This window comes from Mangrovimonas sp. DI 80, from assembly GCF_001975575.1.
GTDB lineage: Bacteria > Bacteroidota > Bacteroidia > Flavobacteriales > Flavobacteriaceae > Mangrovimonas_A > Mangrovimonas_A xylaniphaga.
Genome location: NZ_MSDT01000002.1, coordinates 1 through 230,686, shown reverse-complemented (window position 1 = coordinate 230,686; position 230,686 = coordinate 1). Strand labels below are relative to the sequence as shown.

The following is a 230,686-nucleotide window of genomic DNA, read 5'->3' as shown; positions in this document are numbered from 1 at the left end:
CTTCTGTATTGGCAGGGGTTGATGGGAAAACCAGTAGTAGACAGCTCGTTGAGCATAATTTAGGAGGCACTATTAACCTTTTGGAATATTGTAAGCAACATAAGGCTGGCTTTGTATTATTATCCACAAGTAGAGTATATTCTATTCCAGATTTGGCAAGCTTGCAAATGTCTGAACAAAATAAAGCCTTCACACCAAATAGGGACCAAGTATTCCCTGCTGGTATTACCGAGAAAGGGGTGAATGAAACTTATAGTACCTTACCTCCTGTTTCATTGTACGGTAGTACCAAAGTAACCTCAGAACATTTAGCGTTGGAATATGGCGAAACCTTTGGGTTTCCAGTATGGGTGAACCGTTGTGGGGTGCTTGCGGGTGCGGGGCAGTTTGGACACCCTGCTCAAGGTATTTTTGCCTTCTGGATTCACAGTTTCCAAGAGAATCGACCATTAAAATATATCGGTTTTGGTGGGTCAGGCTATCAAGTTAGGGATTGTTTACATCCCAATGATTTGGCAGAACTTATTTTGAAGCAGATGAAGGAGCCTAAAAATTCAAGGAAACCAAAAATTGTTAATGTAAGTGGAGGCCTAGAGAATTCTATGTCCTTAGCACAATTAACAGCTTGGTGTGAAACAAATATTGGTCCAAATACTGTAGAAAGTACTAATACAGAACGGCCATTTGATATTCCTTGGATGGTATTGGATTCAGAAAAGGTTAATGAAGTTTGGGGCTGGGCTCCTAAAATAAATATAGAAAATATTTTACTGGAAATAGCTGCTTTTGCCAAAAAACAAGAGGGCTGGTGTGAGTTAAGTGCACGATAAGAAATTTGATATAATGAAGGAAAATTCAAAGCAAGATTGGGATATTGTAATCGAGCCACAATCTAGTTTATTTGCTGTTGACTTTAAAAGTATTTGGCGTTATCGGGATCTTTTAAAGATGTTTGTAAAGCGTGATGTGATAACCATTTATAAGCAAACTGTACTGGGACCTATTTGGTATGTGGTACAACCTTTACTAACTACTTTAATGTTTTTGGTGATTTTTAATCGTATTGCCCGCATTTCTACGGATGGGATACCTCCTGTTTTATTTTATTTGAGTGGTGTAACCATATGGAATTATTTTTCGGAAACCTTTAAAAGTACCTCGGAAACCTTTAAAACTAACCAAGATATCTTTGGGAAAGTGTTTTTCCCAAGGTTAATTGTGCCTTTATCAAAAGTAATTGGTGGACTGATAAAGTTTGTTATTCAATTTGGGCTTTTTATAGTTGTATATCTCTATTATTGGTTAACAGGGCAATTGACGGTACAATTAAATTCTACACTTTTTCTCTTTCCTTTATTACTGCTTTTAATGGCCGGTTTTGGTATGGGGGCAGGTATTTTATTTACTTCGCTTACCGCCAAGTATCGCGATCTTACCTTTTTATTAATCTTTGCAGTGCAATTAATGATGTATGTGTCATCGGTAATAGCGCCTTTTTCAAGCGTGCCTGAGGCTATGCAAACGTATTTATTTTGGAATCCATTTATCCATATTATAGAAGCCTTTCGTTATATGTTTTTGGGTAGTGGTTTGTTTTCTTGGTTTGGCTTGGCATATACTACCGTTTTGATGCTAGTTGTATTAGCGGTAGGAGTTCTGGTCTTTAATAAGACAGAGAAGACCTTTATGGACACGGTTTAAAAAAATCATACTATAATTATCACTATAAGGGAGTGGCATGTATTTTGAAAATGACTATCCGTATCAATGCTATGTGATACTGTAATAAAGTTTATTAACGCATAAATGAAACAGGAAAAAACTAAACTAGATTGTACAATTATATCTGTAAATGAGGAAGAGGTGGTGTTAAGGGTAGAGCATCTCTCCAAAATCTACAGGTTAGGAGAAGTTGGTACCGGTACTATCAGTCACGATTTAAATCGTTGGTGGGCTAGGGTTCGCGGTAAAGAAGACCCCTTTTCAAAAGTGGGTGCTACTAACGATCGTACCCAGAAGGCAGAGAAAGGGGAGTATGTCAAGGTTTTAGATAATATCAACTTTGAGGTTAAAAAAGGAGAAGTATTGGGTATTATTGGTAAAAACGGTGCCGGAAAGAGTACCTTGCTTAAAGTCATCTCTCAAATTACAGCCCCTACTTTTGGGGCCATAAAGGCAAAAGGCCGTATAGCCTCTTTATTGGAGGTGGGAACAGGGATGAATCCTGAAATGACAGGGAAGGAAAATGTGTATTTGAACGGTACTATATTAGGAATGACCAAAAAGGAGATCGATGCCAAATATGACGAGATTATGGAGTTTGCAGGCTGTGCCAAGTATTCGGATACACCAGTAAAGCGTTATAGTTCTGGGATGAAAGTGCGTTTAGGTTTTGCCGTAGCGGCCTTTTTAGAACCAGAAATTTTAATTGTGGATGAGGTCTTGGCCGTTGGTGATGCTGAGTTTCAAAAGAAGGCCATTGGAAAGATGAAAGAAATCAGTAGTGGTGGTGGTCGCACGGTTTTGTTTGTAAGCCATAATATGGCTAGTATTCAGAATTTGTGTGATAGAGGGCTATTGTTAAAAAATGGACAGGTAGAATTTATAGGTGATATAGAAGATACTATAACACAATATTTAACAATGGATGCTGTTTTAAAAGTTAACACTAATAATTTAGATACCTCTCAACGTAAAGGAAATGGCCTTGTTCAACTTTTAACTATATCAACTGCAAGAAATTTAAATGACTTGAATAACATAATAGAGGATGCTGTTACAGGAAAGCCTTTTTTTATAAAATTAAATTATAATTCTAAGGTTGACATTGGAAATGTTATTTTTTCTATAGGCTTTTTTACGGATGTTAGTAAAACTTTCGTGACCGCTCTCCGTTCTGATTGTATAACAAAAGTATTTGATCTAAAAAAAGGAGAAGGGCAACTTATTTTTAAAATTGATAAATTTCCTTTTATGGAAGGGAGATATAGTTTAAACTTTTTAATTAAGGATAATATTGAACAGTACGACTGGTTAAGAAATGCTTGCACTATAAATGTAATTAATGGCGATTTTTATGGAACAGGGATTTTACCTAATTCAGGTAAAGAAGGAGTATGTTTGAATTTTGAAATTTTGTAATTATGGCTATCTATACAAATATTTTTAGATCCTTTTTATTTAAGTCTAGGTTTGTACTTCGAGAAGTATTGGACTACCATAATAATGAAATAGAAGATAATAAAAAAACAATTATGATGAATCGTATAAGAGAAAAAGGTTCGTCAATATTTCTTAATGGAAAAGTTAAGATTACACATCCTGAGATGGTGTCTCTTGGAGATAATATTCATATAGGTGATAACGCATATATTCATTCAGATGGAGGGTTAATTATAGGGGATAATACTCATATTAGTAGAAATTTAGTGATCTATACTAGTAGTCATGAATATAATGGGGATGCTATACCTTATAATAATGAACGAATATACAAATCTGTATGTATTGAGCGTAATGTTTGGATTGGGATGAATGTTTGTATTTGTCCTGGGGTAACTATAGGAGAGGGAGCTATTATAGGATTAGGTTGTGTTGTTTCTAAGGATGTGCCTCCTTATTCAATAGTGGGTAATGCGCCACAAAGAATTTTAAAGGATAGAGATATCGATTCTTATAATAAAAATAAAGAGAGGCAGCGGTTTGGGGGTGTTAACGGTAAACCTGTTTCTTTAGAATCTTCTTACGATGTGATGCATTTGGAGCATCAACCTTTTTTTATTGTCGGGACTGGACGATCAGGAAGTGAAACCATATCTAAAATATTGTCACAGCATCCAAACGTGACATGCCGTCATGAACCTAAAGGGAGGTTAATTAAGTTATCTACGGAATATGCACAGGGAAGTATTTCTAAAGAAAGAGTTAAACAAGAGTTGGTTAATTTATATTCCCAAGTTTCTGTTGTTACCACAGACTTTTATGGCGAATCGGACCAAAAATATTCAAACCTCATTAGTATTTTGTTTGAGATATTTCCCAAGTCTAAATTTATTTGGTTGATAAGGGAAGCAAAGCCTACTATTACTTCTATGTATAGTAGGGGGTGGTTTTGTGATAGGGAGTACGGTTATCGTATAAGAAAAGATAAATGTATTCCGGCTTTAAACACTGGAAGAAATTACACTATAGGACGTTTGGATGGTTCCAAAATAGAAGGTGTTAATTTAACAGAAAATGAGTGGAAAGAAATGACTCCTTTTGAAAGAAATTGTTGGTATTGGTCTTATTGGAATTCTGTAATAGAAACTCAATTTCAAAGCTTGCCAAATGAAAGCAAGTTATTTATACGACTTGAAGATATCAATGATAAGATTAATGTTATTTTGGAATTTTTAAGTCTTCCCAATTTCGAGTTTCAAGTGTTGAGATCAAACCAAGCTCAATATCAATTATTAGGAAATTGGACTATAGAAGATGAGGAGGCATATAAAAAGTGGTGTCAAGAAAAAATGACCATTTGGTACGATAATAATTTTACAATTTACAATTGTGAGTTACAGTAGTTATTCCTTTATTTAACAGGGAAAGTGTCAAATTATAAACTTTATCTGATTTTGGATGTATAGTTGTAGATGATGGTTCAACTGATAATACAATTGCAAAGCAGTATATCTCCCAAGATAGTCAATTTAGACTAATTCATAGGAGTCGACTTCCCAAAGGAGCAAATACCTGTAGGAATATAGGTTTAAAAGAAGCTGAGGCTGATTATGTCGTTTTTTTAGACTTAGATGGTATACTTAGCGATAATTTTTTGGAGTCTCAATTAAATGCTTTGAATAGTTCTTAAGCAGATGAAATGATTTCCCAAATCATAGAATTTAAACATGACATATCTTTAGGTAGGGAAAGGTATCATGATTTTGAAATAAATTTATCAGGCTATCTTGAGAGAAAATGTTTATGGTTGACTTCTGTTGTTTTTTGGAAGAAAGAGGCCATTGTTGGCGTTGGTGGTTTTGATGAAGGCATCATGAAATGGCAGGATTGGCTAAAGGAATTATTTTTTTGCAAAACAATGGGGGTATTATGTATTATCGTTCTTCTTTGGATGAACATCAAATATCCAATTCACTGAATAGGGATGAATTTAACTTTGATAAATATTACCATACTAGAATTTTAGCACTTCGGTATTTGTCTAGTTTAGAAGAAAAGAAATATTTGCTGAATCATTTAATGTCAGTTTGATAAAAAATGTTAGCTCCAGTAGGTTTAGGGCAAATATTTTGGTGATTTTATGTCTTCACTCACATTCAATAAAACCATTATTTGAATATTTCAGGTAGCAAGGCTAAGATTTTTTGTAGCTTATTATTGTGCTTTTACTAAAATAATTATCTTAGTGTTAGGTGATTGAGTATTTTTTTGGTAAAATTGATTAATTGGAATTAGAAAAAAGCCTTGTCTCAGAAAACTTATTCGATTAAATAAAAAGGACTTCACCTATAGGACCGATAAATTTAGTAAGCTTTGCATTTCCAAAAGGATAGGTTAAGTTGTTGATTTTCGTTTGTTTTAATATTGTTTTTTGCAACATAATATTGTTTTAAAATAATGGGGAGTAATTAAGCTGTGAAGGAATAATTATTGGGCTCCTCGGGAGTGCTTTTTCCAAAATTTATACAAAGAGGTTATATACAGAAAGAAAAAGTTATATTGTTAAATAGGCTAAAAAGTAATCTCCTTTGGGTGAAATTGAATAATTGAGTTAATTAAAGGTTTACGTTTAGTCTTTTTCTTTTCTAGTAAGTTAAGACCTAACAAGGGTTAAGCATTGGAATAACCGTGTTGTTAAGAAATCAGAGAATAGCCTTATTTTGAAAGACAAAAAATTAGTTAAGAACTTGTTGCTCTATGAAATCACAAATAAAAGAATTACTGAAACATAATTTTTCGAGTCTAGCTTTTTATTACAGATTTCTTGGGTTTTCAATTATTTGGATGCTGTCTATGAGCCTGCTTGTTGGGTTATTGGATGGTCTAGGTCTTGCCATGTTTGTGCCTTTATTACAGCTTGTTTCTGGGGATAATCGGAAGATTAATCCTGAGATGATTGGTAATTTACGATTCTTAATTGATGGGCTAAATTCTTTTGGACTAGAATTGAATTTAATAGTTGTTTTATCTGTTATAGCTTTCTTTTTTACGTTAAAAGGGATTGCTAAATGGCTCGAACAATTTTTAAGAGTAGTGTACAATCAAAAACTAATAAGGAACGCGAGATTGCAATTATTAAGAAATCTTACCAATTTAAATTACAGTTTTTTTATAAATCACAGTTCTGGGCGATTGCAAAATGCTATGACGGGAGAAGTATGGCGTTTGGCCCAAGGTTTCTATAGCTATAGTGCTATGTTCCAGAATTTAATATTGTTGATTACTTACTTGGCTTTGGCTTTTTTTGCCAACCCCACCTTCGCCATTATGGTAATGCTTGGAGGAGGCTTGACTAATTTCTTGTTTAGAATGTTTTATAAAAAGACCAAACAACTGTCTTTATGTCTCGTTTCAGAGCAAAATAGTTTACAAAGTTTGGTGATTCAATTTGTGGCCAATTTTAAATATCTTAAAGCGACCAATAGAACTAAAAATTATTCAAAACATCTAAGAGATAAAATTATAGAAGTAGAATTAACTAATCGTAAAATTGGAGAGATTGATAGTTTGTCTGCGGGATTCCGAGAACCATTATTGATTTATATTCTTATAGTGGTTATTTGTATTCAAGCATATTTTCTTAAAGGTAATATAGGGTCAGTGATTGTAAGCCTTTTGTTTCTTTATCGAGGTTTGTCATCTGTAGTGCTTCTACAAAGTTCTTATAATAGATTTCTAAGTTTTCATGGCTCTATAGAAAATTACGATAAGTTAAATAATGAATTAAAAAAAGGTGTACAGCAGTTTTCAGATAATGAGATTCAAGACATTCGTAATTCCGTAGTCTTTGAAAATGTTTCTTTCGCATATAATGATAAGGTTATATTAAGCAATGTTAATTTTCGAGTAAATAAAGGTGAGTTGATAGGTGTTATAGGAGAAAGCGGCTCTGGTAAAACTACTTTGATTAATTTAATTGCGGGTTTAATAAGACCAGGAGGAGGGGATATTAAAATTGACGGAGCAAGTCTTGTTGATATTAATGTACCTTCTTACCAAAATAGAATAGGATATATCACTCAAGAACCTATAATTTTTGAGGATTCAATTTTTAATAATGTTACTTTTTGGGATACACCTTCAAAAGCAAATCTTGATCGATTTTGTAATGCCGTTAGGAAGGCGCATATTTTTGATTTTATTGATAGTTTGCCTTTAAAGGAACATGAGGTTATAGGATTGAATGGTGCTAATCTAAGTGGTGGTCAAAAGCAGAGATTATCTATAGCAAGAGAGTTGTATAAAAACATCGATTTTTTGCTATTGGATGAGGCTACTTCCGCATTAGATCAAGAAACCCAGAAACAGATTACGAAAACAATTATGGAGTTGAAAAAGGACTTGGCAATTGTTTACATTACTCACAATCTTGATCATTTGAAAGGTTTTTCCAAGGTCTTTGAAGTGGCAAATGGCAATTTAATAGAGAAATCAAATACGAATAGCTCTAGTCATTCATATTTTTAAATACATAGAGTAAGCTTTTACTAAAAAAGGTAAGGATCGGTTTGACTTTTAGGGAGGCAGTAATATTGTGATTTTAAATATTTATTGATGCTTTTTTGCAACTGATAATTTTTGTTCGATATGAGCTTAAAAAAATAATATTCGTTGTTTGTTAAATTAACTTTACTATCCGATGAAACCTCCAATTTTTATTACAGGAATGCCTAGATCTGGTACAACATGGTTGGGGAAAATTTTTCTTTCCTCTGGGGAGTTTAATGAAAAATCTGAACCATTTAATCCTGTTGTTAAAAACTGGCATTATAAGGTGACGGGGTGGTATGATTATATTGAAAATAGGAGTGCCTCATTGGAAAGAGCTTTAGGTCTTAGAACAGATTTAAAATGGTTTTGGACTGAGATAAATTACAATAGTGCAAATGGTCTTAGATATGCTCTAGGAAATGTGAAGCTTATGTTGTTTTCAAAACGGATTTTACTCAAAGATCCCATAGGTTTTTTTAATGCTGATTTTTTCTATCGAAATTATGAGATGCTGCCTGTCATTATAATAAAACATCCTGCTTCCATAGTTTGTAGCGCTCAACGAGTTGGATGGAAGTTTAGAATGTCACATTTGGTTGAAAACAAAAAATTGATGCAAGGTTTGGAAAGTTTGGGGCTTGATTTAGATCGTTGGAAAACTAATTATCAAAAGTATGATTCAGATGTTGAAGAGATATGTGAAATATGGAATTTTTTTATTCATATAATTGAAATGTGGGCGGAAGTATATAAAAATTGGGGTTTTATCAAACTTGAAGATTTAATAATGGATCCAATTAATATGACAGAAAATTTATTTTTGAAAACTGGCCTTGAATTTACAGATCGAACATTGGCTTATCTTAATGAAACTATGAATAATAATGTTGTTATTTCAGAAAATGATCGTCGTGCACATATTCGTAATCGCAATTCAAAATTTGATATTAATTCATGGAAAAATAGGTTAAGTTCTTCAGAAATTGATGCCATAAGGAAAACTACTTTTGATTTTGGAAAGAATCTGTATCCGGAATTTTATCAAGTTTAAATTGTTTAGTTCAAATTCGTTTCGAAAATGATTTTTTAAATGGTGAGTTATTTACGAAATGTTTATATTTAAGGAAACAACAATATAATATGGACAAACCAAAAATACTTTACATTTCATCTGTATTGCCGGATACGAGTTGTGGTGCCAGAATAGCCATTTATAGGCATTTTGTGTTGAGGGATGATTTCCATATAGCTATTGCTTCTTATGATCTAAAAAATGAACATATCAAAGACCAATTTTCAATAAAACGTCGAAAATTAGGTGAAATTTTGTATAAAACAAGATTTGCACGATACTACTATAATTTTATTTTCATTTCTAATTGGTATTTGATGCCAAAAGGGTTAGTGAATTATGTGAAAGCTTTCGATCCGGATGTCATAATGACAGTTCCTGATAATCTGCATTCGGGTTTTGCGCTTCAATTGGCTGAGCTACTTAATAAACCATTGGTGGCAGATTACCAGGATCTTTTTCCTTTGTCTTTATTCTTTCCTCAATATTGTAAGCCTTACAATTGGGTTAGGAAGTTTTTAATGAAGAAATACCATAAATTAAATGCTTCTGCAGATAAGGTGCTTTATACAAGTGAGGGGATGTTTGATTTTTTTGGGCGTTCTAGAAATGGGAAAGTGTTGTATCCGATTGGTCACGCCATACCTAAAATTGAATCAGCTTTAGAGACTAATGATAATGGGAAATTTACGATTCTTTACGCAGGAAATTGCTATGGTTCTTACGGCGAGATGTTGCTAAGATTAGCTAAGGAAATTATGCAATCTGAAAATTTACACCTAAAAATTTTTCCGGCCGGAAATGATTGGAGTAAAGATGATATTTCCCTTATGGCAAATGCAGGGATTTACCAGTCTTTTTTGCCATTTGAGGAGCTTAAGAAGGAACTTCAAAAAGCGGATGCCTTTTTAACGGTAATGAGTTTTAAAGAGGTAGAAAAGCCTTTTGTTCAAACAAGTTTTACAACTAAATGGCTTGATTATGCGCCATATGGAAAACCAATTTTTGTTTGGGCTCCCAAATATTCAAGTGCTTCAATTTTTGCTGAAAAGCATAGGTGTGGATTTGTTTGTGATATAAATGATGCCAAACTAGTCATGGGAAGTTTTCAAAAGGCGCTAAAGGACAGGAGCTTGGCGCGTTTGTTTGGTGAAAATGCTCAAAAAGTTTCTGACACTATTCTTAATGCAGAAAATATTCATAGTATATTAAAGGATACCATCAAGGAATTAACTGCCTAATTATATTTTATTACTATGTATGGTTAGCTTTTTTGTCTTCTTCTTCTTCTTCTTCTTCTTCTTCTTCTTCTTCTTCTTCACTCATGTACGATATGTCCAAATCATGTCAGTAGCGGTAAATTTTGTGAATTGTTTCCGGTAAGTTATTTGCGGATTGACGATTGTGAAAAGTATTCACATTAGCTATTAATTGATGTATAGAAAGGAGTTTGCTATTCAATTAATTGAGTGCAAAGAATAAGATTGATGCCTAAAATATTCTTCTAATATAAGACCTAACTTCAAGGGATATAATTATTAGAAATGTCTTATCAATTAAGATTGTAGATACATTTCAGATATGTGTTGTAGTTTATAATTAAGTTCAATTTTGGATTAATTGACTTGTGACTTTTTAGGTTTATCTAATCAACTGATTTTTAGTATTTTGTGGCGTAAATATGATTGAAGGTTGACTTTTTTTTGTATTTTAGTGTTATGTAACTTATTAATTACCAGTGTGTTAATTTATATTGTAGGGGGTAGGTTTGTTTGCGAAATCAAAGATAATACACAGGCGATAAGAATAATTGTCTTTCCTAAATGTAATAGCCGTATTACAATGTTTTATGTTGGTGTAGATGAAGAATCCTAGCAATTGGGACTTCTCATCTCTTTAATTCAGAACTGTATAATCCATTTAAAATATTGGGCATGGGGTAATTCTAAGGTGTCAATTTAATAACAAAACTGCAAGATTTATGAAGGCAACTTTTTCTATTTTGGTTACTGTTTATAACAAAGAAAACTATGTTTGGAAAACAATTGATTCAGTTTTTAAGCAATCTTATAAAGATTGGGAATTAATTATAATAGATAATAATTCATCAGATTCTAGTTTCAAAGTGTTAGAAGATGTTTTGAGAAGCTTTAAGGGCAGTAATAATATAATACTTAAAAAATTCATAAATAGGCAAGGACCGGGTGCGAGTAGAAACTATGCTTTAAATTATGCTACAGGAGATTGGGTTTTATTTCTTGATGGCGATGACCTTTTGAAACAAAACTACCTTTTGAAACTTGCTGAAATTGTTAAAGAGAATAAAGAGAGTGAAGTGATTGTTGGCCGTTGGTGTAAACTACAGAATGGAAAAATAGGAAAGCCTATTTCTTCAGGGATTTTGGAAAGAACTAACTGTATAGAGGACACGGCAGTGGCTTATGCTCCATGGATTTTACATGCAGCTATAATCAAACGCAGTATTTTGAATTTACAAAACCTTTGGGATGAAACATTGGATAAATATGTTTCAGAGGATACCGCATTTTGGTTTAAGCTTACATATCAAAGGGAAGTCGTTTTTACTGATTATTGTGGGGCAGTGTATCGTATCCTTGATAATTCAAGGGACCATACCAATTCGGATAAGTATGTTAAAGGGGTGCTTGAAGTTGTGAAATCAAATGTTCGATGGATAAGTTCAGTGGGAAAAATGTCGAAAAGACAACATGAATCAGTATTTAGGCTTCTTGAGTCGCTAAACGATAGATTTCATATTTCTAAATCTAATAGGGAATATTGGGATCTTCTTAATTTACATCTACATAATTCTCCCAACTCATTGTCTATGAGTCTACGAAGAATATTGGGTTTTCCTGTTTTTAATGTAATAAAAACGTTATTCCTCTAGATGAAAAACTTTTATGCTTTTGCTCACATTCCAAAAACAGCAGGCACTTCATTTTATCAAATATTAGAACGCAATTTTGGACGTAGTTTTGTTCATGTTTCTTCGCTAGGTATAGCTGAAAGTCCCTTAGGGTCTGAAGCTATTAAAAGATTTGTTTTGGACAATGAATATGTTAAGGCGTTAGGAGGGCATAGAGTAAGATTTAACTTGCCTTGGCATAAAGTAGACGAATTAAATTTGTGTGCTATTTCTTATGTTAGAAATCCAATTGATCGATTGCGTTCAGAATATCATTATTTAAAAACACTCAGATTAAAGGTTAAGGGATTTTATGCGGCTTCAACTTATGAAGAGTTTATTTATAAGATTATTAGGGATGAAGATGAGCTAGTGAAATTTGCATCATACCAATTTCGATATCTAGTTACTGGAACCAATATATCGAGTGTAGATGAATTGATGGAAAACGACAATATATTAATCTTTCCCACGGAGTATTTTCTCTCTTCTTGTGCCATGCTGGAGTTTCGCTTTCCAAATGAATTTAAGGATTGTAGTTATGTAGTAAGAAATGCTGGGCCAAAAGTGGAGAAGGAAAAATACTTGAAGTTGGAGAGTCAATTAGAAATAGCTTTTAAGCACATAAAAAATAATGATTTTGTGCTTTGGAGGGCAGTTTTAGCTAAATCAGAAGGATTTAAAAATGAACATTGGCATGAGCTTAATAAAATTGAGAGTATGCTTAATAAAAAGAATAGATTAAGAAAATACATAATTGCACCCTTGCAATATTATTTGGATAGAGTAAATACGTATGCAAAGCTAATCTAATTTGAAAAGATACTTTTTTGATAAAATACAAAGGATGAATTCCTCTAAATAGAGTGGGCGTAATTTGTTTTTTAATCTGTGTTTTGATGCCTTGTCGAGAAGGAAAATATGAGCCATTTTTCGTAAAAGTGTTTAATTTTATGTTACTGTGATTTATCGACTATATGTATGAGTGCTTTGCTAACAGGAAGTTGAAACGGTTATTCAAACTTCGAATAGGGGCTAAGGGCCTTGTTTAAAATAATGATTTGATCTATTATGTAGAAGTTATATGAATAGGTTATAAAAAACTATAAGGGATTAATACAGGTAGCTTCTCGTGAAATATTGAGAGTTGCTTAGTTGATTTTAAGGGAAATTTCACTTTTTAATATGTAAACTTTTTGGTGAAAACGAATAAAACAAATTACTTTTGGGGGAAATAGATGTTTTTTGAATGATAAATGTTTATTGAGTGAAGTTTATTTAGGGGAGCTAGGGGCATGTATTTTTTCTTTTAGATAAATAGTGTTCCAAAGGGTTAAATTTCAAAATTTCTATTGATTAAATATATCGATTTTTTATTTGTTTATTTTTACTTTATACTTTTATCTTTAGATGATTTAAACACTTTTTTTATGTTGATAGAATATGGAAAGGGCATATATCAATACTCTAAATAATGGGCTTTTGTATTAATAGTTTTAAAATTTATATTTGAAAGTAACAGTAGTTATTCCTGTATTCAATAGGGTAGAAGTTATATTACCGACATTAGAATCCGTTGCAAGACAAACATTATTTGATTTTGAATGTTTGATTATTGATGATGGTTCTACAGATCACTCAGTTTCTGTTGTGGATCAATATATCTCAAGCGATAGTCGATTTAGGTTGATTCAAAGGAATCGATTACCCAAAGGAGCAAATACGTGTAGAAATATAGGTTTAAAACAAGCAAGGGCAGAATATATACTATTTTTAGATTCCGATGATATTATAGCGGATAATTTTTTGGAATCACAAGTAGAATATATAATGAATAAATCTTGTGACGCTGTTATTTCGAGAATTTTTGAATTTGATAATGACATCAAAGATAATTTAATAGAGCGAGAAATAGGCGCTAATTTAAATTTAAACTCCTATATTAAAAATCAATGTTCTTGGATAACTTCAGCCGTTCTATGGAATAAAAAATCTATAGAGAAAATAAATGGCTTTGATGAAGGTATCATGAAATGGCAAGATTGGCTGCTAAACATTAAAGCGTTGTCTAAGGATTATTGTTTTTGCCAAAATTTTGAGACTAATGTGTTTTATTGTATCGCAAAGAATATTAAGAGGACATCTAACTCTGGACATCATGCTGATGAATTCTTTAAAACACGATTAAAAGCACTAAATTATTTGTCTAACAAAAAAGAAAGAAAATTATTGCTTTATCATTTTAATGTTAACAATCTAAAAAAAGTAAGATCTAATTATTTAACACTTAAAGTTTTGTTTCAAGTTACTTTTAATAGTAAATCATTTGCTTTTCTAAAGGGTTATTTAAGTAAAGACGTTTAGTGTATTTAAATAAAAATTAATTTTATGCTAAAGAGTGAAAATATTATTATAATTGCTTCTCAACCCAGAAGTGGATCAACGTTGCTGCAAGCACTTCTTTCAAATAATGGTAAAGTAGGGACGGTTAGTGAGCCATGGTTATTGCTGCCATTTTTAGGTTATCAATCGGAAGGGGTTCAAAATTCTGTTTATAATAGTAAATTGGCTTTGATTGGAATAAATGATTTTAAATCTAAAATAGGTGAGAAGGAGTTTGAAATAGATTTGTCTAATTTTTTATTAAGTCAATATCAAAAAATATTGAAGGGTGACGAAATGTATGTTCTTGATAAAACTCCAAGGTACTATGAGATATTAGATGAAATTGTAAGGTATTTTCCTGAAGCTAAAATTGTTATATTGAAAAGAAATCCATTGGCAGTATTAAGCTCCATTATAAAAACATGGAATTCCAAGAGTTTAAATTCATTACTACAATATAAAAGGGATCTTTTGAATGCTCCCTATATGCTCCATGAATTTTCAGAGAAACAAAAGAATAATCCAAATGTTTTTACTATAAAATATGAAGATATAGTTGTAAATCCTGAAATTAACTTATCCAAATTGTATTTGTGGTTAGGATTAGAATATCATTCTAATGTTCTAAATTTTAGTGAAAATTATAAATTTCAGGGTAAAATGGGGGATACAACAGGGGTTAAATTAAGTAGTACACCTAATATCGAAAGTTTAGATAAATGGAGAACGATATATGATAATAATAGGTTTGGATCTTTTGCTAGAGGATACGCTGATTTTTTAGGAGAAAATTTTCTTAAAGAATATGGTGAATACCATCAAGAACCTAAATATGGTAACACCAAATTGTTTAATAGGTATTATGAAATGTCCGATTGGGAATTTAACGAACAGCACATTCCAAAACTAAAATTGATTAAAAATGCATTTTTAAGAAAAATTGGTTGCATTGAAGACTAGTGATAAAAAAATATGAACTATCCAAAAATATCCATAATCACTCCTTCCTATAATCAAGGGGAGTTTCTTGAGGAGACCATATTGTCTGTGTTAAGCCAGAATTATCCCAATTTAGAGTACATTGTAATTGATGGAGGAAGTTCGGATCAATCGGTTGACATCATAAAAAAATATGAGGCTCAATTAGCCTATTGGGTAAGTGAACCTGATAAAGGTACTTGGGAGGCTAATAACAAAGGTTTAGAGAAGGTAACCGGAGACTATTGGTGCGTGGTGAATTCTGATGATCTTTTGTGTAAAGGTGCTTTAAATAAAATAGCCAATTATATTGAAGAACATGGCGCATTCGATTGGTTAGCTGGAGGTGTGGAGTATATTGATGAGAAGAGTCAATTAATGGGGACACATGTTCCTAAAAAGCCATTGAGATTAGATGAACAGTCTTTTCTTAACGGCTGTTGGATTTCTCATCCGGCCGTATTTTTAAGTTCTAAATTAATTGTTGATAAAGGGATGTTTAAGCGCTATCATTTGTTAGATTTAAATTATTGGTTGCGTCTTGAACATGCTGGATATCGTCCTATAGTATATCCCGATGCTTTGTCTGCATTACGTATGCATTCGGATTGTAAAAGTGCCGATCGATTTAAATTGCACGAGGAGTATTTACGGGTTATAGAAGATTTTATTCGTGATCATGATGTTAGTATAACCCCAGAAATACAAGAATTACTATACCAAAAACAGCTTTATAAACAACGGTTGTTGCTACAGGAACTTTTGGTAAGTAAAGATACTACAGCAGCTTTAGCGGGGTTATTTAGGTTGTTTAAGGATGGGGTGAATGAACGTTGGTATTGGGGGCTATGGAAACGTATGTTATTTGGGATGTCAGAAAATGATCCCTTACTCAATGATTTTGATCGTAATGAAAGCAAGGCTAATTGGAATTAAAACAATACGCCTCATTAAAAGACTAATTATAGCACAGTTTTACTGCGAACACAGTTCAAAAATTTATGTTAAAACCTCATTTCTAAAACTAGATTCAACTTCAATCATACATTAATTACTACTTTTAACACTGACAATAAACGATATATATACTAGTGCTCTATTTCAATTCTAAATCACCTTTGTTACATCCAATTACCGTACTGGGATCTGAAAATCGGGAGGTTACTAATTTAAAGGTTAGGGACATAACCGGTGAGCGATTAGCTTTTATTAAGGGCAGTATGCCGCTCACTCCACATTATTATTCGATACTTACTAACAGTATTTTATATACCCTTGATGGATTTGTACAAAATAGTGATGGCACATTTTTACGTGATACCTATTGGACGGATATCATGTTGTTGGAGCATGGGCTGCTTAAGCATCGTCGTTCCTTATTTTATAAAAAATTAAAAGGGAATTATTTCTCTTTATTACTTTTCTATTCCTGGGGCTATTACCATTGGTTTTGCGATGTGCTTCCACGGTATGTCATGTTTATGGAAACTTATGGGCATGCTATCAGAAGTCTAAATATTTTGATACAAAAGAATCCCCCTTCCTGGATGAAGAACAGTTTAGAGTTGCTAAATTATAATGTACATTATGTAGAATTTGATGGGGTTTATCCCGTTAAAATTGAAATATTACATTTCATTCCGCCTTTAAGCATGACAGGGGATCATGACCCCAAGTGGCTTAACAAAGTTCGGCAAGGACTTTTAAAAAATATATCAGTACAACACGATAAACAGAGCTTAAAACGCTTATATATTTCTAGATCTAAAGCACCATCACGAAAATTAAAAAATGAAGCGGCGCTTTGTGAACTGTTAAAAAAGTTTGGTTTTGAGATGATTCATGCAGAGGACATCTCCTATTTGGAACAAATAAAACTATTTAGTAATGCGGAATGGCTAGTGGCTCCACATGGAGCTGGACTCACTAATATGTTATATATGCCCAAGGGAGCACAGGTACTGGAGCTTTTTTCAAAAAACACACTCCGACGCTGTTATTTTACTATGGCACAAACCCTGGGCATTCAGTATCATTCGTTGTTTTTGATGCCTTCGGATGAACTAAAAACAGGAACAGATCTTATCGTTGAAGACATTCAACTTAAAGCTTTATTTGAATTCTTAAAGCATAAAATAAAAACAAGTATTTAATTTTTGAAACACATATGTCTAAAATTATACCTAAACCTAATTTTTTAATAGTAGGCTCGGCTAAATGTGGTACAACCACTTTAGCTTCTATTTTAGATTTACATCCAGATTGTTGTATGAGTAGTCCTAAAGAAGTCAGTTTTTTTCAGGATACTATAAATCATAAAAAAAACGATAATTATAATTTAGGATGGTCTTGGTATCAAAAAGCTTTTACTCATTATAATGATGAAAAGGTAATTGGAGAGGCAACACCTTCGTATTCAGATCGACGGTATAGCCCAAACACTGCAAAGCGTATTTTTGAGTTTAATGGGGCTATTAAAATTATTTATATGGTTAGGAATCCTTTAGAAAGGCAAATGTCAAGTTGGAAGATGTTGTATACATGGGGGATTAAGAATATTTATCCTGGATTTAAACCTGCTGCATGGGCGTTAAAAGGTTTTGAATTTTGGTTGGAAAATCAGAGAGACGCGGGGCAGTGGGATATATGTAATTATGAATATCAAATAGGCGCTTACCGAGAGTTTTTTTCAGAAGAACAAATACATGTTACTTTTTTGGAGGATTGGAAACAGTCGCAGAAAGACGAAGTGAATAAGGTATTGGATTTTTTAGGTTTAGAGAAAAACTTAACTGAGCAAGCTATTTTTAAGAAAGAAAATACTGGAGACAGAACCCATGATATTTTAGGGAATGTAAAAAAACTTATTTATAAAACAGGAGTGCATAAAGTAATCCCTAATCCGATAAAATCCTATTTAGGGGCCAAAACCATAAAAGAAATTACTTATCCTGAAATTGATTTTTCTTCAGATATCGTACGGGAATTTCAGAATTATATTAAAACAGATTCCGAGGCTTTTTTAAAAACATATAATAAACCTATAGATTTTTGGAAATTATAAACTTTTAGCAGATTGAAAGTCATATAAAGTTTGTTTGCTCAGCATAATTAAGGGAATGATTTAGAAATGAAAGATTCCGAATCAAGTTCGGTATGACAGAATCAAAATTAAAAACTGTATTTTGAAGCATAAAAGCAGTTTTATGAAGACTTAATCAAAACGTTTAGATAGTTGTTTGTAATTAGGATAATTTATAACAGATTTAAAACACAATAGTTAAAATATACACTACATGAAAATTGCATATATCGGCGGATCCTGGAGTTCTAATATAGGAAATGCATTTTACAATTTGGGTACGGGAGCTTTATTTAAACAAATAGCAGGTATTGAAGCTTATTTTGTTCCAGACCCACCACAATGGAAAGCGGACACTAAAAATGATTTTGATTTCATAGCGCATTTAGATGTAGATTTAGTCCTTTTAACAGGCCCTTGTTTAAACTTACGCTTAGACAAAATTTTTGGAGCTACTTTTAAAGCGCTAAAAGCACGTAGGGTTAAAATTGGATTTTTAAGTGCAGGAATGAGTTTGTATGATGAAGGCGAGGCCAAGCATGTAGCAGCTTTTTTAAATGAGATACAACCTAGTTTTATTTTTACAAGAGATACTCAGGTGATTAATTTTTTAAAGCCTAAAATGAAGGATGCCATTTTTTACGATGGTTTATGTGCAAGCATGTTTCTAAATGATGCAGTTACTCTTCCTAGTTTAATTAACAAGGCGCATTACTATGTATATAATTTTGATAAGTCGAACGAGCCACAGTTATACTATAACAACGGTGATATTACGATTACAACCCCTAAAAAATCAATTTTTAAATCGAGTACACCTTTAGATGAGACCTTTAATGGGCTACCTATTATAAGAACGAATAATAATGAAATTGATTTGGGGTATGAAGAGCTCTATAAAAGAAAAGATACCTATCATTCCGATTTACCTTATGGATATTTAAGTTTATTAAAAGATGCTAAAACTGTATTTTCAGAACGTGTTCATACTTGTGCGGCAACTTTAATTTTGGGTGGGACAGCACAGTATATTCCTAAATCAACAAGGTCTTTCGAAAAGCGATCTAATATTTTTGAACGCATTGGTTTGTCTGATATTTTTAATAAACCTGTTTCTTTGGATTTTAATTATTTAAATAAAGAAAAAGAGAACATGGTTAAAGCTTTAAAAGAGGTGTTAGCTGAATTATGAAGGTATTAATGATTACCAATACGCCACCAATTCCGTCTTGGGGAGGTGCGATGACGTTTTATAGGCATTTTTGTGAGCAAAGTGATTTTGAAATTCAGGTGATTACCGATAATCGGGATATTTTAAATTATGAGTTGCCTTATGCTTATCATTTGGTTAATCATGGCAGGCTCTTTCAACGTGTTAGTAGAACCCGTTTTGCTAAAGTGGCACATAGTTACAGTAATTACAAAGGATCGAGAGGCGTACCTGCGGTTATAAGAGATACTGTAGAGGTGTTTCAACCCGATGCTATTTTTACGGTGGCAGGGAGTTGGTCCTGGATGGCTATTTTGGCACAAAAAACAGCTGAAACCTATAAATTACCATTGGTGGGCAGTTTTAACGATTGGTGGAATTACAATAGCATTTACTATTTGGGCTTTGCTAAGCAGATAGAGCAGCAATTTCGAAACTTTTACCAAGCCTGCGATTTGGTGCTTTGTACCTCGGAAGGGATGTATGAAGAACTAGGTCCGCACAATAATTGTTTGGTGTCCTATCCCACAGGGACTTATATGCCTGAAGAAGCCCAAGGGATACCAGAAAACCCTAAAAAAGTATTGGCCTTTGGAGGCAATTTAGGGGATTGGTATGGCACCATGATAGAAGCGATTATCAGTAACACTAATTTAGACCATTATGATTTTAAAATCTTTGGATCGAATGCCAGTTGGTCGCCAGAATTTGACACTTTTATAAAGTCTAAAGGATTTTTTAAAGGACAGGTACCTTTTGAGGTCTTGCGGCAGGAAATGACTCAAGTAGATGGGCTATTATTATTGATGGGCTTTGGAGAGGATATAGCCCAAGTAGAACGTACTAGTTTTAAAACCAAGTTCTTGGACTATTTAACCTTTAGAAAACCTATATTTTTATGGGGGCCTGAGTATTGTTCAGCCTATAAAACCTCTGAAGAGTTTGATGCCACGGCTAAAACTGCTTCTAAGGATGTTAAGGATTTTATAACTCTTTTTGATGATGTGTTTCGAAGTCCCGTACGACAACAAGAGTTGTTGAATAATAGTTTGCAAATGTACCAAAATCGTTTCCATCCGGATTTGATTCATGGAAAATTAGTCACCAAAATGAAAGCTTTGATAAATGCAGTTGATTATTAAAATCCTTTATTATGTCGTTTCAAAAATAGCATATTGGCATGTGGTGCTACCCCATTGGTTTTGGGTACGGCATTATAAAGGCCGACTGTCCCTTAACAAGTATAAAATCTCTGATTTGCCATTAACGTTTAAACTGGATTTAAAAAGTCACATACAGGTTGATGAAAATGTCAACTTTGCTGGAACATCTAAATTGTTGGCGCAAGACGGTGGGGTCTTGAAAATAGGACGGGGAACTTTTGTAAATGCCAATTGTTCTTTCAATTCATTGAAGGAAATTAGTATTGGGGACCATTGTTTGTTTGGGGAATCGGTTAAGATTTATGATCATAACCACCGTTTTAATGCTAAAGATTTATTAGTCGAACACCAAGGGTATTCATTGGGCAAAGTAAGCATTGGGAATCATTGTTGGATTGGCAGTAATGTGGTCATTTTAAAGGGCGTTAGCATAGGGGATCATGTGGTTATTGGGGCCGGTTGTGTAGTGAATATGGACATTCCCAATAATACTTTAGTGACGCTTCATGAAGCACAGATGAAACTATCAGAAATTAAATTTAAGTGAGAATAGCCATATTATCAACTATTGAAAACTCTATTTGGGCTGGGACCGAGGAAGTCTGGTATCAATTTGTGAAATACGTCTTGGAACATAAGCATGAGGTTTTGGTTTTGATGCATAAAAATGTTGCAGAATCGGAGCAAGTGCAGGCATTAAAAGGAGAGGGTGTTAAAGTTTCCATCAGACATCCTTTTAAACCAACACGTTTGTATCTAGCCAAGGAAGGTTATCTTCCTGAACATTTAAAAGATTTAAAGCATTTTCAACCTGATGTATTGTTGATTAATTCAGGTAGTTTGTTGGATGTTAATAATTTGCCTTATTTAAGAAATTTTGTAACTTCAGCTAGCTGTAAAAAAATATTTTTCTGTCATTTTGTAGCCGATTTGTTAATGCCTCATGACAGGACAGGGATCAATCAATTATTAAATCAATGTGAAGCTGTTATTTTTGTGTCCAACCACAATAAAAATCTAGCTCAGCGCCAATTGGCAAATAGGTTACCACATAGTTATGTTATTCCCAATGCCTCTAAATTTCAGTTGGATGTTCCATTGCCATTCCAAACTGGAGATACTGTTTGTTTTGCATCGGTGGCTAGGTTTGAAACCTTGTGGAAAGGACAAGATATGTTGTTAGAATTGTTGAGTTCTGATAAATGGCAGGCTAGGGATTGGCGATTGAATTTATATGGAAGTGGTCATGATGAAGCTTATATAAGAGGTCTTATTAAAATGTACGGTTTGGAAGCCAAAGTGACTATAATGGGTTACGAAAAGGATGTAAAACAGCTATGGCAAACGAATGATGTATTGCTGTTGCCAAGTCGTGGGGAAGGAATGCCTTTAGCAGTTATAGAAGCCATGATGTGCGGTAAACTAGTGGTTTGTACGGATGTTGGGGGAAATAAAGAGATTTTAGAGGATGGTGTATCCGGGTTTATTGCTGAAAATTATACCGTAAATGCTTTCAATATAGCATTGGAAAATGCATGGGTTAAAAGAGAATCATGGCAAAATATCGGTTTAGAGGCATTTAAAGCGGCAAATGAATTAAACATAAATAATCCTTCTAAGAGATTGCTAGTACTAATTAATGATTTTGTATCGGTTTAGAAATGGAGCCAAAAGTATCAGTTATCATACCTAATTATAATCGTGCCAATGTCATTGGAGAGACAATAGATGCATTGTTAAAACAGACGTTGAAACCTTTTGAAATAATTGTTGTTGATGATGGATCTACAGATAATTCTCTACAAGTTTTAAAGGATTATGGAGACCGTATCAAAATTCTTCAACAAGAAAATAAGGGGCCTGGTGCTGCTCGTAATAAGGGTGTATTAGCGTCTTCGGGAGAGTTTATTCAATTTATGGATAGTGATGATGTTCCATCTTTAAATAAATTAGAAGTTCAAGTGTCAGCTTTACAAAGAGAAAATGCAGATCTTGTACTGGGGCCTTGGATTAAAGGTTGGTTTGATGATGCCGTTTTTGAGCCAGAAAATATGGTGCTCCAAAATAAAGAATTGCCCGCTCATAAATCTGTTTTAGAATGGTTTTTAACTGAATGGTCTATGGTTTTTCAGCAAGCCTTAGTGCGCAGGGACCAACTTTTTAAGGTAGGCCTTTATGATGAGGAAATGAAGATTATGGAAGATGCGGATCTATTTGTTAAACTATTATTGGAGGATTCAAAAATCATTTTTGAGCAAGAATCATTGACTTTATATAGGTTGGGAAGTGATGATAAGCTAACAAATAATGGCGCTTCAAATGAACGGAAACTTAAGGATAACCTTTCTTTTTATGAGAAACTATTTGGTTATTCTAATTCAATGGATGTTTATGGAGATAAAAAGTTTCAATTAAAATTATTTCATTTAATAAAAGAATTAGAGAATTATGGCGTGAGTATTGAGGAAAGTGAGGTGTATATAAATAAGGCGCATTGGTCTTTACGTTTTTTTGCCATTAGAAAACGAATTAAGCAAGGTTTGCAGCAAAGAATAAAAGGTCATCGTTGGTCAGCACCATATCAGGCCTCAAAACTAGGGATTGAACATAAAAAACTAATCAGTCAATTAGGTTACAAATTAAAAGAATGACCAAGAGATTATTAATTGTAGAAGAATCGTTAAGAGATCGTAATGCCCATTGGTTTGAATATATCAAACATATTTCAGGAGCCACCACCAAATTTGGGTGGACTACCCAAGTGGCTTGTCATAAAGCCGTAGAAGATGTTATCAAACAAGATTTAGATTGTTTGCCTCTTTTTGAGTATGCGAAATATTTAGATTCGAGCAAGAAAAAGTTACCAGGCGAGCACTACTATGGTTTTATTTTGCATAGTTTTCGTGTGTTTCAGTCCACTAAAAAAGTACTAAGGAAGCATCGGTTTGATTATGTGTTTTGCCCAACGGTAACTGTACATCATCTATTGGCCTGGTATGTTTTGTTAAAGCTTTATCCAAAAAGTATTAAAACCTTATGTCTTTTTTTTGTGACCAACCCTGGAGTTTGGAATTCTGAGACGCAAAAGGTTATGTATCCTAGATCCAGTAAGATATTAGGAGGGATATTGGCAAAGTTTAAGCCATATGTAGAAACTGGAAAAGTAGTGTTAGGTGTAGAAACTAAAGGAGCAAAGACTGAGTTTGAACATATTTCCGGAGTAAATTTTAAATTGTTTCCACATCCTGTACCTTTTTCTTTGGATATTGAAGATAGAGTGAATAAACCACTTCATTTGGCATGCTATGGTTTTGCTCGTTATGAGAAGGGATCCGATTTGCTTCAGGATGCTATTTTGGAAATTGTGAAAGATTCCAATTATGGGCATGTTCACTTTTCGATCCAGTGGACAAGTCCTTTTGACTTACCTAATGGGGAAAACTGTGAGATAAAATCAGAATTGAAAGCTTCCAATCAAGTGACAGTTATTGATAAGGCTTTAGATACCTCTGAATATATTAATTTGTTGAAAGATACAGATGCTATGTTGTTGCCTTACCGAAATTCGTCGTATTATGCCAGGGTCTCTCGAGTAGCTATTGAAGCTACCAATATGGGGATTCCATGTGTGTACACTAAAGGCGGCTGGTTGGAAGATACGATTTCTGAATACGGATCGGGTGTTGGTATAGATGATGAATCTGTTGAAGCCTTGGTACAGGGGATTAAGGAGCTCATTGGTAATTTTAAGGACTATAAAACGACTAGTTCGCAAAATAAGACACGTTCTATTGCATACTTTCAGCCCTCTAATTTTTGTAATCAATTGCTAGCAAATGGGTAAAACATTAAATTTTCTAACAGGATTACCTCGGTCAGGTACTACTTGGCTTGCCGATATTATTGGAGAGCATAAATCCATTAATTTTTTGTCAGGAGAAGTGTTTAATTCAGGTACTTCACCAGTGACTTTTGGATTAGACAAGTTTCCTTGGTTTGTCAATGAAACTAGCATTCCCAAGCAATTGGAAAATAATATTTCCAAAGCTTTGTTGCTTGAAAAAGATTATCTTTTTTTTCTTAAACGTTACGGAATTCTATTAAAATATGGGATTGTTAATCCTAAGAATTACCTCCGGTTGTTGAAACATTTGATGTTTTTGGTAAATAAGAAACCTGTTTTCACTAAAGATCCTATTGGACTTTTTATGGTGGATTATTTGTACAATAAATATAATGCAAAGATTGTGGTGATGAAAAGGGACCCTTATAGATTTGCGGCTTCTATGAAACGTGTGAATTGGTATTTGAATTTTGATAATTTACCTTTTCATTACAAAAACAAATATGAAAGTGAGATAGATAAATATACAAAGCCAGAGTTTTCAAATGATGTTTCTAATAACATAATTTGGTGGTTAATTTTCAATGAGTATATACAGGATTTAAAAAAGCGAGCTATTCCCTTTTTGCTTGTTGAACACGAACAAATTCTTGAAAATCCAAAGGAGGAGATTTCTAAAGTTTTATCCTATTATGGAGTCAAATTAGACACCAAGACAAAGCGAAAAATAGTACATTATATCAAGCAGAAGGAAAGAAAGAATTTTGACGAAAGTGAAATTCACCAAATGAATCGCTCATGGAATCAGATTCTTGATTCATGGAAGAACTACTTGAGCAAAGAGGAAATTACTTTTATTTATGAAAAAACAGGGATAATACCTCCATATTAATTTTGAGAATAATTATATATAATCCCAATTCCTTTGGAGGAAATTATGAATATGCTCATGAGCTAGCTTATGAGTTTAGTAAACGGGAGAACGTGGATTGCAAGTTGGTACTTCCAAAGAATTCAAAAGCAGAATTTTTTGGGACATTACGACTGTTATTGCCGGATAAAATTAATATAGGTATTCCTTTCTTTAGAAAAGTGTATTTTATTTTTAGAAGTTTTTTGAATCCTATAATATTTTGGATTTACCTCCTATGTCATCCAAAAAGCAAGATTATTTTCAACGATTTTGATCAAACAACTTCTATTTTTTGGTCTCCTTTTTATCAATTATTAAGACGTAAACATACTTTTTCCGTGATATTACATGATCCAGATAGGGACGCTTATTTTCCGAAAGTCAAATGGTCTGTCATTTCTATGGAGAGAGTGATGGATGTGATGCATCTTGCTTTTTATCATGAAATGTTGCCCGACAAGGTATATTATCAGGATGAGAATTTGGATTTTATTTCAATACCTCACGGGATTTATGAAAAGGATTATGAAATAGTCAAGCATTTGCAAACTCAATTACAGGAGTTAAAAAAAGAAAACAAACTTGTTGGGATATTGGGGAATATTAGGAAGGAAAAAAACTATGAAGATGCTATCTATGCACTAGCAAAGTGCGATCATGTTCAATTGGTAATTGCAGGTAAAGAATCTAGTTCAGAGGTAGATCTAAATATTTTCAAGAGGCTGGCATCATCTTTAGGTGTGGAAGATAGAATTTTATGGATAAAAAAATACCTAACAAATGATGAACTCAATACCGTTATCGCCGAGCTGGATGTTATTTTACTTAATTATGCCTCGTCCTTTACATCGCAAAGTGGTATTTTAAATCTTATTGCGCCGTATAGTCCAAATATCATTGTGTCCCAAACCTCTAGTGCTTTGTCCGAATTATGTGAAAGATTTAAGATAGGACATATAATTGAAGCAGATAGTAAAGAAGCACTTATTCATGCATTTAATAAAGTAGATCAAATTTGTGGCAAGAATAGTGAAGAAAATTGGAAAAGTTATGGGGAATATGCATCTTGGGAAAATAATGTCAGTATAATTTTATCTAAATTTGGTGAATCATGAAGAGAGTTTTTGGAGCTATTCTTAACTATACTTATAATGAAGTAGTGTCTCATGTACCCTGTCATGCAATACGTAAACTTTTTTTACGGGCGTTCAATAAAAAAATTCATAAAACATCTGTTATTTTGATGCATACTAAAATCCCTAATTTTTGGAATTTGGAAATAGGAAGAAATTCTATTATCAATCAGTATTGCCTCATTGATTGTCGCCAATATAAGGTTGTTATAAAAGACAATGTAGATATAGGGCCCTTTTCACGAATTTGGACTTTGGGTCATAATCCTCACGCAGAGAATCATGACTTGTATGGAGGGGATGTAAACATTGAGAATCATGTTTGGATAGCTTCAGGGGTGACAGTTCTGCCCAGGGTTAGATTGTTGAGAGGTGCCGTTGTTGGAGCTTCTTCAGTAGTTCATAAAAATGTAGGAGAAAAGGAAATTGTGGCAGGGAATCCTGCGCAGCTTATTAAAATGCGTGAAAATAGTTTAAGTTATTCCATTAATTATAAACCGTTACTTGATTAAAAATGGAGGGAAAAATACTTTTATCCCATTCAGGGAAACAGCATAGTTATCAAGTTGCGAGGGCTATGGAGAATTTGGGAGTTTTGGATACTTTTTATACAAGTTCTTACGTAAAACAATCTTGGTTGCAAGCTTACTTTTTAAGGAGTGGAAATGATTATTTTACCCGTAGGTTTATATCTGGAGTTGTAGGTCCAAAAGTAAATGCTAATTGGCGCTTTGAGGTAAAGGAAATTGTATTACGAAAATTATTTGGAAAAATTAAAAAAACTCAGGATGCAGTGTATGCTAGAGATGTGCAATTTGATAAATATGTGGCTAAACAAATCAAGAAGCGATATGAAAATGGTACTATTTCTGAAGGAAGCATTTTTTGGGGGTTTCAAGGCTCTTGTTATTTTTCATTAATTGCAGCAAGAGAAGCAGGAATGATTACGGTAATTGAGTTGGCTACGGCTCATGTTATAGCTGCTCGTAGAATTTTGGGAGAGGAGAAAGAATTACATTCTGAATGGGCTGATAGCATAGATAATTTATATTTTCCGGCAGATTACGAGGAAAGGCTTGTTCGGGAGCCGCATTTAGCGGATTATGTTGTTGCGGCTTCTGAATTTACAAAATCTACTTTGGAGGAGGTAGGGATTCTACCAGATAAGGTAATATATCTTCCTTTAGGCGTGGATACTGATAGTGTTGAGGGGAAGAGTGAATCGGTTTTGTCAAAACCTATTAAATTGCTATATGCAGGAACTGTTACGCAACGTAAAGGAATTAAATATTTATTGAACGCTCTCCAAGATTTTGACGAAAAAGATATTGAACTGCATATTTATGGGCATGTCCAAGGTAGTGGAGAAGCATTCAAAACTTATAGTAATAAGGTTAAGTATCATGGAGCAGTGAGTCAGAAGGAATTGTTTAAACTATATAAGAATTTTGATTTTTTGGTGTTACCATCGGTATTTGAGGGGTTTGGATTGGTAATAGTAGAGGCTATGGCCGCAGGAGTTCCTGTAATTACAACAAAGCATACTTTTGGAGCAGAACTGATTGAGAATAAAAGGAATGGTTTTTTGGTAGAGATTCGTTCTGTAGAGGATTTAAAAGAGATATTTGATTATATTTTGAAATTAAATGACGATAAATATGAGCTATTATCTAAGGAGGCTAAGAAGGCTTTAAGTCAAGTGACATGGAAAAATTATGAAGGGTGTTTGAAAGATAAATTGTTGATTATTAATGAAGGGAGTGCAGTAGTCCCTGTTGGAAATCGGAAATCGACCTGATGCTTAGTTACGAATCTTTAAATATATTGAGTATTCTTCTTTTGATTTACGGAGGATGGTATTATTTGAAAAATAATGATGAAATCCCTGTTATTTTAGCGCTTTTTAATTATTCTATTTCAATAAGTAGATTCGATTTAATACAGTCGGGTGTTATAGAATATGTACGAGTTAATTATGCCTATAATATATTTAACCTTAACGATGCTAAGGCAATTGAAGCAATGAATTATATTTTATTGGGAACCTTTACCTTGATGTTGTGTTATAAGGTATTTGCTTCGAAATATAAAAGTAAGTTTCAGTTACCAAAGGACAATGACGCATTTTTGGAACTATTTTTGGTTAATAATCAGAAATTGATTATTGTTGGTTTTTTTGTGTTTTTAATTATTAATGCGGCTCTAATGGGAACTGCTTCAGGTCCTATTGCATTAGGTAGGGGGTATTTTAATTTATTTAAATTTGGTTTAGGAGGATTTAATTTGTTGTTGGCGTTATTACTTTTTTCTGGGAGTATAGAAGGTCAAAAAAAGATAATTTATATGGGATGCCTAGCCTTGGGGATTATATCATCTTATAGTCCTCACGCTCGATTTGTGTTTTTATCATGGGCAATTGGTATTTCTTTTCTGGTTTTTAAGGATATGAGGCCAATAAAAAAAATGAGATATGCTATCCCCTTTGGGATTGCGGTTATTTTGTTTTTTTCATTGCAGGGAGCTGCTCGCGAATCGAATATTAAGGCTTTAAGTTGGGGTGAAAATTTGGACCTAGCTATTGATAGGACTTTGAGTAATGAAGATCAAAATATGTTGGATGGATTTATGATGGTATTAGACGTATATCCCAATTATTTGGATTTTCAATTTGGCATGGAGCATGTAGAGATTCTTTTGCGTCCAATACCTAGGTCATTGTGGCCGGGTAAGCCATTAGGAGGATATGCGAATAAACTTGGTTTGAATGATCTTGAAAGTGGAACAATTGGAATTTCACAAACATTGTATGGTTCTTTTTATGGTGAGGGAGGTTTGTTGGGAATTGTAATATTTGGTCTAATTTATGCTAAATTATTAGCTTGGCTGTTGTTTTTAGGAGATGGATATGGTTCTAAACTTCGTTTTTTGATTAAGGGGGTTATTATTGCTTCTTTAATACCTTTATTAAGAGGGGGGGATTTACCTGGGATTTATGCATTTATTGGAATGTCTTTCTGGCCTGTGTTTATTTTTTTATACAGATATAATAAATTTTTAAAGAGATCGTATGTCAACACCATTATTTCCTAAGGATAGACAACCTATCGTCGTAACGAGTCACCCAAGATCTGGGACACACTTGTGTATTGATTTTTTGCGGAGGCATTACAAGGAATGTACTATTCCTAATACTTTTGATCGAGGTTTAGATGATTTGTATTTTTCTATTGAGGGATTGCTTGATACGAAAACTGATATTCAAAAAGTCGAGAAAAAAGGGGTTAGAGTATTAAATTCCTGTTCTTCGCCCTTAGTAAAGTATCATGGGTATTCGGAAAGAGTTCTTAGAGAAAAATATCCTTTTTGGATGGATTATTTATCCAAGGGAAAGATGATATATATTTATAGGAATATATATGAGGTACTATGCTCAAAATATATTTATATGCAAACATTTGAAAATGATGGTAAAGGTGTAGGGTTGAGTACCTTTATTAGGCAGCCTTTTGCAGGGGCGACAACTAGAGTGGATTTTTGGGTTAGAGAAGTAAATAGGTTTTTGTTAGATAGAAATGTTCTAACCTTATCGTATGAGTCGATTATTTCTAAACCAGCCGAGGTTCTGAATCTTTTAGATGAATTTCTTGAAATGGAATCTTCCAGAAATGAACCTTTACTTCCACCTAAGACTAACCATAGATTGAAATTACATTGGCAACGTTTTTTTTATAGATATCCGGATAATACTGCAATATTGGCATCTCATAAAGGTGTTCATAAACTGAACCCTAATTCAGCCTTTTCAAAAGAAGATCTCATTTTTATAAATGGAATAGCATCTGAAACCTTAAAATTATTGAATTATCCCATAATCGAGCCATAAAATCTTCTTGTGTTTAATGATGGGTAATAAATGTACTGAACATAGTTTTAATTTGATTGTTTCATTGGGGGTATGCAAAAAGATAAGTTGAAATTTTTAGATACTTTTAGGGGGATAGCGGCGTTTTATGTGGTAGTTGGTCATGCGCGTTGGTTACTATGGGAAGGCTATAGTAGCGGCTATGTGCACCATACACAAGACTATACTTTTTTTCAAAAGGGTCTGGTTTATTTTATGGGAGTCTTTAAATATGGCCATGAAGCTGTATTGTTCTTTTTTGTTTTATCTGGATTCGTAATACATCTAAATTATCAAAATAAATTTGGGACCATTCAAGATACTAAATCTAATATATTAAAGTTTTATTTTAAAAGGTTCAAGAGGATATACCCTGTTTTAATTTTTGCTCTTATTTTAACCTTTATTAGTGATTATCTTGTCTTATATATAAATCCTAATTTTGTTAGTGGACATACAAATTATAAAACAATAAACGAATTTATTACTTTCAATCATGGCTTCGCTGCAGTATTTGGAGGTCTGTTTAATATGGGAAGACTTGGATTTCCTGTTTTTGGATCAAATGGGCCATTGTGGTCTTTGGCGTATGAATGGTGGTTTTATATGTTTTATCCTGTGTTGTATATCAAGAGAAATGATAAAACTTATTTGTTTTATACCTTAATATTCTTAGCTGCATTGTTTAGTGCTTTTTTGTCTTTTAGATCAGTTTTTTTTGATAAAATTTTTATAGGCATGGCATCATGGGCAATAGGTTGTTTGCTTGCTGAAATTTATTTGAAGCGAACAAAATTAAATTTGGAAGGATTTGTATTTGTTTGCTTGTCTCTATCCATTTTATATTACATTTATCCTTTTATGGGGAAGGATTTTTTTATGGCATTGGTTTTTGGTGCTTTACTAAGTTTATGCCTGAAATTTAGTTCGTTTATAAACAGATATGCAAAATTCAAAAAGTTGGGTGATATGTCGTATACTCTGTATATTGTCCATTTTCCTTTATTAGTTGTTGGAAGTTCTGTTTTAATGAATAATAACCACGGGAATTTACCTATTCATTTTGGATATACTTTGTTAGGGGTTTTGGGTAGTTTGCTATTTGCATACCTATTCTTTCCAATTTTTGAAATTAGAATACCTGAGTTATTAGAAAATATGTTCAGAAATGGATTAGGTAAGGAAAGATTCAAACAAAAAATATTTAGAATTAAAAGACCTTAATGGCAGATAATAAAGTTGAAAACAAAATTTTAATTGTTTGGGACCGTATGGGAGATTATCATCGTGTCCGCACGGAGACCTATTCTAGATTATTTAAAGAAGATAGTCTATATACTGCAGATTTAGGGGCGTCGGATAGTCTTTATGGATGGAATGCTACTGAAAATGAAACCCATTATTGCCTTTCAGAGCAACCTGCGGATGTGAAAGATTTGACTAATCGGTTTAAAAATTTTAAAAATATTGTAGAGAAGTACGGTATTAACAAAGTGGTCTTGGCAGGATATGGTAAACCAGAATATCTTTTGTTCACTTTGTGGCTGAAATTGAAAAAAATTGATTGCTATTATTTTGCTGAATCTTGGTATGCGGGAAATAAATACGTAGACTATGTTAAAGGCCTTTTTTTAAGAAAATTTGTGAAACGTATTTTTGTTTCAGGTAAACGAGCAGAGATTCATTTTTCCAATAGGCTCAAGTTTCCTGTCAGTAAGATTAAAAATGGATATAGTATTGTTGATAACAAACATTTTGAATATCAACGATCAAGAGAAGACGTTATAAGAAATCACAAAGAAGGGCCTATTTTATTATGCGTGGCACGTCATGCTCCAGAGAAAAATTTGGAGGTACTTATTAAGGGGTTTCAAGCATCAAATTTATATGCGGATTGGAAATTGCAAATTGTTGGAGGAGGGCCAATCACTGCTCAATTAGAGAGTTTGGTGAAAGACATAAAAAAAGTAGAACTAAGTTCTTGGCTATCATATGATGAATTGCCAAGCCTGTACAAAAATGCGAGTGCTTTTATCTTGCCGAGTAAATTTGAGCCTTGGGGCTTAGTAGTGAACGAGGCCATGTCTGCTTCCCTACCAATTATACTATCAAACGAATGTGGGTGTATGCCCGATTTATTAGATGGAAATGGTTATGTGTTTGATGCGGAAAATCTAAACAATTTGGTAGAAGTATTAAATAATCTCGAAAAAATGTCTACCGATGATTTATTTAAAAATGGAGAACGGTCTTTCAATATTATAAAACAATTTACACCTGAGACTTGGGGGCAAACCTTACATACATTATTAAATGGCATTTAATATTCTTCACCTTATAGATTCAGTAGACCAGGTTAATTTTGGAATTTGGAATGCAGCTCTAACAAATTCAGGATTTCTGGGGGAATTAGGGATTGTTAGTTATGCGGCTATTCCAAAGAATGATTCCTTTAATTATCCAGCTGTTAATAAACTTGAGGCCACAGAATTTAAATCATTAAGAATGTTAATGGGGCAAAAGGGATTAATTCCTGAGAATACAATTGTGGTTTCTCATGGATGTTGGAGATGGCCCACTCGTTTAGGGGGGAAGTTAAAGTCTGAAGGTTATAAATGGATTGCTGTACCGCATGGCATGTTAGAACCATGGTCAATGCAACAAAAGGCTATAAAGAAGAAAATATATTGGAACCTAATAGAAAAGCAACGTTTGTTGCAAGCAGATGTCATAAGAGCCGTAGGGACTCCAGAAGCTTTAAATTTAAAATCTATTTTTGATAATAAAGTTTGTCTTATACCTAATGGGGTACCAAATTCCAATAGGAATGAAGAAAAAGGAAATGATAAAATAAGATTTTTATTCATGGCAAGGTTGCATCATAAAAAGGGAATTGTCCCCTTGGTTAAAGGATGGATGAAAAGTTCACTTGCCAATTCTCAAAATCATGAACTACTCATAGCAGGTCCTGATGATGGAGAGTTAAATGTTTTGAATGATTGGATTTCTAAGAGTAAGAATATTCATTATTTGGGAGGTGTGTATGGTGAAGAGAAAGAAGGGCTTTTGAAAAAAAGCCATGTGTATGTTTTACCGTCATATAGTGAAGGATTTCCGACGAGTGTACTTGAGGCTATGATGTATGGTTTAATGCCATTAATATCTGAAGGCTGTAACTTCCCTGAGGTTTTCGATAAAGATTTGGCAATGAGTTTGGAACCGGAAGAAATTATGGTAAAAATGGTTCTAGATGAGGTTGAACAGTTATCTTTAGAGGAAATTAAATCTCAAGGGAGGAAATGTAGAGAATTTGTGATTGAGAATTATACAAACGAGAAAATAGGTAACCAATTGGAAAAATTATATAGATCCCTGTTAGATGGGAATGAACAACTAAAAAATAAATGATGAAAAGAATTCTTATTACTGGGGGGGCTGGTTTTGTGGGGTCTCATCTATGTGAACGTTTACTTAATGAAGGTAACGAAGTGGTCTGTTTGGATAATTACTTTACGGGGAGTAAAAAAAATATTGAACATTTAATGGATCATCATTACTTCGAATTGGTGCGTCATGATGTAACCCAGCCTTACATGATTGAGGTTGATGAAATTTACAATTTGGCTTGTCCCGCCTCACCAGTGCATTATCAGTATAATCCAATTAAGACTATTAAAACTTCTGTTATGGGAGCCATAAATATGTTGGGTTTGGCAAAACGTGTTAAGGCAAAGATTTTGCAGGCATCAACTAGTGAGGTTTATGGAGACCCATCGGTACATCCACAGCCGGAATCTTATTGGGGTAATGTAAATCCTATTGGGTTGCGTTCCTGCTATGATGAAGGAAAGCGTTGTGCGGAAACATTGTTCATGGACTATAATATCCAAAACAATGTAGATGTTAAAATCATTCGTATTTTTAATACTTACGGACCTAACATGAATCCAAATGATGGAAGAGTGGTGTCGAATTTTATTGTTCAGGCATTAAAAGGTGAGGATATTACAATTTTTGGAGATGGAACCCAAACACGTTCCTTTCAATATGTGAATGATTTGGTAGAAGGAACCATCAGAATGATGAACAGTAGAGATGGATTTATGGGGCCTGTTAATATTGGAAACCCGGGAGAGTTCACGATGATTGAATTGGCAGAAAAAGTTCTAAAATTAACTAATTCCAAATCAAAGTTAATTCATTTGCCATTGCCTAAAGATGATCCTATGCAACGTAAACCCGACATCACTTTAGCTCAGAAGGAGTTGAATGGATGGGAACCAAAAATACATTTGGAAGAGGGACTTGTGAAGACCATCGCATATTTCGATAAACTTTTAAAAGAGGCTTAATTTTTGAAAACTGACTTGTCAACATACAATAACGATTGGTATCGACCAGGAGGTTCTTTGAAACGGCTGAGTTGGTATTTTATTAATGTATTGTTTTTTGAGAATCCTTTAAATCCGTCTTCGGGTTTAAAGGTGTTCTTTTTAAAGTGCTTTGGAGCACAAGTAGGCAAAGGGGTTGTGATTAAACCAGGTGTTAATATTAAATATCCATGGAAGTTGTCAATTGGTGATTTTTCTTGGATAGGAGAGAAGGTGTGGATTGATAATTTAGCCGATGTGAATATTGGAAGTCACGTATGTATTTCTCAGGGAGCTATGTTGTTATGTGGAAACCACAATTATAAAAAATCTACTTTTGATTTGATCATTGGAGGTATCACTGTTAAAAATGGCGCTTGGATAGGGGCTAAATCAGTTGTGTGTCCAGGGGTTGTATTGAAAAACCATTCTGTCCTTTCTGTAAATTCTGTAGCGACAAAAGATTTGGAGGCTTTTAGGATTTATCAGGGCAACCCTGCTGTATTAGTCAGAAACAGAATAACAGAGTAAATGAAAGTATCCATTATTACAGCTACCTATAATAGTGAAGCAACTATTGAGGGGTGTATAAAATCAGTATTGTCTCAAGATTATCCCAATATTGAGTATATTATTATTGATGGTAATTCTTCAGATTATACCTTGTCTGTTGTTAATGCTTATAAACAACGATATAGTGACATTATTGTGATTTCAGAACCTGATAACGGGATTTATGATGCCTTGAATAAAGGAATTAAAGTAGCAACGGGAGATATCGTTGGTTTTCTACATTCAGATGATTTCTTTAATTCAGAAAACACAATCAAGAATATTGTTAAAGAATTTAGTAAAGGCAAGGTTGAGGGAGTTTATGGTAATTTGGATTATGTAAATTCAAAGGATTCCAACAAAATTGTAAGGCATTGGAAAAGCTTGCCATTTACTAAAAAACTTTTGAACCGTGGATGGATGCCCGCGCATCCAACAGTATTTTTAAAAAAGGAAGTTTACGACAAACTAGGTTTATTTAATACCAAGTTCAAAATCGCAGCAGATTACGATATGATGCTTCGTGTTTTTAGTGATGAGTCGCTACGATTTAAATTTTTGCCTGAAGTGATAACAAAAATGAGGGTTGGAGGCGCAAGCAATAGAAGTTTAAAGAACATTATCACTAAGTCTAACGAGGATTATATTGCTTTGAAAAGAAATCATTTAGATTATCCGCTATGGTCTTTAGTGCTTAAGAATTTTTCGAAAATCCCTCAGTTTTTTAGGAAGTCTTAAAAAGCTGTTTCCAAAAAGTTTTTATTAAAAATGGATTTATTAACAGTTTGATAATTAAGTTTTTTAACAATTTTGATATCGGATTTTAAAAAAGAGTGAGAATGAGTTTTTTGCTTTTTTTTATGGTTAAAATTGATATAATTATTCAATATGTGGCTGAATATTAAATAATTATAAAAAAACAGTTATTCTAGATGAAATGTAAAGGTTAATAATTTGAAAGTTGTATTTTTGTTATCCTGATTACAGCTATTAACAATTATCTTAACAACCATGAATCCGATTATTTACAATTTTTTTAGGGGCGATTATGTGTACTTATGGTTGCTGGTGCCTAGTTTTTTGGCATTTGTTATTTCATTTTCTGCATTACCAGTAGTGATTCACGTGGCTAAGACGAAACACTTAGTTGACGAACCTGGGGTTAGAAGTGTACACAATAAAGGCATCCCAACACTTGGAGGTGTAGGAATATTTTTGGGGATTTCTGTTGTGCTTTCCTTATTGGGTAGTATGTTGTATGACAATAAGATTTTGACGCTTCTAGCAGGGTTGATAGTCTTATTCTTTTTGGGAATTAAGGACGATTTATTGGTGCTGTCTCCACGAAAAAAGTTTGTTGGACAAATATTTAGTTCTTTAGTCGTGATATTGATTACGGATATAAGAATCATGAACTTTTCTGGGATTATTGATATAGGAGAGTTGCCTTATGTAGTGTCTGTTTTGTTTACACTATTTGTCTATGTGTTGATAATCAATGCATATAATCTAATCGATGGCATTGATGGATTGGCGGGGTGTATTGGATTGCTGGCCAGTACATGTTTTGGGATATTTTTCTGTATTACTGAGCAGTTTGTTTTGGCAGCTATTGCCTTCATCACTGTTGGAGCTTTGGTGCCTTTCTTGAGACATAATTTTTCTAGCCGACAAAAGATATTTATGGGAGATACTGGATCCATGATTATTGGTTTTTTATTAGCTTTTCAGGCAGTAAACTTTATTTGGTATAGTCAAATACAGGAAACCAACTCTTTCAGTAGTTCTGCTCCAGTAATAGCTTTAGCGATATTGTTTTTTCCATTGTTTGATACCTTTAGAGTATTCTGCATACGAATGTTTATTTTAAAGACAAGTCCTTTTCAACCAGATAATAACCATATTCATCATCGCATCATAAACAATGGATTTAAGCATTGGCAAACTACTTTTATTATATCTTTTACATCATTAATGATAGTTATTATTGCGGTAAATGTTATGTTCTTGCCTATTGGTTGGCAGTTGGTTTTGTTGGTGAGTTTGGGTACACTTGCTTTTATGAGTATTATGCGATTACGACTGATAAAGATTAAGGGGCAAATCAAGTTGAAATTCAAATTATCTTAGCGTATAATATCGATATTTTCTATCTAGCTTATCGTTTGGTACGTATTGAAATTGTAGGTATATTTGTTTGTGAAAATAATTATCCGATTAACTCAAAAGGTTTGTCATTTCCTAATAATTCTAAACAGTACTAGATGAAACTACTTCTCAAAGGGATTATCCTTTGTTTGCTTATGTCTTCCTGTGCAACCAAAAAACAGGTGTTATACTTTCAAGATGTGGATGAGGTTGCTAAATCTCTAGAATATCCAACCAGTACTATTCAAGTAAATGATTTGTTGAAAATAAACGTTAGTGCTTTAGATCCTGTCGCGGCAGAGCCATATAATAAAAGAGCGAATTCAGGTACGCAATCTGGAGGAGGAAACTCAAATCAAGCCAATTTGGATGCTTATTTAGTGTCTAGCGATTATGCAATTTTGTTTCCCATATTGGGATACATTGATGTTCGTGATAAAACGACTACTGAATTGGAGAAACACATTACTAATTTGCTAGTTGAAGGAGGGCATTTAAAAATGCCAACAGTTAGCGTAAGAATTATTAATGGTAAATTCACAGTGTTGGGGGAAGTAAAGTCTCCTGGGATGTACAGTTTTATTGAACAAAGTATTACCCTAACACAAGCTCTAGGAATGGCAGGTGATTTAACAATCAAAGGGGTACGAGAGGATATCGTGGTAATACGGGAAATTTCTGGTGTACGAGAAGTGGCTCATATAGACATGACCTCTACAGATTGGTTCAATAGTCCTTATTATTATATCAAACAAAATGATGTTATTGTGGTGGACCAAAATTATTCCGCAGTAAAAAAAGCTGGGATTATTGGGGATCTTGGGGCCTTATTGGGCATCATTTCTTTTTCCATTAGCCTTGCATTGTTACTCTCTAGATAAGCATTACATGACAAATACAACTTCACAAATACCTAATAACGATTTTAAGTTTGATATCAAAGAAGAATTGGGTAAATACCTTAGCCATTGGCCTTGGTTTTTACTTTCAATTGCTGTGGGCGTTTTGGCCGCTTATTTTTATTCTAGATATACGCCAGATACTTTTAGGACAACCGCCAAGATTCGCGTTTTGGATGAAGGTAAAGGCTTGGAATTGCCGTCGTCTTCATTTGTGTTTAATCGCTCTTCGATCAATCTTGACAACGATATGGAGCTCATTAAATCTAAGCGCTTATTGACTAAAGTGGTGGAAGATTTGAATTTAACCACGACTTATACTCAAATAGGAAAATTTCGGGATACTGAATTATGGCCCGCTCCTTTTAAAGTTGTGGAAAAACCGGATTTCTCTTTGGTGGGACTGTCATTTATCATTGAGGTATTAAAAGAAGGCTACTTGATTACCAATGAACAGGAAAAGTATTCGGATTTTAACTTAGAAGGTTATGTTGTTAATGCTGGAAACAAGGGGCTTCCTTTCTCAATTATTCCGACATCAGAGTTTGAAATGGGAAAAAAGGTTGGGGATATCTATAGAATTTGGTTTGGATCGGTTAATGGCGTTGCGAGAGGCTTAGCTGGGCAGTTACAAATAGCCAAGCATAATACCAGTGGCGATATCTTAACGATTAGTTTGAATGGCACTAATAGGAAAAAATCAGAAGATATTATTAACAAAGTAGTTGAGCAATTTAATTTAGATGGGATTCAGGATCGCCAATTGGTACATAAACGCACCATGGATTTCGTAGATGATCGTTTTGTGTTTTTGGCTACAGAATTGGATTCCATTGAAAAGGTAAAAGAGGATTTTAAGGTGAATCATGATTTGATTTCTATTGAAGCGGATGCAGGGTATAGTATGGGGAGGATGATGACCTCTGATCAGCTAGTATTTGATTTGGAAACTCAAAAAGCGTTGGCGCAATTTTTAAAGGAGTCTTTAATGTCGGATCCAGAGTTTAACTTATTGCCGGAAAGTATTGGTCTTGAGAATTCTAGTGCCAATAGTTTGATTGCTCAATACAATATCTTGGTTCAGGAGCGGGATAATTTGATACAAAGTGCTGGAGATGAAAATCCTGTAGTTGTAGGTCTCGAGGAAAATTTGTTAAAAATACGGGACAACTTGAATGCGTCCATCGATAATTATTTAGATCAGCTAAAAGTAACAGAAGCTCAATTTAAGCAAAGAGAGCTTATGGCAAAAGGGATGGTAGCTAGTGTGCCAGGTAAGGAAACGCTATTAAGAGCCATTGAGCGTCAGCAAACGATTAAAGAGACTTTGTATTTGTTTTTGCTTCAAAAGCGTGAGGAAGCGGCTATTAATTTTGCCATTACCGCAGATTCCATTAAGGTTTTGGATAATGCGACTACTTCGGGCCCCATTTCTCCTGATAGAAACAAAATATACATCATGGCCATTTTGGCAGGCTTGTTGGTCCCCTTTGGAATTATTTATGGCTTAAATTATTTTGATACCAAAATACATGGAAAGTCACAGTTGGAACACGAGGTGCCAGAAATTTCGGTTATTGGTGAAATTCCATTGGTGGAAGATCAAAAATTGTTTTTAAATGCTCATGATAAGAGTGTTTTGGCTGAATCTTTTAGGATTTTGACTACAAATGTAAATTATGTTCTTGGGGATAAAGAAAAATCTGGTAAAGTTGTATATGTTACTTCCACAATTAAAGGGGAAGGGAAGACCTTTGTAGCTACTAATTTAGCGCTTGCTTTTGCAAGTGTTAATTACCGAGTATTGTTAATAGGCGCTGATTTAAGAAACCCACAATTGCACAATAATTTAAGGTTAAGAAAAACTGATAAAGGTTTATCCGATTACTTGTTTGATTTAGAATTAAACTATAAAGATCTTATTGTTCATCCTCCATTAGTCAATAATGTAAATTTCAGTGTACTGTTAGCCGGTACCATTCCTCCAAATCCTTCAGAATTATTTGTCAATGGTCGTTTTGAAAGTCTGCTGGCAGATTTGAAATCGGATTATGATTATATAGTAATAGATACAGCTCCTACCTTATTGGTAACAGATACTTTGTTAATTTCTCAATTTTCTGATGCTACTTTATATGTTGCTAGGTCCAATTATACTGATAAGAATATTTTGCAGTTTTCCAAAGAATTGAATAGAGATAGAAAGCTTAAAAATGTTAATTATGTTCTCAATGGTGTTGGGAGCTTAAAGTCAAAAGGGTATGGTTATAATTATGGCTACGGGTATGGTTATGAAGCCTATAATGAAAAGTTGTCTTGGTATAAGCGCATTTTTTCGCGAATTTGAAAAGTGTGGTATACAAGTTTTGTTGCTAAATTCGCTAAATTGGAATTTTTGCAAACATCTTATTGATAAAGATATAATGATTATAAGATGAGACTATGAAAGTTGTAAAGCACATTGCTATTGAGTTTGATTTGTATGGATTATCGCATATTTAGTGAAGGTTAAGTAAATGAGTTTTGTTCAATTAAAATATATGTATTCCATAAAAAAGCCTTCTATTATTTTATAGAAGGCTTTTTTATGGAATACTCTCTTTTTCTTTCTAATGCCAAAGGTATAAAAACGTTAAAGAATGTTGTATATGATTACTATTAATAGGTTGTGTGTCGGCAGCAAACTTTCCAACTGTTTGTATGCGAATTCCAAACTGCTTGTCAAACCAAAAGTTAAATCCCAAACCTGTATTTAAAGTGACGTTACTGTCATTTTCAAAAAATGGAGCGCCTACCCCTAAAATAGCATAGGATTCAAACCAATCGTTAAATGGAGATTGATAAATTAAATGGTCAAAGAAAAACTTACCGTTGATGTCCAGTGCAAAATAAACGTAGTTTTTGTCTATTTTAAGATAATCTTGTTGATTGCTTGCACTAATCTTGTTTAAGGAAACAGCTAATTCAGTACCAAATAATTCACTCCATTTACGTTCAACTCCAAACATAATAGGTAAATCGGTGTTCCAGTCTTTGGTTTTGAATGGGCTTTTAAAGCGTTCTCCATCATTATCAACGAAGTTGATTCCCACACTTACTGCCCAATGGTCATAGGCTGTGCCTCGCATTATTTGAGATTTTGCAGTAAAAATTCCAATAAATAGAAATAAAATAGTGGTAAATTTTTTCATTATGCTTTAGTTTGCTAGTGTATTAAAAATCTGTAAAAAGCAGGAATAAAGGTAACTATTTATTTTTAAAAATGGTAAAAATTGTAATCTCTTTGGTAAATTACATAAATCTTCCTAAAACTTTGGCTAGAATGAAGTTATTTAAAAAATAGAAGCTTTGGATTGTAACGTTAATAATATTAATTTGATTTTAACCGTTTGCTATTTTTTTTAAGTTTTCAATTGTAAATAAAGGATCATCGCTTTTAAAAACAAAACTACCAGCCACCAGGACATCTGCTCCAGCATCAATTAGTGCTTTTGCATTTTTACTGGTAACACCTCCGTCAATTTCAATTTTTGTATTCGCTCCTTTACTCAGAATCAAGTCTTTTAATTGCTTAACTTTTGAGTAGGTGTTTTCAATGAAACTCTGACCTCCAAAACCAGGGTTCACACTCATGATGCATACCAAATCGATATCATTAATAGTGTCTTCTAAAACATTGATATTTGTATGGGGGTTTAAAGCTACTCCCGCTTTCATCCCTTCTGCTTTAATAGCTTGAAGTGTTCTGTGTAAATGTGTACAAGCTTCATAATGAACGGTAAGGTTATTAGCACCCAATTTGGCGAAAGTTTTAATGTATCTATCTGGATCGACAATCATTAAATGAACATCGATTGTTTTGTTTGCGTGTTTTGCAATGGCCTCCAAAACTGGCATTCCAAAGGAAATATTTGGGACAAAGACACCATCCATAATATCAATATGAAACCAATCGGCATCACTGCTATTCACCATTTCAATATCTCTCTGCAAATTGGCGAAATCGGCTGCCAAAACAGACGGCGCTATTAATTTAGAACTCATGATTTTAACGTGTATAAAAGTTTTTGCAAAAGTAGTCAAAAAAATAAACCCCCGGTAATCAGCCGGGGGTTCTTTCATCAATCAAAAAACGAACAGTTATGTGTAACTGTTAGTTACCGTAATTTAGTCGTAATTATAACTAATTACTAACCTAAATATGTTTTCAATATTTTGCTTCGTGAGGTATGTTTCAACCTACGAATTGCTTTTTCTTTAATTTGACGGACTCTCTCTCTCGTTAAATCAAAAGTTTCACCGATTTCTTCCAAAGTCATTGGGTGCTGATCTCCCAATCCAAAGTATAAACGAATTACATCTGCTTCACGTGGCGTAAGGGTTTCCAAAGCGCGCTCAATTTCTGTGCGTAAAGATTCGTGCAACAAATCTTTATCTGGGTTTGGGGATTCTCCACTTCGCAATACGTCATAAAGGTTAGAATCTTCACCTTCAACCAACGGTGCATCCATACTTACGTGACGACCAGAGTTCTTCATAGATTCCTTAACGTCATTGATGGTCATGTCCAATTCTTTGGCAATTTCCTCTGCACTTGGTGGACGTTCGTGACTTTGCTCCAAAAATGCAAATGTCTTGTTGATTTTATTGATGGAACCAATTTTGTTCAAAGGCAAACGAACAATTCTTGATTGCTCGGCCAAAGCCTGAAGGATTGATTGACGAATCCACCATACAGCATAAGAAATAAATTTGAAACCTCTGGTTTCATCAAATCTTTGAGCTGCTTTTATTAATCCTAAATTACCTTCGTTGATCAAATCGGGCAAGGTTAACCCTTGGTTTTGATATTGCTTGGCTACGGAAACCACAAAACGCAAATTGGCTTTTGTTAATTTTTCCAAAGCTACTTGGTCGCCTGCTTTGATGCGCTGAGCCAATTCTACTTCTTCATCGGCAGTAATCAAATCTACCTTTCCTATCTCCTGCAAATACTTGTCTAATGAAGCAGTTTCTCTATTGGTAACCTGCTTGGTAATTTTAAGTTGTCTCATTTAAGATCCTCTAATTAAAGCGTGAATTTAAAGTTGCTAAGTGGTTATACGTAAGTTCCCGATAAAATGTTACAAGGATTTAAATTTTTATCAACTTTTTATCGTTAAGGTTGATGGCGTCCAGCATTTCGTTGGTAAATTTATAGTGTCCTCTTGTGGTGATTAATCTGAATCTGTGTGATTTAAGGTTGCTGAGTGTGTTCAAGAATAACCATTTGGACTTTAACAAATTGGGTTTGGAAGATTTTAGCCCAATATCAAAGATATGTTTTCGGCCTTCTTTTTCTGCAACGATGTCTGGAGTTATCACGATGTCACTTCCTACTTTGGCGTAGGACTTTGGGGATTCATATCCCGCTAGGTCGGCTTTAATGTTGACGAAACCATGTTGCTTTAGGTAATCAACCGAATCATTTAAAAATTCTGAATATTTGTCTTTGTCTGTATAAATCATAACTATTAATGTAATAAAAAAAACTAGAAATGCAAATTTTAAAGAGGGTTTAACATTAGTAATTATTTGATTTATAAATAAATGAAATTAAAAGCCCCAATATTACATTGGGGCTAAGCATGAGAAATGATAAGATTGTATTCTATTCTCTTATATGCCCATCTCCAAAGACATAGTATTTGTTTGTAACCAATTGTTTGAGTCCTAATGGCCCTCTGTGATGTAGCTTATCTGTACTAATAGCCAATTCGGCACCAACCCCCATTTGTCCTCCATCGGTAAATCTGGTAGAGGCATTATGGTATACCGCAGCGCTGTCAACTTGTTCCATGAATTTAGCTGCATTTTCATTGCTTTCAGTTAAAATTGCTGCTGAATGTCCACCGGAATATTTGTTGATCATTTCAATGGCTTCTTCTTCATTATCAACTTCAGCCAAAAGAATCTTAAGGGCTAAAAATTCTTCATACCAAGTTTCTTCACTTGGTACAATGGATGAACTGTCAATTACTTTTGCGATGTTTTCGTCAGCAACGATATCTACATTTAAGCTTGAAAGGACTTTTTGGAGTTCTGACAATTTATTTTCGTAGTCAGGAATGTGTTTGTCGATAAGCACTTTATCCAAGGCATTACATCCCGAAATTTTATTAGTCTTGGCATTAACTATCACCTTAATTGTTTTGTTCCAGTCGGCATCTTTTGCGACATACAAAAAGTTGTTTCCTCTACCGCTTACCAGAACTGCACAGGTAGCGTGATCTTTCACAAACTTAATGAGGCGTTCACCTCCTCTGGGAACAATCAAGTCTAATTTTTCTGTTGGATTTTTCAGAAATTCTCTTGTTTCCTCTCGTTGTAAATGCAGTAACTTGATCCAGTCTTTGCTCAGACCATTTTCCTCCAAGGCTTCATGCCAACATTGCTCCAATACCATATTACTATGAAGGGCTTCTTTTCCTCCTTTAAGTAGGATCTTGTTATTGGCTTTAAATGCCAAAACAGCGGCCTCAATGGTAACATCTGGTCTGGATTCATAAATGATTAAAATGGTTCCAAAGGGAGCCGTTTTATTGGTTATTTTTAAGCCACTTTCCAAAGTGAGGTCAGATATGGTTTTGCCAACCGGATCTTCTTGGTTTCTTACCTCCTGTATGGCTTTTATCATGCCATTTATTTTGTGGTTGTCTACTACCAAACGATCATAAAGGGCTTGGTCATCTTTGTTGAAAGCATCAAGGTCTTTCTTGTTGGCTTCCAAAATTTGTTCACGTTTCCTGTCAATAATTGTAATCATTGAATCGAGAACTTTGTTTTTTATATCAGAACTTAAAAGTTTCATGTGTTTTGTTTTTAATGAATGAATTTTGTTCCCACTTCTTTGTCGTCTATAATATCGACTATCACATTTTCACGTTTACCATTGGCAATGTATGTGGGAATGTCTTTCTTGGCAGTGCCCTTGGCAATTCGCAATTTTGAAGCCATGCCTCCTCGGCCTTCACCTTCTTTTTTATTGGAGGCCTTGACGTATTTTTCTACGTCTTGGTCTACAGTAACCTCATTTAATTTTTTAGAGTTTTCATCATCAGGATGCCCTGTATACAATCCATCGGTGTCCGAAAGAATAATCAGTCTATCAGCATCCAAAAGTTCGGCCACCAAGCTTGCCAATTCATCATTGTCTGTAAACATGGACATGGTCAAGGATACAGCATCATCTTCATTGGCGATAGGAATCACACCTTCGGAGAGCAACCCTTCATAGCAGTTGATCATATTCTCTCTGTGTTTTCCTGGATCAAAATCCCGTTTGGTTGCCAAAACTTGGGCACAACGCATTCCGTAATCATTAAATAAATTATAGTAATGACGCATCATTCGTGGTTGCCCAACGGAGGAATATACTTGGCGCCTGATAGAGGGTTCTGAGATTTTGGTATCTCCTAAAACCTCTTTTCCTGCAATGGCAGATCCTGATGATACCAAGATAACCATGATGTCACGTTCATATAATACCGAAATTTGGCGAACCAATTCTCTTAAAATTGGGCCTAAAATTCTATTGTCTTTGTTGGTGAGAACATTGGTTCCTACTTTTACAACGACTCTTTTTATATCTTCCATCTTAATGCTCCTTTCCTAATTCAATTGCACGATTAAATGCTGCATAGGCGGCATCTTGTATCAATTGTTTTACATTATTGTCTTCCATAGAATCAATAGCTGCTTGGGTAGTGCCTCCTTGGGAAGCTACCCGGTCAATCCATCCTTCAGGGGACAAATTAGACTGATTGAAAAGTTCGATTGCACCCTCAAATGTGTTGCTCACCAAAACTTTGGAATCGTAATCTGAAAAGCCCATTTTTTGAGCAGCCTCCAGCATGGACTGCATAAAATAAAATACATAGGCTGGTCCACTTCCTGAAATACCAGTAGAGGCATCTATATATTTTTCAGAATCTACGTGAACGGATGTTCCCGTGGTGTCCAAAAGGTTTCTTACAAGTATCAATTCTACTTTCGAAACTGCTTCAGATTCGGTGTAGGAGGTAACGCCTTTCCCTACTTTGGCAGGAAGGTTTGGCATGGTTCTCACCACTTTTGAGATCCCTAGATGTTCTTTGATAAAATCAATGGTAACACCAGCCATTAGGGATACAAATATTTGGCTGTCATTGATCATTGGTTTCATTTGCTCAAAAAGCGCTTCACTGTGATATGGCTTTACGGCTATAAAAACCAGGTCTGCATTGGGTAGGCAATCTTCCAGATTGTCATACACCTTGAATTTTGGGTCTTTCTGTAATGTTGTAATTTTTTTGGGGTCAGTGTCATAGATGTTAAGCTTGTATTTTCCCAATAAAGGCGAGGTCGCCATTCCTTCGGAATAAGTTAAACCCATGTTTCCTGCTCCAATTACTAATACTTTCATTTGTTTTGTTATTGATTATCAATATTATTTGGCTAAATAGCCACAAGGACCATGCGGAAGTGCCAAAAAAAATAATGGATTTAAAAAATCACGAATATGATAATGATGGCGTGTATGTTTGAAGTATTGTGAAGGTTTGAAGGAAATCGTTGGGAAATTTCCAATTTGGCCAAGGTGAAATTATTTCAGTTTTATGACATACTGTCTGAATTTGGCAGTTTGGCGGATCTATTTAAAAGGAAAAGCCCCGCATTATTTTGCAGGGCTTTTCAGTATATGGCATTTTTCTTTTTCATTTTTTTGAAAGTTGCCCAATACTAATATTTGCTATCGTTTCTCGGCCAATCCTCTAGTCAGCCAGCCTCTTCTACTTGCTGTTGCCAGTGCGTAAGGCGTAATCCAGAATAATCCAAAGGTGTAAAAGATACTATAGGTATAGGCCCAAATGGCTTCTTTTGTTTCGTATTTGGATGAATAGAACAGGACTGAAAAAGTGGAGGTGATTAAAATACTTAACAGTGTTGATCCTAAAAATAGTAGGGGATGGGTCAAAACGAATAATAGCATGAACAGTACAAAAGGAAAGCTCATCAAGATTCTAGTGGATTGACTTAGGAATAACAAACGGCTTCCAAATTTGTTGCCTTCTCTAAAGTTGGTGAATACATATTTCGCCATTGCAATGTTTTCCCTAACGTTGCTACGTCCCCATCTAATAAACATTTTGTAAAGACCTTTATATTGTTCTGGTACGTTGGTGTAAGCCACAGCATTTCTTTGGAACAATACGTGTTTTCCTTGTTTTAAGATCATATTGGTCATGGCGCGGTCTTCACCAATATCTGAAGGTTGTCCCATAAAGGTTTGGTTGATCCATTCTGGTAGACATTCGTGAACGGCCGTTTTTCTATAGGCGGCCAAAGCTCCAGGAGTACACAGTACGGAGTTTAAAGCACTTTCCGCAGATCTTACAAATTCAAAACTCATTACGAAACTTACGTCCAACATTTTGGGAAGCATTTCCTTTTCGTTGTTCAATACCCGTATGTTTCCTGCAACCGCCCCACAATCTTCATTGTTAACGAAAGGACTCACTAAGTTTCTAAGGGTATCTGGTTCTACTACAGAATCACTGTCTACCGTTACAAAAATGTCACCAGTTCCTATATTAAACCCACGGTACAACGCATGACGTTTTCCTTGGTTTTTAGGTTGCTTGTAAATGTCCAAACGATCTCCTAATCTCTTTTTAGCATCGACCATCCAGTCCCAAGTGTCATCCAAACTTCCATCATCTACGGCCAAAATCTGTAATTTGTCTTCAGGATAATCACTTTCAGCCAAACTTATTAGGGTATCCCAAACATGTTTACTTTCATTATAGGCAGGTACAATTACGGTACAAGTAGGTAACTCTTCATCACTCACAGAAGCAACGGGTTTGTACTTGAAATACTTGTAGGCAATAAAAAGGAAATAGAAAATTTTAAAGAAGAACAATACAGTGGCAATCGTAAGGAAGGTTGCGCCTACAATGCTCTGTCTGCCCATTTCATTAAATTGTTCAAAATCGTTGTGGAATACTGAAAAGAAATACAATCCTATTAGGATGAGTATAAAGGTGCTTATTAAGGCTAGCTTATTATTGGGGTTTTCGCTGTTGGTCTTTAATTTGTTAAGAGTAAGTTTAATTGTCTCCATCTGTCATTCTATCATTTAATTAATACATAGGTTTTTAGATGCTATATGTACGGAGATGGATGTGGTTTAGATGTTTTTTGGGTTTATTTTAAGATAAAAGTTTTAAAACCGTAGGAAAGCAAATGTTAATAAAGAAAAAACCTCAAGTAAATAATTTTACTTGAGGTTTTATATGTACTAAGAAAGGGGGTTGTTACTCTTTCTTGTCTTCTCTAGGTCTTCTGTCGTCACTACGGTTGTCACGATTACGGTTATCGCGTCCGCGGTTGTCACGAGATCCTTTGTTGTCTCTGTTATTGTCTCTTGGAGGTCTTTCTTTGAAACCTTCTGGTTTTGGTAAGATTGCTTTGCGAGATACTTTTTCCTTTTTGGTTCTAGGATCGATTCCGAAGTATTTTACATCAAAAACATCTCCCATTTTCACAACGTCACTAACATTTTCAGTGCGTTCCCAAGCCAATTCGCTTACGTGTAACAAAACTTCGTTTCCTGGAGCTTCCATATATTCTACCACGGCACCAAAATCCAACATCTTGATTACTTTAACTTCGTAAACACTTCCTACTTGAGGTTTGAACAATAAGGAATCAATTTTAGCCAATACTTTGTCTATACCTTCTTGATCTGTACCAAGGATTTCCACAATACCTTCTTCGGTAACTGGATCTTCATTGATAACAATCGTTGTTTTGGTTTCTTTTTGAAGTTCTTGGATTACTTTTCCTCCAGGTCCAATCAAGGCTCCAATAAATTCGTTTGGAATCACTCTTGTCACCATTTTTGGAGCATGAGGTTTCACATCTGCATTTGGAGTTTCTATAGTATCTGTAAGTTTTCCAAGGATATGTAAACGTCCATCACGAGCTTGTTTTAAGGCTTTCACCAAAATCTCATAAGACAATCCTTTTACTTTAATGTCCATTTGGCAAGCAGTAATACCGTCGGCAGTACCGGTTACCTTAAAGTCCATATCTCCTAAGTGATCTTCGTCACCTAAAATATCTGATAATACAGCATAGTTTCCAGTTTCAGCATCAGAAATCAATCCCATGGCTATACCTGAAACAGGTTTGATTAATTGCACACCAGCATCCATTAATGCCATAGTTCCGGCACATACGGTTGCCATAGAAGACGATCCGTTACTTTCCAATACTTCAGAAACAACACGAACTGTATAAGGACAGTCTGCTGGTACCATACGCTTAAGTGCACGTTGAGCCAAGTTTCCGTGTCCTACCTCACGACGAGACGTTCCTCTAATTGGACGAGCCTCACCAGTTGAGAAAGGTGGGAAGTTATAGTGTAAATAGAAACGCTCTTCACCTTCAAAAGACGGCATGTCAATCATGTTTGCTTCTCTTGAAGTTCCTAAAGTAACAGTTGCTAAGGCTTGAGTTTCCCCACGAGTAAAGATTGAGGATCCGTGTGTAGATGGTAAATAATCTACTTCACACCAAATAGGACGGATGTCTGTAGTTTTACGTCCATCCAAACGCAATCCTTCGTTTAAGGTCAAGTCTCTTACAGCTGCTTTTTCAGCTTTGCTGTAATATTTGGAAACTAATCCACCTATATCTTCTAATTCTTCTTCTGTAAATGTTGCTAAAATTTCTTCTTTGATTTCGGCAAATGCAGCGCCTCTTTCGTGTTTTGAAGAACCTGCTTTGGCCACGGCATATACTTTGTCGTAAGCCATGTCGTGAATTTTCTTAGCTAACTCTTCATCTTCTCTTTCAGGATCATATTCACGAGTTTCTTTTTTACCGAAAGCTTCAGCTAATTTTACTTGCGCTTCACACTGAACTTTGATAGCAGCGTGTGCAAACTCGATTGCTTCAACCATTTCTTCTTCAGAAATCTCACTCATTTCACCCTCAACCATCATTACGGAATCAGCAGAAGCACCAATCACCATATCGATATCTGAAGCTTCCAATTGCGCTAAGCTAGGGTTGATAATCAATTGTCCGTCAACACGTCCTACACGTACTTCAGAAATAGGTGTTTCAAAAGGAATGTCAGACAATTGAATTGCAGCAGAAGCGGCCAAACCAGCCATAGCATCTGGCATTACCTCTTCGTCATGAGACATTAACTGAATCATTACTTGGGTTTCGGCATGGTAATCTTTTGGGAAAAGTGGTCGCAATACACGGTCTACCAAACGCATAGTCAATACTTCTCCGTCACTAGGTCTTGCTTCTCTTTTGAAGAAACCTCCTGGGTAACGTCCTGCGGCTGCGAATTTTTCGCGGTAATCTACTGTTAATGGTAAAAAGTCGACATCACTTTGTTGATAATTGGAAACAACAGTACATAAAAGCATGCATTTTCCCGATTGAACAACGACCGAACCATGGGCTTGTTTTGCCAATTTTCCGGTTTCGATAGAGATTTCTCTGCCATCTCCAAGGTCGATGACCTCTCTAAAAACTTGTGGAATCATAAATATTTTATTCTAATTAAACAATGGTCGTTGTGTTGTTGTAGTTGTTGTGATGACCAATGAAAAACTATTATGAGCTTCTTATACGAATTTTAAACTCTTTCGCTTGAGCTAATATATAAATAAAAAAAAGAGGCATAAAGCCTCTTTTCACAATTATTTTCTTAATCCTAATTCTTTAACGATAGCACGGTATCTTAAGATATCTTTCTTAGTCAAATAATCTAGCAAAGCACGACGCTTTCCTACCAATTTTACCAAAGAACGCTCAGTGTTAAAATCTTTACGATTCTTTTTTAAGTGTTCTGTTAAGTGGTTAATTCTGTAAGTGAACAATGCAATTTGCCCTTCAGCACTTCCTGTGTCATTTTTTCCAGCTCCGTGCTTTTCGAAGATTTCTTCTTTCTTTTCTTTAGTTAAATACATTCCAATATTGTTTTAATGATTTTTATGTACTATGAAAGGGTTTCTTTCAAGCGGCAAATATAGTAATTTTAAATCATTTATAAGATAATGATCCAAAAAATGATTTTTTAATAAAATTTACAAAGCTTCAAAAGACCCAATCATGAATTTATTCTACAATCAATCGTTTTGTCGCCACTACATCGCTGCCATTTTTTAGACTTACCAGATAAATTCCCGCTTTCCCATCTAGGTCAATTTGTTTTATGGTGGTGCCGTTGGTAACAGGAGTTAGCAAAATTGATCTTCCTGTCACATCAAAAATCTCAATATTGTCAACTTGAGTATCGTTGTTGAATTCAACGAAGAATGTTCCTGCGGAAGGGTTTGGGTACAACTGCATGTTATGAGCAATTGAAAGGTCATTTACACTTAGTGAATTGTTCATAGGAGTATTTCCAAATGAAATCAAAAACGAATTCACTTTTAAGTGAGGGTTGAAACCATCGTTACAATTGGAGCAGGTTTCACCAGTTATACAGTTTGGGTTGTTAGGGTGGCAATAGTCAGTGTAACTTTCATCAAAAACATAGTCAAGGTCTACAGAGCTATTATTGATATACGGTGTCATATCATAATCAAAAAATTGGGCAATGCTTCCAGGGCACCATCCAGCTCTATTATATTGCCAAGTTCCCGCCTGCGGACTGCAATTGTCTGGGTTAGGGTTACATTGTACCCAGTTTAATTGTGTAAAGGTTTGCTCTTCATCTACCCAAATATGATGGGTGTTTTGTTTGAATTCTGCAGCATTTCCTGTGTTGGTACTTCCCCAACCATGACCAGTAGATACCAACTTGATTTTCGCAGATTGTGTGTTTTCAGGGAACGATTTTGTGAAATCTTCTGTAGGTTGTAAGTTGGCCATGTCTCCAAATTGGTAAGTGCCGTTCCATAATTTTTGAATCTGGCTATAAGGGTTTTCTGGAGTTCCTGGCGTATAACTCAATTGTAGTGTGTAAAGAAAACCATTTCCAGTGGTTCCTAGATTCACTCTGAATTTTGTTTTTCCACTAAGTAGAGACATGAAATCCGTAAGGTCTATTTCGTGTTGGCAGCTTACGCCATAAGGCGTTAAATAACGAATAATTTCATACCATTGACCATCTTTACCCAATGCTTCAACAGAAGAAATTCTATCCCAAGGGTCGCAACCTCCGTCTGGACAGTCTATAAAAAGGGTTCCGGTAATTTCATTATAGGCACCAATATAACTAGGTAAGTCTGTTTCTACAGTTACAGAGGGGACGTCACCATATACCCAAACATCCTCGGTAGCATTAATTGTTTGGGCAGGGGTTGTTGAGGTCAAGTTGAAAATACTTGTATGGCTCCCTTCGGCTCCAAAATTGTTGGTAGAGGTAACTTCTAGATTATGGTTTCCAAAAGAGCTAGGTGTCCACCATCCTGTATAATAACCGTTTCCGTAACTTGTAAGTACAACCTCTTCGCCATCAACGGTTGCGGTAATTGATGCAATTGAAAATAGTTCAGTATATGGTATGTTTGCTCTAAAGGCAATTTGAATGGGCATTAAGCTTGAAGTGTATGCGGTTCCTTCCAAAGGATGTAATATCTCTGCTTCACCTAAAATAGTTTCGGGATCCAATACGGGAAACGAAACCAAAATGTCTTCTGCAGGTTCATAAATATCATTCCCTGCTTGACTTGCTTTAACAGTAACCTCTCCGGCAACACCGTCTAGAGTAAGGATATCGCCATTAACTGTGGCTGGACCTGAAATGATTTCATAAGTAATAGGAAGATTGGAATTCACCGTTGCTTGAAGTTGAAAAGGAGCGTCTGTGATTAACTTTGAAGGAATCTGGGGGAAATTTATGGCTTGAAAAGTCGATTCCAATTCACCATTAAAATTGGAGGTTTCTCCATCGAGGGCAAAATTGTTTAAAGTAGCATTTTTATTTTCCTCTCCGCTAATGTCCATCAATTGTGTGATGCTAGTGTTGTTTCCCCCTGGAGTTCCTTGGTTGAATTTGTAATAAACTTGAAGATTGGCTTCATCTCCAGTTAATTCATTGGCCATCATGTCTTGAATTTCTGCTTGTGTCAAGGCTTTGTTCCAAAGGGATACTTCATCGGCTCTTCCCGGAAATACAAAGTTGTAGCTTGCAAGAATAGATTTCCCTATTGTAAAAGGTCTGTCTGTAGATGAAAAGATACCGGATGCAGGTGTGGTTGCTATAGAAACCCCATCAATAAATAGTTCAAGGGAGGTTTGGTTATATACCCAGGTAACATGTTGCCATTGCCCTGCTACGATAGTGCCGTCAGGAAGCGTAATATTATGAAACCCTGCTGTTGTCACCAATCGGCATTCAAGACCTCCATTAGGTTTTTGGTTGACATACATTTCGCCATCACCGGTTCCGCCACCTCTAATGCCCATCATACCTTGAGCATATCCTAGTTCATCTGTATAGAACCAGCCTGCCATGGTAATAGTGTTGCTGCCATTGATAAACTGTGCGCCGTTGGGTAAAGAAGCATAATCATCAACACCGTCAAAGTGCAGGTATTGATTGGATTGGGACATTACCATAAAGAATGTCATAAAAAGTAAGCTAAAAAGTAGTTGGCTTTTTAGGGAATAAAAGTAATTCATGTTAAAGATTAGGTTAATTGTACGGCAAGTTACCAATTAGGATATTTTTTACAAGAAATTTTGGTAAGCTGTTCAGTTAAATCTTTTTAACATTAGATGAATTAGGAAAAGCGATTGGAAGTGAATGGGAATAAAAAAAGCGACCTAATTAGGTCGCTTTTTTTATTATGCCCTTAAGGGCTGATTTGTGATTAAGTCAATGTATTGGTTGACCTTGTTTTTTAGATTTTTTCTATGCGAAATAAAATCCAAGAAACCGTGTTCCAACAAGAACTCTGAAGTTTGGAATCCTTCAGGTAATTCCTGTCCTGTGGTGTCTCTTACAATTCTAGGACCAGCAAAACCAATCAAGGCTCCCGGCTCCGCAATGTTGATGTCTCCCAACATGGCGAATGATGCCGTGGTACCACCTGTAGTAGGATCGGTACAAAGAGAAATGTAAGGGATTTTAGCTTCGGCCAATTGTGCCAACTTCACAGAGGTTTTAGCCAATTGCATTAAAGACAACGCCGCTTCCATCATACGGGCACCTCCAGATTTGGAAATGATCATTAATGGGACATTATTTTTAAGGGAATAATCTGCAGCGCGGGCAATTTTTTCACCAACAACGCTTCCCATGGAACCTCCAATAAACGCAAAATCCATACAGGCAACCACCAAGTCTTTCCCTTTCGATTTACCAACAGCTGTTCTTACAGCATCTTTTAATTTGGTCTTCTCTTGGGCAGACTTTAAACGGTCTGGGTATTTTTTGGTATCTTCAAATTTTAAAGGATCTTTAGAAGTTAGGTTTGCATCCAGTTCTTCAAACTTATTGTCATCGAATAAAATTTCGAAATATTCCTTGCTGCCAATTCTTACGTGATAATCGTCTTCTGGACTCACATAAAAATTCTTTTCCAACTCTTCTGTGTCTACAATTTTACCCGTAGGGGATTTGTACCAAAGACCTTTAGGAGTGTCCTTTTTTTCTTCGGTAGTGGTAGTAATCCCTTTTGTTTTTCTTTTAAACCAAGACATTAAAACTAATTTTAGTTAATTATTTCGGGTGCAAATTTATAAAGTATTTACATTATTAAGGTCTTCAAATGCCTTTTTTAATCTTTCAACAAACGTATTTTCTCCTGCACGCAACCAAACTCTAGGGTCGTAGAACTTTTTATTTGGCACATCATCACCTTCTGGGTTACCAATTTGAGCTTGTAAATAGTCTTTGTTATCGGCCATGTAATCACGGATTCCGCTCATAAATGCATATTGCATATCGGTATCGATGTTCATTTTGATCACACCATATCCAATGGCTTCTCTAATTTCTTCAACTGTTGAACCAGAACCACCGTGGAATACAAAATCGATATGGTTGTGAGGTACATTGTATTTTTCAGAAATGTACTCTTGAGAGTTTTTAAGGATTTTTGGAGTCAATTTTACGTTACCAGGCTTGTAAACACCGTGTACGTTTCCAAAGGCAGCTGCAATGGTAAATTGATCGCTTACTTTGCTCAATTCTTCATAAGCGTAAGCAACTTCTTCTGGTTGGGTGTAAAGTTTAGAATCATCAACATCAGAATTGTCAACACCGTCTTCTTCACCACCTGTAATTCCTAACTCAATTTCTAAGGTCATTCCCATCTTGCTCATACGCTCAAGGTAGGTTTTGCAAATTTCAATGTTTTCTTCAAGAGGCTCTTCACTTAAATCGATCATGTGAGAACTATAAAGAGGCTTTCCTGTTTCGGCAAAATGCTTTTCACTGGCATCCAATAAGCCATCAATCCAAGGCAATAGTTTTTTTGCACAGTGGTCTGTATGAAGAATTACTGGAACTCCATAGGCTACGGCCATTTCGTGAACGTGCTTGGCACCTGCAATAGATCCTGCAATCGCTGCTTTTTGACCTTCATTGCTTAATCCTTTTCCGGCGTTAAATTGCGCACCTCCGTTTGAGAATTGAATAATTACAGGGGCATTAAGTGCTGCCGCTGTTTCCAAAACACCATTGATAGTGTTGGAACCAATTACGTTTACTGCCGGAAGGGCAAACCCTTTTTCTTTTGCAAGTTTGAAAATTTCCTGAACTTCTTTTCCTGTAGCAACTCCTGCTTTGATATTGTGACTCATTTTTAGTGTATTTTATATTGAAATAATAAGTTCAAAAATAATCAATTTTTTGCACATCTTAGACTGAAATTGAGCATTGTTGCATCAAAATTGCACTATAACGTTATCGAAATGAAAGTGAAAAAAGGAATTAGAAAGGGTAGTTGATACCGATGTTGTAAACGGCATTTCCAAAATTGTAGTCCTTGAACCAGCGCTCACCCAAATCGTATGAAGGATCATAGGTTTTAAACCCGATATCTCCCCTTAGAACAAAAAATGTAAAGTCGTAGCGCAAACCAAAACCAGAACCTACGGCAATGTCTTTTAAAGAGTCAACTCCACTAAATGTAGCTCTATCGTCATTTACGTTATCGGCAATGTTCCAGATGTTTCCTGCGTCCACAAATAGGGCTCCGTTAAGGTTACCCAGAACATTGAAACGTTCCTCAAGACTCAAGGTGATTTTCATGTTGGCTTCATTGAACTCATTAATGGATTGCGAGCTTCCGGGGCCCAAGTTGTAGGCAGTCCAAGCCCTGATGTCGTTAGGTCCTCCCGAAAAGAAACTCTTGGAGAAAGGAATACTGTTGGAGTTGCCATATGGAATGGCCATTCCCAAATAACTACGCACGGCCACGATATTCTTTCTGCCCAAATCCCAGTATTTCACATAGTCCAGTTCTCCTTTCATATATTGGGAAAAAGCCACGCCAAGTATTTCGTATTGATCATTGGCATTTTTTTTAGAACCCGTCCATCTTGAAAAGGTGTTAAGTAGTGGGCCCGCAACCTCAAACTTAAATCGGAAGATAGAAAAATCATTATCCAAAAGGTTTTCACGTTTGTTCAATACATAATTGAAACTGGAGGCCAAAATCAAGTTGTTTTCTGTTAACCTGTTTTGACGCTCACTAATGGCCGAAACGGTTTCAAAGTCATCGTCGCTTGGAGTTATAGAGGTGTTGCCGGTTAAAACATCGTTTATAAATTGGTCTGTTTGTCCTGGATAGGTCAAATCTTCTCCGTTGTTGTAATCGATGCTATTGGAAATATCATTAAGCGTATTGTACGAGTTTTGGTAAACTCCAAAATAGTTGTCGGGATTCAGGTTTTTTACAAATTGCAGATTGAAGAAATCCAAACTATTTGTGGTTCTTTTGGATGGGTTCCAATTATAGTTTAAAGTACCGTTTAAGGTTTGTTTGTCCAATCCAATATTTCTTTGCGTGGTGGCTCCTACTGAAATACGGGTGCTTGGAGACATGTATTTTGGTATGATTTTATTGGTCCGTATTGGGAAAAATATGCGGGGAATGGTAAGTTTAATATTTCCTCCCGCTTCATTGATGTCAAAAAATTGGTCTTGGGAAATAGAAGCGTCTTTGGAGGACCCAATAGAACCTAAAGCGGACATTTCCAATGTTTCAGCACCCCTAAATACGTTACGAATTATCAATCCGCCACTTAATGAAAAACCAATGGTTTGGATGTTACTTTGCGTGACATTTATTTCATATCCAAGATCGTACTTTTTCTTTGGTGAAAGGTAAATGTTGGCTGTAAGTGTCGTGTCCTGAGCGTTTTCTATATATTCAATGTTAGGGTATCTAAATACTTTGAGATCGGTTAAGTAACGGTAAGTCCTACTTCTGTCAAGGTCCCTGAAAAGTTCACCTTTAGAGATAAAAACAGCATCGGTAAGCGCTTTTGGGCGATACCTTAATTTGCCATAACTGTAAAGTTTGTAGCCCTTATATTCTATAGAATCCAATGTTTCCGTTTCCTTATTAGTATAAGTGTGGTCTGTATAGATATTGACTTGTTTTATTTTGTAGATTTTGAAAGGAACCCTTGCAATGGAATCCTCATAACGAATACTTCTGTTTTTAATAATAAGGTCCGTAAATACCTTTTTTGAAGATCCAATGGTATCAATATCAAAAGTGATATAATCCTGACCGAAATGGAAAAGACCAGAATTTCTCAAGGCCGATGTAAGGCGTTCCCTTTCGTTGGTGAAATTGGTTTCTTTGTATTGCTCTCCTGATTTTATAAGTGATTCCTTTTTAAAATTCTGATAGAGCGAATCCACAACTGGTGAGGCAATTTTCTCCGAAATGGAATCCAAAATATAGGGTTTTCCTGTTTCAACAAAATAAGTGACGCTAGCCCGTCTGTTATCCGTTTTAGAAATACTGTATGAAGTTTGCACATCAAACCATCCGTTGCTAATAAAATATCGGCTGAGGTTGGTTGTGGTTTTTTCTGTTTTTGGCAAATCTACAATTACGGGAGCTTCACCAGTTTTTTTCAGCCAAGCATTAAAATCTAAACGAGATTGGACATCTTTATCCAATTGCTTTCTGGAAAGCAATCTCGTTTTCCAAGCCAACTTTTTTGGATCGTTGTAAATTTTGTCTTTAAGAATGGAGTCCAAGTTTGGCCTTGCCAAATTGTAAATGTGCAAGCGCAAAGGGTAGCCTAAAAGTTTTCCGTTAGGTTTTTGGTAATAGGAATTATTGATGGCCTCTGTGTTTACCTTTTTCCCGTTCACCATAGTGGTGTTACCTGAAAGAAGAAATTGATCTTCACCAACACGCTTCATCACATTACAGGATGCTAGTAGGTAAGCGAAGGAAAGGAAAACCAATATATATTTAAAAGTTTGCTTCAAACAGAAATCGTTATAAGGTCAAATTTATGGCATTGTTGCTGTAGCATATCAAAAATTACTCCAAAAAAGCATTACTTTGTACGGTAGTTACAACGATAACAAAAGTAAAGACATTTTGATGTTAACAAAGAGCCAAATAAAATTAATTACAAGTTTAGCACAAAAAAAGAACCGCACTAAGGAAGGTTTGTTTGTGGTAGAGGGAATCAAAGGGATTGAGGAGTTTTTAAATTCCTCTTTCGAACTCTTTAAGTTGTATACTACTGGAGCAGATTTTGGAGTTGCTTCGGAACAGGTTGTTTCTATAACTGAGCAAGAGTTGAAAAAAATCAGTGCGCTAAAAACTCCCAATACGGCTTTAGCTTTATTTAAAATTCCCGAATCAAAATCCATTAAAGAAGATGGCTTGATTGTGGCCCTTGATGATTTGAGAGATCCAGGGAATCTTGGCACGATCATTCGTTTGTGTGATTGGTTTGGTATTAGTGATTTGGTGTGCAGTTCGGCTACGGTGGATTGTTATAATTCCAAAGTGGTGCAGGCTACTATGGGCTCTTTGACCAGGGTGAATATTACGTATTTGGATTTGACTTCATTTTTGAAAAGTACGCAATCAGAAGTTTTTGGAACCTTTATGGATGGCGACAATGTTTATAACCAAAACTTACCAGATAAAGGCATCTTGGTAATGGGAAATGAGGCTAACGGCATTTCTTCTGAAATTGAAGAAATCGTTCAAACTAAACTTAGTATCCCGCGTTACGGTAATTTGCAGGCTACCGAAAGCTTAAATGTGGCAACGGCAACGGCTATCTTCTTAAGCGAGTTTAGAAGAGGAAAGCAGTAAAGAATTTACGTTTCTATTGAAAGGTGAAATTAACAAATACCCCTCTAGTTTTCATGGTGTGAACATTACCTGTCCAAGGGCTATTTGGATCTCTATCCTGAATAATTTCATTGTTTAGGGCAAACACCCCTCTAATAGAAGGTGTGAACTTGAACCAGTACAAATAAAAGTCAACACCAAATCCCAATTCGTAGAACATCATATTTCTTTCCGATCTAAATTCCCCAACAGAATTATCGTCTGGGTTTTCTTGATTACTGGAAAGGTTAATGGCTGTAGAAACCCCTCCAACAATAAACGGTTTAAAGTTGTTGATACGTTTGGTTGAAAATTTCAAAAGCAGAGGGAAATGTACATAGGTAGATTTTACTTCGCGAAGCAAATCCGAAGCATTGTAATCCATTCCTGAGAAATAGCTCGGGTCATATTGCAGGTTACGTTGCGTAATGTACAATCCTGGTTCAAAACGCAGGTTTAGGTATTCGGTAAGGCGTAAATCGGAAATCAAGCCTACGTTAAATCCTACGGTGTTGTCTACTAAAATGTCCTTTAAATCTTCTTCATAGTTAAATTGATAATCATAGCTGTTGAATCCTAAAAAGAACCCCCAACTTAGGCGCTGCTTGTCAAAATTTTCATTGTTCTTGATTTTTTCCTTCGTGAACAATTGGGCAGACGCTGCTTGGCTTAATAGGAACAAAGAGAGAATAAAAACTACTTTTTTCATTGAAAATTTAATTTACAATCAAAGGGTTCAAAAGGTGTCACATTATTTTTTGGAAGCGGAATAAATGGTAGCCGCTCCAAATGTTTGGGGTTTGTTACTGACATCTATAAACCCAATTTTACGCAAAATATTGTTTAGAGCTTCTCCATAAGGAAAAACCGAGGCAGATTCACTTAAATAAGCATACGCCGATTGGTCTTTTGAGAAGACCCTTCCAATGGTTGGTAAGATATATTTGGTATAAAATTTATAGCCTTGTTTAAAAGGTGTTTGGGTAGGAACCGAAGTCTCTAAAATCACAAAAACACCATTAGGTTTTAGGACTCTTAAAATTTCAGAAAGGCCTTGTTCCAGATTTTCAAAATTGCGGACTCCAAAAGCTACGGTTATGGCATCAAAAGTATTGTCTGGGAAAGGAAGACTTTCAGAATCTCCCAAAACCATAGAAATAGTATCCTCAAGATTTTTTGCGGCAACTTTTTTGCGGCCTACTTCAAGCATACCATCACTAATGTCCAATCCAATAATTTCCTTTGCCCCAGTTTTGGTTAGGGTAATGGCCAAATCTCCAGTACCTGTGGCGATATCCAAAATTTTGTTGGGCTGCTTTTGAGCAACAATATCCACAACTTTATTGCGCCATTTAATGTCAATTCCAAAGGAAATCACTCGGTTAAGTCCGTCGTATTCTTTAGAAATGGTATCAAACATTTGGGTAACCTGTTGCTTTTTGTTCAGGTCACTGTCTTTATATGGCTTCACTTTTGTGGACATTCTATCTTTTTTTGGCAAAACTACATAAATTTTCATGGCTAATAGGCTTCAGGCAAACTAAAAATAAATGACTACAGAAGTTTTAAATATGTTGGTGTGAATAAGTTATTGCTTCAGTAACATATGCTTAACTTCACGTATAATCTAGAAAAAGCTTTCGAAATAAAATTATACTATATTTGTTTAGCTATTTTTGAATGCTTTTGTTCCTTGAAGGGAACAATTTTACAACCAATCGAACATTTTATTAATGGGCGTTCTTTTTACAGATCCCAGCTATTTTGAACAACTAAACGTTAACAAATGAAAATAATTATTGCAGGAGCAGGTGAAGTTGGGTTTCATTTGGCAAAATTATTATCCTACGAATCTCAAGAAATCACGCTTTTAGATACAGACAAAGAAAGTCTGGCCTATGCCAACAATCACTTGGATATTAAAGTGATTAGGGGTGATGCCACTTCCATTGCTATTTTAAAGGAAGCGAGGATTGACACTTCGGAATTGTTCATAGCAGTAACGTCTTCTGAAACCACCAATATCACCGCATGTGTTTTAGCCAAGCAATTGGGAGCCCAACGTACCATAGCTAGAATTGCTAATTCTGAATTTTTGGAGCAGAAAGATGAGGTAGGATTTACCAAGTTTGGGATTGACGAGTTGATTTCTCCGGAAGATTTGGCAGCCTCAGAAATTCAGTTGCTATTGAATCAATACGCCTTTAACGATAGTTACGAATTTGAGGATGGCGCCTTGACGATGTTGAGTTTACGATTGTCTAGAAATGCAGCTTTTGTAGATAAAACAGTAAAAGAAGCGGCAGAAGTGTTGACCGAAATACATTTTGTGCCTATAGCCATTCAACGTTATGGAACCCAATATACCATCATTCCTCGTGGCGATACGCTTTTTAAAGAAGGTGATAAAGTAGTGTTTATTACTTCTAAAGGTGGAGATGATGAATTGTTCGAACTTTCAGGGAAGGTGAAAATAGATGTTCGGGATGTGATGATTCTGGGAGGAAGTAAAATTGGTTATAAAACCGCCAAAGATTTGTGCGCAAACAAGTTTAAGGTGAAGCTTATTGAAAAGGATAAGAATATTGCTTTTGAGTTGGCCGATGAATTGCCAAAGGCGCTTGTGATCAACGGAGATGGACGTAATGTGGAACTTTTGGAAGAAGAGAATATTGATGCTCAAGATGCCTTTATTTCTGTAACGGGGAATTCCGAAACCAACATCATGTCTTGTTTGGTGGCGAAATCAAAAGGAGTTAAGAAAACCATCGCATTGGTTGAGAATATGGACTATTTCCAATTGTCGCAATCCATTGGAATTGATACGTTGATCAATAAAAAGTTATTGGCGGCCAACAGTATTTTTAGATACATTAGAAAAGGAGAGATTGTGGCCATGACCAAGCTTAATAATATGAATGCCGAATTGGTGGAGTTTGTGGTAAATGAAAGTTCCAAAATCTGTAACAAGATGATTAAGGATCTTGACTTTCCGCGTTCTGCCATTATTGGTGGGGTAATTAGAGATGGTGAAGGAATGATTCCATTGGGAAGTTTCAAAATTTCTGATGGAGATCGTGTAGTGGTATGTTGTCTTCCTAGATCGATTGCCGAGGTTGAGAAATTTTTCTTTTAAAGAAGCTTGTAAAAATGAAGAAACTCAACTATAAAATTATTTTTCACTTCTTTGGGCTGTTGCTGTTGTTTAATGGTGGGTTTATGCTCATTTCTGCACTTGTAAGTGCTTTGTATCACGAGTCCGAAGCTTTGCGGATATTCATGTCTGGAATCCTTGTATTGCTGATAGGGACATTCTTGATGGTAAGTACCAGGAAGTATAACAAGGAAATGAATAAACGGGAAGGTTACATTATAGTGACTTTTGGGTGGATTGTGATGGCAGCTTCAGGAGCTTTACCTTATTTGCTTACCGAAACCATTCCCACTTTTACGAGTGCTTTTTTTGAAACTATGTCAGGGTATACTACCACTGGAGCTACCATATTGAATGATATTGAAGTGGTTTCCAAAGGTGTATTGTTCTGGAGAAGTACCACGCATTGGATTGGCGGTATGGGGATTATTGTACTTGCCATAGCCATTTTGCCGCTCTTGGGAATAGGAGGGATGCAGCTATTTGCTGCCGAAGCCCCTGGGCCAAGTGCCGATAAATTGCATCCACGTATTACCGATACAGCCAAACGTTTATGGTTGATTTATTTTGGATATACTGCAGCAGAAACTATTTTGCTTAAGGTAGCAGGTATGTCTTTTTTTGATGCCATTAACCATTCCATGAGTACACTTTCTACAGGAGGATTTTCAACAAAAAATGCAAGTGTAGCCTATTGGAATGGTCAACCTTTGATACAGTACATTATCATTCTTTTCATGTTTTTGGCAGGAACCAACTTCGTGTTGAGTTATTTTGTGTTCAAAGGTACCGTGCAAAAAGCAATTAGAGATGAGGAGTTTCGACTGTATTTTAAGTTCGTAACGGCTTTTACGATTATTGCTGCTGTAATCATATACTTTAGGGCAGATTTGGGAATTTCGTCTATAGAGCACCCAATGGTATGGGGGCGCGCCGAAAGTTCTTTTAGGCATGCTCTATTTCAGGTATTGACCGTAATTACCACAACAGGATTCATCACGGCCGACTATACGCTTTGGACGCCATTTTTGGTGGTGTTTTTCTTTGGATTGATGTTTTTGGGTGGTTCTGCAGGAAGTACTTCAGGGGGCGTGAAAGTAGTAAGGCATCTTATCTTGATCAAAAATGGTTTTTTGGAATTTAGAAGAGCTTTGCATCCCAATGCGGTATTACCCGTGAGATATAATACCAAATCTATTCAAGGGGATATTGTGTTTAATATTTTAGGATTCTTTATCCTGTATATGTTGGCATTTATTGTTGGAGGTTTAGGTTTTTCGATGTTTAAACTTGATTTCGAATCCTCTATTGGTTTGGCGGCTTCTAGTTTGGGGAATATCGGGCCTGCACTGGGGAAGTTTGGCCCGGTAAATAATTATGCGGCATTACCTATGTTAGGGCAATGGTGGGCTTCCTTTTTAATGCTTTTAGGGAGATTAGAGCTCTTTACGGTCCTTATCCTTTTAACTCCTTTCTTTTGGAGGAATAGATAGATAATTAAGTGGTCTAAGATTTTTATAAGTGCTTGTTTTTTCTGTTAGACAATTGTGAATTAATGGTCTATGTAACAAAACATGTTTTTTAGCGTCATATGATATGTAACCAATTAATCAATTATCATGAAAATGTTAAAAGCTACACAAGATTTGGAACCTTTCCCCTTTTGGGTAAAGGAAAACAATTTAGGTTTATTGAATTCTGAGTACAAACAAAGTGCCAGAACCAATTTTAGTCAATATTCTTATAATAAGCTATTCAGTTGTAGAAGTCGTATAGAGAAACGATTGTTTTTCAGGACTTCGGATACTGCAACGATACTAAGAGTGATTCTCTTCTTTCTCGTATTTATTTTACTTTTTAAATAGACTTGGTTTTCATCCAAGTTTTCTAATTGTTTTGTGATCATCACGGTTCGTGGATTGATGTAGGGGAGTTTTTGTTCACATTTAAGTTTCACCTTTTAAAATCTTCATCATGAGTTTTGGATCAATGCAAGGAGCTATCACTTCTATCAACAATAATAGAAAACTGTTGTCAAAACGCGATAAACTTAAAAATAGGTTGGGTGGAGGCAATAAATCCAAAAAGGTTTATGAATTTCCAGAGGCTTCACCTGAGATGTTAAATGGTATTAAAGAAAAGATTTTGTTGGAAAGGAAGCAGCGTGATTTGAAAATCAAAATTGTTTTTACCGTAGGATTTGTCATCCTGTGTGCTCTGTTTGTCTACGTTATGTTCTAAAACAAAAGCATCCGTAACTTTAAAAGTACGGATGCTCTATATATGATAAGGAATAATTCTGTTTCTAGCTTAAAGCGGCTTTTATACGCTTAAGGGCTTCAACAATTTGTTCTTGAGAGGCTGCATAAGAAATTCTAATGCAATCTGCATTTCCAAAAGCTTCTCCTGTTACCGTTGCTACGTGTGCTTCTTCAAGCAAGTACAATGAAAAATCTGTAGCATTGTTGATGGTTTTTCCTCTTAAGGTTTTTCCAAAGTAGTAAGACACGTTAGGGAATACATAAAAAGCACCTTCAGGAACATTGGTTTTGAAACCTTCAATTTCGTTAAGAAGATCCAAGATCAAGTCTCTTCTTACTTTGAACTCATCAACCATATATTGAATACGCTCTGGAGATTCGTTTAAAGCTGTAATAGTGGCTCTTTGTGCAATACAATTGGTTCCAGAAGTAATCTGTCCCTGCATTTTAGTACACGCTTTGGCAATCCATTCTGGAGCACCAATATATCCAATTCTCCATCCAGTCATAGCAAATGCCTTAGCAACACCGTTAACAGTAATAGTACGGTCGTACATGCTTGGTATGGCTGCGAAACTGAAGTTTTTGGCTCCGTAGTTAATGTGCTCGTAAATCTCATCCGAAAGGATGAAAATATCTGGATATTTCTCTAAAACTTCTGCTAAAGCGCGGTATTCACTTTCGCTATAAATAGTACCACTTGGGTTGTTTGGAGAGTTGAAAAATACCATTTTGGTCTTAGGAGTAATGGCTTCTTCCAATTGTTGAGGTGTGATTTTAAAATCGTTCTCAATGGCAGAAGGAATTTCCTTGAAAGTAGCTTCGCATAAGGTTGCAATAGCAGAATAACTTACCCAATAAGGAGCAGGTAAAAGCACTTCGTCCCCTGGGTTAAGCAATACTTGCGCTACATTGGCAATAGACTGTTTGGCTCCGGTAGAAACAACAATTTGGCTAGGGTTGTAATCTAGATTGTTGTCTCTTTTAAACTTTAGGATAATGGCGTCTTTTAATTCGGCATAACCGTCTACCGGTGAATACGAATTATAATTGTCATTAATGGCTTGGATAGCGGCCTCCTTAATAAAGTCTGGAGTGTTAAAATCTGGTTCTCCCAAGCTCAATCCAATAATGTCGATTCCTTGGGTTTTTAATTCTCTAGCCTTGGCTGCCATGGCCAAGGTGGCGGATGTAGGCAGACTGTTGATTCTGTCTGAAAGATGGTTTTTCATGTAAAAATCTGATTATGCTTGTAGTGCAGGCTTCATTCCCATTTCCTTTAAAAACCTGAAGTGGGCGATTATTGCTTTTCGTGTAGATTTATATTCGTTATAAGGTAAATTGAATTCTTTTGCGGTTTCCTTCACAATTTTTGAAATATTAAAATAGTGCACGTGACTAATGTGAGGGAAAATGTGGTGCTCAACCTGATGGTTAAGTCCTCCGGTGAACCAGTTAACCAATTTGTTGGTTCTACCGAAGTTAACGGTAGTTTTCAACTGGTGGATAGCCCAGGTGTTTTTCATGGTGCCTCCTTCTTCAGGAAGTGGCATTTCGGCTTCGTCCATAACGTGTGCCAATTGGAATACAACACTAAGAATAAGTCCCGCTACATAGTGCATTACAAAAAATCCTAAAAGGATCTTCCACCAAGCGATATCTAGAATCAGCATTGGAATAACAATCCAGATACACATATAAATGATTTTTGAAATTACCAATTTACTCCAGTTCCAAACAGGGTTTGGGAATTTTCCATAGGACAGTTTACGTTTCATGTAACGTTTCATTTGCATCCAATCTGTAGTGATTGCCCAGTTAAGGGTAAGCAAACCATAGAGAAAAATAGAATAATAATGTTGAAACTTATGGTAACGTTTCCACTTGGTGTGTTTTGAAAAGCGTAAAATACGTCCGGCGTCCAAATCTTCATCGTGACCATGGATATTCGTATAAGTATGGTGCAATACATTGTGTTGTACTTGCCAATTGTATACGTTTCCTGCCAAGATATAAATACTGCTTCCCATTAAGCGGTTGATCCATTCTTTATTTGAAAAGGCACCGTGGTTGCCATCGTGCATTACATTCATACCAACACCGGCCATTCCAATTCCCATGATAACTGTGAACAACAATTGCAGCCAACCTGGGATATCTAAAGTCAACAGTAAAAAGTAAGGGGTTAAAAAGATGGCAAACATCACTATGGTTTTAACCCAAATTTTCCAGTTACCGGTGCGCTTAATGTTATTTTCTTTAAAATAATCGTTGACGCGTTTGTTTAAGGTTCTAAAAAACTTGGCCGAATCTGTTCTTGAAAATGATAATGTTTGCTTCGTCATAAGGCATTAATTCAATAATACACCGATAAAATTTAGTGTAATGTTTGAAAATGCAAATATAATTAATAAACGGCTGTAAAGGGTTATGAAAAACCTAAAAATTATCCACACAAAAATGTCTACTTTTGTAGAAAATTTAGATAGATGGAGCTTATTAAGTATTATTTTCCAGACTTGACAGAGCAGCAGATAGCACAGTTTGAAAAGTTGGAAACCCTGTACCAGGATTGGAACCTAAAAATTAATGTGGTTTCCCGAAAGGATATAGATGAATTGTATTTGCGACATGTGTTGCACTCACTGGGGATTGCCAAGGTGATGCAGTTTAAGCCAGGTGCAAATGTTTTGGATGTAGGAACTGGCGGGGGATTTCCTGGAATTCCATTGGCTATCATGTTTCCGGAGACCAATTTTCATTTAGTAGATAGTATTGCCAAAAAGTTGAAGGTGGTAAATGAAGTCGTAGAAGGTTTAGGAATAACCAATGTAAGAACGACGCATAGCAGGGTGGAAGAGATTGATGAGCAATTTGATTTTATTGTCAGCCGTGCCGTGGCAATTATGCCAACCTTCGTACATTGGGTAAAAGGAAAGATTGCTAAACCTCAAAATCATGAACTTAAAAATGGTATTTTGTATTTAAAGGGAGGGGATTTAAGTGAAGAATTGGAAAGCTATAAAACGGCTACCATCTATAATTTAAGTGATTACTTCAAGGAAGATTTCTTTGATACCAAAAAGGTGGTTCATCTTCCATTGAAATATAAAGGTTGATTGTTTAAGATTTAAAGCAAAAAAAACCAGAGCACTGCTCTGGTTTTTTTTATGTCTATATGTGACTATAAATTAGTCTTCAATAACGATTTTTTCTCCAATTTGAGAACCAACAACATTTAATGCTTTTCCACTGATATCAGTTACAAAAACAACTAAATGGATTTTTGATGTATCTGCAATACTAGAATCTAGCTGGAAACTATAGTTTTTAACATAAAGATTAGTGTTTCCATCTAAGTCAGATTCAGTAATGTTCTCTCCAAATAAACCTGTAGGAACTTGTCTAAGAACGTTGTCATGAACAAAATCTGATAAGTAGTCAGCCCCACCGTAGTAATCCGTATAGTTAGTTTGTTCTGCCACTAATCCATCTTCCAAAACATAAATAACAAGTTTAGCTCCTAATGTCTCATCTAATATGTCCATTGAAACATTTACATCTAATGTAGTTCCGTTAAGTGCAGACGATAATGCTATTGCGGTAGGAGAAACTGATTGTGTTAGACCTACTACTTGGTTCACGTAACTAGGCTCAGGAGTGTTCCATTCTGTGGTGCGATTAAGCATTGCAGCAGGATATGATTTTATACCTAGTTTGCTTTCTAAGTCTCCCGCAGGATAATTAAATGGGTCGTATCCATTAGGTCCTCTGTGGATAGCAGCTATTACTGCATTGTCTGTAGCATCTTCCACAAGTTCGATGCCGTAAGCAACTCTTGGACACCATCCACACCATGTTCCAGTATAATCCTCAACAAGAACCTTTTGGGAATATCCTTTTAAAATTGATTTTACGTTACTCTCAAGTGTTCCATGTGTTGCTGTAACTTGGTCTATTCCGCGAAATTCAGACGTAGTATAAGAATTTCCAGAAATTTCTACGCCATTAACAAAAAATGTAGCTTCAGAAGTTAAATCGTTTCCTAGATTTCCTGTAGCAGTTAAAGTAATTGTTTCTCCAGGGAAAACACTAGTCTTACTAGCGCTAATTACAAGAGAGGATACAGTTACAGAAATATTGTTACTGGTTACACCTCCAAGTTTAGCATTAACAACAAAGCTTCCTGCTTGGGTAGGAGTATAGGTTGATTCGGAGATTGCTGTCCCGGAAAAGTAAATCGTGGCTTCTGATGTAACGTTGGCATTTTGGTCATCTGTTACTGTAAAAGTTACGCTTTGCCCAAGGTTGATAGCATTATTGTCCACTGAAATTGTAATTGCGGATGCTTGACCTTGCCCTTCGCCTCCATCATCTGAAGAGCTACATGAAAAGAAAGCAGAAGATACAACAAGTAAAAATAATTGTAATAGACGTGTTGTTTTCATAAAGTTATATTAGGGTTAAATTTTTAAGTGCCGAATATAAAGATTTTAAACAGATAATTTATGGTATCTGTTAAATTTTATAAAAAAAACATCCGCGCGGGGATGTTCTTTAAAAAAAACTAACTTTGCGCGTAAATTTTCAAAACCCCTATAAAAATGAAAACCCTAACCACATTATTATTTACGCTAATTTTTAGTGTTTTTGCCAATGCTCAAGATGTACTGCCTAATTTGCAATTAGAAAACCTAGAAGGAAAAACTATTGCCTTACAAGATATATCCAAGGATGGACAACTTATTGTAGTTTCGCTTTGGGCAACTTGGTGTGTACCATGTAAAAATGAATTGGATGCCATTGGTGAGGTTTATGCAGATTGGATGGACGAAACTAATGTAAAGCTATATGCCATTTCGGTTGATGACTCGCGGACTGTTAAGCGTGTTAAGCCTTTAGTTAGTGGTAAAGGTTGGGAATTTGAAGTATTGTTAGACACTAATGGTGATTTAAAGAGGTTGTTGAATGCTCCAACCGTTCCAGTAACATTAATAGTGAAAGACAATAAAATTCTTTTTAGGCACTCTGGCTATGCTCCTGGTAGTGAAGAGGAGCTTTATGAAAAAATCAAAGAATTTTCCAAGTAATATTTAAATTCCAATAACTAAAATGAAGTACATGCGTTTTGCAGCAGTTGCGCTGCTTTGGAGTGCTTTTGCCCAAGCTCAAGATTATGGGCAATTGAGTGGAGGATTAGAGTCTAATTCACAATATTATGTTGATGATAAAAAAACGGGTGATTTTACAGAAGATGATCGTTTTCGATCTAATAATTACTTGCGTTTAGATTACACTATCAAAAATTGGTTTGCTAATGTTCAATTGGAATCGTTTGAACCTAGGGCTCTTCTCAATTATTATCCAAAATATGAGGGGACTGATTTTGGGACGTTTTCAGTTGGATATAAGTCTCAAAAACTTGAAGTTACCGTAGGGAATTTTTACGAACAATTTGGAAGTGGGTTGGTTCTTAGAACTTGGGAAGACCGTCAATTAGGCATCAATAATTCACTAAGGGGAGGTCATGTCACTTATCGTCCTTTTGATGCGGTTGAAGTTACTGCCCTGTATGGTAGGCAACGTGACGGCTTTGAAGTTTCAAGAGGAGATATTTATGGATTTAACACAGAATTGGGACTTGGGAATTTTCTTGGTTTCGAAACTACTGGATTAGATTTAGGATTTAGTTATGTTGGTAGGTACGAAGATTTGGAAGTAGATAACACAGAGTTTAATCCTATGACCAATGCTTTTTCAACAAGATTAGATTTTTCAGAGGGTAGTTTTTATGCTTCAGGAGAATATGTCTTAAAAGGGAAAGATATGTACCAAGAATTGGGTGATCTTTATGAAGATACTTATTTTGATGGTAACGCTCTTTTATTAAATCTAGGGTATGCTAAATCTGGTTTAGGTATTGATGCAACATTTAGAAGGATGGAAAATATGGCTTTTTATTCTCAGCGAGATCAAGGGCAATATGGGGATAATCCATATAATCAAGATGTGGTTAACTATTTACCTGCATTAACAAAGCAACATGATTATAGTTTAGCGAATATATATGTTTACCAATCTCAACCTAAATTGGTTTTTAATCCACTTGCTAAAGCTGGTGAAATTGGGGGGCAAATAGACGTGTACAAAAAGTTTAATCGTGGTACTATTTTAGGAGGGAAGTATGGTACTAAAATAGCATTAAACTATGCTACTTGGTATGGTTTAGATAGTAAATTTAATGCCGTTGAGAGGAATTATGACTCAGGAGATTTTCTCGCTTTTGGACAGAAGTATTTTAGGGAAACTAGTATGGAGGTTAGAAAGAAAATATCTTCTAAATGGTCTACAATTGTGACGCTTGTTGATACTTATTATAATACTAAATATGTTGAGGATCGCGCAGGGGAGGTTAATGCTTTTATTACAATTGCAGAGGCAACTTATAAATTCGGTTCGAGTAAATCTGTTAGGATAGAAGGACAGCATATGTGGTCAGATGATAAAGATCATGACAGGGCAAAAAACTGGGCAGGAGGAACTTTGGAATATAATTTTAATTCGAAATTTGCTCTGTTTGCAACGGATATTTGGAATTACGGGAATCCGGATGAAGATAGGCAAATTCACTACTATAATTTCGGAGGTAGTTTTACAAAGGGCTCCACCAGAATTGGGGCTAGTTATGGAAGACAGCGTGGAGGATTGGTCTGTGTAGGAGGTATCTGTAGATATGTGCCGCAAAATACTGGTTTTACTTTAAATATTGCTACAGCATTTTAGGCGTAAGATTAATTACAAAACAAAAAGGAGTGCAATTTGCGCTCCTTTTTTGTTTTTCAAGGATCTTTAATTTTAGTTCACAACCAGCTTTGTATTTAATAAAATTTTAGAGTCGTTGCGAACCTGTAATAGGTACAATCCGGAATCCAATTTTAAATTGAAGGAGGTGTAGCCGGTTAGTGAGGTACTGGCTTGGTAAACTTGCTTTCCTGTAAGATCAAAAATGGCTATGTCAGTGTTGTCAAAGTTTGAGGAACTTAAAATGGTCATTTGGTTTTTTATAGGATTTTGCGTGAGTTTCACAATGTCCATTTCGTAGGATGGAAGGCTTAAAGCGTCTTCTAGAATTTCTGATATGGCAAATGCAACATTACCAGCGGTTAAAGTAACGTGGGGTTCATTGCTGTCTGGAATGTAGGTGTTGTCAAAAGGGGAGTCCCTTGCCACAGGAGTTGTATACCAATTACTGTTAGTTATGGAAAGGGAGCTTAAGGTTGGTATAAAACAGAAATACTTCGAATTCAAGTTGTCCACAAATTCTGAAATCAAATTGATAGATTCATCTCCAAAAGAAGACATGTCGAATTGCCCTCCGGGAGCACTGTCCAATCCGTCTGAAGTTACAGGGGAAGCTGCGGTGGCGTCAAAACTATAAACCGTACTCCAGTTGTTAAAAATATTGACTTGCCCTATTAGGTCCGTAACTGTTGTTGTTTGTGATGCCAAAGGGGCAAAGCTTATGGCTACTATTGCTTGGGTTGAGAATCCGCTAACCAAACCTGTATCAAACGTGTGATTAATCAATTCCATTCCAGGGGTGCCTGTCATTTCTCCGGTGCCGCTACCATTAACGATAGCAACATTGCGGGAAACTTGAGGCATGCCCATGGTGTTTAATTCGGCTTGGAAGGCATCTCTGAAATTTGGCGCACCTACGGGTAATGTTATGGTCGGATCTTGATCTACATCAGAGCCTGATTGAAGATGTCCCAAATAATGGTCAATCAACATTTGTTTTGCTGCAGCACTGTTCAGAAATCCGTTTACTAAGTTTTCGGCTTCTACAATTTCAGGGTCTCCATTATACATATAATTGAACATGTATTGCACGCCTATTGGGACATTGGCTCCTAAATGAGGGGTGTCGAACGAAATGAACAAACGAGTGTCGTGGTCCATGCTGTTTTGCTCCATATAGCGAAGTGCGTATTGTGATACCAATCCTCCCATACTTGGTCCAATGACGACATTTTCCTCGTCACCTTCTTTTAACTCGTTAACTGTTTCTATGAGTTCTGTTAGGATAAAGGCGTTTCTTTGGATAAAGTCTGCACCTCCATTTATTTCAGTAGTGTTGTCTGAACTGCTGATGTAGGTTGGGAAGTTCAGCACTACAATATCAAAGCCTTCATCTCGTAAAGCGTCGGCGAGGTTTTGTACAGGTTCTCCGTAGTCCAATAAGTCGTACATTAGGTCTATAGTTCTTGAATCGTTGGGGTCAAACCCGTCTGCTACAATAATTGGTTTATCAAATACACCATCTATGTTATCGTAGTATATTTTATATTCTCCAGTTCCGGCATGTGCCATAGTTTCTCCAAAACCTTGGTAGGTTATAGAGGAATTAATGGACGTAATGTCGCTTTCACCCCCAGGAGTTTGTCCGTAAAATAGCAGGGGAATGGTTAGGAAAGAAAAAAGCGAAAAGTAATTTAATTTCATATAAGGTCGATTTAAGATTAATGGAAACTTAAAGATACGAATTATTTCAGTGTGTGATAATACTGTTTAGAGGAGAAATTAAAATGCATAAAAAAACCTCAAAAGTTAATTTTTGAGGTTTTTAATATATTTCAAAATGAAATTTCTTAGCCTAAGAACGGGTAACGGTAATCTGTAGGTGTTACAAAGGTTTCTTTAATTAATCTAGGTGAAACCCAACGCAACAAGTTCTGTGCACTACCCGCTTTATCATTGGTTCCTGATGCCCTTGCGCCTCCAAACGGCTGTTGTCCTACAACTGCTCCTGTTGGCTTGTCATTGATATAGAAGTTTCCGGCACTATTTTGTAATGCTTTTGTAGCTTCTTCAATAGCATATCGGTCAGTTGAGAGGATAGCGCCTGTAAGAGCGTATTCGCTTGTTTCGTCCACCAATTTCAAAGTTTCAGAATAAGCCTCTGCATCGTATACGTAAATAGTGATTACTGGACCAAACAATTCTGTACACATAGTAGTGTACTTAGGATTGGTAGAAACGATTACAGTTGGCTCAATAAAGTAACCTTTCGATTTATCGTAGTTTCCTCCGGCAATAATTTCTGCATCGCTATCGGCTTTCGCTCCATCGATATATTTGGCAAGTTTATCAAAGGATCCTTCGTGGATTACTGCGGTGATAAAATTACTCATGTCCTCAGGGGATCCCATTTTAAAGGATTTAAGATCTTCCAAAACGTAGTTTTTAACCTCTTCCCATAAATTGGTTGGGATATAAGCTCTAGAAGCGGCACTACATTTCTGTCCTTGAAATTCAAATGCACCTCTTACAATGGCAGTGGCTACTTGTTTTGGGTTAGCTGTTTTGTGTGCTACGATAAAGTCTTTTCCTCCTGTTTCCCCTACGATTCTTGGGTAGGTTTTATAGTTGTGGATGTTTTCTCCTATTTTCTTCCAAAGTTCCTTGAATACAAACGTGGATCCTGTAAAATGCAATCCAGAGAAATCTGGGCTAGCCATTACCGTATTGGTAATCATGTCAGGGTCTCCAAATACAACATTGATGACACCTGCAGGAACTCCAGCTTCTCTAAAGACGTCCATAATTACTTTTGCAGAATATACTTGACTGTCGCTAGGTTTCCAAACTACCACATTCCCCATCAAAGCCATACATGCAGGTAAGTTTCCTGCAATTGCTGTAAAGTTGAAAGGTGTAACCGCATAAGTGAATCCTTCCAATGGGCGGTATTCAACTCTGTTCCAGGCATCGCTGGTACTTTCTGGTTGCTCATGGTAGATGTCTGCCATAAACTGTACGTTGAAACGTAAAAAGTCAATCAATTCACAAGCTGAATCAATTTCTGCTTGGTGAATGGTTTTGGACTGAGCAATCATAGTAGCAGCATTTATTTTAGCTCTATAAGGGCCTGCAATCAATTCGGCGGCTTTCAAGAAGATGCCTGCGCGCTGTTCCCATGGAAGTTGTGACCATGTTTTTCTGGCTTCCAGAGCTGTAGCAATAGCTTCTTCTATGTGAGATTGTTCAGCTACATGATAGGTTCCAACAACATGTTGGTGCTCGTGTGGAGGGGACATAGTGCGGGTGTTGCCTGTTTCTACATCTTGTCCGTTGATATATAGGGGCACGTCCACTTTGCTATTGAACATTTCTTTGTAAGCTTTTAAAACAGCTTCGCGTTCCGGAGATCCGGGAGCGTAAGATTTTACCGGTTCATTAATAGCAACGGGTACGTTAAAAAATCCTTTTCCCATGGGTATTTTATTTATAGGGTTATTCAAAATTTTCAGAGCCAAAGGTACGATTTTTTAGATATTTATGAGAGCGATAACTTCTTAAAACCGTATTAAAATTCGCAAGGATTTTGTGAGGTGTCTAGTGGCAATAATTGAGAATGAGATAGAAAGAAATAGGATTTTTTTCAATATCTAAACTGCTTGTGTTTTCAAGAAGAAGAGGGAATAAATCTTAAAAGTGATTTGAACTCTTATTTTAGTTAAGTGCAAACGGTGCACTTAATTTAAAGGCGGGAATGTAGACCTTAAAATTATTGGTGGAGGTAAAGTTTACCATGTTGTAGTAACCCTTCATAGCGCCAAATGGCGATGTTAATAAACATCCTGAATTGTAAGTATGGGATTCTCCAGGTTGAAGAACAGGCTTTTTGCCAATGACACCTTCGCCTTCAACAATTTCAACATTATTAAGAGCATCAAAAATTTTCCAATGTCTTGAATTAAGTTGAACGGCATCTTTGCCTTGGTTTTCAATAGTTACTTTGTAGCCAAAGGCAAAGTGCACTTTATAATTTTTATAAAATGTTCCTTCGAATGTTGTCTCTACGGAAATTTTGATTCCGCTTGTAACTTGTTGTACCATGAAGTTGACCTTAAAAATGCTAATTTAACGTATTTTTCTTTTGCTTGTAGGTTTTTAGCTTTTACTGGGGTGATTTTTAACACCTTTAAAGGTTTAAAGACTTATTTTGGATTGAAATTGTTGTTTTGCACAAATGTTTCCAGTTCTGCGAAGAAATTCATAATGTCTTTTTCCTCCAAAATGGAATTAATGGTAACCAATCTAACAAATTCCTGCCCTTTAAACGTGCCGTAGCTTACCATAAGTTTGGCGTTTTCATAGAGTGCTGTGCAGAGTTGTTTTGCTGGAGTTTTCTTGTAATTAAAGCAAACGGATATGGAATTGTCAAAACTATACAAAGTGTAGTCTGGGTGGCTGCTAACATAATTTCTGGCAACATCGGCCAATTGGAATTGTTTGTCAACAATCGTTTCCAATCCTTGCGTGCCGATGCTTTTCCAAAGCGTCCAAAATTTTAGGGCGTCATTGCGTCTTCCACATTGCAACGAGGTTTTTCCCAGGTTGTAATCGTCTCCATCCGTTTGGTATAAATATTCAGCTTCACTGGAAAATGAAATATGAAGGTCTTCAGCGTTTTGGGTAACTATGATGGAGCAGCTCAAAGGTGTTCCCAACATTTTGTGGGCGTTGACGCTGAAGGAGTCTGTTAGTTCAATGCCTTTTACTAAATGAGCATATTTCTTACTGAAAATCACCGATCCACAATAAGCGCCATCCAAATGCAGCCAAAGGTTGTATTTGCTGCTTACTTTGTGAATTTCTGTAACATCATCAAAAGCTCCCATGACGGTGGTGCCAGCAGTGCAGTTCACAAAAAAGGGATGGTGCCCTTCGGCAAGGTCTTGTTTGATTTTCATTTCAAGGTCTTCAGGAAGCATTTCTCCATGATCATTGGTTTTAACCTCACGAACCTGATTTCTTCCAATCCCCATTAGTGCTGCATTTTTGTTGATGGAGTAATGGGAAACTTCGGAGGTGTAAACAATCATTTTGGAAGTAACTCCTTTGTTGGGTGCCGTTTTACTGTGTTTGTCGCGTGCCATGACCATGGCCATAAAGTTGCTCATAGATCCTCCAGGGGCGAAGGTACCATCGCTGCTGGGGCCATAACCAATCATTTCGCAGATTTTCTTAAGGATGATTTTCTCAATTCCTATTTGTGGGCCTCCTATTTTATAAGTATACATGCTGGTGTTTAGCATGACGGCCAATAGGTCTCCCAAGGTGGCCTTTTCCACACGTCCGCCATACAATTGATTGAAAAAGGAAGAGGAGGCGGTTTTGGGCGTATATTTTATGATTTCTAGTAAGGAAGCTTTAAAGTCTTCTTCGGAAGTTGGTTCGTCGGGCAGTTCAAGGTCTAGGCTGTCATATAGTTGTTCTGTGTCAATTGGCTTGGCAACAGGCTGGCTTTGTTCTTCTTCTAAAAGTATTTGGGCCAGTTCATTAAACAGCTTTAAATCTTTCTCCATGAATTCCGTGTTGAAAGCCTGAAATTACAAGCAAGTCTAAAATTATTAAAAATTACTATCAAAACCATTGAAAACTAGTAAGATTTGAATGAATTGATAATGACTTTGTCTCATTCTGTAATCTAACATTACGGACTTCATTGTCAAAACTTTTTAATTTGTAATATTTACAGAAGTACCTTCGCCTAGGCCGATCAACCTGTCATAGCGAGCTCCTAGGTCGCGGTAATACACCAAAACTTTATAATTGTTCTCGGTTTGGTAATAATTACCGCAAATAGCACCTTCGTCCAATTGCCCATTTTCATCACGAACTACGTATTTGTAGTTGTAAAATCCTTGTTTCAGTTTTATCTCAGCTTCATAGATTCCTTTGCTAGGGTTGTAAGCCATTTTGTTGCTTTCGTCTGTAATGTAATTATTGTAGTTGCCGTAAACATAGATGGATTGTCCTATTGGAAGTTCAGGCAGTAACAATGAAAAATGAATACTGGTGTAATCTGCTTCTATCGATGGATTATCGGTGTCTAAAGCTGTGATAACAAAATTTCCGTTGATATCGGGGTTGTAGGTGTATGGCTGTCCTGCTCTAGCTGTATTAGTGAACAAGAATCCGTGGTAAATATCCCTTAAGTCAATAAACTGTACACCAACATTCGCTGCGCGAACATCTTTGTTCTCAAAAAACAAATATTCGTTGCCTCCCCAAAAACTCGATTCGGTAGTGTATTTGTAAATGAGTTCTTTACCCATGGTATATTGAGGTTTCAGGGAGGATATAGCTGTGTTAAGGTTATTGTTCTGGATTACCAAGGTTTTAACTGTTTCGCTTGGATTGTTCAGGTTCAATCCTCTAGAATTAATGATAAAGTCAACCGACTGTTTTTCATTAATGACACTCACGTCTCTAGAGCGTTTTAATGTTACGCCAACACTCACGAAATCTTCATAGACCATAAATTTTCTTGAGAACATCAATTCTTCGTATTGATCATAAATTGAAATGAGGTAATTGCCACTTTTTAAAATGTTGCCCGTTTGGTTGTTTGGGATTTGGAGGGTGTAGTGGGAATAAATTTGATAAGTGTTGAATGAGTTTTCGTAGTCACGGATTCGTTGGTTGTCGAAACCTTTTAGATATTCGGATTTAACCAGTTGTGAAGGTGTCCAATCAAAATTGAAATGTTCAATGACATAATAGAAATCTTCCTCATTTCCCGTTAGGGCATCAAACTCCAATACCAAAGGTTGTCCTAAGGCCAAGATTGGGAGTTGACTCTCCTGAGTATCACCCTTAAATGTGATAGTTTTAATGAAATCTGGAGGGGCGACTTCGGAAACTTGTGAGAAAATAAGGAGAGGTGATAAGAAAATTAAGGCGATGAGGTTGAATTTAGATGTCATTAAAGTCTTATTTTGATGTAAATATAGTTAATTTTATAGGACGTAAATTTTGTTTATTTAGAATTGGTATAAATAAATAACTAGCTATTATTTCAAATATAATTTAGCTATTAATTCGTAAATTTGCGTCGATTTTTAGACAATTAATTTCAATATCAAACATATGTCAAACGACATTAAGATTAAAAAAGGTCTGAATATAAACCTAAAAGGTGAAGCTGATAGGTCCACAGAGAACGCGATCATCAGTAATTTCTGCACCATCAGGCCCGAAGACTTTCACGGCGTTACCCCAAAATTAGTAGCAAAAGAAGGCGCAAAAGTAAAAGCAGGTGAAACTGTTTTTTATGACAAAGCGAATGAACTTGTGAAATTTGTGTCTCCAGTTTCTGGAGAGGTAGTAGAGGTACAACGTGGTGCAAAACGAAGAATTTTAGCAATCAAGATCCAAGCGGATAAAGAGCAATCTTACCTAGAAAGCGGCAAATTGGATGTGGTTTCTGCAAAAGCAGAGGCTATCAAATCTCATTTGTTGGCTGCGGGTTGTTGGCCTTTTATCAAGCAACGTCCTTACGATGTTATTGCCAATCCAAACAAAAGCCCTAAGGCTATTTTTGTATCGGGATATGCATCGGCGCCATTGGCAGCAGATTACGATTATGCGCTGCAAGGTAAAGAGGCGGAGCTTCAGGCTGCCATTACGGCTCTTGGAAAACTTACAGAAGGTGCCGTGCACGTGTCTGTAGGTGCTGGTTCCAATTCACCATTGGCGGGTCTTTCAGGTGTTACCTTGCACAAGGTATCTGGACCACACCCGGTTGGGAATGTAGGAACACAGATCAATAAAATTGATCCAATCAATAAGGGAGAAGTGGTTTGGACCGTAGCTCCTCAGGATTTGGTGATTATTGGTGAATTGTTGCTAACTGGTAAATTCAACGCAGAACGTATTGTTGCCTTGGTAGGATCTTCAGTGAAGAAACCTAGATATTTCAGAACCAAAATAGGTAGTGAAGTCGCTACTATGGTTTATGACAATGGCATTGATAAAGATAGCAACTGCAGAATTATCTCTGGAAATGTACTTACAGGAAAACAAGTGAAGCCAGATGGTTGTTTGGATTACTACAGCAACACCATTACGGTAATTCCTGAGGGAGATGATTACGAATTCTTTGGCTGGAACAAACCTGTTTTTAATAAAATATCGACGTCTAGAGCATTGACTTTTTCATGGTTGAACCCTAAGAAGAAGTTTGATTTAGATACCAATACCAACGGAGAGCATAGAGCATTTGTGGTAACTGGAAACTACGAGGAAGTATTCCCTCTGGATATGTATCCAATGCAACTTTTAAAGGCTTGTATGTACAAGGACCTTGACGAAATGGAAGCTTTGGGTATGTATGAAGTTGCTCCAGAAGATTTTGCTTTGACCGAATTTGTTTGTGTGTCTAAACAACCTCACCAAAAAATTATTAGAGAAGGTTTGGACTTAATGATTAAAGAAATAGGATAGCCATGAGTTTGAAAAGTACATTACATAACTTAAAAGAAAAGTATAAAGGCACCAAAATGGCGCCTGCGTTTAACGCACTGCATACCTTTTTATACTTGCCTAACGATACCACTCATGGTGGAACTCATATTAAGGCTGCCGACGACTTGAAGCGTACCATGAATACGGTAATCATGGCATTGATTCCGTGTTTGATCTTTGGTATGTTCAATGCCGGATACCAACATTATCATGCGTTGGGAACTCCTGTAGATTTCTTGTCTTGGGATTCCTTTTCTATTGGATTGATAAAAGTGTTGCCTTTAATTATTGTGTCTTATGGTGTTGGACTTGGAATCGAGTTCTTGTTCGCTATTATTAAAGGACATGAAGTTGAAGAAGGTTACTTGGTAACTGGAATGTTGGTGCCGCTTATTGTACCAATCGATTTACCATTATGGATGTTGGCAGTTGCCGTAGCATTTGGGGTAGTTATTGGTAAAGAAGTGTTTGGTGGTACAGGGATGAACATCCTTAACCCTGCATTAACGATTCGTGCGTTTTTGTTCTTCGCATATCCAACTTGGATGTCTGGAGATAAAGTATGGGTACACGGTGCTGTAGAGCGTGCTAATGAAATTGCCAGTGGAGCAAATGTCGACGTGATTTCAGGTGAAACCATTTTAGGAAGTTTAGCACAAGGAAATGGAGCAGGATATTCTGTTGCCGATATGTTCTACGGATTTATTCCTGGTTCTGTTGGAGAGACTTCTACCTTCTTGATTCTTTTGGGAGGATTGTTCTTGATCTTCACTAAAATTGGAAGCTGGAGAATTATGTTGTCTTCTGTATTGGGAGCTTTGGTAATGGGATTGATTTTTAACAGTGTTGTTGATGCTGGTTGGGTAACTGAAAGCAGTAAATTCTACGGATTGATGAGCACTGAATTCTGGCACCATTTATTAATTGGAGGTTTTGCCTTTGGTACTGTGTTTATGGCTACAGATCCTGTAACGGCATCTCAAACCAACAAAGGAAAATGGATTTATGGATTCTTAGTAGGATTCATTTCAATCTTAATCCGTGTATTCAACCCGGCTTACCCAGAAGGTGTGATGTTGGCCATTTTATTGATGAACGTATTTGCACCGACCATTGACCACTACGTGGTACAAGGAAATGTTAAGAAAAGAATGAAACGTTTAAAAGCAAAAACAGCTTAAGATGAGTAATAAAACAGATAGTAACGTATATACCGTATTGTTTGCCATTGGTATGGTAGTGGTAGTAGGAGCTTTGTTGGCCTTTACTGCGGCGTCACTTAAGGATACAATTGGAAAAAATGTGGAGTTGGAAAAGAAACAAAACATTTTGTATGCTATGGGTGTAAATGAAAATGATGAGAGTAGCGCTGTTTTTGTAGATAAATCTCAAGCTCCAGAATTGTTTTCAAAGTACATCACTAAGCAATTGGTAATGCAAGGTGGCGAAGTATCAGAAGATGCTAACGCTTATTTAATCGATATCAAAAAAGCTAAAGAAGCTGCTGCTGGAGATGCTTCCAAAAGACAATTGCCAATATTTGTAGGAGAGAAGGATGGAAAAACTTTCTATATCGCTCCAGTTTATGGTAAAGGACTTTGGGATGCTATTTGGGGCTATGTTTCTATGGACGAAAACATGGTAGTTCAAGGGGCTTATTTTGATCACAAAGGAGAAACTCCAGGTCTTGGGGCCAACATTAAGGAGCGTTTCTTTATGGATGACTTTATTGGAGAGCATTTATTGGATAGCAACGGAAATTTCAAAGGAGTTGATGTAGCTAAAGGAAATGCAGACCCTAAGAACGAAAACAAAACCGATAACGAGGTAGACGCAATTGCTGGTGCCACTATTACTGGTAATGGTGTTGCTGCAATGTTGAAAAGCGACTTACAATTGTACAAGCCTTTTTTCGATAACTTAAAAAACAATTAATAAGATATGGGACTTTTATCAAAAAAAGACGCCAAGTTAATTACAGACCCATTAGCGGATAATAACCCTATTACTATTCAGGTATTGGGTATATGTTCTGCCTTGGCTATTACCGCTCAATTGAAAGCGTCTATTGTAATGGCTATTTCGGTAATGTTTGTATTGGGAATGGGGAACGTAGTTATTTCATTGATCAGAAACATCATTCCTTCTAAAATTAGAATTATCGTTCAGTTAACAGTAGTTGCTGCCTTAGTGATTATTGTAGACCAAGTACTAAAGGCGTTTGCATACGAATTAAGTAAAACGCTTTCTGTTTTCGTTGGTTTGATTATCACGAACTGTATCATCATGGGACGTTTTGAGGCTTTTGCTCTTGGTAATGGACCTTGGAGATCTTTCTTGGATGGTATTGGTAACGCCTTAGGATACGGGATCATTCTTGTAATCGTTGGATTCTTCAGAGAACTTTTAGGTTCTGGTACTTTATTAGGGTTTAAAGTATTGGGAGACCCAATTGAAAAAACGGGATTGTATGCTTTAGGATATGAAAACAACGGATTTATGTTGTTATCTCCAATGGCATTGATCGTGGTTGGTATCATTATTTGGGTACAACGTAGCAGAAACAAAGATTTAATTGAAGATTAATCCTTAGCGGGTTACTTAAAAAGATAGATTATGTTAGAGCACATAGAATTATTTTTCAAATCGATATTTATAGACAACATGGTATTTGCCACTTTCTTAGGAATGTGTTCTTACCTTGCAGTGTCTAAAAAAGTGTCTACAGCTGTAGGTCTAGGAGCTGCCGTTATATTTGTATTGGCGGTTACTGTACCAGTAAACTGGTTGTTGGACCAATACATTTTACAACCTGGAGCTTTAAAATGGTTAGGGGCAGAGTATGCCGATTATGACTTGAGCTTCCTTTCTTTTATCATGTTTATTGCTACTATTGCAACCATGGTACAATTGGTAGAGATTGTTGTAGAGAAGTTCTCTCCAGCATTGTATAACTCTCTTGGTATTTTCTTACCGCTTATTGCTGTAAACTGTGCTATTTTGGGAGGATCTTTATTTATGCAATCTCGTGAGATTCCTTCTATCGGATTGGCATTCAACTATGGATTGTCTTCTGGTATTGGTTGGTTCTTGGCTATTTTAGCAATTGCTGCTATCCGTGAGAAAATTAGATATTCCAATGTTCCTGCGCCTTTGAGAGGTTTAGGTATCACGTTTATCATTACAGGTCTTATGGCTATTGGTTTCATGAGCTTTGGTGGTATGTTGACTGGAGGTGATGAAGGGGCTAAAGAAGAGGCTGAAACTGCACAGGTAGAAACTGTAAAGAAAGACACAGAGAATAAGTTAGCTAACAATACAAAAGTAAACGAGTAACATGATATTAGCAGCAGGTACAGTAGGAACCATAGTAGCAACGGTAGCTGCCTTTTTGGTAGTAACACTTTTATTGGTGGCCTTGTTATTATTCGTAAAACAAAAATTATCTCCTTCAGGGCCGGTTAAGATTAAAATTAACGGGGAAAAGGAAATTGAAGTAGCCTCTGGAGGGAGTTTATTGTCTACTTTAGGAAATTCAAAAATCTTCTTGCCTTCCGCTTGTGGTGGAGGTGGAACTTGTATCCAATGTGAGTGTCATGTATTAGCTGGTGGAGGTGAAGCGCTTCCAACCGAGACACCTCACTTTACTCGTAAGGAGTTGCAACATGGTGCGCGTTTGGCATGTCAGGTTAAGGTAAAACAAGACATGGAAATCACCATTCCGGAAGAAGTATTTGGTATTAAAAAATGGGAAGCTGAAGTTGTACGTAACTACAACGTGGCATCCTTCATCAAGGAATTCGTGGTACGTATCCCAGAGGATATGAACTATAAAGCTGGTGGATATATTCAAATTGAAATCCCTCAGTGTGAAATTAAATATTCTGATATCGACATTACTGCCCACCCAGAAGAGCACGAAACTCCAGATAAGTTTCAAGCAGAATGGGACAAATTTGGTCTTTGGCCATTGGTAATGAAGAATGATGAAACTGTTGAGAGAGCTTACTCCATGGCCTCTTACCCAGCAGAGGGACGGGACATTATGCTTAACGTGCGTATTGCTACGCCACCATGGGATAGAGCTAAAAATGGTTGGATGGATGTAAACCCAGGGGTAGCATCATCTTACATTTTCTCGAGAAAACCGGGAGACAAAGTGATCATTTCGGGACCTTATGGTGAATTCTTCATCAATGAGTCAGACGCTGAAATGTTATATGTAGGTGGTGGAGCTGGTATGGCGCCAATGCGTTCGCACTTGTATCACTTATTCAAAACCCTTAAAACGGGTAGAAAAGTGACTTATTGGTACGGAGGACGTTCTAAGCGTGAGTTATTCTACATTGAGCACTTTAGAGCTTTAGAAAGAGATTTCCCTAACTTTAAGTTCTTCTTGGCATTGTCTGAGCCACTTCCAGAGGATAACTGGAAAGTGAAGAAAGATATTCATGATGAGGCTGGAGATGGTTTCGTAGGATTCATTCACAACTGTGTAATCGAAAACTACTTGGATCATCACGATGCTCCTGAAGATATCGAATTATATTTCTGTGGACCGCCGTTAATGAACAAGGCCGTAGAAAAAATGGGACAAGATTTTGGTCTTCCAGATGAAAACATCCGTTTTGATGACTTTGGTGGATAATCCAAATGATAAATACAGAAAGCCGATTCAATTGAATCGGCTTTTTTTTATTGATGATTTTTGAAATTACGTTAGAACAGGGGTTTTAGATTTTTCAAAGTTAAACAAGGCTGAACAGTCCATCACATTATCAATGCCATCCATTTCACACAATAATTCCACAACAGCACTTAGGCCTTGAAATAGCACGTTTTTTTCATTAGGGTGTTTTGGCTTTTTGTGTTTATGATGTAGTGGTAAAATAAAACCGCAGGCCTTTAAAAAAGTGGCCTCAATTTGTAATAATTCCATTGGCGTATATCCATTAAATTTCCTGCCTAGATTTTGGTGTACAATGCCCAGATAATTCAATTCTAAAGAACCATGGTCATCTGATAAATGTTTCCATGAATCTCTATTGTCCAAAATGTTTCCAACAGCACATTGCTTACAACATTCAGGATGTAAGGTATCGTTATGAAAGGCCTTATACAGCTTTTTAATGGCTTGATCGAATCTATAAGTAGTAGTCATGACATTCATATTTGCTTTAAGTTACTAAAAATTTGTTCGTAGAAGGTGTTAATTGTCTTATTGTTAAGTTTTTATTTTGTTCTTCGCCGGATTTTCCTTCGTTTTTATTTCTTAAATTAGAACAACCTATTCCATTCCATGAAGAACTATTTAAGAGTTTCCGGTTTACTTATATTTCTTCTAGCTCCATTTTTTGGAGTAAGGGCAATCGGTCAATCTTTCCAAGACACTTTAAAAGTGGGAGTTTATGAATCTGCGCCATTTGTTATTTTTACGGAGGACCAAAGCATGCAAGGTGTTAGTGTGTGGTTATGGGAGCAAATAAAGAAAGACCTGAGCCTTCCATACAAGTTGGTATCTTATTCCTCAGAGCAGCCCTTAAAGGCGCTTTTAAATGATCTAGAAACGGGCAAGATTGATTTAGCCATCAATCCTATAACAATTACAAGCGAGAGGAACCATCAAATTAATTTTACCTATCCTTTCTACGTAGGGAATCTTACCATTGCAGAGAAGAAAGGTTCTAAAATAGGCTCCATAGTTACCGTGTTAAAGGCTATTTTTAGTATTCGTCTATTGTATCTTGTTTTGATGTTGTTTGCCTTAGTACTCATTTTTGGCTTTTTGATTTGGCTCGTGGAAAAACAGAACAACCATTTTGAAAGGGGAAAAAAGGGGCTGGTAAGTAGTTTTTGGTGGTCTGCTGTTACCATGACGACAGTGGGGTATGGTGATAAAGTCCCGGTTTCCAATTTGGGTCGGTTTATAGCTTTGGTTTGGATGCTGTGCTCATTGATTATAATTTCTATTTTCACTGCCAGTATCACTTCCAGTCTTACGGTTCATGAGCTCACACAAGGCAAACATACTTTGGAGAGCTACAGGAGCGCCAAGGTAGGTACTGTAGCATCATCGGCTACAGAGGGGTTTCTTCAAAGGAATTTTTTCCGTGATATTCATGCTTATCCAGAATTCATTTCAGGCTTAAAGGAGCTTGAAAACAATCATCTTGATTATTTTGTTTATGATGAACCTTGGCTGGACTATCAGTTAAACAACAATGCGGAATTTGCCTCACTGCGATTGCTTCCTATGCGGTTTAACGTTCAATTGTACGCCATGCCTATGGCAAAAACACTTTCCAAGGATATACGTGATCAAATTTCAACGGCATTATTGGAGTTAACCGAAAGTCACGATTGGGAATTACTTTTGGATGAATACCAACTCAAGGAATATTAGTTTGGTTTAAAATAGATAGTGGCTCATTTATATAAATTCCCATTTTGTGATACCTTTGCAACATGAGTAAACCATTGTCCACACAGGAACTTCACAACCTTGCCATGAACCATGTAGGAAGGGATTTGGAACAACGAGGATTTGAATTTGTTGCCGTTAATAGCCAACTCAAACGCCATCCGCAATTTGTGTGCATCGATAAAAACAGCCAATATTATTTTGTAATTGTAAGGGCCGTTTTGTTACCAGATAACCCAAACAATTATGATGTGGTTTGGATGGAAACCTTCAAAAAACACGCGCGCGAAAAAGATGCCAAGGTATTATATGCGGGCGTAGGCCTTGGAAATCCTAATGGTGAAGATCTTCCTTTATATTTGAATGAAGAATATTTGATTGAATATAACGGTATTCAAGTAATCGATACGCATTTAAACTAAACACCCTAACCCAAAATAGCAACCATATTTATTTGGCCTTATTATGATGAAAAAAACTTTGGTACTGGCATTGGTAATGTCTCTTTGTTTTTCTTGCAGTAAAGAAATAAAAAACACAAAACTAACAGGATCCGTTTTCGGAACAACCTATTCGGTAATCTATGATTCAGACGAGAATTACCAACCTCAGTTTGATAGTTTGTTTGCGGTGATTAACAAATCTATGTCTACCTATATGTCAGATTCTGATATTTCTAAAATCAACAGAAATGAAGACGTACAGGTGGATGAGCATTTTATAAAAGTGTTCAATTCGGCGAAAGCCATTTATAGATATACCGAAGGTGCTTTTGATCCTACTATTGGAGCTATGGTTAACGCTTGGGATTTTGGGCCGCAAGGAAGAATAAACCATGTAGACAGTCTGCAAATTGATAGCTTGATGCGTGATGTTGGTTTCAACAAACTCGGACTTAGGGAAAGTAAAATCCAAAAGCGACCTAATGCCTTTTTAGATTTTAATGCCATTGCCAAAGGTTACGGGGTAGATGTTATTGGTGAATATTTGGAAAGTCAACACGTGGCCAATTATTTGGTTGAAATTGGAGGCGAAGTAAGAGGAAGAGGGATGAATATTGAAAAGGAGCAACCCTGGAAAGTGGGAGTAGAGATGCCGCATTTTGATGGCACCCAATCCATTTTGCAAGCTATAGATTTGGTTGATGAAGCTATGGCGACCTCTGGAACTTATAGAAAGTTCAAAATTGATGACAACGGGAATCGCTACTCACATATCATTGATACCAAAACGGGCTACCCTAGTAAAACCAACCTGTTAAGTATTTCTGTAATAGCGGAGGATTGTATGACGGCAGATGCCTACGCTACAGCCTTCAAAGCGATGGGGATTGAAAAAGTGGAAGCGTTTTTGGGAAAACACCCAGAATTAAAAGTATTCTTGATTTTTGAAAACGACAAAGGTGAGTTTGAAACCAAGGCTCTAAACGGTTTTCCGGCAGAATAAATTTTAGTGCATCTATTTTCTTACCACAGGAATAATTTCTCCCTTGGCCAGGCAATAGGTCTCAATGTCATTTTCTGAAAGGCTTGCTGTATAGTCAACTTCTTCTACGCTAAATCCAATACTTCGGAGTTTGTCAAAATAATCCCTGCCGTATACCCTTACGTGGTCATACTGCCCAAAGATTTTGGCGCGTTCCTTCTTGTCCGTTATGGAGTCGTCTTCAAACGTAACTTCTCGATTAAGGTCTTGCGGGATTTGAAACACTCCAAAACCGCCTGGTTTTAAAATGCGATAAAGCTCCTGCATGGCTTTGGTATCGTCCGGAATGTGTTCCAAAACATGGTTGCATAGAATGATATCAAAGGAATCATTTTCAAAAGGAAGATTGCAAATATCTGCCTTTACATCGGCCAAAGGCGAATTGAGGTCTGTGGTGGTATAGTCCAAGTTGTCCATGGCTCTAAAACGTTTGTAAAAGGCCTGCTCTGGAGCAAAATGAAGTACTTTATGCTGTCCCGTAAAAAAGTCGGTTTCATTTTTTAAATACAGCCATAACAGTCTATGACGTTCTAAAGACAAAGTGGAAGGCGATAATACATTGCTTCTTTGGTTGCCATAACCGTAAGGTAGGAACGTTTTAAAGCTTTTCCCGTCAATAGGGTCTGTAAATTGATCACCTTTGAGGTAAGCAGCTAAAATTGGTCTAACCGCATAACTTAAACGAATAAGTAGTGGTCTGGGAACGGTATTTAAAACTATTTTGAAAAGCTTCTTCAAGGGCAAATTACATTTCAATTGGTTGGGACAATGTAATCAATTCCGAAACGCTGTCCCAAAGTTGTATACGGTGTTGGAGGGCCAATTTGGCTACTTCCAAAGTCTCTTCCCATTTTTGCGAATTGTCGCCACAAAGTTCGGCAATCATCTTTAAGGATAAAGGTCCATGTTCGTCACCATCCAATTCAATATGACGGTTCAAATAGTAAGTCAATTTACTACAATCGGTTTTGTCTGCCTCTGATTGATTGATGATTTGGAAGAACATATCAGGAATCACATCTTCACGACCAAACGTAAAGGCCGATGCAATTTTGTGAGCTTCATTGCTAGCAATAACCTCAAAGGTGAAATTGATAAACTTTAAGGTTGCTTCTTGTAGAGACGTTTTTGTTGCAGCATCGTTAATAGAAGCTCCTTCACATATATCGTTAACAAAAGCTTCTATTGGCCTTGTATTGGCACCAATTTGTGACATGGCATCCAAGTACATTTCGTAATGGCTTTTAGGTTCGCCAAGTTCGTTGACATCACTTTCCTCACCCAATACAATTTCATTAATGAATCTTGCAGTAGCTGGATTTTTGGCAGGTACCCAAGGTAATGTTACCGTGGTTAACTGGTTTTGCAATGCCTTTAATAGCGACATAAAGTCCCAGACAGCAAAAACATGCTGCTCCATAAAGATTTTGATGTCTTCGATAGAGGAAAGGTTGCTGTATAAATGGTGGTTATTGAGTGCGTCTCGAAGCGGGGTGAGTTCCTGCTCGATTAAATCAATTCTATTCATAAATTTGATTAAAGGACCAATGCTTTTTGTCTGAATTCGTTTTCTTCATCGCTTTCGATGCCCAATGCTTCGTAGATATAGGCAAACGTAGAAAGGATTTCAGGTTTTCCGTCAATAATGGCCACGTCATGTTCAAAATGCGCAGATGGTTTATTGTCTAAAGTGGTGATGGTCCAACCATCTCTATGTTGCTTGATACGGTGGGTTCCCATATTGATCATAGGCTCGATAGCCACTACTTGACCTTCGATGAATTTTTTCCCACGGCCGCGTTTTCCATAATTTGGCATTTCTGGATCCTCGTGCATTTTGCGTCCAATACCGTGGCCAACAAGCTCACGAACCACACCGTAACCATGAGATTCACAAAACTGCTGAATGGCAAATCCAACATCTCCTACGCGGTTACCAACCTTAAACTCTCTAATTCCTATGTAAAGAGATTCCTTGGTAACGTCCAATAGCTTTTGGGTTTCAGGATCAATTTCACCTACAGGAAACGTGTAGGCATGGTCTCCGTAAAAATCATTCTTGATAGCACCGCAGTCAATGGAAATAATGTCTCCTTCCTTTAAAGGCTCATCCGTTGGAAATCCATGAACAACTTGAGAGTTAGGACTCATACAAAGCGTATTTGGAAAGTCGTATAATCCCAAAAATCCAGGGATGGCACCTTGTTCCCTAATATATTCCTCCGCCATTTTATCCAATTGCAAAGTGGTTACGCCAGGCTTTACTTCCTTGGCCAACATTCCTAAAGTTTTGGATACAATCAAGGCGCTTTCGCGCATCAGTTCTATTTCCTCTCTTGTTTTTGCTATAATCATGATTCAAAAAAATATGTGCAAAGATACTTAAAATAAACTAGCTATCTTACATTGGTTTTTGCACTGACTTTGGTCAGTGTGGGTTACAGTTTTATTTAATTACTTTGCAAAGAGAATTAATGAGAAGCGTTATGTATAAGTCAGTTACAGCAGAAGAAGCGGTTAAAATAGTAAAGTCCAACGATAAAGTATATTTACAGGCAGCAGCAGCAGCACCTCAAGTGTTGATTAAGGCTTTGACGGAAAGACATGAGGAACTTAGAAATGTTGAGATTTGCCAATTGCATACAGAAGGTGAGGCTCCTTATGCCAATCCTGAGTTGAGAGACAGTTTTCATGTGAATTCCTTTTTCCTAGGGAAAAACGTGCGCCACACCCTGCAGGCAGGAAATGGATCTTACACACCTGTATTTTTAAGCGAATTGCCTTTGTTGTTCAAACGAAATATCGTGGACCTGCAAGTAGCGCTTATTCATGTGTCGGTTCCAGATAGACATGGTTATTGTTCTTTGGGTGTTTCTGTGGAGGCTACTTTGGCGGCCATTGACAATGCCGATTATGTGATTGCTCAAGTGAACAAACAAATGCCAAGAACTTTTGGGGATGGTATTATTCACGTATCCGAAATTGATGCTTTTGTGGATTGCAATGAACCTTTGCCAATTCATCATGTTGCCAAACCTTCCGATTTGGAAAACACCATCGGTGATTATGTGGCTAGTTTAATTGAAGACCGTAGTACTTTACAAATGGGGATAGGTAATATTCCAAATGCGGTATTGACACGTTTAACGTCTCATAAAGATTTGGGATTGCACACCGAAATGTTCTCAGATGGGGTTATCGATTTAATTTTAAGTAATGTCATCACCGGAAATTATAAAGGCATCGATCCAGGAAGAGCCTTGGCCACCTTTTTAATGGGCTCACAACGTTTGTATGATTACGTGCATGACAACCCTTATGTGGAATTGCGTTCTTCAGATTATGTAAACGACGTTTCGGTGATTAAGCAAAACCCAAGAATGGTGGCTATCAATTCTGCTATTGAAGTGGATTTAACAGGACAGGTTTGTGCAGATTCCTTCGGAACAAAAATGTATTCCGGGGTAGGAGGACAAATGGATTTTATACGAGGGGCTTCCTTAAGCGAAGGAGGGAAAGCTATCATTGCTTTGCCTTCAGTTACCAAAAGCGGCATCAGTAGAATTGTACCAACATTAAGACCTGGAGCGGGGGTAGTAACAACACGATCCCATATCCATTACGTGGTAACAGAATATGGGATCGCGAATTTATATGGTAAAACTATTGCCGAAAGGGTGAAAGCTCTAGTTAATATTGCGCATCCAGACCATAGAGAGTCTATAGATAGACAATATTTTGAACTTTCAAGAGGCTGTTAGCGTCTTAAGAAAGAAAAAATACCCTTTTTTTGCTTTTCTTTTAACTGTTGGGGCATTTCGTTGGTGATAAGCTGATAGACTTCTCCCCATCCTAAAACACCACCTATATTGCGGTCGTCAATAAAGATGTCCGCATAAATTTTTCGGCTCTTGGTGTAATCAAATTGTTCTTCGGGAAAACTTTTGTTTACGGCATAGAAATGAATGCCGTTTTCTTCACAAAATTCTACAGCTTCTTCCAGCCTCACGCCACTACGGTAGGTCCATAGGATTAAGCGGTGGCCATCGTTTTGGAGGCGCTTAAGGGTTTCAAAAGCGAAAATCCGAGGTTTCCCAATTTTAGGGTAGGCGTCCTCAACGATGGTACCGTCAAAATCAACTGCAATAATTAGCTTTTCCTGAAAATTCATCCGTCAATATTTAGGTCGCTAAAATATACAAAATATATTTCATCAGCCTTATTCAACAAGAGAATGGCGCGTCATAGCTTCAGGTTGTGGCACTCCCATCAGTTTCAAAATGGTAGGTGCAATATCTCCTAAAATACCATCGGTAATTTTAGTTTTATCCTTGTCGATTAAAATAATCGGCACTGGGTTTGTGGTATGCGAGGTGTTTGGAGAACCATCTGGATTGATCATGGTTTCACAGTTTCCGTGATCGGCAATTAAAATGGTGGTGTAGTCATTTTCCAAAGCCGCTTCAACTACTTGTTTTACGCATTTGTCCACAGCTTCACAAGCCTTAATGGCTGCTTCCATCACTCCTGTGTGTCCAACCATATCCCCATTGGCAAAGTTAAGACAAACAAAATCTGCTGATTTTTGTTGCAATTCAGGAACCAAAGCATCCGTAAGTTCGTAGGCGCTCATTTCTGGCTGAAGGTCGTAAGTGGCCACTTTTGGTGAATTTTTAAGAATTCTCTTTTCGCCTTCAAACGGTGTTTCTCTTCCTCCAGAAAAGAAAAAGGTTACGTGAGGATACTTTTCGGTTTCAGCAATTCTGATTTGAGTTTTGTGATGTTTTTCCAAAACTTCACCCAAAGTTTCACTTAAATTATCCTTGTCAAAAACTACATGGATTCCTTCAAAAGAATCATCATAGTTGGTCATCGTTACATAGTGTAACTTCATCAGTTTGTGCATATTTTGTTCGTGGAAGTCGGTTTGAGTCAAAGCTTCGGTAAGCTGTCTTCCGCGGTCTGTTCTAAAATTGAAAAAGATGATGACATCCCCGTCTTGGATTTTAGCTATAGGCTCTCCAGCCTCGTCAACAGCAATGATCGGTTTGATAAACTCATCGGTTATGTCATTTTCGTAACTATGATCAATAGATTTCAAGATATTTTTGGAGTGTTCTCCTGTACCGTGTACCAAAGCGTCATAGGCCAATTTTACACGTTCCCAACGCTTGTCTCTGTCCATGGCATAGTAACGCCCTGTAACGGTGGCAAGTTTGGTGTTGGTGTTTTCAATATGCTCTTCCAGCTCAGTAACAAATCCAAAACCGGATTTAGGGTCTACGTCCCTACCATCGGTAAAGGCATGTACATATGAATGTTTAACGCCATAATCGTTGGCTGCATCTACAAGCCCCAATAAATGATTGATGTGGGAGTGTACGCCACCGTCGCTCAACAATCCAAGGAAATGGATTGGCTTGTTGTTGGTTTTTGCATATTCAAAAGCTTCTACAAGCGCAGGTTCGTTGCGAAGGGTTTTGTTTTGGATGGCTAGGTTGATCTTTACCAAATCTTGGTATACAATTCTTCCTGCACCTAAATTCATGTGTCCAACTTCGCTGTTTCCCATTTGGCCTTCAGGAAGTCCAACATGGAGGCCATCGGTCCTCAAACTTGCATTGGAGTAGGTGTTGTAAAGTGAATCTATAAAAGGTGTGTTTGCGTTGTCTATGGCTGAAACTTTAGGGTCTGGAGATTTGCCCCAACCATCAAGAATCATAAGGATTACTTTTTTGTTCATGGTGCTTTTTATTTTATTCTCAAAGATAATTCTTTCTATTAGGACGTCGAAATTTCAAGAGCAGAAATTCCCGTAAAACTGAGGGTTATCATATGGTGAAGCGCAAGTGGGAAAATTAATATAACCTTAACAAATTTGTGTTTAAATAGTTAAAAATGTGTTATATATGATTTTTTTGTGTAACAAATCGAAAATTTATGCGTCTCTTTACTGTAATCAAAAAACAATCATTAATCAAATCATTAAAATCTTTCATCATGAAAAAATCGGTAATTATTATTGCAGCTGCAATGGGATTTATGGTAAGTACCACCTATGCTACAACTTCATTCAAAACAATTGATAATTTTAGAACTGTAAAAGTTAACACTTCTGTAAATCCTTTTTGTGTGGCAATCGCCAAAGGGGATATCCAAACAGTTCAAAAACTTATTGAGTTGGGAGCAGATGTTAACGAGAGATCCAACGGAATGACTCCATTGATGTATGCGGCAAAGTACAACAGAGTGGCCATTATTAAACTTTTGGTGGCTAACGGAGCAGATATTAACAAAAAAAGTGAGGACGGTTTAACAGCGGCACATTATGCAGAGCGTTCCAACGCTCAAGATGCCCTTTCCGTTATTAGCGATTTGGATAAAGCATAAAAAGAACACTAGTAGGTGCTATTCAGCATTTATTATTAGTTAGTTGGTTAGTTAGTTTAGTTAGAGAAAAAAACTCCCTATATGGGAGTTTTTTTGTACTTGTCAATGGCTGCTTTTATCTTTTCAATCCGATTGTCAGGATCTGGGTGGGTACTTTGATATTCGGGAACTCGGTTTGGTCCTGCGGCGGCTTTTAAGATTTCCATAACCCCAATCATTTCCTCGGGTTCGTAGCCTGCATCAATCATTAACATGATACCAAGATCGTCGGCTTCCAATTCATCGCCTCTACTATTGGTGAGTAATTTTTGCTGGCCAATACCTCCAATCAATTGGCCCATATCGGCACCAACGGAAGCTCCTGTGGTAACGGTTTTCCAAAATTCGGTTTCGGCAATACGTTCGGCAGAATGCCTACCCAAAACGTGGCCAATCTCATGACCCAAGACGCCTGCCAGTTGGGCTTCATTTTCAAGCTGTGAAAATAGGGCATAGGTAATGAAGACTTGTCCTCCAGGAAGAGCAAAGGCATTGACAGTGTTAGAGTCTCCCAAAAGGTGAAAATGGTAATCATATGGGGTTTGACTTGCAATACTGCTTTGCACCAATTTATTGCCCACTTGCGTTACAAAAGCTTGGTATTGGTTGTTGGGATGCAATCCACCGAATTGCTGTTCCATTTCTGGGGCGCTTTGCAGTCCAATGGCAATTTCCTGATCGGCAGTCATGTTTATGACTTGGTCCTTTCCTGTATAAGGATTGGTTTCCATACTGCTACAACGCTTGATAAATGCAAAAGCAACAATACAGAGTCCTAGCAAGAGTCTGATTTTAAATCTATTAGTTCTCATGGTGACATAGTTGTGAAAACTAAAATTACGAAATTTTTAGCGTAATAATTCAGGATTGATATCTAAAAGATGCTCTCTTTTATAGGTTGATAGAAGCTCAGCAGTGAGGAAGTCATTTCCAGCTAAATGTTCATTTTTTAGAATTTCGAATAAGTCCAAATTTTTGTAGGATTCCAAGTACTGTTTGGAAAGCGGTTTATAACTATAATGCCAAGGTTCATATTTGAACCCTTTTCGTGATGGATTGTTGGTGTATACCAAGAAAAATCCAAAACGATTGGCATTGGCATCCATCCATTGTTTAAGTTTATGGAAAGCACCTTGACCTTCAAAGTGTTCTTCTAATAAAACATCTCCTTTAGGCTGTACGGCATTGGCGTCAATGATATCAAGGTCGGTTCCCCAATGGTGTCTGGATGTACCGGGAATGGTTGAATAGTCTGTAATGGCATTGATGGCCTTGGTTTCGGGCATGCCTTGAGAGGTAAACAAATTGTATTTTCGGTTCCAAATACGTTTTTGATGTTCAAAATCGCGATAACTAGATACTACTTTAATATTGATGCCTTCCTTTAAAGCTTCAGCTTTCATTTCTAAAAAAGCTTCGTGCGCTTCCAAAAGTAATTTGTAACCATTTCCGAAAAGGGCAGGAGCACCTTTGCCAATCAATAATTCACAAGAAATGGGATTGGAAGCCAATAAGTTGTTGGGGAAGGCAGAAAACGCCAGTCCCAATAAGGATACAGATTTTATGAAATGTCGTCTTTTCAAAGCAATTTATACATGGTGAAATGTAAGCCTATTTTAGGAATATCAAAAGGTTCACCAATGATTTCAAAGCCATTTTTCTTATAAAAAGGAACAGCTATTTCTCTAGCATTGCACCAAACTGCATCGGCTTTTAAGTTTGTAAGTATGGTTTCACCACGTTTTATTAAAGCTGTACCTAAGTTGAGACCTTGTAAATGTTCAAGCACCGCCATGCCTCTGAGTTGGTATTGTGAAGGATTAGGTAAAAGAAGCGTACTATTTTTAAGATAGGTGACCACTCCAGATAGTTCATTTTTGTAAAAAAGCCCTAGATGGAAGGTGGAATCTAGGTCGTCATTATCAAAAATACAGTCTTCAATAGGGCGCCCAGGCCTTAAAACTGGGTGCCGAACAACGTGTGTTTCCTCTGGAGAGATAAATTTTATAAAAAAATCTTCTTTTGAAGTTTGAGTCAAAATATTTGAAAAATAATGGGTTAGATAAAACTGAAAACAAACTTAAATAAAAAGTTGAATAAAAATGGATTTTTCTCTTTTGTACATTGAATAGTTTGTATATATTTGCGCCAGAATTGCGGGAGTAGCTCAGTTGGTAGAGCGTCAGCCTTCCAAGCTGAATGTCGCCGGTTCGAACCCGGTCTCCCGCTCAAGAAGCTTCACTGAAAGGTGAGGCTTTTTTATTAAATAGTAGTTAGGGTAAAAACGGAGCCAGTTTCTTTTTAGAAATTGTCTCCGTTTTTTATTTGATGATTATTTCAAATTGGATAAATCTGCTCCTGTAGGGACTTCATAAGGAACCTTGTCCTGTTCAAAAATCCTGGCATCCAAACTACCTTTTAAAGTAATAGTACTTCCGGATACGTGCAACCAGCTACCTTCTCTAAGTCCTACTACGGGTTGAGGGTTAAATTTGTGGAATTCTTGAATTCTGGTCTCTCTGGTTTCTCCCATATGGGTACTGCTTGGATCTGGATCCAAATAATGCGGGTTTAAATTGAAAGGAACAAAACCGAAAGTTTTAAAACTTGGCGGATATACTATAGGCATATCGTTGGTGGTGTTCATAGTCAGCCCACAAATATTACTTCCGGCACTGGTACCTAGATAAGGCGTTCCGTTTGAAACCGCTTCCTTGATGACTTCAATAAGTCCATGTTTATAGAGTTGGCTCACCAATACAAAGGTGTTGCCCCCTCCCACAAAAATGGCTTTAGCCTGCTTTACGGCTTCGGTAGGAGAGTCAAATTCGTGGATGCCTTTGACGGTTTTGTTTATTTTGGCAAAAGGTTCGCTTACTTTAGCGGTATATTCCTCGTGTGAAATCCCCCCTGGTCTGGCATAAGGGATAAACAAAATTTCATCAGTGGCCTTAAAAAAGGTACTCAATTCTTCCAAAAGATATTCCAAAGAACCACTACCATGTAGAGTAGAGGTGCTGGCGATAATTATAGTTTTCATCATTCATTAATTTGTCGTAAATTTAAGTAAACATCCCCTTTAACAAAAGTTTATATAACCATTGAAGTTTATTTAAGACAAGATGTCGTTACTTTATTACATTAAACCAAATTTTATGACTAAAGCTCTTTTGCTCATCAGTTTTTTGTTGCTAAGTGTTCAAGGACAGTCGCAACAGCTTAATAGAATCATGGTAAATGGTAGAATAGTGGTGGATAGTGATGATATTGAAGGCGTGACCGTTTTTAATAGGAATTCCAGTAAAGGGACTATTACCAATGAAAAAGGAGAGTTTTCCATAAAAGTTGCAGTTAACGATGTCTTGGAGTTCCATGCCTTGCAGTTTCAGGAATTTGAGGTCGTTATAGACCAGGAGATTATCATCTCTAAACAGCTTACGGTGTTTTTGGTGGAGAAAGTGAACAAATTAGATGAGGTGGTGGTGTTGCCATATGATCTTTCTGGGAATTTGATGATAGATGTGGAAAGTATCAAAATCTATAATGCCGATTTAAAGGGGCTTGATTTGGGATTGGGAAATATGGAAGAATTTGAGTTTCCAGATGATGCCCGATCCAGAACTGAAAATTTCACTATGCACTCTCAAGGACAAACCATGAAAAATGGCTTGAATATTAAGAACATTGTAAGTCTACTTTTGGTGCCTTTATTTGAATCGCCAACTAATAAAAGTGCAGACAAAGTTGATACGGTAGATATTCCTATGAGCAGTTTTAAAAGTCAATACAGCGAAGAGTTTCTAGAGCAAAACTTCGGGATTCCTAAAGATCAAGTAGATGATTTTATCATTTATGTAGAAGATAGTGGCTTGGATTATAGCTTGCTGGACGAAGGCAAAGAATTGCAATTCCTTGAATATATCAATGACAAAAGCAAACTTTTTTTAAGCACGCAGAGTGGCAGAAATTAAGAAGCTTTTTTTTCTGTGCTACTTTGCTGGTATAGGAACGCTCTGTGCTCAGCAAAAGGTTTTGGAAGGCCTTGTTTCCGCAAGTGGCGATGTAGAGGGTATTCACGTTATCAATAAAACAGGAAGTAAATTTACTAAAACAGATGAAAACGGGAGTTTTGAAATTCCGGCAAATCTTCAAGATACGTTGCAAATCACAGGAATAAAGTATAAAACGAAAGAGCTAATCATAACTGCTGAGATTTTCAATTCAAAAACAGTAAAAGTGACTCTGGAGGATCAAATCAATGAATTGGATGAGGTGATTGTCGGCAAGGTTTTAACGGGCAATTTATTGCTGGATGTACAGAATTCTGAAGCCAAACGTGATATCAATTTTTACGATGTGGGCATCCCAGGTTATACCGGAAGGCGTAAAACCCAAAGTGAACGGAGGCTTTATGAAGCAACCACAGGAGGCGGGATTGTGCCCCTCAACCCAATCATGAATTGGATTTCTGGTCGTACCAAACGGCTTAAGCATTTAGTTAAGTTGGAACGTCAGGATCAATATATGAATCAAACCATGTCTGAGTTTTCGGAAATGCTCATGGAAATTGAGGAGTTGGAGGAATCCCGGAAAATGGAGTTTTTCTATTTTGCTTCGGAAGATGAGCGTTTCATGGAACTCTATAAATTGAATAACGATATGTTGATGTTTGAATATCTCAATGAAAAATTGAAAGTCTTCAGAAATCGTCTTAACGAGAATAAGAATTGACCGTTAAATATTTTTGAAACACTGAGCATCTAAATAAACTACTTAGTATATTTGCATCGTGATACTATCAAGAACATTTTTATTTATAGGCACTACCGAAGTCATGTTCATACTATTTATAGTAGTCATGGTGTTTGGTGCCGATAAAATTCCTGAAATAGCGAGAGGGTTGGGGAAAGGTATGCGCATGCTTCGCGATGCCTCTACCGATATCAAATCGGAAATTACCAAAAGCGCCGAAAAAAATGGCATTGATACCAGTATTACCAAAGATGTCCAAGATGAACTTACCAAAGTTAAGGACGATTTAGAACAATTCACTGGGTCTGTAAGACGTAAAATGTAAAGTTTTATAGCTGTCAACTAGTTTTCTTTTCTAAAACTTAATACCCAAATTCATTTTAAGACTATTTTTGTCAAACGTATTGTAGTGATAGACATTACCTAGTAACTCATTGAATCGGTAACTGTAGATCAGGTTTAGATATAGATTGTCATTTGGCATATACTCAAAACCGGCAGAAGCATTGATGCCGAAACTTCTGTTGCCTGTCCCCAACGCGTCATAGATGTCCAGTTTGGTGCCAATCAAAAAACTGAAAGTATTAGAAAGGGGAATACGTTTGAGAGCACTAAATTCTGTAAGGGTGGTTTCTGCAGAATATGAAACCTCAATTCTGTGATATATGCCAATACTATCAAGGAGCATCCCTGTTCTAGCCAAGCCTAAACTGGGGTCTTGTTGTGAGCCAAAAGGCAAATTTTGTCCTGCACAAAGACTTGTCTTAAAAAGGAATACCGCAATGAAATGGTAGCGAAACCTGTATAACATTTGGACGTGAAAAAGGTTATACATTAAAGATAGAAAAAAAGAGGTTACTTTTTAAGCAAAATCAACAAGCAGATTAATTGCTTGTTCCTATAGCTTTCGGCTTATGGTTAGGCCATCTCTAATAGGCAGCAATACGGTTTCTATACGTTTGTCTTCTTTCAGTAGTTTATTGTATTCCAAAAGAGCCAAGGTTGAAAGATCATCCTCTTTTACCTGTTGGATCACTTTACCGCTCCAAAGTACATTATCGGACAATAAAATGCCGCCTTTGTTGAGTCGCTCCACAATTAAATGGAAGTAGTTGACATAGTTGGGCTTGTCCGCATCAATAAACACCAAATCATAAGTGAGGTCCAGTTCCGGGATAATTTCCGTGGCATCTCCTAAATGTTGGTGGATTTGAGCGCCATAAGGAGACATGTCAAAATATTTGCGTTGAAAATCCACCAATTCTTCATTGATGTCAATCGTGTGTAAAACCCCATGTTCCTGAAGCCCTTCTGCTAAACACAAGGCAGAATAGCCTGTATAAGTACCGATTTCCAAAATGCTCTTGGGATTGACAATTTTTGAAATCATACTCAATAAGCGGCCTTGGTAATGCCCACTCAACATTCTTGGCTGCAAAATCTTTTGAAAGGTTTCCCTTGTCAGTTGCTGCAGCAATTCTGGTTCGTCCTCCGTATGGGCAACGACATAGTCGTCTAAGGCTTCAGGTATAAAATGCATTAGGATAAAATCTTGTTGATTAAAGCTTGCTTTTTGGATTCGTCATCACCAAACAACCATTGCAGGACGTTGTCTTCCCACATGGCGTCTTTTTCCTGTTCGTTGATAATCTTTCTTTCTATGGCCAAATCCAAGATTTTTCCTGGATAGGAAGATTGTGTAGCGCTTTCCATTTCTCCCAATGGGTAAGGATCGTCCAAGCCCATTAACACTTGTTTGGAAGTCTGGTTTTTGATCAAGAGTTCCAAAGAACCTGTGTCATGAACCAAAGTATCAAAGAAAATATTTTTATGACCAACCGCTTTTCTTGGGTGTACTTTGCCTTCAAACAAATCGTGTCTACCATCAAACCCTTGGATGCGTCTTCCTAGGTTGATTTGTGCCAATTGTCCACCGTGCGCAAAACAAACCCGCATGTTCGGATACTTTTCATAATACCCATTTAAGGTCAAGAAATGGTAGGCATCTGCACATTGGGCCAGCATCCAAATTAAGTGGAATCGCCAAGAGGTGTTTTGTAGTTTGATGAATTTTTCCCCATCATAAGGATGGATTTCCACCGCCAAATTGTACTTATTGGCCAGCTCAAATATCGGCTCGTTTTCTTCATCAAAAATACAACGCCATGTGCCTATGGTGTCCATATAGTGTGTTGGCAAACACAATAGGTTCATGCCCAATTCCTCAACACAACGCTCAATTTCCCAACAAGCACCTCTCACAAATCCAGGGTGTACTACAAACCCACAGGTAAATTTACTTGGGTTTTCCGCTTGGATTCTTCCATTGAAATCATTCTGGAATCTTAGGGCCTGCTTCATTTCTTCCAAGCGCAAACCATTACCGTACAGTTGCGATAAATTTAGGACTACGGCATGATCGATATTAAAACGATCCATCCATTCCAATTTCTCCTTCAAAAAGAAACTAGAGTCCGTAACCGGACGACTCCAATCTTTCTGAAGCATATATTTTCGGTCCTTATCTACCCAAAAAATACCTTTGTCCTTCATGAACTGAGGGATTTCTTCTGGATAGGGAAGTAAATGGGAATGGCCGTTAATGCGAAGTTTGCGTTTTTCCATGGGTGGGTGATGAGCTAGTGTTTTGGTTTGGGGTTATTCTTCGGTTGTTACAGGTGTCGGTGGTTGCATAACGTGCCCGCAATTGTTGCAAGTGCGCTTGTCCAAATCGCCATAATATTTATCAAAAATTACAGGCATATCGGTTTCAATGTTATCCAACGGAAACTCTTCGCGATACAGTTGCTCGTTGCAATTTTCGCAATACCATTCCAAGGCATCATTCACACCTTCGGCTCTTGGGTATTCAATCACCAAACCAACCGTATTGGCCTTGCGTTGCGGCGAATGTGGCACGCCCGGAGGCAACAAATAAATATCTCCTTCCTTGATTTCAATATCTTCTGGTTGGCCATCGTTCATGATGCGCAATATCATATCGCCTTCCAATTGGTAGAAAAACTCAGGTGTTTCGTTATAGTGATAATCTTTTCTACTGTTGGGACCCCCAACAACCATAACTATATAGTCACCGTTAGGCCATACACATTTGTTACCAACTGGCGGTTTTAATAAATGACGGTTTTCGTCAATCCACTTTTTAAAATTTAATGGGCTTACCAATTTACTCATTACAATATATTTTGGGCGTGCCCCTTACGGGTCGGGTTTTTCGCGCTACACGGTAGCTTGCTTCAACCCCTCACGCGGGTTTCTATAAAATTACAAACTTTTTGTGCGTCCACCATCAACCGGAAGGTTAATTCCGTTGATATAGCTGGCGCATTCGCTGGCCAAAAACGTTACGGCATAAGCCAACTCTTCTGGCTGTGCAAAACGTTTTGCAGGAACGGCTTGTTTCATGGCATCGGCAGCGGCTTCTTCACTGGTACCGGTTTTAGCCGATTTGTTTTTGATGATTTCTGTCAAACGCTCAGTTCCCGTAGCTCCTGGCAAAACGTTATTTACCGTAATACCAAATTGTCCCAATTCATTGGCCAAAGTTTTACTCCAGTTGGCAACAGCTCCGCGAATGGTATTGCTCACACCAAGTCCGTCCAAAGGTTGTTTTACCGAGGTAGAAATTACATTGATGATACGTCCATAACCTTCGGCTTTCATAAACGGAACCACCGCTTGTGCCAAGACGTGATTACATTTTAAATGATTGGTAAAGGCGCTCTCAAATTCTTCCAATTTGGCAGCGAAAACAGGGCCTCCAGCTGGACCACCTGTATTGTTTACCAAAATATGAAACCCGTGATGTGCTGAAATAAAATCAGTCACCTTTTGTTGCAGTGCTTCCGGATTGGAAAAATCGGCAACGATATAAGAGTGGTTTTCGCTGTTTGGTAATTCGGCAAGTACCGCTTTTAATTTATCTTCATTTCTGGCTACCAAAGTAACTTTGGCGCCTTCCTTTGCTAATTCAATGGCAGTGGCTTTTCCAATACCTGCAGTACTTCCGCAAACCAAAGCGTATTTATTGTTTAAGTTTAAATTCATGTCTAAATATTTACATTTCATTAATCATGGGTCAGTATATTACTTTATTCCCATTTATAAAAGTTTCCACACATTTAATGTCATCTAAATTTTCAGTCGCTACCGAAAATGGATCCTTGTCAAGTATGATAAAATCGGCATATTTTCCTGTTTCCAAGGAACCTAATTTATCCTCCATCTCAATTTGCCAAGCCGCATTAATTGTTAAGGTTTTTATGGCGTCCATCAAAGAGATGCGTTCTTTTTCGTTAATAATGTTTCCAGATGTTGTTTTGCGTTCCACAGCTGTTTGAATAAGCCTGAACGGTTTACTTTCGAACATAGGCTGATCGGCATGAATGCTGCTCACGATGTCATGATTCAAAACCGATTTTAAAGGAAGCATGGCATGGCTGCGATCTTCTCCCAAGATGTCTTTGCTTAAAGCGTCTCCATAATAATACAAATGGTTGATATGAAAACTAGGAGAGAGGTTTAAGGTTTTTAATTGGGGTAGGTCATTTTTGGAAAGTAACAAACAATGCTCCAAACGGTGTCTCGAATTGCTGAAATCCAAAGTGCCGTTCAAGGAACGGAACGCCTCAATAATACCCGAATTGGCAGCATCTCCCTGTGCATGAAATGCCATCTGCCAATCTTTGTTATGATACGTTGTAATGAAGCGTATTAAACTGTCCTTGGGGGTCAAAGCCTTACCTCTCGAATTTTTTGAGATGTGTAATTTGTTTTGGGTTAAATCAGAATTCAAATATGGTTCATTCATAAACATGGAACCTGTGTAAGGCGAACCGTCGTACCAATGTTTTATGCCAATAATATTGTAAAAATCGTTGCCCAGTTTTTTCTCGGGAAGCAAATGGGCCATGTCATGACGGATGTACAAAAAATGTCGTGGCGTTGGTTCTCTTTTGGGAAGAAATCCTAGTTTTTCAAGGAAACTACCCAGGAGTTTTGGTTTTTTGTCTGATAAATGTTCAAAGAGCAGTAAAGGCTTTTTATCATTGATGGTGATACCGGTAGATACAATGGTTGTATTGCCATTTTGGGAATAGGCTCTCATTACTTTTTGTGCTGCTCGGCTCAGCATTGTGGAGGTCAGCACGTCTTCCTTTAACTTCTCTATAAAAGGCTTAAAAGCTTCTTGCTCTACAATGGCTCCTGTTAAATTTCCTTTAGCATTATGTTCGTAATAACTGTGTGACGATGGATTAGGAGTTTTTGAAGTAATGCCCACCATTTCAAAAGCTTTGGAATTGGCCCAGTAATTATGCAAACTTTGACTAAAAATAACCACAGGGTTATGCGGTGAAATTTGGTCCAAGTATTGAATTGTAGGTGTCTGTAAATCTTCTGTCATCACGGGGTCCAAACCTTTGCACACAATCCATTCGCCATTTGGAGTTTGTTTTGCAATGTCTTCAAAGGAGTTCCAAATAGCCTTGTTGTTAGGATGTGTAAAACCAGATAGGTCATGCATTTCCGAAAGGAACATGCTTAAGGCAAAATGAGTATGGACATCAATAAAGCCAGGAAGTGCCGTTGCACCTTGTAAATCTCTTTTCAGAACATTTTCGAGGTCTTTCTCAGGGAAATTTTTTAGGTCACCGATGTGTTTAATGATGCCATTTTCCACCAACATGGCATTGGCTTTTGGCTGGGCATCATTAATGGTTATAAAGTTCCCGTTGAAATAAAGGGTGGGAGCCGTTTTTTGAAAATCCAATTTTAGATAATACAGGCCAAGAGTAACCAATAGGATGGTAGCTAAGACTGCAAATTTCAGTTTCCTTTTCATGGTAAATTAAAAACGAACCCCAGGTATTGGATTAGTAGGAAATACATACATTCTTAGCTTCGGTAAAGAAACGCAAAGCTTCAAAACCACCTTCTCTACCAACTCCAGAAGCTTTTACACCACCAAAAGGCGTGCGCAAATCTCTCATCAGCCACGTGTTCACCCAAACAATTCCAGCCTGAAGTTGTTGACTCATTCGCATGGTACGTTTTAAATCGTTGGTCCATAGGGTAGAGGATAAGCCGTAGGTGACTTTATTGGCCATCTGTAGTACTTCATCTTCCGTGTCAAAAGGCATGATGGTCACTACTGGGCCAAAAATTTCTTCTTGGTTTACACGACATTCGTCAGTAGGGACCTCTATAACCGTCGGCTCCAAATAATAACCATTTTCAAAACTTTCAACAATTACACGATTACCTCCACAAAGAATCGTGCCTCCTTCTTCTTTGGCAATGTCAATATAGCCCATAACTTTCTCCATATGCGGCTTGGATACCAAAGCCCCAATATTGGTTGATGCTTCAGATGGATGGCCAATTTTAAGGGCCTTTACTTTCGTAACAAAATCGGTTTTGAACTTTTCGTAAATAGGACGTTCCACAAAAACTCGGCTACCGCATAAACAGATTTGTCCTTGGTTGGCAAATGAAGATCGAACCGTTGTTTTTAGCATATCTTCATAATCGCAATCCGCAAAAATGATGTTTGGATTTTTGCCACCTAATTCCAATGACAATTTTTTAAACATTGGCGCCGCAACCTTGGCGATATGTGCTCCAGTAGCGGTGCCTCCAGTAAAGGAAATGGCTTTGATATCTGGATGCTCTATAATGGCTTGTCCAGTTGAGGTTCCCAATCCGTGGACAATATTCAAAACACCTTTTGGTAAGCCTGCTTGGTTACAAATAGCTCCCAAAAGGTAAGCCGTCATAGGCGTGATCTCACTGGGTTTGGCAACTACGCAGTTACCTGCAGCAATGGCAGGGGCGATTTTCCATGTGAATAAATATAATGGCAGATTCCAAGGAGAAATACAGCCTACCACGCCAATAGGTTGGCGCAGTGTATAGTTCACAGCTTGTTGGCCTACGCTTTCGTGACTTTCGCTAGCGAATTGCGTAATGGCATTTCCGAAGAAACGGAAATTGCTGGCCGCTCTTGGGATGTCAATGGATCTGGCCAGGCTTAGAGGTTTTCCATTGTCGATACTTTCAGCCTTGGCAAGGTCCTCCAAATTGGCTTCTATCAGTTCTGAAATTTTTAGGAGAATTCTGCTGCGTTCTTCCAAAGTGGTTTGCGACCAAGTAGGGAAAGCCGATTTGGCTGCGATGTACGCGTTTTCTACATCTTCTTTGGAAGAGTTCGGAATTTGGCCATAGACTTCACCATTGGCTGGGCAGTAATTGTCTAACCAACTTTCCGAGGAAGGTGAGAGGAATTCACCGTTGATATAATTTTGAATATTCATTTCATTAACAGATAGAAGAACCATGCGGAAAGGTTCTAAATGATTCTTGGTTGTATACCTTTATTCTGAGGCCTTTTTATAAGCCGTTACTTTTATTTCAATTAACAAATCCGGATGTGGCAATTGGTGCACGGCCACAGTGGTTCTTGTAGGGCCAGTGCCCTTGTCGAAAAACTCGCCATAGGCTTTGTTGTAGCCTGCAAAGTCATTCATGTTTACCAAAAACGTAGTAACGTCTACAACATCTTTTAAACTGGCACCAACGGTTTGTAAGGTCTTGTCGATATTCTTTAAAACCTCTTGGGTTTGTACTTCAATATTGAAAATTTTGGTGTTCATTTCATCTACCAATTCTACACCAGCAATGGAGTTGTCTGGTCTTCTGGAACTGGTTCCGGAAACAAAAATAAAATCGCCAACTACCTTTACGTGTGGGTAGGCGCCTCTAGGGGTCACTTTCTTTTCTTCGCTCATGCTTATTGTTTCATTCCCGCTATTCTGTCATCTTCCAAAATGTTCTCGGTAGCGGTTTTTATGTTTTCTAAAGTATCTTTAAGTTCTGCTTCGGTCATGTCTTCAACATTGGAAATAATGCCATCGGCCAACATGTTTAAGATGGCCTTGTCTTGGGCTCTTCCACGTAACATGGCTTCTTGATAGCCAAGTTCTTCATTGAAGGTTACTAAGGAATATTTAGAGGAATATTCAGTTGGGAAGGTTTTTTCAAGAGCCATTTCCAATTGGCGTTTTTCCCTGAAATTGGCTTTGTTCACGTGGCCTTTCATTTCAAAGAAATTGTCGATGGCCAAATCGGCTATGGCATCGGTATCCTTTTTTCTATTGGCTTCGTAGAGTTTAAAGATGGTTTCCCAATCGGTGTGGCCTTCTTCCAAAACCTTATCCAATTCGGTGACATCTTCAAAAGAAGCATTCATGCCCTGTCCATAAAACGGTACAATGGCGTGTGCGGCATCTCCCATCAATAGAGTATTGCCCTTATAGTGCCAAGGCGAACATTTTACGGTTCCAAGTGGTGCTGTTGGGTTTTCAAAAAACTCTTCGGCTAGATTTGGCATCAATTCCAAAGCATCCTTAAAGTAAGTAGAGAAGAACTCTTCAACACGCTCTTTAGTGGTTAAATTATTGAAATTGTATTCGCCTTCATCAAAACTTAAAAACAGGGTTACCGTAAAACTGCCGTCTAAATTTGGAAGGGCGATGAGCATAAAGGCATCGCGCCCCCAAATATGGAGGGCGTTTTTGTAGGTTCTAAAACCACCGTCTTCGGTTGGAGGAATACTTAATTCCTTGTAGCCATGTGTTAGATAATTCTGTGAAAAGCTAAATAGGAACTTTTTGCCCAAATAATAGCTTTTTCTCATAGCGGAACCGGCACCATCCGTAGCGAAGATGACATCGGCATTTGCTTCAAATTCGGTATTGGTATCGTAGTCTTTAAAAAGTGCAGTGGTATTTTCAAAGTCAACCGACTTGCATTTTTTATTGAAATGAATGGTGACGTTTTCATGCTTTTCGGCTTCGTCCAATAACAGCGCATTGAGGCCTCCTCTTGATATGGAATTGATATACTCATGTCTTCCACTATAGGGAGAAAAAGACGTGTTGCCTTCCAAGTCGTGGAGCATTCTTCCGTTCATAGGAATACACAATGGCTCAATTTGGTCTTGAATGCCTACCATGTTCATGGCCTTGATACCACGGTCTGAAAAGGCTAGGTTAATGGAGCGGCCAGCACTAATATCTACTTTTCGCAAATCTGGGCGCATTTCATAAACGGTTACCTTATAACCTCTTTGTCCAAGACGAAGGGCCAAAAGACTTCCGCAAAGTCCAGCGCCAATAATCAATATATTTTGTTGTGTGTTATTCATTTTTAGTTGTCAAACGTCAGACGGTGTGTTTAATTTAAAATAGCTTTTAACTTGTCTACCATGTGGTACACATCTTGAAAAGAATTGTAAAGCGGCACGGGAGCGCAACGAATCACGTCGGGCTCTCTCCAGTCACTAATCACACCAGCTTCGGTTAATTTTTTATGTAGATTTTTATCGGCATTTTTTACTTGAATAGACAATTGGCAGCCACGCTCGTCTGGATTTTCGGGAGTGATGATTCTAATAGTGTCCTCGCCAAGTTCTTTCAACAAAAATTCAAAATAGCCAGTTAGTTCTTTCGATTTTTTAGTGAGTTTTTCGATGCCTACTTCTCCAAAGATATCCAAGGAAGCTTTGATAGCCGCCAAGGAAAGAATAGGAGGGTTTGACAATTGCCAACCTTCTGCTCCCGGTAAGACGTCAAACTCATGACGCATGTTAAAACGGGTCTGTTTATTATGACTCCACCAGCCCGTAAAACGGTTGAGGGTTTTGTCATGGGCATGGCGTTCGTGCACAAATGCGCCTGCCAAACTTCCTGGTCCTGAGTTAAGGTACTTATAGGTACACCAAACGGCAAAATCGGCTCCCGAATCGTGAAGGTTGAGTTGCACATTTCCGGCTCCATGGGCACAGTCGAAACCAACCATACAACCATGTTGATGCCCCATTTGCGTGATACGTTTTAAATCGAAATATTGTCCTGTATAGTAATTGACGCCTCCAATCATGATCAGGGCAATCTCATCGCCATGGGCGTTTAAAATAGACTGTAAATCTTCATAACGAAGGAGCTCTTCTCCTTCCCGTGGAGTCCATAAAATCAATCCTTCCTTATCGTCATAACCATGGTGGCGCAATTGCGACTCTACAGCATACTTGTCACTAGGAAACGCATCAGATTCGATGACAATTTTATAACGTTTTGCAGTAGGTTTGTAAAAGGACACCATCATGAAATGTAAGTTGGCAGTAAGGGTGTTCATGGTCACCACCTCGATAGGTTTGGCGCCAACAACTTTAGCCATGTTTTCCGTTAGGAATTCATGGTAGGGCATCCATGGGTTTTTGGCATCGGTATGGCCTTCAACACCTAGATTGGCCCAATCTTCCAATTCTTGATCTATGTAAGATTTGGTGGTTTTGGGTTGTAGCCCTAGTGAATTTCCGCAAAGGTAAATTAGCTCGTTTCCTTGTGAATCTTTTGGGATGTGAAACTTGGTTCTGTATTGTGCGAGGTCGTCATTTTGGTCTAGTTCTTTGGCAAAATTCAAACCTGATTTATATGTAGACAATTGTAATTTTTTTTGGGTTGTTCACAAAAATAGGAATTATAAATCTAGGAATGAAGTGTAAATTGGGAGAGATTTCAACAGGGAATTTGTATCTTTAGTAAAAACCGCGGCCATGGATGTTACAAAAGAATATAGCAATAGAGAAGTCACCATTGTTTGGGAACCTAGAAAATGCATTCATTCGGGAATTTGTGTCAAAGGCTTGCCTGATGTTTTCCAACCTCAGGATAAACCATGGATTAAGATTCAAGCTGCGAGTACATCGGCCTTGGTTAACCAAGTAAAACAATGCCCTTCTGGCGCATTGAGTTTTTATATGAACGGTGCAAAACAAGATAATACTAAAGCGATGGAAACTAAAGTGGAGATTATGGAAAATGGACCGTTATTGGTACACGGTACCTTAAATGTGAACCATACGGATGGCCGGACTGAGACCAAAGATAAAACGACTGCTTTTTGCCGTTGTGGCGGTTCTGCTAACAAACCCTATTGTGACGGCACCCACAGGAAGATTGATTTTGAGGGATAGTTCTTAAAGAAATATTTAAAGAAAAAGCGCTTCGACCATTGGTAGAAGCGCTTTCAATATATATAGACGCAAACTGCGGGATATTTATAATATATACGGGTGAAGCTTTGTCTTTGGATGGTGTTAACGTCAATTATCTGAAAAAGAAGCTGTTCGATTTTAATTCATGTAGTTGTATTCTTCTTAAAATCAGTAAATTAAAGTTAATTTTAGTCGTCCAACGTTTTTATTTTGTCAACGTATTTTTTAAAATTAGTTTAGATGTACATGAAAGTCGAATTGAAATTAATTCGCAATTCTCTCCAAGATTAAATTTATTAATAGCAAACAGGCACCAACATCTTCCGTGATTGTGTAGAATTTTTGCTATCAATTAAACACTATTTAGAGGTATTTATGTTATAGGCAAAGCTCCCAATGGCTGTTGACTTATATTTTCTTGTGTTTGGTTTTAGAACCTCTTGATCTATCAAGGATTTACCTAAGCATTATTTAATAACCAATTTAATTCTAAGACCAATGAAAATACAAATTACCAACGGAAGTACTACTTCCGACCAATCCGCTACTGGCATTTTTGTTGAGCTCCACCATCTACAAATTTTGAGCAGTCTATCGTTTAAGACGATTATGTTGTTATTCTTTTTGATGGTTTCTTCCATTACAATTGCTCAGGATATTGTTTTTCCTCCAGCAGATATTTCTTGTACCTCCAAGGATTTGGAATTGGTAGGGGCTGCTTTACCCCCACCAGATGAGGACCCCTGTAACTGTAGTGGAACAAGGTTATTGGAGTTGTCTATTTACAATAAAACAGGGTCGACTAGGACCTCATTTGCGTTTTGGGGATATTTGCATAGATATGATTCAGATGGAGTCGAAATAGGAGAGCCGGAGCCTATTTTCGCGTGTGTGGGACCTGTTCCGCCAAATTCAACAACAACTCTAGTGTCTTCAACGGAAATTGAAGTGACTTGTGATACCTCTTTAGAAATTACTGATTTGTACTTGGCTTGGACTTCGGCTAGTCCCAACGCTACCTGTGAATCTTTAGCCAATGATCCAGGAGGAATTAATCCTAAATGTGGAACCTTAGATGCAATAAAGGTGGAAACAGGTGTAAATGGGATTTTAAGTGTTGTAGACGCAGATTGTACAACAGGAGGTTCTATTCAGGTGTCTCCTTTTGGTGGGATTCCACCATATTCCGTACAATTGAATGGAGGTACAGGTGTTCAGTTGCAAGTAGGAGGATCGACGACCTATTCTGCATTGGCAGCAAGTACTTATACCGTTTTAATTACGGATTCTAGAGGGTGCACCAATACTTTTATGAGGACTATTAACCCAGTAATTCCACCAGTGGCAGAGGCAGGTTCTCCTTTCAAAATTACCTGTGTTCAAAACGTAAGTGGTGGTACGATAGGGGAAAGTGGAGAAACAGGATATACTTATTCTTGGCAATCATCACCAGAGGACTTGATTTTTGATTCGACAATTGCAAATCCAGTAGTTGTCCCTTTGGTGACAACTACTTATACTGTAACAAAAACAAATACGTCTAATGGCTGCACAGATACAGATACGGTGATTATAACAGTGGATAATGCTGTTGTAACAGCCAATGCGGGAGCAGATTTCACTAAAACCTGTGTCTCTAATCCGGATGGAGCTCAAATAGGGGAAGATACAACTACGGGATTTTCTTATTCCTGGTCTCCTGCAACAGGTTTAAGTGTCGCTAATATTAGTAATCCAACTGCTAATCCAACGACAACTACGACCTATACTGTTACAAAAACCAATACTGCAACTGGCTGTTTTGATACAGATACCGTGGAGGTTACTGTAAATAACGCTGATGTTGTAGCTGAAGCGGGGAATTCTTTTACCAAGACTTGTACTTCCAATGATAATGGGGCACAAATAGGTGAGGCTGGTGAAGCAGGGTTTACATATTCTTGGTTACCTATAACGGGCTTAAGCGCTTCTGACATAAGTAATCCAACAGCTAATCCAACAAGTACAACTATTTACACGGTGACCAAAACCAATTCCACAACAGGTTGTTTTGATACGGATACTGTGACCGTAACTGTGGATAATGCCATTGTTACGGCCAATGCGGGAAGTGATTTTACCATTACTTGTGAAGACAATGTAGGAGGTTCAGGAATAGGAGAGGCATCAGTTACAGGGTTTACCTATTCTTGGTCGCCTACTACAGGATTAAGTGCTTCTAATATTAGTAATCCAACAGCCAACCCAACAAGTACAACAACTTATACGGTGACTAAAACAAATGATGCTACGGGGTGTTTAGATACAGACACTGTAGAGGTAACAGTGAATAATGCTACAGTCACAGCTGAAGCGGGAAATTCATTTATCAAGACCTGTATCTCCAATGCTAGTGGAGCTGTAATAGGAGAGGCTAGTGAAACAGGATTTACCTATTCTTGGTCTCCCGCAACAGGGTTAAGTGCTTCTAACATAGGTAATCCAACGGCTAATCCAATAAGTACAACTATTTATACGGTGACCAAAACCAATTCCACAACAGGTTGTTTTGATAGGGATACTGTGACCGTAACAGTAGATACGGATACTCCTTCTGCACCAACAATTTGTGTGGTTGAACCTTCTTTGTGTGGTCCTGATGCGGGAAGTATTTCTTTTTTAAGTCCGCTAGTAGGAGATTATGAATATAGTATTGATGGGGGAGCCAATTACCAGGATAGTCCAGATTTTATTGATTTGGAGGCAGGGTCTGTTTCTGGGATTTTAGTGAGGGACAAATCATCAGGATGTGTGTCTTCAAGTGTGTCGTGTAGTGATTCTGATTGTCCGAGTGCTGAAGCAAGAATGGCAAGCACTACTGTTCCTGAGGACACTTCCATAAAGCAACTTCCTTCCAAAACAATTATTAAAGCATATCCAAATCCTTTTAACGATCAAGTGAACTTTAAGGTAGTGGCTTCCGAAGATTCTAAGGGAAGTTTGGAATTGATGAACCTATTGGGGCAACGTGTTAAAATGGTTTTTGAAGGAGACTTGAAGCAAGGTGAAAACTCATATAATGTCAATTTACCGGCCTTGCAAAACAATACGCTCATTTATGTGCTAACGGTGAATGGAGAGCGTGTTACTGGTAAATTAGTTCAATCCAGGCGATAATTGTTTAATAGTATACTGTTGTTGCAGCTTAAAGCCCACTATAAAAGTGGGCTTTTTTTATGTATGAGTTTGATGTTTATTCATCATCATTTTTGATGAGCATAGGGCAGCTACGCTTGAAATTTTCCAAACGGCGTTGGGAGATATTTTTGATGTAAGGGTGATTCGGATTGCGTTTTTCAAAATCTTGATGATAGGCTTCGGCTTCCCAAAATTTTTGGAATGGCATGATTTCAGCAGCGATTTCAGTGTTTAGCTTTTTAGCCCAAGCAGCTTTTTTTTCAATGGCTATTTGTTTCTGTTCTTCATTTTGGTAAAAAATAATGGAGCGGTATTGGCTGCCTTTGTCAGGACCTTGTCCGTTAAATTGAGTGGGATCTTGCGAGTTAAAGTAGACATCCACCAAGGTGGCAAAATCCACCACTTTAGGATCGTAAATGACTTCAATGGCTTCCGCATGTCCTGTGCGTCCTGTGTTGCTGTCTTCATACGTAGGATTTTCTGAATGGCCTCCGGAGTACCCAGAAATGGCTTCTTCTACACCTTTAACACTTTCGTAAATGGCTTCGGCACACCAAAAGCATCCGCTGGCAAAATAGGCGCGGGCCAAACCGTTTTCCATTGGGACTTCAACAGGTTCTACATTCATTAAGGCTTGTTGTTTCGGGTTTACCTGCGCATGGTTGTTACAACTAAAAAACAAGAGGGCAATGATAAAGGTGCTGATAGGTTTCATAGCGTTTTTCTTTTAATAGTCGTGCGATTTTGGAAAACCTTATTGAAAACTATAAGAAAGTGGTCACAAAAAAAATCCCTAACCGATAGGCTAGGGATTTTTATATGAAGTTTTATGATGGTCTAAAGTTTAGAGAATAATTTTTCCATTTTCTCTCTTTGTTCATCGGCTAACTGTGCATCTACCAAAATACGTCCACTGTGCTCGTCTGTAATTACTTTTTTACGAGAAGCAATTTCAACCTGTATTTGCGGTGGAATTGTAAAGAAAGAACCTCCTGAAGCTCCTCTTTCAATTGGCACAACGGCCAATCCGTTCTTTACATTGCTACGGATTCTTTGGTAAGCTTTTACCAATCTAGAGTCAATCTGCTCTTGGTATTCTTCAGATTTTTGAAGCAAAGCCTGTTCTTCTTTTTCAGTTTCGGCTAAAATAGCGTCCAACTCACTGCGCTTGTGCTTAAGGTGAGTTTGACGGTCTTTAAGACGATCTTTGGTTTCAGCAATGATTTCTTTTTTCTGCTCAATTTGCGCCTTGAACTCCTTAATGTGCTTTTCGGCCAATTGAATTTCCAATTCCTGAAACTCTATTTCTTTAGTTAGTGAGTTATATTCTCTGTTATTTCTAACATTTTTTTGTTGCTCACTGTATTTTTTAATCAAAGCTTTGGCTTCTTCAATTAAATTTTTCTTCCCTTTGATTTCCTCATCAATCATTTCAAGATTTGAACCTAATTTTTCAAGTCTTGTATTTAATCCTTCTACTTCATCTTCAAGGTCTCTTACCTCTAAAGGAAGCTCGCCTCTTAAGTTTCTGATTTCGTCTACTCTGGAATCGATTAATTGTAAATCGTATAACGCTCTTAATCGTTCTTCAACAGAAGCTTCAGCTTTTTTTGCCATAATTATAAATACTTTACTGGATTGGTATTTGTCATCGATAAAACGACTGCAAAATTAGTAATTTTTTTTGATAGATAGTCCGCTAAAAATGTTTTTGTGTGTTGTTCGCTCTCGTAATGACCTATATCTGCTAAAATAATTTGGTTTTCGGCCGAAAAGAAGTCATGATATTTTAAGTCTGAAGTAATTAGAATGTCAGCTTTGGCTGCTTTTGCGGCACCAATGGCGAAGCTTCCGGAGCCTCCCAAAACCGCCACTTTTTGGATGGTTTTTTGAGTGAGTTCGGTATGCCTAATTACCGATACGTTCATTTTTTCCTTTACGTAATTTAAGAAGTGAACAGGTTCCATGGCTTCTTCCAATTCCCCAATCATACCAATGCCTATCGTTTGGTTGACGTTGTCCAAAGTTTGTACTTCATAAGCTACTTCTTCATAGGGATGGGTAGAAAAAAGAGCCTTTAGAATATTGGATTCATGATGTTTTTGAAAGGTGACAGAAACTTGGGTTTCAGGTTCATAATGCAATACTTCCTTTTCTCCTTTTGTCGGGTTGGAGGAGGCATTTCCCCTAAAGGTGCCGGTTCCTTCCGTATTAAAACTACAATGATCGTAATTACCTATGCTACCAGCTCCAGCTGCAAATAAAGCCTCCCTTAACTGAACAGCGGATTCTGTAGGGACATAAGTGGTCAGTTTCTTTATGGTGCTTCTTTGCGGGATTAATATTTCTTTGGATTGTAATTCTAATTGGTTGCAGATAATATCGTTTACGCCTTGTAAGGCATTGTCCAAAGCTGTATGAATGGCATAAATGGCAATGTTATGTTGAATGGCTTTAATCACCACTCGTTCTACATAGCTGTTACCGTTTAATTTTTTTAAGCCTTTAAAAATGATGGGGTGGAAGCTCACAATAAGATTGCAGTTGTGTTCAATGGCTTCGTCTACAACGGCTTCCAAGGTGTCTAAAGTTACCAAAATACCTTTTAGGGGAGTGTTTTTGTCTCCAACCAAAAGGCCTACATTGTCAAAATCTTCTGCATAGGCCGTTGGGGCCAAATCTTCCAAATGCGCAATGGCATCTTTTATAAGCATAAAAGTATTGTTTGTTTCAAAGATAAAAATAAAGTGATACCCTCAACAGTTTTCTGAAGGTTAGAAATTGGAAAGAAGCATGATTTAAATATTGACTATATTGCCAAACCAATTCAATGCTGTTTTAAATAGTCATTTATGCACTTACTTCGGAAGCTTTTATTGCCTTTTGTTCCTGTTTATTATGTGGTCACTTGGTTGCGAAACAAATTATATGATGTTGGTGTTTTTAATTCAACGGAATATAATTTCCCTGTAATCGCAGTTGGTAATTTGAGTGTGGGGGGAACAGGAAAAACCCCAATGATTGAATATTTGGTGAGGTTGTTAGGGGAAGATCGATCTTTGGCAACTTTGAGTAGGGGGTATAAAAGGCAAACCAAAGGGTTTCTTTTGGCCAATGACGAAACGGAAGTGGAAGATATCGGTGATGAACCTTTCCAGTTTCATTCTAAGTTTGAAGATCTTTTGGTGTGTGTCGATGAGGATAGACGACATGGTATTGCTGAATTACTCAAATTGAAAAGTGCTCCTGAAATTATCTTATTGGACGATGCTTTTCAGCACCGAAAAGTTAAGGCGGGATTTTATGTGTTGTTGACTTCGTATTCCAAGTTATATGCCAACGATATATTATTGCCAACAGGCGATTTAAGAGAGCCTAGATCTGGTGCCAAACGGGCCGATGTGATTGTAGTAACCAAATGCCCAAACAATTTGGATGAAGTTGAAAAAACAGAAATTATCAAGCAATTGAATCCAAAGGAAGACCAGGAGGTGTTTTTTAGTTCCATTGATTATTCGAGTGTACTTAAAGGTCAAAAAGGAGAAATGTCTCTTGATTTGTTAAAAGGTAAACCGTTTAGCTTGGTGACAGGTATAGCCAATCCAAAGCCTTTATTGGAGTATTTGGATTCCTTTCAATTAGGGTTCAAACACTTAAACTTTAAGGATCACCACGATTTTTCAGAAAGTGAGATTGATATGTTGAAAAACGAAGAGCTGATCATTACTACGGAAAAGGATTATATGCGCCTATCTCCACATTTCAAAAATCAAGATAACCTGTTCTATTTGCCCATAGAAGTACAGTTGGATAAACCGGAATTGTTCAATTCAAAAGTGAACACCTTCGTTACCCAATTTTAAAATTAAATGGTAGAAGCCTGATTCTGGTTGCTTAAAGCGTTGAATAGCTTCTTCTCAAAATCTTCCTGTTTAAACGGTTTTGAGATAATATCGTTGAAGCCAGCTTCATCAAACTCATGCATTTTGTCTTCCAAGGTTACCGCAGTAAGGGCAAATATGGTAAGCTCTTTGTCGAAAGTTCTAATGATTTTGGTAGCTTCCAATCCGCTAATTCCAGGCATGTGTATATCCATTAAAACAACACTGTAATTCACTTCTTTTACTCTCTCAACGGCATCTTCACCATTGTCCACGACATCGCACTGAAGGTTCATTTTGTTCAAAATCTTCTTCGTGATCATTTGGTTAATTTTGTTGTCCTCGACAACCAAAATTTTAACATTGCTTAAATCCAATTGATTGATGTTATTTGAATAGTTTGGTTTCGCGATGGTCTCAAGCTTTTCAGCATAAGCCATTGGCACTTCAAAAATGAAGGTAGATCCTTTTCCGAGCTCACTTTTAAGGTAGATTTTTCCTTTCAGGATTTCTATAAGCCCTTTCACAATGGAAAGTCCAAGCCCAGTTCCTCCGTACTTACGGTTTATTTGAATGGAACCTTGAGAGAAACTTTCAAACATATGCTCCTGCTTTTCTTTGGTTATTCCTATACCATTATCTTCCACTTCAAACCTTACCCCGTAAACACCATCTTTTTCATTCATTTTGGTAACACGTACCCAAATATCTCCATCCTTGGTAAACTTAATGGCATTGCCAATTAGGTTGATCAAGATTTGGGAAATCTTAAGTTGGTCGGCTTCAAAGGTGCGAGGAAGGTCTTTGTCGTACTCAAAATGCATGATAATGTTATTGTCCATGGCAGAATTGTTGAGCGCGGAAATTACATTGCCTACTTTCTTCTTTAAATCAAAAATTTCAGGGTCCAAGTCTACCTTGTTGGCTTCAATTTTATTGATCTGTAGAATGTCATTGATGAAGGTTAAAAGATAGTCTCCAGAAAATTTCAATGATTTTAAGTGAGGTATCTGTTCTGGTTTTGGCTGTTCTTCCAAAAGCATATTGGTCAATCCGGTGACGGCATACAAAGGTGTTCTAAGCTCATGCGTTACCGTGGAAAGGAAATTGGCTTTTGTTTTGGACGCCAACTCAGCCTTCTCTTTGGCCAATACCAACTCGTCATTTTTCTTATGAAGCATGTTGTTGGTCTTAAGCCTAATATTGTTGTTTTTGTAGAGTGAAAGTGTTAGCAACGAAAGAATGGTAATAAGGGCAATACTCAAAATAGTGGTGATTTTGGTAAGGTTGCTATCGGCATTCTTTTGCTTCATTTCTGCCTTTAACTGTTGGTTTTCGGCATCTTTATATTCACTGATAAATTGTGTGCGTTTTTCCGGGCTCAAGTTCTCACGTTTGATATCCAATATAGAATCCGATAACTTGATGTGCTTGAGCAAAAATTCGTTGGCAAGCTTGTAGTTTTGTTCAGATTGGTAAATATCGCTCAGCGTAAGGTAACTTTCGTTGAGGCTTTCGATGAGCTTGTTCTGTTGGGCAATTTTTAATCCGTCGTTGGTAACAGAAAGGGCCAAATCACTATTGCCTAGTTGTTGCAGAACTTTTCCATTATTGATTAAGGCACTACTTAAAATATTGTTTTGATTGTATTTTTTAGCAAGTACAATAGCCTTTTCCAATTGGGCCTTGGCCTGTTTGTAGTCTTCCATTTGAATGTAAACCTTGGCTTCATTAAGGCATACTTCTGGGATGTATTCCTCTAGGTCTTCCTCTTCAAATTTGGTTTTGGCAGAATTAAAGTAGTCTAAAGCCGTTTGGTAATCCTTGGAGCTGTAGTAAATAACTCCCCAAACATTATAGGTTATTGCCAAATTGGCGTAATCCTCAATCTCCCTTTGAATCTCTGCAGCTTTATTAAGGGAAACTATTGCTTCTTTGGACTCTTCAATGGTGTATTGCAGTTTGGCAATCTTGGTATAGATAATTCCTTGACTTTGTTTGTTGCCAATAGTTTTGGCTATATCTAAAGCATTTGTAAGATTTTCCTTTGCCTCGTAATAGTCGCCACGGCTACTGTTTAAGGAAGCATACGTGATGTGATTTTCAATGCGCATTTGCAATAAATCACGATCATCAGCGTTGTTTTGCGCTCCTAGCTGAAGCCAACAACTGAAGCCTAAAATAAGGATGAAGTACTTAATTTGGGACATATTTAGACCGCTTTTATTGTAACAAATATAAATATTTATTCGATAAAAGTCATGATTTGTCCGATAAATTGCAAATTAAATCTAAAATTCTTGAAGAATATCCAGTTTCATTGTCGTACCACCCTACAATTTTAACCATATTTCCTATCACGGAAGTCATCTGTGAGTCGAAGATGCAACTGTGGGTATTTCCTACAATATCTATGGATACGATGGGGTCCTCGGTGTATTCCAAAATGCCTTTCAGCTTAGTTTCTGAAGCTTTTTTAAAGGCCTGATTTATATCTTCTATAGATACCGTGTTTTCCACGTTAAAAGTGATATCCGTTAAGGAACCGTTGGCTACGGGCACTCTTATTCCGCAGCCCCCAATAACATTGGAAAGGTCGGGGAATATTTTGGTCAAAGCCTTGGCGGCACCAGTAGTTGTAGGAACAATAGATTGCCCTGCGGCACGTGCTCTTCGTAAGTCCCTATGAGGTTGATCGTGAAGACTTTGGTCTGTTGTATAAGAGTGAACCGTGGTGATATAAGCCTGCTTGACGCCACAGAGTTCCTTAACAACAGCAAGCATTGGCGCTGCATTGTTGGTGGTACATGAGGCGTTGGAAATTATTTTTTCCGTACCATCCAATAAATGGTCGTTGACCCCCATGACAATAGTTTTGATACTATCATCTAAAGGAGGTACCGATAAAATCACACGATTAGCACCATTTTTTATATGCCATTCTAAATCTTCTGTAGTCTTGAATTTTCCGCTAGCTTCGATGGTGAAATCAACATAATAAGGGCGCCAATCAATATCTTTAGGATGCTTATGATTTAGCAGAGGAATCTTTTGATTGTCTACAATAATATGATGGTCATCCCAAAATACTTCGTTTGGCAAAACACCATGAATACTATCGTATTTGAGCAAATGACTTAAGGTATGCGCATCTGCTAGATCATTTATGGCAACTACACTAAGGTTGGGATGGTTTTGTATGAGTCTAAATACGCGTCGGCCAATTCGGCCAAACCCATTTATGGCAACCCTAATCATGACTAGTGGATGTGTTTTTGCGCGTGGTAGGAAGATCTTACCAAGGCGCTACTTTCAACATGTCTAAAGCCTAATTCCAAACCAATGGTTTCATATTCTTTAAACTGTTCTGGAGTGATAAAACTTTGAACAGGTAGATGTTTTTTACTTGGTTGTAAATACTGGCCAATGGTTACAACATCCACGTCATTTGCTTTTAGGTCGTGTAGAGTTTCGATAACTTCCTCCCTGGTTTCTCCAAGACCTAACATTATTCCAGATTTAGTACGGCGTTGTCCCTGAGCTTTTAAATATTTCAAAACACCCAAGCTACGGTCGTATTTTGCTTGGATACGTACTTCTCTGGTCAATCGTCTTACGGTTTCAATATTGTGCGATACAACTTCTGGAGCAACTTCTATAATGCGGTCAATGTGTTGTTCGATGCCTTGAAAGTCTGGAATCAAGGTTTCCAAGGTAGTTTCTGGGTTCATACGGCGAACAGCTTTTACAGTTTCGGCCCACATGATACTTCCCATATCCTTGATATCGTCACGATCTACACTGGTTAATACAGCGTGTTTGATGTTCATTAACTTGATGGAACGTGCCACTTTTTCTGGTTCGTCCCAATCCAAAGTTTCTGGACGACCTGTTTTTACTCCGCAAAATCCACAGGAACGGGTACAGATATTTCCTAAAATCATGAAGGTTGCAGTACCTTCTCCCCAACATTCACCCATATTAGGACAGCTTCCCGAAGTACAAATGGTGTTCAACTTGTATTTGTCCACCAAGCCTCTAAGTTCCGTATACTTTTTACCGGTAGGTAATTTAACTCGTAACCATTTTGGTTTTGGCTGTCTTTCTGTTACCGTGTTTGAAGCAGTTTCTGTGTTCATGTAATCTGTAATTTGCAACCGCAAAGATACAAAGTATAATTGTAATACCTTGCTATATCGTACTAAGATACCAAGCGCTAAAACCTATAAGAAAAACTATTCCTAAGAGACTCCAAATATGCATTGCCATTGAAGGACGCCATTCTGTTGGCGTATGTTGGCTACAGATAAGCACATAATTGGCGATAGCGAAAAAGGGCGCCGTTAAAAACGAAAGAATCGTAGCAATTTGGATGAGAAGTCCCATTTCCGAAGCTAGGAAAAAGAAAATCAAGATGGTTCCTAAAAGCAGAATGGACATCCATGCAAGATATCCTTTAAACTGTTTTTTAGGAAACAGTAATTGCAGACTGTGGGCCATGGATCGAGGAGAGGCATCCATAGTGGTGAGGGTAGTGCTAAACATGGTGGTGAAAGCGGCAATACCAATGATGGGGTAGGTCCATGCTCCCATGTGTTTGGAATACATAGAGATTAATTGGTTTGAAAATTCACTCGCTTTAGCACTGAATGCCACACTGCTTTGGTGCATGACCAAAGCTCCCAATGTTAAAAATCCTAATCCAATGATGATTGTTCCTATAAATCCAATATTGAAATCGAACAAGGAGGATTTTACTGTTAATTCTTGAACTTCTTTCTTTTTTTCAATGGTCCATAAGGAATGCCAGATAGAAATATCCAAAGGGGCGGGCATCCATCCCATAAAAGCAATTAAAAAGGCTATTTGCAAATGGTCTTTTGGAAGTATCTGTAAAAACGAAATAGACGTTGGTTGCTCTTTAAAAGCCAAAACTACAGCTATAAGTGTGCTGATGGTAAGGGTAACAACAATTCCTTTCATGATTTTATCTAGAAATCGGTATTTTCCTTTTAATAGTATCAAGACACATATAAAGAGAATAATTACTGTCCAAATTTCTAAAGAAATGCTATTTCCAAACAGGTTGTGGGCCAATCCAGCGGTAACTATTGTAACGGCTGTTTGAATGGTGAACATCGAAGCCAATGTTACTATAGTATATGTGAAAAGAACACCTTTGCCTAATTTTTTGTAACCTTCTAAAAGGCTTTCTCCCGTAGCCATGGCATAACGTGGGCCAAATTGAAAAAAGGGGTATTTAAACAAATTTACCAAAAGTAAAGCCCATACAAGTCCAAAGCCATAATCGGCGCCAGCTCTAGTGGATTGTACCAAATGTGATACGCCAATTGCTGCGCCGGCAAAGAGTAATCCAGGACCTAGCTTTTTAAAATCAAAGGACATTATTTTTTGGTGATAATTTCTGCCAATAGTTTTTTTGCCCTAAGGAGTTTCACCTTTACATTGTTGATGGGCTCTTGAAGTTGTTCCGAAATTTCCTTGTAACTCAGCTCCTGAAAATATCTTAGGTTGATAATTTCTTGATAATGGGGCTGCAACTTTTTGATGTCTCTTAAAAGTTTGGCCAGATTCTGTTCTGTGATGAGTTTGTCTTCTGGTGAAGGAGATTCGTCTATAATATTATAAAACTCGTTGTCATCTTCTCGATTTGTGGTACTCGTAATTGAGGATTTTCGTTTGCGCAACAAATCAATATGGATGTTCTTTGAAATGGTAATCAACCATGTTTTAAAGACATAGCTCTCATCATAGGTGGCTATTTTGTCAAAGGCCTTTGAAAATGTTTGGATGCTTATATCTTCTGCATCATTTTCATTTTCGGTGCGTTTCAATTGAAAGCCGTATACGTCGTTCCAAAAAGTGTCCAACAAAAAATTGAATGCCATTTGGTCATTTTGTTTGGCTTTTGCAATGGCTTCTTTTACTTCCAATGATGAGGTTTTGCAATTAGATTTTTTATAAATATAAAGAATTGTACCACAATTAAAAATAGTTCCAAGAAGGGAAGTAATACTAAAAGGTCTTTTTCATTTAGCTTTTTAGCAGACAATCCTAATATGGTATAAGCCATTAAAAATCGGAATCCAACCAGTCCGGCCACAATCATCCATTGATATTGGATAGATAGCAATAAGATGGCCAATGCCCAAAAAAGAACTTGGGAAATATAGAACATTCCCAATGCTATTTTGTGTTTGGTTTTATACCGTTGAGCTGTGCTTACATGGCGCCGCTTTTGCAAGATCCAACTGCTAAATGTGGTTTTGGGTTTTGAAAGTGTAAAGCTCTCGGGGCTTACGCACACAGCCGTATTTTTGGATGTGGCAATTTCATTTACAAACAAATCGTCGTCACCAGAGTTCAGGTCTATATGGCTCATAAAACCTCTGGCTTCATAAAACGTATCGCTTTTATAGGCTAAGTTGCGCCCAACTGCCATATATGGAATCCCTATTTGTGCATAGGAAAGGTATTGGGTAGCCGTTAGTAGGGTTTCATACCGTATAAGTTTGTTTAGGATCGAGCCTTTAATTTTTTGGTAAGCACCATAACCAATGACAATACACTTGGTGTCGGAAAAATGGCTGCACATTTCAGAAATCCATTGGTTGGATACAGGTTTACAGTCGGCATCTGTAAATAGGAGGTGTTTGTTCTTGGCGGCCTTGATTCCTAATGTAAGGGCATATTTTTTGTTGCCCCAAAAGGCCTCAACATTTTTAACGTCTACAATTTTAATGAAATCATAAGAGGATTTAAATTCTTCCATGACCTCCAAAGTGTCGTCGCTAGAGCTGTCATTGGTAAGGACTATTTCAAAATTTGGATAATCCTGTTCAAGAATAGATGGAAGAAATTCACGAAGGTTCTCGGCCTCGTTTTTGGCACAAATAATAACCGATACCGGAAAATTTTTGGGTACCGTTTTGAGGGCTTTAGAAAAAGCAAACTTTTGAAAAATCCCTAAATAATAAAACGCTTGAACAATGATAACTACAATAAAACTGTAGAACAGAACATCAAATATCAGCATTAAGGATTAGGAGTGTTGAGGTTCGTTGCAGTTATCAAATTGGTCTGGAGTCTTTCCACAAAAACCACAAGCTTCCCCACTTTTATTTAGCATTGGATTTTGACTTGCGCAAGTTCCGGCAAATTTACCATCCTTTTTAGCCCATATTTTAATGGCGATTCCAGCAATTCCCAATCCTAAAAGGATAAGTGTGATAAGTAACAATTTCATGCGTAAAAGGTTTCTGCAAAGGTAAAGCTTTTGATGTAAAATGACTAATTCTATAAGCAGATGTTAACAAGTGTTGACAGTTTGTTGTAGGATTTTGAGTTTGTGAATTACAGGGAAAGAAAAATAATGTTAAATTTAAAACGCTAACTGTTAATGTTATAACTTATGAAAAAAATATTTGCTGAGTTTTTTGGAACCTTTTGGTTGGTTTTTGGAGGTTGCGGCAGTGCTATTTTTGCTGCAGCGTTTCCTGAACTGGGTATTGGCTTTGCTGGGGTGGCCCTTGCTTTTGGACTAACGGTACTTACCATGGCTTTTGCCGTTGGGCACATTTCAGGTGGACATTTTAATCCAGCAGTAACTTTTGGGTTATGGGCAGCAGGAAAATTTCCAGCTCAAGATTTGGTAGGGTACATAGCGGCCCAAATTATTGGAGGTATTGCCGGGGCTGGCGTGTTGTACCTAATTGTTTCTGGTCAACCTAATTTTACTGATGTGGGCGGTTTTGCAGCCAATGGCTACGGAGAGTTGTCCCCCGGAGGTTATTCTATGTTATCTGGATTGGTGGCCGAGTTTACACTTACTTTATTTTTCCTGTTGATAATTTTGGGAAGTACCAATGAGCGAGCTCCAAAGGGTTTTGCGCCTATAGCTATTGGTTTGGCATTAACCTTAATTCATTTAATCAGTATACCAATTACAAACACTTCTGTTAACCCTGCAAGATCTACAAGTCAGGCGTTGTTTGCTACAGGGCCTTATATTTCGCAACTATGGTTGTTTTGGGTAGCGCCTATTTTAGGAGCGATTGTGGCTGGGTTAATTCATAAAACCTTGTTCGATAAACCTGAGATGGAATAAAAAAGAAAACCTCGGAATTTCCGAGGTTTTCTTTTTTCAAATGTGCTTATTTCTAATTGTTTTTTAAGGAGATTTCTGCAACTTCATTTTCGGCTGAAGCAGCATTGTTTTGTCCTTCTTTAGGTTCTATGGTAATGCTAAGCCCTAAAGCATCTTCCATATAGGGAATAGGTTTTAGCTTGCGGTCTGAAGCATCCAAAATTCCTAGGTTGACCATTTTACCTTGTAATTCTGCCCAAATTTGATAGGTTTGGTCTTCAGGTAACTGAGGTAAGGATACCACATCTATCATCGAAGTTTTGTCTACCGCATTGATGTAGGCTACGGTTTTAAGGTCCTTAGCTCTGTCGTTGCCTCGCAATACATACTTTTCGGTTTCTGGATTGTTCAGTTTCATGAACTGTCTCATGAGATTGTCCAGTTTTTCGTTGTTGTTTTCAATGTCGTTTCTCAAATCAAAAAGCTCATCAACAACCACTTGGTTTTCCTGTTGTAAAAGGATGTTCTGTTGGTACAGCAAAAAGGCAGCACTGGCAAAAATGAAGGCAACAATACTGGCCGCGATACTATAGCGATACCAAGTTTTTTTGCGCTTTACACGAGTTTGCGTTAAGCTGATAACAGGTGTTTCCTTTTTGGTTTTCTCTTTTTCGATGGCTTTGTGAATGGAATCCAAAATGAACTGGGGAGCTTCTACCGCATTGGATTTGGCAAGGATTTCTAAATTGTCCTGCAATCTAATGTACTCATCATGGGCTTCTGGGTATTTGGAAATAAAATGTTCTACTTCTAAAATCTCCGAAGCATCTGCTGTCCCTAGGATATACTTGTCCAATAGGTCAGACTTCAAGAAAGATTGTAATGTTGTTTCCATTGCTTTTGCGTTAATGAACATAAAGTTTTTTCAATTCTCTAAGTCCAATTTTTAATCTAGACTTTATGGTACCTAACGGAATGTCCAGTTCTTCACTGGCTTCCTGCTGCGTCATGCCTTCAAAAAATAAGGCTTTCAGTACTATTTGGTACTTCTCGTCCAATCTGCCAACGTGCTCTTTCAAATCAAGGACATCTTGGTTTAAACTTGCTGTTGGTAGTATATATACGTTGGATTGATCGATTTGGACTTCCTTTTCAAATCGATTATTGAAACTTCTTAATTTGTCAATGGCTGTGTTTCTGGCAATTCGGTATAACCAGGTGAACAATTTCGCCTTTTTGGGGTCGTACGATTTGGCATTTCTCCAGACCTTTACAAAGGTTTCCTGCAAGGCATCCTGGGCTAGTTCCTCATCGTTGGTAACCTTCAATATGACACCATAAAGACTATCGCTATAATATTTATAGAGTAAATTAATGGCGGTTTTGTCTTCTTTTTCTAAAAGTTCGACAATTTTCTGCTCAATAGATGTGCTCAAAAGGTTTGTGTATTAAGGTTTTAAGAGTACTTCGATTACATCTAAAAGTCTTCTTTAAAACGTATATAAATAAAGGTAGTAAAAATAGCAAAATATTACTATTACAAACATTGCTGAAAAACCTTTTAAAAAGATACTATAGTTAAAATGTTTTCTTTCCTAAACAGATAAAGGTTAATAGCGCAATTACATTTACTATAGAAGGGAAGCCCCGAGTAAACGGGGCTTCTTTTATATAATGTTGACTTCCATTTCAATAGAAATTCCAAAAAGACGTTTGATGGTGTCTTGTATCAGCTTTGCAAGCTCAAAGATATCTTCCCCTTTAGCGCCTCCATAATTTACCAAAACCAAGGCTTGTTGTTTATGAACTCCATAAGTTCCGAAGGTTTTACCTTTGAAGCCTGCAGTTTCAATGAGCCATCCAGCAGGGACTTTTACCTCTTCTTCCGAAACGACATAGCTTGGAATATTTGGAAAGTTCTCCTTTAATTGATCAAACTGTTGTTTTGAAATCACTGGATTTTTGAAGAAACTGCCACTATTGCCAATTTCTTTTGGGTTGGGAAGTTTACTTTCCCTTATGGCAATTACGGCATTGGAAATGTCATTAATACTTGGAGTTGTAATATTGTCGTGCTCCAATTGTCCTTTAATGGCACCATATTCAGTATGAAGAACGTGGTTGTGTTTCGTCAATTTTAAGGTGACGTTACAAATGATGTATTTGCCTTTAGCTGCTTGCTTGAAGATAGACTCACGATACCCAAACTGACATTCTTCCTTGGAAAAGGAGACAAGTTCTTGCGTCTTGATATCGATTGCTTCGCATCTTTCAAACACGTCTTTCAATTCTACTCCATAAGCACCTATGTTTTGAATAGGTGCAGTTCCTATATTCCCTGGAATCAGGGACAGGTTTTCGACGCCTCCAAAATCATGTTCCAAACACCATAATACAAACTCATGCCAATTTTCACCTGCTTGGGCCTTTACCAAAACATGGTTGTCCTGTTCTTCTACAACCTCTATGCCCTTAAGATTGACATGAATTACCAAAGCCTCTACATCTTTTGTTAGTAACATATTGCTACCACCTCCCAAAATAAAAATAGGGGAGTTTTGCTTGTCTGCCAAAGCACTTTTGAGCGCTTCCAAGGAAGAAACAGACACAAACTGTTTGGCGGACACATCAATACCGAAAGTATTGTAGGGCTTTAGAGATATATGTTGTTGTACAAGCATTTAGCTATTGTAAACTTTTAGGGCTTCTTTCAATATGTTTACCGCCTTGATAAGGCTACTTTCATTTAATACGTAGGCAATGCGTATTTGGTTAAGACCAACACCTGGGGTAGAATAGAACCCTGCGGCAGGGGCTACCATTACGGTTTCGCCATCAACATCAAATTTCTCCAAAAGCCATTGTGCAAAATCATCGGCGTTTTCCACAGGCAGTTCTGCTATACAGTAGAACGCTCCCTTAGGTTTGGCTACTTTTACGCCTTCAATTTTTTCCAATTCGGAAATCAAGGTGTTACGTCTGTGTACGTATTCTTCATTAACATCGTCAAAATAGCTCTGTGGAGTATTTAATGCTGCTTCACTGGCAATTTGAGCCAAAGTTGGCGGACTCAAACGTGCTTGGGCAAACTTTAAAGCCGTTTGAATAAAGGTTTTGTTTCTTGAAACCAGATACCCAATTCTAGCACCACACATGCTGTAACGCTTAGAAACCGAATCAATCATAATGGCGTGGTCCTTTATGCTATCTTCTTGCATGATAGAATAAAAGCTGTTTCCGTCATAGACAAACTCACGGTAAACTTCATCAGCAATTAAGAATAGGTCATGCTTGATTACTATTTGCGCTAGTTTTTGGATTTCCTCTTTTGAATATAAATATCCCGTTGGGTTTCCTGGGTTACAAATTAAAATAGCCTTTGTTTTTGGAGTGATCAATTTTTCAAACTCCTCAATAGCTGGTAATGCGAAATTGTCTTCTATTTTAGAAATAACAGGTACTACCTTAATATCCGAAGCTTTTGAAAAACCATTGTAATTGGCATAAAATGGTTCAGGGATAATGATTTCATCGTCTGGATCCATAATACTTCCAAAGGCAAACATTAGCGCTTCACTACCTCCAGTAGTTACAATGATATCCTCATGGTTTACGTGAATATCATTTTTCTCATAATAGGCAGCAATTTTTTTGCGGTACCCTTCTGAACCTTCAGAACGGGTGTAGGCCAAAATATCCAAGGAATGCACCTTTACGGCGTCCAAAGCAACTTCTGGAGTCTTGATATCTGGCTGGCCAATGTTTAAGTGGTATACAGTTTTTCCGTCTTTATAGGCTTGTTCTGCGTAAGGAACAAGTTTACGTATCGGAGATGCAGGCATGTCAAGCCCTTTTTTCGAAATAGATGGCATTTTATTCTTGATTTTAAAACGCAAAGGTCTGAAAATTATCTTAAAGTTTTTTTAAAAACAAACCCTAAAAAATGATAATATCTCAAAAGGTTGTAACTTGTATATAGTCAATTAGTTAATATGCGAATACAATGGGTTTTTATATGGTGTTTTTTAGCGCTGAGTATTAACCTACATGCTCAGGGTAATTTCAACATGCCTTCTCAGGATAATAGCAAGGTCAAATTCCAACTAATTAACAACTTAATTATAATTCCTGTGGAGGTTAATGGGGTAGAATTATCCTTTTTATTGGACTCTGGCGTGAGCAAGCCCATTCTCTTCAATATTTTTAATCTTACCGATTCTTTGCACATCTATAATGGGGAACGGATTTACCTCAGAGGTCTTGGTGGTGATGGAGAAATTGAGGCCTTAAAGTCTAGCCATAATAAGTTTAAAATTGGAGATGCGGTTAATGTTGATCAAGATGTGTATGTGGTCTTCGATAATTCCATCAATTTCACCCCTAGGTTGGGAGTGAGTGTTCATGGTATCATTGGGTATGATGTATTTAAGGATTTTATTGTAGAAATTAACTATGGCGCTAAATATTTAAAATTGCACAAGACAGAAACCTATTCCTATAAAAAATGTAATAATTGTGAAACGTTGGATTTGATTTTGTATAAAAACAAACCCTATGTAGATGCTTTGGTGTGTATTGATTCTGCTGAAATTCCTGTAAAATTACTGGTCGATACAGGCAGTAGTGATGCCCTTTGGCTTTTTGAAGATACCACTCAGCAACTGTTGCCCTCAAGTGATAATTTCTTTGAAGATTTTTTAGGAAAGGGACTTAGTGGCAACATTCATGGTAAGCGCTCTAAAGTAAAAAGTTTCTCGTTGAGTGGTTTTGATTTGAAAAGGGTAAATGTGGCATTTCCAGATTCTGTTGCCATTACGGAAGCCCGAAACTTTACAGAGCGAAACGGCAGTATTTCTGGGGAATTGCTAAAGCGCTTTAACATTGTTTTGGATTACCACAATTTTAAAATGACCATTAAGAAAAACGGAAATTTTAAAAAGCCCTTCCATTACAATAAGAGTGGGATTGTACTGGAACAAAATGGGGTGCGAATCGTGAAGGAAGAGGAATCCTTATTTAATTATGCAAAAGAAGGGGATGATAAGAATGCCAGCAATAGAATCATGTTGAATACCATTTACAAATTTGCCTTGAAACCAGCGTATACTATTGTGGAGCTGAGGGAGGATTCACCAGCTTATAAAGCAGGACTATTGGTAGGGGATGTTATTTTGTCTATCAATAACAAAGGAACTCATACTATGACATTGCAGGAATTGACCCAGAGGTTTTGTGACGACGATGAAACCAATATCAAACTGGTGGTAGATCGAGCTGGCAACTCGATGGTGTTTAAATTTAGGTTGGAAAGCCTATTAAACTAAAAAACTCCCTGAAGAGGGAGTTTTTTAGTTTGTGTAAGTAGCGATTCTTATTGTTCCATCACGCTTTTGTCCTTTTTCTCAAGAACACTGTTTTTGCTAGAGTCTACCACCAAACCTTTAATTTTTAAGGCTACTGTTGGGGTATCCGCATTAGAAGTTACGGTAATGGTTTTTCTAATTGGGTTCACTCTATTAGTGTCGTATTTTACAGAGATTTCACCTGTTTCACCCGGCATGATAGGTCCGTCTGGTTTTTTAGGAACAGTACAACCACAAGTAGACTTTACATTAGAAATGATCAAAGGCGCATTTCCTGTATTTGTAAATTCAAATACGCGAACGCCGTCCGAACCTTTTTCAATAGTTCCGTAGTCTATAGTTGTGCTCTTAAATTCAATCTTAGCTACTTTTTCTTGTGCCATGGCACCAAGGCTTACAAGGCCTACAAATAAAATCAGTACTAAATTTTTCATCACTTAAAATTTAAATTGATAGTCAAAACTACTCACTTTTTACCATTCAGCAAAATTAATTAGACGTATTACCGTATTCTTAACGCTCAGAAAGCTTAAAACAAGGGGATTATTTCTCCTAATAATTTCACGAAAAAAGAAATATAAGTACTTTTGTCAGTTCATATACAAAAACAGTACCAAAGGCCCTGTTTTAGTAGGGAGTTCAGCAATGAAATCCCTGTAATGTTAGCCTTTGGAAGTTAAAAACTACAAAACAAGATAATTAGGATATGGCAATTCCAACACAATATGTAGCCACAGAGGTAGAGCAAAAGTGGTACGATTACTGGATGAAACACAACTATTTTCATTCAGAGCCAGATGAAAGAGAACCTTACACCATTGTAATTCCTCCACCAAACGTAACTGGGGTTTTGCACATGGGGCACATGTTAAACAATACCATTCAAGATGTATTGATTCGTCGTGCACGTTTACAAGGAAAAAATGCGTGTTGGGTGCCGGGTACCGACCATGCGTCTATTGCTACCGAAGCTAAAGTTGTGGCGAAATTAAAAGATCAGGGTATTGATAAAAACGATTTGTCTCGTGAGGAGTTTTTAAAGCATGCCTGGGATTGGACTCATGAATACGGTGGTGTGATCCTTGAGCAACTTAAAAAATTAGGGTGTTCTTGCGATTGGGACAGAACCAAGTTTACGATGGATGACGACATGTCTGAAGCGGTAATAAAGGTGTTTGTTGATTTGTACAACAAAGGCATGATTTACCGTGGTTACCGCATGGTAAACTGGGATCCGGAAGCAAAAACAACCTTGTCTGACGAAGAAGTAATCTACGAAGAAAAGCAAGGGAATCTTTATTATTTAAATTATAAAATTGAAGGTAGCGATGATACTTTAACCATTGCAACCACGCGTCCTGAAACTATTTTTGGAGATACCGCCATTTGTATCAATCCTACCGATGAGCGTTTTACATACTTAAAGGGTAAAAAAGCCATTGTACCAATTTGTGGTCGTGTTATCCCGATTATTGAAGATGACTATGTAGATGTGGAATTTGGTACCGGATGTTTAAAAGTGACGCCGGCACACGATGAAAACGATAAGGTTTTAGGCGATAAGCACAATCTTGAAGTGGTTGATATCTTCAATGAAGACGCTACTTTAAACAGTTACGGATTGCATTACGAAGGACAAGATCGTTTTGTAGTACGTAAAGCAATTACTAAAGAATTGGAAGAAATCGGGGCTTTGGTAAAAACTGAAGTTCACATTAATAAAGTAGGAACCTCAGAGCGCACTAAAGCGGTTATCGAGCCGCGTTTAAGTGACCAGTGGTTCTTAAAAATGGAAGAATTGGTAAAACCTGCTATTGAAGCGGTTTTAGGTGAAGATTCAGAGATTCAGTTATTCCCTAAGAAATTCGAGAATACCTATCGCCATTGGATGGAAAACATCCGCGATTGGAATATTTCACGTCAGTTATTATGGGGGCAACAAATTCCTGCGTATTACTATGGTGATGGAAAAGAAGATTTTGTGGTTGCTGAAACTATGGAAGACGCTTTAAAATTAGCTGTTGAAAAAACAGGAAACGCTGATTTAAAAGCTGAAGATTTACGTCAGGAAACCGATGCTTTGGATACTTGGTTCTCATCTTGGTTATGGCCAATGAGTGTGTTCGATGGTATTCGTAACCCTGAAAATGACGATATAAAATATTATTACCCAACAAACGATTTAGTAACTGGTCCGGATATTTTATTCTTTTGGGTAGCGAGAATGATTATTGCCGGCTACGAATATAAAGGTGAACGACCATTCAACAACGTGTACTTAACCGGACTTGTTCGCGATAAGCAACGCCGTAAAATGAGTAAGTCTTTAGGGAACTCCCCAGATGCTTTAAAATTGATTGAAGAATACAGCGCAGATGGTGTTCGCGTAGGATTATTGTTAAGTAGTGCTGCAGGTAACGATTTATTATTCGACGAAGCGCTATGTCAGCAAGGAAAAGGTTTCGGAAACAAAATCTGGAATGCTTACCGATTAATTGATGGTTGGGAAATCGATGAAACTATTCCACAGCCTGAATCAAGTAAAATTGCATTAGACTGGTACGCTTCTAAATTCCAAAAAGCTTTAACTGAAATCGAAGATCACTTTAGTAAATACCGTTTAAGCGATGCGTTAATGGCGATTTATAAATTGATAATGGACGATTTCTCAGGATGGTTATTGGAAATCGTGAAGCCTGCGTATCAAAAACCGGTAGATGCTGCAACTTATAAATCATTAATCGCTGCATTTGAAGATAACTTAAAAATTCTTCATCCATTTATGCCGTTCTTAACAGAAGATATCTGGCATTATATTGCAGAACGCACTCCGGAAGAAGCTTTAATTGTAGCAAAATGGCCAGAAGCCAAGGCAGTAAACGAAACCTTGATTGCTGAGTTCGATTTTGCCTCAGAAGTAGTTTCAGGAATCAGAAATATCAGAAAAGAAAAGAACATAGCCTTTAAAGATGCCATTGGATTTTCTGTAATTAATAACGGAAACACGAGCACAACCTTCGATTCTATTATTCAAAAGTTAGGAAATCTTGAAACGATTGAATATGTAACTGAAGCTGTAGACGGCGCTTTAACTTTCCGTGTAAAATCCAATGAATACTTTGTGCCTATGGCGGGAAGTATTGATGTAGAAGCTGAAATTAAAAAGTTAACCGAAGAGTTAAATTATACAGAAGGTTTCTTAAAATCGGTTCAGAAAAAGCTGTCTAACGAGCGTTTTGTAAATGGTGCACCAGAACAGGTGATTGCGAACGAACGTAAAAAAGAAGCCGACGCTTTAGCTAAAATAGAAACTATTAAATCAAGTTTGGCGAGCTTGCAATAAAAGGAAAGCAGATTTCTTTATAATTTATAGAGAGTTAAAACCTGTCCAATACCATTGGGCAGGTTTTTTTATGTGCTTATCTCAAGGGGGATAAAAAAATGTTCGTGAATAAATTAAATTCTGTAACTTTAAGTGTTAATATTCAGTTGTTTAACTTTTAAAATAAAAGCGTTTATGGACACAGTATTACGATTTGGAATGATGAAAAATATATGGTTTTTAAGTATGTTGCTTTTATCCGTTCCCGTATTTGCTCAAGAAACAGAAGAGACCATTGAGGCTGAGGTGGAAATGGAGTTTGAAGAAGAAGAGGTTTTTCACCGAAACAAATTGGCATTTTATGCCGGGTATTCCTGGATTCCAGAAGGGAGAGACATTGATACAGGAGAAAAGGAGGTAATCATTGCGCCAACCTTTGGGTTCTCCTATGAATATTGGCTGACCGAACGTTGGGCAATCGGTACCTATAACGATGTGGAGATTGTGAATTTACATGTTGAAAATAGCAAAGGCGACTTCCTTGAGCGTGAAAATGCTACCGTATTGTCTGTGGCCGGTACTTGGGAAGCCTTACCAAGGTGGACCGTATCCTTGGGAGGTGGTATTGAAACCGATGCCCACGAAACCTTATGGATTGTCCGTTTGGGATCGGAGTTTATTCTTTTGGAAAAGAATAATTGGGAACTTTCCGTAGGGTTCAATTACATTTATAAAGACGTGTACGATATTTTTGGTCTTGGGTTTGTATATGGGTTGAAATTCTAGAAGCCGAGTTTTTAACCTTTTTAAAAAGAAACTTCCCATTGTACTCTAAAGCGCCATTTTCTATCAACTTGTCGGTCAAATTGCTCATAGTCAAAATGACTGACCTCAGCTGTCAATTTGTTTTTATGGCCTCTAAAAAACCAATTTAGAGCACAAGAAAGTTCGTCCTGATGGTCTTGGTCCAAATACGAATCGGGGATATAGGACGAATAACGTGCAGCAATTTCCAGAGGTTTAGGCCACCACGGAATATCTCCCTGTGGATAGTAGCCAGCCTGCAAATAATACCCTTTTAGGAGCCTGTCGGGGACATCGTTGTGCATGTCGATAATTTTCTTGTGGTGCCATTCACTTTGCCAGGTAATCCCCTTATAAACAAAAGCGGTTTCCAAATTGTACTGCTCAACTCGATATTGTCCATTTTCGGCATCTTCAAAACCTAATAATTCCCCTCCTCCGGAAGATGAAAATCGGGTGTAGGGACTTCTATTGGTGACCCCTGCAATGGCAATGATGGCTGCTGGTTTCCCGTGATGGTCCATATCGCTGCTTTCAAAGCCCATGTCCTCCCCAAGTGGATTCCATTGCAGTCTTCCAAAGTACATAAAATGAGCATCGTCATTGGTGTTGTGTCCTCTTCCTGTACCTGTTAGTACTGCTGCCCAATAGCTGAAATCCAAAAGTGATTTTCCATCCAAGCGTCCATACAATTCAACACCTTGCTGACGATCTACCGTAAAGGGCCGGTTAATGATGGAGCGATCTACCAATTGCTGTTCCCCACTACTAATACGCCGTTCTCTAGAATACTCCAGTTTCCATTGGCCAAATTTCAAACTGAGCCATTTCCACTTTTCAACCATCACCCTAAAGTCTAAAAGGTTGGAGTTTACTAAATCATATTCCCAATAATACTTTAACCAAGTTCTATAGGCATTACCGCCTACTTTTAGACGGGCACGATTAACTTTAAAAAGATGAGTACCTTCTTGGTCATAGTCATCAAACGTGATGGGGTCTTGGTCGTCTGGAGTGGCGAAGCGAAATTGGAGCCTGCTTTGTATTTGTAATTTATAAAGGTTGTCGGTAGATTTCAATTCAAATCCTTTGCTGCTATAGCCAATGTTCCATTTAGGGAGGGAATCTTCAGCTTTTTCTTCTTGGGCAAGGACATTGGTAGGGTTAAAGAGAAAGAATAGAATTATGAAGAAGTGGGTAAAACCATATTGTTCTCCCCGTTGGCTTAATTTTATGATTAGGTTCCTCCTCATTGTTCTCATAACTTTCATTTTTCAAATACGCATTTGGTGACTTGCTAAAACGCGAAATTGACCGTGAAGGTTGGTCCGTTATATCCCCATTTAAAGTACCCGTCCAAATGTTTTCTCGTGGTTTCTACTTTGATGTCCAAACTTGTAAACCCAGCTTTTAAGCTCAAGCCCTTGTATAGTTGATAGGCCAATGTTGCATTCGAACTAAAAATGCGTCCCTTGATATTGTCAATGGTCAACCCTAAATAATTGATGTTGGTGTAAAGTGAGAAGCGTTTGGAAAGAAGTACGTCAAACCAAATCCCAATGTCGGGCACGGGCGCTATAAAATCAAAACTGTCATTGAGTTCAGCTTCCACATTTCCAGAATTGGCTCTAATGCCCACATCGGTAAACAAGACATGGGCACCAATCAAGGCGCCAATCTCATATTTGGGTTTTGCAAAGATGGTATAACTGTAATACAGTCTATAAATATTCATGTTGAAAAAGGCTTCCAAATTGGCATCCACAGGATATACATTGTCACCAAATTCAATTTCTTCGTCTAGTGTATAGGTCGATTTTCGGTTTAAATAGAAGAAATCCAAAGCTAATCTAGAACGTCTGGAAATACGCCATTCGGCATTGGCATAGAAGGAAAAGGTAGTTTTATCAAAACCTAGGTCGTCTTCCAAATTAATGGTGGTTCCAAAGTCATCAAAATCGGTGCTACCCACTCTAACTTCGGTATCGTTCAAAGGAAAAAATAAGCCAGCAGAAATTTTAAAACGTTTCAATCTCCAATCGGGATATTTTACGACATTGTCGTTGTATATACTTTGGCTTGTAGAATCAATCGTACTATCCAAGCCCATTAAATCAGGTTCTTCTTGGGCATGTAAAGACCCAAACACAAAGAAAATGATAATGCATGTAAGGATCTGTTTCATTGTAGTAAATTGTTTATTTAGGGAATAATAAAATGACGTTAGCCCGAAACCCAAATTCTGGATTCAAAGGGTTATTGCCATAATAAACTTTCGGGCCGCCTCCCAATTGTACTGTCTGTTTGGATATTTGTACCACTTTAGCATAATACAAACCTATAAACCCTCCAAAAATGTCATTGCGCCAACTTTGGGTGTTTTCAGAAGCAATGGTATAAGACGCTCCGTTGGGTGTGGCATAGGTGCAAAAGGGTTGAAAAAAAGTGGCACTGATGTCATCTCCCTTGCCTGCATAGGACCACATATGGTTTACTAATCCTCCATAAGTATATTGGCCACTTAATTTTAAGAAAACCGCATTTGGTCCTATCGCCCAAGTATTGGCCCCCAATTCATTTTCGGAAGCCGTATTTAATAGAAATACAGGGCCAACTCCCCAAACTATGCCACTAGGGGTAGGGTCTTTGGGTGAAAAGAAGAAACTTTGTACAATGTCTCCTAGGCCATTGGCGCAGTCGCCGTCATACAGCACATCTTTTTGGGTGATAAACGGCACAATGGTTCTACTGATGAGGTTCCATTTGCTATTGAAACTAAACGGTAGTACGGGTTGCACGTTTAAATTGTATCGAAACCCATCGTTAGGACCAACATTGAAGTCGAAATTATTTTGAAAGGGCACACTGATAAGGTTGGCTACCGGATTGGCCAATTGTTTGGCCAAATCTTCTGCAGAAGGACCACCTGTGGAGGCGGGAGCTTCGGCTTCTTGGGCGTTGACACTTATTGACAATAACAATAATAAAAGATATCCTATTCTATAAAACTGCTTCATAGGGGTTAGAGTTTTTAAGGCATTTAAGGCAACCTCCTTTGTTGTTTGGAGATTGCCTTGATGCCTTTGTTTAAGTATTGTTTTATAACAAAGAACTAATCTCGTCCTTTTTTAACAACATTATCCATTACAGAGGACATGTCAAAACTTTTACCGCCTTGAACAGGAGGATAGTCCATCAAGGTTTTGATATGAGCGTTCATCTGCTCTCCCATTGGGGCCATCAACCAGGAAACCTTTTGCATCAGGTGTCCATAGGCATCTTCGGTATCATAGCTTTCAAAAGGATCCATCCTTAAATTAAATATCAAAGGTGCGGTTCTTGCTTCAGCCGTACCATAATAAGTTTCTTTGTAAATAAAGTGGAATTTCCAAGGGCCCATCCTCACGGCATTCAAATTGCTTTCATAGTAATAGTAGAACATGTCCCGCGCCGATTTTTCACTTTGTCCTTTCCAATAAGGAAGGTTGTTGACACCATCGATGTATTGTTTTTTCTCTTTCATTAAGCGCTCTGCGGCATTTGGTACTCCGGCAGCTGCAGCCAAAGAGGTAAACATGTCCATATGGGCTTGGATACCATTCAAAACCTGACCAGGTTTTAGTACTCCGGGCCACATAACCATACTAGGAACTCTCACACCTCCTTCGGTGGTTCCCATTTTTTCGCCTCGGAACGGGGTGGTACCTCCATGAGGCCATGAATTGTGCTCCGGACCGTTATCGCTGGAATACCAAATAATGGTGTTTTGATCCATGCCATTAGCTTTTAAGAAGTCTAAAACCAAGCCTATATCATGGTCGTGTTGTAACATCCCACTACCATATAAATCAGCCTCAGACGTGTATTTCTCAGCAGCATAGCGCCATTCATCGTTTAGGCGAGTGTAAAGGTGCATTCTAGAGGTGTTGAGCCATACAAAAAACGGTTTGCCATCGGCTTTGGCACGTTTCATAAAATCTTCAGCCTTAGGAATCACTTCCCCAGCATCAAAATTCTTCATGCGCTCTTGGGTTAATGGTCCTGTATCTGTAATACGTTGTTTGCCAACTTTACCAAAACGAGGATCATCGGTATTGTCCATTTTATCTGTTGCCCAAGAATGGATTACCCCACGGGTTCCAAATTTCTTTTCATAATCTTCCAAATTGCCTGAATAGGCTTCTGCGAAGTTTTGGTAATCGCGCTGTTCAGACTCTTCTTGAGTATTCAAGTGGTACAGATTGCCATAAAATTCATCAAAGCCATGGGCTGTTGGCAAGTGTTCGTTACGGTCGCCCAAGTGGTTTTTACCAAAGTGCCCAGTAGCGTAACCTTCAGCTTTCAACACTTCTGCCAAACATGGAGAGGCAGCTTGTAGGCCCAATGCATCACCAGGTTGTCCAACGGTAGTCATCCCACTGCGAATAGGGTATTGTCCGGTGATAAAGGACGCTCTACCGGCCGTACAGCTAGGCTGTGCATAATGGTCCGTAAACTTAATCCCTTCATTTCCAATTTTGTCAATGTTGGGCGTTGTATAGCCCATTGTGCCCATACCATAGGCACTTACGTTTTGCCAACCTACATCATCTCCCCATATTACTAAAATATTAGGTTTTGTTTGGCTCCATCCCAATAGCGGCAGTAAGAGCAGTATTGGGAGAATGGTCTTCTTGCGAAAAAAATTGCTCATAATTTCTGGTTTATATATTACTAATTGATTTAATAGCCATTTTTGATTGATGATGTTTTATTATTGATATCTTGGATAAATCACTTTCCAATCCTTTTTCATGTCTACAACTGTCCAGCCGTGTTTAGCCGCTTCATCCAGTCCTTTGTCTAACCCTCCAATATGCGACCCTCTGTCATAGGCCCATTCGCGGTCGGCATCGGTATGGTGTACATAAAGCATAAAACTGTTCAGTTTGTTGGAGGCTGTCCATTGTAGCATTTGCAAATCCCCGTCGGAATTCCCCGCAGCAAACACTGGTTTTTTTCCTATGATTTTCTGGATGTTTAGCGGTTTTCCTTCTTTGTCGTCTATAAAGTCCAACTCCGGAAGGTGTTTAATTACTGGATTGCCATTGTTATAATCCCATTCTGTTTTTGCACGTGTACCTAGAATTTGTTCTTCTGGAATTCCGTATACTTTTGGGAGAAAGGCTCTCATAAAGTCCACACCACCTCCAGAAACGATATAGGTTTTAAATTGGTTGGCTCTTAAATAGTGTAACAATTCAAGCATGGGCTGAAACACCATATCGGTGTAGGGCACATTTTTGGTAGGGTGTTTGGCCGTACTGGCCCATGATTTTACAATGGCATCAAACTCATCGATAGTCATACCGGAATGGGTGGTCGCGACTATTTGCAAAAGACCCTTCATGCCACTTTCTTTTAAGGCTTCCATATCATTTTCCAAAACGGCCTTGTAAGGCTGTTGGGTTTTCCATTCAGGATGATCCTTGGCCATGGCTTTTACGCGGTCTATGGCAAAAAACAGTTGAAAATAGGCCGGTTGCTCACTCCATAGGGTCCCGTCATTGTCAAAAGTGGCAATGCGGTCTTCCACAGGAATAAACTGAGAGCTTTTGCTATTGGTGGCATTGCTTACAAATGCTATGATGGCCTTTTTTGCAGCCCCGTCATTCCAAGAGGGTAGCGGGTCTTTTTGGGCGGCGGTTTCAGCATTGGAAACAGCTGTTGTAACATCTGCTTTAAATGCTGTAATTACAAAGAAACATAGGGCTAATGGAAGGGTTTTGATAAGCTTCATAGTTTTAATGGTTTTTAGGTTGGGCTATTGACGAAATTGTGGCAGGCAGACTGATATTTTTAGGTGAATTAATATCGTTTTGACAGCTTTTAATGCCTTTCGAATATGATATTTGAGAGGATAGATGAATGCGCGGGAATATCGCACAATGAACTTCCAACCAAGGGTGGTTGGGGTGGGTACCCAAAGCAGAAAAGCCATTAGGGCATGATTGATAAGGATGTTCTCTCAACATTAATGCACTTATTTGTTGTTGGCACTACAGATAAGGCCTTGCCTTTATCTATAGGTAAAGTGTTAAAGTTAGGGGTGTTTAATTCGCTATCAATCAGTTACTAATGTACGAATTCTTCGTTTAAAAAGGAATACTTCTGTAGTTATTTTTGAAATTGTAGGTTTTGTGGTGGGAGCATATTGGTGTTGAAACCAAATGTTTGTGTAGAAGTTTAAAATGCACCGATAAATACTGATCCAGATTGAGCCATGAGGGAAATGTCTTGGATTTAAAGCGGACTTTTATTTCAGCCGTTCCAAACGCCCCTTACGTTTTACAATATTTTTATAGTCCCATTGAATGTGTTTAGAGGTTTCCAGCCACCGTTTTAAAGCTTCCATATCGATGTCATTGATGGAATTATAGAAAATGGAGGCGTCTTTAAATTTTCCACCTAGAATGTTTAAATCGGGTTCTTCAAAATCGGCACCACTCCAAAACATCAGACGCAATCCCTTCTTTTGTTTGCTGTAGCCCACAATGGGATTTCCTTCCAAAAACCAAACAGGATGTCCATGCCATAGTTTGCTTTCGGCTTCAGGCATTTGCGCATCAATGATGGTTGCCAGTACATGACAGATTTCTTGGTCTGTTTTGTTTTGCTGTGTATTGTAGTTTTGGATGTCTTTCTGTAGCATGGCTTCGCAAGTTGAGATTTTTTTAAAAAGCATCGTCAGGTTGCCTGATTTTTTGAAAGCTATTGATAACCATTGTATCGAAACCAAAAGGGCTTTAGAAGCATCTATTCTCGATGCCATATGTTTTCAAAATGTCACTCGAATCGACGGTATGAGCTGAAGTGGTAGATTACCTTTCTTAAAGATACCAATTTTCTTTCTTAAGAAATATTCTGCTCTATTTGGTCGCCTAGTTTTTTTAGCCCTCGAATGCTGGCATAACGTATTTTTTCCTTGTGCAACAACCAGCCACCAATGGCGCCCAAAATACTGCCAATAAGGATTTCCCAAAAGCGAAGTGCGATAAGCGCATTGGGATCGTTGATGATGGGGTTGGCAGCTTCCGAAAGAAAGATGGCCAAAGGCGTAATGAAAATCACGGCCATGGCATAATTTCTAATGATGAGCAACTCCACAATTAATTGTAAAACAATGATGAACAGGCAAAGCATTAAAGGGGTGTTGGCTATCTGGAGCAACAGCCAACAAAGGCACAAACCTAAAAAAGTGCCCAAAATACGTTGGAAAGTACGCTGCCAAATATGGTAAAGGGAGGCGCCTTGCATCACGGCACCACAGGAAATAGGAATCCAGTAAGGGTTTTCAAGTTTCAGCCAGTAACCTAGGGCCAAAGAAATGGCCATGATGACTCCAGTAATGATGGCTTCCCAAAAATCGGCATAGGTATTTTTTTTCAGTAGTGGTACAGGAGCATTTTGTGTTTCTATTTTTTGGGTGGCCGACAACCATAAAATATAGGCTAAACCCAAGGTGCAGGAAAACATGGTGCCCAAACCAACCAAACCAACTTTGGTTGGAATGGTACTTAAGTTGAACGGCTGGCAAATGGAAATGGAAAGGATCATGATAAAAAAGAAACTCCGTGGGGGAGCCGTTTTATAGTAGAGAATGATCCAATGCACGATAAGCGAGTAAAGGCCAAATACAATTACCGCAACCGTAGGGGAAAAACTAAAAAACTGCCCCAAAGCAAAGGATACCATAAACCCAAATGAGCTAACTAATAAGGTGGTAATTCTATTGGTAAACGACCCCGAACTGGGAAGGTAAAGGATGACCAAACCACTTAAACAGGAAATGAGGGCATAGCGAAGATTGTCAACATACAATCCTACCAGTAAAGGAAATCCAACACAGATGGCGGTTAGCATTGGGGTGTGCCAAGTTCTTGTGGAATCCTTTAGGGTTACCAATTGTTCTAGCTCTTTGAGTATGGTGTTTTTTAATGCCATGGAGATGTGTTCATCTTTAGATTACAAGATGGATTTTTGCTCCACAAAGGTAAGCACATTTTAGTTGACAGCGCCTGGTCATTTTTTTGTTTCAAGAACCTGTTCCAGTTCTTGAGTTAGCTCGTTGTTTAGATCTAAAAGGGTTTTGGTTTGCTGTTGGGCAAAAGAGGCCGTGGTAGATAATAAATAGGAAATGCCTTCTATATTGGGGTATTGGCAAAAAGGTTCCAAATCAGACCAACTGGTGTCTTCATTTATTTTTAAAACATCGGCATAGTTTTGGACCAAAATTGGATCGGTGTAGAGGGTGGTTTTACTATTAAAAAGATCATAACTTATTTTAACAGCTTCGTACTGCCTTTTATAGTCCAGTAACTGTTTTTTGAGTTGCTGATTGCTAATGATGTCATAGGTGATAAAATTGCTGTTGACAATATTGGATTGTATGGTGGCCTTCCCAAATAGATTGAAAACATTCAATTGCTTTCTCATCAACAGTGAATCAGGCAATGTATGGTTGCACAATCTTAATAATTCCTGATACAAATGTTCTTGGTTGTCGAAGAAATCAGATTTAGAGGAAAAGAAACTGTAATCGGCTTGGGCATGGTTCAACAATTGTTTCAGTACTTGGGTTTCATGTCGTTTCAAGACCTGCCTTTGGTTCCAATTGTCAACTTTTAAGGCGATTAAAATACCAAGAACTATCAGAGTCATTTCTCCTAAAGCATATAAAAGATATCTACCGAACTTATGTTGATTCAATAATCCCTTTTTTATGTTTTTTAGGATGCTGAGCATTGTCTCATAGGTTTTTGGTAATTATTCTATACGTTTGCCTTGTGTAGTGAAAGAAATGCCTTGTTGTCCAGAGGTAGAAATCATGACGCTTTCAAAAAGTGGTTCATGGGTGTTGGGGTTTATGGTCCAATCAAAAAGGAAATTGGCGCCCGTGCCACCTTCTTGGTCTTTTTCGTCAATAACGATTTCTACCGTTTCCATGGGAGCGATGTAAATAGGGCGATTAAAATAGGTTCTGATAGAATGGCCTTTCGTATTGAAATAGTCAGCTTTGTTAATGAAAATGGTATCAGTGGTATTGGTGTTACGCATGCTTACGGTGACGGTTAAGTCATGGGTGCGATGCTCCGATTCACTATAAATTTGAGAGTAAACAGAAAGGTAGGTGCTGCCAGTTGAAAGCGAATCACTTAAACTGTGCTTTAGTGTTCTTCTATCCCAATTTACGGGATGTATAGAGCTCACTTGCCCATTGTCTTGGCAGCTTTGTATTGAAAAATATATTAATAGAAGTATGGTGAGGTGTTTCATGAGCATTTTCAATCCTAGTAGTTTAAGATTGAAGATATTAAATTTTCAGAAACCTACAACGCTAATGCCACCTGAATATCTCCTAGCAGCTTGGCCCTTGCCAGTAGTCATTTCTTAATAAAAAGGACCTGAAATCCATCGTTTCCTTATTGGGGATTTGTGTTTTAATATAGAAGCGCTGTGCTTCTTGGTCCCAATCCAAAATGAGACTTCTGTATTCAATAGCATGGTAGAGATAAAAGATGAATTTTAGTTGTCTTAATTGTGCAGAAAGTTTGTCTAGACTTTGAAAGGCTTTGCTTGTATGGTTTGGGTCAATCAAAGAATTGATGAGTTCAAGATCATTATGGTCAATGCTATCATGGGTGGATTCTGCTAAGTAGTCCAAAGTTTTTTTGTCTTTAACTTTAGAAGCTAGATAGTGGATATCGTTCAAGTTTTTGCTCTTGTCACTTTCGGAGTATTCATAGGTAAGTGGAGAATTGGAAGAAAAGTTAATGCCAAAGGGAATCACTTCCAAAGTTACTTTGGTTTCTGTTCCTTTTCTTGGGATTTGGAGGTTCAAGAAAAAGATAGCCTGATCCAGTGGTAATTTTTCAGTGGTCAAACTCGGTATAAAAGTGTTGATTCCAAAGCCTTCAGGAAGGACAGAATCTATTGGTCTATTCGAGTGTAGTTTCCTTTCGGAGGAGCAGCTCCAAGCTTCATTAATCAATATGGTGTAATCCTTGTTCTGTTGTTTATAGGCGCCAGCAATGTTGCTGCAATTGCATCCGCAAGTTGGATAGCTTAGGCTCAATTTGATATAGCCATTGTTCACATCGTAGACATTTTCTTCAAGCTCAAATAAATTGAGTTTTTCAACTTCATGGGGATCCAATTCGCTAGTCAGCGCTTCAAAACAAGGGGATACACTTTCCCAAAGAAGCTCTTTTAGAGTATCGTTGGTTTGACAATACATATTTAAATGACAGAATAGAAAGCAAAATATTAAGAAGGTTGGTTGCTGTTTCATTGGTGGTTTGAGTTTGTAGGAATTATTTGAGTTTAAAGATAGCTTTTCCAAGTCACAATTTATTTCGTGGTGTTTAAAAATTGATGTCTATGTCATTCCCATAAAGGAAGAATCCTTTGCTTTCCAATAATTTCTTAATTGCGTTTCATTTCATTCTGAATGACAATGATTTTGAGTTTCTCCAGAATCCAAGACTAATTTTTCCATGATATATTTTGCCTCATTTAGGCCATATAGCTGCTCCATAGCAGCCCCATATCAACCCTATAGTAACCCTATGGAAACCTATGGGGTTTTTTTGAATGAATTTGTGGCTCAGACCTCCTTAGAAAAATGGAGGATATGGTTATCCTTTAAATAACAAAACCTATTTATTTAGAAATCTGCGTCAATTTGGTTAACTTTATGGAAATCAAAATAATAAGTGATTTTTAGTGTAAAATTTTAAAGTTAAAACAATAAATAAACAGCCATTATGAAAGAAGCAAACCCTTCGGGGGTATTTCACGATGTTCATGACATACGTGTATTGGATAAGGAAGTGCCTGAAATAACGGATGACAGCGTAATTATTAAAGTAGAAATGACCGGTATTTGTGGTACCGACTTACATATTTACCATGAAGGACTCGTGCCTCAAGGATCGGTATTGGGACATGAGTTTTGTGGCGAATTGGTAGAAGTAGGAAAGGACGTCAAAGATCTAAAAGTAGGCGATCGGGTTGTGGTCAATCCTATGTACAATGGGGTAGGACTGGGACCTAGTCCCGGTGGTTTTGCCAAATTTGTGAAAATAGATAAGGCCAAGGCCAATCATAATATATATGTCATTCCTGACACTATTTCTAGTGAAAAGGGAGCTTTGGTGGAACCTTTCTGCGTTGGCTTGGCGGCCATTAATAAAACACAGTTGACCGCCAAAGACAATGTATTGGTATCCGGTTGCGGAACCATAGGCTTGGTAACCATTGCAGGCCTCAAAAGTAAGGGCGTAGAAAATATTATAGCTTCGGATATTAGTGAGAAACGATTGGAGTTGGCCAAAACATTGGGAGCTAAATACACGTTTAATCCAAAGACTGATGGCAGTCTAAAAGATAAAGTAACGGAACTTTTTGGAAGTGTAATGGCTCTGGATTATTCTGGGAAACTCCCAAATTTAACAGCGGCTTTTGAATGTTCTGGTGTAAGCGCCCTATTTGGACAATGTTTGGAACTCTTGGCGCCCGATGGTAAATTGACTGTTTTGGCAATTTATAGTAAAGATATGACCATCAGTCCAAATCATGTGGTGTACAAACGTTTGCAGATAAGAGGATCATTGTTTTATTCCAATGAGGATTTCTTGGAAGCTATCGATTTAATGGATAAGGGAATCGTGGATTTGACGCCTATAGTGAGCCATCATTTTCCTTTAACCGATTTACCTAAAGCTTTCGAAGTACAGTCGGATAGTAGTCAATCTGTAAAAGTAATTGTAGACAGTATTTAATCGTTACTCTAAAGTATCGTTAAAATAAAAATCGGTGGTTTCAATAGAGAAACCACCGATTTTTTATGGAAGCAATCGTGTTATTTTTCTTCTGTAGTGACATCTACTATTTCATACATGTTTTTACCGTCTACTTGTATAGGCTGGTAGTAGGTGTCCCCATATTGTACATAAGTAATGTCCCCTATTTTAACTTCTTCACCGCCTTCCGGTAAACCGGGTACAATGGTACCGGCAGTGGCAGGAACTACCACATAACCATCCGCATTTTTCTCATAAAAGGCACCTCCGTAGTAATAATTGTTAGTGTTATTAACCGTGACGGTTTGGGCTTCTTGTGGAATGGAAGGGACTTGGGCGCCTACAGGAGCTTGTACAGCCACAAAGCCTTCTTCGGTTTTTAGGTAATAGGTTCCGTTGTCATAATGATATTCTTCATGGTCATCCGTTGCGGCATCAATAATACTTACAACAATGGCGGTCGTGGCTAAAGTAGTTACAAAATAGCCCCAAGGATGCCAATAGCTTCCCCAATAAAACGGACGGAAAGGATGGTAATAGTAAGGATGATAGGAATAGTAAAAATGGCCTCCGTAATGATGAGGAGGTCTATGGTAGGGCCTAGAGTTGTGGCGTACATAGGTGTTGTGGTGGTTCCTGTTATCTACGTTAATATTAATATTGGTATTACCGCCAGGGCGATTGTAATTGTTTCCTGGCCGATTATTATTGTTCCCAGGTCGGTTTGCATTATTATTTGGCCTGTTATTGTTATTATTTCCAGGACGGTTGTTGTTAGCGTTGTTGGTTCCTGGTCTATTGGTGGTATGGTTTTTTACATTGGATGTAGGGCGACTCGTTGAGGTTGTAGGCCTTGTGGTTGTAGGTCTAGTGGTTGTGGGCTTAGTGGTCGTAGGTTTACTAGGGGTCTTGGTACTGGTACTAGGCCGTGTGGTAGGTCTTGTAGTTGTATGCCCACCATTAATAGTGGGTTTGGAAGTGGTAGGTCGCGTAGAGCGATTGACTTTTGGGGTGGAAGCAGGCCTGCTTCTACTTGGTGTTGCTCTTGACATAGAATGTCCTCCTCCGGCAGGTCGGTGGTTGAGGCGTTGGGCAAATAGATTGGAAGGCAAACTAAGGGCTACTAGCAAGGCTAAAGCGCTTAGATAGGATTTTATAGTAGAAGAAATTACAATAGATGGTTTCATAATAAAAGGCATTGCGAGATTATAACTTGGACATAACACTAATAAGTTTGGAATTGGCTGGAGCTGAAAAAACAAATGTTTCATCGGGAATGACAGGGCTTAGGTTCCAGTTGTTAAAAACACTTTCGTATTGACGGTTGTGCTCATCTTTATGGGTAATTAAAAAACGCTTGGGCATATTGGGCGCATTTTTGGAGACCCAAATTTCAACCTTCATTTTGTCATTGTCGGCAATAACATGGTCACAATTTTCACCTTCTACCTTAGAAGAACCTTTGTATTTGACAGATTGGAAGTCGTCTAAAATATCATCTACAAAATGAGGGTAGAAAAAATCGGCTGAAGGAAACTCAAAGTCGAAGCGTTTGTGCATGGCATCAATCATTTCCAAAGTGGTATTGGGGGTTTCCAAGGTAATATAGTTATTTTCATCATAGGAATAATAGGTTAGGAAAGAGCCATCGTACCAATAGCCTTTATGACCAGTATCTCCTTGTATTTGTATAAGTAATTTGTCGGGCCCCGAGAATTGGACATCACTGCTCCGGTGATATTTTACAAGTTTGTTATCGGCGTTGAGGGTGTCTATTGAGTTTTTTACATGGACACTGCAAGAGGTCAATTCACTAATGGCGTCCGTCATTTTATCCAATACGCGCACGGCTTCGGCGTCGATATCTTTGGCTGTTTGAGCATGCCCTAACAATGGAAGGGTCATAAGAATCATTACTAATAGAAGTACTTTTTTCATAATAAGAAGCTTGCAATTGAAAATAAACACGTTGGTTCTTGAAGTGGGGCTATGTCTTCGAGGACATTGGAATTTTAAAGGTACTTAAAAATTGTCAATTATTACAAGATATTTTGAGAGTAAATTATTGTTAATCAAAAAGATAGGTAAGGTTTGCTTCTTTTGTGTTTTCTGAATATATGGAGGCTAACTTCACTCAATATACTTTATATGGAATTCAACTTAGAAGGCTTCCGTAAAGTTGAAATATAATCCAGAAGATTCCCTTCCTATACCAAAATCAATTCTAACATTCATGCGGGGTTGCACCTCAAAACGATACCCGATTCCAAAGTTAGGAATCCACTCTTCAATACTGTTGGGATTATAGGCAATTGTACCAGATCCCAGCCATGTCACCACGCCGTGTTTGCTCATGTTTCCGTCGTTCTTTAAAAACATATGTCGCCATTCCGCTAGAAAATAAAGACCCGTACGGTCTCTATAATGTCCTTCGATATAACCTCGTAAACCGTCGCCGCCGCCTAATTTGGTGAGTTCTTCATAGGGAATGTCGCCACTACCAAATCTACCGTAGAGTTTAAGGGCAATGGTGTTTCCCGGCCGGTGGATCTGTTGGTAGGTCCTAAAGTCTAGCTCGTAGATGTTATAATCGTTATCACCTCCCAAATAATCCCCATAAAAACCTGCAGCAAAATTGAAGAAGTAGCCTTTATAGGGGTTTACAATAATGTCCCTACTGTCATAATTCAAGGTGAAAGTTAAGCCCACATTAAAATTATCGGGTCCAAATTGATTGTAGTAGGCATCTTCGTCCATAACAGGGTTGGTTTCTAGAACCTTTGTAGAATTAAAGTCGAATCCTCCACCAACATATAAATGCTTTATGGGCTGGTACATGATCAATGGTTTGATAATGAATTTTTGGCGCTTAAAGGCTGTAGTGGAATCCCCTTCCTCCAATTGTTTGATATTTGAAAAACCTACTCCAAAATAATTGTCATTGGCTACCGAAAATTTGGCCAAGATATTCGCCCGAAGTTTGTCATGCAACCAAAAGGTTCTAAGGTTGGAGTTAAAGCCAAAATTGCCCTTGGTACTTATAAAGCCCATAAAAGGGATGGATGAACGCTGTATCAGGCTGTCCTTTCGGTTAGTTTTAAAGGTATAGATCATACCTGCACCAACCAATAGTCCATTTTCTGGGGTGTAGCCAGGACCGGCAATAATGCTCAAAAATGGACGTCCTTCAGCAATGGCACTGTCTTTCTTTTGTTCCCTTTTTTCCATGTACCCTTTAATACCTTTGTGCTGACCTTGGACCTGTATGACAAACAGAAAAGAGAGAATTGCAAATAGAATTTTTTTGTGCATAGCGTTAAATTTTAAAATTCAAAGCAAATAGTGTTATGGCATAAAGGGTTTTTATTGTAACAATTCTTTATAGGATCTTTTCTTGATGCCAAAGCGGTATTGCAAGCCTGTCATTAAAAAGCGTTGGGAGTCTGCCACACCATATTCGCCACGTAACATCCAATGTTTGTTAAGTTGAAAATTGAAGCCAAATTGGAAGGTAATGGATTGAATAAGTTCTTTACGGATAAAATAGTTAAAACTAGTTCTAAACACGCCGCTATCATTTACCCGTTCCTGAATAGTGGTAAGGGCTTGGTTTTGGGCTTGCAATTTTATTTTTTGTCCCGGAGGTGTCGTTGGATTATCTATCAATTCCTGATTGGCGGCAATTTTATCATTTACTTTTTGGTTGAAGGTAGCATCTAGATCGGGGAATACTTCATTGAGGTTGATTTGGCCGCTACTACCATCGGCTCCTACAAAATCGCGGTACATCATGCCTAAATAGGGCGCTATAAAAATGTCTTTTCTGCGTTTGCTTAACCTGAAGGAGTGTCCTAAGCGGGCGGAGAGGGTTAAGTAACCAAGTTGTTCTTTGAGCAGGTCGGTATCGGTGCGAGAATAATTTAAATCGATGCTGGAGAAGTAACGGTTCCATCCAAAAACCAAGGTTGTTCCAACTCCATAAGCTAGGGCGTCAAACTCAACTTCTGAGGAAAACTCAGGTAACTGAAGCATGATTTCACCGGTGTCGTCTTTCCAGGTGGGTTTCAAACTTACATTGGTGCCTCCTTTTACAACAGAGAATAGGGTGTATATGTTCAAAAAGGGCAGTACCCAAGCATCGGCCCTAAAATTGGCTCCGTTGGTTGTTCCATTGACTTCTTGAAAATTTAAGGTTTCAGAATTGATAATTCCCGATAAATCTGTATCGCCAACCAAAAGTTGGAATTCGGTAATTTTCAAATCCACAAAGGCATTCACATAATTAACATTTAAGCCGAAGGGCAATTGCATTTGGTCTGCCATTCCCCGCTCCTGAACTTTTTGTCCCCACACGGGTAGCACATATGGATAGGTGTTTGCAATGATACTATCCTGTGTTGTTTGATAGGTATAGGCATCTTGGGCATTACTTTTCATATTCCCAAAAACAATTAAGAAAAGAGCAGTCAAAAAGATCTTTTGAAGGCAAAAAGGGTTATTGTTGGATAAAATTGTGAGGGTCATGGATTCTTGAATTTGTTTGTTGGTAGCTTATGTCGTTTTTGAGGCTTTAATGGAAGAAAGTAATTGGGTTAAATCAGGGCACTTTCCAAAATCATGTAAGGCATTCATAGCTTGTTTCATGGTAATGGGGTAGTACTCGCAATTGGATTTCAATACATATTTAATTTGACCAGCATCCATTTTTGGGGCGTCTGGCAAATAAAGAGTAAGGTAAGAATGATGGGTGTCATCGGTTATAAAACCAATGGTGAAATTGGAGTCTTCCTTCAGTAAAATAGCTTTCCATAGACTTGAATTTTTTAATTTTTTCTCATCCAAAAGGCGGTATTTGAGCATTTGGAAAGCTGGGAAATGGAAGAATAGCCGTTGCTCGGTTTTGGGGTTCCATTGAGTTAGGAATCCTCTCTGGAGCAACAGACCCACTCCTGCACAAATTAAAAAAAGCAACACAAGGCTCATCAAGGTCACCGAAGCTGTTCCAAACACCGAATGCAGATCAAAAATATTGGAAAGGGCTTTTGCTAAGGGCAAAATTAGTTTTAGGGCCTTTCCAAATAACATAATCAGGATAAGGGTAGGAACCATAAAAAATAAACCTCCAATAAAGATGCTTTGTGAAGATTTTTTTATAAATGACATAGTGTTGATTCTTAAGGTGATACATAAATGTACGAAAAAGATTTAAGAACCCTAAAGAATTGTATGTCAGTAATTACGACGTAAAAATGGAAGTTGTCAGTTTATTTCACAGACTACTTGTATTTATTGGGATTGAAGCACTTATAAAATTTACCACTCATTGATTTTGTTGGAGTCCAATTTTATAAAAATGAACAGTAAAATAGTGAAACCCCAAAGCCCAGAGCCCCCATAACTGAAAAAGGGAAGCGGGATACCCACAGTGGGGATGAGCCCCATAACCATTCCTGTGTTAATGGTAAAATGGACAAATAAAATAGAAGCCACACAATAGCCATAAACTCTACTAAATTGACTCTTTTGCGATTCGGCGAGGTAGAGTATTCTTAAGATAAGGGCAACAAAAAGGACGACTACCATAGTGGTGCCTGCGAATCCCCATTCTTCACCAACGGTGCTAAAAATGTAATCGGTGTGTTGCTCTGGAACAAATTTACCAGTAGTACGGGTGCCTTGTAAATAGCCCTTTCCTGTTAAGCCTCCAGAACTGATGGCTTTTTCAGATTCGTTGAGGTTGTAGAGAATGGTCCGTTTCATTTGTTCCAATTTGTCTGGGTCTTTTTCCAAACGTAACCATAGACTAATACGGTCCTTTTGATGGGGTTTTAGAACATGGTCATAAAAATTCCGTACAGCAAAAGAGAAGCCAATGCAAAGCGCCAAAATGGTCAAAGGCATTAATATAGAGGCTTGTTTCTTTCGCTTATAAAAATAGAGTCCCAAAATAATAAGCGCCGAGAATAGGGAGGTGGGCAGTACTCCAAATTTTAAGGATAGCACTGATAGTAGCATGATGATGACACCAATAATCAAATAAATTTGTTGAATCCCTTCTCTGTAAAATACAAAAAAGAACGAGGCGTAGACAATGGTGCTTCCCGCATCATTTTGTAAAAGGATCAATAATGCTGGTATAAAAATAATGGCAATGGTTTTTAATTGGTCCTTAAGAAATTTCAAGTTAGTCTGTAGGTCACTAATGTGCTTCGCTACGGCAAGCGAAGTTGCGAATTTTGCGAACTCACTTGGCTGTAAGGTCATCCCGCCAATCCCATACCAAGAGGTGGCGCCATTAACATTTTTTCCAAAGACAAATAGACCTGCCAAGGAAATGAGGGATACCAAATAAATGACACTGGCAAAACGTTCATAAAACTTGGCTTCTATAGAAAGGATGATTACAATGAGGACCAAGGTCATCATGATAAACATAAGTTGTTTACCATAGGGCTGGTCCATGTCAAAGTAATTGGTGATGTCTCCCATATGCGAAGCAGACATGATATTGAGCCACCCAAAGCCAACCAAAATCAAAAAAAGTATGATCGTTATCCAATCGAAACGTAATCCTATATTCTCTCTATGCATGCTTTATGGGTTCCATGTTGGGGGTATGGTGATGTCGTTGTTTTAATCAGGGTTGTCGCGATAGTTCTCGATAACCTGAAGGGTGGTATGCCCGTTTATTTGGAAAGGTTTTCCAGAATAAGGTTTGCTATATTCGTTTTCCAAACTGTGTGTTAAAATCCAATTTTCCATATCGGTTCGGGAAATAGTGCCTTTTAAATATTTTTCAATCATAAGACTGGCAATACGTCCGGCAAAACGACTTCCCCAATAACCATTTTCTACAAATACAGCGATGGCAATTTTTGGATCGTCTTTTGGGGCAAAAGCCACGAATATGGAATGGTCTGTCAACTGGGTTTTAACCCCATCTATTTTGGTGAAATTCTCAGCGGTACCCGTTTTTCCGCAAATCTCTATTCCAGGAACCTGTAAAGTCTGGGCTGTTCCTTTATTGTAAACGTCAAACATACCTTGAATGACAGGTTCAAAATGTACTTTGTCGATTGTGGTATTATGACGTGTAAGATATTTACTGTCTATAGTATCGTTTTCAATCTTTTTAATGATATGCGGGGTGTAAAAATACCCGCGATTCCCTATGGCTGCAGCCATATTGGCCAATTGAATTGGAGTAGTCAATACTTCTCCTTGGCCAATGGCATTGGATAGGGTGAAGGTGGTGTACCATCTATTTTTGCCATAAGCACGGTCATAGGTGGAGGCATCTGGAATTTTACCTGGCTGACCAATACGTAGGTCATATCCTAGGTAATCTCCTAATCCAAAACTTTTAACATGGTTACTCCAAACATCCATGCCTTGGGCTGGAGTTTCATATTTGTCCATAATGCGTCTGTACACATTGGCAAAATAGGAATTACAGGATTTGTAAATCCCGATGTCCATATCGGAAATACCAGAGTGGCCGTGACAGCCCATTTTTCTATTCCCATAGCTATAGCCATGGTTACACGTAAATCTATCTCTAGGAGTTACCACGCCTTCTTGAAGGCCGATAAGCGCATTTATGACTTTAAATGGAGACCCCGGTGGATACATGGCTTGGAGTCCGCGATCATATAAGGGTTTCGCTAAAGTGTCTAGGTAAAGCTTAGTAAAGTTTTTGGAACGGTTACGCCCCACTAAAAGGTTGGGGTTATAGGTTGGAGAAGAAATCATAGTTAAGATTTCGCCACTGCTAGGTTCAATGGCAATAATCCCACCTCGTTTGTGCTTCATTAGCAATTCCCCATATTCCTGCAGTTTGGAATCGATGGTAATGGTGATATCCTTTCCCGGTTGGGGTAAGGTGTCGTAGATCCCATCTTTATAGGGGCCGATGTTTCGGTTGAAACGGTCTTTTTGTATAAACTTAATGCCTTTTACGCCTCGTAATTCTTCTTCGTAAGAAATTTCAACCCCTTGTTTTCCAATAAGGTCACCCATTTTATAGTAAGGTTGTTTTGCGATTATAGCATTGTTCACTTCCCCAATATCTCCCAATACATTGGCTCCAATGGAAGTTTGGTAATCTCTAAGAGAACGTTTTTGGATGTAAAAGCCCTCAAACTTGCGCATTTTTTCCTGAAGAATAGCGTAATCCTTTTTGGAGAGCTGAGGAACAAACACCGAAGGAAGCCTTGGCGAATAGTGATAGGCCTTGTCATAAAGGCGGGTAAAATCTTCCTTTGTAATTTTTAAAAGTTCACAAAATTCTAGGGTGTCCAAAGGCTCCACTTCACGCGGAATAACCATGACGTCATAAGATGGCTGGTTGGCAACCAATAAAATGCCGTTTCGGTCGTACACATAACCTCGTTTGGGGTAGTCGTATACCTTTCTAATGGCATTGTCTTCAAAGAGGTTGTAGGCAGTTTGGTTATAGATCTGTAAGTAAAACAACCGGGCAATAAAGATAATTCCAACAAGGAGCACCGTTGAAAAAAGTAATAATTTTCTCATCTACGTTTTCTGCTAAATAATACCGTAATCAATAGGCTTAGTATTATAGTAAAAATACTTGAGAATAACGTCTTTTGAAGGACTAAAATTATTTTTGAAATGTTAAAAACTTCCAAAGAAAACATCATAAAATGATGGATTACGGTACCAATGGAAAAATAGACCAAGCGTCGTCCAAATTCTGTCTGACTGAATTTGATACTTTGGTGCTCGTAAATCATCCCAAATGAGAACTTTAGGATCGCTGGCCTGATAAACGCTAAGGTAACACACGCAGCTGCATGGATGCCTCCGGAATCCGAAAAAATATCTACCAATAGCCCTAATAGAAAACTTAAGAAAATGATAAGTGATCTATTGGCTCTTACCGGGAATAGTAGGATAAATAAGATATAGGGATACGGATTGATGTATTCCAAAAAGTTAACATGATTAAGCACCAATACCTGCACCAATAGTAAGGAGACAAACTGGATGATTATATTTACATTACTGTTATTCATCTACCGATTGTTCCAAGGTTTTAATTTCTTCTGCATCGGTATTCTCGATGATATATACATGACCAATGTTAGTCATGTCGTTGAAAAGTTTAACATCTATGGTATAGGTGTCGCCACTTATATCCGTGGTAAAGGAATCTATGGTTCCAATAGGGACGCCTTTCGGGAAAATAGTAGACTGTCCTCCTGTAATGATGGTATCGCCAACCGCTACAGGGGCAAACTTGGAGATGTCTGTGAGTTGTACCAATTCATAGGATTTGGTATTCCATACCAAAGACCCAATGTGATTGGAGTTCTTAAGTTGGGCGTTGATTTTACTCTTGGTATTCAATATGGAAAGTACCGTAGCATATTTATTGGAGGTATTTTCAATAATCCCCACAATACCTTGTGAGGTAACCACCCCAAAATCTTGTTTCACGCCATCACGCTCTCCTCTGTTGAGCATTAGGTAATTTTTGGTAGCTGAATAACTGTTTTTATAAACTTTTGCCGGAATAAACAGAAATACCCCTCCGTAAAAGGAAGTGTCCTTTTGGAACTCTTGAGTGGTATCGGCAATTTGTGAATTGTATAGTAAGGTTTTTAATCTTACGTTTTCTTCCACCAATTGTTCGTTTTCAGTCTTTAGGTTAAAATACTGTCCAATACCATGGGCGCGTTTATAAATGCCGCCAGTGAAGAAGTTGGCGGAGCTAATAAATTTACTTTTATGGTAGGAGTGGGACTGAATTGTTAAAGCAAGCGAGATACCAAATAAGAGCAAAAACAAAAGCACGATTTTGTTGCGTATAACAAAGTTGATGATTTGCTGCATCTAGTATTCCTTATTTTATCAATACACTTTTAAATCTAGGTAGGTTTTTAAGTGTAATTCCTGTTCCTCTTACAACGGCACGCAATGGGTCTTCGGCGATGTAAACCGGTAAATCTGTTTTAAGTGATAAACGTTTATCCAATCCTCGTAGCATACTTCCTCCACCTGCTAAATAGATACCGGTGTTGTAAATATCGGCTGCCAATTCTGGTGGGGTTTGGGAAAGGGTTTCCATTACGGAATCCTCAATTCTCAAGATGGATTTATCTAAGGCCTTAGCAATTTCTCTAAATGAAATTTGTACCTGTTTTGGTTTTCCTGTTAACAAATCACGGCCTTGAACGCTCATGTCGTCTGGTGGTAATTCCAAATCCTCGGTAGCAGCACCAATCTGGATTTTTATTTTTTCGGCAGTACGCTCTCCAACGTAAAGGTTGTGTTGCGTCCGCATGTAATAAATGATGTCGTTGGTAAATACGTCACCCGCAACTTTTACCGATTTATCGCATACAATTCCTCCCAAAGCAATCACCGCAATTTCCGTGGTTCCTCCACCTATATCCACAATCATGTTTCCTTTAGGTTGCATGATGTCAATACCAATACCAATGGCAGCAGCCATAGGCTCATGGATCAAATAGACTTCTTTTCCATTTACACGTTCACAGGATTCCTTAACCGCACGCATTTCTACTTCGGTAATCCCAGAAGGGATACAAACGACCATGCGTAGGGCTGGAGAAAACAGCTTCTTTTTAAGCGCAGGAATGTTCTTAATAAACATACTTATCATCTGCTCAGAGGCATCAAAATCGGCAATTACCCCATCTTTTAGTGGGCGAATGGTTTTGATGTTTTCGTGTGTTTTACCTTGCATCATGTTGGCTTCTTTTCCAACGGCAATGATTTTTCCAGATACACGGTCTCTGGCAACTATGGATGGGCTGTCTACAACAACTTTATCGTTATGTATGATGAGTGTGTTTGCTGTTCCTAGGTCTATAGCTATTTCTTCAGTAAGGAAATCAAAAAATCCCATGTGCTATTTTGTAATTATTTGGGTTTATATCTATCTGCTTTTTCACATTGTTGTAAATGTAATAAAACTTGCTAAATATACAGCCTTTAATTGGTATTCTAATTATATGTAAAATAAAAGGCACTCATATGGTACGGAGACCTACAGGAGTGCCAGTTTTTATGATAAATTTCCACAAAGTGGACGCTTTATTAGTGCTTAAAGTGACGTGTTCCTGTAAATACCATGGCCAAACCATGCTCGTTGCAGTAGTCTATGCTCAATTGGTCTTTGATGGAACCTCCTGGTTGAATTACGGCTGTAATTCCTGCGTTGTCTGCAATCTCTACACAGTCTGGGAATGGGAAAAATGCATCACTTGCCATTACTGCTCCTTTCAAATCGAAATTGAAAGATTGTGCTTTGTGAATGGCTTGGTTTAGTGCATCTACACGACTAGTTTGTCCCGTTCCGCTAGCACACAATTGCTTGTTTTTTGTCAATACGATTGTGTTGGATTTGGTGTGCTTACAAATTTTGGAAGCAAAGATCAAATCGTCTAATTCGGCATCGGTTGGTGCTTTATCAGTTTTGGTTTCAGTACCCTCTTTAGTGTCGGATACATTGTTGCGGTCTTGCACCAAAACACCGTTAAGACAAGTTCTAACGTGAGTTTGGGCCAATTCAGCATCATTCTGTACTAACAGGATACGGTTCTTTTTACCTTTTAAAAGTTCTTCAGCTTCCGCAGTAAAACCTGGAGCGATTACTACTTCACAGAACAATTGGTGAATTTCTTCGGCAGTAGCCAAGTCAATTTCTTTATTGGCAATCAAAACACCACCAAAAGCAGAAACTGGATCTCCAGCCAAGGCATCTACATAAGCTTGGTGAAGGGTGTCGCGTTGTGCCAAACCACAAGCGTTGTTATGTTTTAAAATGGCGAAAGTTGGCGCGTCATTTTTAAATTCATCCATTAAGTTAACGGCAGCGTCAACATCCAAAAGGTTGTTGTAGCTTAATTCTTTTCCGTTAAGTTGGGTGAACATGGCGTCGAAATCACCGTAGAAGAATCCTTTTTGGTGAGGGTTTTCTCCGTAACGCAACACTTTACCTTTTGTTTCGCTTACTTTAAGGGCTGGGATTTCAAGTTCTTGGTTGAAGTAGTTGAAAATGGCAGAATCGTAGTGGGAAGATACGTTGAAAGCTTTGGCTGCAAAACGGATGCGGTCAGCTTCAGAAGTTTCTCCTTTTTTGGTTTGTAACAATTCCAAGAATTCAGCATAGTCTTCAACAGAAGATACACAAACTACATCGGCGTAATTTTTGGCTGCAGCACGGATCAAGGAAATTCCTCCGATATCAATTTTTTCGATGATATCTTGGTGTGCGGCTCCAGACGCTACAGTTTTTTCAAAAGGATACAGATCAACAATTACTAAATCGATTTGAGGGATGTTGAACTCAGCTAGCTCGGTTACATCGCTCTCGTTGTTCTGACGGTTCAAAATACCACCAAATACTTTAGGGTGTAAAGTTTTTACACGTCCTCCCAAAATAGATGGGTAAGAGGTCACATCTTCAACAGGGACAACATCTATCCCAAGGTCTTTAATGAAAGTTTCAGTGCCTCCAGTAGAATAAATGGTTACGTTTTGGGCGTGAAGCTCTCTCACGATTGGTTCCAAACCTTCCTTGCTAAAAACGGAGATTAATGCCGATTTAATAGTTTTGTCAGTATTCATTTTGTTCTTGTTTAGTTTCCTTTTCTTACGGAAATGACAGTTATTTTTGTAGGCTTCCATCCCAATTGAAAGCCTCATTTTTTTTAAAGTGCAAAAATACACATTCTTAAAGAAATTGCCACCTATTTGTGGAGGGTTTATTTTAGTTTTTTTGTAACACAAATACGTTAAAAACGTCCTATCTTTAAATCAGTAAAAAATCATCTCTATAAATGCTGCTTTACCTAAGGTTATTAAAAGAAAGTTTTGGATTTGCCTTAAATGCCCTTCGTAACAATAAACTCCGTACTGCCCTGTCTTTGTTGGGAGTTACCATTGGTATTTTTTCAATCATTGCCATTTTGGCTGCGGTGGATTCTTTAGATCAAAAAATCCAGGAAGACCTGTCGGGGTTGGATAAAAATACCATGTACATTACCAAATTTTCATTTGGGCCAACTGATGTGCCAAGGTGGCAACGCGAAAGATATCCGCAAACGGGCTATGATGACTATGAATTTATAAGAAGAAATGTTCCGGAAATAGCGGCCTGTGCTTTTGTGATTTTTGGAGGTAATGAAACCATACGGTATGAAGGGGAGACGGTTTCTGGCGTAAATATTACACCGGTTACCAACGAGATTTATGATATTGAGAATTTAACCTTGGACAAAGGTCGTTTTTATACCGAATCCGAATCGGTTACAGGGTCGCCGGTAATTGTATTGGGCTATAACTTGGCAGAGAGTTTATTTGGAACCATAAATCCTATCGGGAAACAAATTCGTGCTTATGGACGAAAATTGACTGTGATAGGGGTGCTGAAAAAGTTTGGAAACAATTTTGGGGATTCCCCGGATGAAAAGGCATGGGTGCCGGTAAATTTTGTGAGACGCTTTCAAACCGGAGGTGTCGATGGTGTTCCGGGAGCGGTTATTGTAAAGCCGGAAAAAGGGATAGATTTGGGTGCTTTTGAACAGGTACTAAAACAAAAGTTTAGAAATTATAGAGGTTTAAAGGCAGATCAGCCCGATGACTTTTTTGTCAATAAATTGTCTGGGATGACCAATATGATCGATAATATTCTGGGAACCATGAATGTTATGGGCTGGATCATTAGTGGTTTTTCTCTTTTGGTTGGTGGCTTTGGGATTGCCAATATTATGTTTGTAAGTGTGAAGGAGCGCACGCACCTTATCGGGATTCAAAAATCACTGGGCGCCAAAAACCGATTTATCCTGTTACAGTTTTTATTTGAAGCTGTTATTTTGGCTGTGTTTGGTGGTTTGGTGGGCTTGGTTCTGGTGTGGATAACCTCAATTATTGCCTCTCAATTTACTGGAGATTTTAAGTTTATTCTATCGATTCCAAATATGATGTTAGGCTTCTCACTTTCTACAGCAATTGGCTTGATATCTGGAGTGATACCGGCTATTTCTGCATCAAAATTAAATCCGGTGGAAGCTATTAGAACTGGAATGTAGTTTTCTTTCTAGGAAAGAATTTTGGAAATCTGAGCGCATACGTACTCCAAAAAGCGTTCGTCTGCTTCGGTAAATGGATCGGGTGTGTTGGAGTCGATATCTATCTGTCCAATATTCTCACCATTTACAAAAATAGGAATCACAATTTCGGCCTTCACCGTAATGCTGCAGGCAATATAATTGTCCTGTGCTGAAACATCTGGAACCACAAAGTTTTGATTGCTCACGGCTACTTGTCCGCAAATCCCTTTTCCAAAGGGGATAATCGTGTGGTCTGTTGGTGCTCCAACATAAGGCCCTAATTTCAACTCTTCCTTATCTCCGTTTCTGAAATAGAATCCAACCCAGTTGTAGTATTCAACATTGGCTTCCAAAAGGGTGCAGATAGCCAATAGTTTTTCGTCTACACTTGAAGATCCTTGGATAATGCTGTCTACTTGGGGGATAAGCTGGTGGAAATTCATATTGTTTAAAAGTTTTTGTAAAAGTATTTAAAAGCGGTTATACCAAAACTTCAATTTGTATAAATTTAACAATTCAATTTTTAGGGATTAGTGAAGGAATTATTGCTGAAATACAAAGACGTTGTCAAGTTTATTGTGACCTTTTTAGTGGTGTACGCGGTGTTGGTAATTGGATATAGGATGTATTTGCAATTCAGTACAGGTGATAGCTATTACCCAGATTATATCACCAATTTGGTAGCAAGACAAAGTAGGGAGGTGGTTGAAAATTTTGGTTACGATGCCAAAATTGAGCCCCATCCAGATGAGCCCTCCATGAAAATGATTGTCAATGATGTGTTCTTGGCGCGAATCGTTGAAGGGTGCAATGCTATAAGTGTTATCATTTTGTTTGTGTCATTTATAGTGGCGTTTGCAGGACGGTTAAAACCTACCATTATTTACTTGTTGGTGGGGAGTATCTTGATTTATGCCGTGAACGTTATAAGGATTGCCCTTTTGGAGGTGGGCCTATATCATTATCCCGAAAGTCAGGAAGTGTTGCATTCGGTGGTGTTTCCTTTAATTATTTACGGGATGTTGTTTTTGTTGTGGATTATATGGGTGAATCGCGTGTCAGTTTCAAAAAAGGAAAATGAAGAAAGTAACTAAATACATTCTGATTGTTATTTTGATAGGACTTTTGGTCTTGATTCGTTTTTTTGAAAATGAACTCTTCTATGATCCCTATCTGTTGTTTTTCAAAAACGATTACCTATATATGGACAACCCTAGACAGGAAGTTTTTAAACTGACCCTGTCTACAACCTTGCGTTATGTGTTGAATAGCATTATTTCTTTGGGAATTCTTTTTGTAACATTTAAGGATTGGAGCATTGTAAAGTTTTCAGCCCTTATGTATGCTATTGCCTATGTCATTTTAATTGGCTTATTCCTATATTTTGTTTTGTCTCCAAAGCAGTCACAATATTATCTGTTCTTTAATATTAGAAGGTTTTTAATTCAGCCAATAGGCTTGTTGTTGCTGTTGCCGGCGTTTTATTACCAGCGATTGAGACGATAAATGTTAAGTCTATTGTAAAGTGAAGTATCTCTGTACTATTTTTAATACATTTGTGCTGTGAAAAAGAAGCAGGTACATAAAGTGTTTTCTGTAGCAATGGCCATTTTGGTGTTGTTGTCAACCATTTCCTTAACGGTTGTAAAGCATTATTGTGGCGATAATCTTATTGATGTAGCTGTGTTTACCGAGGTTGAAAAATGTGGAATGGAAATGAAAGACCATACTCAGACTTCGGTAGAAAAAAAGTCTTGCTGTAAGGATGAAGTAGAAGTGGTGCAAGGACAGGACAATCTAAATACTTCCGATTTTGATAAACTCGATTTTGGGCAAAAGGTCTTTTTGTCCAGTTTCGTTTATAGTTACATACATCTGTTTCAAGGGGAAACCAAGGCGAATGTTCCCCATGAATATTACACTCCCCCAAGCTTGATTGCAGACATACAGGTGCTCAATCAGGTATTTGTCATTTGATTTTGGATTACTAGCGCAATAGCGCATGGAATTTAGTTTTTTAATGCTTCATCTTGAGGCAACATAATCAATTGATATCATCATGAAATACCTTATATATATATTGATGTTTCCGGTATTTGCTTTTTCTCAACAAGAGATTAAAGGAATGGTCATGGAAGCAAATAATGAAAATAAACATATCCCTTTGGCGGGTGCCAATGTGTACTGGCTTAACACCTCTGTAGGAGCTGTTACGGATATTGATGGAGCCTTTACGGTGCCCTATGAAAAAAGTTATACCCAATTAGTGATAAGCTATGTTGGGTATAAAACAGATACCTTAACTATTACCGAACCAAAAATGATTCATCATTGGCTGCAGCCTACAAGTGAATTGGATCAGGTAACGGTGACGTCTAGAAAGCAGGCAACTTCAAAATCTTACTTACAAGCTCAAAATACCATGGTGGTGAGCAGCGATGAATTGCTGAAAGCGGCCTGTTGTAACCTCTCCGAAAGTTTTGAAACCAATCCCTCCATCGACGTGAATTTTGCCGATGCCATTTCGGGAACACGTCAAATTAAAATGTTGGGATTAACCAGTCCGTATATTTTAATTGCAATGGAAAATATTCCAACGGTAAGAGGGGCATCCCAAGCCTATGGCTTGAGTTTTACGCCGGGGACTTGGGTGGAAAGTATTCAAATCACGAAAGGCGCAGGAAGTGTAGTGAATGGCTATGAAAGTATTGCAGGTCAAATCAATGCCGAATTGCAAAAGCCTACTAAAGATGACAAACTATTTGTAAACCTATATGGCGCCAGTAGTGAGCGTGTGGAGTTGAATACACATTTCAATACGAATCTTAGCGATAAGTGGAGCACAGGTTTGTATCTACATGGGAATAGCCATAACAAAAAGCACGATGTCAATAACGATGGATTTTTGGATATGCCTTTGTATAAGCAGATCAATGTCATGAACCGTTGGCAGTATACCGATGCCGAAAAGGGGATTGTGAGCTTTTTTAACTTTAGATATTTAGATGACCAGAAACAAACTGGTCAATTGGACTTTGATCCAGAAACCGATAAGTTGACTACCAATGCCTGGGGGAGTGAGATAGATACAAGACGGTTTGACTTTTCGGGGAAGTTGGGCTATGTAAATCCAGAATTGCCTTGGCAAAGTTTAGGTTTGCAATTTGCGGTGAGCAATCATCAGCAAGATTCTTATTTCGGAACTCGGGTTTATGATATTGAGCAAAGCAGCATTTATTCCAACCTTATTTATAATTCCATCATAGGGGATTCACGACATAAAATAAAGACGGGAGTAAGCTTTACGTATGATCATTTTGATGAATTGGTAGAGGCTACAAATTATGCGAGAATCGATAATTCGGTTGGGGCTTTTTTTGAATACAATTTTGACAATCTTGAAAAGCTGAACCTTACTGCGGGTTTGCGTGTAGATCAACACAATCGCTTGGGCTTTTTTGTGACGCCTAGAGTGCATGTTCGCTATACGCCTTGGGAAAAATCGGCGTTTAGAGCTTCTTTTGGAAGGGGGAAACGTTCGGCTAATATTTTTGCAGAGAACCAAAGTCTTTTTGCCTCCTCCCGACAAATCCAAATCCTTAATTCAGAAGGGCATATTTATGGTTTGGATCCTGAAATTGCCTGGAATTATGGGGTGTCTTATCTCCAAGGATTTAATTTGTTTGGTAGGAAAGCAGATGTGACGTTGGACTTTTACCGCACCGATTTCCAAAATCAGGTAGTGGTAGATTTTGAAAATCCACAGATGGTGACTTTCAGTAATTTGGAAGGAGATAGTTATGCCAATAGTTTTCAAGCTGAATTGAACTATAATTTGTTTGAGCATACAGATGTGCGCTTTGCCTATAAATATTATGATGTAAAGACCCAATATCAAACTGGTAAAAAAGAGAAACCGTTAACTCCAAAACACCGTTTGTTTGCAAATGCCAGTTATGAAACCCACATGAAAGACAATGGAGGGCAATGGAAATTTGATGCGACCTATAATTGGTTGGGAGAACAACGATTTGCTTCAACAAGTAGTAATCCAGTTACTTATCAATTATCCGATTACACGCCTACCGTGGGTACCTTGAATGCTCAAGTGACAAAAGTGTTTTCTCCAAAATTTGAAGTATATTTAGGAGGTGAAAATATCACTAATGTAAGACAGGATAATCCTATCTTGGCGGCCGATGATCCATTTGGGCCTTATTTTGATTCAACTTATGTGTATGGTCCAATTTTTGGAAGTATGTATTATGCTGGGTTGCGTTTTAGAATTCAATAATTAAAGAAAAAAATAACTTGTAGAAAGATGAAAAAACTAATAATGGGCCTAATGTTTTTGGTGGGAATTACTGCCATAGGCCAAAATAAAAATGCAAAAGCTTCTTTAGAGGTAGATGGTGTTTGTATGATGTGTAAGGAGCGAATTGAAAAGGCGTGCATACAAACGAAAGGGGTGAAATCCGCAGTGTGGAATGTTGATACCCATGAGCTAAAGCTGATTTACGATGAGCGTAAAACCAATTTGGATAGCATCCAAAAAAATATCGTGGCCGTAGGACATGATACTAAAGAGATGACAGCAACAGAGGAAGCTTATAATAGTGTGCATGCTTGTTGTAGATATCGTGATCAAGATGTTAAAGAAGATCATCAAAACTAGAAAGCGTTAATGTTTAAATATGGAAAAGCGCAGTAATTAATTACTGCGCTTTTTTTATAGTCGCACATTGATAAGTTGCTGTTATTATGGGTGAATTTGTTGTTTTGTTAATAATTTTTGTAAAAGTCGTAGCGCTCGCATTGGGATATTGTGATTGCCTTCAGGGATTATTTTTTTTATTTGTGAAAACCTTAAATGTAACTTATGGTAGCAACCGATGATTGGGTAACCTATATGTGGATTCTTTTGGCATGTTATGCTTTTGTAATCCTTTTTTTTGTAATCCGTGGCGCTAAAAAAGCAAATAGCATAGCCGATTATGCGGTTGGAAATATAGGTTTCTCCCCTTGGGTGGTAGGTTTGTCCTTGGCGGCTTCCATGACCAGTGCGGCAACCTTTATAATTAATCCGGGTTTTATCGCCTTGTATGGGGTTTCAGGGGTCATTTCGTTTGCGGTTGTCATGCCGATTGCCATTTTTGGTTCTTTGATCATGTTTACCAAAGGTTTTGCTAAACATGGCAACGTGGTAAAGGCAACCACCATGGCACAATGGATAGGAAGACGTTATGAAAGTAAAAACTATGCGTTCTTTTTTGCGGTTACCGCCATGCTGCTCATAACTTTTATCGTGCTAATTAATGTAGGGGTGACTCAGGTAATTTCAAAATCTTTGAATGTAGAGCCTTTTTATGTGCTTTTGGGGATTACGGTGTTTGTGTTTGGGTATATGATGTTTGGAGGGGCCAATTCCATGGTGTATACCAATACCATTCAGGCGGTCATCATGTTTGTTGTAGCTATCATATTGATAACTTCAGGTCGTGAATATTTTGAAGGGGGAGTTTCCGGAATACTGAAAGAGCTTTCCAATATAGATCCTAATCTGTCTAAGGCCACAAACAGCCAAAGTTTTTTATTTCGCGATTATTTCGAAATCGTTGTAGTTCAAATTGTAATTGGAATAGCTATTGTGTGTCAGCCTCATATCATAACAAAATCGTTGTTGTTGAAAGACCAAACCAAAGTGAATTCGTATCTGTTTAGTGCCATTGCTGTCATGGTTGTGTTTTTTATGGTGGTAGTGGTTGGTTTGTATGCGCGCTTAACCTTTCCGGAGTTGACAGTGATGGGAAAAACCTTAAAAATGGACGAGATCATTCCAACTTATGTGGTGACCAAATTTTCGGTAGGAGTGGGTATGGTAATTGTAGTGGGGCTGATCTCGGCAGGATTGTCAACTTTAGAGAGTTTGATTCAGTCACTTTCCATAACGGTGACCTCCGATATATTGGAACCTATTTTTAAGGGCAAGGTCACTAACAATTCGTTTATGATCAATAAAATTGTAATATTGATATTAGCCTGTGTAAGTTTTGTGTTGAGTTGGCAGCAAATCAAGTCTCCCAACGTGAGTGTTGCCATATTCGCGCAAAACGGGGTGTATGCCTATTTTGCGGCGGCCTTTGTGCCTGTGCTTTTTGGAATTTTCTTAAAAGAAGTGCCAGTGAGTGCCGTGTTTATTGCTAGTATCACGGCTATTGTAGTGCATTTTGGAATCTATTATGGACGTTTAACGCCATATATGCAGGAGCCTGTAAATAACCCTGGGGTATCGGCTGCAATAGCTATTGTGGTGTCCTTGATAGTGGGATATGTTTTATATAAGTTGAATAGAAAACCTGTTTTGGTATGAATGTATTGGACTGGATAGCAAAATGGGCTGATTATACGCCTTATAAAGTGGCATTGACTTCGTATGCCTCCAATGAAAAGTATACCTATAAAGATGTGCATATTTATGCCAATAGGTTGATTGAGAAATTTCATGAGGCCGGGTATCGGGAAGGAGATAGAATTGCGGTGATTGCGGAGCATAATGTAGCTTACATTGTGTTGTTTGTGGCGTGTCAGCGAATGGGGCTAATTCTAGTGCCACTTAATTATAGGATGGCATCCAGGGAATTGGATAAACTGGTAAAGGATTGCAATCCAAGAATTTTGATTTTTAGTGAAACATTGCGTTCTCAGTTAAACGAACTCACTTTGGAAGGCATTGAAACCGTGAACATGGAACGTGTCATCGAGGCCTATAAAGCAGAGGTTTCTGTTGCTGAACGGGATTACGATATTAAAGAAGACAATCCGTTGTTTATCTTTTACACATCAGGTACAACCGGGTTGCCAAAGGGGGTCATCTATACCAATAAAATGTTGTTCTGGAACAGCTTAAATACCTCCATGCAATTGGGGATTACCTATAGGGATTCTACAATCAATACCTTACCGCCCTATCATACTTCTGGATGGAATGTGTTTATTACACCGCTCTTGCATAAAGGTGGCCACATTGGAATGATGGAAAAATTTGACGCCCAAAAAGCACTCTGTTTATTGGAGCTAGAAAAAACAACCTTGTTCATGGCGTTACCCACAATGCTGTTAATGATGCAAAAAACGGAAGTTTTCAAGCGCGTAAATTTAAAGAAGTTGCGATATATCATTTCTGGAGGTGAAAAGGTAAATGCAGAATTGGTGTCCTTTTGGAAAAAGGAAAAGGATATCTATATCCGCCCTGGCTATGGCTTAACAGAAGCAGGGCCGAGCATTACATCGCTGCATCATGATATGGCTCTTTTAAAGCCGAATTCCATTGGGAAATCAAATTTCTATTTGGATTTAAAAATCGTGAATGAAAATGATGAGCCGTTAGGTGTTGGTGAAATTGGGGAATTGTGTATTAAGGGGGATATTGTTACTCCTGGATATTGGAACAATTCCGTGGTGACCAAGAGTAAGATTGTTGATGGTTGGTTGCATACGGGAGATTTGGCTTTAAAGGATGAGGAAGGCTTTCTGTATCTAAAAGGACGCATAGACGATATGTATATTTCGGGAGGGGAAAATATCTATCCCCAGGAAATTGAACTGTTGTTGGAAAATTATACGGGAGTTACCAAAGCTTCAGTTTTCAGTGTCAAATGTGAACGTTGGGGAGCCTGTGGAATCGCTTTTGTGGAAAGTAAGGATAAGGCAGTGACCAGTGAAGTGCTTCGGGAGTACTTAAAAGGAAATATAGCCGATTTTAAGCAGCCTAAATACATCTTTGTTTTGGACGAAATCCCGCTTACCAGTTTAAGTAAGGTGTCTCGTAAAAAGCTCAACAAGTATTTTAATACCTTAAAATTATAGTGATGAAATCGTTCCTTTTTTTGTCTGTTTTTTGTCTATTGTCTATGGTAGGAATTTCTCAAAACAAAGCGCTTAGTATGAAAGAGCTGCTTTCAGAATATGAATATAAAACGCATTACGTCACTTTGGATAGTTTGGAAGTGGCTTATGTAAAGGAGGGCAATCATGAACAAACGTTGTTGTTTGTGCATGGGTTGAGCAGTAATGCCGATGCTTGGTCTAAAAATATTCAGGAGCTTAAAGATAAGTACACTTGCATTGGGTTGGATTTGCCTGGATTTGGGAAATCTTCCATTGTTGAAACCCAATATACCTCTACGTTTTTTGCGGAAGTGGTACATCAATTTATCCTTAAACTGAAGCTTGAAAATGTAATTTTGGTCGGGCATTCCATGGGAGGTCAGGCCAGTGTAAAATTAGCGGTAAATCATCCTGAAGCTATTTCAAAACTAGTACTTGTGGCGCCGGCGGGAATTGAACGTTTTTCTGAAGCGGAGGCCAATCTTATGAAAGGTGCAATGACCGAAGCGGTGGTAAAAGGAGCCACCGATGCTCAAATAGAAAGAAACTATGCGCTCAACTTTTTTCAGCAACCAAAAGAGGTGGATAAAATGATAGTGGATAGAAAGCGTATTAGGGATGCGGCCGATTTTGATATGCACTGCAAAGCCATTGTAAGCAGTGTTTGGGGGATGTTGGATGATCCTGTGTTTGAGGACTTGAAAAGGATAGAGCAACCCGTGTTGGTTATTTTTGGCAATAACGATAAATTGATTCCAAATGGCTATCTTCATCCTCAATTAACCACACAAGCTGTAGCGCAAACGGCCCAAGAGGAACTGAAACAAGCTGAGGTGAAAATGATAAATGACAGTGGGCATTTTGTGCAATTTGAAAAGCCAATGGAAGTCAACGCTTTTATTTCGCAGTTTGTAGAGACGCCCTAAAGAATGAAGGTTAAACTTAAGAAGTTTACAGAATTTAGTAAAAGTATCTTGCCCAACGAAGCCAAATATTTGGCTTCGTTAAGTCATCAAATTCAGGATGACGAAAAAATGCAAATCCTTACCCGAATTATCGACAATGCTGTTTTAGAAACCGGTTTTGTAGATTTCGATGTTACTATTGACAAGCGAAAGTATACCTATATAAAAAATTGGGTAGACAAAAAGCTGGAGGCTATAGATGTCGATAAAAACATTGTGTGGTTGCTTCGGTTGCGCCAATTGATTCTTACCGATGCCATAAGTTATGAGGACGAAAAAGAGTTTCTGCATTTCCTGCATCATTATAAGCATATCGATTATTACTTTCAGAATTTATTTGAATTGGTAAAGGAGTATCAGTCCTACCTTCTTATTAGGATGCGATACCGAGACCATAAAATAGTGGCCGATTTTCTGCAGGCCTACAGGGAGCATTATGAAAGGGCGATTCAAATCCATGAGAAACTTTATAATGCCACCGAGGAAATCACCAGTCAATACACCTTAAATAATAAAGAAACCAAATATTGGGAAGATTGGTTATTGGAAGTGTTTAGGTCTAACACTGTTGATGGGAAAAATAGGTATCAGGCTTTTGTATTGCTTACTTTTATGTACACCAATTACAATGAAAAGTTAAAGTTAAGATCCTTGTTTGATGAAATAGATGTGTTTTTTAGTCAGGGTGAAATGTATTCCCGTCGTTTACTTTCCAATTACTACGCCAATAGGGTGCTGATGCATTCCAAAGACAATGAGCTTCAGAAGGCTGAATATTACGGGTTTTTATCTATTCGTCAGTATAATGACGATACCCTAATGTATCTCAATAACCTTGTAGCTATTACGTTGAGGAGTAAGAAAACTCAACTTGCTTTTTCTTTGCTGGAAGAGTACAAGCCATTGTTTGATACCACTCATAACAACCACCAGAAAAACAGTTATGTGTCCTATAAAGTTAGGGTGTTGACAGATCTTCATAAATACCATGAAGCAGAAACTTTGGCTAGGCTGTTTTTAAAACATAATAAAACGGAAGTGTTCAACCATAGATGGCACCATTTCTTCACGTCCTATATTAATGTGTTGGTTATTCAGGAGAAGTATGCAGAGGTTTTAAAGCTGACCAAGAAATTCAATTTGAAGGAACGGGAAATTGAACGTAAACGGAAGAGCAATTACGTGCCTAATATTTCGTGGAGTATTTCCTTGTCTCGTTATATGGAGGGAGAGATTAATTCCAGTAAGTTATTGGAGGAAATTAAGGAGCCAATTCAAGGAATTGAAGCGACAGATAACCAAAAATTGTTGATGACCCAAGTCATCGATAAGCTATCAAATAACCTTCCTGAAGCTTTTTTATACCTAAAGTCACACATGCAATTGTAATGAGTGTTTTCATTTAAAAATATATGTTTTGTTTGTTTTGATGAGAGTTGATGCTTAAAAGTCGCAGCAAAATGCTAAAAATCCAGATAGGCCATTAAATTATTTTCATGATAGATTGCGGTAATCTAATTAACTATTTATGAAAACAATGAAGAAATTTTTTGCACTTATTACTTTGTTACTTTCTTTTTATGCTTCTGCCCAGGATTCTGGAAGTATTAAAGGATTGACTCTTGATGAGAACAATGTGCCAGTTTCTGGTGCAACGGTTCATATTGAAAGTTTGAACAAAGGGGTGGTTTCCGGCTTTGATGGAGCATACATTATAGAAAATGTTCCAGCTGGCACTTACAATGTTGTATTCTCTTATTTGGGATACGAAACAATTACCAAATCAGTCTCGGTAGAGGCGGGACAAACGGTTGAGGTTAATGTAGTTTTGGCGGAGTCCACTAGTATGCTTTCGCAAGTGGTGGTGACGGCCAACAAAAAGCCTCAAAAAATGACAGATGTGCCGGCAACGGTTAACGTGATAACTTCCAAAGACATTAAGGAACATGTAGGTTTTAATGTTGGGGAATTGGCTGCTCGTGAAAAAGGGGTTGATTTTGTGAGAACCGGGGTTTTGGGGACAGGAATCAACATTAGAGGATTTAACTCTGCCTTTAATTCTAAAAACCTTCAGGTAACGGATGATAGATTATCCACTTTGATTGCTACTGGTTTGCCATTAGGAACATTCGCTACGGTAACTACAGATGATATCGAGCAAGTTGAAATTTTGTTAGGACCAAACGGAACACTTTATGGACCTAATGCCCACAATGGTCTGATTAGTACTAGAACTAAAAATCCATTTACTTCAGAAGGGACAACATTGGCCTTGGGAGGTGGGAACCAAAATGTATTCACAGCCCGTGCTCGTCATGCGCAAGTGGTTAGTGATAAATTTGCTTTCAAGTTTCATTTTGAAAGATCTCAAGGAGAGGATTTTGAATATGTGGATAGTGTGTATGTGGGAACTACTGCCTACAAGGAATTGGAATTGGATAGGAGATTTGATACTCAAAAGTATGGAGCAGGTTTGTATTTCAGACCTACGTCTAGTTCAGAGCTTATTGGGTATTATGGTCACAGTAACAACAATAATTTAGCGGTTACAAACGCTGGAAGGAACCAAATTAAGGATTGGAGCATTGACGTGGCTCAGTTAAAATATATTTCCAAGCATTTCTTTGCCAACGTAAACTATACTTGGAGTAATACTGACGATACTTATGCTATTAACCAAAGAACACAAAACTATGTGTCCTTCATAAATAATGGTTTTTCGGAAGAAGAGGCTTTGGCAAGATCATATACGGAGCAATGGTTTCCAACAGGGCCGGATACTGGTATTGTATTGCCAAGAGGTGCTGTGTTTAAGGATGCTTCCCAACGTTTCAATTCGGAATTGCAATACAACAATAGCTGGGGGAATTTTGATTTAACTGTTGGTGCCCAGTACCAATTGGATATGGCCGATTCTAAAGGGACATATCTTTTGGATGAAGGTGGAATTGACATTGGCCAAACGGGTTTCTATGCGCAAACGGAATATAGCATTCCAAGTTCAGGATGGGGATTCCTTCTTGGAGCCAGATTGGATAAGCATGATTTGTATGGTTCCAATTTTATTCCAAAGGCAGCTATTACCAAGGCGCTTGGAGAAGGACAACTTAGGGTGACTTATGGAAAAGGAATCGCTGTGCCGTCTATTTTGAACTTAAAAGGAAACCTTTTTGGAGGTTTGGTATTAGGGAACGGAGAAGGGTTTACCTTGTCTGATGGAAACAAAGTGTCTCCTTTGGATGTAGAGTCTATCAATACATATGAAATAGGGTACAAAGGAAAAATAGCCAATAAATTATTTATTGATGCCAATGCATATTACAACCAATCTGAAAACTTCATCAGTCCACTAAGAGTGATTACGGATGCTGCCAATGGTGTTGTGGTAACGCATGTGGGTGATAAGCCAATCGATGAGGTCGTGCCTGGATCTAATGGTGCTGTAGTTTTAACCTATCAAAACTTTGGTAAAGTAGATACTTATGGATTTGATGTTGGTTTAAATTATTACTTCTCAGATGCGTTTAGAGCAACGCTTAATTATTCTTATTTCGGAAGGGATTTAGATAAAAACGATCCTGCCAATGATGGAAATTTGGATGGGCAAGTATTGGAAACTGAATTGCCTGTGAACACGCCGGCAAACAAGTTGGCTCTAGGATTGCATTATTCTAAAAACAAATTCTATGGATCCATTTTTGGAAGATGGGTACAGGATTACGACTTCTTCTCAGGGATCTATACGGCAGCCGAAACTCAAGATTTGAATGGGGATGGAGTTGATGATGTTATTGAGAACGCTAGAAATGGAAGATCCTGGAACTATGGTCCTCTTGGAGGATTTACAGTAGATGCTAATGTAGGGTATTATATAACAGATGAGCTTTCTGTTGGGGCAAGTGTTACCAACTTGTTCAATGCTGAGGTTCGTGAGTTCGTGGCCTCTCCTGTAATAGAGACTTTATTCTCTGTCGAGTTGAAATATCAAGTGAATTTCTTTAAGAAAAAATCGGCTATTAACTAATTCACTGCAAATGCCTTTTTTGAGAGTAAATAATATCGACCTAAGCTATGAGGTGGCAGGAGAAGGAAATGCACTTTTGTTACTCCATGGATTAGGCTCAACAAAACAAGACTGGGATGCGCAAGTCCCAGTCTTTTCAAAGGAATTTAAAGTAATCACGGTTGACCTAAGAGGACATGGGGAAACTTCAAAACCAGAAGAGGGGTATGGGGTTGACTTTATGACCGAGGACATTAGGCAATTTCTGGAGCAGCTAAATATTGGGAAAGTCACTATTGTTGGATTTTCCATGGGTGGTGCGGTGGCTTTTCAGTTTGCGAGCCAATTTCCTGAAATGGTGGACAAATTGGTAATTGTAAATAGCGGTCCAGATTTTAATGCTATGGGTGATATAGGTGACCAGATGGTTGCTGAGCGAACCAAATCCTTAAATGAATTTGGGATTGGTCCTTTAGCGGAACAAATTGCTTTCAATATGTTTCCTGAAGAAGGTCAGGAAGACATGCGAGAGGCTTTTGAAAAGCGTTGCAAACAAAATGATTTGAATGCTTATTACCAATCTTTTGTGACCTTGATGAAATGGGGGCTGGGAGATAAAATCCAGAAAATCAAAGCTAAGACTTTAGTGATTGCTTCAGATATGGATTATACGCCTGTTGATTTTAAAAAAGCCTATGTCAATGAGCTTCCAAATGCAGAATTGGTTGTAATCAAAGATTCAAGACATGGGGTGGTTATGGATCAAGCAGGGGCTTTTAATTATGAACTTTATAAATTTTTGAAGCATGGATAAAGTAGCGTTGATAACTGGAAGTACCAGTGGTATTGGGCTTGGGATTGCGAGACAATTTGCGGCCAATGGCTATCACATAATGTTTCATGGCCTAGAAGTGAATGGAGCAGAGATTGCTAAAGGAATTTCTGAAGAATTTAATGTAAAGACGTCTTTTTCCAACGCAAATTTATTGGATGCGGAGGAGGTGAAACAACTGGTTCGGGATGCTGTGGCGTATTTCGGGACGATCCATGTGTTGGTGAACAATGCTGGAATTCAATTTGTGTCGCCAATAGAAGAATTTCCTGATCAAAAATATTTGAATATTATAGCTATTAATCTTAATGCTGCTTTTTTTGCCAGCAAGGAAGCTTGGGGGTATATGAAGAGGCAGAATTTTGGAAGAATCATTAATGTGTCTTCTGTGCATGGTCTCAGGGCGTCTGAATTTAAAGTGGCCTATGTGGCTTCGAAGCATGGCGTGATTGGGATGACCAAAGTGTTGGCATTGGAAGGTGCTGGATGTAATATTACGGTGAATGCCATTTGTCCTGGGTATGTCAAAACGCCTTTGGTTGAAGGGCAAATTCAGGATCAGGCAAAGGCTCATAATATGACACCAGATGAGGTGGTTGCTAAGGTGATGTTGAAAAAACAGGCGGTGAAAGAGTTTGTGCCTGTAGAGGCTATTGCCGATATGGCATTATTGTTGGCAAAAGAATCTTCAAAAACCATTACCGGCTCGTCCTTTACTTTGGATGGTGGCTGGACGGCACAGTAAATGAATAATTTTGTTTGAGTTGATTTTGTGAATTAGGGCCTGAACTGAAGTTCAGGCTCTTTTTTCTTTGTACAAAAATTAAAACTCAAAATTAAATCCTTTTTCTGTGAGCTTTTTATAGATGGCGTAGTCGAAACGATATAGTTTGGCTGCTCTATGGGAAACATCTTGTTGTTTTTCGTCCAAAGCTTGTAGGAGCTTCATGCGTAAAACTTTTCTTCGGAAATTGGACTTGTCCATTTCGATACCTAAGATCTGCTCGTATAGCTGCATAAGTTGCAGAAGGGTGAATTTTTCCGGTAAAAGATTGAAGCCTATGGGGGCTTGTTTTACTCTGTTTCGTAATTGTTTTAAACTGAAATTGATAATCTTGTTGTGGTCGTAAATAAGCTCAGGGATATCGGCTACTTCGTACCATTTGGCATCCGAGGCTGTAAATCCGGCGGTAATGTTATAGTCTTCAATCTTTATAAGGGCGTAATAGCCTATGGTGATAACGCGTCCCAAAGGGAAACGGTTAGGATCACCAAAAGCTTTTAACTGCTCTAGGTAGATGTTGTCAAGGCCGGTAAGTTCCCTTAGCAATCGGTGGGCGGCGTTGTCAATGCTTTCCTCTTCCTTAATCCAACCTCCCGGTAGGGCCCACTTTCCTTTACTGATACCCTCGGCGTGTTCAACCAATAAAACTTTAAGGCTTCCTTTGTCGAAACCAAAAATTACGCAATCGATTGTAATAGAATTCATTACAGAGCGTTCGATTACCTTTCCAGACTCTTCGTCAATAAATTTTTTAATCATTGGCATGATGCTGTAAATGTCGAAAACTAATTTTATGGCCAGGGGTAAATGTAAATGTCCTTTGGACCATAAAATGGCAAAATAAGATATTTCAGGATGAATCGGAAAAGAGCGTGTGCAAAAAAGATTGTTAAAACCCTTATCGATTTGAGTTCAAAGATATTACGAAATACTCATTTAATTAAATTTTTTTTAAGAAAATTGAAAAATAAACATTAATTTTTTGTTAAATCCAACAATCTTGCGTATACTTGTAGTCAAAATAACCATAAGAATTGTTTAAGACCATGGTTTTTAAAATGAGGAGGTTATGATGAGGTTTGGGCAAATACTAATAGTCTTTTAAACTATTTGAAACTAAAATATATCTATCCATGTACTTTTTAGGAATAGATTTAGGTAGTTCTTCAATTAAGATGTCCGTATTCGATGGGGATAACGGACGTGTGTTGAAGACAATTTCTGTACCTGATTTTGAAACAGAAATCAATGCGCCTCAATTGGGGTGGGCTGAACAAGATCCCAATCTTTGGTGGGAGTATATCAAAGGCGGAATTTCACAATTTAAAAACAAGTACTCTATAGATGTTAAGCGAATCGTTGCTATTGGTATAGCTTACCAAATGCACGGTTTGGTATTGGTGGATGAGGTTTTAAACCCAGTGCGTCCATCCATTATCTGGTGTGATGGAAGAGCAGCTGAAATTGGGAGGCAGTATTACGAATCCATCGGGACTGAGGCTTGCCAACAGCAAATATTAGGCTCACCTGGTAACTTTACGGCTTCTAAGCTAAAATGGGTGCAACAACACGAGCCAGAGGTGTTTGCCAAGGCGGCTTATATGATGCTTCCTGGGGACTTCATCGCGGCTAAATTTACGGGTGTGCCTCAAATCAGTACTTCTGGTTTGTCTGAAGGGGCTTTGTGGAATTTTAAGGAAAATAGATTGGCAACCGAGATTTTGGATGGCATAGGATTACCATTGGGTAAAATTCCGGAAATCGTGCCAACATTTGGTGAGCACGCCACTATTGATCCTGCTATTGCGGCCGATTTGGGATTGGATCCAAAAGTGAAAGTTACCTATCGTGCGGGAGATCAGCCAAACAATGCTATGTCTTTGAATGTCTTGAATCCAGGTGAAATTGCGACCACTGCGGGAACTTCGGCGGTGATTTATGCGGTTTCGGATCAAAACCATATGGACCAGCAAAACAGGGTGAATACCTTTTTGCATGTGAACAATACAGAGCTTCAAAAGCGCAACGGCGTGCTATTGTGTATTAATGGCTCTGGGATTTTGTATCAATGGTTAAGAAAAATGATGTCTCTAGGAAGTGATGAATTAGTTTCCTATGAACTTTTAAATAGTGCCGCAGCAAAAGCTGAAATAGGAAGTAAGGGCTTAAGGTTCTATCCTTTTGGGAATGGCGTAGAGCGCATTTTTGACAATAAGGAGGTCAACTCCGGAATTGAGAACTTAAACTTCAATATCCATAATTCCAATTATTTGGTAAGAGCGGCCTGTGAAGGCATTGTATTTGCTATGAATTATGGGTTTGATGTCATGAAATCTATTGGGGTTTCCGGGAACATAGTTAGGGCTTCCAAAGGGAATTTATTCTTGAGCCCGGTATTTAGAGAAATTTTTGTGAACACAACCAAAACTTCATTGGAGCTTTATAACAATTCGGGGTCTGAAGGTGCAGCTAGAGGTGCGGCCTATGGCTTTGGATTTTATAAAACTTTGGCGGAGGCTTTTGGTGATTTGGAATGTATTGAGCAGTTGGAACCTAACAAGGATTTGGCGGCACAGTACGAGGACATATATTTTAATTGGAAAGAACACATTAAACTTCAAGAAATTTAATTATGAGTACAAATAGCCAACAGGCTTACTTTAAAGGAATCGATACTATTAAGTATGAAGGAAGAGAGAGTGATAACCCACTAGCTTTTAAATGGTATGATGCCAACAGAATTGTAGCAGGGAAGCCGCTTAAGGACCATTTGCGTTTTGCAATGGCCTACTGGCATACACTGTGTGATAAAGGAGGAGATCCTTTTGGTAAGGAAACATCAGTTTTTGCTTGGGATAAAAGTGAAGATGCGGTGCAGAGAGCAAAAGATAAAATGGATGCCGGTTTTGAATTTATGTCAAAAATGGGAATTCCGTTTTACTGTTTTCATGACGTAGATTTAGTAGACGAGGCTCCAACCTTGGCTGAATTTGAAAATAGAGTTCAGCAAATGGTGGAATATGCGAAGCAAAAGCAAGCCGATTCAGGAATTGAATTGCTTTGGGGAACTTCCAACTTGTTTGGGAATCCAAGATACATGAACGGAGCTTCTACGAATCCTAATTTCGACGTTGTAGCCTATGCGGGAGCGCAGGTTAAAATAGCTATGGATGCTACCATTGCCTTAGGTGGACAAAACTACGTATTCTGGGGTGGCCGCGAGGGATATATGAGCTTGCTAAATACCGATATGAAACGTGAGCAGGAACATATGGCTCGTTTTTTAACCTTGTGTAGAGATTATGGACGTAGCCAAGGATTTAAAGGGAATTTCTTAATTGAGCCAAAACCAATGGAGCCATCAAAACACCAATACGATTTTGATGCAGCTACCTGTGTTGGGTTTATGAGACATTATGGTCTTGAAAAGGATTTCAAACTGAACTTGGAAGTGAACCACGCAACCTTGGCTGGGCACACATTTGAGCATGAATTACAAGTTGCGGTTGATGCTGGATTACTTGGAAGTATTGATGCTAACCGCGGAGATTATCAAAACGGTTGGGATACAGATCAATTCCCAATTGATGTTTATGAGATTACCCAAGCCATGCTTGTGATTCTTGAAGGAGGCGGTATCCAAGGTGGAGGTGTCAACTTCGACGCGAAAGTGAGAAGAAACTCAACAGACCTTGAAGATAGATTCATCGCCCACATTTCTGGTATGGATATTTTTGCTAGAGGGTTGATATGTGCAGATCATATTTTACAGAATACCAACTATAAAAAGTTAAGAACAGAACGTTACCAATCATTTGACTCCGGTAATGGCGCTAAGTTTGAAAAGGGAGAATTGACCTTGGAAGAGCTAAGCAAAATTGGAAGAGCAAATGGGGAACCACAGCAAATAAGCGGCAAGCAAGAATTGTTTGAACAAATCATTGCGAACGCTTACTAATTAACATTTAAATTAATCAATTAAACTAACGTTTTTCATTATGAGAAGTAAATTTTATGACTCTTCTGGAGTGTTGGCCATTTTGGTGGCAATTTTACTTTGTGCATTCAGTACACAATCCATGTTTGCGCAAAGTGAAATCACTGTGTCCGGAGTAGTAAAAGATGTTGCAGATGGAATGCCTATTCCCGGAGCATCGATTATTGTAAAGGGCAACGAAACAAAAGGAACCTCCACAGATTTCGACGGAAACTACTCGCTAACGGTATCGCCAAATGCGGTGTTGGTAGTGAGTTATGTTGGATACAAAACCCAGGAGGTAAGTGTTCAAAACAGAACCACAATTAACATTCAATTGGAGACTAATGTTGAAGAATTGAGTGAAGTGGTGGTAGTTGGGTACGGTGTTCAAAAGAAAGAGTTGACCACTGGAGCCAATCTGCAGGTTGATGGAGAGGCCCTTCAAAAGCAAAGTACTACCAATGCTCTTCAAGCTATGCAAGGGCAAGCGGCAGGGGTACAAATTACCTCTACTTCGGGGCAACCTGGAGAATCTATGAATGTAGTAATTCGTGGTTTGGGATCTGCAGGAAGCAATTCGCCATTGTACATTGTAGATGGTGTGCAAACCGGAGATATTTCGTATCTTAACAATGCCGATATTGAAAGCATCTCTATCTTAAAAGATGCTGCTTCTGCGGCTATCTATGGGTCTCAGGCAGCTAACGGGGTAGTATTGGTTACTACCAAAAAAGGTAAGGCAGGAAAAGCACAAATCACCTTCGACCAATTTTATGGGGTACAAACGTTGGCTAAAAAGATAGACATGCTAAATGCTACGGAGTATATGACCATGATAAATGAAGCTAGAATCAATTCTGGAATGGCTAGACAGTTTTCTGATGATGATATTGCCAATGCTGGTAATGGTACAGATTGGATGGACGAAATGTTCGAAACTGCTCCTACTGAAAACTATACTTTAGGAATCACTGGGGGATCTGAAACATCGACCTATTCATCTTCATTGTCTTATTTGAACCAAGCAGGTATTGTAGGTGGTTCAGATTATTCATATTACGAGCGTTACAACTTCAGATTTAACTCTGAGCATAAATTGTATGGGGACAGAATCAAGTTTGGTGAAAACTTCAGTTTCGCTTGGATCAACAATAATGGTATCGGGGTTGGAAATCAATACAACAACTCTTTAAGAGGTGCTTTCCAAACTAACCCATTGTTCCCAATGTATGATGCCAATGGAGAATTCTTCAATTCAACAGGATATAGCGAACCTTGGTTACAAGGGGTATCTAACCCATATGCGCAAATGGTGTATTCCAACCAAAACGAAAATGATACCCAAAAGTTAGTAGGTAACGTTTATTTTGATTTCGAATTGGCTAAAAATTTAAATTTTAGAACCAATTTGGGGATAGATTACTATGCTAGTCAAGGGCACAGTTTTTCGCCAATTTATGAATTGTCTATTTACGCCTTCAGTAATTTAAGAAGTGTGAATCAAAATATGAGCAAAGGAAAAAGCTTGATATGGACTAATTTATTGAGCTATGATTTTGATTTGGGAGAAAATCACCATTTCGAAACTATGTTGGGTACAGAGGCTTTCAAATATGATGGTCACTTTATGTCTGGATCGAACATAGACTTGATCTATGACGATTTAACGCATGCTTGGTTAAGCAATGCTACTAATGCCGATGGTACACAAATTTCTCTTTCTGGAGGTCCAGAAAATATTTCAAAGAGAATGTCTTATTTTGGAAGATTGAACTACAACTATAAAGGGAAGTATTTGTTGAATGCTACTTTTAGAGCCGATGGATCTTCACAATTTGCTAGAGGTAACCGTTGGGGGTACTTCCCATCTGTATCTGCAGGTTGGGTTATCAGTAAAGAAGATTTTATGGGAGATGGCGATTCTTTCATGAATTACTTGAAACTTAGAGGTAGCTGGGGTCAAGTTGGTAACCAAAATGTTGGGAACTTCCAATTCTTAGGTTTGGTAAGAACAAGCAACACCAACTATATTTTTGGAGGAGATGAAGGCGTGTTGACTCCTGGGGCCTATCCTTACAGATTAGGAAATGAGAACTTACAGTGGGAAGCAGCAGAGGAGTTGGATTTTGGATTTGATGCCAGATTCTTGGATTCTAAGTTAACCCTTGCTTTCGACTGGTACCGTAAAACTCAAAAAGATTGGTTGGTATTGGCGCCAATTCCAGCAACCACAGGAGCAGATGCACCTTATATCAACGGAGGTAGTGTAGTTAATACTGGGGTTGAATTTGTGTTGGGATATAACAACCACGTGAACGAGGACTTTAGTTATAATTTCAGTTTCAACGGTGCTTACAACAAAAATGAAGTTGGTGAAATCCCAACAGAAGATGGGATTATTCACGGTGCTAGTGGTCAATTATGGGATAACTCTCAAGAGTTTTATAGAGCTGAAGAAGGACATCCTCTTGGATACTTCTGGGGATATGAAACGGCTGGCGTATTCCAAACTGAAGCAGACATTAACAACTACGTAAATGCTAATGGAGACTTATTGCAACCAAGTGCACAACCTGGAGATCTAATTTATAAAGATACAAACGGTGATGGTGTGATTGATGGGGATGATAGAACCGAAATAGGAGATCCAAATCCAGATTTCACTTATGGATTCTCTTTAGGATTTAACTATAAAGCGTTTGATTTTTCTTTACAGGCTAATGGTGTAGCAGGTAACCAAATTGTACAGTCCTACAGAAACATTTCTGCAAACCAAAACTGGACTGGACAAATTTTAGATCGTTGGCATGGACCAGGGTCTTCAAATACGCTTCCAAGAGTAACTGTGGACAACAAAAATTACAGTACGTTTTCTGATATTTTTGTTCACGATGGAGATTTCTTAAGAATCAGTACGGGTACTTTAGGGTATGACATTGCAAGAGGTTCTAAAAACAAAAATTTCTTTGCTGAGCAATTCCGTTTGTACTTCTCTGTATTGAACCTTTATACGTTTACAGATTATGACGGTATGGATCCAGAAGTAGGATTTGGTATTTCCGATGATAATTACAGTTTCTCATCTGGAGTGGACGTAGGGTATTACCCAAGACCTAGAACCTATATGTTGGGGTTAAACGTTAAATTTTAAAAATTGAACCATGAAAAAAATAAATAAATATATAGTGGCATTGGGAATGCTGGCCATGGTGGGTTGTGCTGATGACTTTTTGGACACGGCTCCCATAACAGATACCACAGACGAAAGTTTTTACCAAATTCCGGAACACGCCTATTCAGCTTTGGTTGGGTGTTATGATGGCTTGCAGGTAGTTACTGGAGCCTCGGGAAGAACCTTCTATACCGCTTCGGAAGTAATGTCAGACGATTGTTTCAGTGGTTTGGGATATTCAGATAACCCAGATTACCAAGCAATCGATGAATTTGATATGAGCGTAGCCCCTGCATTCCAGGACTTGTACAACGACACTTGGGTTAAGTATTACCAAGCACTATATCGTTGTAATGTGTTGTTGCAAAGAATCGATCAAATAGATTGGACTGGCAACGAAGATTTAAGAAACCGTTATGTTGGAGAGGCCCGTTTCATCAGAGCCTATCTATATTTTGATATGGTACGCCTTTGGGGGAACGTTCCATTGTTAACAGAGCCTTCAACCGAAAATATTCCTCAAGCAGATCCAGCAGATGTATATACTGTGATTGCAGAAGATTTATTGTATGCTGCTGAAAATATTCCAAATGAAGCCTACACCGAAGTGGCCAATGGACGTGCAACACGTTGGGCTGCTAAGGCTATGTTAGGACGTGTATACCTATATTATACAGGATACTATGGGACTTCAGATTTGGTTGGTTTGGTATCGCAAGCCGATGCTTTGGCACATATGGAAGATGTGATTGCTTCCAGTGGTCATGCTTTGGTATCAGATTTTGCGAATTTATGGCCAGCGGCTAGTACTAATGAAGATGGCACTACGTATGCAGGTGAAGCCAATGAAGAAATTGTGTTTTCTGTAAAGTATACCTATACTAGTGACTATAACGGAAATACGGACGGTAACCATTGGATGGTATTATTTGGTATGCGTGAGTTCATGAGTTTCCCTTATGGAAATGGTTGGGGAATCACAGCTACTGAAAAATTATATGACTTGTATAGCGATGGTGATAGCAGACGTTTTGCAACTGTGATAGCAGTAGATGAAGAAGGTATTCCTTTTGATAATTTTGAAGGTCAAAGAGAATATACTGGTTACTACAACAAGAAGTATACACCTATGTCTGCCTATGATGAAGCTGGTAATCTAGTTAGCACTACACAAATTTTAGCTACAGGAGATTTCCAAATTGAACAATACCAGGATTACTTTGCTATTAGATATTCAGATGTGTTATTAATGGCTGCTGAACTTGGTAGTGGAAGTGCGCAAAGTTACTTCGACCAAGTAAGACAACGTGCTTACGGAAATAATTTTACACCATTGGCCTTTAATGCTGAAAACCTTTTAAAGGAAAGACACAAGGAGTTTGCTTTGGAAGGTATTAGATATTGGGATTTAATGCGTCAAGGTGTAGGAACTGCTGCTGCTGAACTTGAAGAAAGTACTACAGTGCTAACAGGTAACATTGAGGAAACTAAAAGTATTTCTGGAGCTAATTTCCAAACTACTCAAGGGTTGTCTCAAATTCCAAATACGCAAATTACATTATCGGGTGGTGTTCTTCAACAGAACGCTGGTTGGTAGTTAACTAATTAATAGAAAATTATGAAAAGTACTATTAAAATCTTTATGTTAATTGGGATCTTAATGACCTTCTTTACTTGTAGTGAAGACTATGATTTAGGAAGAAAATTGGATCCTTCAGAACTTGACTTCTCGGTAATTCAAGATTATTCTATCGACCCAGGAGGAAATACGGTTATTTTAATTAATAACACTCCTGAAACGGTGCCTGTTTGGGATTACGAGACAGGGCAATCCAACAGAGCTATAGATACAGTGCATTATGCCTTTGCAGGGGAGTACACCATTAATTTTTCTGCAGTGACTGCAGGTGGTCTGGTGGATGCTGAACCAATAACTATCACAGTGTCTGAGGATAACTTCAACTACATAAACCACCCTATTTGGAATATGTTGTCTGGTGGACAAGGAAATTCTAAAAAATGGTATTTAGACTTGAATGCCGATGGTGTATCCAAGTATTTTACAGGGCCTATGTATTTCTACGGAACCGATAATGGTTGGTTAGAAGGTGGTGATGAAGGTTGTTATGGAGACGATTGTTGGTCATGGGCTCCAGATTGGGCAAGTAACACTTGGATTATGGATGCTGCCGATTATGGATATATGGAGTTTAATCTTCAAGGAGGGCCATATGTAACCGTTGATCACTTGACCTTACCTGATTTGGGAGTTCAAAACGGGACTTACAATCTAGACTTAAATAACTATAAGTTGTTAATGTCTAATGCTCAAATGATCCACAATGTTGGGTATGATACGTGTTCTTCAAACTGGGGTAACCTTACCATTTTCTCAATTACTGATGACGCTATGCAGTTAGGTGTAATTCGTGAGGCTATCGGATCGTGTTCATCAGAAGGACCAGCCATGATTGTATATAACTTCATTTCTCAAGAGTATAGTGATAACTGGGTACCAGAAGAAACTGGACCAGAAGAGCCAACCTTGCCAGGTGGATGGGAAGATATTATTTCTGAAATTACTACTACGGCTATCGAGTGGAAACTGTCTGAAAGCAATCCACTAGATTGGGCTACCTTAAGTGGCACAATGATGAACGGATGGCAATCGCCAGAAGATTATCCTGATTGGTTAGGAACACCAGATCCAGCAGTGTATGGAGATTTCTCTATGACTATGGATTCTGCAGATAATTCTGTAGTGTTTGTGTCTCCTGATGGAACAACCACCGAAGGAACCTATTCAATTAATAGTTCAGGGATTTACTCATTCTCAGTACCGGTACCAACATTTACATTGATCAACTGGGCAAGTTTTGGTCCAGATGCCAATAATGAACTACGTATTTTGCGTATAGATACTGACGAGAATGGAAATGTGTCTGATATGTGGCTAGGAGCTGTTGATGATGTGAACAACCCTTCACAATATACGGCGTTCCATTTAGAACCAAATGCAGGTGGTTCTAGCGGTGGTGGAGAGGAAGAAGGTACTGAGGTAGCTTATGATACTTCCAAATTGGTTTATGGAGATATAGAAACCAATGGAAACTTACGTTTAGAAATCCACAATATTTATGGTGATACTAACCTTGATCCGGGATTGAATGCAGATGATATGTTCTTTAATAATTCTGTAGAAGTAACCTTTACTTTAAGTGGTATCACATTAAATGAAGGTGCTGTTGGTTCATATGATGCATCTATTTATTACGCAGATCCAGATTGGTCACCAAATGGTAGTGGTAACGCTGTGACTGTTAATGGAGATGGAACGTATACCGTTTCTTATGTACCAGGTGCAGCTGTTGAAGGCTGTATTGTGTTTGTAGTTGATATTGCAGGATTAGCAACTGATGTTGCAGATCTTGAAGCGGTAAGTGCAACTATAGACAGTATTGTAATTTACTAATCTATCACCATCGGTTTTAGCCGATAAAAACTGAAATATCATGACAATTGCAATTGTCATATTGAATTAAAATTATGGTAAGAAGCAGTGTGTTTTACTGCTTCTTACCTATTTATAAATAGTAACACAAACAAAATCCAATTAGAGCAATGTTCAATTTTTTTTCGCTTAAATCGATAAGTGTATTTTTAACAATTTTGGTTGTCTGCGCTTCTTGTCAATCGCCAAAAGTTTCTGGTGAAACCTCCGCAAGAGAAGTGAATTTTAGCAATAATTGGCAATTTTATTTAGCCGCTCAAGCTTCCGATTCTATTTCGGAACACACCAATTGGCGTACTCTTAATGTACCGCACGATTGGAGCATTGAAGGCGAGTTCAAAAAAGACCATCCTGCCGATTTAGGAGGCGGGTATTTACCAGGAGGTTTAGGTTGGTACAAGAAAACATTTACAGTTGAAGATGCCAACAAAATAACGATTATCCATTTCGACGGTGTGTATATGGACAGCGACGTATGGATTAATGGTCATCATGTAGGAAATCGTCCCAACGGGTATATTGGGTTCGAGTACGACCTTACACCTTACTTAAAATACAATGGTCGGGAGAACGAAATTTTAGTGAAAGTTGATAATTCCAAACAACCTAACTCGCGTTGGTATTCCGGATCTGGAATCTACCGAAATGTTTGGTTGAAGACTATTGACAAATTGCATGTAGATACTTGGGGAACCTTTATCACGACTCCTAACGTGTCAACAGAGCGGGCTGAAATCGTTTTGGAAATCAATCTTAAAAATGAGGATGCCGAAGCACAAGACGCCACAGTTATCACAAGCATTTATAAAGGCAATATACAAGTGGGGACTGCTACTGTTTTAGCCAGTATCAATGCAAATGACAGTAAAACGATTACTCAAAATATCACGGTAGAACAACCACAATTATGGTCTGTGGAACATCCTGAAATGTACACAGCTAAAACCGAAGTTCAGGTTGCAGGGCAAACCGTAGATGAGTATACAACACCTTTTGGTATCCGAACTTTTGAGTTTGATTTAGACAAAGGATTTTTGCTGAATGGCGAACAAGTAAAAATTAAAGGGGTTTGCAACCACCACGATTTAGGACCTTTGGGTTCTGCGGTAAATACACGCGCTTTAGAGCGCCAATTGCAGATCATGAAAGACATGGGGGTGAACGGCATTAGAACTGCCCATAACCCTCCAACACCAGAACTGTTAGAACTTTGTGATACCATGGGCTTCATTGTGATGGACGAAATGTTCGACATGTGGAACAACACAAAATCGCCTCACGATTATGCCAATTACTGGAAAGAATGGCATCAAAAGGATTTGGAAGACTTTATTATTCGTGACCGTAACCACCCGAGTATTTTTATGTGGAGTGTAGGGAACGAAATTCAGGAGCAGTGGAATGAGCAAGGTGTTATAACGGCTAAGGAATTAAAAGCCATCGTTAGAAAATTGGATACTACAAGACCCATTACCGTGGCGATGAATCCACCTGTAAACATGCCAAATGCCGATGTAACGACACAATTTGATGTAGAAAAAGCGAGTTTAAATCCTGTAGCGGCTTCAGGTGTATTGGACTTGATAGGTTACAACTACGCACATAATACATTTCCTTTTCACCAACAGAATTTTCCGGAGACACCGTTCATTGCAACGGAGACAACTTCGGGATTACAAACCAGAGGGTATTACGATAAAAAATCGGATACTTTAAAGCGTTGGCCGGTGCGTTGGGATTTGCCTTTCGATGGAGGAAATCCTGGAAACACCGTGTCTGCTTATGACCAGGTAAGCACCCCTTGGGGCTCTACCCATGAGGAGACTTGGAAGATCATTAAAAAATACGATTTCCTTTCTGGAATGTACATCTGGACAGGTTTCGATTATATAGGTGAGCCAACACCGTATGTGTGGCCGTCCAGAAGTTCTTACTTCGGAATTGTGGATTTGGCTGGTTTTCCAAAAGATGTGTATTACATGTACCAAAGTGAATGGACCGATAAGGATGTGCTTCACATTTTCCCTCATTGGAATTGGACTGAAGGGGAAACCGTAGATGTTTGGGCTTATTACAACAATGCCGATGAAGTGGAATTATTCGTCAACGGAACATCACAGGGCATTAAGAAAAAGGAGGGAGACGATTTGCACGTGATGTGGCGAATTCCTTTTGAAGTAGGAACAGTGAAAGCTGTTTCCAGAAAAGATGGTCAGGTAGTTTTGGAAAAAGAATTAAAAACAGCAGAGGAAGCAGCAACGGTTAAATTGACTGCCGATAGACAAACCATTTCCGCAGATGGCAAAGACCTGTCATTTATCACTGTTGATGTGGTAGATGCCGATGGGAATTTTGTGGCAACAGCGCAAAATCAATTGAATTTTTCAATAGAAGGAAACGGGGAAATCTTTGCAGTAGGCAATGGAGACCCAACCAATCATGAATCGTTCAAAGGGAAGACTCACAAAGCTCTAAACGGAAAATGTTTGGTAGTAGTAAGATCTACAGATAAGGCCGGAATTGCCACACTGAAAGTGACTTCGGATGGCTTGCAAGAAGCGACAATTACGGTGACAACCAAGTAGAATTTAAATGTATTTCAAATCATAAATTAAAGGAAGAAAACACAATCACAATGAAAAGAAACAAAATATACCTGGGTTTATTAACGGGTTTGCTTTTTGCCTCTTGTGCTAAGGAGGAACAACTGTATCAGAAAACTAATGATGGTATTGTTGTTAATTTAAAGCAGGCCAACAACACCGATGTACATAAACTGCGACTGCAAGTTTTAGGGGATGAATTGATTCATGTGTCGGCAACTCCCGATCAGGAATTTCCAAAAGATTCTAGTTTAATTATTCTTCCAAATATTAAGACGGTTCCGTTTGACGTTGCGCAAACGGGCGATTCCATTACGCTTTCCACAAAAGCCTTAAATGTGTTGGTGTCTAGCATTGATGGAGGAATTACATTTAAAGATAAAAACGGGAAGGTAGTTCTGTCTGAACAAGCTGGAGGCGGAAAAACCTTTGAGCCTATTGAGGTCGAAGGAACCAAAGGTTACAGCGTTCGTCAAATCTTCGATTCGCCAGCAGATGAGGCGTTCTATGGTTTAGGACAGCACCAATCCGATGAATACAATTACAAAGATAAAAGCGAAGAGTTATTTCAATATAACACTAAGGTTTCTGTGCCATTTATTGTGTCTAACAAAAACTATGGATTGCTTTGGGACAGTTATGCCTTGAGCCGTTTTGGTGACAGCCGTCCGTATCTGCAATTGAACGAAGTGTTTAAACTTTATAATAAAGAAGGCAAGGAAAATGCGTTAACCGGAACATACAAAACTGCCGATAATGGAGGTCAAACTATTGTAAGGGATGAACCTTCAATTTTCTTTGAAGACGTTAAGAGCATTAAAAATTTACCGGCCAACTTCCCATTAAAAAATGCTGAAGTATTGTATGAAGGGGACATTGAAGCTGCTGAAAGTGGTGAGTTCAACTTTATCTTGTACTACGCAGGATACATTAAAGTATTCTTGAATAATGAGCTTTTGGTACCTGAGCGTTGGAGAACCGCTTGGAACCCTAACAGCTATAAGTTTACCTTCAATATGGAAGCTGGTAAACGTGTGCCATTGCGTATAGAATGGCAACCAAACGGAGGAAGTTCTTACTGTGGTTTAAGAGTTAGAACCCCACAACCGGAAGTTGAAAAAGGAAACCAAGTGTGGTGGAGTGAAATGAACAAAAAAATGGATTATTACTTTGTTCACGGAAACTCAATGGACGAGATTATTAAAGGTTACCGCACCCTTACAGGAAAATCCCAGGTGATGCCAAAATGGGCCATGGGATACTGGCAAAGCCGTGAACGCTACAAAACTCAGGATGAGATTTTGAGCACTTTGAGAGAGTTTAGAGCACGCCAAATTCCTATCGATAATATTGTATTGGACTGGAACCACTGGGAAGAAGACCAATGGGGAAGCCATGAGTTTGACAAAGCCCGTTTCCCAGATCCAAAGGGAATGTTGGATTCTATTCATGCTATGAACGGAAAAATGATGATTTCTGTTTGGCCTAAGTTCTATCAAAATACAGAACACTTCAAGGAATTCGATCAAAAAGGATGGATGTACAGACAGGCTATCAAGGATAGCATTCGCGATTGGGTAGGTCCTGGATATATTGGATCCTTCTACGATGCATATTCTGCAGATGCAAGAAAACTGTTCTGGAACCAAATTTATGAGCATTACTATCCATTGAACATCGATGCTTGGTGGATGGATGCCAGTGAGCCAAACGTTTTGGATTGTACCGATATGGAATACCGCAAGGCGTTGCAAGGGCCAACAGCTTTGGGACCTTCAACAGAATACTTTAATACTTATGCCTTGATGAATGCCGAAGCTATTTACAACGGACAACGAGATGTTGAACCGAATAAGCGTGTGTTCTTGTTGACAAGATCTGGTTTTGCTGGATTACAACGTTATTCAACAGCTACTTGGAGTGGGGATATCGCCACCCGTTGGGAAGATATGAAAGCACAGATTTCTGCGGGACTTAATTTCGCGGTAAGTGGAATTCCTTATTGGACCATGGATATAGGTGGATTCTGTGTTGAGGATCGTTATGTAGCGGCTCAATTGGATTATAACAAGTCTGGACAAGAGACTGAAGATTATAAAGAGTGGAGAGAGTTGAATGCGCGTTGGTATCAATTTGGTGCTTTTGCACCATTGTACAGAGCACATGGTCAGTATCCATTCCGTGAAGCTTGGCACATTGCACCGGAAGGGCACCCAGCTTACGAGTCAATTTTGTACTACACCAATTTGCGTTACCGCTTGATGCCTTATATCTACACCTTGGCAGGGAAAACTTATTTCGACGATTATACCATCATGCGTCCATTGGTAATGGATTTTGCTGCGGATAAGCAAGTAGAAAACATCAGCGATCAGTTCATGTTTGGACCATCGTTAATGGTGAACCCTGTTTACGAATATGGTGCACGCAGTCGTGAGGTGTATTTCCCAAGTACTTCTGGTTGGTATGATTTTTACACAGGAGCATTCATCAACGGAGGACAGTCGAAAACAGTAGACGCACCTTATGGTCGTATTCCGTTGTTCATTCCTGAAGGTTCTATCATTCCTGTAGGTCCGGAAATTCAGTATACAGATCAAAAACCAGCCGAAACAATCGTGTTGTATGTATACCAAGGAAAAGACGGAAGCTTCAATTTATATGAAGACGAAGGAGTGAACTACAACTACGAACAAGGAAAGTATGCACACATTCCATTCCAATACAACGAGGTCGAAGGGACTTTGACCATTGGTGAACGTCAAGGAGCGTTTGATGGGATGCTTAAAAACAGAACATTCGTGATTGTACCTGTTAACAAAGACAATCCAAAGGCATTTATTTATGATGCGGAAGGACAAACTATAGAGTACAACGGACAAGCACAGACCATCAACTTAAAATAAGTTGCAGATAATTTAGAGACACCGTCAGTTCAAATAGAATAATAGATATTACAAATGAAACACAAATTAATATATACCTCTGTAGTTGCAGCGTCTTTGCTGGCAATGTCATGTAAGGAAGAAAAGACATCCGAGCCAGTAGTGGCCGAGAGTGCCAAAGTGGAGACCACCTATAAAGGGAAACCGGTAACCCACGAATTCGATGCTAAAATCGATTCGTTGATGGGACAAATGACTTTGGAAGAAAAAGTAGGCATGTTACACGGAAGCACCATGTTTGCAACTGCTGCCGTGGAGCGTTTGGGAGTTCCAGAATTGACCATGGCCGATGGGCCGTTGGGAGTTCGAGAAGAAATCTCAAAAGACAACTGGTCAGCTGCAGGATGGGACAATGACTTCGCGACGTACTACCCAGCGGGTGGTGGGGTAGCAGCAACTTGGAACCCTGAGTTGAGCTATGTATTCGGAAACAGTGTTGGGGAAGAGGCCATCGCAAGAGATAAGGATGTGTTATTGTCGCCAGCCATTAACATTATCCGTACACCGCTTGGAGGAAGAACTTACGAATATTTCACCGAGGATCCATTTTTGAACAAAAAAATGACGGTTCCCTTTATCGTTGGGCTTCAGGAAAATGATGTGGCGGCTTGTGTAAAACACTATGCAGCCAACAACCAAGAAACCAACCGTGATTTTGTAGACGTTCAAATTGATGAGCGTACACTTCGTGAAATTTACTTGCCGGCTTTTAAAGCGGCGGTGGAAGAAGCCCATGCCTATAGTTTTATGGGAGCCTACAATAAATTTAGAGGCGATTACCTATGTGAAAATGACTATATGTTGAACAAAGTCCTTCGTGATGAATGGGGATTTGAAGGAATTGTAATTTCAGATTGGGCAGCTGTTCACGATACCAAAAAAGCTTTGGAAAATGGAACCGATATTGAAATGGGAACACCAAAACCATTCAATGAATTTTACTTTGCAGATGCCTTAATTGAAGCAGCAAAATCAGGAAAAGTTGCCGAAGCTCAGGTAGACAAATCCGTTCGTAGAATCATGCAGGTAATGTACACACTTAAGAGTATCGACGATAAGGGACGTGCTACCGGAAGTATCAACACCGAAGCGCATTTTGAAGATGCTTACAAGATTGCGTCGGAGTCTGTAGTACTTCTTAAAAACGACGCCAATATGTTGCCAATTAAAACCGAAGGTTTGAAGAGCATTGCGGTTATTGGAAACAACGCTACCAAGAAAAATGCCTTGGGTGGATTTGGAGCCGGTGTAAAAACCAAGCGTGAGGTTACACCTTTGGAAGGTTTGAAAAACAGATTGCCAGAAGGTATTGAAATCAACTATGCGGAAGGGTATTTGGAGCGTTATTCTAAAAATGAGAACGATCAAAAGCAGGAAGTAACCTTAAAAGGCCCAATCACGGTGGATGAATTGGATCCAGCGAAGTTGGAAGAAGCCTTAACAGCTGCTAAAAACTCTGATATGGCCATCATTTTTGCAGGGTCAAACAGAGATTACGAAACAGAAGCTTCAGACCGTAGAAACTTGAACTTGCCATTTGGTCAGGAAGAATTGATCAAAAAAGTAATGGAGGTAAATCCTAACACCGTTGTGGTGATGATTGCCGGAGCGCCTTTCGACATTAAAAATGTGAGTGAAAGTACCAAAGCTTTGGTGTGGAGTTGGTTCAATGGTTCAGAAGGTGGAAATGCACTTGCCGATGTGTTATTGGGCAACATCAACCCTTCGGGTAAATTACCTTGGACCATGCCAGTGGCTTTAAAAGATTCTCCTGCGCATTCTACTAACAGCTTCCCTGGTGATGATGTTGTGAAATATGAGGAAGGTATTTTGGTGGGTTACCGTTGGTTCGACACTAAAAATGTAGCGCCTCTATATCCGTTTGGATATGGATTGTCGTACACAGATTTTTCAATTTCCGGTGTTAAAACGAATGCCGAGGCTTACACAGAAAATGAAACCATTTCTGTAGAGGTTTCCGTGAAAAACACAGGAGCTGTTGAAGGGAAAGAAGTAATTCAGGTGTATGTTTCTAAACCAGAATCTAAAGTTGAGCGTGCGGCGCAAGAATTGAAAGGTTTTGCCAAAGTAGATGTTAAGGCAGGGGCTTCGCAAACCGTAACCGTTCAAATTCCTATAAAAGAGTTGGCATTCTATAATGTGGCTACTAAGTCATGGGAAGTTGAAAAAGGGAATTACCAAATTCGAGTGGGGAACTCCTCAAGAAATATAGTTGCAGAACAAACAATAACAGTTAACTAATATTCAAGATTCTAACTATGAAAACAATTAATAGCATTTTTAAGGCTATGGCATTAATTATAATGCTGGTAGGCTTTACTTCCTGCAATAGTGATAGCGATGAAGATAGTGGAGGAAGTGTTAATTTTACTTTGAGCACTGATGAGCTGAGTTTTCCTTCAAGTGGAGGAGAAGCAACTTTTAATGTGTCAACTTCTCCAAACATTACTTGGGGAGTAAATACTGAGGCAGATTGGTTGACTCTTTCCAATTCTTCTAGTTTGGGTAATGGAAGTGTTACAGTTCAAGCAGCAGTAAGCGATGTGGAAACAGATCGTACAGCTGTTATCAAGGTGTATACTTCGGAGTCTAGTCAAGAAATTCAAGTGACTCAGGCAGGTTCAATTTTATCAATTGCTCCAGATTCAAGTCAGATGAGTGAGTATACTTCTGTTCAGTTAACTGATGTTATGGGCTTGGGATGGAATGTTGGTAATTCTTTGGAAGCTGTGGGCGGTGAAACCGCTTGGGGAAATCCATTAATCAATCAAGATTTAATCAATGCAGTTAAAGCAGCAGGATTCAATACTATTAGAATTCCGGTGGCTTGGAGTAATTATATCCAAGAGGGAGATGATAATTATACCATTAGCAATGAAGGCTTAACTCGTGTAGAGGAAGTGATTAACTATGTGTTGGATAATGATATGTTTGCAATCGTGAATCTTCACTGGGATGGTGGTTGGATGCAACCTACCTATGAGGATCAAGATTATGTAAATGACAGATTGGCTAAAATGTGGCAGCAAATTGCCATTTATTATAGAGACTACGATTATCACCTGGTATTTGCGGGATCTAATGAAGTAATGGTAGAGGGTGACTATGGAACGCCAACGGAAGAATATTATACGGTTCAAAACAGTTTTAACCAAACCTTTATTTCTACAGTTCGTGCCACAGGAGGAAGAAATGCTTACCGTTATTTAACGGTTCAAGGCTTCAATACCAACATAGACCATACTGTTAATTTTGCGGTAATTCCAGAAGATACCGTTGCAAATAGAATGTTGATGGAAGTACACTATTACGACCCTTATCAGTTTACATTAGATGTAAATAGCGATAACGCCTGGCAATGGGGAGCGATTGCCACAGATCCTTTGGCCACTGCAGGTTGGGGAGATGAAGATTGGTTGGAAACCCAATTTACTAAAATGCAAACCAATTATGTTGATCAAGGTATAGGTGTAATTTTAGGTGAATATGGCGCAAGTTACAGAGGGGAAGTGGAAGGAGCCGAAACTTACAGATCCTATTACTACCAAAAAACTACTGAAGCTGCGTTAAATCACGGATTGGTACCAGTGGTTTGGGATAACGGTTATCCTGATAACCACCAAATGGGATTATTCAACAGGAATACAGGAGAAGAATACTTCCCAGATATCATTGATGCCGTTACAAATTGCAACAACTAAAAGAAAGTGATGAATAGGATTAAATTAATAAAGATAAGCATCAGCCTTTTGGTGCTTATCTTTGTGTTTACAGCATGTAACAACAGTAAAAAGGAACCTCAAAAAGAGGAAGTTTCAACACCTCATTATGCTGCTAACTGGGATTCCTTGGCAGCCTACCAAGAAGCTCCGGAATGGTTCCGTGAGGCGAAGTTTGGAATCTATGCCCATTGGGGCGTATTATCGGTGCCGGCATTTGCCAACGATTGGTATCCGAGGTTGATGCACGTTGAAGGCAGCGTTGAAAACAAACATCACGTGGAAACCTTTGGAGAACCATCAGAATTTGGGTATCATGATTTCGTACCCATGTTCAAGGCTGAACAGTTTGATGCCGAAGCTTGGGCAGACTTGTTCCAAAAGTCGGGGGCTAAATTCGCAGGAATCGTAGCCGAACACCACGATGGTTGGTCCAATTGGGATAGTGAAACTAATCCGTGGAATTCCATGGATAAAGGTCCACATCGCGATATTGTGGGGGAATTAGGTAAAGCTATCCACGGAAAGGGGATGAAGTTTGTTACCTCATTCCACAAGGCCAGAAACCTTCAGATTTTTCAGCAGGATTCTACAAAATGGTTGGATGACACTTCGTACTTTCCATACAATCCCAAAATGCCAACAGCCTCTAATGATCCTGAGTTAAGCATTCTATATGGAAACATTGAAAAAGAGGTGTTTTACAGCAATTGGTTGGCAGAATTAAAAGAAGTGATTGACAACTACCATCCAGATCTAATTTATTTTGACGGGAAGCTTGATAAAATTCCTGATACCTACAAAGAAGAATTTGCCGCCTATTATATCAATCAATCGTTAGCTCGTAACCAAGAAGTGGTCATTACCCATAAAGAAGGAGAATTACCAAAATCGGTGAGTGTAGAAGACTTTGAAAAAGGGCGCATGAACAAGATTACGGAAGATTATTGGTTAACCGATGAAACTGTGTCTGTAGGAAGTTGGAGCTATACCCATGATTTAGGTTTGAAAACTGCAGATGAGATCATTGATCTGTTAGCCGATATTGTGAGTAAAAATGGAGCGATGATGCTCAACGTTTCACCTATGGAAAACGGCATCATTCCTGAAAACCAACAACAAATTTTATTGACCATTGGGGATTGGCTGAACACCAACGGAGAAGCTATTTATGGGTCTTCAACTTGGAAAGTATTTGGAGAAGGGCCAACCAAGCAGGAGAAATCAGGAATGTTTTTGGATAAATTAACCTATACAGCTCAGGATGTGAGATACACCAAAAGAGGAAATACTATCTATGCCATTGTATTGGGTTGGCCAGGTAATGATACGCCAATTACCTTATCGTCTGTAACGTCAAAGGTGTTAGGTGAAGATGGACTTTCTATTGAAAAAATCAGCATTTTAGGATCGGACCAAGATATTCCTTTTTCACTAGACACCGAAGGACTGAAGTTGACCACACCAAGTCAAACAATCGATGACAAAGCATTTGTAATTAAAATTGAAACTAAAAAATAACGAAGGAACATGAAAAAGTTTGTATTGCCTTTTATTTTGTTGTTGAGCATTTTTGGCTATGCCAAGGTAGAAATGCCTTTACTGTTTGCAGATGACATGGTCTTGCAACGCAACAAGCCTATTCCTGTTTGGGGATGGGCCGATGCCAACGAAAAAATAGAAGTATCCTTTAACGGACAAAAAGTTAAAACCAAAGCGGACAAGGATGGAAAATGGTCTTTGGAATTGAAATCGGAAAAAGCTGGAGGGCCATTCACCATGACTATTAAGGGTAAGAATACCATTCAAATTAAAAATATTTTGGTTGGAGAAGTATGGATTTGCAGCGGGCAGTCTAATATGGAATTTGCTGTGAGTGGTGTTACCTATGCCGAACAGGAAATGAATGACGCCGACTATCCTCAAATCAGACAATTTTTGGTGGCCCAGGATATGAGTGCCCAACCAAAGTCACATTTAAAACAAGGAAATTGGACGGTTTCCAATCGTGATAATGTTGGGGATTTTACGGCCGTGGGCTTCTTCTTTGCTAAAAAGCTGTATAAGGAATTGAATGTTCCAATTGGATTGATCAATACCACTTGGGGAGGAACCTGTGTGGAAACATGGACGAGCAAGGAAGGTTTGTCCAAAATTGATGAATTTGGTAAATATATTTCCAATCTACCCGATCTAGATTTGGAAGGTGTCATTAAAGAACAAAAGGCAGTTATAGCTAAGAAAATTGAAAGTATCCAAGGCAAAATATTAAATGAAGAAGAGTTGGGCAAAGTGACTACTCTAGAGTTTAACGACAGTACTTGGCCAACAATGATGCTTCCAGATGCATGGGAAAACCAGCAATTGCCTAATATGGATGGGATTGTTTGGTTTAGAAAAACCTTTGAAGTACCAGCTCATTTGGCTGGTAAACCTTTTATTTTGAATTTGGCAAAAGTTGATGATGTTGATGTTACCTATGTAAATGGAGTAGAAGTGGGGAGTAACAGCCAATATGACGTAAGCAGAAAGTACAGCGTTGACAAAGGTGTGCTAAAGGAAGGAACCAATGTAGTAGCTGTAAAAGTTACCGATTATGTTGGTGGTGGTGGAATTTATGGAGACCCTGCAGATTTGAAAGTTACAGTTGGTGATACCGATATTGCTTTGGCAGGAGGATGGAAGTTCAACGTTATTGATGTGCGTTATGAATTTTCACCTAATAACTACCCTTCATTATTGTACAACGCGATGTTGAATCCGTTGATGCCTTATAGTTTCCAAGGTGTTATTTGGTATCAAGGGGAGGCAAATGTTCATAGAGCTGAACAGTACAAAACCAGTTTTCCTTTAATGATCAACGATTGGAGACAGCATTGGGGGCAAGGTGAGTTTCCTTTTTATTTTGTGCAATTATCGAGCTTTAACGAGTTTAATGGAAACAGCAATAGCGGAAGTCGTTGGGCCGAGTTAAGGGAAGCTCAGTCTTACACGGCTCAAACTGTTCCAAATACAGCGATGTGTGTGACAACAGATATTGGTAACGCCAAGGATATTCACCCAACAAATAAACAGGATGTTGGTAAACGATTATCAGCGATAGCTTTACGTAATGTATATGGTAAGAATATCGTTTGTGAAAGTCCTATTTATAAATCAATGCAAGTAGAGGGTAATCAGGTTACCGTAACTTTTGAGCATACCGGCAGTGGTTTGATGACTCCAGACCGATATGGCTATGTGAAAGGTTTTGAAGTGGCAGGACAAGATCAAAAGTTTTATTATGCCAAAGCTTTTATCAAGGATAATAAGGTGATTGTTTATTGTGATAATGTAACAAATCCTGTTGCCATTAGGTATGGATGGGCAGATGATGCCGGCGATTGCAATTTGTATAATGAAGAAGGATTTCCAGCATCCCCTTTTAGGTCCGATACTTGGAAAAGCATTACAGCAGATGGTACATATGAAGTGATGAACTAAGGTTCATCAGTTGACCGTAATGAATACATTTAAAACCCGCTTCAATATAGGTTGAAGCGGGTTTTTTGTTTGCAAAAAGTAGCACAAACTAAAAAGAATGGGTGTTTAGAGTATTTTTATACCTTTTTTTATACCTTTTTTGAAAGGTATTTACATTTAAATTAAGGGGTTTCTTAATTAATTTTTAACACATAAAAGGCTTTAAATCAATTAGTTGTAATATTAGTAGTGTTAAATTGTATTTTGTCGTTTTTTTATGGAATAGGAGGTATAATTTTTTTTTTTCCTCGCAATATTGATATCTTTAAGAGTATCTCCTATTGATACTATACAGACTTCTTAAGCACAGATTAATAGCACCGAAGAGTAGAAGATTAATAGCATATTTTTCTTCAACGGGACGTATCATCTTTTTTAATTAATCTAGGCTATGAAAAATTTTTGTGTTTTTTTGTTGTACTTGTCTGTATGGTCTGCTTTTAGTCAAAACCTACATGATGATGCAAATGCTGCTTCGATTTTAAATGAAGCAGATGCTACCACCGGGTGGAATAGTAATGCTAATATTACTTCATCAACGGATAATCCTTTTTCTGGAAATTTTTGTCTTAGAGTAGTAGCTACAGGCTTAAGTGCCAGAGACATGAGTTATACCTTTAATGCCGTGGTTGGACAACAGTACCAAATAAGTATTTGGGCAAGACAAGGTGATTTTAGTTTTTCACCAGCTTTTGCAAATTGGACTGGTTTTCAGGGGTTTTCTACGACTGTTATCACAGGGACTACATGGACTGAATATAATTGGACTTTGACAGCTACCAACACTTCTCCTCTTATACGTGTATATACAGCACCAATTTCAGGATGGCAGGTAGGACATGAAGTATTTGTTGATAATGTAAGTATTCTTTTGCTCGATTCCGAATCGCCATCAAGTCCTACCAACCTTAATTCTAGTAATGTCACGGCGACAGGTTTGGATCTTGGTTGGACAGCTGCAACAGACAATATTGGTGTTGTGGACTATGAAGTGTTTCAGGATGGGCAGAGTATCGGGTTGAGCGGAGGAGCCTTAAGTTTTTCGGTGGGAAGCCTTACGGCAAATACCCAATACGGATTTACGGTCGTGGCCCTTGATGCAGCAGGCAATGCTTCCTCTGAGAGCACAGAACTTTTGGTAACAACCTTGTCCTCATCTGACTCAACAGCTCCAACGGCTCCCACCAACCTTAATTCTAGTAATATAACGGCGTCAGGTTTGGATCTTGGTTGGTCGGCCTCAACGGACAATGTTGGTGTTGTTAATTATGAAGTATTTCAAGATGGGCAGAGTATTGGTTTTAGTGGTGGAGCCTTAAGTTTTTCGGTGGGAAACCTTACGGCAAATACCCAATACGGATTTATGGTTGTGGCCCTTGATGCAGCAGGCAATGCTTCCTCTGCAAGCACAGAGCTTTTGGTAACAACCTTGTTCTCATCTGACTCAACAGCTCCAACGGCTCCCACCAACCTTAATTCTAGCAATATAACGGCGTCAGGTTTGGATCTTGGTTGGTCGGCCTCAACGGACAATGTTGGTGTTGTTAATTATGAAGTATTTCAAGATGGGCAGAGTATTGGTTTTAGTGGAGGAGCCTTAAGTTTTTCGGTGGGAAATCTTACGGCAAATACCCAATACGGATTTACGGTCGTGGCCTTTGATGCAGCAGGCAATGCTTCCTCTGTAAGCACAGAGCTTTTGGTAACAACCTTGTCCTCATCTGACTCAATAGCTCCAACGGCTCCTTCAGAGCTTTTTGCCAACAATATTACAGCTAACAGTTTGGTTTTAGGGTGGACAGCATCCTCTGATAACGTAGGGGTGGTTAATTATGAAGTATTTCAAGATGGGCAGAGTATTGGTTTTAGTAGTGGAGCATTGAGTTTTTCCATAGGAGGCCTTACGGCTGAAACGGATTATGGTTTTACGGTAGTCGCTTTGGATGCCGCTGGGAATTCTTCCGCAGCTAGTTCGGAACTTTTGGTAACTACGAGTGTCAATAGTATAAATTATACCTCTTTAAATGCTAATCTGGACACCGTAGATTGGATAGGAAGGGATTTGTTTGCGGCAAGAAATATTGGAATTGGAACCACCAATACACAAGGTTACAGGCTTGCTGTTGCCGGCAATATGATTGCAGAAGAAGTTAGGGTGGCCTTACAGGCTTCATGGCCAGATTATGTTTTTGATAGCACATACAAGTTACCATCTTTATTAGAGGTTAAAAATCATATTGAGGAAAAAGGGCATTTAATTAATGTGCCTAGTAGAAGCGAAGTTTTGGAACGGGGAATTGGTTTGGGGGAAATGAACGCTGTTTTATTGGAGAAGATAGAAGAGTTGACTTTGTATATTTTGCAACAGGAAGCTCGGATTCAACAATTGGAGGAAAAGGTGGAAAGTTTTAAAAATTAATTGGTTAATGGAAAAGTCATTAAAAATATATGTAATTTTAATGTGTGCGGTGGTACAATCCTTTTGTGCTCAAAGTATACGTAAAAATTATCAGGAGATGACAGATTACGAAAGAAACGAATTGGTCAATGCTTTTTACGAACTTCGTAATGGGCCTGATTTGGTAGCGGATTTAGCGCAGTTTCATTCTGATTTTTTCAATTTTGATAATTCTGCCGATCCCACGCAATTAGATATTCATTTTAATCTTCCTGATGAGCCTGAACGGCAAATTTTCTTTGCATGGCATAGAATGCAAATGTTTGAAATGGAGCAAGCAATGCAAGCGTTAAATCCAGATATTAGCATTCCTTGGTGGGACTCATCTGAAGACCAGTCAACATCTTCACCTGTATGGAATCAAGATTTTATGGGGCAATTTAATGCCGCCTGGGTTTTGAACCGTAATTATGTGAATAATGATATAAATTTATTGCCTACCCCTCAGGATGTCTCTATGGTACAAGCAATGCAGGATTTTTTGTTGTATTCGGATGCTTTGGAAAGAGGGCGCGTACATGCTGGAGCCCATAGATGGGTTGGAGGCGCCATGCCTACCCCTTTGTCTCCTAGAGACCCTATATTTTATTTGCATCATACTTTTATTGATAAATTATGGGATGATTGGGAAACGGCCAATCCTGGAGGGTCTTCATTTATTATAACTTCTATGATTCGCTATGATGGTACCTATGTTTTTAATGGCGAAGTATTGCCTTTGGTAGATCCAGATGACATTGTAGATAGTAAAGCACTAGGAGTGTTTTATGCTGAAAACCAATTGGCAGATCTGTCTAATTATACTGTGTCCAATACCCACCATGATTTGGAGAATTTCTATTATCAATTTGTAATAGATGTTGGAGATAATTTTTTGGTCCCTTCAAATGCCAATTGTCGGGTAATTTCAGTAAACCAGATAAATTTGTTGCCAGGGTTTACCGCCGAATTAGGAAGTTCTTTTTTAGCTTCTATAGATGCAGGAAATGCAGCTTCTAGATTGGATAACACTACAATGTTGGCCTCTCGAATCAACAATCCAAATCCGTTTGATTATGATTCTGCAATTTTAGATAAACATGCCTATAGCCCAACAGAATTATCCTCGGAGTTTAAGGTAACAGTATCCCCAAGCCCATTTAATAGTTATTTAGATCTTAAGATAGACGGAACAAATGACCAGAAAATTGATGAGGTTATCATTTATGACATTTCAGGGCATCTTGTTTTCAAGAAGCATTTTGAAAGTACGACCTCATATTTGATTGATGATTTGAATTATTTGAAAGGTGGCGTGTATATTATGGAGATTCTTCAGAATTCGAAATTGTTGAAGAGAAGAAAAATTGTAAAGGAATAATAATTGGAAATCGAACTATGGATAAATCATTAATTATAAAATTTTAAGCATGTTAGGGGTATTAAGGCAAAAAGTTTTTTGGGGGGTAGACTTTTTTAAAGGTAACAATATCAAAAATAATTATCTAGAGGTTAAAGATGTTCTGGATGATTTAGGGTGCCAAAGTTCGAAAGAAACGCAGCGTGTAAATTTAAAAGCTATTTTGAAGCATGCTTCAAGTACTACACCCTTTTATGCTTCCTACAAGGGGGCTTTAGAACTATCAGACTATCCCGTTATTAACAAAAATATCATAGTAGCCAATTATGACGATTTTAAATCGTCATTGTATTTAGATAAAACCAATTATTCGGCTTATACAAGTGGGTCTACGGGGACGCCTTTCAAAGTGTACCACAACCTTGAAAAGAAACAAAGAAATTCTGCAGATGTTATTTATTTTGCAAAACTTTTAGGGTTTAATGTTGGAGATAAACTTTTTTATATCAGGCATTGGGATCAATACAATAGCAAAACGCCTTTTGAAGCCTGGAAAAACCATATCTATATGCATCCCGTTTCTAAATTAGCTGAAAGAGATATCCAGGAACTTTTGGATGAAATAGAAAAAGATAACCTAAGAAAGGGGATTGTGTCATACGCCTCAGCCCTAAATGAATTAAGAGACTATATTTTGAAATCTGGTAGGAGATTACGCAAGGATCCTGGAGTTAAATTTATTATCGCAATTGGAGAAAAATTAAATGACAAAACTAAAGAAGTCATCGAGGATTATTATGGTGTGAAAGTGATTTCAAGATATTCCAATGTTGAAAATGGAATCATTGCTCAGCAATTATTGGGAGATGGATTAGGATTCCATATCAATTGGGCTAGTTATTATGTGGAGCTGTTGAAATTTGATAGTAATGAGCCAGCCGAAATTGGGGAGTTAGGTAGAATCGTTATTACAGACTACTTCAATCGCTGTATGCCTATGATTAGGTACGACACTGGTGACATCGGTATGATGGGGTATGAGGAAGGTTATGGTTGTGAGTATCCGGTTTTTAAGCAGATAGAAGGTCGAAAAATGGACATGATTTTTGATGCTAGTGGCAATTTTATTTCGTCCTATTTTGTCTATAATATTTTAAAATACCCTCATGTAAAACAATATCAGTTCATTCAGGAGGGGGATAAAAATTATGTGTTTAAACTAAATGTAGAAGAGGCCTTCAATTCTGAGAATGACATCAAGGAAGAATTCCTAAATCATTTAGGGCCGAGTGCAGAGATTACATTTGAATACGTCAACGAAATACCATTGCTCTCATCGGGGAAACGAAAATTTGTAATCAATAAAAGTGATAGGACTTCAAAAAATACAAACTTAGGAAATCGGCTAATTTTTAATTGAATTTAGTTTCGATTATAGATTGGGGAGCTATAATATAAAAAAAACCGAAGCCATTAAGCTTCGGTTTTTTTATGATTAATGAAGGTTGATATTACATCATACCTGGCATTCCGCCACCTCCCATTGGAGGCATGGCAGGTGCATCTTCTTTAATATCAATTAAAGCACACTCTGTAGTCAAGATCATTCCAGATACAGAAGCCGCATTTTCAAGGGCAATACGGGTTACTTTCTTAGGATCTATGATACCTGCCTCAAGCATGTTTACATAAGTTTCAGATTTCGCGTCGTAACCAAAATCTTTTTCTCCTTCTTTTACTTTGGCAACTACTACGCTTCCTTCTCCACCTGCGTTTTCAACGATAGTACGTAAAGGAGCTTCAATAGCACGTGCTACGATTTGGATACCTGTAACTTCATCTAAGTTTTCGGTAGTAATGCTATCCAAAACAGCTTTGGCTCTTACAAGAGCAACACCACCACCTGCTACGATACCTTCTTCAACAGCGGCTCTTGTAGCGTGTAAAGCATCGTCCACACGGTCTTTTTTCTCTTTCATTTCAACTTCACTTGCAGCACCAACGTAAAGTACCGCTACACCTCCTGCCAATTTGGCCAAACGCTCTTGTAGTTTTTCTTTGTCGTAGTCTGAAGTAGTTGTTTCAATTTGAGCTTTGATTTGGTTTACTCTTGCTTTAATGTCATCAGCACTTCCAGAACCATTAACAATCGTTGTATTGTCTTTATCGATTGTTACAGTTTCTGCAGTTCCCAACATGCTCAAGTCTGCGTTTTCAAGAGAGAACCCTCTTTCTTCTGAAATTACTACACCACCAGTAAGGATTGCGATATCTTCTAGCATAGCTTTACGACGGTCACCAAATCCAGGAGCTTTAACAGCAGCAATCTTTAAACCACCACGAAGTTTGTTAACTACCAAAGTAGCCAAAGCTTGACCTTCTACATCTTCAGCAATAATTAATAAAGGACGGCCAGATTGTGCAACTGGTTCCAAAATTGGAAGAATTTCCTGTAAGTTAGAAATCTTTTTGTCAAACAATAAAATGTATGGATTGTCTAAATCGGCAATCATTTTATCGGCATCAGTTACGAAGTAAGGAGATAGGTAACCTCTGTCAAACTGCATACCTTCTACAACGTCTACATAGGTGTCGGTTCCTTTAGCTTCTTCAACAGTAATCACACCTTCTTTTCCAACTTTAGAAAACGCTTGAGCAATTAAATCACCAATAGTGTCATCGTTGTTGGCAGAAATGGCAGCAACTTGTTTAATTTTTTCAGAAGAGTTTCCTACTTCTTGAGATTGGTTTTGTAATTCGGCAGTAATAGCTTCAACAGCTTTGTCGATACCACGCTTTAAATCCATTGGATTAGCACCGGCAGCAACGTTTTTCAAACCTTCTTTTACGATAGCTTGTGCCAAAACGGTTGCAGTAGTAGTACCGTCACCAGCCAAATCGTTGGTTTTGGAAGCAACTTCTTTTACCATTTGAGCCCCCATGTTTTCAAGTTCATTTTCAAGCTCTACTTCTTTGGCTACACTTACACCGTCTTTGGTTACTTGAGGCGCACCAAAAGAACGGCTGATGATTACATTACGACCTTTAGGCCCTAAAGTTACTTTTACTGCATTTGCCAATGCATCCACACCACGTTTTAAACCGTCACGTGCTTCTATATCGAATTTTATATCTTTTGCCATAATAAATTCTTTTAAAATTTAAATTGAAATATTTTTAAACGTTAAACTCATTGAGAGCGTTGTTGGTATTTTGAAAGGGAATTAGACAATTGCAAGAATGTCGCTTTCTCTCATGATCAAATAATCTTTACCTTCCAATTTTAGCTCAGTACCGGCATATTTTCCGTACAATACCATCTCTCCAACTTGTACAGTCGTAGGTTCGTCTTTGGTTCCGTTACCTACAGCAATAACTTTTCCTTTTTGGGGTTTTTCCTTTGCAGTGTCAGGGATAATGATTCCTGAAGCTGTTTTAGTTTCTGCTTCTACAGGCTCAATAAGAACTCTGTCTGCTAATGGTTTAATGTTTAATCCCATTGGTATTATATTTTTATGATTAATTAAACTTGTTTTTCGAAATTGGATGAAGCCAAAAATGTGCCAATTCAAAGTGACTGACAAACTTTCAGTAACAAAAAATGCCAACCGAAGGGGTTGGCATTTTTAATGAACTTATAAATTCAATTAGTTTGTTGAATCGTTGCTTACAGGATTACTTTCTTGAGTAGCTGGCGTTGTTGCAGCAGGAGTTTCTTGAACTGGTTGCTCAACAGTAGAATCGTCCAAAGCTTTAGACTCTGCAGCTCCATTTCCACCGCCAATAGCAACGTTAGATAACAAGATAAGTGCCAATAACACGGTAGCCAATCCCCAAGTACTCTTGTCTAGGAAGTCGGTAGTTTTTTTAACACCTCCCAATTGTTGGGTGCCTCCACCTCCGAAAGAAGAAGATAACCCGCCTCCTTTAGGATTTTGTACCATAATCACTACGATCAATAAAAATGCGATAAGCACAATAAGTATTAAAAAAACTGTAAACATGATTCTTATTCTTTAGTATTATTTTCTTGTAATTTTTTAACTGCTTTAATTTGGTCTGCAAAGAAACCACTTTTTTCTGGATATTTCAAACTTAAAATTTTATAAGATTGAATCGCCTTGTCATAATTTTTTTGTTCTAGATAAATTCTGGCCAAAGTTTCTGTCATTAAGCCGTCATTTTGGTTGTCATCCTTGTTAAGGTTGAGTTTGGGGCTTGGTGCAACTTCCTTGGAAGGTACAATTTTAGGGTTGCTGCTCAGGAATTTATCAATTAGGTCCAATTTGTTGTCCATTGGCCTTGCCTTTGGTTTGGGCTCTGGCTCTTTTGGAACATCTGGAACTGCTACTTTTTCTGGAGCAATATTTGGTTGCCTTTCAATGGGTTTAAAACTGGTTATTTTAAGCCATTCGGAAAAGGAGTGGGTTTCGTTTTTTTCGAAATCCAAAGGTTTCCCAATCTGAAGTTGCTCTTCCGGGCTTTGCTCAATGTTTTCAGTGTCTACAGCAATAATTGGCAGTTCCTCGATTTCCTCGGTAGCAATTTCAGGTTCTTCGATTTCCTCCTCTTTGGTAATTTTTTCTTCAAACAAAAATGGGTCCAAAACCCTTTCGGAGTCTTTGATGTGCTGTTTTAGAGCATCATCAATAAGAACACTTTTATTTACGGAAATATCACTTTCTTCATTCACATCTAATTGCTTGATGTGCTCTGAATTCTGTTTTATTTGAAATGAAATCTCATTTTGGTTGAAAGCTTCTGAAGTGATATAATCAAAAAGGATACTGCGGTCTGTGGTGTAGGCTGCAGTGGTTTTCAATTCTGGATTGTACCTAAAGCTTTCGGTGTGTTTCAATCCTTTTAAATGCAATGCACGTGCCGCCTGAAAATAAGGATATTCCTTAATCACAGCCGTGATGTCACTCAATTGCTCCGAAGTAAATTCCTGAGGGTGTTGAAGTAGATATGTAATATCCTGCAATTGCATAGGTTGAATTAAATTACCATTTAGCTAATGTAGCATTAAAAATGTCTTGTGTCAACCTTTCAAAAATTTCTTCAAAGGCGGTGTCTCTTGTGCTTCCTATAAGTTGCGCCGCGGCGGGGTAATCATAGAAGAAAGAAAAGCGTTGTTCAAGATCGCCTTCTGGGTTGTTTCTGTCATAAAAACGCACATTCACGCCAATGGTAAGTCTGTTTTGAGCTGCTTTATTGTCGGAAGTGGCTGTAGTTGGAGAAATACGGTATTCTGTAATTTCTCCTTCGTATACCAAATCTCCTCCAGAGTTTACCAAGTCCAAACTGGTTTGATTCAAAATTAAATCTTGAAGGGCGAGCGTAAAGTCTCTATCTAGCCCTGGTTCTACCAAGGGCGCATTGTTTTGGAAATAATTTACCTGAAATGTTTGTGTGCCAGCAGGAATTGAAGCTCCTGTAAATCCATAGGAAACTTTACAGGATGCCATTACCAATGAAAGGGCACATAAAATGAAGTAGGTTAAAAATCTCATTATAGGTCGTATTGTTTTATTTTGCGATAAAGGGTACGTTCACTAATACCTAGTTCGGCAGCAGCCAATTTACGTTTTCCTTGGTGACGTTCAAGTGATTTTTTTATTAATTCCAATTCCTTATCCTGTAATGACAGTGTTTCTTCCTCGTCAATTTCTTCTGCAAAATGGTATTTGTCTATTGGAGGTTCGGGAATATCGATTGGTTCATGGGTTTTCTCCGGAATAGACAATACTTCTAAATCTTCAATGTCACTTATGTCACTTTCATCTGCCCCAGCATTGCCGTAGATTTTCGAAATCAAACCTTCGTGATCTTTCTGAATGTCCTTGACATTACCATTTTTCATAAGCTCCATGGTCAATTTCTTCAAATCGTTCAAGTCGCTTTTCATGTCAAAAAGTACCTTGTAGAGAATTTCCCTTTCGCTACTAAAGTCACTTTCGGATTTGGTAGTACTGATCACCGCAGGAAGATTGCTTCCGCCGCTTGGCAAATAATGTTGTAAAGCTTGAGCATTTAAGGTTCTGTTGTGTTCCAATACCGAAGCTTGCTCTGCAACGTTTCGCAATTGACGAATATTACCATTCCATCTGTATTTCTGCAACAAATCAATAGCATCGTCCGTAAGTTTTACGGTAGGCATTTTGTATTTCAGTGCAAAATCGCTGGCAAATTTTCTAAATAACAAATGGATATCTTCCTTTCGCTCACGAAGAGGTGGAATGTTAATTTCAACCGTACTTAAACGATAATAAAGGTCCTCTCGGAATTTCTCCTTTTTGATAGCCTCGAACATGTTTACATTGGTCGCCGCCACAATACGCACGTTGGTTTTTTGGACCTTACTTGATCCTACCTTAATGAATTCACCATTTTCCAAAACACGCAATAAACGGACCTGAGTTGTCAAAGGCAGTTCTCCAACTTCATCAAGAAATATGGTTCCGCCATCGGCTACTTCAAAATATCCACTTCGGGTTTGGGTAGCTCCAGTAAAGGCGCCTTTTTCGTGCCCAAACAATTCACTGTCAATGGTCCCTTCTGGGATGGCACCACAGTTAACAGCAATATATTTTCCATGCTTTCTGTGTGAAAGTTGATGGATAATTTTCGGAATACTCTCTTTTCCAACACCACTCTCACCCGTAACCAATACCGAAATGTCCGTAGGGGCAACCTGTATGGCTTTTTCAATGGCACGATTAAGTTTTGGGTCGTTACCAATGATTCCGAATCGTTGTTTAATGGCTTGTACTGATTCCATTTATCTGTTAGATTTTAGAGTTAAGAGAAAAGAACCAAGATATTTTAGGTTTTCTTGATTCCTTTTTCTTTGTTCTTCTGTCTTTTATAATCTAATTATTCTCTGAATATCCTACAGCTTCTCCAATTAAAGTTGCTGAAGTACATTCAGTAATCTTCACATTTACAAAATCTCCCACTTTGTAGTTTTCCTTAGGGAATACCACCACGGTGTTCTGGCTGTTTCTTCCAGACCAATGGGCGTCAGATCTTTTAGATTCTTTTTCAATCAACACTTCTTCAACTTTACCAAGATGTTGCTCGGTGCGGTACAAGGCATGTTTTTGTTGTAGTACTATGATTTCTTCCAAACGACGTTTTTTGGTCTCTTCAGGAACATCATCTTCCATTTTACGCTCTGCCAAAGTTCCTGGTCTTTCAGAATAAGCAAACATAAATCCGAAGTCGTATTTTACATATTCCATCAAGCTTAATGTGTCTTGGTGGTCTTCTTCAGTTTCGGTTGGGAAACCAGAAATCATATCTTGAGAAATGGCGCAGTCTGGAATGAGTCTTTTGATATTGTCAATCAAGTCAAAATACTCTTCACGTGTATGCTGACGGTTCATTTCCTTTAAAATACGGTTACTTCCGCTCTGTATAGGTAAATGGATGTAATTACAGATGTTATTGTGTTTTGCCATGGCTTCAATCACATCCAAAGTCATGTCTTGAGGGTTGGATGTTGAAAAACGGAAGCGCATTTTTGGTAGCGCAGTGGCACATATTTCCAAAAGGTTTGCAAAGTTAACTGCCGTAGCTTTTTGCATGTCTGAGGCCTTTTCGAAATCTTTTTTAAGTCCGCCGCCATACCAAAGGTAGCTGTCTACGTTTTGACCTAAAAGGGTCACTTCTTTATAGCCTTTGCTCCAAAGATCATTGATTTCTTCCATAATACTCTGTGGATCACGACTGCGCTCACGACCACGTGTAAAAGGAACGACACAGAAGGTACACATATTGTCGCAACCTCTTGTGATGGATACAAAAGCGGTAACACCGTTGGAGTTTAAACGCACAGGAGAAATGTCGCCATAGGTTTCTTCTTTGGAAAGAATCACGTTTACGGCATTCCTTCCTTCGTCCACTTCGGCAACAAGGTTAGGGAGATCTTTGTAGGCATCTGGACCTACAACAAGGTCTACAATTTTTTCTTCCTCTAAGAATTTACTTTTCAAACGTTCTGCCATACATCCCAACACACCAACTTTCATGTTGGGGTTGATTTTTTTTACGGCATTATATTTTTCCAAACGTTTACGTACCGTTTGTTCTGCTTTGTCTCTAATGGAGCAAGTATTCACCAAAACCAAATCGGCATCTTCAAGGTTTTGGGTGGTGTTAAATCCGTTTTCAGAAAGAATCGAGGCTACAATTTCACTGTCGCTAAAATTCATTTGGCAACCATAACTTTCAATAAACAGTTTTCGCTGGTTACCTTCCTTTTGTTCTAAAACAAGGCTTTGGCCCTGCTTGTTCTCTTCTATAATCTTTTCCATATATAATACTGAAGCGTTCCGTGTTCAATAAGTGTGCAAAGATACGATTTATTTGTTATCTATGACAAGATGGCAGTGTTATTGTTGATTTTAATATGTTAATAATATGGCTTATTTTTAACAGGTAACCAATTAATTAAATATGACTTTTTCAGAACTTCAATCCAAAATTAATGCTGCCAAACCATTGGATTTTGGCACTATCTTCAATAATTGTATCGAGCTTTTTAAAAAAGTTTGGGTACAAGGTCTTATCATGATTTTGATAACTATTGCCATGTTGGCGCCATTCTACATTATAATGTATTTGCCAATGGTGGCTATGGGTATTTGGAATCCGGAAGCTTTACAGGATAATAATGTAAATCCATTCTTGATGATTCCTTTTGTGGTGTTTATGTTGGTTTTTACTTTTTTTGCCATGGTCATTGCTTTTGGGCTTAAGGCATCCTTTTACCGAATTTGCAAGGCGAAGGATCTTGGTTTGGTGGAAAAGGATGATTACTTCTATTATTTGAAGAAGCCTTATTTGGTAAAGGTGGTTAAGTTGGCGTTGATCAGTTACGGGATTTCTCTGTTGGCTGCAATGTTGTGCGTATTACCTATATTATACGTTATAGTGCCCATAAGTTTAATGAATGTGATTTTTGCCTTTAATCCAGAATTGGCTGTTGGCGACATCGTGAAGTCAAGTTTTGATTTGGGAAATAGGAAGTGGCTTATCACTTTTGGCTTGATAGTAATTTCGGGATTGTTTGCTGAAGTTATTGGGCTTGTTCTTTGTGGGGTTGGACTTTTGATAACAGCATCGTTTTCTTACTTGCCGGTATACTATATATATAAGGACAGTGTTGGTTTTGAACCTTACGAATTACCTTTGGAATAGCTCATTTCTATTCATTTTAATTATAGTTGTAAAAGTCTGAATTTTTTCAGGCTTTTTTTGTTAATCGATAAAAATTGCACAATATCTGAGGGTTAAAAAATATTAAATTAGGAGGATATATTTTTTTTGGTATACATTTGTAGCCTTAAAATAAGAAAAATGGCAAAGAATTTAGTAATAGTTGAGTCCCCAGCGAAGGCAAAAACCATCGAAAAATTCCTTGGAAAGGATTTTAAGGTGGAGTCTAGTTTTGGACATATTGCAGATTTGCCTTCAAAAGAATTGGGGGTAGATGTTGATGGAGATTTTAAGCCAAAATATCTAGTTTCCAAGGACAAGAGAGAAGTTGTTAAAAAACTAAAGAACTTAGCAGGTAAAGCAGAAACCATATGGTTAGCAAGTGATGAGGACCGTGAAGGAGAAGCGATTGCATGGCACCTTGCTGAGACTTTAAAATTGGATAAAGCCAAGACCAAGCGTATCGTATTCCACGAGATCACAAAGACGGCTATCCAAAAAGCAATTGAAAACCCGAGAGGGATAGATTATGATTTGGTAGATGCGCAACAGGCGCGTCGTGTGTTGGATAGAATTGTTGGTTATGAGTTGTCTCCAGTATTGTGGAGAAAGGTGAAGGGAGGTCTATCGGCAGGACGGGTGCAATCTGTCTCTGTTCGATTGATTGTGGAGCGTGAACGTGAAATCCAAAACTTTACTGCGGAAGCGTCTTTTAGAATAGATGCCGAGTTTTCAAATGAAGATGGCCAAGTGTTCAAGGCGAAACTTCCGAAGAACTTCAGTACAAAAGAAGAGGCCTATGCCTTTTTGGAAGCCAATGCCAAAGCAGAGTTTAAAGTAGCTGATTTAGAGAAAAAGCCGGCGAAGAAATCACCTGCAGCACCATTTACCACGTCTACTCTACAACAGGAAGCTGCTCGTAAATTGTATTTTTCGGTAAGTAAAACCATGACCTTGGCACAGCGCCTGTATGAATCTGGATTGATTACTTATATGAGAACGGATAGTGTGAATCTATCTGATGAGGCAAGAGCAGGAGCCCAAGCCGAAATTAATTCAGCTTACGGATCAGATTACAGTCAGCCACGAAACTATAAAGGAAAGGCTAAAGGAGCGCAGGAAGCTCACGAGGCCATTCGTCCTACCGATTTTTCACGTCATTCCATTAGTGTAGATAGAGATCAAGATCGTTTGTACGATTTAATTTGGAAACGCGCTATTGCTTCCCAAATGAGTGAAGCTAAATTGGAACGTACCAATGTAAAGATTAGTTCGTCTACCGATAGTAATGTGTTTACCGCAAATGGAGAGGTGATTACTTTTGATGGATTCCTGAAGGTGTATTTGGAAGGAACCGATGATGAAGATATTGAACAAGAAGGAATGTTGCCAGCAGTTAAGGTGAATGAAACACTCCTTAATAATTATATAACCGCAACCGAACGTTATACAAGACCGCCAGCCCGTTATACCGAGGCTTCATTGGTGAAGCAATTGGAAGAATTGGGAATTGGAAGACCGTCTACCTATGCGCCAACCATTTCTACCATTCAAAATAGAAATTATGTTGAAAAGGGGAATGTTGACGGAGTAGAGCGTCCTTACAGTCAATTGAAACTTCAGAACGGTTCGGTGAAAGAAAAAGAGCTTACTGAAAAAGTAGGTTCTGATAAAGGGAAATTAGTTCCTACCGATATAGGGATGATTGTTACCGATTTCTTGGTGAATCATTTTGAGACGATTTTGGATTACAATTTTACGGCAAAAGTAGAAGAGGACTTTGACGAGATTGCCGAGGGTAAAGTAGATTGGTCCAAAATGATGAAGGACTTCTATAAAGATTTTCATCCTCAGGTAAAAGATGTAGAGGAAAATGCCGAAAGAGAATCTGGAGAACGTATTTTGGGAGTTGATCCTAAAACGGGAAAACAAGTAAGTGTGCGCTTGGGTAAATTTGGGCCTATGGTACAGATTGGGACGGTTGATGATGAAGAAAAGCCACAATTTGCTAGTTTAGCGCCAGATCAGCAGTTGAGTTCCATCTCATTTGAAGAGGCTATGGACTTGTTCCAATTGCCGAAAACTTTAGGGGAATTTGAGGGAGAAGTTATAGAAGTTAATAACGGACGTTTCGGTCCCTATGTGAAATTTGGAAATTCTTTCGTATCCTTGCCGCAGGGAATGGATCCTTTGAGTGTAGAGTTGGAAGATGCAATTGTATTAATCAAGGAAAAACAAAAGGCAGACGCTCCTATATATATGTATCAAGATTTACCTGTGCAAAAAGGTAAAGGTAGATTTGGACCATATATAAAATGGAACAATATGTTTATTAATGTCAATAAAAAGTATGATTGGGACAATCTTTCTCAATCAGACATTATAGAACTTATTGAAGATAAAATTCAAAAGGAGAAAGATAAGCTTATCCATGACTGGAAAGAAGAAGGCATTAGAGTGGAGAAGGCCAGATGGGGTAGGCATAATGTTATAAAGGGCAAAGTAAAAGTTGAATTGCCTAAAACGGAAGACGTTTCTAAAATGACTTTGGATGAAGCCAAGGCTATCATTGAGAAGAACGCTCCAAAGAAAAAAACGACAAGAAAAAAAACGGCAACCAAAAAGAAGTAATAGGAGTACCATAAATGAGCTTTAGTTTTTTAACCCCCATATCCGATGCTGTGCTAGCCCATAGCGAACTATTATCGCAACAAGCACTAGGAAAAAAAATTAGGGTTCACTCAAAACAACACGGAATTCCAGATTTAGAAGGAGTGCAGATGGCTATCATAGGTGTGCATGAAAACCGAAATGATGTCAATTACATGGGGGAAATTGTTGCTTTTGATTCTATTAGAACTTCTTTGTATAGTCTGTTCCCTGGAAATTGGTACACTACCATGGCCGATTTAGGGGATATGCTCCCAGGAGAAAGTGTTGAAGATACTTATTTCGCTCTTAGAACTACTATAGGTAGTTTGTTGGAAAAACAAATCATACCTATAATATTAGGGGGGAGTCAAGACTTAACGTATGCCAATTACAGGGCATATGATACCATAGCGCCTATGATCAACATTGTAAATGTTGATAGTAATTTTGATTTGGGCGATGCATCCCTTCCTATTAAGAACAATAGCTTTCTTGGAAAGATCATTTTAGAAGAGCCCTTCAATCTATTTAACTATTCTGCTGTAGGCTATCAAACCTATTTTAATTCGCAGGAGGAAATAGACTTGATGGAAAAGCTCTATTTTGAAGCTTACAGATTAGGAGAAGTATCCAATAGCATTAGTTTGGTAGAACCGGTTATGAGAGATGCGCATATAGTAAGTGTAGATTTAAAATCGGTGAAAGCCTCAGAACTTAGCTCAAGTCAACGTTATTCTCCAAACGGTTTGGATGGGAAGGAAATTTGTGCAGTAGCTAGATATGCAGGTATCAGTAATAAGGTGTCGTCTTTTGGGATATACGAGTTTAAGCCATCTAGGGAAGATGGGGTAACGGCGATGTTGGTTGCGCAAATGATATGGTATTTCATCGAAGGTGTAAACTGCAGGGTAAAGGATGATGATTTTAAAAGTGATGCTAATTATCAGAAATACAATGTGTTAATTGAAGATGATGAGCTGATATTTTTTAAAAGTATTAAAACTGGAAGATGGTGGATTGAAATACCTTTTTTACCAAATGTTAATAATAAATTGAAAAAGCATACGTTATTACCTTGCATGTACGAAGATTATGTGGAGGCTACACAAGGCAAAATCCCTGAAAGATGGTATAAAGCCTACAAAAAGAATAGTTTTTAGTATCTTTACTTTTTTTGATTTCTTTAACAGTATATCATCGATGAAATGCAAAGTTTACAGGATGAAATGCAAAAAAAATCAAAAAAAAATTGTTTTTTTGAAAATATATAGATATGTTTACAGCCTTTAAAAAAATACGCTCAGTGTTTTTTTGAAAAAAAAGATAATTACAACTAAATAATTTAACCTCGAGTTTCTATGAATATGAAGAAGTTTGCTTTATTAACCGCTGTATTAGCTCTATTACACAGTTGTAGCTCTGGTGACAGAGGAGAACTGGTAGGAGTTAAAGGAAAGAAATGGCATCCTGAAAAACCTTATGGTATGACCCTTGTTCCGGGAGGAGCATTTATTATGGGTAAATCGGATGATGATCTTGCTGGTGTTCAAGATGCACCAACTAAAACGGTAACCGTAAGGGCGTTTTATATGGACGAAACTGAAATCACTAATAGTGAGTATCGTCAGTTCGTGAATTGGGTACGTGATTCAATTGTGAGAACTAAGTTGGCAATCTTGGCCGATGAAATCGGAAAGACACCGGACGATGGAGGTGTTGGAGAGTTTGCGTTCAAGGATGCAGATACAGCCAACATGAGTGTGTACGAAAAGTACATGTTGGATAACTATAGTGGTTTAGGTCCAACAGGATATGAAGGTAGAAAACTAAACAAAGATGTCGATCTTATTTTTGATACCAATGACTATCCGGATGAATATTATGCAGAAGTAATGGATACCATGTATTTGCCTATAGAGGAGTCCTATAATGGACAGCGTACTTGGGATGTAAGTAAATTTAAGTTCCAATACACCTATATGGATATCGAAAAGGCTGCAAAAAACAGAAACCTTAGAAGAAAAGATGTGTTGATTACTGATGAAGTAGCTGTATATCCGGATACCACCGCTTGGATTCGCGATTTTGCTTACTCTTACAACGAACCAATGCACAATGACTATTTTTGGCATGACGCTTATGGAGCATATCCAGTAGTAGGTGTTTCTTGGAAACAAGCTAATGCATTCTGTCAATGGCGTACTATTTATAAGAATGGTTATCAAAAATCTAGAGGGAGAGCTCATGTTAATTCTTTCAGGTTACCTTCAGAGGCTGAATGGGAGTACGCTGCTAGAGGTGGTCTTCAAGGAGCTACTTTCCCATGGGGAGGTCCTTATACCAAAAATGATAGAGGGTGCTTTATGGCAAACTTCAAACCGCTACGTGGAGATTATGCAGCAGACCAAGCTTTGTATACTGTAGAAGCTGATGCATATGAGCCTAACGATTATAACTTATATAATATGGCAGGTAACGTTTCTGAATGGGTTCAAGGTTCATATGATCCAGCATCATACGAGTATTTGTCAACTATTAATCCTAATGTAAACGATGCTGCTAACGAACGTAAAGTTGTTCGGGGTGGTTCTTGGAAAGATGTTGCGTATTTCTTACAAGTAAGTTCAAGAGACTATGAGTATGCAGATTCAGCTAGAAGTTACATCGGTTTCAGAACTGTTCAGGATTATATGGGAACTGAAGTGACTAAAAATTCACATTAAAAATAAAACTATCTATTAACCTACTTAAGTAATAATACAATTAACTTAAACTAAAAAACAAAAAAATTATGGCACAGTCAAAAGCAGGTAAGCGTTTTATGAACATGGCTTACGGATTAGGAGCATCAATCGTAATCATTGGAGCACTTTTTAAGATTACTCACTTCGAATTAGGACCACTTACAGGTAATGTTATGTTAACTATTGGTCTTGTATCTGAAGCAATTATTTTCGCGATTTCCGCGTTCGAACCAGTAGACGATGAATTGGATTGGTCTTTGGTTTACCCAGAATTAGCTGGAGGTAAGTCAGCTCCAAAAGCTAAGAAAGAAGAGCCTAAAGACGCTGAAGGTCTTTTATCTAAAAAATTAGACAACTTGTTGAAAGAAGCTAAAATTGATGGTGAATTGATGGCAAGTTTAGGAAACAGCATCAAAAACTTCGAAGGTGCTGCAAAAGGAATCAGCCCTACAGTAGATTCTATCGCTGCTACTAAAAAGTATGGTGAGGAATTATCTCAAGCAGCTGCTCAAATGGAGTCTTTAAATAGTCTTTATAAAGTACAGTTAGAAAGTGCATCACGTCAAGCTTCAATTAATGAAGAAGCAGTAGAAAACGCAGCTAAACTTAAAGAACAAATGCAATCTTTGGCATCTAACTTGTCTACACTTAACGGTGTTTACGGTGGAATGCTATCTGCTATGAACAAAAACTAATTAGGTTTTTTAGTCTGAAATTTAAACAATTAACAACACAAAAAACTAATTAGAAATGGCAGGAGGAAAATTATCTGCAAGGCAGAAAATGATTAACTTGATGTATTTGATCTTCATTGCGATGTTAGCATTGAATATGTCAAAAGAAGTACTTTCGGCTTTCGGTTTGATGAATGAAAAATTGACCGAATCCAATGAGGCTTCTACTGAAAGAAACACTCAGTTTATGAATGGTTTGGCAGCTAAGGTTGATGAGCAACCAGCTAAATACAAACCATTAAAGGATGCTGCTGATCAAATTGATCAATTGGCTACTGGTTTAGATTCTTATATCGCAAGCCTTAAAACTGATATGACCGCTAAGTTGGAAGATCCTACTCAGTATGAGTCTATGGACAAAGGTGATTATTTGGATAACCTTTGGTTTAAAGGAGATAAACTAAAAGATGATGGACAGACCTTTAAGGCTGAAATCGCTAAATTTAGAGATGGAGTAGTTGCAATTTTGGAAAGCAATCCTACTACAGCTTCTATGGCACCAGCTGTAAAGGCAAAATTTGCTACTGACGATGTAAAAAGAGGTGCTGGAACTGTAGAATGGTTAAGCCATAACTATAAAGGATTCCCATTGGTTGCTTCTTTAACAAAGTTAACTCAAATGCAAGCTGACGTTAAAACTACTGAAACTGAAGTATTGCAATCTATGTTGGGTGAGCAACTTAAAGTGGAAGCATCTTTAACAAACTTTGACGCTATCGTTGTACCGGACAAAACTGCTTTCTTCTCAGGAGAAGAGTTTACAGGTAGAATCATTTTAGGTAAAAATGACAAAACGTTAAGAGCTGATAAAGTAATTATCAATGGTAAAGAATTACCTGCTGAAGCTATGCAAGCTGGACAAACTATGTTGAAGTTCGCTGCTGGTAATGTTGGTGAGCAAACTATTGAAGGAGAGTTCCAATTTAAAGAAGGTGACTCTATCATCTCAATTCCTGTAAAGAGTACCTATGCGGTTGTACCGAAACCAAACTCAGCTACTATTTCAGCTGATAAGATGAACGTTGTTTATCGTGGTGTATCTAACCCAATGACAATTTCTTTTGCCGGAGTATCTGACAATAATGTATCGGCTTCTGCTCCTGGTCTAAGTAAAGGTTCTGGTGTGGGTAAATATGTCATGAATCCTGGGACAGGTAGAGAAGTTACTATCAATGTGTCTGGTACATTACCTGATGGAACTAAAGTTAGTGACAAAGCTACTTTCCGTATTAAAGATATTCCTGCTCCAACCGGAACTATTCGTGGTGAAGCTGGAGTTGTACCAATGCAACGTAATGGTTTGGAAATTTCTTCTATCGGAGCTATGTTGGAAGATTTCGATTTCGATTTACCATTAGCTGTTTCAGGTTTCAAATTCAAGGTTCCAGGTCAACCAACAATTACTGTTGGAGGAAATAAATTAAATGACCGTGCTAAAGCTGCGTTGCGTAAGGCAAAACGTGGTGATGCAGTTCAAATTTTCGATATCGACGCCAAAATTTCAGGAAATAGCGGTTATAAGTTGAAAAAGGTATCTCCAGTATTTATCGAATTAACAAACTAAGATAATTTTAGTTAGACAACAAACGTTTTATACGTAGAGACTTAAAGTCCCAAACATTAAAAGATTTAAGATGAAGATTAGAAATATTATATTAACCGTTTTAGGAGTTGTTGCCACAACAGGGGCATTTGCTCAGGCAAATATCCTTAACGCTAAAACACCGGACCAAATAGGAGTTAAAACAGAAGCTCAATTGGCATTGGATCATGACAGACCATTAGAGTACGGTTATGTAGATGACAGAGACATTTTGTTTTCAAAAATGACCTGGGAAAGAGTCGTTTTAGATGAGCGTGCCAACTTCCCGCTTTACTACCCTGTAGATACTAATAATATTGGGAGTAACAGACGTTCTTTATTTGATGTGATCATGAAGAATGTAGAAAATGGTAATATTGAAAATATTTATGCAGACTCTTATTTCACGGAAAAGCGTACGCTTAAGGATCTTGACGGAGCATTAAAGCTTATTGATACTACAAACCTTGGTTTTGAGCAATACAATGCTGAAGGGGTTGTAGATCCACAGTATATCAGAAAAAGAGAAATCTCTTCTTATGATATCAAAGAATACCGTATGAAAGGATTATGGTATTTTGACAAGCGTCAAGGAGAATTAAGATACCGTCTTTTAGGATTAGCACCTGTTTGCCCAGACGTTAACTTTATTGACGAAGAAAACCCTGATTTGGTTGAATTATTCTGGATATTTTTCCCAGAGTCCAGAGATGTGTTGCACGAAGCAAAATCGTTTAACAACAAGAACAGTGCAGTACCAATTTCGTTTGATCACTTGTTAAATTCTAGACGTTTTAGCAGCGTTATGTACAAGGAAGAAAACGTGTATGGAGACAGAGAAGTTAAGGAGTATATTGCGGACAACGCTTTAATGCAGTTGTTGGAGTCTGACAGAATCAAAGAGAAGATTCGTAACTTCGAACAAGATATGTGGTCTTACTAAGGTAAATCACTGTCAATATAGAGAAAAGCCCACTTTTTAGTGGGCTTTTTCTTTTTTGGGTATGAGTTATTGTTCCAATCCTAGTAATTTTGCAAATATGAATGTAGATTATTTTATAGTAGGTTGTGGTTTGGCTGGTATCGCTTTTTGTGAGCAATTGCGCCAACATGATAAATCTTTTCTGGTTTTCGACAATGGATCTCAACAATCATCCAAGGTAGCGGCGGGATTGTACAATCCGGTTATTTTAAAACGCTTTTCAGAGGTTTGGATGGCTAGGGAACAGTTGGAATTGGCCTTGCCCAAATATAAAGCCGTAGGAGAGCTTTTAAAGACACAAGTTGATTATCCTATTCCTATTCTTAGAAGGTTTGCTTCTATTGAAGAACAGAATTTATGGTTTTCCGCGTTAGATAAACCAGCTTTGGAACCGTTCTTATCTATTTCTTTAGTTAAAAACGATAATGAAGTAATCAATGCGCCTTTTGGATTTGGCGAGGTACTGCATACCGGACGTGTGGATACCACAGCCTTAATTGATGGTTATCAAGACTACTTAACAAAAGAAGGAAGGCTTGTTTCTGAAGCCTTCAATCATGAGCTATTTAATGTCGAATCCAGCACATTTTATTATGGTGAATATACAGCTGATAGAATTGTCTTCTGCGAAGGATTTGGTATAAAGAGGAATCCATATTTCCAACACTTGCCTTTAAATGGCACCAAAGGGGAGACCATCACGATTAAGGCTCCTAATCTTAAATTGGATGTTATTTTGAAGGGATCAGCGTTTCTTTTGCCTCTTGGAGACGATTTGTATACTGTTGGAGCGACCTATAATTGGACGGATAAAACCAATCAACCTAGTAAAGAAGGATGTGAAGAATTGGTGAATAAAGTAAAGGAGCTTATCAATTGCGACTTCACTGTGATAGATCAGGAGGCAGGTATTCGGCCAACCGTAAAGGATAGACGTCCTTTGGTAGGGGAACATCCAGAACAACCAAATATGTACATTTTAAATGGGTTGGGAACTAGAGGTGTTATGATTGCACCTTATGTGGCTGAACAGCTATATGAACACATCGAAAACAATCAACCCCTAAACCCCGAGATCGACATTAAGCGGTTTTCTTCTTAGCCCATTCTTTGTCGTAATGCATAAAAATATTGATCCAGATATTTCTTGATAAGCGCATAATAACAGGGTAAAAGGCTATCAATGTACCTACAATGGCGATAAAGGCAGTTTTTAAGGAGGTTCCTAAAATTAAATAGCTTATCACAAACGCAGCAACGGCAAAGGCAATACCAACAGCATAGCTTACGTACATGGAGCCATAGAAAAACGATGGTTCCAATCTGTATTTTGTACCACAATGGGAGCAATGATCATGAATTTTTAAAGTGTCAGTAATGATGTACGGATTTTTGTTTACGTACATAGATTCTTCTTGACACTTTGGACAAGTTCCTTTCAAAATACTATACAGTTTGGTCCCTTTTTTTATCATGGATTTATAGTGTATTTTTGCGTTTTCTATTGAACTGTAAAGTTACGTTTTATAGGAATATTAATTGTAACAAAAGTCACTAAATGCTCAATATCCATAACCTTTCTATTTCGTTCCAAGGCGAATATTTATTTGAAGAAATTACGTTTAAACTCAATCCAGGAGATAGGGTTGGTTTGATAGGTAAAAATGGCGCTGGTAAATCTACAATGCTTAAGATTTTGTCCGGAGATATGGAACCTGATTCTGGGCAAATTGCTTCTGATAAAAATTTAAGCATAGGCTTTTTAAGACAGGATATTGATTTTATTCTGGGAAGAACCGTTTTGGAAGAGTCCTATGAAGCCTTTCAGGAGATTAAGGATTTGGAGCGCAAATTGGAAGAAATCAACATGGAAATGGCTGAGCGCACCGATTATGAAAGTGAAAGCTATCACCAATTGATGGTTGATTTGAATGAAATTCAGCATCAATACGAAATCTTGGGAGGTTACAATTATCAAGGTGAAACTGAAAAAATCCTGCAGGGTCTAGGTTTTAAAAGAGAGGATTTCAACAAACTTACCGACACTTTCTCTGGTGGGTGGCGTATGCGTATTGAATTGGCCAAACTGCTACTTCAAAACAATGATATTTTGCTATTGGATGAGCCTACCAACCACTTGGATATTGAATCTATTATTTGGTTGGAAGGATTTTTAAAGGGCTATTCTGGAGCTGTGGTGATTGTGTCGCATGATAAAATGTTCTTGGATAATGTGACCAACAGAACAATAGAAATATCCTTGGGGCGTATTTACGATTACAACAAACCCTATTCAAAGTTCTTGGTTCTTAGAAAGGAAATCAAGGAGCAGCAGTTGGCATCTCAAAAGAATCAGGAAAAACAAATTCAGCAAACCGAAAAACTTATAGAAAAGTTTAGGGCTAAAGCTTCCAAAGCTTCCATGGCGCAATCCTTAATCAAAAAATTGGATAAAATTGAGCGTATTGAAGTTGATGAAGATGACAACAGTGTAATGACCTTAAATTTTCCAGTGTCCATTACACCTGGTAAAGTGGTGGTTGAAGCCGAAAATATTACCAAGAATTATGGCTCTTTACAGGTTTTAAATGGCATAGATTTAAGTATTGAAAGAGATTCTAAAACTGCTTTTGTTGGCCAGAATGGTCAAGGTAAATCTACTTTAGCTAAAATTATTGTTGGGGAAATAAAGCACGAAGGTCATTTAAAGTTAGGACATAATGTGCAAATAGGGTATTTCGCTCAAAACCAAGCGGAATATTTGGACGGTAATAAAACCGTTTTGGATACTATGATTGATGCTGCCAACGAAACCAATAGAAGTAAGGTAAGAGATATTTTGGGATCTTTCCTGTTCCGAGGTGAGGAGGTCGATAAATATGTGAGAGTACTTTCAGGAGGAGAACGAAACCGTTTGGCCCTAGCAAAATTGTTGCTGCAACCTTTGAATGTGTTGGTAATGGATGAGCCTACCAACCACTTGGACATTAAATCCAAGAACGTTTTAAAAGAAGCGTTGAAGAAGTTTGAAGGGACTTTGATTTTAGTATCTCACGACCGTGATTTTCTTCAAGGGTTGACTAACAAAGTATATGAGTTCAAAGATCAACGAATCAAGGAATATCTTGGAGACATCGATTTTTATTTGGAACAGCGTAATGTAGAGAGTTTAAGGGACGTTGAAAAGCGTGATGTTGTTAAAGACCAACCAAGGGAGACCAATAAACAATCTTACGAGGACCAAAAGAAGATGAAATCCTTAGCCAATAAGTTGAGCAATACTGAAGCTAAAATTAGTCAACTTGAAAAGGAAATTAAGGCTATTGATGCCGAACTTGCTATAAATTATGATGCTTTAGTAGCAGACCCTGGTTTTTTCAAAAATTATCAAGCCAAAAAAGATGAATTGGATAATCTGATGCTGGATTGGGAAACAATTCACGAGGAACTTGATAGTTTTAATTAATAGGCATCCATATAAAATAGAGGGGTTGAAATCGTTTCAAAATCTGTAACTTACAGCATGGAAACGTATTTCTTTCAATGTCCATATTGTTGGCAACAAATTTCTGTTGTGGTAGACAAGTCTATTCCCAATCAAACCTAAATTGAAGATTGCGAAGTATGCTGCAATCCTATCTCTTTGGAAATCAGCGTTAAAAATAATGACATATTTTACTTTCAAGCAAGTGGGATGTAAATGGCGGTTTCTGGCGCATTATTTTGGTTTATAGTGGTTTGTACTGTAGTTCTTTTTGTGTAACGATGTATTTCGTCGAAAAAAATTTGTATTTCACCGAATTAAGGTTATATTCGTTAGTGTAAATTTTTTCTCGCATCAAATCTACAGTTATGAAAACACTCCAACTATCCTTCCTATTCTGTTTAATTAGTGTATTGTCATTTGGCGCAATATCGTCCAAAGAAAAAGCAGCCTTAATAGCATTGAATGCTTCTACCCAAGGTGAAAATTGGTTTAAAACATGGAACCTTAATGCTCCGGTATATACCTGGTGCGGTGTGATTATAGAAGATGATAAGGTTGTAGGGCTCAACTTGGATTCCAATAACCTTACAGGGACACTTCCTGAAGCACTGGGAGATTTGGTCCACTTGAAAAAAATTAGCTTTTTCAGAAATCATCTTACGGGAAAAATTCCTTCATCCATTGGGAACTTAACAAGTTTAACAACGCTTAATATGGCTTTTAATGAGTTAAATGGGACTTTGCCAAGTTCTATTGTAAATCTAAAATCTTTGGTGTCGTTACAATTGTTTATGAATAGAATTGAAGGAGAGATTCCTCGACAGATAGGAAATTTGGCTAATTTGGAATATCTGGAACTGTACAATAATGATATTGAAGGGACCATTCCAAAGTCAATAGGAAAGTTGGCCAAGCTTAAAGAGCTTTTAATTAGTAGTAATAAAATAACCGGAAAATTGCCCACTGAAATATCAGGAATGGCTTCGCTTAGAGTGTTGAGTGTTTTTGATAATAAAATGTTAGGTATTGTTCCAAAGTCTATTGGTAAGTTAGCTGGGTTGGAAGAGTTAGTTTTGGCCAACAATGCTTTCTATGGAGATTTGCCAAATGAGCTTGCGAGCTTGGTAAACCTGAAAGTTTTGCTCTTAGGAAACAACGCTTTTAAGGGGGATTTGGCGGCTTTGGAAAAAAACTTTCCAAAAATGAAAAATTTTGATGTGCAAAATACAGAGGGAAGAGGGGTGATAGTAACCTTGGACCCAGAAGATTAAAAGTTGTCCGTAATAAATGTGTGGCTCCCGGCAAGAAATTGTTGGGAGTTATTTTTTAAAATATGCTTTGTATTCTCAAAAAACGTCTTATATTTGCACCACGATATCGCGGGATAGAGCAGTAGGTAGCTCGTCGGGCTCATAACCCGAAGGTCACTGGTTCGAGTCCAGTTCCCGCTACTAATTGGAAATCATCCAGATAAGCAGTTTAGTTCACTCTAAACTGCTTTTTTTATGTCAAATTTGAATGAATTGGTTACATTTGAACACGAAAATGAACACGTTTTAGAACACGATTTGCCTACCAAAAAATTATTTTCCACCCCCAAAATCCACACCGCCAAGGGCGACCTATCGAAAAGATGGTACGTCTATTTTTCCTATCGCAATCCAGAAACGGGAAAGCTCGAGCGCTACAAAAAGAACATTTACGGAGTCGCCAACAGCTACAGGACAAAAGAGGAACGCATGACGGTACTCAGTGTCTATAGGCAACGATTGTTAAAACTTCTCAAAGAAGGCTACAGTCCGTATGAGAACAATCTCGACAGGTATAATGGTACAGAACAGGGAGAAGTGAAAGAGAATGCAGAGCCTCAAGCTGTGGTAAAAGAAAAGCCCATTGAAAATACCGAGGTTGTCCCCAAAGAAAAAGAAGTAGAAATAGAGGAAAGCACCAAGGAAAAGGGGATGGGCTTTAAGGAAGCCCTCGACTTTGATTTTTCGCTGAAATCGGTACAGCTCAGGGAAAGCAGTCTCAGGTCATACAAGAGCCATATCAAGGTGTTCTATGAATGGTTCCAAAAGGAGCATCCAGAAGTGGAATTTATCGAACAGGTGGACAGGAAACTGGTGCTAACGTTTCTGACGAGCCTTTTGGAGACCTCTACGCCAAGAAACAGGAACAACTACAGGGCAAGCCTAAGCAGCCTATTCCAGACCTTGGAGGACAATGATATCGTCCCTTCCAACTTTGTGGGCAAGATCAAGGTTCTCAAATCCACACCAAAGCGCAACAAAACCTATTCCAAGGGGCAACAGGAAGAAATCTTCGATTTCTTGGAAAAGGAAGATCCTACACTGCTCTTGTTCATTAAGTTCATATCCTACAATTTCCTGAGACCATTGGAGGTGTGCAGACTAAAGGTCGGGGATATTGACCTAAAGCACAGGACCCTCAGTTTTGAGGCGAAGAACAGCCCTATGAAGACCAAGATCATTCCCGACCTTTTGCTACGTGACCTTCCCGACCTATCGAATAAAGATAAAGGGCATTACCTGTTCACTCCAGAGGGAATAGGGGGCGAATGGGAGACGAGCTTGGAGAACAAGCGCAACTACTTTACCAAGCGATTCAAGAAAGTGGTCAAGGAGTCCTTTGGACTGGGAGAGGACCATGGTCTGTACAGTTTCAGGCATACCTTCATTACGAAGCTCTACAGGGCCTTGGTGGCAGATTCCTCACCGCACGCAGCCAAGAGCAAGCTGATGCAGATAACAGGTCACAGTTCCATGACAGCCCTTGAGAAATACCTTAGGGATATCGATGCGGAGCTTCCAGAGGACTATTCGGCAATGCTATAAAGAAATAAGGAAAGCGATATGACATCCATTGAAGAGATCAACTATGAACTTGGAATAAACATAATGAAGGCCTCGGTACTGTTCATTCCAAGTATCATGATAGAAGAGGCCAAAAAGAAAAACGATACCATCGATTTTGACCAATATGGGGGAAAGGTTCTCCTTATCGAAGGCAACGGCAAGAACTATTTTTTGGAGGACAACAGTCCATCACTTTACCATGTGCTTCAGAAAAGCGTGCTTCTTGATGGGAACATCCTGAAACTTTTACAGTGGAAGGAGAAATTCGATACGGCCACGTTTGAATTCATTCTAGAAAAGTATCGGGAGCAGCTAAAGGGATATACCTTTGCCGCCGAATGGCTCCAGGCCAATGTAAGGAGTGTGGTTCCCGATGTTTCTGAGGAGGTTCTCGGTTCATTCGGGATGCAATATGATCAGTTGGAAAAACACCGTTTGGATGTTGACAGGCGATTTGGACTTCGGGCCCTTGAACAGCAGAACCCATCCAGTGCCCCTGTGGCAAACGAAAAAATGGAGCTACCGGCGATTATGGAGCTGATGGGCATGGAGAACCTGAACAAAGGGATGGCCACGGTGCAGGAGACCGTTGTCCCCAAGCAGGACAGGAGTGAACGGATAAAGGCACTAAAGGCCAAGATAGAGGCGGAGGCGGACGACTATCTTTTGGATTATATCTTTGGAGTCCCGACAGGAAAAACAACAGTAGAGCATTAGTAAAATAAACAACAATAAAATTATCAGTGATATGGCGAAATCCGATACAGACGATCAATCCGTAACCTTCAGGATACCCAGGGCGCTTAAAAATAAAATCAATCAGCGTGCAGAAATGAAGGGGGTCAGACTGTCCGAATATCTGAGGGAATTATTGACTTCAGTTGTGGAGGATAGGGTGTGCCAAGGAGAAAGGGAAAGGATCAAGGAACTGGAGAACCAGACGTTTTTAAGCTCCAAGGAATTTATGCAGTTGCTGGTATGGATGTACAGTAAGCGTGAAGCGCAGAAATACAATAAGGAAACTGATTACCTTGATGACCATATAAAGACGCTGAAGCAGGTCGGGGACCATGTACCAGTGGATCTTTCGAAAGAATTTGATAAAGTATTGAAGAGTCTTCTTTCCATTGACAGGGATAATAGCTATTCTACCTATGATTTTATAAAGGGTTATGGGGAAAAGGAAAAATTCGATTTCGAAAAGCTTGAAAAATTCCTGCTATCAAAGCCGATTAAGGTTCCAAATTTGCCGCCTTTTCCATTGAAAAAGACGAGGTGAATTTTGTAATACAATTTGTAGGACAATTGTAAGACAATTGTCTTACAAATTTCTTTTTTGTTTTTTGAACAGTTGATTTGACCACATTTGTGGTCTAAAATAGCCTGTTTTTAAGGGGTTTTTGGGTGTCTGTAGTTCCAATAACGGTTATTGATGTTATTATTGGAGTATTGTTGTTTGTAAGACAGTTTTGTTTTTTTATAGAAATTGGTAAACAGATTTTTGGAAAATCGGAAGCAATGAATTATACACGGTGTTACCACACGTTTTATTGTTTTATTAAATTGTTTAATGTTATTTCGAGTAATTCAGTACATTCTACATTGTTAATTTTTCTGATTGAGTCATTTATAAAGCATAGATTGTTTTTATTTATTATTGCTTTAGACCGATAAACATCTTGTTTTAAATCATATTTTAAATAGATTGTGTCCTCAATATATTGATATTTACCGGAGTTGGGTTTGCCACGACGGTTAAATCTTAAGTCAAATGAGCTGTCGGCATAAAGATCCAAGTAAACCCAGCCGATAGGAGCTTCTCTATTAGCTTTGAAAACAAACTTTCGATTATCTTTTTGGGAATTATTGTTAGAACAATTAAGTATTAAAATCAGTGAAAATAGTGCAAGAATTTTTCTCATTTCAATGTGTGGTAACGGTTTGTGTATAGTTTGTTGCGTGAAAATCCGCAGGATTTTCGGGTTAAAAAACTAAGTTAGCAAAATTGCGAGGATTTTCCGTGAGGAAAATCGGAAGCAATGAATTATACACGGTGTTACCCATAGGCTTTTTTTATTTTAATTGGAAATGAATGTGGTCATCGTGTCGAACTGCCTGACAGCCGTGAAACCTTACTTTTTCGTTAGTAAAATTCAGTCGTGTTTTCAAATGCGGTTCGATGAACATTTTGCCTATACTATTTTGCTTTAAGATTAAATTAGCCAAATTACGAGTTCCACTTTCTGAAAAGTCTATGTCCTTGTTAATTGTCCCTAAAGTCAGGTATTGGGGAAAGTCATATTGCCAATGTCCGCTTTTTTTGCAAACTGCACTTTGATCATATTCATTAGGTTTGGGGTTTTCATAAACTCCATATCCACTAATTGAAGGTTTTTTATTTGTTAATTGACCGTTTGAGTTTTTATATATTAATGAAACATCTATTTTCTTTCCATCATTGTGGCTCAAATGAGGTAAAAGAGGAAATTTATCAATAAACGGAAAGTTTGCATCAAGGTAGACCATTTTAATTCCGCTATTTTGATTTTCAAATTCAGTTGCCACTTGGGTGAGAGTTTTGTTCAGTTCTGGTCGAACATAATTTCTATTCGCGAGTTTGTAGAATATCGAATGTGCCTTTAGAAATTGCGTTTCTTTTATTTTTTCACGTCCGAAAATCGGGGCAACATTTGGAACAATCAAAAATGTAGCGATTAAATAGAGTCCAACAAAAATTCCAATCCGTTTAATCCGTCTTTTTTTTGCATTTCGATTTATAAGCAAGATTGAAACTAGATATAAAATTCCGCCAATTTGAGTGATAATTGTTAAGATGACGAAAATTATAATGTGGAGTAGGATTCTCAAATTTTGGTGGTTTAGCTTATGGGTAACGTTTTGTGTATAGTTTCGTTGCGTGAAAATCCGCAGGATTTTCGTGTTAAGAAACTAAGATAGTAAAGTTGCGAGGATTTTCCGTGAGGAAAATCAGAAGCAATGAATTATACACTGTGTTGTACACTGGCTTTTTTAATCGTTTTGTTTTTTTAGATAAATTCTCCGTTTTGTCATATATCTTTCTCCCCAAAATAAATATTTTTTATGTCGGCTTATTGCCTTTCCTCGTTTTACAACATGACCGTCTGAATGAAAGGAAAACAATTTTCCGTTTTTGTATTTATACTTTTTGTTTTCAATTTGGGGATTTCCAGAAGATAGTAATTCCTCAACATTTTTTTCGTCCTCTTGCTCAATGTCAAATGTGAGCAATATTACATTTTTATCAATTATTTTAAATTTTCCTTTTCCAGATTCATGAATTAAATCTCCGCTAAATTCATATTCAAAAGTATAGTTTTCATTCAGTTGAATCTTAGTAACGAAGAAACCTAAACTAGCAACATTGCTTGAGTAATATCCAAATATTTTTTCTTGCCCGAATAGATTACTTGAGATGATAACAATGAAAAGAAGTAATAGGTTTTTTTTCAATTTCAGGTGTTTTGTATTATACTGAAATAGGTTGACCTTTTTTCGGTTGATTTTC

General features: G+C 37.9%; 199 protein-coding genes, 2 tRNA genes and 1 pseudogene (1 of these 202 cut by a window edge). 109 read left to right on the top strand and 93 right to left on the bottom strand.

Annotation, left to right across the window (positions count from 1 at the left end):
• From BKM32_RS01690 to BKM32_RS01510, 37 genes and pseudogenes are all read left to right on the top strand, one after another.
• Positions 1 to 830, top strand: partial view of an NAD-dependent epimerase/dehydratase family protein gene (locus BKM32_RS01690; protein WP_076662279.1) — the 3' portion only. 241 nt of this gene lie to the left of the window's left edge; only the last 830 of its 1,071 coding nucleotides appear in the window; its start codon lies beyond the left edge, outside the window; it ends in the stop codon at positions 828 to 830.
• Between the two features lie 13 nt (positions 831 to 843).
• A complete protein-coding gene (locus BKM32_RS01685) occupies positions 844 to 1,701 on the top strand; it encodes an ABC transporter permease (RefSeq protein ID WP_076662278.1) in 858 nt (285 codons plus the stop codon).
• Positions 1,702 to 1,806: 105 nt separating this feature from the next.
• Positions 1,807 to 3,141, top strand: a complete 1,335-nt coding sequence (locus BKM32_RS01680; RefSeq protein WP_076662277.1) for an ABC transporter ATP-binding protein — start codon at positions 1,807 to 1,809, stop codon at positions 3,139 to 3,141.
• Positions 3,142 to 3,143: 2 nt separating this feature from the next.
• The gene (locus BKM32_RS01675; RefSeq protein ID WP_076662276.1) at positions 3,144 to 4,565 is read left to right on the top strand and encodes a sulfotransferase; all 1,422 of its coding nucleotides are present in this window, start codon (positions 3,144 to 3,146) and stop codon (positions 4,563 to 4,565) included.
• A 56-nt stretch (positions 4,566 to 4,621) separates the two neighbouring features.
• Positions 4,622 to 4,852 (top strand): annotated as a pseudogene (locus BKM32_RS16655) (glycosyltransferase family 2 protein); the annotation flags it as partial.
• Between the two features lie 9 nt (positions 4,853 to 4,861).
• Positions 4,862 to 5,140 (top strand): hypothetical protein, encoded by a 279-nt coding sequence (locus BKM32_RS01665; protein WP_076662275.1) that lies wholly within the window; start codon positions 4,862 to 4,864, stop codon positions 5,138 to 5,140.
• Positions 5,141 to 5,919: 779 nt separating this feature from the next.
• Positions 5,920 to 7,689 carry an ABC transporter ATP-binding protein gene (locus BKM32_RS01660; RefSeq protein WP_076662274.1) on the top strand — a complete coding sequence of 590 codons (1,770 nt, stop codon included), beginning with the start codon at positions 5,920 to 5,922 and terminating at the stop codon, positions 7,687 to 7,689.
• A gap of 172 nt (positions 7,690 to 7,861) precedes the next feature.
• Positions 7,862 to 8,764, top strand: a complete 903-nt coding sequence (locus tag BKM32_RS01655) for a sulfotransferase (RefSeq protein ID WP_076662273.1) — start codon at positions 7,862 to 7,864, stop codon at positions 8,762 to 8,764.
• Positions 8,765 to 8,940: 176 nt separating this feature from the next.
• Complete coding sequence (locus tag BKM32_RS01650) at positions 8,941 to 10,026, top strand: hypothetical protein (RefSeq protein WP_123812045.1); 1,086 nt, start codon at positions 8,941 to 8,943, stop codon at positions 10,024 to 10,026.
• Between the two features lie 740 nt (positions 10,027 to 10,766).
• On the top strand, positions 10,767 to 11,696 hold the full coding sequence (locus BKM32_RS01645) for a glycosyltransferase family A protein (RefSeq protein WP_076662271.1): 930 nt from the start codon (positions 10,767 to 10,769) through the stop codon (positions 11,694 to 11,696).
• Positions 11,697 to 12,527 (top strand): sulfotransferase family 2 domain-containing protein, encoded by an 831-nt coding sequence (locus BKM32_RS01640; RefSeq protein ID WP_076662270.1) that lies wholly within the window; start codon positions 11,697 to 11,699, stop codon positions 12,525 to 12,527.
• Between the two features lie 696 nt (positions 12,528 to 13,223).
• On the top strand, positions 13,224 to 14,078 hold the full coding sequence (locus BKM32_RS01635; protein WP_076662269.1) for a glycosyltransferase family 2 protein: 855 nt from the start codon (positions 13,224 to 13,226) through the stop codon (positions 14,076 to 14,078).
• A 24-nt stretch (positions 14,079 to 14,102) separates the two neighbouring features.
• Positions 14,103 to 15,059 (top strand): sulfotransferase, encoded by a 957-nt coding sequence (locus BKM32_RS01630; RefSeq protein WP_076662268.1) that lies wholly within the window; start codon positions 14,103 to 14,105, stop codon positions 15,057 to 15,059.
• Between the two features lie 12 nt (positions 15,060 to 15,071).
• Entirely contained in the window at positions 15,072 to 16,013 is a 942-nt protein-coding gene (locus tag BKM32_RS01625; protein ID WP_076662267.1) for a glycosyltransferase family 2 protein, read from the top strand.
• A gap of 182 nt (positions 16,014 to 16,195) precedes the next feature.
• The gene (locus BKM32_RS01620) at positions 16,196 to 17,230 is read left to right on the top strand and encodes a DUF563 domain-containing protein (protein ID WP_123812044.1); all 1,035 of its coding nucleotides are present in this window, start codon (positions 16,196 to 16,198) and stop codon (positions 17,228 to 17,230) included.
• A gap of 14 nt (positions 17,231 to 17,244) precedes the next feature.
• A complete protein-coding gene (locus BKM32_RS01615; protein WP_076662265.1) occupies positions 17,245 to 18,141 on the top strand; it encodes a sulfotransferase in 897 nt (298 codons plus the stop codon).
• A gap of 232 nt (positions 18,142 to 18,373) precedes the next feature.
• Positions 18,374 to 19,351, top strand: a complete 978-nt coding sequence (locus BKM32_RS01610) for a hypothetical protein (protein ID WP_076662264.1) — start codon at positions 18,374 to 18,376, stop codon at positions 19,349 to 19,351.
• Positions 19,348 to 20,511: a glycosyltransferase gene (locus tag BKM32_RS01605; protein WP_076662263.1), complete on the top strand. Its 1,164-nt coding sequence runs from the start codon at positions 19,348 to 19,350 to the stop codon at positions 20,509 to 20,511. The genes BKM32_RS01610 and BKM32_RS01605 overlap by 4 nt, the downstream gene beginning before the upstream one ends.
• Positions 20,495 to 21,079, top strand: a complete 585-nt coding sequence (locus BKM32_RS01600) for an acyltransferase (protein ID WP_076662262.1) — start codon at positions 20,495 to 20,497, stop codon at positions 21,077 to 21,079. The genes BKM32_RS01605 and BKM32_RS01600 overlap by 17 nt, the downstream gene beginning before the upstream one ends.
• Positions 21,076 to 22,191: a glycosyltransferase family 4 protein gene (locus BKM32_RS01595; RefSeq protein ID WP_076662261.1), complete on the top strand. Its 1,116-nt coding sequence runs from the start codon at positions 21,076 to 21,078 to the stop codon at positions 22,189 to 22,191. Before BKM32_RS01600 ends, BKM32_RS01595 begins: the two co-directional genes overlap by 4 nt.
• A 2-nt stretch (positions 22,192 to 22,193) precedes the next feature.
• Complete coding sequence (locus BKM32_RS01590) at positions 22,194 to 23,183, top strand: glycosyltransferase family A protein (protein WP_076662260.1); 990 nt, start codon at positions 22,194 to 22,196, stop codon at positions 23,181 to 23,183.
• Positions 23,180 to 24,376 (top strand): glycosyltransferase, encoded by a 1,197-nt coding sequence (locus BKM32_RS01585; protein WP_076662259.1) that lies wholly within the window; start codon positions 23,180 to 23,182, stop codon positions 24,374 to 24,376. Before BKM32_RS01590 ends, BKM32_RS01585 begins: the two co-directional genes overlap by 4 nt.
• Positions 24,369 to 25,268, top strand: a complete 900-nt coding sequence (locus BKM32_RS01580; RefSeq protein ID WP_076662258.1) for a sulfotransferase — start codon at positions 24,369 to 24,371, stop codon at positions 25,266 to 25,268. Before BKM32_RS01585 ends, BKM32_RS01580 begins: the two co-directional genes overlap by 8 nt.
• A gap of 2 nt (positions 25,269 to 25,270) precedes the next feature.
• Positions 25,271 to 26,404, top strand: coding sequence for a glycosyltransferase (locus BKM32_RS01575; protein WP_076662257.1), 1,134 nt, complete (start codon positions 25,271 to 25,273; stop codon positions 26,402 to 26,404).
• A gap of 128 nt (positions 26,405 to 26,532) precedes the next feature.
• A complete protein-coding gene (locus tag BKM32_RS01570) occupies positions 26,533 to 26,934 on the top strand; it encodes an acyltransferase (protein WP_076663021.1) in 402 nt (133 codons plus the stop codon).
• A 2-nt stretch (positions 26,935 to 26,936) separates the two neighbouring features.
• Positions 26,937 to 28,220: a glycosyltransferase family 4 protein gene (locus BKM32_RS01565; protein WP_076662256.1), complete on the top strand. Its 1,284-nt coding sequence runs from the start codon at positions 26,937 to 26,939 to the stop codon at positions 28,218 to 28,220.
• Between the two features lie 26 nt (positions 28,221 to 28,246).
• Entirely contained in the window at positions 28,247 to 29,512 is a 1,266-nt protein-coding gene (locus tag BKM32_RS01560) for a hypothetical protein (protein ID WP_123812043.1), read from the top strand.
• Positions 29,490 to 30,305: a sulfotransferase domain-containing protein gene (locus BKM32_RS01555; protein WP_076662254.1), complete on the top strand. Its 816-nt coding sequence runs from the start codon at positions 29,490 to 29,492 to the stop codon at positions 30,303 to 30,305. The genes BKM32_RS01560 and BKM32_RS01555 overlap by 23 nt, the downstream gene beginning before the upstream one ends.
• A gap of 72 nt (positions 30,306 to 30,377) precedes the next feature.
• Positions 30,378 to 31,547: an acyltransferase gene (locus tag BKM32_RS01550; RefSeq protein ID WP_076662253.1), complete on the top strand. Its 1,170-nt coding sequence runs from the start codon at positions 30,378 to 30,380 to the stop codon at positions 31,545 to 31,547.
• Positions 31,547 to 32,647 (top strand): glycosyltransferase family 4 protein, encoded by a 1,101-nt coding sequence (locus tag BKM32_RS01545; protein ID WP_076662252.1) that lies wholly within the window; start codon positions 31,547 to 31,549, stop codon positions 32,645 to 32,647. Before BKM32_RS01550 ends, BKM32_RS01545 begins: the two co-directional genes overlap by 1 nt.
• On the top strand, positions 32,637 to 33,731 hold the full coding sequence (locus BKM32_RS01540) for a glycosyltransferase (protein ID WP_053976062.1): 1,095 nt from the start codon (positions 32,637 to 32,639) through the stop codon (positions 33,729 to 33,731). The genes BKM32_RS01545 and BKM32_RS01540 overlap by 11 nt, the downstream gene beginning before the upstream one ends.
• Complete coding sequence (locus BKM32_RS01535) at positions 33,731 to 34,675, top strand: UDP-glucuronic acid decarboxylase family protein (RefSeq protein ID WP_076663020.1); 945 nt, start codon at positions 33,731 to 33,733, stop codon at positions 34,673 to 34,675. The genes BKM32_RS01540 and BKM32_RS01535 overlap by 1 nt, the downstream gene beginning before the upstream one ends.
• 3 nt (positions 34,676 to 34,678) lie before the next feature.
• Positions 34,679 to 35,224 (top strand): WcaF family extracellular polysaccharide biosynthesis acetyltransferase, encoded by a 546-nt coding sequence (locus tag BKM32_RS01530; RefSeq protein WP_076662251.1) that lies wholly within the window; start codon positions 34,679 to 34,681, stop codon positions 35,222 to 35,224.
• The gene (locus BKM32_RS01525; protein ID WP_076662250.1) at positions 35,225 to 35,983 is read left to right on the top strand and encodes a glycosyltransferase family 2 protein; all 759 of its coding nucleotides are present in this window, start codon (positions 35,225 to 35,227) and stop codon (positions 35,981 to 35,983) included.
• A 273-nt stretch (positions 35,984 to 36,256) separates the two neighbouring features.
• Positions 36,257 to 37,375 (top strand): glycosyltransferase family 4 protein, encoded by a 1,119-nt coding sequence (locus BKM32_RS01520; RefSeq protein WP_076662249.1) that lies wholly within the window; start codon positions 36,257 to 36,259, stop codon positions 37,373 to 37,375.
• Positions 37,376 to 37,509: 134 nt separating this feature from the next.
• A complete protein-coding gene (locus tag BKM32_RS01515; protein ID WP_076662248.1) occupies positions 37,510 to 38,274 on the top strand; it encodes a polysaccharide biosynthesis/export family protein in 765 nt (254 codons plus the stop codon).
• Between the two features lie 7 nt (positions 38,275 to 38,281).
• Complete coding sequence (locus BKM32_RS01510; RefSeq protein ID WP_076662247.1) at positions 38,282 to 40,639, top strand: tyrosine-protein kinase; 2,358 nt, start codon at positions 38,282 to 38,284, stop codon at positions 40,637 to 40,639.
• A 262-nt stretch (positions 40,640 to 40,901) separates the two neighbouring features.
• On the opposite strand, the gene BKM32_RS01505 is transcribed toward BKM32_RS01510, so the two are convergent.
• From BKM32_RS01505 to BKM32_RS01440, 14 genes are all read right to left on the bottom strand, one after another.
• Entirely contained in the window at positions 40,902 to 41,483 is a 582-nt protein-coding gene (locus tag BKM32_RS01505) for a hypothetical protein (protein WP_053976056.1), read from the bottom strand.
• A gap of 190 nt (positions 41,484 to 41,673) precedes the next feature.
• Positions 41,674 to 42,336, bottom strand: coding sequence for a ribulose-phosphate 3-epimerase (gene rpe / locus BKM32_RS01500; RefSeq protein ID WP_076663019.1), 663 nt, complete (start codon positions 42,334 to 42,336; stop codon positions 41,674 to 41,676).
• Between the two features lie 146 nt (positions 42,337 to 42,482).
• Positions 42,483 to 43,346, bottom strand: coding sequence for an RNA polymerase sigma factor RpoD/SigA (locus BKM32_RS01495; protein ID WP_053976055.1), 864 nt, complete (start codon positions 43,344 to 43,346; stop codon positions 42,483 to 42,485).
• A 79-nt stretch (positions 43,347 to 43,425) separates the two neighbouring features.
• Complete coding sequence (locus BKM32_RS01490; protein ID WP_076662246.1) at positions 43,426 to 43,800, bottom strand: hypothetical protein; 375 nt, start codon at positions 43,798 to 43,800, stop codon at positions 43,426 to 43,428.
• 142 nt (positions 43,801 to 43,942) lie between these two features.
• On the bottom strand, positions 43,943 to 45,142 hold the full coding sequence (locus BKM32_RS01485; protein ID WP_076662245.1) for a glutamate-5-semialdehyde dehydrogenase: 1,200 nt from the start codon (positions 45,140 to 45,142) through the stop codon (positions 43,943 to 43,945).
• Positions 45,143 to 45,153: 11 nt separating this feature from the next.
• On the bottom strand, positions 45,154 to 45,927 hold the full coding sequence (gene proB / locus BKM32_RS01480) for a glutamate 5-kinase (protein ID WP_053976052.1): 774 nt from the start codon (positions 45,925 to 45,927) through the stop codon (positions 45,154 to 45,156).
• A 1-nt stretch (position 45,928) separates the two neighbouring features.
• Complete coding sequence (proC, locus tag BKM32_RS01475) at positions 45,929 to 46,735, bottom strand: pyrroline-5-carboxylate reductase (protein ID WP_076662244.1); 807 nt, start codon at positions 46,733 to 46,735, stop codon at positions 45,929 to 45,931.
• A gap of 327 nt (positions 46,736 to 47,062) precedes the next feature.
• Complete coding sequence (locus BKM32_RS01470; protein ID WP_076662243.1) at positions 47,063 to 48,436, bottom strand: glycosyltransferase family 2 protein; 1,374 nt, start codon at positions 48,434 to 48,436, stop codon at positions 47,063 to 47,065.
• Positions 48,437 to 48,629: 193 nt separating this feature from the next.
• Positions 48,630 to 50,885 (bottom strand): polyribonucleotide nucleotidyltransferase, encoded by a 2,256-nt coding sequence (locus BKM32_RS01465; protein ID WP_076662242.1) that lies wholly within the window; start codon positions 50,883 to 50,885, stop codon positions 48,630 to 48,632.
• A 156-nt stretch (positions 50,886 to 51,041) separates the two neighbouring features.
• Complete coding sequence (rpsO, locus tag BKM32_RS01460; RefSeq protein ID WP_053976048.1) at positions 51,042 to 51,311, bottom strand: 30S ribosomal protein S15; 270 nt, start codon at positions 51,309 to 51,311, stop codon at positions 51,042 to 51,044.
• Positions 51,312 to 51,459: 148 nt separating this feature from the next.
• Entirely contained in the window at positions 51,460 to 53,973 is a 2,514-nt protein-coding gene (locus tag BKM32_RS01455) for a LamG-like jellyroll fold domain-containing protein (protein WP_083702062.1), read from the bottom strand.
• Positions 53,974 to 54,138: 165 nt separating this feature from the next.
• Positions 54,139 to 54,996 carry an acetyl-CoA carboxylase, carboxyltransferase subunit beta gene (accD, locus tag BKM32_RS01450; protein WP_076662240.1) on the bottom strand — a complete coding sequence of 286 codons (858 nt, stop codon included), beginning with the start codon at positions 54,994 to 54,996 and terminating at the stop codon, positions 54,139 to 54,141.
• A 36-nt stretch (positions 54,997 to 55,032) separates the two neighbouring features.
• A complete protein-coding gene (fbaA, locus tag BKM32_RS01445) occupies positions 55,033 to 56,100 on the bottom strand; it encodes a class II fructose-bisphosphate aldolase (RefSeq protein ID WP_053976045.1) in 1,068 nt (355 codons plus the stop codon).
• Positions 56,101 to 56,230: 130 nt separating this feature from the next.
• On the bottom strand, positions 56,231 to 58,756 hold the full coding sequence (locus tag BKM32_RS01440; RefSeq protein WP_076662239.1) for a BamA/TamA family outer membrane protein: 2,526 nt from the start codon (positions 58,754 to 58,756) through the stop codon (positions 56,231 to 56,233).
• Positions 58,757 to 58,874: 118 nt separating this feature from the next.
• Here BKM32_RS01440 and BKM32_RS01435 point away from each other — a divergent pair, with 118 nt between their 5' ends.
• Positions 58,875 to 59,603, top strand: a complete 729-nt coding sequence (locus BKM32_RS01435; RefSeq protein ID WP_076662238.1) for an RNA methyltransferase — start codon at positions 58,875 to 58,877, stop codon at positions 59,601 to 59,603.
• Positions 59,604 to 59,616: 13 nt separating this feature from the next.
• Here BKM32_RS01435 and BKM32_RS01430 read toward each other — a convergent pair whose 3' ends face one another.
• Together BKM32_RS01430 and ubiE are read right to left on the bottom strand one after the other, a co-directional pair.
• Complete coding sequence (locus tag BKM32_RS01430; RefSeq protein WP_076662237.1) at positions 59,617 to 60,330, bottom strand: porin family protein; 714 nt, start codon at positions 60,328 to 60,330, stop codon at positions 59,617 to 59,619.
• 42 nt (positions 60,331 to 60,372) lie between these two features.
• Positions 60,373 to 61,104: a bifunctional demethylmenaquinone methyltransferase/2-methoxy-6-polyprenyl-1,4-benzoquinol methylase UbiE gene (ubiE, locus tag BKM32_RS01425; RefSeq protein WP_076663018.1), complete on the bottom strand. Its 732-nt coding sequence runs from the start codon at positions 61,102 to 61,104 to the stop codon at positions 60,373 to 60,375.
• Between the two features lie 303 nt (positions 61,105 to 61,407).
• Here ubiE and trkA point away from each other — a divergent pair, with 303 nt between their 5' ends.
• The 3 genes from trkA (at position 61,408) to BKM32_RS01410 (ending at position 65,016) form a co-directional block, all read left to right on the top strand.
• Positions 61,408 to 62,757, top strand: a complete 1,350-nt coding sequence (gene trkA, locus BKM32_RS01420; protein ID WP_076662236.1) for a Trk system potassium transporter TrkA — start codon at positions 61,408 to 61,410, stop codon at positions 62,755 to 62,757.
• Positions 62,758 to 62,771: 14 nt separating this feature from the next.
• Positions 62,772 to 64,268: a TrkH family potassium uptake protein gene (locus BKM32_RS01415; RefSeq protein WP_053976040.1), complete on the top strand. Its 1,497-nt coding sequence runs from the start codon at positions 62,772 to 62,774 to the stop codon at positions 64,266 to 64,268.
• Positions 64,269 to 64,749: 481 nt separating this feature from the next.
• Entirely contained in the window at positions 64,750 to 65,016 is a 267-nt protein-coding gene (locus BKM32_RS01410; protein ID WP_076662235.1) for a hypothetical protein, read from the top strand.
• 64 nt (positions 65,017 to 65,080) lie between these two features.
• Here the strand turns inward: BKM32_RS01410 and BKM32_RS01405 are convergent, their stop codons facing one another.
• Both BKM32_RS01405 and BKM32_RS01400 read right to left on the bottom strand, forming a co-directional pair.
• On the bottom strand, positions 65,081 to 66,268 hold the full coding sequence (locus BKM32_RS01405) for a pyridoxal phosphate-dependent aminotransferase (RefSeq protein WP_171971841.1): 1,188 nt from the start codon (positions 66,266 to 66,268) through the stop codon (positions 65,081 to 65,083).
• Between the two features lie 12 nt (positions 66,269 to 66,280).
• Positions 66,281 to 67,381: an acyl-CoA desaturase gene (locus tag BKM32_RS01400; protein WP_076662234.1), complete on the bottom strand. Its 1,101-nt coding sequence runs from the start codon at positions 67,379 to 67,381 to the stop codon at positions 66,281 to 66,283.
• Between the two features lie 144 nt (positions 67,382 to 67,525).
• On the opposite strand from BKM32_RS01400, the gene rsmG reads away from it, so the two are divergent.
• The gene (gene rsmG, locus BKM32_RS01395; protein WP_076662233.1) at positions 67,526 to 68,155 is read left to right on the top strand and encodes a 16S rRNA (guanine(527)-N(7))-methyltransferase RsmG; all 630 of its coding nucleotides are present in this window, start codon (positions 67,526 to 67,528) and stop codon (positions 68,153 to 68,155) included.
• A 72-nt stretch (positions 68,156 to 68,227) separates the two neighbouring features.
• Here rsmG and BKM32_RS01390 read toward each other — a convergent pair whose 3' ends face one another.
• Positions 68,228 to 69,484 carry an Omp28-related outer membrane protein gene (locus BKM32_RS01390; protein ID WP_076662232.1) on the bottom strand — a complete coding sequence of 419 codons (1,257 nt, stop codon included), beginning with the start codon at positions 69,482 to 69,484 and terminating at the stop codon, positions 68,228 to 68,230.
• Positions 69,485 to 69,640: 156 nt separating this feature from the next.
• Between BKM32_RS01390 and BKM32_RS01385 the strand changes: the two genes are divergently transcribed.
• Together BKM32_RS01385 and BKM32_RS01380 are read left to right on the top strand one after the other, a co-directional pair.
• Positions 69,641 to 70,126 carry a TlpA disulfide reductase family protein gene (locus BKM32_RS01385; protein WP_076662231.1) on the top strand — a complete coding sequence of 162 codons (486 nt, stop codon included), beginning with the start codon at positions 69,641 to 69,643 and terminating at the stop codon, positions 70,124 to 70,126.
• A 31-nt stretch (positions 70,127 to 70,157) separates the two neighbouring features.
• On the top strand, positions 70,158 to 71,819 hold the full coding sequence (locus BKM32_RS01380; RefSeq protein WP_076663016.1) for a DUF6029 family protein: 1,662 nt from the start codon (positions 70,158 to 70,160) through the stop codon (positions 71,817 to 71,819).
• 72 nt (positions 71,820 to 71,891) lie between these two features.
• Here the strand turns inward: BKM32_RS01380 and BKM32_RS01375 are convergent, their stop codons facing one another.
• The 5 genes from BKM32_RS01375 to BKM32_RS01355 form a co-directional block, all read right to left on the bottom strand.
• Positions 71,892 to 73,541 carry a T9SS type A sorting domain-containing protein gene (locus tag BKM32_RS01375; protein WP_076662230.1) on the bottom strand — a complete coding sequence of 550 codons (1,650 nt, stop codon included), beginning with the start codon at positions 73,539 to 73,541 and terminating at the stop codon, positions 71,892 to 71,894.
• Positions 73,542 to 73,687: 146 nt separating this feature from the next.
• Positions 73,688 to 75,313 (bottom strand): L-glutamate gamma-semialdehyde dehydrogenase, encoded by a 1,626-nt coding sequence (pruA, locus tag BKM32_RS01370; RefSeq protein ID WP_076662229.1) that lies wholly within the window; start codon positions 75,311 to 75,313, stop codon positions 73,688 to 73,690.
• Positions 75,314 to 75,551: 238 nt separating this feature from the next.
• Positions 75,552 to 75,938 carry a Co2+/Mg2+ efflux protein ApaG gene (gene apaG, locus BKM32_RS01365; protein WP_053976030.1) on the bottom strand — a complete coding sequence of 129 codons (387 nt, stop codon included), beginning with the start codon at positions 75,936 to 75,938 and terminating at the stop codon, positions 75,552 to 75,554.
• Positions 75,939 to 76,039: 101 nt separating this feature from the next.
• The gene (locus BKM32_RS01360) at positions 76,040 to 77,410 is read right to left on the bottom strand and encodes an aminotransferase class V-fold PLP-dependent enzyme (RefSeq protein WP_076662228.1); all 1,371 of its coding nucleotides are present in this window, start codon (positions 77,408 to 77,410) and stop codon (positions 76,040 to 76,042) included.
• Positions 77,411 to 77,563: 153 nt separating this feature from the next.
• On the bottom strand, positions 77,564 to 78,814 hold the full coding sequence (locus tag BKM32_RS01355; RefSeq protein ID WP_076662227.1) for a type IX secretion system plug protein domain-containing protein: 1,251 nt from the start codon (positions 78,812 to 78,814) through the stop codon (positions 77,564 to 77,566).
• Positions 78,815 to 78,977: 163 nt separating this feature from the next.
• Between BKM32_RS01355 and BKM32_RS01350 the strand changes: the two genes are divergently transcribed.
• From BKM32_RS01350 to nqrF, 6 genes are read left to right on the top strand one after another with little or no spacing between them, the layout of a single operon-like run.
• The gene (locus tag BKM32_RS01350; protein ID WP_076662226.1) at positions 78,978 to 80,333 is read left to right on the top strand and encodes a Na(+)-translocating NADH-quinone reductase subunit A; all 1,356 of its coding nucleotides are present in this window, start codon (positions 78,978 to 78,980) and stop codon (positions 80,331 to 80,333) included.
• 2 nt (positions 80,334 to 80,335) lie between these two features.
• Entirely contained in the window at positions 80,336 to 81,535 is a 1,200-nt protein-coding gene (locus tag BKM32_RS01345; protein WP_076662225.1) for an NADH:ubiquinone reductase (Na(+)-transporting) subunit B, read from the top strand.
• Between the two features lies 1 nt (position 81,536).
• Positions 81,537 to 82,289: a Na(+)-translocating NADH-quinone reductase subunit C gene (locus tag BKM32_RS01340; RefSeq protein WP_053976025.1), complete on the top strand. Its 753-nt coding sequence runs from the start codon at positions 81,537 to 81,539 to the stop codon at positions 82,287 to 82,289.
• 6 nt (positions 82,290 to 82,295) lie between these two features.
• A complete protein-coding gene (locus BKM32_RS01335) occupies positions 82,296 to 82,940 on the top strand; it encodes an NADH:ubiquinone reductase (Na(+)-transporting) subunit D (RefSeq protein ID WP_053976024.1) in 645 nt (214 codons plus the stop codon).
• Between the two features lie 30 nt (positions 82,941 to 82,970).
• Positions 82,971 to 83,690, top strand: coding sequence for an NADH:ubiquinone reductase (Na(+)-transporting) subunit E (gene nqrE / locus BKM32_RS01330; protein WP_076662224.1), 720 nt, complete (start codon positions 82,971 to 82,973; stop codon positions 83,688 to 83,690).
• A gap of 1 nt (position 83,691) precedes the next feature.
• Complete coding sequence (gene nqrF, locus BKM32_RS01325) at positions 83,692 to 85,002, top strand: NADH:ubiquinone reductase (Na(+)-transporting) subunit F (protein WP_053976022.1); 1,311 nt, start codon at positions 83,692 to 83,694, stop codon at positions 85,000 to 85,002.
• 66 nt (positions 85,003 to 85,068) lie between these two features.
• On the opposite strand, the gene BKM32_RS01320 is transcribed toward nqrF, so the two are convergent.
• On the bottom strand, positions 85,069 to 85,515 hold the full coding sequence (locus tag BKM32_RS01320) for a Na(+)-translocating NADH-quinone reductase subunit F (RefSeq protein ID WP_076663015.1): 447 nt from the start codon (positions 85,513 to 85,515) through the stop codon (positions 85,069 to 85,071).
• A gap of 138 nt (positions 85,516 to 85,653) precedes the next feature.
• On the opposite strand from BKM32_RS01320, the gene BKM32_RS01315 reads away from it, so the two are divergent.
• The 3 genes from BKM32_RS01315 to BKM32_RS01305 all read left to right on the top strand — a co-directional run bounded on the left by BKM32_RS01315 (position 85,654) and on the right by BKM32_RS01305 (position 88,221).
• Positions 85,654 to 86,757: a transporter substrate-binding domain-containing protein gene (locus BKM32_RS01315; protein WP_076662223.1), complete on the top strand. Its 1,104-nt coding sequence runs from the start codon at positions 85,654 to 85,656 to the stop codon at positions 86,755 to 86,757.
• Positions 86,758 to 86,819: 62 nt separating this feature from the next.
• Entirely contained in the window at positions 86,820 to 87,197 is a 378-nt protein-coding gene (locus BKM32_RS01310; RefSeq protein ID WP_076662222.1) for a Na(+)-translocating NADH-quinone reductase subunit F, read from the top strand.
• A gap of 43 nt (positions 87,198 to 87,240) precedes the next feature.
• Entirely contained in the window at positions 87,241 to 88,221 is a 981-nt protein-coding gene (locus tag BKM32_RS01305) for an FAD:protein FMN transferase (protein ID WP_371328737.1), read from the top strand.
• A 12-nt stretch (positions 88,222 to 88,233) separates the two neighbouring features.
• Here BKM32_RS01305 and BKM32_RS01300 read toward each other — a convergent pair whose 3' ends face one another.
• From BKM32_RS01300 to map, 3 genes are read right to left on the bottom strand one after another with little or no spacing between them, the layout of a single operon-like run.
• Positions 88,234 to 88,998: a class I SAM-dependent methyltransferase gene (locus BKM32_RS01300; RefSeq protein ID WP_076663014.1), complete on the bottom strand. Its 765-nt coding sequence runs from the start codon at positions 88,996 to 88,998 to the stop codon at positions 88,234 to 88,236.
• 7 nt (positions 88,999 to 89,005) lie between these two features.
• Positions 89,006 to 89,788, bottom strand: coding sequence for a DUF3050 domain-containing protein (locus BKM32_RS01295; RefSeq protein ID WP_076662220.1), 783 nt, complete (start codon positions 89,786 to 89,788; stop codon positions 89,006 to 89,008).
• Positions 89,789 to 89,796: 8 nt separating this feature from the next.
• Positions 89,797 to 90,615: a type I methionyl aminopeptidase gene (gene map / locus BKM32_RS01290; protein ID WP_076662219.1), complete on the bottom strand. Its 819-nt coding sequence runs from the start codon at positions 90,613 to 90,615 to the stop codon at positions 89,797 to 89,799.
• 131 nt (positions 90,616 to 90,746) lie between these two features.
• On the opposite strand from map, the gene BKM32_RS01285 reads away from it, so the two are divergent.
• Positions 90,747 to 92,021, top strand: coding sequence for an acetyl-CoA hydrolase/transferase family protein (locus tag BKM32_RS01285; RefSeq protein ID WP_076662218.1), 1,275 nt, complete (start codon positions 90,747 to 90,749; stop codon positions 92,019 to 92,021).
• Here the strand turns inward: BKM32_RS01285 and BKM32_RS01280 are convergent.
• Positions 92,018 to 92,431, bottom strand: coding sequence for a BT0820 family HAD-type phosphatase (locus BKM32_RS01280; RefSeq protein WP_076662217.1), 414 nt, complete (start codon positions 92,429 to 92,431; stop codon positions 92,018 to 92,020). The two genes, BKM32_RS01285 and BKM32_RS01280, sit on opposite strands and share 4 nt — an antisense overlap.
• A 48-nt stretch (positions 92,432 to 92,479) precedes the next feature.
• A complete protein-coding gene (gene gpmI, locus BKM32_RS01275; protein WP_076662216.1) occupies positions 92,480 to 94,003 on the bottom strand; it encodes a 2,3-bisphosphoglycerate-independent phosphoglycerate mutase in 1,524 nt (507 codons plus the stop codon).
• Positions 94,004 to 94,260: 257 nt separating this feature from the next.
• Between gpmI and BKM32_RS01270 the strand changes: the two genes are divergently transcribed.
• Positions 94,261 to 94,650, top strand: coding sequence for an ankyrin repeat domain-containing protein (locus BKM32_RS01270; protein ID WP_076663013.1), 390 nt, complete (start codon positions 94,261 to 94,263; stop codon positions 94,648 to 94,650).
• A gap of 77 nt (positions 94,651 to 94,727) precedes the next feature.
• On the opposite strand, the gene BKM32_RS01265 is transcribed toward BKM32_RS01270, so the two are convergent.
• Genes BKM32_RS01265 through BKM32_RS01255 form a run of 3 tightly spaced genes read right to left on the bottom strand, consistent with a single transcriptional unit; the run spans position 94,728 to position 96,727 of the window.
• Complete coding sequence (locus BKM32_RS01265) at positions 94,728 to 95,501, bottom strand: M48 family metalloprotease (protein WP_076662215.1); 774 nt, start codon at positions 95,499 to 95,501, stop codon at positions 94,728 to 94,730.
• A gap of 36 nt (positions 95,502 to 95,537) precedes the next feature.
• Entirely contained in the window at positions 95,538 to 96,272 is a 735-nt protein-coding gene (locus tag BKM32_RS01260) for a M15 family metallopeptidase (RefSeq protein ID WP_076662214.1), read from the bottom strand.
• The gene (locus tag BKM32_RS01255; protein WP_076662213.1) at positions 96,269 to 96,727 is read right to left on the bottom strand and encodes a GNAT family N-acetyltransferase; all 459 of its coding nucleotides are present in this window, start codon (positions 96,725 to 96,727) and stop codon (positions 96,269 to 96,271) included. Before BKM32_RS01255 ends, BKM32_RS01260 begins: the two co-directional genes overlap by 4 nt.
• A gap of 118 nt (positions 96,728 to 96,845) precedes the next feature.
• Between BKM32_RS01255 and BKM32_RS01250 the strand changes: the two genes are divergently transcribed.
• Positions 96,846 to 96,918, top strand: a tRNA-Gly gene (locus BKM32_RS01250).
• Positions 96,919 to 97,021: 103 nt separating this feature from the next.
• Here BKM32_RS01250 and pepE read toward each other — a convergent pair.
• Entirely contained in the window at positions 97,022 to 97,729 is a 708-nt protein-coding gene (pepE, locus tag BKM32_RS01245) for a dipeptidase PepE (RefSeq protein ID WP_076662212.1), read from the bottom strand.
• A 115-nt stretch (positions 97,730 to 97,844) separates the two neighbouring features.
• Here pepE and BKM32_RS01240 point away from each other — a divergent pair, with 115 nt between their 5' ends.
• From BKM32_RS01240 to BKM32_RS01230, 3 genes are read left to right on the top strand one after another with little or no spacing between them, the layout of a single operon-like run.
• The gene (locus BKM32_RS01240; RefSeq protein ID WP_076662211.1) at positions 97,845 to 98,660 is read left to right on the top strand and encodes a carboxypeptidase-like regulatory domain-containing protein; all 816 of its coding nucleotides are present in this window, start codon (positions 97,845 to 97,847) and stop codon (positions 98,658 to 98,660) included.
• Positions 98,647 to 99,420 carry a carboxypeptidase-like regulatory domain-containing protein gene (locus BKM32_RS01235; RefSeq protein WP_076662210.1) on the top strand — a complete coding sequence of 258 codons (774 nt, stop codon included), beginning with the start codon at positions 98,647 to 98,649 and terminating at the stop codon, positions 99,418 to 99,420. Before BKM32_RS01240 ends, BKM32_RS01235 begins: the two co-directional genes overlap by 14 nt.
• 58 nt (positions 99,421 to 99,478) lie before the next feature.
• Entirely contained in the window at positions 99,479 to 99,766 is a 288-nt protein-coding gene (locus BKM32_RS01230) for a twin-arginine translocase TatA/TatE family subunit (protein ID WP_076662209.1), read from the top strand.
• Positions 99,767 to 99,796: 30 nt separating this feature from the next.
• Here BKM32_RS01230 and BKM32_RS01225 read toward each other — a convergent pair whose 3' ends face one another.
• From BKM32_RS01225 to kynU, 10 genes are all read right to left on the bottom strand, one after another.
• Entirely contained in the window at positions 99,797 to 100,252 is a 456-nt protein-coding gene (locus BKM32_RS01225; RefSeq protein WP_123812042.1) for a hypothetical protein, read from the bottom strand.
• Between the two features lie 87 nt (positions 100,253 to 100,339).
• Positions 100,340 to 100,981, bottom strand: coding sequence for an O-methyltransferase (locus tag BKM32_RS01220; protein ID WP_076662207.1), 642 nt, complete (start codon positions 100,979 to 100,981; stop codon positions 100,340 to 100,342).
• The gene (locus BKM32_RS01215) at positions 100,981 to 102,066 is read right to left on the bottom strand and encodes an amidohydrolase family protein (RefSeq protein WP_076662206.1); all 1,086 of its coding nucleotides are present in this window, start codon (positions 102,064 to 102,066) and stop codon (positions 100,981 to 100,983) included. The genes BKM32_RS01220 and BKM32_RS01215 overlap by 1 nt, the downstream gene beginning before the upstream one ends.
• A 33-nt stretch (positions 102,067 to 102,099) precedes the next feature.
• On the bottom strand, positions 102,100 to 102,636 hold the full coding sequence (locus BKM32_RS01210; RefSeq protein ID WP_076662205.1) for a 3-hydroxyanthranilate 3,4-dioxygenase: 537 nt from the start codon (positions 102,634 to 102,636) through the stop codon (positions 102,100 to 102,102).
• Between the two features lie 90 nt (positions 102,637 to 102,726).
• Positions 102,727 to 103,509, bottom strand: coding sequence for an SDR family oxidoreductase (locus BKM32_RS01205; protein ID WP_076662204.1), 783 nt, complete (start codon positions 103,507 to 103,509; stop codon positions 102,727 to 102,729).
• 31 nt (positions 103,510 to 103,540) lie between these two features.
• Entirely contained in the window at positions 103,541 to 105,304 is a 1,764-nt protein-coding gene (locus tag BKM32_RS01200; RefSeq protein ID WP_076662203.1) for an amidohydrolase, read from the bottom strand.
• A gap of 31 nt (positions 105,305 to 105,335) precedes the next feature.
• Complete coding sequence (locus BKM32_RS01195; protein WP_076663012.1) at positions 105,336 to 106,775, bottom strand: aldehyde dehydrogenase; 1,440 nt, start codon at positions 106,773 to 106,775, stop codon at positions 105,336 to 105,338.
• Positions 106,776 to 106,835: 60 nt separating this feature from the next.
• A complete protein-coding gene (locus BKM32_RS01190) occupies positions 106,836 to 107,249 on the bottom strand; it encodes a RidA family protein (RefSeq protein WP_053990184.1) in 414 nt (137 codons plus the stop codon).
• 2 nt (positions 107,250 to 107,251) lie between these two features.
• Positions 107,252 to 108,667, bottom strand: coding sequence for an NAD(P)/FAD-dependent oxidoreductase (locus tag BKM32_RS01185; protein ID WP_076662202.1), 1,416 nt, complete (start codon positions 108,665 to 108,667; stop codon positions 107,252 to 107,254).
• Between the two features lie 29 nt (positions 108,668 to 108,696).
• Positions 108,697 to 109,965, bottom strand: a complete 1,269-nt coding sequence (gene kynU / locus BKM32_RS01180; protein ID WP_076662201.1) for a kynureninase — start codon at positions 109,963 to 109,965, stop codon at positions 108,697 to 108,699.
• A 112-nt stretch (positions 109,966 to 110,077) separates the two neighbouring features.
• On the opposite strand from kynU, the gene BKM32_RS01175 reads away from it, so the two are divergent.
• Entirely contained in the window at positions 110,078 to 110,497 is a 420-nt protein-coding gene (locus tag BKM32_RS01175; RefSeq protein WP_076662200.1) for a (4Fe-4S)-binding protein, read from the top strand.
• A gap of 519 nt (positions 110,498 to 111,016) precedes the next feature.
• Complete coding sequence (locus BKM32_RS01170; RefSeq protein WP_083702058.1) at positions 111,017 to 113,674, top strand: T9SS type A sorting domain-containing protein; 2,658 nt, start codon at positions 111,017 to 111,019, stop codon at positions 113,672 to 113,674.
• Positions 113,675 to 113,750: 76 nt separating this feature from the next.
• Here BKM32_RS01170 and msrA read toward each other — a convergent pair whose 3' ends face one another.
• From msrA to BKM32_RS01155, 3 genes are all read right to left on the bottom strand, one after another.
• On the bottom strand, positions 113,751 to 114,410 hold the full coding sequence (msrA, locus tag BKM32_RS01165; protein WP_076662198.1) for a peptide-methionine (S)-S-oxide reductase MsrA: 660 nt from the start codon (positions 114,408 to 114,410) through the stop codon (positions 113,751 to 113,753).
• 122 nt (positions 114,411 to 114,532) lie between these two features.
• On the bottom strand, positions 114,533 to 115,312 hold the full coding sequence (locus BKM32_RS01160; protein ID WP_053975993.1) for a zinc ribbon domain-containing protein: 780 nt from the start codon (positions 115,310 to 115,312) through the stop codon (positions 114,533 to 114,535).
• Positions 115,313 to 115,314: 2 nt separating this feature from the next.
• The gene (locus BKM32_RS01155) at positions 115,315 to 116,409 is read right to left on the bottom strand and encodes a Nif3-like dinuclear metal center hexameric protein (RefSeq protein ID WP_076662197.1); all 1,095 of its coding nucleotides are present in this window, start codon (positions 116,407 to 116,409) and stop codon (positions 115,315 to 115,317) included.
• 138 nt (positions 116,410 to 116,547) lie between these two features.
• Between BKM32_RS01155 and lpxK the strand changes: the two genes are divergently transcribed.
• Positions 116,548 to 117,558, top strand: coding sequence for a tetraacyldisaccharide 4'-kinase (lpxK, locus tag BKM32_RS01150; protein ID WP_076662196.1), 1,011 nt, complete (start codon positions 116,548 to 116,550; stop codon positions 117,556 to 117,558).
• A gap of 2 nt (positions 117,559 to 117,560) precedes the next feature.
• On the opposite strand, the gene BKM32_RS01145 is transcribed toward lpxK, so the two are convergent.
• The 7 genes from BKM32_RS01145 to BKM32_RS01115 are packed head-to-tail and all read right to left on the bottom strand — an operon-like array spanning position 117,561 to position 124,843.
• Positions 117,561 to 119,786, bottom strand: a complete 2,226-nt coding sequence (locus BKM32_RS01145) for an ATP-binding protein (protein ID WP_076662195.1) — start codon at positions 119,784 to 119,786, stop codon at positions 117,561 to 117,563.
• A 49-nt stretch (positions 119,787 to 119,835) separates the two neighbouring features.
• Positions 119,836 to 120,834, bottom strand: coding sequence for a type I glyceraldehyde-3-phosphate dehydrogenase (gap, locus tag BKM32_RS01140; RefSeq protein ID WP_076662194.1), 999 nt, complete (start codon positions 120,832 to 120,834; stop codon positions 119,836 to 119,838).
• 2 nt (positions 120,835 to 120,836) lie between these two features.
• Complete coding sequence (gene lipA, locus BKM32_RS01135; protein WP_053975988.1) at positions 120,837 to 121,715, bottom strand: lipoyl synthase; 879 nt, start codon at positions 121,713 to 121,715, stop codon at positions 120,837 to 120,839.
• Between the two features lie 52 nt (positions 121,716 to 121,767).
• Positions 121,768 to 122,982 (bottom strand): Nramp family divalent metal transporter, encoded by a 1,215-nt coding sequence (locus BKM32_RS01130; protein WP_076662193.1) that lies wholly within the window; start codon positions 122,980 to 122,982, stop codon positions 121,768 to 121,770.
• Positions 122,982 to 123,530 carry an RNA polymerase sigma factor gene (locus BKM32_RS01125; RefSeq protein WP_083702057.1) on the bottom strand — a complete coding sequence of 183 codons (549 nt, stop codon included), beginning with the start codon at positions 123,528 to 123,530 and terminating at the stop codon, positions 122,982 to 122,984. The genes BKM32_RS01130 and BKM32_RS01125 overlap by 1 nt, the downstream gene beginning before the upstream one ends.
• On the bottom strand, positions 123,521 to 124,633 hold the full coding sequence (locus tag BKM32_RS01120; RefSeq protein WP_076662191.1) for a glycosyltransferase: 1,113 nt from the start codon (positions 124,631 to 124,633) through the stop codon (positions 123,521 to 123,523). Before BKM32_RS01120 ends, BKM32_RS01125 begins: the two co-directional genes overlap by 10 nt.
• Positions 124,634 to 124,639: 6 nt before the next feature.
• Positions 124,640 to 124,843 carry a membrane or secreted protein gene (locus BKM32_RS01115; protein ID WP_053975984.1) on the bottom strand — a complete coding sequence of 68 codons (204 nt, stop codon included), beginning with the start codon at positions 124,841 to 124,843 and terminating at the stop codon, positions 124,640 to 124,642.
• A gap of 165 nt (positions 124,844 to 125,008) precedes the next feature.
• Here BKM32_RS01115 and aqpZ point away from each other — a divergent pair, with 165 nt between their 5' ends.
• Positions 125,009 to 125,704, top strand: coding sequence for an aquaporin Z (aqpZ, locus tag BKM32_RS01110; RefSeq protein WP_076662190.1), 696 nt, complete (start codon positions 125,009 to 125,011; stop codon positions 125,702 to 125,704).
• 52 nt (positions 125,705 to 125,756) lie between these two features.
• Here the strand turns inward: aqpZ and BKM32_RS01105 are convergent, their stop codons facing one another.
• The 4 genes from BKM32_RS01105 to BKM32_RS01090 all read right to left on the bottom strand — a co-directional run bounded on the left by BKM32_RS01105 (position 125,757) and on the right by BKM32_RS01090 (position 129,555).
• Complete coding sequence (locus BKM32_RS01105; RefSeq protein WP_076663011.1) at positions 125,757 to 126,578, bottom strand: anti-sigma factor domain-containing protein; 822 nt, start codon at positions 126,576 to 126,578, stop codon at positions 125,757 to 125,759.
• Positions 126,579 to 126,588: 10 nt separating this feature from the next.
• The gene (locus BKM32_RS01100) at positions 126,589 to 127,119 is read right to left on the bottom strand and encodes an RNA polymerase sigma factor (RefSeq protein ID WP_076662189.1); all 531 of its coding nucleotides are present in this window, start codon (positions 127,117 to 127,119) and stop codon (positions 126,589 to 126,591) included.
• Positions 127,120 to 127,350: 231 nt separating this feature from the next.
• Positions 127,351 to 128,364, bottom strand: coding sequence for a UDP-N-acetylmuramate dehydrogenase (gene murB, locus BKM32_RS01095; protein WP_076662188.1), 1,014 nt, complete (start codon positions 128,362 to 128,364; stop codon positions 127,351 to 127,353).
• Complete coding sequence (locus tag BKM32_RS01090) at positions 128,365 to 129,555, bottom strand: pyridoxal phosphate-dependent aminotransferase (RefSeq protein ID WP_076662187.1); 1,191 nt, start codon at positions 129,553 to 129,555, stop codon at positions 128,365 to 128,367.
• Positions 129,556 to 129,750: 195 nt separating this feature from the next.
• On the opposite strand from BKM32_RS01090, the gene BKM32_RS01085 reads away from it, so the two are divergent.
• Positions 129,751 to 131,007: an aspartyl protease family protein gene (locus tag BKM32_RS01085; RefSeq protein WP_253187371.1), complete on the top strand. Its 1,257-nt coding sequence runs from the start codon at positions 129,751 to 129,753 to the stop codon at positions 131,005 to 131,007.
• Positions 131,008 to 131,054: 47 nt separating this feature from the next.
• Here the strand turns inward: BKM32_RS01085 and BKM32_RS01080 are convergent, their stop codons facing one another.
• The gene (locus BKM32_RS01080) at positions 131,055 to 131,480 is read right to left on the bottom strand and encodes a DUF1573 domain-containing protein (protein WP_053975978.1); all 426 of its coding nucleotides are present in this window, start codon (positions 131,478 to 131,480) and stop codon (positions 131,055 to 131,057) included.
• 272 nt (positions 131,481 to 131,752) lie between these two features.
• Between BKM32_RS01080 and BKM32_RS01075 the strand changes: the two genes are divergently transcribed.
• Complete coding sequence (locus tag BKM32_RS01075; RefSeq protein ID WP_076662185.1) at positions 131,753 to 134,389, top strand: valine--tRNA ligase; 2,637 nt, start codon at positions 131,753 to 131,755, stop codon at positions 134,387 to 134,389.
• A 174-nt stretch (positions 134,390 to 134,563) separates the two neighbouring features.
• The gene (locus BKM32_RS01070; protein WP_076662184.1) at positions 134,564 to 135,154 is read left to right on the top strand and encodes a hypothetical protein; all 591 of its coding nucleotides are present in this window, start codon (positions 134,564 to 134,566) and stop codon (positions 135,152 to 135,154) included.
• Between the two features lie 20 nt (positions 135,155 to 135,174).
• Here BKM32_RS01070 and BKM32_RS01065 read toward each other — a convergent pair whose 3' ends face one another.
• From BKM32_RS01065 to BKM32_RS01020, 10 genes are all read right to left on the bottom strand, one after another.
• Positions 135,175 to 136,434, bottom strand: a complete 1,260-nt coding sequence (locus tag BKM32_RS01065; RefSeq protein WP_253187370.1) for an OprO/OprP family phosphate-selective porin — start codon at positions 136,432 to 136,434, stop codon at positions 135,175 to 135,177.
• A 35-nt stretch (positions 136,435 to 136,469) separates the two neighbouring features.
• Positions 136,470 to 137,357, bottom strand: coding sequence for a hypothetical protein (locus tag BKM32_RS01060; protein ID WP_076662182.1), 888 nt, complete (start codon positions 137,355 to 137,357; stop codon positions 136,470 to 136,472).
• Between the two features lie 13 nt (positions 137,358 to 137,370).
• The gene (locus BKM32_RS01055) at positions 137,371 to 138,189 is read right to left on the bottom strand and encodes a hypothetical protein (protein WP_076662181.1); all 819 of its coding nucleotides are present in this window, start codon (positions 138,187 to 138,189) and stop codon (positions 137,371 to 137,373) included.
• 95 nt (positions 138,190 to 138,284) lie between these two features.
• Positions 138,285 to 139,865 carry an arylsulfatase gene (locus tag BKM32_RS01050; RefSeq protein ID WP_083702056.1) on the bottom strand — a complete coding sequence of 527 codons (1,581 nt, stop codon included), beginning with the start codon at positions 139,863 to 139,865 and terminating at the stop codon, positions 138,285 to 138,287.
• Between the two features lie 60 nt (positions 139,866 to 139,925).
• Complete coding sequence (locus BKM32_RS01045; RefSeq protein ID WP_076662180.1) at positions 139,926 to 140,951, bottom strand: HAD family phosphatase; 1,026 nt, start codon at positions 140,949 to 140,951, stop codon at positions 139,926 to 139,928.
• Between the two features lie 516 nt (positions 140,952 to 141,467).
• On the bottom strand, positions 141,468 to 141,983 hold the full coding sequence (locus BKM32_RS01040; RefSeq protein WP_371328732.1) for a DUF1801 domain-containing protein: 516 nt from the start codon (positions 141,981 to 141,983) through the stop codon (positions 141,468 to 141,470).
• Positions 141,984 to 142,063: 80 nt separating this feature from the next.
• On the bottom strand, positions 142,064 to 143,155 hold the full coding sequence (locus BKM32_RS01035) for an FUSC family protein (protein ID WP_076662178.1): 1,092 nt from the start codon (positions 143,153 to 143,155) through the stop codon (positions 142,064 to 142,066).
• Between the two features lie 78 nt (positions 143,156 to 143,233).
• Positions 143,234 to 143,920, bottom strand: coding sequence for a hypothetical protein (locus tag BKM32_RS01030; RefSeq protein ID WP_150123711.1), 687 nt, complete (start codon positions 143,918 to 143,920; stop codon positions 143,234 to 143,236).
• A 57-nt stretch (positions 143,921 to 143,977) separates the two neighbouring features.
• Positions 143,978 to 144,493: a DUF3124 domain-containing protein gene (locus BKM32_RS01025; RefSeq protein ID WP_371328731.1), complete on the bottom strand. Its 516-nt coding sequence runs from the start codon at positions 144,491 to 144,493 to the stop codon at positions 143,978 to 143,980.
• 76 nt (positions 144,494 to 144,569) lie between these two features.
• Positions 144,570 to 145,448: a hypothetical protein gene (locus tag BKM32_RS01020; RefSeq protein ID WP_076662176.1), complete on the bottom strand. Its 879-nt coding sequence runs from the start codon at positions 145,446 to 145,448 to the stop codon at positions 144,570 to 144,572.
• Between the two features lie 529 nt (positions 145,449 to 145,977).
• Here BKM32_RS01020 and BKM32_RS01015 point away from each other — a divergent pair.
• Positions 145,978 to 146,994: a zinc-binding dehydrogenase gene (locus BKM32_RS01015; protein ID WP_076662175.1), complete on the top strand. Its 1,017-nt coding sequence runs from the start codon at positions 145,978 to 145,980 to the stop codon at positions 146,992 to 146,994.
• A gap of 80 nt (positions 146,995 to 147,074) precedes the next feature.
• On the opposite strand, the gene BKM32_RS01010 is transcribed toward BKM32_RS01015, so the two are convergent.
• From BKM32_RS01010 to purH, 11 genes are all read right to left on the bottom strand, one after another.
• On the bottom strand, positions 147,075 to 148,202 hold the full coding sequence (locus BKM32_RS01010; protein ID WP_076662174.1) for a DUF6515 family protein: 1,128 nt from the start codon (positions 148,200 to 148,202) through the stop codon (positions 147,075 to 147,077).
• A gap of 19 nt (positions 148,203 to 148,221) precedes the next feature.
• Entirely contained in the window at positions 148,222 to 148,953 is a 732-nt protein-coding gene (locus BKM32_RS01005) for a DUF2092 domain-containing protein (protein ID WP_076662173.1), read from the bottom strand.
• A 222-nt stretch (positions 148,954 to 149,175) separates the two neighbouring features.
• Positions 149,176 to 150,327 carry a BamA/TamA family outer membrane protein gene (locus BKM32_RS01000; RefSeq protein WP_076662172.1) on the bottom strand — a complete coding sequence of 384 codons (1,152 nt, stop codon included), beginning with the start codon at positions 150,325 to 150,327 and terminating at the stop codon, positions 149,176 to 149,178.
• Between the two features lie 51 nt (positions 150,328 to 150,378).
• Positions 150,379 to 151,452: a hypothetical protein gene (locus tag BKM32_RS00995; protein ID WP_076662171.1), complete on the bottom strand. Its 1,074-nt coding sequence runs from the start codon at positions 151,450 to 151,452 to the stop codon at positions 150,379 to 150,381.
• A 114-nt stretch (positions 151,453 to 151,566) separates the two neighbouring features.
• Positions 151,567 to 152,178, bottom strand: a complete 612-nt coding sequence (locus tag BKM32_RS00990; protein WP_076662170.1) for a hypothetical protein — start codon at positions 152,176 to 152,178, stop codon at positions 151,567 to 151,569.
• 150 nt (positions 152,179 to 152,328) lie between these two features.
• Complete coding sequence (gene rodA, locus BKM32_RS00985; protein WP_076662169.1) at positions 152,329 to 153,606, bottom strand: rod shape-determining protein RodA; 1,278 nt, start codon at positions 153,604 to 153,606, stop codon at positions 152,329 to 152,331.
• Positions 153,607 to 153,648: 42 nt separating this feature from the next.
• The gene (mrdA, locus tag BKM32_RS00980; RefSeq protein WP_076662168.1) at positions 153,649 to 155,550 is read right to left on the bottom strand and encodes a penicillin-binding protein 2; all 1,902 of its coding nucleotides are present in this window, start codon (positions 155,548 to 155,550) and stop codon (positions 153,649 to 153,651) included.
• Positions 155,547 to 156,053, bottom strand: a complete 507-nt coding sequence (locus BKM32_RS00975; RefSeq protein WP_076662167.1) for a rod shape-determining protein MreD — start codon at positions 156,051 to 156,053, stop codon at positions 155,547 to 155,549. The genes mrdA and BKM32_RS00975 overlap by 4 nt, the downstream gene beginning before the upstream one ends.
• Entirely contained in the window at positions 156,046 to 156,873 is an 828-nt protein-coding gene (gene mreC, locus BKM32_RS00970; RefSeq protein ID WP_076662166.1) for a rod shape-determining protein MreC, read from the bottom strand. Before mreC ends, BKM32_RS00975 begins: the two co-directional genes overlap by 8 nt.
• 10 nt (positions 156,874 to 156,883) lie before the next feature.
• Positions 156,884 to 157,912, bottom strand: a complete 1,029-nt coding sequence (locus BKM32_RS00965) for a rod shape-determining protein (RefSeq protein ID WP_053975958.1) — start codon at positions 157,910 to 157,912, stop codon at positions 156,884 to 156,886.
• A 191-nt stretch (positions 157,913 to 158,103) separates the two neighbouring features.
• Positions 158,104 to 159,636 (bottom strand): bifunctional phosphoribosylaminoimidazolecarboxamide formyltransferase/IMP cyclohydrolase, encoded by a 1,533-nt coding sequence (purH, locus tag BKM32_RS00960; RefSeq protein ID WP_053977045.1) that lies wholly within the window; start codon positions 159,634 to 159,636, stop codon positions 158,104 to 158,106.
• A 212-nt stretch (positions 159,637 to 159,848) separates the two neighbouring features.
• On the opposite strand from purH, the gene BKM32_RS00955 reads away from it, so the two are divergent.
• Positions 159,849 to 161,099: an ABC transporter permease gene (locus BKM32_RS00955; RefSeq protein ID WP_076662165.1), complete on the top strand. Its 1,251-nt coding sequence runs from the start codon at positions 159,849 to 159,851 to the stop codon at positions 161,097 to 161,099.
• Between the two features lie 8 nt (positions 161,100 to 161,107).
• On the opposite strand, the gene BKM32_RS00950 is transcribed toward BKM32_RS00955, so the two are convergent.
• Entirely contained in the window at positions 161,108 to 161,563 is a 456-nt protein-coding gene (locus BKM32_RS00950) for a GAF domain-containing protein (RefSeq protein ID WP_076662164.1), read from the bottom strand.
• A 90-nt stretch (positions 161,564 to 161,653) separates the two neighbouring features.
• Here BKM32_RS00950 and xrtF point away from each other — a divergent pair, with 90 nt between their 5' ends.
• The 12 genes from xrtF (at position 161,654) to BKM32_RS00890 (ending at position 175,552) form a co-directional block, all read left to right on the top strand.
• Positions 161,654 to 162,214, top strand: a complete 561-nt coding sequence (xrtF, locus tag BKM32_RS00945) for an exosortase family protein XrtF (protein WP_076662163.1) — start codon at positions 161,654 to 161,656, stop codon at positions 162,212 to 162,214.
• Positions 162,198 to 162,626: an exosortase F system-associated protein gene (locus BKM32_RS00940; protein WP_076662162.1), complete on the top strand. Its 429-nt coding sequence runs from the start codon at positions 162,198 to 162,200 to the stop codon at positions 162,624 to 162,626. The genes xrtF and BKM32_RS00940 overlap by 17 nt, the downstream gene beginning before the upstream one ends.
• 57 nt (positions 162,627 to 162,683) lie before the next feature.
• A complete protein-coding gene (locus BKM32_RS00935) occupies positions 162,684 to 163,097 on the top strand; it encodes a hypothetical protein (protein ID WP_253187368.1) in 414 nt (137 codons plus the stop codon).
• Positions 163,098 to 163,179: 82 nt separating this feature from the next.
• The gene (locus BKM32_RS00930; protein WP_076662161.1) at positions 163,180 to 165,414 is read left to right on the top strand and encodes a TonB-dependent receptor; all 2,235 of its coding nucleotides are present in this window, start codon (positions 163,180 to 163,182) and stop codon (positions 165,412 to 165,414) included.
• 27 nt (positions 165,415 to 165,441) lie between these two features.
• On the top strand, positions 165,442 to 165,795 hold the full coding sequence (locus BKM32_RS00925) for a heavy-metal-associated domain-containing protein (RefSeq protein WP_076662160.1): 354 nt from the start codon (positions 165,442 to 165,444) through the stop codon (positions 165,793 to 165,795).
• 204 nt (positions 165,796 to 165,999) lie between these two features.
• Complete coding sequence (locus BKM32_RS00920; RefSeq protein WP_076662159.1) at positions 166,000 to 167,490, top strand: sodium:solute symporter; 1,491 nt, start codon at positions 166,000 to 166,002, stop codon at positions 167,488 to 167,490.
• Positions 167,487 to 168,986 carry a class I adenylate-forming enzyme family protein gene (locus tag BKM32_RS00915; RefSeq protein ID WP_076662158.1) on the top strand — a complete coding sequence of 500 codons (1,500 nt, stop codon included), beginning with the start codon at positions 167,487 to 167,489 and terminating at the stop codon, positions 168,984 to 168,986. The genes BKM32_RS00920 and BKM32_RS00915 overlap by 4 nt, the downstream gene beginning before the upstream one ends.
• Before the next feature lie 2 nt (positions 168,987 to 168,988).
• Positions 168,989 to 169,933: an alpha/beta fold hydrolase gene (locus tag BKM32_RS00910; RefSeq protein ID WP_083702055.1), complete on the top strand. Its 945-nt coding sequence runs from the start codon at positions 168,989 to 168,991 to the stop codon at positions 169,931 to 169,933.
• Between the two features lie 3 nt (positions 169,934 to 169,936).
• Positions 169,937 to 171,361: a hypothetical protein gene (locus BKM32_RS00905; RefSeq protein WP_076662157.1), complete on the top strand. Its 1,425-nt coding sequence runs from the start codon at positions 169,937 to 169,939 to the stop codon at positions 171,359 to 171,361.
• A 148-nt stretch (positions 171,362 to 171,509) separates the two neighbouring features.
• The gene (locus BKM32_RS00900) at positions 171,510 to 173,996 is read left to right on the top strand and encodes a TonB-dependent receptor (protein WP_076663006.1); all 2,487 of its coding nucleotides are present in this window, start codon (positions 171,510 to 171,512) and stop codon (positions 173,994 to 173,996) included.
• Between the two features lie 10 nt (positions 173,997 to 174,006).
• Positions 174,007 to 174,789, top strand: coding sequence for an alpha/beta fold hydrolase (locus BKM32_RS00895; RefSeq protein ID WP_076662156.1), 783 nt, complete (start codon positions 174,007 to 174,009; stop codon positions 174,787 to 174,789).
• Positions 174,782 to 175,552, top strand: a complete 771-nt coding sequence (locus tag BKM32_RS00890) for a 3-hydroxybutyrate dehydrogenase (protein WP_076662155.1) — start codon at positions 174,782 to 174,784, stop codon at positions 175,550 to 175,552. Before BKM32_RS00895 ends, BKM32_RS00890 begins: the two co-directional genes overlap by 8 nt.
• 78 nt (positions 175,553 to 175,630) lie before the next feature.
• Here the strand turns inward: BKM32_RS00890 and BKM32_RS00885 are convergent, their stop codons facing one another.
• Positions 175,631 to 176,350, bottom strand: a complete 720-nt coding sequence (locus tag BKM32_RS00885) for an NUDIX domain-containing protein (RefSeq protein ID WP_076663005.1) — start codon at positions 176,348 to 176,350, stop codon at positions 175,631 to 175,633.
• A 374-nt stretch (positions 176,351 to 176,724) separates the two neighbouring features.
• On the opposite strand from BKM32_RS00885, the gene BKM32_RS00880 reads away from it, so the two are divergent.
• The 14 genes from BKM32_RS00880 (at position 176,725) to BKM32_RS00815 (ending at position 204,280) form a co-directional block, all read left to right on the top strand.
• Positions 176,725 to 178,221: an FGGY-family carbohydrate kinase gene (locus BKM32_RS00880; RefSeq protein WP_076662154.1), complete on the top strand. Its 1,497-nt coding sequence runs from the start codon at positions 176,725 to 176,727 to the stop codon at positions 178,219 to 178,221.
• Between the two features lie 2 nt (positions 178,222 to 178,223).
• Positions 178,224 to 179,549 (top strand): xylose isomerase, encoded by a 1,326-nt coding sequence (gene xylA / locus BKM32_RS00875; protein ID WP_076662153.1) that lies wholly within the window; start codon positions 178,224 to 178,226, stop codon positions 179,547 to 179,549.
• 40 nt (positions 179,550 to 179,589) lie between these two features.
• Positions 179,590 to 182,721, top strand: coding sequence for a TonB-dependent receptor (locus tag BKM32_RS00870; RefSeq protein WP_076662152.1), 3,132 nt, complete (start codon positions 179,590 to 179,592; stop codon positions 182,719 to 182,721).
• Positions 182,722 to 182,731: 10 nt separating this feature from the next.
• Complete coding sequence (locus BKM32_RS00865) at positions 182,732 to 184,339, top strand: RagB/SusD family nutrient uptake outer membrane protein (protein ID WP_076662151.1); 1,608 nt, start codon at positions 182,732 to 182,734, stop codon at positions 184,337 to 184,339.
• A 21-nt stretch (positions 184,340 to 184,360) separates the two neighbouring features.
• Positions 184,361 to 186,214, top strand: a complete 1,854-nt coding sequence (locus tag BKM32_RS00860) for a hypothetical protein (RefSeq protein ID WP_123812040.1) — start codon at positions 184,361 to 184,363, stop codon at positions 186,212 to 186,214.
• Between the two features lie 149 nt (positions 186,215 to 186,363).
• Complete coding sequence (galB, locus tag BKM32_RS00855; protein ID WP_076662149.1) at positions 186,364 to 188,838, top strand: beta-galactosidase GalB; 2,475 nt, start codon at positions 186,364 to 186,366, stop codon at positions 188,836 to 188,838.
• Positions 188,839 to 188,888: 50 nt separating this feature from the next.
• On the top strand, positions 188,889 to 191,762 hold the full coding sequence (locus BKM32_RS00850) for a TIM-barrel domain-containing protein (protein WP_123812039.1): 2,874 nt from the start codon (positions 188,889 to 188,891) through the stop codon (positions 191,760 to 191,762).
• Positions 191,763 to 191,816: 54 nt separating this feature from the next.
• Positions 191,817 to 194,063, top strand: coding sequence for a glycoside hydrolase family 3 C-terminal domain-containing protein (locus BKM32_RS00845; protein ID WP_076662147.1), 2,247 nt, complete (start codon positions 191,817 to 191,819; stop codon positions 194,061 to 194,063).
• 17 nt (positions 194,064 to 194,080) lie between these two features.
• The gene (locus BKM32_RS00840; RefSeq protein ID WP_076662146.1) at positions 194,081 to 195,523 is read left to right on the top strand and encodes a cellulase family glycosylhydrolase; all 1,443 of its coding nucleotides are present in this window, start codon (positions 194,081 to 194,083) and stop codon (positions 195,521 to 195,523) included.
• 9 nt (positions 195,524 to 195,532) lie between these two features.
• Complete coding sequence (locus tag BKM32_RS00835) at positions 195,533 to 197,062, top strand: alpha-L-fucosidase (protein WP_083702054.1); 1,530 nt, start codon at positions 195,533 to 195,535, stop codon at positions 197,060 to 197,062.
• 9 nt (positions 197,063 to 197,071) lie between these two features.
• Positions 197,072 to 199,024, top strand: coding sequence for a sialate O-acetylesterase (locus BKM32_RS00830; RefSeq protein ID WP_076662145.1), 1,953 nt, complete (start codon positions 197,072 to 197,074; stop codon positions 199,022 to 199,024).
• 430 nt (positions 199,025 to 199,454) lie between these two features.
• Entirely contained in the window at positions 199,455 to 201,482 is a 2,028-nt protein-coding gene (locus BKM32_RS00825) for a fibronectin type III domain-containing protein (RefSeq protein ID WP_076662144.1), read from the top strand.
• 7 nt (positions 201,483 to 201,489) lie between these two features.
• Positions 201,490 to 202,881, top strand: a complete 1,392-nt coding sequence (locus BKM32_RS00820) for a tyrosinase family protein (protein ID WP_083702053.1) — start codon at positions 201,490 to 201,492, stop codon at positions 202,879 to 202,881.
• A gap of 49 nt (positions 202,882 to 202,930) precedes the next feature.
• Complete coding sequence (locus BKM32_RS00815) at positions 202,931 to 204,280, top strand: phenylacetate--CoA ligase family protein (RefSeq protein WP_076662142.1); 1,350 nt, start codon at positions 202,931 to 202,933, stop codon at positions 204,278 to 204,280.
• Between the two features lie 91 nt (positions 204,281 to 204,371).
• Here the strand turns inward: BKM32_RS00815 and groL are convergent, their stop codons facing one another.
• From groL to miaB, 7 genes are all read right to left on the bottom strand, one after another.
• Positions 204,372 to 206,003 carry a chaperonin GroEL gene (gene groL / locus BKM32_RS00810; protein ID WP_053975932.1) on the bottom strand — a complete coding sequence of 544 codons (1,632 nt, stop codon included), beginning with the start codon at positions 206,001 to 206,003 and terminating at the stop codon, positions 204,372 to 204,374.
• 81 nt (positions 206,004 to 206,084) lie between these two features.
• Complete coding sequence (groES, locus tag BKM32_RS00805) at positions 206,085 to 206,360, bottom strand: co-chaperone GroES (protein WP_076663003.1); 276 nt, start codon at positions 206,358 to 206,360, stop codon at positions 206,085 to 206,087.
• 147 nt (positions 206,361 to 206,507) lie between these two features.
• Positions 206,508 to 206,864 carry a preprotein translocase subunit SecG gene (gene secG, locus BKM32_RS00800; RefSeq protein ID WP_076662141.1) on the bottom strand — a complete coding sequence of 119 codons (357 nt, stop codon included), beginning with the start codon at positions 206,862 to 206,864 and terminating at the stop codon, positions 206,508 to 206,510.
• Positions 206,865 to 206,869: 5 nt separating this feature from the next.
• Complete coding sequence (locus tag BKM32_RS00795; protein WP_076662140.1) at positions 206,870 to 207,850, bottom strand: hypothetical protein; 981 nt, start codon at positions 207,848 to 207,850, stop codon at positions 206,870 to 206,872.
• A 13-nt stretch (positions 207,851 to 207,863) separates the two neighbouring features.
• Complete coding sequence (locus BKM32_RS00790; protein ID WP_076662139.1) at positions 207,864 to 208,373, bottom strand: LptE family protein; 510 nt, start codon at positions 208,371 to 208,373, stop codon at positions 207,864 to 207,866.
• Entirely contained in the window at positions 208,373 to 209,641 is a 1,269-nt protein-coding gene (locus BKM32_RS00785; protein ID WP_076662138.1) for a sigma-54-dependent Fis family transcriptional regulator, read from the bottom strand. Before BKM32_RS00785 ends, BKM32_RS00790 begins: the two co-directional genes overlap by 1 nt.
• 91 nt (positions 209,642 to 209,732) lie before the next feature.
• Complete coding sequence (miaB, locus tag BKM32_RS00780; protein WP_076662137.1) at positions 209,733 to 211,178, bottom strand: tRNA (N6-isopentenyl adenosine(37)-C2)-methylthiotransferase MiaB; 1,446 nt, start codon at positions 211,176 to 211,178, stop codon at positions 209,733 to 209,735.
• A 142-nt stretch (positions 211,179 to 211,320) separates the two neighbouring features.
• Here miaB and BKM32_RS00775 point away from each other — a divergent pair, with 142 nt between their 5' ends.
• From BKM32_RS00775 to BKM32_RS00740, 8 genes are all read left to right on the top strand, one after another.
• Positions 211,321 to 212,064 (top strand): hypothetical protein, encoded by a 744-nt coding sequence (locus BKM32_RS00775; protein ID WP_076662136.1) that lies wholly within the window; start codon positions 211,321 to 211,323, stop codon positions 212,062 to 212,064.
• Positions 212,065 to 212,223: 159 nt separating this feature from the next.
• Positions 212,224 to 214,713, top strand: a complete 2,490-nt coding sequence (gene topA, locus BKM32_RS00770; RefSeq protein WP_076662135.1) for a type I DNA topoisomerase — start codon at positions 212,224 to 212,226, stop codon at positions 214,711 to 214,713.
• A 14-nt stretch (positions 214,714 to 214,727) separates the two neighbouring features.
• Positions 214,728 to 215,894: a formimidoylglutamase gene (locus BKM32_RS00765; protein WP_076662134.1), complete on the top strand. Its 1,167-nt coding sequence runs from the start codon at positions 214,728 to 214,730 to the stop codon at positions 215,892 to 215,894.
• 198 nt (positions 215,895 to 216,092) lie between these two features.
• A complete protein-coding gene (gene gldK, locus BKM32_RS00760; RefSeq protein WP_082331909.1) occupies positions 216,093 to 217,457 on the top strand; it encodes a gliding motility lipoprotein GldK in 1,365 nt (454 codons plus the stop codon).
• A gap of 68 nt (positions 217,458 to 217,525) precedes the next feature.
• On the top strand, positions 217,526 to 218,173 hold the full coding sequence (gene gldL, locus BKM32_RS00755) for a gliding motility protein GldL (RefSeq protein WP_053975922.1): 648 nt from the start codon (positions 217,526 to 217,528) through the stop codon (positions 218,171 to 218,173).
• 55 nt (positions 218,174 to 218,228) lie between these two features.
• A complete protein-coding gene (gldM, locus tag BKM32_RS00750) occupies positions 218,229 to 219,776 on the top strand; it encodes a gliding motility protein GldM (RefSeq protein ID WP_053975921.1) in 1,548 nt (515 codons plus the stop codon).
• A 70-nt stretch (positions 219,777 to 219,846) separates the two neighbouring features.
• Entirely contained in the window at positions 219,847 to 220,737 is an 891-nt protein-coding gene (gene gldN / locus BKM32_RS00745) for a gliding motility protein GldN (RefSeq protein ID WP_076662133.1), read from the top strand.
• Positions 220,738 to 220,834: 97 nt separating this feature from the next.
• Positions 220,835 to 221,878 carry an FAD-binding oxidoreductase gene (locus BKM32_RS00740; RefSeq protein ID WP_076663002.1) on the top strand — a complete coding sequence of 348 codons (1,044 nt, stop codon included), beginning with the start codon at positions 220,835 to 220,837 and terminating at the stop codon, positions 221,876 to 221,878.
• Here the strand turns inward: BKM32_RS00740 and BKM32_RS00735 are convergent.
• Positions 221,859 to 222,251, bottom strand: a complete 393-nt coding sequence (locus tag BKM32_RS00735; protein ID WP_076662132.1) for a DUF983 domain-containing protein — start codon at positions 222,249 to 222,251, stop codon at positions 221,859 to 221,861. The two genes, BKM32_RS00740 and BKM32_RS00735, sit on opposite strands and share 20 nt — an antisense overlap.
• 83 nt (positions 222,252 to 222,334) lie before the next feature.
• On the opposite strand from BKM32_RS00735, the gene BKM32_RS00730 reads away from it, so the two are divergent.
• From BKM32_RS00730 to BKM32_RS00700, 7 genes are all read left to right on the top strand, one after another.
• Entirely contained in the window at positions 222,335 to 224,242 is a 1,908-nt protein-coding gene (locus BKM32_RS00730) for an ABC-F family ATP-binding cassette domain-containing protein (RefSeq protein WP_076662131.1), read from the top strand.
• Positions 224,243 to 224,383: 141 nt separating this feature from the next.
• Complete coding sequence (locus BKM32_RS16645; protein ID WP_305791414.1) at positions 224,384 to 224,476, top strand: CPXCG motif-containing cysteine-rich protein; 93 nt, start codon at positions 224,384 to 224,386, stop codon at positions 224,474 to 224,476.
• Positions 224,477 to 224,628: 152 nt separating this feature from the next.
• Positions 224,629 to 225,534, top strand: a complete 906-nt coding sequence (locus tag BKM32_RS00720; RefSeq protein WP_076662130.1) for a hypothetical protein — start codon at positions 224,629 to 224,631, stop codon at positions 225,532 to 225,534.
• Positions 225,535 to 225,641: 107 nt separating this feature from the next.
• Positions 225,642 to 225,714, top strand: a tRNA-Met gene (locus BKM32_RS00715).
• A gap of 54 nt (positions 225,715 to 225,768) precedes the next feature.
• Positions 225,769 to 227,118, top strand: coding sequence for a site-specific integrase (locus BKM32_RS00710; RefSeq protein WP_076662129.1), 1,350 nt, complete (start codon positions 225,769 to 225,771; stop codon positions 227,116 to 227,118).
• Positions 227,119 to 227,136: 18 nt separating this feature from the next.
• On the top strand, positions 227,137 to 227,856 hold the full coding sequence (locus BKM32_RS00705; RefSeq protein ID WP_076662128.1) for a hypothetical protein: 720 nt from the start codon (positions 227,137 to 227,139) through the stop codon (positions 227,854 to 227,856).
• Between the two features lie 31 nt (positions 227,857 to 227,887).
• On the top strand, positions 227,888 to 228,418 hold the full coding sequence (locus tag BKM32_RS00700) for a hypothetical protein (RefSeq protein ID WP_076662127.1): 531 nt from the start codon (positions 227,888 to 227,890) through the stop codon (positions 228,416 to 228,418).
• 268 nt (positions 228,419 to 228,686) lie between these two features.
• Here BKM32_RS00700 and BKM32_RS00695 read toward each other — a convergent pair whose 3' ends face one another.
• From BKM32_RS00695 to BKM32_RS00685, 3 genes are all read right to left on the bottom strand, one after another.
• Positions 228,687 to 229,061, bottom strand: a complete 375-nt coding sequence (locus BKM32_RS00695; RefSeq protein WP_076662125.1) for a hypothetical protein — start codon at positions 229,059 to 229,061, stop codon at positions 228,687 to 228,689.
• A 151-nt stretch (positions 229,062 to 229,212) separates the two neighbouring features.
• Entirely contained in the window at positions 229,213 to 230,007 is a 795-nt protein-coding gene (locus tag BKM32_RS00690) for a hypothetical protein (protein ID WP_076662123.1), read from the bottom strand.
• A gap of 162 nt (positions 230,008 to 230,169) precedes the next feature.
• Positions 230,170 to 230,686, bottom strand: a 517-nt coding sequence (locus tag BKM32_RS00685) for a hypothetical protein (protein WP_216349591.1), incomplete at its 5' end; no start/stop codon positions are given.

What these genes read in the sequence shown, in the direction of transcription:
- BKM32_RS01265 (WP_076662215.1), bottom strand. Translation starts at nt 95,501, where the DNA reads ATGAGAACTAATAGATTTAAAATCAGACTCTTGCTAGGACTCTGTATT.
- rsmG (WP_076662233.1), top strand. Translation starts at nt 67,526, where the DNA reads ATGGAGCTTATTAAGTATTATTTTCCAGACTTGACAGAGCAGCAGATA.
- BKM32_RS01340 (WP_053976025.1), top strand. Translation starts at nt 81,537, where the DNA reads ATGAGTAATAAAACAGATAGTAACGTATATACCGTATTGTTTGCCATT.
- BKM32_RS01585 (WP_076662259.1), top strand. Translation starts at nt 23,180, where the DNA reads ATGACCAAGAGATTATTAATTGTAGAAGAATCGTTAAGAGATCGTAAT.
- BKM32_RS01240 (WP_076662211.1), top strand. Translation starts at nt 97,845, where the DNA reads ATGACTAAAGCTCTTTTGCTCATCAGTTTTTTGTTGCTAAGTGTTCAA.
- apaG (WP_053976030.1), bottom strand. Translation starts at nt 75,938, where the DNA reads ATGGTACAACAAGTTACAAGCGGAATCAAAATTTCCGTAGAGACAACA.
- BKM32_RS00710 (WP_076662129.1), top strand. Translation starts at nt 225,769, where the DNA reads ATGTCAAATTTGAATGAATTGGTTACATTTGAACACGAAAATGAACAC.
- msrA (WP_076662198.1), bottom strand. Translation starts at nt 114,410, where the DNA reads ATGAAACCTATCAGCACCTTTATCATTGCCCTCTTGTTTTTTAGTTGT.
- proC (WP_076662244.1), bottom strand. Translation starts at nt 46,735, where the DNA reads ATGAAAGTATTAGTAATTGGAGCAGGAAACATGGGTTTAACTTATTCC.
- BKM32_RS01435 (WP_076662238.1), top strand. Translation starts at nt 58,875, where the DNA reads ATGTTAACAAAGAGCCAAATAAAATTAATTACAAGTTTAGCACAAAAA.
- BKM32_RS01655 (WP_076662273.1), top strand. Translation starts at nt 7,862, where the DNA reads ATGAAACCTCCAATTTTTATTACAGGAATGCCTAGATCTGGTACAACA.
- groES (WP_076663003.1), bottom strand. Translation starts at nt 206,360, where the DNA reads ATGGGATTAAACATTAAACCATTAGCAGACAGAGTTCTTATTGAGCCT.
- BKM32_RS00720 (WP_076662130.1), top strand. Translation starts at nt 224,629, where the DNA reads ATGAAAACACTCCAACTATCCTTCCTATTCTGTTTAATTAGTGTATTG.
- nqrE (WP_076662224.1), top strand. Translation starts at nt 82,971, where the DNA reads ATGTTAGAGCACATAGAATTATTTTTCAAATCGATATTTATAGACAAC.
- BKM32_RS01005 (WP_076662173.1), bottom strand. Translation starts at nt 148,953, where the DNA reads ATGAAAAAAGTACTTCTATTAGTAATGATTCTTATGACCCTTCCATTG.
- BKM32_RS01505 (WP_053976056.1), bottom strand. Translation starts at nt 41,483, where the DNA reads ATGAAAAAATTTACCACTATTTTATTTCTATTTATTGGAATTTTTACT.
- xylA (WP_076662153.1), top strand. Translation starts at nt 178,224, where the DNA reads ATGAGTACAAATAGCCAACAGGCTTACTTTAAAGGAATCGATACTATT.
- BKM32_RS00885 (WP_076663005.1), bottom strand. Translation starts at nt 176,350, where the DNA reads ATGATTAAAAAATTTATTGACGAAGAGTCTGGAAAGGTAATCGAACGC.
- BKM32_RS00835 (WP_083702054.1), top strand. Translation starts at nt 195,533, where the DNA reads ATGAATAGGATTAAATTAATAAAGATAAGCATCAGCCTTTTGGTGCTT.
- BKM32_RS01640 (WP_076662270.1), top strand. Translation starts at nt 11,697, where the DNA reads ATGAAAAACTTTTATGCTTTTGCTCACATTCCAAAAACAGCAGGCACT.
- purH (WP_053977045.1), bottom strand. Translation starts at nt 159,636, where the DNA reads ATGAATACTGACAAAACTATTAAATCGGCATTAATCTCCGTTTTTAGC.
- gldK (WP_082331909.1), top strand. Translation starts at nt 216,093, where the DNA reads ATGAATATGAAGAAGTTTGCTTTATTAACCGCTGTATTAGCTCTATTA.
- map (WP_076662219.1), bottom strand. Translation starts at nt 90,615, where the DNA reads ATGATTATAGCAAAAACAAGAGAGGAAATAGAACTGATGCGCGAAAGC.
- BKM32_RS01050 (WP_083702056.1), bottom strand. Translation starts at nt 139,865, where the DNA reads ATGAGCAATTTTTTTCGCAAGAAGACCATTCTCCCAATACTGCTCTTA.
- BKM32_RS01565 (WP_076662256.1), top strand. Translation starts at nt 26,937, where the DNA reads ATGGAGGGAAAAATACTTTTATCCCATTCAGGGAAACAGCATAGTTAT.
- BKM32_RS00815 (WP_076662142.1), top strand. Translation starts at nt 202,931, where the DNA reads ATGTTAGGGGTATTAAGGCAAAAAGTTTTTTGGGGGGTAGACTTTTTT.
- BKM32_RS01035 (WP_076662178.1), bottom strand. Translation starts at nt 143,155, where the DNA reads ATGGCATTAAAAAACACCATACTCAAAGAGCTAGAACAATTGGTAACC.
- BKM32_RS01185 (WP_076662202.1), bottom strand. Translation starts at nt 108,667, where the DNA reads ATGAATAACACACAACAAAATATATTGATTATTGGCGCTGGACTTTGC.
- BKM32_RS01115 (WP_053975984.1), bottom strand. Translation starts at nt 124,843, where the DNA reads ATGAAATTGTTACTTATCACACTTATCCTTTTAGGATTGGGAATTGCT.
- BKM32_RS01680 (WP_076662277.1), top strand. Translation starts at nt 1,807, where the DNA reads ATGAAACAGGAAAAAACTAAACTAGATTGTACAATTATATCTGTAAAT.
- BKM32_RS01220 (WP_076662207.1), bottom strand. Translation starts at nt 100,981, where the DNA reads ATGCATTTTATACCTGAAGCCTTAGACGACTATGTCGTTGCCCATACG.
- BKM32_RS01120 (WP_076662191.1), bottom strand. Translation starts at nt 124,633, where the DNA reads ATGCTGATATTTGATGTTCTGTTCTACAGTTTTATTGTAGTTATCATT.
- BKM32_RS01630 (WP_076662268.1), top strand. Translation starts at nt 14,103, where the DNA reads ATGCTAAAGAGTGAAAATATTATTATAATTGCTTCTCAACCCAGAAGT.
- topA (WP_076662135.1), top strand. Translation starts at nt 212,224, where the DNA reads ATGGCAAAGAATTTAGTAATAGTTGAGTCCCCAGCGAAGGCAAAAACC.
- BKM32_RS01360 (WP_076662228.1), bottom strand. Translation starts at nt 77,410, where the DNA reads ATGGAGAAAGATTTAAAGCTGTTTAATGAACTGGCCCAAATACTTTTA.
- BKM32_RS01415 (WP_053976040.1), top strand. Translation starts at nt 62,772, where the DNA reads ATGAAGAAACTCAACTATAAAATTATTTTTCACTTCTTTGGGCTGTTG.
- BKM32_RS00785 (WP_076662138.1), bottom strand. Translation starts at nt 209,641, where the DNA reads ATGGAATCAGTACAAGCCATTAAACAACGATTCGGAATCATTGGTAAC.
- mreC (WP_076662166.1), bottom strand. Translation starts at nt 156,873, where the DNA reads ATGCAGCAAATCATCAACTTTGTTATACGCAACAAAATCGTGCTTTTG.
- BKM32_RS00775 (WP_076662136.1), top strand. Translation starts at nt 211,321, where the DNA reads ATGACTTTTTCAGAACTTCAATCCAAAATTAATGCTGCCAAACCATTG.
- BKM32_RS01090 (WP_076662187.1), bottom strand. Translation starts at nt 129,555, where the DNA reads ATGCCATCTATTTCGAAAAAAGGGCTTGACATGCCTGCATCTCCGATA.
- BKM32_RS00940 (WP_076662162.1), top strand. Translation starts at nt 162,198, where the DNA reads ATGAAGAAAGTAACTAAATACATTCTGATTGTTATTTTGATAGGACTT.
- BKM32_RS00915 (WP_076662158.1), top strand. Translation starts at nt 167,487, where the DNA reads ATGAATGTATTGGACTGGATAGCAAAATGGGCTGATTATACGCCTTAT.
- BKM32_RS01400 (WP_076662234.1), bottom strand. Translation starts at nt 67,381, where the DNA reads ATGACGAAGCAAACATTATCATTTTCAAGAACAGATTCGGCCAAGTTT.
- BKM32_RS01155 (WP_076662197.1), bottom strand. Translation starts at nt 116,409, where the DNA reads ATGCTTATAAAAGATGCCATTGCGCATTTGGAAGATTTGGCCCCAACG.
- BKM32_RS01195 (WP_076663012.1), bottom strand. Translation starts at nt 106,775, where the DNA reads ATGAATATTCAAAATTATATCAACGGTGAATTCCTCTCACCTTCCTCG.
- BKM32_RS01055 (WP_076662181.1), bottom strand. Translation starts at nt 138,189, where the DNA reads ATGAAGCAGTTTTATAGAATAGGATATCTTTTATTATTGTTATTGTCA.
- accD (WP_076662240.1), bottom strand. Translation starts at nt 54,996, where the DNA reads ATGTCTTGGTTTAAAAGAAAAACAAAAGGGATTACTACCACTACCGAA.
- BKM32_RS00730 (WP_076662131.1), top strand. Translation starts at nt 222,335, where the DNA reads ATGCTCAATATCCATAACCTTTCTATTTCGTTCCAAGGCGAATATTTA.
- BKM32_RS01350 (WP_076662226.1), top strand. Translation starts at nt 78,978, where the DNA reads ATGTCAAACGACATTAAGATTAAAAAAGGTCTGAATATAAACCTAAAA.
- BKM32_RS01590 (WP_076662260.1), top strand. Translation starts at nt 22,194, where the DNA reads ATGGAGCCAAAAGTATCAGTTATCATACCTAATTATAATCGTGCCAAT.
- BKM32_RS01520 (WP_076662249.1), top strand. Translation starts at nt 36,257, where the DNA reads ATGAATCCGATTATTTACAATTTTTTTAGGGGCGATTATGTGTACTTA.
- lpxK (WP_076662196.1), top strand. Translation starts at nt 116,548, where the DNA reads ATGCACTTACTTCGGAAGCTTTTATTGCCTTTTGTTCCTGTTTATTAT.
- BKM32_RS00910 (WP_083702055.1), top strand. Translation starts at nt 168,989, where the DNA reads ATGAAATCGTTCCTTTTTTTGTCTGTTTTTTGTCTATTGTCTATGGTA.
- nqrF (WP_053976022.1), top strand. Translation starts at nt 83,692, where the DNA reads ATGATATTAGCAGCAGGTACAGTAGGAACCATAGTAGCAACGGTAGCT.
- BKM32_RS01390 (WP_076662232.1), bottom strand. Translation starts at nt 69,484, where the DNA reads ATGAAAACAACACGTCTATTACAATTATTTTTACTTGTTGTATCTTCT.
- fbaA (WP_053976045.1), bottom strand. Translation starts at nt 56,100, where the DNA reads ATGAGTCACAATATCAAAGCAGGAGTTGCTACAGGAAAAGAAGTTCAG.
- BKM32_RS01225 (WP_123812042.1), bottom strand. Translation starts at nt 100,252, where the DNA reads ATGTTATACAGGTTTCGCTACCATTTCATTGCGGTATTCCTTTTTAAG.
- BKM32_RS00965 (WP_053975958.1), bottom strand. Translation starts at nt 157,912, where the DNA reads ATGGGATTTTTTGATTTCCTTACTGAAGAAATAGCTATAGACCTAGGA.
- BKM32_RS00880 (WP_076662154.1), top strand. Translation starts at nt 176,725, where the DNA reads ATGTACTTTTTAGGAATAGATTTAGGTAGTTCTTCAATTAAGATGTCC.
- BKM32_RS01285 (WP_076662218.1), top strand. Translation starts at nt 90,747, where the DNA reads ATGTATAAGTCAGTTACAGCAGAAGAAGCGGTTAAAATAGTAAAGTCC.
- BKM32_RS01160 (WP_053975993.1), bottom strand. Translation starts at nt 115,312, where the DNA reads ATGGCAAAAAAAGCTGAAGCTTCTGTTGAAGAACGATTAAGAGCGTTA.
- BKM32_RS01495 (WP_053976055.1), bottom strand. Translation starts at nt 43,346, where the DNA reads ATGAGACAACTTAAAATTACCAAGCAGGTTACCAATAGAGAAACTGCT.
- BKM32_RS00735 (WP_076662132.1), bottom strand. Translation starts at nt 222,251, where the DNA reads ATGATAAAAAAAGGGACCAAACTGTATAGTATTTTGAAAGGAACTTGT.
- BKM32_RS00825 (WP_076662144.1), top strand. Translation starts at nt 199,455, where the DNA reads ATGAAAAATTTTTGTGTTTTTTTGTTGTACTTGTCTGTATGGTCTGCT.
- BKM32_RS01355 (WP_076662227.1), bottom strand. Translation starts at nt 78,814, where the DNA reads ATGACATCTAAATTCAACCTCATCGCCTTAATTTTCTTATCACCTCTC.
- BKM32_RS01000 (WP_076662172.1), bottom strand. Translation starts at nt 150,327, where the DNA reads ATGCACAAAAAAATTCTATTTGCAATTCTCTCTTTTCTGTTTGTCATA.
- BKM32_RS01545 (WP_076662252.1), top strand. Translation starts at nt 31,547, where the DNA reads ATGGCAGATAATAAAGTTGAAAACAAAATTTTAATTGTTTGGGACCGT.
- BKM32_RS00975 (WP_076662167.1), bottom strand. Translation starts at nt 156,053, where the DNA reads ATGAATAACAGTAATGTAAATATAATCATCCAGTTTGTCTCCTTACTA.
- BKM32_RS01535 (WP_076663020.1), top strand. Translation starts at nt 33,731, where the DNA reads ATGAAAAGAATTCTTATTACTGGGGGGGCTGGTTTTGTGGGGTCTCAT.
- mrdA (WP_076662168.1), bottom strand. Translation starts at nt 155,550, where the DNA reads ATGAGAAAATTATTACTTTTTTCAACGGTGCTCCTTGTTGGAATTATC.
- BKM32_RS01215 (WP_076662206.1), bottom strand. Translation starts at nt 102,066, where the DNA reads ATGGAAAAACGCAAACTTCGCATTAACGGCCATTCCCATTTACTTCCC.
- BKM32_RS01025 (WP_371328731.1), bottom strand. Translation starts at nt 144,493, where the DNA reads ATGCTCATGAAACACCTCACCATACTTCTATTAATATATTTTTCAATA.
- BKM32_RS00790 (WP_076662139.1), bottom strand. Translation starts at nt 208,373, where the DNA reads ATGAGATTTTTAACCTACTTCATTTTATGTGCCCTTTCATTGGTAATG.
- BKM32_RS00930 (WP_076662161.1), top strand. Translation starts at nt 163,180, where the DNA reads ATGAAATACCTTATATATATATTGATGTTTCCGGTATTTGCTTTTTCT.
- BKM32_RS01665 (WP_076662275.1), top strand. Translation starts at nt 4,862, where the DNA reads ATGATTTCCCAAATCATAGAATTTAAACATGACATATCTTTAGGTAGG.
- BKM32_RS00990 (WP_076662170.1), bottom strand. Translation starts at nt 152,178, where the DNA reads ATGTCATTTATAAAAAAATCTTCACAAAGCATCTTTATTGGAGGTTTA.
- BKM32_RS01145 (WP_076662195.1), bottom strand. Translation starts at nt 119,786, where the DNA reads ATGTCCCAAATTAAGTACTTCATCCTTATTTTAGGCTTCAGTTGTTGG.
- BKM32_RS00905 (WP_076662157.1), top strand. Translation starts at nt 169,937, where the DNA reads ATGAAGGTTAAACTTAAGAAGTTTACAGAATTTAGTAAAAGTATCTTG.
- BKM32_RS00870 (WP_076662152.1), top strand. Translation starts at nt 179,590, where the DNA reads ATGAGAAGTAAATTTTATGACTCTTCTGGAGTGTTGGCCATTTTGGTG.
- BKM32_RS00925 (WP_076662160.1), top strand. Translation starts at nt 165,442, where the DNA reads ATGAAAAAACTAATAATGGGCCTAATGTTTTTGGTGGGAATTACTGCC.
- BKM32_RS00890 (WP_076662155.1), top strand. Translation starts at nt 174,782, where the DNA reads ATGGATAAAGTAGCGTTGATAACTGGAAGTACCAGTGGTATTGGGCTT.
- BKM32_RS00950 (WP_076662164.1), bottom strand. Translation starts at nt 161,563, where the DNA reads ATGAATTTCCACCAGCTTATCCCCCAAGTAGACAGCATTATCCAAGGA.
- BKM32_RS01555 (WP_076662254.1), top strand. Translation starts at nt 29,490, where the DNA reads ATGTCAACACCATTATTTCCTAAGGATAGACAACCTATCGTCGTAACG.
- BKM32_RS00920 (WP_076662159.1), top strand. Translation starts at nt 166,000, where the DNA reads ATGGTAGCAACCGATGATTGGGTAACCTATATGTGGATTCTTTTGGCA.
- BKM32_RS01070 (WP_076662184.1), top strand. Translation starts at nt 134,564, where the DNA reads ATGGACACAGTATTACGATTTGGAATGATGAAAAATATATGGTTTTTA.
- BKM32_RS00845 (WP_076662147.1), top strand. Translation starts at nt 191,817, where the DNA reads ATGAAACACAAATTAATATATACCTCTGTAGTTGCAGCGTCTTTGCTG.
- BKM32_RS01540 (WP_053976062.1), top strand. Translation starts at nt 32,637, where the DNA reads ATGGCATTTAATATTCTTCACCTTATAGATTCAGTAGACCAGGTTAAT.
- BKM32_RS01645 (WP_076662271.1), top strand. Translation starts at nt 10,767, where the DNA reads ATGAAGGCAACTTTTTCTATTTTGGTTACTGTTTATAACAAAGAAAAC.
- BKM32_RS01410 (WP_076662235.1), top strand. Translation starts at nt 64,750, where the DNA reads ATGAGTTTTGGATCAATGCAAGGAGCTATCACTTCTATCAACAATAAT.
- BKM32_RS01580 (WP_076662258.1), top strand. Translation starts at nt 24,369, where the DNA reads ATGGGTAAAACATTAAATTTTCTAACAGGATTACCTCGGTCAGGTACT.
- BKM32_RS00900 (WP_076663006.1), top strand. Translation starts at nt 171,510, where the DNA reads ATGAAGAAATTTTTTGCACTTATTACTTTGTTACTTTCTTTTTATGCT.
- murB (WP_076662188.1), bottom strand. Translation starts at nt 128,364, where the DNA reads ATGCTTGTACAACAACATATATCTCTAAAGCCCTACAATACTTTCGGT.
- BKM32_RS01010 (WP_076662174.1), bottom strand. Translation starts at nt 148,202, where the DNA reads ATGAAACCATCTATTGTAATTTCTTCTACTATAAAATCCTATCTAAGC.
- BKM32_RS01550 (WP_076662253.1), top strand. Translation starts at nt 30,378, where the DNA reads ATGCAAAAAGATAAGTTGAAATTTTTAGATACTTTTAGGGGGATAGCG.
- BKM32_RS01060 (WP_076662182.1), bottom strand. Translation starts at nt 137,357, where the DNA reads ATGAAACAGATCCTTACATGCATTATCATTTTCTTTGTGTTTGGGTCT.
- ubiE (WP_076663018.1), bottom strand. Translation starts at nt 61,104, where the DNA reads ATGTCCACAAAAGTGAAGCCATATAAAGACAGTGACCTGAACAAAAAG.
- BKM32_RS00700 (WP_076662127.1), top strand. Translation starts at nt 227,888, where the DNA reads ATGGCGAAATCCGATACAGACGATCAATCCGTAACCTTCAGGATACCC.
- BKM32_RS01170 (WP_083702058.1), top strand. Translation starts at nt 111,017, where the DNA reads ATGAAAATACAAATTACCAACGGAAGTACTACTTCCGACCAATCCGCT.
- pruA (WP_076662229.1), bottom strand. Translation starts at nt 75,313, where the DNA reads ATGGGAAAAGGATTTTTTAACGTACCCGTTGCTATTAATGAACCGGTA.
- BKM32_RS00840 (WP_076662146.1), top strand. Translation starts at nt 194,081, where the DNA reads ATGAAAACAATTAATAGCATTTTTAAGGCTATGGCATTAATTATAATG.
- BKM32_RS00895 (WP_076662156.1), top strand. Translation starts at nt 174,007, where the DNA reads ATGCCTTTTTTGAGAGTAAATAATATCGACCTAAGCTATGAGGTGGCA.
- BKM32_RS01020 (WP_076662176.1), bottom strand. Translation starts at nt 145,448, where the DNA reads ATGTATTGTCAAACCAACGATACTCTAAAAGAGCTTCTTTGGGAAAGT.
- BKM32_RS01485 (WP_076662245.1), bottom strand. Translation starts at nt 45,142, where the DNA reads ATGAAACTTTTAAGTTCTGATATAAAAAACAAAGTTCTCGATTCAATG.
- secG (WP_076662141.1), bottom strand. Translation starts at nt 206,864, where the DNA reads ATGTTTACAGTTTTTTTAATACTTATTGTGCTTATCGCATTTTTATTG.
- aqpZ (WP_076662190.1), top strand. Translation starts at nt 125,009, where the DNA reads ATGAAAAAAATATTTGCTGAGTTTTTTGGAACCTTTTGGTTGGTTTTT.
- gpmI (WP_076662216.1), bottom strand. Translation starts at nt 94,003, where the DNA reads ATGAACAAAAAAGTAATCCTTATGATTCTTGATGGTTGGGGCAAATCT.
- BKM32_RS01205 (WP_076662204.1), bottom strand. Translation starts at nt 103,509, where the DNA reads ATGAATTTAAACTTAAACAATAAATACGCTTTGGTTTGCGGAAGTACT.
- trkA (WP_076662236.1), top strand. Translation starts at nt 61,408, where the DNA reads ATGAAAATAATTATTGCAGGAGCAGGTGAAGTTGGGTTTCATTTGGCA.
- BKM32_RS01675 (WP_076662276.1), top strand. Translation starts at nt 3,144, where the DNA reads ATGGCTATCTATACAAATATTTTTAGATCCTTTTTATTTAAGTCTAGG.
- BKM32_RS01615 (WP_076662265.1), top strand. Translation starts at nt 17,245, where the DNA reads ATGTCTAAAATTATACCTAAACCTAATTTTTTAATAGTAGGCTCGGCT.
- BKM32_RS00995 (WP_076662171.1), bottom strand. Translation starts at nt 151,452, where the DNA reads ATGAAAAGTAATGCCCAAGATGCCTATACCTATCAAACAACACAGGAT.
- BKM32_RS01085 (WP_253187371.1), top strand. Translation starts at nt 129,751, where the DNA reads ATGCCTTCTCAGGATAATAGCAAGGTCAAATTCCAACTAATTAACAAC.
- BKM32_RS00955 (WP_076662165.1), top strand. Translation starts at nt 159,849, where the DNA reads ATGCTGCTTTACCTAAGGTTATTAAAAGAAAGTTTTGGATTTGCCTTA.
- BKM32_RS01510 (WP_076662247.1), top strand. Translation starts at nt 38,282, where the DNA reads ATGACAAATACAACTTCACAAATACCTAATAACGATTTTAAGTTTGAT.
- BKM32_RS01315 (WP_076662223.1), top strand. Translation starts at nt 85,654, where the DNA reads ATGAAGAACTATTTAAGAGTTTCCGGTTTACTTATATTTCTTCTAGCT.
- BKM32_RS01345 (WP_076662225.1), top strand. Translation starts at nt 80,336, where the DNA reads ATGAGTTTGAAAAGTACATTACATAACTTAAAAGAAAAGTATAAAGGC.
- BKM32_RS01470 (WP_076662243.1), bottom strand. Translation starts at nt 48,436, where the DNA reads ATGGAGACAATTAAACTTACTCTTAACAAATTAAAGACCAACAGCGAA.
- BKM32_RS01405 (WP_171971841.1), bottom strand. Translation starts at nt 66,268, where the DNA reads ATGAAAAACCATCTTTCAGACAGAATCAACAGTCTGCCTACATCCGCC.
- BKM32_RS00765 (WP_076662134.1), top strand. Translation starts at nt 214,728, where the DNA reads ATGAGCTTTAGTTTTTTAACCCCCATATCCGATGCTGTGCTAGCCCAT.
- BKM32_RS01305 (WP_371328737.1), top strand. Translation starts at nt 87,241, where the DNA reads ATGATGAAAAAAACTTTGGTACTGGCATTGGTAATGTCTCTTTGTTTT.
- BKM32_RS00820 (WP_083702053.1), top strand. Translation starts at nt 201,490, where the DNA reads ATGGAAAAGTCATTAAAAATATATGTAATTTTAATGTGTGCGGTGGTA.
- BKM32_RS01385 (WP_076662231.1), top strand. Translation starts at nt 69,641, where the DNA reads ATGAAAACCCTAACCACATTATTATTTACGCTAATTTTTAGTGTTTTT.
- BKM32_RS01065 (WP_253187370.1), bottom strand. Translation starts at nt 136,434, where the DNA reads ATGAGAACAATGAGGAGGAACCTAATCATAAAATTAAGCCAACGGGGA.
- gldN (WP_076662133.1), top strand. Translation starts at nt 219,847, where the DNA reads ATGAAGATTAGAAATATTATATTAACCGTTTTAGGAGTTGTTGCCACA.
- BKM32_RS01130 (WP_076662193.1), bottom strand. Translation starts at nt 122,982, where the DNA reads ATGTCCTTTGATTTTAAAAAGCTAGGTCCTGGATTACTCTTTGCCGGC.
- BKM32_RS01210 (WP_076662205.1), bottom strand. Translation starts at nt 102,636, where the DNA reads ATGAGTAAATTGGTAAGCCCATTAAATTTTAAAAAGTGGATTGACGAA.
- BKM32_RS00740 (WP_076663002.1), top strand. Translation starts at nt 220,835, where the DNA reads ATGAATGTAGATTATTTTATAGTAGGTTGTGGTTTGGCTGGTATCGCT.
- BKM32_RS01525 (WP_076662250.1), top strand. Translation starts at nt 35,225, where the DNA reads ATGAAAGTATCCATTATTACAGCTACCTATAATAGTGAAGCAACTATT.
- rpe (WP_076663019.1), bottom strand. Translation starts at nt 42,336, where the DNA reads ATGAGTTCTAAATTAATAGCGCCGTCTGTTTTGGCAGCCGATTTCGCC.
- BKM32_RS01310 (WP_076662222.1), top strand. Translation starts at nt 86,820, where the DNA reads ATGAGTAAACCATTGTCCACACAGGAACTTCACAACCTTGCCATGAAC.
- BKM32_RS01190 (WP_053990184.1), bottom strand. Translation starts at nt 107,249, where the DNA reads ATGAGCGAAGAAAAGAAAGTGACCCCTAGAGGCGCCTACCCACACGTA.
- BKM32_RS01105 (WP_076663011.1), bottom strand. Translation starts at nt 126,578, where the DNA reads ATGGAAACAACATTACAATCTTTCTTGAAGTCTGACCTATTGGACAAG.
- BKM32_RS01430 (WP_076662237.1), bottom strand. Translation starts at nt 60,330, where the DNA reads ATGAAAAAAGTAGTTTTTATTCTCTCTTTGTTCCTATTAAGCCAAGCA.
- BKM32_RS01600 (WP_076662262.1), top strand. Translation starts at nt 20,495, where the DNA reads ATGCAGTTGATTATTAAAATCCTTTATTATGTCGTTTCAAAAATAGCA.
- BKM32_RS01625 (WP_076662267.1), top strand. Translation starts at nt 15,072, where the DNA reads ATGAACTATCCAAAAATATCCATAATCACTCCTTCCTATAATCAAGGG.
- BKM32_RS01685 (WP_076662278.1), top strand. Translation starts at nt 844, where the DNA reads ATGAAGGAAAATTCAAAGCAAGATTGGGATATTGTAATCGAGCCACAA.
- BKM32_RS01455 (WP_083702062.1), bottom strand. Translation starts at nt 53,973, where the DNA reads ATGAATTACTTTTATTCCCTAAAAAGCCAACTACTTTTTAGCTTACTT.
- BKM32_RS01570 (WP_076663021.1), top strand. Translation starts at nt 26,533, where the DNA reads ATGCATACTAAAATCCCTAATTTTTGGAATTTGGAAATAGGAAGAAAT.
- gldM (WP_053975921.1), top strand. Translation starts at nt 218,229, where the DNA reads ATGGCAGGAGGAAAATTATCTGCAAGGCAGAAAATGATTAACTTGATG.
- galB (WP_076662149.1), top strand. Translation starts at nt 186,364, where the DNA reads ATGTTCAATTTTTTTTCGCTTAAATCGATAAGTGTATTTTTAACAATT.
- BKM32_RS01175 (WP_076662200.1), top strand. Translation starts at nt 110,078, where the DNA reads ATGGATGTTACAAAAGAATATAGCAATAGAGAAGTCACCATTGTTTGG.
- lipA (WP_053975988.1), bottom strand. Translation starts at nt 121,715, where the DNA reads ATGAACACAGAAACTGCTTCAAACACGGTAACAGAAAGACAGCCAAAA.
- BKM32_RS01660 (WP_076662274.1), top strand. Translation starts at nt 5,920, where the DNA reads ATGAAATCACAAATAAAAGAATTACTGAAACATAATTTTTCGAGTCTA.
- BKM32_RS01605 (WP_076662263.1), top strand. Translation starts at nt 19,348, where the DNA reads ATGAAGGTATTAATGATTACCAATACGCCACCAATTCCGTCTTGGGGA.
- gap (WP_076662194.1), bottom strand. Translation starts at nt 120,834, where the DNA reads ATGATTAGGGTTGCCATAAATGGGTTTGGCCGAATTGGCCGACGCGTA.
- BKM32_RS01335 (WP_053976024.1), top strand. Translation starts at nt 82,296, where the DNA reads ATGGGACTTTTATCAAAAAAAGACGCCAAGTTAATTACAGACCCATTA.
- BKM32_RS00705 (WP_076662128.1), top strand. Translation starts at nt 227,137, where the DNA reads ATGACATCCATTGAAGAGATCAACTATGAACTTGGAATAAACATAATG.
- BKM32_RS01280 (WP_076662217.1), bottom strand. Translation starts at nt 92,431, where the DNA reads ATGAATTTTCAGGAAAAGCTAATTATTGCAGTTGATTTTGACGGTACC.
- BKM32_RS00795 (WP_076662140.1), bottom strand. Translation starts at nt 207,850, where the DNA reads ATGCAATTGCAGGATATTACATATCTACTTCAACACCCTCAGGAATTT.
- BKM32_RS01380 (WP_076663016.1), top strand. Translation starts at nt 70,158, where the DNA reads ATGCGTTTTGCAGCAGTTGCGCTGCTTTGGAGTGCTTTTGCCCAAGCT.
- groL (WP_053975932.1), bottom strand. Translation starts at nt 206,003, where the DNA reads ATGGCAAAAGATATAAAATTCGATATAGAAGCACGTGACGGTTTAAAA.
- miaB (WP_076662137.1), bottom strand. Translation starts at nt 211,178, where the DNA reads ATGGAAAAGATTATAGAAGAGAACAAGCAGGGCCAAAGCCTTGTTTTA.
- BKM32_RS01375 (WP_076662230.1), bottom strand. Translation starts at nt 73,541, where the DNA reads ATGAAATTAAATTACTTTTCGCTTTTTTCTTTCCTAACCATTCCCCTG.
- BKM32_RS01490 (WP_076662246.1), bottom strand. Translation starts at nt 43,800, where the DNA reads ATGATTTATACAGACAAAGACAAATATTCAGAATTTTTAAATGATTCG.
- BKM32_RS01320 (WP_076663015.1), bottom strand. Translation starts at nt 85,515, where the DNA reads ATGACTACTACTTATAGATTCGATCAAGCCATTAAAAAGCTGTATAAG.
- BKM32_RS01045 (WP_076662180.1), bottom strand. Translation starts at nt 140,951, where the DNA reads ATGAAGCTTATCAAAACCCTTCCATTAGCCCTATGTTTCTTTGTAATT.
- gldL (WP_053975922.1), top strand. Translation starts at nt 217,526, where the DNA reads ATGGCACAGTCAAAAGCAGGTAAGCGTTTTATGAACATGGCTTACGGA.
- rpsO (WP_053976048.1), bottom strand. Translation starts at nt 51,311, where the DNA reads ATGTATTTAACTAAAGAAAAGAAAGAAGAAATCTTCGAAAAGCACGGA.
- BKM32_RS00830 (WP_076662145.1), top strand. Translation starts at nt 197,072, where the DNA reads ATGAAAAAGTTTGTATTGCCTTTTATTTTGTTGTTGAGCATTTTTGGC.
- pepE (WP_076662212.1), bottom strand. Translation starts at nt 97,729, where the DNA reads ATGAAAACTATAATTATCGCCAGCACCTCTACTCTACATGGTAGTGGT.
- BKM32_RS01270 (WP_076663013.1), top strand. Translation starts at nt 94,261, where the DNA reads ATGAAAAAATCGGTAATTATTATTGCAGCTGCAATGGGATTTATGGTA.
- BKM32_RS01040 (WP_371328732.1), bottom strand. Translation starts at nt 141,983, where the DNA reads ATGGCATCGAGAATAGATGCTTCTAAAGCCCTTTTGGTTTCGATACAA.
- BKM32_RS01080 (WP_053975978.1), bottom strand. Translation starts at nt 131,480, where the DNA reads ATGAAAAATTTAGTACTGATTTTATTTGTAGGCCTTGTAAGCCTTGGT.
- BKM32_RS01075 (WP_076662185.1), top strand. Translation starts at nt 131,753, where the DNA reads ATGGCAATTCCAACACAATATGTAGCCACAGAGGTAGAGCAAAAGTGG.
- proB (WP_053976052.1), bottom strand. Translation starts at nt 45,927, where the DNA reads ATGGAAGATATAAAAAGAGTCGTTGTAAAAGTAGGAACCAATGTTCTC.
- BKM32_RS00865 (WP_076662151.1), top strand. Translation starts at nt 182,732, where the DNA reads ATGAAAAAAATAAATAAATATATAGTGGCATTGGGAATGCTGGCCATG.
- BKM32_RS01515 (WP_076662248.1), top strand. Translation starts at nt 37,510, where the DNA reads ATGAAACTACTTCTCAAAGGGATTATCCTTTGTTTGCTTATGTCTTCC.
- BKM32_RS00695 (WP_076662125.1), bottom strand. Translation starts at nt 229,061, where the DNA reads ATGAGAAAAATTCTTGCACTATTTTCACTGATTTTAATACTTAATTGT.
- BKM32_RS01295 (WP_076662220.1), bottom strand. Translation starts at nt 89,788, where the DNA reads ATGAATAGAATTGATTTAATCGAGCAGGAACTCACCCCGCTTCGAGAC.
- BKM32_RS01200 (WP_076662203.1), bottom strand. Translation starts at nt 105,304, where the DNA reads ATGAAAAGGAAACTGAAATTTGCAGTCTTAGCTACCATCCTATTGGTT.
- rodA (WP_076662169.1), bottom strand. Translation starts at nt 153,606, where the DNA reads ATGCATAGAGAGAATATAGGATTACGTTTCGATTGGATAACGATCATA.
- BKM32_RS01610 (WP_076662264.1), top strand. Translation starts at nt 18,374, where the DNA reads ATGAAAATTGCATATATCGGCGGATCCTGGAGTTCTAATATAGGAAAT.
- BKM32_RS01465 (WP_076662242.1), bottom strand. Translation starts at nt 50,885, where the DNA reads ATGATTCCACAAGTTTTTAGAGAGGTCATCGACCTTGGAGATGGCAGA.
- BKM32_RS00850 (WP_123812039.1), top strand. Translation starts at nt 188,889, where the DNA reads ATGAAAAGAAACAAAATATACCTGGGTTTATTAACGGGTTTGCTTTTT.
- BKM32_RS00860 (WP_123812040.1), top strand. Translation starts at nt 184,361, where the DNA reads ATGAAAAGTACTATTAAAATCTTTATGTTAATTGGGATCTTAATGACC.
- BKM32_RS01015 (WP_076662175.1), top strand. Translation starts at nt 145,978, where the DNA reads ATGAAAGAAGCAAACCCTTCGGGGGTATTTCACGATGTTCATGACATA.